General features: G+C 58.5%; 203 protein-coding genes, 8 tRNA genes, 7 rRNA genes and 1 riboswitch (1 of these 219 running past the window's edge). Of the genes, 111 read left to right on the forward strand and 107 right to left on the reverse strand.

Annotated elements, in window-relative coordinates; all coding sequences use genetic code 11:
- From trbB to AFK65_RS01070, 5 genes are all read right to left on the reverse strand, one after another.
- A protein-coding gene (gene trbB, locus AFK65_RS01050) for a P-type conjugative transfer ATPase TrbB (RefSeq protein ID WP_032805118.1) crosses the window boundary here: on the reverse strand, window positions 1-685 show its 5' portion. Its footprint begins 395 nt before the window's first position; the window shows 685 of its 1,080 coding nt (coding positions 1-685); the start codon lies at window positions 683-685; its stop codon lies off the left edge, out of view.
- Window positions 682-1,158, reverse strand: coding sequence for a ribbon-helix-helix protein, CopG family (locus AFK65_RS01055; RefSeq protein ID WP_007704373.1), 477 nt, complete (start codon window positions 1,156-1,158; stop codon window positions 682-684). The genes trbB and AFK65_RS01055 overlap by 4 nt, the downstream gene beginning before the upstream one ends.
- Window positions 1,155-3,152: a conjugal transfer protein TraG gene (locus AFK65_RS01060; RefSeq protein WP_038858338.1), complete on the reverse strand. Its 1,998-nt coding sequence runs from the start codon at window positions 3,150-3,152 to the stop codon at window positions 1,155-1,157. Before AFK65_RS01060 ends, AFK65_RS01055 begins: the two co-directional genes overlap by 4 nt.
- Before the next feature lie 233 nt (window positions 3,153-3,385).
- On the reverse strand, window positions 3,386-3,649 hold the full coding sequence (locus tag AFK65_RS01065) for an EexN family lipoprotein (RefSeq protein WP_007704375.1): 264 nt from the start codon (window positions 3,647-3,649) through the stop codon (window positions 3,386-3,388).
- Entirely contained in the window at window positions 3,646-4,590 is a 945-nt protein-coding gene (locus AFK65_RS01070) for a LysR family transcriptional regulator (protein ID WP_007704377.1), read from the reverse strand. Before AFK65_RS01070 ends, AFK65_RS01065 begins: the two co-directional genes overlap by 4 nt.
- A 136-nt stretch (window positions 4,591-4,726) precedes the next feature.
- On the opposite strand from AFK65_RS01070, the gene AFK65_RS01075 reads away from it, so the two are divergent.
- From AFK65_RS01075 to AFK65_RS01095, 5 genes are all read left to right on the forward strand, one after another.
- On the forward strand, window positions 4,727-5,401 hold the full coding sequence (locus tag AFK65_RS01075; protein WP_032805120.1) for a TetR/AcrR family transcriptional regulator: 675 nt from the start codon (window positions 4,727-4,729) through the stop codon (window positions 5,399-5,401).
- Window positions 5,402-5,532: 131 nt separating this feature from the next.
- Window positions 5,533-6,777 (forward strand): alpha/beta hydrolase family protein, encoded by a 1,245-nt coding sequence (locus AFK65_RS01080; RefSeq protein WP_007704378.1) that lies wholly within the window; start codon window positions 5,533-5,535, stop codon window positions 6,775-6,777.
- Between the two features lie 55 nt (window positions 6,778-6,832).
- Window positions 6,833-7,702 (forward strand): aldo/keto reductase, encoded by an 870-nt coding sequence (locus AFK65_RS01085; protein WP_007704388.1) that lies wholly within the window; start codon window positions 6,833-6,835, stop codon window positions 7,700-7,702.
- Window positions 7,686-9,014, forward strand: a complete 1,329-nt coding sequence (locus AFK65_RS01090; RefSeq protein WP_033944414.1) for an alpha/beta hydrolase — start codon at window positions 7,686-7,688, stop codon at window positions 9,012-9,014. The genes AFK65_RS01085 and AFK65_RS01090 overlap by 17 nt, the downstream gene beginning before the upstream one ends.
- Window positions 9,015-9,023: 9 nt before the next feature.
- On the forward strand, window positions 9,024-9,953 hold the full coding sequence (locus AFK65_RS01095; protein ID WP_032805122.1) for an NADP-dependent oxidoreductase: 930 nt from the start codon (window positions 9,024-9,026) through the stop codon (window positions 9,951-9,953).
- Between the two features lie 107 nt (window positions 9,954-10,060).
- Here the strand turns inward: AFK65_RS01095 and AFK65_RS01100 are convergent, their stop codons facing one another.
- The 9 genes from AFK65_RS01100 to AFK65_RS01140 form a co-directional block, all read right to left on the reverse strand.
- Window positions 10,061-11,080 carry a metal-dependent hydrolase gene (locus AFK65_RS01100; protein WP_053531607.1) on the reverse strand — a complete coding sequence of 340 codons (1,020 nt, stop codon included), beginning with the start codon at window positions 11,078-11,080 and terminating at the stop codon, window positions 10,061-10,063.
- 55 nt (window positions 11,081-11,135) lie between these two features.
- Entirely contained in the window at window positions 11,136-12,050 is a 915-nt protein-coding gene (locus tag AFK65_RS01105; RefSeq protein WP_032805798.1) for an SDR family NAD(P)-dependent oxidoreductase, read from the reverse strand.
- A gap of 79 nt (window positions 12,051-12,129) precedes the next feature.
- Complete coding sequence (locus tag AFK65_RS01110) at window positions 12,130-13,152, reverse strand: lipid A deacylase LpxR family protein (protein WP_050555886.1); 1,023 nt, start codon at window positions 13,150-13,152, stop codon at window positions 12,130-12,132.
- Window positions 13,153-13,351: 199 nt separating this feature from the next.
- Window positions 13,352-14,311 carry an MBL fold metallo-hydrolase gene (locus tag AFK65_RS01115; protein WP_032805126.1) on the reverse strand — a complete coding sequence of 320 codons (960 nt, stop codon included), beginning with the start codon at window positions 14,309-14,311 and terminating at the stop codon, window positions 13,352-13,354.
- A gap of 165 nt (window positions 14,312-14,476) precedes the next feature.
- Complete coding sequence (locus tag AFK65_RS01120; RefSeq protein ID WP_233209862.1) at window positions 14,477-15,313, reverse strand: MipA/OmpV family protein; 837 nt, start codon at window positions 15,311-15,313, stop codon at window positions 14,477-14,479.
- Between the two features lie 257 nt (window positions 15,314-15,570).
- Entirely contained in the window at window positions 15,571-18,660 is a 3,090-nt protein-coding gene (locus tag AFK65_RS01125) for an efflux RND transporter permease subunit (RefSeq protein ID WP_038858335.1), read from the reverse strand.
- Entirely contained in the window at window positions 18,657-19,790 is a 1,134-nt protein-coding gene (locus AFK65_RS01130) for an efflux RND transporter periplasmic adaptor subunit (protein WP_007704425.1), read from the reverse strand. Before AFK65_RS01130 ends, AFK65_RS01125 begins: the two co-directional genes overlap by 4 nt.
- A complete protein-coding gene (locus AFK65_RS01135) occupies window positions 19,787-21,520 on the reverse strand; it encodes a TolC family protein (protein WP_197042341.1) in 1,734 nt (577 codons plus the stop codon). Before AFK65_RS01135 ends, AFK65_RS01130 begins: the two co-directional genes overlap by 4 nt.
- A complete protein-coding gene (locus tag AFK65_RS01140) occupies window positions 21,520-22,110 on the reverse strand; it encodes a TetR/AcrR family transcriptional regulator (protein ID WP_032805134.1) in 591 nt (196 codons plus the stop codon). The genes AFK65_RS01135 and AFK65_RS01140 overlap by 1 nt, the downstream gene beginning before the upstream one ends.
- A gap of 261 nt (window positions 22,111-22,371) precedes the next feature.
- Here AFK65_RS01140 and AFK65_RS01145 point away from each other — a divergent pair, with 261 nt between their 5' ends.
- Window positions 22,372-24,297: an esterase/lipase family protein gene (locus tag AFK65_RS01145; RefSeq protein ID WP_038858332.1), complete on the forward strand. Its 1,926-nt coding sequence runs from the start codon at window positions 22,372-22,374 to the stop codon at window positions 24,295-24,297.
- 130 nt (window positions 24,298-24,427) lie between these two features.
- Here the strand turns inward: AFK65_RS01145 and AFK65_RS01150 are convergent, their stop codons facing one another.
- The gene (locus tag AFK65_RS01150) at window positions 24,428-24,934 is read right to left on the reverse strand and encodes a TetR/AcrR family transcriptional regulator (protein ID WP_236612740.1); all 507 of its coding nucleotides are present in this window, start codon (window positions 24,932-24,934) and stop codon (window positions 24,428-24,430) included.
- A 226-nt stretch (window positions 24,935-25,160) separates the two neighbouring features.
- Here AFK65_RS01150 and AFK65_RS01155 point away from each other — a divergent pair, with 226 nt between their 5' ends.
- The gene (locus AFK65_RS01155) at window positions 25,161-25,463 is read left to right on the forward strand and encodes a 4Fe-4S dicluster domain-containing protein (RefSeq protein WP_032805136.1); all 303 of its coding nucleotides are present in this window, start codon (window positions 25,161-25,163) and stop codon (window positions 25,461-25,463) included.
- 201 nt (window positions 25,464-25,664) lie between these two features.
- Here the strand turns inward: AFK65_RS01155 and AFK65_RS01160 are convergent, their stop codons facing one another.
- Entirely contained in the window at window positions 25,665-26,531 is an 867-nt protein-coding gene (locus AFK65_RS01160) for an alpha/beta hydrolase family protein (protein ID WP_201764739.1), read from the reverse strand.
- 84 nt (window positions 26,532-26,615) lie between these two features.
- Here AFK65_RS01160 and AFK65_RS01165 point away from each other — a divergent pair, with 84 nt between their 5' ends.
- Window positions 26,616-27,200, forward strand: coding sequence for a TetR/AcrR family transcriptional regulator (locus AFK65_RS01165; RefSeq protein ID WP_032805810.1), 585 nt, complete (start codon window positions 26,616-26,618; stop codon window positions 27,198-27,200).
- Between the two features lie 63 nt (window positions 27,201-27,263).
- Here the strand turns inward: AFK65_RS01165 and AFK65_RS01170 are convergent, their stop codons facing one another.
- From AFK65_RS01170 to AFK65_RS01215, 9 genes are all read right to left on the reverse strand, one after another.
- A complete protein-coding gene (locus AFK65_RS01170) occupies window positions 27,264-29,243 on the reverse strand; it encodes a relaxase/mobilization nuclease domain-containing protein (protein WP_038858330.1) in 1,980 nt (659 codons plus the stop codon).
- 448 nt (window positions 29,244-29,691) lie between these two features.
- The gene (locus AFK65_RS01180; protein ID WP_038858326.1) at window positions 29,692-30,279 is read right to left on the reverse strand and encodes a S26 family signal peptidase; all 588 of its coding nucleotides are present in this window, start codon (window positions 30,277-30,279) and stop codon (window positions 29,692-29,694) included.
- The gene (locus tag AFK65_RS01185) at window positions 30,276-30,833 is read right to left on the reverse strand and encodes a DUF2840 domain-containing protein (protein ID WP_038858323.1); all 558 of its coding nucleotides are present in this window, start codon (window positions 30,831-30,833) and stop codon (window positions 30,276-30,278) included. Before AFK65_RS01185 ends, AFK65_RS01180 begins: the two co-directional genes overlap by 4 nt.
- Window positions 30,830-31,093, reverse strand: a complete 264-nt coding sequence (locus AFK65_RS01190; RefSeq protein ID WP_038858321.1) for a hypothetical protein — start codon at window positions 31,091-31,093, stop codon at window positions 30,830-30,832. Before AFK65_RS01190 ends, AFK65_RS01185 begins: the two co-directional genes overlap by 4 nt.
- A complete protein-coding gene (gene parA / locus AFK65_RS01195) occupies window positions 31,090-31,728 on the reverse strand; it encodes a ParA family partition ATPase (RefSeq protein WP_003092312.1) in 639 nt (212 codons plus the stop codon). Before parA ends, AFK65_RS01190 begins: the two co-directional genes overlap by 4 nt.
- Before the next feature lie 241 nt (window positions 31,729-31,969).
- Entirely contained in the window at window positions 31,970-32,791 is an 822-nt protein-coding gene (locus AFK65_RS01200) for a replication initiator protein A (protein WP_440588234.1), read from the reverse strand.
- A gap of 50 nt (window positions 32,792-32,841) precedes the next feature.
- The gene (locus AFK65_RS01205) at window positions 32,842-33,126 is read right to left on the reverse strand and encodes a helix-turn-helix transcriptional regulator (RefSeq protein WP_001247107.1); all 285 of its coding nucleotides are present in this window, start codon (window positions 33,124-33,126) and stop codon (window positions 32,842-32,844) included.
- Window positions 33,127-33,239: 113 nt separating this feature from the next.
- Window positions 33,240-34,010: a DUF2285 domain-containing protein gene (locus tag AFK65_RS01210; protein ID WP_038858317.1), complete on the reverse strand. Its 771-nt coding sequence runs from the start codon at window positions 34,008-34,010 to the stop codon at window positions 33,240-33,242.
- A 342-nt stretch (window positions 34,011-34,352) separates the two neighbouring features.
- Window positions 34,353-34,700, reverse strand: a complete 348-nt coding sequence (locus AFK65_RS01215) for a DUF2958 domain-containing protein (protein WP_071602570.1) — start codon at window positions 34,698-34,700, stop codon at window positions 34,353-34,355.
- A gap of 344 nt (window positions 34,701-35,044) precedes the next feature.
- Between AFK65_RS01215 and AFK65_RS01220 the strand changes: the two genes are divergently transcribed.
- Window positions 35,045-35,281: a hypothetical protein gene (locus AFK65_RS01220; protein ID WP_007704442.1), complete on the forward strand. Its 237-nt coding sequence runs from the start codon at window positions 35,045-35,047 to the stop codon at window positions 35,279-35,281.
- A gap of 312 nt (window positions 35,282-35,593) precedes the next feature.
- Here AFK65_RS01220 and AFK65_RS01225 read toward each other — a convergent pair whose 3' ends face one another.
- The 4 genes from AFK65_RS01225 to AFK65_RS01240 form a co-directional block, all read right to left on the reverse strand.
- Window positions 35,594-35,857: a DUF736 domain-containing protein gene (locus tag AFK65_RS01225; RefSeq protein ID WP_007704444.1), complete on the reverse strand. Its 264-nt coding sequence runs from the start codon at window positions 35,855-35,857 to the stop codon at window positions 35,594-35,596.
- A gap of 432 nt (window positions 35,858-36,289) precedes the next feature.
- A complete protein-coding gene (locus tag AFK65_RS01230) occupies window positions 36,290-36,499 on the reverse strand; it encodes a hypothetical protein (protein ID WP_038858316.1) in 210 nt (69 codons plus the stop codon).
- A gap of 61 nt (window positions 36,500-36,560) precedes the next feature.
- Window positions 36,561-38,636: a ParB/RepB/Spo0J family partition protein gene (locus AFK65_RS01235; RefSeq protein WP_038858314.1), complete on the reverse strand. Its 2,076-nt coding sequence runs from the start codon at window positions 38,634-38,636 to the stop codon at window positions 36,561-36,563.
- 80 nt (window positions 38,637-38,716) lie between these two features.
- Window positions 38,717-39,544: a DUF932 domain-containing protein gene (locus AFK65_RS01240; protein WP_038858312.1), complete on the reverse strand. Its 828-nt coding sequence runs from the start codon at window positions 39,542-39,544 to the stop codon at window positions 38,717-38,719.
- Between the two features lie 549 nt (window positions 39,545-40,093).
- On the opposite strand from AFK65_RS01240, the gene AFK65_RS01245 reads away from it, so the two are divergent.
- A complete protein-coding gene (locus tag AFK65_RS01245; protein ID WP_007704452.1) occupies window positions 40,094-42,397 on the forward strand; it encodes an ATP-binding protein in 2,304 nt (767 codons plus the stop codon).
- A 65-nt stretch (window positions 42,398-42,462) separates the two neighbouring features.
- On the opposite strand, the gene radC is transcribed toward AFK65_RS01245, so the two are convergent.
- The 7 genes from radC to hemC all read right to left on the reverse strand — a co-directional run bounded on the left by radC (window position 42,463) and on the right by hemC (window position 49,889).
- Window positions 42,463-42,972, reverse strand: a complete 510-nt coding sequence (radC, locus tag AFK65_RS01250) for a RadC family protein (RefSeq protein WP_007704454.1) — start codon at window positions 42,970-42,972, stop codon at window positions 42,463-42,465.
- Window positions 42,973-43,331: 359 nt separating this feature from the next.
- The gene (locus AFK65_RS01255; protein WP_038858311.1) at window positions 43,332-44,396 is read right to left on the reverse strand and encodes a PDDEXK nuclease domain-containing protein; all 1,065 of its coding nucleotides are present in this window, start codon (window positions 44,394-44,396) and stop codon (window positions 43,332-43,334) included.
- Window positions 44,393-45,592 (reverse strand): tyrosine-type recombinase/integrase, encoded by a 1,200-nt coding sequence (locus tag AFK65_RS01260; RefSeq protein ID WP_038858310.1) that lies wholly within the window; start codon window positions 45,590-45,592, stop codon window positions 44,393-44,395. The genes AFK65_RS01255 and AFK65_RS01260 overlap by 4 nt, the downstream gene beginning before the upstream one ends.
- Window positions 45,593-45,797: 205 nt before the next feature.
- Entirely contained in the window at window positions 45,798-46,994 is a 1,197-nt protein-coding gene (gene hemY, locus AFK65_RS01265) for a protoheme IX biogenesis protein HemY (RefSeq protein ID WP_007704461.1), read from the reverse strand.
- On the reverse strand, window positions 46,994-48,190 hold the full coding sequence (hemX, locus tag AFK65_RS01270; protein ID WP_038858308.1) for a uroporphyrinogen-III C-methyltransferase: 1,197 nt from the start codon (window positions 48,188-48,190) through the stop codon (window positions 46,994-46,996). Before hemX ends, hemY begins: the two co-directional genes overlap by 1 nt.
- 20 nt (window positions 48,191-48,210) lie before the next feature.
- Window positions 48,211-48,951: a uroporphyrinogen-III synthase gene (hemD, locus tag AFK65_RS01275; RefSeq protein ID WP_038858306.1), complete on the reverse strand. Its 741-nt coding sequence runs from the start codon at window positions 48,949-48,951 to the stop codon at window positions 48,211-48,213.
- On the reverse strand, window positions 48,948-49,889 hold the full coding sequence (hemC, locus tag AFK65_RS01280) for a hydroxymethylbilane synthase (RefSeq protein WP_038858304.1): 942 nt from the start codon (window positions 49,887-49,889) through the stop codon (window positions 48,948-48,950). Before hemC ends, hemD begins: the two co-directional genes overlap by 4 nt.
- 282 nt (window positions 49,890-50,171) lie before the next feature.
- On the opposite strand from hemC, the gene cyaA reads away from it, so the two are divergent.
- Entirely contained in the window at window positions 50,172-52,712 is a 2,541-nt protein-coding gene (gene cyaA, locus AFK65_RS01285; protein ID WP_007704479.1) for a class I adenylate cyclase, read from the forward strand.
- Between the two features lie 6 nt (window positions 52,713-52,718).
- Here cyaA and cyaY read toward each other — a convergent pair whose 3' ends face one another.
- Window positions 52,719-53,039: an iron donor protein CyaY gene (gene cyaY, locus AFK65_RS01290; RefSeq protein ID WP_007704482.1), complete on the reverse strand. Its 321-nt coding sequence runs from the start codon at window positions 53,037-53,039 to the stop codon at window positions 52,719-52,721.
- A 166-nt stretch (window positions 53,040-53,205) separates the two neighbouring features.
- On the opposite strand from cyaY, the gene lptM reads away from it, so the two are divergent.
- From lptM to corA, 8 genes are all read left to right on the forward strand, one after another.
- Window positions 53,206-53,409 carry an LPS translocon maturation chaperone LptM gene (lptM, locus tag AFK65_RS01295; RefSeq protein ID WP_004388423.1) on the forward strand — a complete coding sequence of 68 codons (204 nt, stop codon included), beginning with the start codon at window positions 53,206-53,208 and terminating at the stop codon, window positions 53,407-53,409.
- Window positions 53,410-53,441: 32 nt separating this feature from the next.
- Entirely contained in the window at window positions 53,442-54,266 is an 825-nt protein-coding gene (gene dapF, locus AFK65_RS01300; RefSeq protein ID WP_038858301.1) for a diaminopimelate epimerase, read from the forward strand.
- A complete protein-coding gene (locus AFK65_RS01305; RefSeq protein ID WP_038858299.1) occupies window positions 54,263-54,967 on the forward strand; it encodes a DUF484 domain-containing protein in 705 nt (234 codons plus the stop codon). Before dapF ends, AFK65_RS01305 begins: the two co-directional genes overlap by 4 nt.
- The gene (gene xerC / locus AFK65_RS01310) at window positions 54,964-55,869 is read left to right on the forward strand and encodes a tyrosine recombinase XerC (RefSeq protein ID WP_007704492.1); all 906 of its coding nucleotides are present in this window, start codon (window positions 54,964-54,966) and stop codon (window positions 55,867-55,869) included. The genes AFK65_RS01305 and xerC overlap by 4 nt, the downstream gene beginning before the upstream one ends.
- Window positions 55,869-56,585 carry a 5-amino-6-(5-phospho-D-ribitylamino)uracil phosphatase YigB gene (yigB, locus tag AFK65_RS01315; protein WP_038858295.1) on the forward strand — a complete coding sequence of 239 codons (717 nt, stop codon included), beginning with the start codon at window positions 55,869-55,871 and terminating at the stop codon, window positions 56,583-56,585. The genes xerC and yigB overlap by 1 nt, the downstream gene beginning before the upstream one ends.
- Window positions 56,586-56,724: 139 nt before the next feature.
- A complete protein-coding gene (uvrD, locus tag AFK65_RS01320; protein ID WP_004388416.1) occupies window positions 56,725-58,887 on the forward strand; it encodes a DNA helicase II in 2,163 nt (720 codons plus the stop codon).
- 272 nt (window positions 58,888-59,159) lie between these two features.
- Window positions 59,160-59,216, forward strand: a complete 57-nt coding sequence (ysgD, locus tag AFK65_RS22395; protein ID WP_350338730.1) for a YsgD/CorL family protein — start codon at window positions 59,160-59,162, stop codon at window positions 59,214-59,216.
- Window positions 59,217-59,368: 152 nt separating this feature from the next.
- A complete protein-coding gene (gene corA, locus AFK65_RS01325; protein WP_038858294.1) occupies window positions 59,369-60,319 on the forward strand; it encodes a magnesium/cobalt transporter CorA in 951 nt (316 codons plus the stop codon).
- A gap of 56 nt (window positions 60,320-60,375) precedes the next feature.
- Here corA and AFK65_RS01330 read toward each other — a convergent pair whose 3' ends face one another.
- The 4 genes from AFK65_RS01330 to yigI form a co-directional block, all read right to left on the reverse strand.
- On the reverse strand, window positions 60,376-60,780 hold the full coding sequence (locus AFK65_RS01330) for a DUF2628 domain-containing protein (RefSeq protein ID WP_007704507.1): 405 nt from the start codon (window positions 60,778-60,780) through the stop codon (window positions 60,376-60,378).
- 58 nt (window positions 60,781-60,838) lie between these two features.
- Window positions 60,839-61,225 (reverse strand): hypothetical protein, encoded by a 387-nt coding sequence (locus AFK65_RS01335; RefSeq protein ID WP_038858293.1) that lies wholly within the window; start codon window positions 61,223-61,225, stop codon window positions 60,839-60,841.
- 189 nt (window positions 61,226-61,414) lie between these two features.
- Window positions 61,415-62,308: an EamA family transporter RarD gene (rarD, locus tag AFK65_RS01340; RefSeq protein ID WP_007704513.1), complete on the reverse strand. Its 894-nt coding sequence runs from the start codon at window positions 62,306-62,308 to the stop codon at window positions 61,415-61,417.
- Between the two features lie 52 nt (window positions 62,309-62,360).
- On the reverse strand, window positions 62,361-62,831 hold the full coding sequence (gene yigI / locus AFK65_RS01345) for an acyl-CoA thioesterase YigI (RefSeq protein WP_004388411.1): 471 nt from the start codon (window positions 62,829-62,831) through the stop codon (window positions 62,361-62,363).
- Between the two features lie 179 nt (window positions 62,832-63,010).
- On the opposite strand from yigI, the gene pldA reads away from it, so the two are divergent.
- The 3 genes from pldA (at window position 63,011) to rhtC (ending at window position 66,457) form a co-directional block, all read left to right on the forward strand.
- Complete coding sequence (pldA, locus tag AFK65_RS01350; RefSeq protein ID WP_038858292.1) at window positions 63,011-63,880, forward strand: phospholipase A; 870 nt, start codon at window positions 63,011-63,013, stop codon at window positions 63,878-63,880.
- A 67-nt stretch (window positions 63,881-63,947) separates the two neighbouring features.
- A complete protein-coding gene (gene recQ, locus AFK65_RS01355) occupies window positions 63,948-65,777 on the forward strand; it encodes an ATP-dependent DNA helicase RecQ (protein ID WP_007704523.1) in 1,830 nt (609 codons plus the stop codon).
- 59 nt (window positions 65,778-65,836) lie between these two features.
- A complete protein-coding gene (gene rhtC, locus AFK65_RS01360; RefSeq protein ID WP_007704524.1) occupies window positions 65,837-66,457 on the forward strand; it encodes a threonine export protein RhtC in 621 nt (206 codons plus the stop codon).
- Here rhtC and rhtB read toward each other — a convergent pair whose 3' ends face one another.
- Window positions 66,458-67,078, reverse strand: coding sequence for a homoserine/homoserine lactone efflux protein (gene rhtB, locus AFK65_RS01365; protein WP_032981557.1), 621 nt, complete (start codon window positions 67,076-67,078; stop codon window positions 66,458-66,460).
- Between the two features lie 109 nt (window positions 67,079-67,187).
- Between rhtB and pldB the strand changes: the two genes are divergently transcribed.
- The 3 genes from pldB (at window position 67,188) to AFK65_RS01380 (ending at window position 70,042) form a co-directional block, all read left to right on the forward strand.
- Window positions 67,188-68,180 (forward strand): lysophospholipase L2, encoded by a 993-nt coding sequence (gene pldB, locus AFK65_RS01370; RefSeq protein ID WP_007704530.1) that lies wholly within the window; start codon window positions 67,188-67,190, stop codon window positions 68,178-68,180.
- A gap of 49 nt (window positions 68,181-68,229) precedes the next feature.
- Window positions 68,230-69,030, forward strand: coding sequence for a sugar/pyridoxal phosphate phosphatase YigL (gene yigL / locus AFK65_RS01375; protein WP_007704533.1), 801 nt, complete (start codon window positions 68,230-68,232; stop codon window positions 69,028-69,030).
- Between the two features lie 112 nt (window positions 69,031-69,142).
- Window positions 69,143-70,042 (forward strand): carboxylate/amino acid/amine transporter, encoded by a 900-nt coding sequence (locus AFK65_RS01380; RefSeq protein ID WP_032805820.1) that lies wholly within the window; start codon window positions 69,143-69,145, stop codon window positions 70,040-70,042.
- Here the strand turns inward: AFK65_RS01380 and metR are convergent.
- A complete protein-coding gene (gene metR / locus AFK65_RS01385) occupies window positions 69,930-70,883 on the reverse strand; it encodes an HTH-type transcriptional regulator MetR (protein ID WP_007704536.1) in 954 nt (317 codons plus the stop codon). The genes AFK65_RS01380 and metR overlap by 113 nt on opposite strands.
- A gap of 289 nt (window positions 70,884-71,172) precedes the next feature.
- Here metR and metE point away from each other — a divergent pair, with 289 nt between their 5' ends.
- Window positions 71,173-73,434 (forward strand): 5-methyltetrahydropteroyltriglutamate--homocysteine S-methyltransferase, encoded by a 2,262-nt coding sequence (gene metE, locus AFK65_RS01390; protein WP_007704539.1) that lies wholly within the window; start codon window positions 71,173-71,175, stop codon window positions 73,432-73,434.
- Between the two features lie 195 nt (window positions 73,435-73,629).
- On the opposite strand, the gene AFK65_RS01395 is transcribed toward metE, so the two are convergent.
- A complete protein-coding gene (locus tag AFK65_RS01395) occupies window positions 73,630-74,448 on the reverse strand; it encodes a dienelactone hydrolase family protein (RefSeq protein ID WP_007704553.1) in 819 nt (272 codons plus the stop codon).
- Window positions 74,449-74,707: 259 nt separating this feature from the next.
- On the opposite strand from AFK65_RS01395, the gene udp reads away from it, so the two are divergent.
- The 10 genes from udp to AFK65_RS01445 all read left to right on the forward strand — a co-directional run bounded on the left by udp (window position 74,708) and on the right by AFK65_RS01445 (window position 83,110).
- On the forward strand, window positions 74,708-75,463 hold the full coding sequence (gene udp / locus AFK65_RS01400; RefSeq protein WP_038858287.1) for a uridine phosphorylase: 756 nt from the start codon (window positions 74,708-74,710) through the stop codon (window positions 75,461-75,463).
- A 146-nt stretch (window positions 75,464-75,609) separates the two neighbouring features.
- Complete coding sequence (rmuC, locus tag AFK65_RS01405) at window positions 75,610-77,043, forward strand: DNA recombination protein RmuC (RefSeq protein WP_032805140.1); 1,434 nt, start codon at window positions 75,610-75,612, stop codon at window positions 77,041-77,043.
- Window positions 77,044-77,132: 89 nt separating this feature from the next.
- Window positions 77,133-77,888 carry a bifunctional demethylmenaquinone methyltransferase/2-methoxy-6-polyprenyl-1,4-benzoquinol methylase UbiE gene (gene ubiE, locus AFK65_RS01410; RefSeq protein WP_007704556.1) on the forward strand — a complete coding sequence of 252 codons (756 nt, stop codon included), beginning with the start codon at window positions 77,133-77,135 and terminating at the stop codon, window positions 77,886-77,888.
- An 11-nt stretch (window positions 77,889-77,899) separates the two neighbouring features.
- Window positions 77,900-78,505, forward strand: a complete 606-nt coding sequence (gene ubiJ / locus AFK65_RS01415) for a ubiquinone biosynthesis protein UbiJ (RefSeq protein ID WP_007704557.1) — start codon at window positions 77,900-77,902, stop codon at window positions 78,503-78,505.
- Window positions 78,502-80,142 carry a ubiquinone biosynthesis regulatory protein kinase UbiB gene (ubiB, locus tag AFK65_RS01420; RefSeq protein ID WP_007704559.1) on the forward strand — a complete coding sequence of 547 codons (1,641 nt, stop codon included), beginning with the start codon at window positions 78,502-78,504 and terminating at the stop codon, window positions 80,140-80,142. Before ubiJ ends, ubiB begins: the two co-directional genes overlap by 4 nt.
- 76 nt (window positions 80,143-80,218) lie before the next feature.
- Window positions 80,219-80,482 carry a Sec-independent protein translocase subunit TatA gene (tatA, locus tag AFK65_RS01425; RefSeq protein WP_007704573.1) on the forward strand — a complete coding sequence of 88 codons (264 nt, stop codon included), beginning with the start codon at window positions 80,219-80,221 and terminating at the stop codon, window positions 80,480-80,482.
- Between the two features lie 3 nt (window positions 80,483-80,485).
- Window positions 80,486-81,058, forward strand: a complete 573-nt coding sequence (gene tatB, locus AFK65_RS01430; RefSeq protein ID WP_007704576.1) for a Sec-independent protein translocase protein TatB — start codon at window positions 80,486-80,488, stop codon at window positions 81,056-81,058.
- A 1-nt stretch (window position 81,059) separates the two neighbouring features.
- Window positions 81,060-81,821, forward strand: a complete 762-nt coding sequence (tatC, locus tag AFK65_RS01435) for a Sec-independent protein translocase subunit TatC (protein ID WP_004385513.1) — start codon at window positions 81,060-81,062, stop codon at window positions 81,819-81,821.
- A 28-nt stretch (window positions 81,822-81,849) separates the two neighbouring features.
- Entirely contained in the window at window positions 81,850-82,653 is an 804-nt protein-coding gene (gene tatD / locus AFK65_RS01440) for a 3'-5' ssDNA/RNA exonuclease TatD (RefSeq protein WP_172461550.1), read from the forward strand.
- Between the two features lie 124 nt (window positions 82,654-82,777).
- Window positions 82,778-83,110 (forward strand): hypothetical protein, encoded by a 333-nt coding sequence (locus AFK65_RS01445; protein ID WP_038858282.1) that lies wholly within the window; start codon window positions 82,778-82,780, stop codon window positions 83,108-83,110.
- Between the two features lie 45 nt (window positions 83,111-83,155).
- On the opposite strand, the gene rfaH is transcribed toward AFK65_RS01445, so the two are convergent.
- Window positions 83,156-83,644: a transcription/translation regulatory transformer protein RfaH gene (gene rfaH, locus AFK65_RS01450; RefSeq protein ID WP_007704582.1), complete on the reverse strand. Its 489-nt coding sequence runs from the start codon at window positions 83,642-83,644 to the stop codon at window positions 83,156-83,158.
- Between the two features lie 183 nt (window positions 83,645-83,827).
- On the opposite strand from rfaH, the gene ubiD reads away from it, so the two are divergent.
- Both ubiD and fre read left to right on the forward strand, forming a co-directional pair.
- Complete coding sequence (gene ubiD / locus AFK65_RS01455; RefSeq protein ID WP_007704584.1) at window positions 83,828-85,312, forward strand: 4-hydroxy-3-polyprenylbenzoate decarboxylase; 1,485 nt, start codon at window positions 83,828-83,830, stop codon at window positions 85,310-85,312.
- 45 nt (window positions 85,313-85,357) lie between these two features.
- Entirely contained in the window at window positions 85,358-86,059 is a 702-nt protein-coding gene (fre, locus tag AFK65_RS01460; protein WP_007704586.1) for an NAD(P)H-flavin reductase, read from the forward strand.
- Window positions 86,060-86,087: 28 nt separating this feature from the next.
- Here the strand turns inward: fre and AFK65_RS01465 are convergent, their stop codons facing one another.
- From AFK65_RS01465 to fadB, 3 genes are all read right to left on the reverse strand, one after another.
- Window positions 86,088-86,435, reverse strand: a complete 348-nt coding sequence (locus AFK65_RS01465) for a hypothetical protein (protein WP_007704588.1) — start codon at window positions 86,433-86,435, stop codon at window positions 86,088-86,090.
- Between the two features lie 138 nt (window positions 86,436-86,573).
- On the reverse strand, window positions 86,574-87,737 hold the full coding sequence (gene fadA / locus AFK65_RS01470; RefSeq protein ID WP_038858280.1) for an acetyl-CoA C-acyltransferase FadA: 1,164 nt from the start codon (window positions 87,735-87,737) through the stop codon (window positions 86,574-86,576).
- A 10-nt stretch (window positions 87,738-87,747) separates the two neighbouring features.
- Entirely contained in the window at window positions 87,748-89,937 is a 2,190-nt protein-coding gene (gene fadB, locus AFK65_RS01475; protein ID WP_038858279.1) for a fatty acid oxidation complex subunit alpha FadB, read from the reverse strand.
- A gap of 189 nt (window positions 89,938-90,126) precedes the next feature.
- Here fadB and pepQ point away from each other — a divergent pair, with 189 nt between their 5' ends.
- The 11 genes from pepQ to birA all read left to right on the forward strand — a co-directional run bounded on the left by pepQ (window position 90,127) and on the right by birA (window position 101,730).
- Entirely contained in the window at window positions 90,127-91,458 is a 1,332-nt protein-coding gene (gene pepQ, locus AFK65_RS01480) for a Xaa-Pro dipeptidase (RefSeq protein WP_038858277.1), read from the forward strand.
- Complete coding sequence (locus AFK65_RS01485; RefSeq protein WP_038858276.1) at window positions 91,458-92,069, forward strand: IMPACT family protein; 612 nt, start codon at window positions 91,458-91,460, stop codon at window positions 92,067-92,069. Before pepQ ends, AFK65_RS01485 begins: the two co-directional genes overlap by 1 nt.
- 39 nt (window positions 92,070-92,108) lie before the next feature.
- Window positions 92,109-93,560, forward strand: coding sequence for a Trk system potassium transporter TrkH (trkH, locus tag AFK65_RS01490; RefSeq protein WP_007704604.1), 1,452 nt, complete (start codon window positions 92,109-92,111; stop codon window positions 93,558-93,560).
- A gap of 10 nt (window positions 93,561-93,570) precedes the next feature.
- Entirely contained in the window at window positions 93,571-94,104 is a 534-nt protein-coding gene (gene hemG, locus AFK65_RS01495; RefSeq protein WP_007704607.1) for a menaquinone-dependent protoporphyrinogen IX dehydrogenase, read from the forward strand.
- Window positions 94,105-94,480: 376 nt separating this feature from the next.
- Window positions 94,481-96,023: ribosomal RNA gene (locus tag AFK65_RS01500) — 16S ribosomal RNA — on the forward strand.
- A gap of 69 nt (window positions 96,024-96,092) precedes the next feature.
- Window positions 96,093-96,169, forward strand: a tRNA-Ile gene (locus tag AFK65_RS01505).
- Between the two features lie 33 nt (window positions 96,170-96,202).
- Window positions 96,203-96,278, forward strand: a tRNA-Ala gene (locus tag AFK65_RS01510).
- A gap of 168 nt (window positions 96,279-96,446) precedes the next feature.
- Window positions 96,447-99,348, forward strand: a 23S ribosomal RNA gene (locus AFK65_RS01515).
- Window positions 99,349-99,439: 91 nt separating this feature from the next.
- Window positions 99,440-99,555, forward strand: a 5S ribosomal RNA gene (gene rrf / locus AFK65_RS01520).
- Together the 16S, 23S and 5S rRNA genes with 2 tRNA genes alongside form the textbook arrangement of a ribosomal RNA operon.
- A gap of 187 nt (window positions 99,556-99,742) precedes the next feature.
- The gene (gene murB, locus AFK65_RS01525) at window positions 99,743-100,771 is read left to right on the forward strand and encodes a UDP-N-acetylmuramate dehydrogenase (RefSeq protein WP_007704622.1); all 1,029 of its coding nucleotides are present in this window, start codon (window positions 99,743-99,745) and stop codon (window positions 100,769-100,771) included.
- On the forward strand, window positions 100,768-101,730 hold the full coding sequence (birA, locus tag AFK65_RS01530; RefSeq protein WP_007704625.1) for a bifunctional biotin--[acetyl-CoA-carboxylase] ligase/biotin operon repressor BirA: 963 nt from the start codon (window positions 100,768-100,770) through the stop codon (window positions 101,728-101,730). The genes murB and birA overlap by 4 nt, the downstream gene beginning before the upstream one ends.
- 33 nt (window positions 101,731-101,763) lie before the next feature.
- Here the strand turns inward: birA and coaA are convergent, their stop codons facing one another.
- Entirely contained in the window at window positions 101,764-102,714 is a 951-nt protein-coding gene (gene coaA / locus AFK65_RS01535) for a type I pantothenate kinase (protein ID WP_201765215.1), read from the reverse strand.
- A gap of 539 nt (window positions 102,715-103,253) precedes the next feature.
- On the opposite strand from coaA, the gene AFK65_RS01540 reads away from it, so the two are divergent.
- The 14 genes from AFK65_RS01540 to AFK65_RS01605 all read left to right on the forward strand — a co-directional run bounded on the left by AFK65_RS01540 (window position 103,254) and on the right by AFK65_RS01605 (window position 118,518).
- Window positions 103,254-103,329: transfer RNA gene (locus AFK65_RS01540), tRNA-Thr, on the forward strand.
- Window positions 103,330-103,338: 9 nt separating this feature from the next.
- A tRNA-Tyr gene (locus AFK65_RS01545) sits at window positions 103,339-103,423 on the forward strand.
- A gap of 109 nt (window positions 103,424-103,532) precedes the next feature.
- Window positions 103,533-103,607, forward strand: a tRNA-Gly gene (locus AFK65_RS01550).
- Between the two features lie 6 nt (window positions 103,608-103,613).
- Window positions 103,614-103,689, forward strand: a tRNA-Thr gene (locus tag AFK65_RS01555).
- Between the two features lie 112 nt (window positions 103,690-103,801).
- Window positions 103,802-104,986, forward strand: a complete 1,185-nt coding sequence (tuf, locus tag AFK65_RS01560) for an elongation factor Tu (RefSeq protein ID WP_007872666.1) — start codon at window positions 103,802-103,804, stop codon at window positions 104,984-104,986.
- A gap of 234 nt (window positions 104,987-105,220) precedes the next feature.
- On the forward strand, window positions 105,221-105,604 hold the full coding sequence (gene secE, locus AFK65_RS01565; protein WP_004387083.1) for a preprotein translocase subunit SecE: 384 nt from the start codon (window positions 105,221-105,223) through the stop codon (window positions 105,602-105,604).
- A gap of 1 nt (window position 105,605) precedes the next feature.
- Window positions 105,606-106,151, forward strand: a complete 546-nt coding sequence (gene nusG, locus AFK65_RS01570) for a transcription termination/antitermination protein NusG (protein ID WP_001287521.1) — start codon at window positions 105,606-105,608, stop codon at window positions 106,149-106,151.
- 150 nt (window positions 106,152-106,301) lie between these two features.
- A complete protein-coding gene (gene rplK, locus AFK65_RS01575) occupies window positions 106,302-106,730 on the forward strand; it encodes a 50S ribosomal protein L11 (RefSeq protein WP_007766545.1) in 429 nt (142 codons plus the stop codon).
- Window positions 106,731-106,733: 3 nt separating this feature from the next.
- Window positions 106,734-107,438, forward strand: coding sequence for a 50S ribosomal protein L1 (gene rplA, locus AFK65_RS01580; RefSeq protein WP_007704670.1), 705 nt, complete (start codon window positions 106,734-106,736; stop codon window positions 107,436-107,438).
- A gap of 291 nt (window positions 107,439-107,729) precedes the next feature.
- Window positions 107,730-108,227, forward strand: coding sequence for a 50S ribosomal protein L10 (rplJ, locus tag AFK65_RS01585; RefSeq protein WP_007704673.1), 498 nt, complete (start codon window positions 107,730-107,732; stop codon window positions 108,225-108,227).
- A gap of 51 nt (window positions 108,228-108,278) precedes the next feature.
- Window positions 108,279-108,647 (forward strand): 50S ribosomal protein L7/L12, encoded by a 369-nt coding sequence (rplL, locus tag AFK65_RS01590; protein ID WP_004387079.1) that lies wholly within the window; start codon window positions 108,279-108,281, stop codon window positions 108,645-108,647.
- A 317-nt stretch (window positions 108,648-108,964) separates the two neighbouring features.
- Entirely contained in the window at window positions 108,965-112,993 is a 4,029-nt protein-coding gene (rpoB, locus tag AFK65_RS01595) for a DNA-directed RNA polymerase subunit beta (protein WP_038858270.1), read from the forward strand.
- Window positions 112,994-113,069: 76 nt separating this feature from the next.
- Window positions 113,070-117,293: a DNA-directed RNA polymerase subunit beta' gene (gene rpoC / locus AFK65_RS01600; protein ID WP_038858268.1), complete on the forward strand. Its 4,224-nt coding sequence runs from the start codon at window positions 113,070-113,072 to the stop codon at window positions 117,291-117,293.
- A 142-nt stretch (window positions 117,294-117,435) separates the two neighbouring features.
- The gene (locus tag AFK65_RS01605) at window positions 117,436-118,518 is read left to right on the forward strand and encodes an alpha/beta hydrolase family protein (RefSeq protein ID WP_038858267.1); all 1,083 of its coding nucleotides are present in this window, start codon (window positions 117,436-117,438) and stop codon (window positions 118,516-118,518) included.
- Here AFK65_RS01605 and AFK65_RS01610 read toward each other — a convergent pair.
- The 10 genes from AFK65_RS01610 to AFK65_RS01655 form a co-directional block, all read right to left on the reverse strand.
- Window positions 118,412-119,452, reverse strand: coding sequence for a helix-turn-helix domain-containing protein (locus AFK65_RS01610; protein ID WP_038858264.1), 1,041 nt, complete (start codon window positions 119,450-119,452; stop codon window positions 118,412-118,414). The genes AFK65_RS01605 and AFK65_RS01610 overlap by 107 nt on opposite strands.
- A gap of 175 nt (window positions 119,453-119,627) precedes the next feature.
- Window positions 119,628-119,945: a PTS lactose/cellobiose transporter subunit IIA gene (locus AFK65_RS01615; protein ID WP_007704695.1), complete on the reverse strand. Its 318-nt coding sequence runs from the start codon at window positions 119,943-119,945 to the stop codon at window positions 119,628-119,630.
- Window positions 119,946-119,949: 4 nt separating this feature from the next.
- Window positions 119,950-120,258, reverse strand: coding sequence for a PTS sugar transporter subunit IIB (locus tag AFK65_RS01620; protein WP_007704698.1), 309 nt, complete (start codon window positions 120,256-120,258; stop codon window positions 119,950-119,952).
- Between the two features lie 313 nt (window positions 120,259-120,571).
- Window positions 120,572-121,705, reverse strand: coding sequence for a 2-iminoacetate synthase ThiH (gene thiH / locus AFK65_RS01625; protein ID WP_038858263.1), 1,134 nt, complete (start codon window positions 121,703-121,705; stop codon window positions 120,572-120,574).
- Complete coding sequence (gene thiG, locus AFK65_RS01630; protein WP_038858262.1) at window positions 121,702-122,472, reverse strand: thiazole synthase; 771 nt, start codon at window positions 122,470-122,472, stop codon at window positions 121,702-121,704. The genes thiH and thiG overlap by 4 nt, the downstream gene beginning before the upstream one ends.
- A 1-nt stretch (window position 122,473) precedes the next feature.
- Window positions 122,474-122,674 (reverse strand): sulfur carrier protein ThiS, encoded by a 201-nt coding sequence (gene thiS, locus AFK65_RS01635; protein WP_007704710.1) that lies wholly within the window; start codon window positions 122,672-122,674, stop codon window positions 122,474-122,476.
- Complete coding sequence (locus AFK65_RS01640; protein ID WP_007704714.1) at window positions 122,664-123,413, reverse strand: HesA/MoeB/ThiF family protein; 750 nt, start codon at window positions 123,411-123,413, stop codon at window positions 122,664-122,666. Before AFK65_RS01640 ends, thiS begins: the two co-directional genes overlap by 11 nt.
- Window positions 123,406-124,038 carry a thiamine phosphate synthase gene (gene thiE, locus AFK65_RS01645; protein ID WP_369835011.1) on the reverse strand — a complete coding sequence of 211 codons (633 nt, stop codon included), beginning with the start codon at window positions 124,036-124,038 and terminating at the stop codon, window positions 123,406-123,408. Before thiE ends, AFK65_RS01640 begins: the two co-directional genes overlap by 8 nt.
- Entirely contained in the window at window positions 124,038-125,939 is a 1,902-nt protein-coding gene (thiC, locus tag AFK65_RS01650) for a phosphomethylpyrimidine synthase ThiC (RefSeq protein ID WP_007704730.1), read from the reverse strand. The genes thiE and thiC overlap by 1 nt, the downstream gene beginning before the upstream one ends.
- 116 nt (window positions 125,940-126,055) lie before the next feature.
- Window positions 126,056-126,165: riboswitch (TPP riboswitch) on the reverse strand.
- Between the two features lie 52 nt (window positions 126,166-126,217).
- On the reverse strand, window positions 126,218-126,721 hold the full coding sequence (locus AFK65_RS01655) for an Rsd/AlgQ family anti-sigma factor (RefSeq protein WP_007704733.1): 504 nt from the start codon (window positions 126,719-126,721) through the stop codon (window positions 126,218-126,220).
- A 102-nt stretch (window positions 126,722-126,823) separates the two neighbouring features.
- Between AFK65_RS01655 and nudC the strand changes: the two genes are divergently transcribed.
- The 6 genes from nudC to AFK65_RS01685 all read left to right on the forward strand — a co-directional run bounded on the left by nudC (window position 126,824) and on the right by AFK65_RS01685 (window position 131,181).
- Complete coding sequence (gene nudC / locus AFK65_RS01660) at window positions 126,824-127,597, forward strand: NAD(+) diphosphatase (RefSeq protein ID WP_007704735.1); 774 nt, start codon at window positions 126,824-126,826, stop codon at window positions 127,595-127,597.
- Between the two features lie 41 nt (window positions 127,598-127,638).
- Window positions 127,639-128,703 (forward strand): uroporphyrinogen decarboxylase, encoded by a 1,065-nt coding sequence (gene hemE, locus AFK65_RS01665; RefSeq protein WP_038858259.1) that lies wholly within the window; start codon window positions 127,639-127,641, stop codon window positions 128,701-128,703.
- Window positions 128,704-128,712: 9 nt separating this feature from the next.
- Window positions 128,713-129,384, forward strand: coding sequence for a deoxyribonuclease V (gene nfi, locus AFK65_RS01670; protein ID WP_007704740.1), 672 nt, complete (start codon window positions 128,713-128,715; stop codon window positions 129,382-129,384).
- A 43-nt stretch (window positions 129,385-129,427) separates the two neighbouring features.
- On the forward strand, window positions 129,428-130,018 hold the full coding sequence (locus AFK65_RS01675) for a YjaG family protein (RefSeq protein ID WP_004388099.1): 591 nt from the start codon (window positions 129,428-129,430) through the stop codon (window positions 130,016-130,018).
- A gap of 186 nt (window positions 130,019-130,204) precedes the next feature.
- Window positions 130,205-130,477 carry a nucleoid-associated protein HU-alpha gene (gene hupA / locus AFK65_RS01680; RefSeq protein ID WP_002884342.1) on the forward strand — a complete coding sequence of 91 codons (273 nt, stop codon included), beginning with the start codon at window positions 130,205-130,207 and terminating at the stop codon, window positions 130,475-130,477.
- Between the two features lie 5 nt (window positions 130,478-130,482).
- Window positions 130,483-131,181 (forward strand): DUF1481 domain-containing protein, encoded by a 699-nt coding sequence (locus AFK65_RS01685; RefSeq protein ID WP_007704743.1) that lies wholly within the window; start codon window positions 130,483-130,485, stop codon window positions 131,179-131,181.
- Window positions 131,182-131,246: 65 nt separating this feature from the next.
- On the opposite strand, the gene purD is transcribed toward AFK65_RS01685, so the two are convergent.
- Together purD and purH are read right to left on the reverse strand one after the other, a co-directional pair.
- Window positions 131,247-132,545, reverse strand: a complete 1,299-nt coding sequence (purD, locus tag AFK65_RS01690) for a phosphoribosylamine--glycine ligase (RefSeq protein WP_007704746.1) — start codon at window positions 132,543-132,545, stop codon at window positions 131,247-131,249.
- A 13-nt stretch (window positions 132,546-132,558) separates the two neighbouring features.
- The gene (purH, locus tag AFK65_RS01695; protein WP_007704748.1) at window positions 132,559-134,148 is read right to left on the reverse strand and encodes a bifunctional phosphoribosylaminoimidazolecarboxamide formyltransferase/IMP cyclohydrolase; all 1,590 of its coding nucleotides are present in this window, start codon (window positions 134,146-134,148) and stop codon (window positions 132,559-132,561) included.
- Window positions 134,149-134,726: 578 nt separating this feature from the next.
- Here purH and AFK65_RS01700 point away from each other — a divergent pair.
- From AFK65_RS01700 to rrf (AFK65_RS01725), 6 genes are all read left to right on the forward strand, one after another.
- Window positions 134,727-136,269 (forward strand): 16S ribosomal RNA (locus tag AFK65_RS01700).
- Window positions 136,270-136,348: 79 nt separating this feature from the next.
- Window positions 136,349-136,424, forward strand: a tRNA-Glu gene (locus tag AFK65_RS01705).
- A 202-nt stretch (window positions 136,425-136,626) separates the two neighbouring features.
- Window positions 136,627-139,528, forward strand: a 23S ribosomal RNA gene (locus AFK65_RS01710).
- A gap of 91 nt (window positions 139,529-139,619) precedes the next feature.
- Window positions 139,620-139,735, forward strand: a 5S ribosomal RNA gene (gene rrf, locus AFK65_RS01715).
- A 14-nt stretch (window positions 139,736-139,749) separates the two neighbouring features.
- Window positions 139,750-139,825 (forward strand) — tRNA-Thr (locus AFK65_RS01720).
- A 37-nt stretch (window positions 139,826-139,862) separates the two neighbouring features.
- A 5S ribosomal RNA gene (rrf, locus tag AFK65_RS01725) occupies window positions 139,863-139,978 on the forward strand.
- A 235-nt stretch (window positions 139,979-140,213) separates the two neighbouring features.
- Here rrf (AFK65_RS01725) and AFK65_RS01730 read toward each other — a convergent pair.
- The 4 genes from AFK65_RS01730 to AFK65_RS01745 all read right to left on the reverse strand — a co-directional run bounded on the left by AFK65_RS01730 (window position 140,214) and on the right by AFK65_RS01745 (window position 144,358).
- On the reverse strand, window positions 140,214-140,972 hold the full coding sequence (locus AFK65_RS01730) for an amino acid ABC transporter ATP-binding protein (RefSeq protein ID WP_032994284.1): 759 nt from the start codon (window positions 140,970-140,972) through the stop codon (window positions 140,214-140,216).
- 8 nt (window positions 140,973-140,980) lie between these two features.
- Window positions 140,981-142,078, reverse strand: a complete 1,098-nt coding sequence (locus tag AFK65_RS01735) for an amino acid ABC transporter permease (protein ID WP_038858242.1) — start codon at window positions 142,076-142,078, stop codon at window positions 140,981-140,983.
- A gap of 3 nt (window positions 142,079-142,081) precedes the next feature.
- Window positions 142,082-143,263 (reverse strand): amino acid ABC transporter permease, encoded by a 1,182-nt coding sequence (locus AFK65_RS01740; protein WP_007704754.1) that lies wholly within the window; start codon window positions 143,261-143,263, stop codon window positions 142,082-142,084.
- Between the two features lie 69 nt (window positions 143,264-143,332).
- Window positions 143,333-144,358: an amino acid ABC transporter substrate-binding protein gene (locus AFK65_RS01745; RefSeq protein WP_038858240.1), complete on the reverse strand. Its 1,026-nt coding sequence runs from the start codon at window positions 144,356-144,358 to the stop codon at window positions 143,333-143,335.
- A 102-nt stretch (window positions 144,359-144,460) separates the two neighbouring features.
- Here AFK65_RS01745 and AFK65_RS21985 point away from each other — a divergent pair, with 102 nt between their 5' ends.
- Window positions 144,461-144,733, forward strand: a complete 273-nt coding sequence (locus AFK65_RS21985; RefSeq protein ID WP_155886427.1) for a hypothetical protein — start codon at window positions 144,461-144,463, stop codon at window positions 144,731-144,733.
- 108 nt (window positions 144,734-144,841) lie between these two features.
- Here AFK65_RS21985 and AFK65_RS01750 read toward each other — a convergent pair whose 3' ends face one another.
- The 3 genes from AFK65_RS01750 to AFK65_RS01760 all read right to left on the reverse strand — a co-directional run bounded on the left by AFK65_RS01750 (window position 144,842) and on the right by AFK65_RS01760 (window position 149,683).
- Window positions 144,842-145,063: a putative periplasmic lipoprotein gene (locus AFK65_RS01750; RefSeq protein WP_007704760.1), complete on the reverse strand. Its 222-nt coding sequence runs from the start codon at window positions 145,061-145,063 to the stop codon at window positions 144,842-144,844.
- A gap of 348 nt (window positions 145,064-145,411) precedes the next feature.
- On the reverse strand, window positions 145,412-148,531 hold the full coding sequence (locus AFK65_RS01755) for an efflux RND transporter permease subunit (RefSeq protein ID WP_038858238.1): 3,120 nt from the start codon (window positions 148,529-148,531) through the stop codon (window positions 145,412-145,414).
- A 9-nt stretch (window positions 148,532-148,540) separates the two neighbouring features.
- Entirely contained in the window at window positions 148,541-149,683 is a 1,143-nt protein-coding gene (locus AFK65_RS01760; RefSeq protein ID WP_032805146.1) for an efflux RND transporter periplasmic adaptor subunit, read from the reverse strand.
- 378 nt (window positions 149,684-150,061) lie between these two features.
- On the opposite strand from AFK65_RS01760, the gene envR reads away from it, so the two are divergent.
- A complete protein-coding gene (gene envR, locus AFK65_RS01765; protein ID WP_007704773.1) occupies window positions 150,062-150,709 on the forward strand; it encodes an acrEF/envCD operon transcriptional regulator in 648 nt (215 codons plus the stop codon).
- A 41-nt stretch (window positions 150,710-150,750) separates the two neighbouring features.
- Here the strand turns inward: envR and AFK65_RS01770 are convergent, their stop codons facing one another.
- From AFK65_RS01770 to acuI, 13 genes are all read right to left on the reverse strand, one after another.
- Entirely contained in the window at window positions 150,751-152,853 is a 2,103-nt protein-coding gene (locus tag AFK65_RS01770; RefSeq protein WP_007704776.1) for a putative bifunctional diguanylate cyclase/phosphodiesterase, read from the reverse strand.
- Between the two features lie 328 nt (window positions 152,854-153,181).
- Window positions 153,182-153,478 (reverse strand): DNA-binding transcriptional regulator Fis, encoded by a 297-nt coding sequence (fis, locus tag AFK65_RS01775; protein WP_000462905.1) that lies wholly within the window; start codon window positions 153,476-153,478, stop codon window positions 153,182-153,184.
- A gap of 25 nt (window positions 153,479-153,503) precedes the next feature.
- Entirely contained in the window at window positions 153,504-154,469 is a 966-nt protein-coding gene (dusB, locus tag AFK65_RS01780) for a tRNA dihydrouridine synthase DusB (protein WP_004387847.1), read from the reverse strand.
- 373 nt (window positions 154,470-154,842) lie between these two features.
- On the reverse strand, window positions 154,843-155,583 hold the full coding sequence (locus AFK65_RS01785; RefSeq protein ID WP_007704789.1) for a carbonic anhydrase: 741 nt from the start codon (window positions 155,581-155,583) through the stop codon (window positions 154,843-154,845).
- Between the two features lie 180 nt (window positions 155,584-155,763).
- The gene (prmA, locus tag AFK65_RS01790; RefSeq protein WP_007704794.1) at window positions 155,764-156,645 is read right to left on the reverse strand and encodes a 50S ribosomal protein L11 methyltransferase; all 882 of its coding nucleotides are present in this window, start codon (window positions 156,643-156,645) and stop codon (window positions 155,764-155,766) included.
- A gap of 8 nt (window positions 156,646-156,653) precedes the next feature.
- Entirely contained in the window at window positions 156,654-158,108 is a 1,455-nt protein-coding gene (gene panF, locus AFK65_RS01795) for a sodium/pantothenate symporter (protein WP_007704797.1), read from the reverse strand.
- On the reverse strand, window positions 158,098-158,340 hold the full coding sequence (locus AFK65_RS01800) for a YhdT family protein (protein ID WP_004387843.1): 243 nt from the start codon (window positions 158,338-158,340) through the stop codon (window positions 158,098-158,100). The genes panF and AFK65_RS01800 overlap by 11 nt, the downstream gene beginning before the upstream one ends.
- 105 nt (window positions 158,341-158,445) lie before the next feature.
- Window positions 158,446-159,795, reverse strand: coding sequence for an acetyl-CoA carboxylase biotin carboxylase subunit (gene accC / locus AFK65_RS01805; protein WP_007704799.1), 1,350 nt, complete (start codon window positions 159,793-159,795; stop codon window positions 158,446-158,448).
- Between the two features lie 10 nt (window positions 159,796-159,805).
- Window positions 159,806-160,282 (reverse strand): acetyl-CoA carboxylase biotin carboxyl carrier protein, encoded by a 477-nt coding sequence (gene accB / locus AFK65_RS01810; RefSeq protein ID WP_007704801.1) that lies wholly within the window; start codon window positions 160,280-160,282, stop codon window positions 159,806-159,808.
- Window positions 160,283-160,303: 21 nt separating this feature from the next.
- Window positions 160,304-160,756, reverse strand: a complete 453-nt coding sequence (gene aroQ / locus AFK65_RS01815) for a type II 3-dehydroquinate dehydratase (RefSeq protein ID WP_032805147.1) — start codon at window positions 160,754-160,756, stop codon at window positions 160,304-160,306.
- Between the two features lie 231 nt (window positions 160,757-160,987).
- Window positions 160,988-161,590: a protein-methionine-sulfoxide reductase heme-binding subunit MsrQ gene (gene msrQ / locus AFK65_RS01820; protein ID WP_007704805.1), complete on the reverse strand. Its 603-nt coding sequence runs from the start codon at window positions 161,588-161,590 to the stop codon at window positions 160,988-160,990.
- Window positions 161,591-162,595 carry a protein-methionine-sulfoxide reductase catalytic subunit MsrP gene (msrP, locus tag AFK65_RS01825; RefSeq protein ID WP_007704806.1) on the reverse strand — a complete coding sequence of 335 codons (1,005 nt, stop codon included), beginning with the start codon at window positions 162,593-162,595 and terminating at the stop codon, window positions 161,591-161,593.
- 103 nt (window positions 162,596-162,698) lie between these two features.
- The gene (gene acuI, locus AFK65_RS01830; protein WP_038858234.1) at window positions 162,699-163,673 is read right to left on the reverse strand and encodes an acrylyl-CoA reductase (NADPH); all 975 of its coding nucleotides are present in this window, start codon (window positions 163,671-163,673) and stop codon (window positions 162,699-162,701) included.
- Window positions 163,674-163,906: 233 nt separating this feature from the next.
- On the opposite strand from acuI, the gene csrD reads away from it, so the two are divergent.
- From csrD to tldD, 8 genes are all read left to right on the forward strand, one after another.
- Entirely contained in the window at window positions 163,907-165,847 is a 1,941-nt protein-coding gene (gene csrD / locus AFK65_RS01835; protein WP_038858233.1) for an RNase E specificity factor CsrD, read from the forward strand.
- Between the two features lie 307 nt (window positions 165,848-166,154).
- Window positions 166,155-167,198: a rod shape-determining protein MreB gene (mreB, locus tag AFK65_RS01840; protein ID WP_004385136.1), complete on the forward strand. Its 1,044-nt coding sequence runs from the start codon at window positions 166,155-166,157 to the stop codon at window positions 167,196-167,198.
- A gap of 61 nt (window positions 167,199-167,259) precedes the next feature.
- Window positions 167,260-168,267, forward strand: coding sequence for a rod shape-determining protein MreC (gene mreC, locus AFK65_RS01845; RefSeq protein WP_007704829.1), 1,008 nt, complete (start codon window positions 167,260-167,262; stop codon window positions 168,265-168,267).
- Window positions 168,267-168,755, forward strand: coding sequence for a rod shape-determining protein MreD (gene mreD / locus AFK65_RS01850; protein WP_004385134.1), 489 nt, complete (start codon window positions 168,267-168,269; stop codon window positions 168,753-168,755). Before mreC ends, mreD begins: the two co-directional genes overlap by 1 nt.
- Before the next feature lie 9 nt (window positions 168,756-168,764).
- On the forward strand, window positions 168,765-169,340 hold the full coding sequence (locus tag AFK65_RS01855) for a Maf family protein (RefSeq protein ID WP_007704833.1): 576 nt from the start codon (window positions 168,765-168,767) through the stop codon (window positions 169,338-169,340).
- A 5-nt stretch (window positions 169,341-169,345) separates the two neighbouring features.
- Window positions 169,346-170,815 carry a ribonuclease G gene (gene rng / locus AFK65_RS01860; RefSeq protein ID WP_038858231.1) on the forward strand — a complete coding sequence of 490 codons (1,470 nt, stop codon included), beginning with the start codon at window positions 169,346-169,348 and terminating at the stop codon, window positions 170,813-170,815.
- Between the two features lie 60 nt (window positions 170,816-170,875).
- The gene (yhdP, locus tag AFK65_RS01865; RefSeq protein WP_038858229.1) at window positions 170,876-174,676 is read left to right on the forward strand and encodes an AsmA2 domain-containing protein YhdP; all 3,801 of its coding nucleotides are present in this window, start codon (window positions 170,876-170,878) and stop codon (window positions 174,674-174,676) included.
- An 85-nt stretch (window positions 174,677-174,761) separates the two neighbouring features.
- A complete protein-coding gene (tldD, locus tag AFK65_RS01870) occupies window positions 174,762-176,207 on the forward strand; it encodes a metalloprotease TldD (protein WP_038858227.1) in 1,446 nt (481 codons plus the stop codon).
- 40 nt (window positions 176,208-176,247) lie between these two features.
- Here the strand turns inward: tldD and aaeR are convergent, their stop codons facing one another.
- Window positions 176,248-177,192: an HTH-type transcriptional activator AaeR gene (gene aaeR, locus AFK65_RS01875; RefSeq protein WP_023899589.1), complete on the reverse strand. Its 945-nt coding sequence runs from the start codon at window positions 177,190-177,192 to the stop codon at window positions 176,248-176,250.
- 175 nt (window positions 177,193-177,367) lie between these two features.
- On the opposite strand from aaeR, the gene aaeX reads away from it, so the two are divergent.
- From aaeX to AFK65_RS01900, 5 genes are all read left to right on the forward strand, one after another.
- Entirely contained in the window at window positions 177,368-177,571 is a 204-nt protein-coding gene (gene aaeX, locus AFK65_RS01880; RefSeq protein WP_004385128.1) for a p-hydroxybenzoic acid efflux pump operon protein AaeX, read from the forward strand.
- 7 nt (window positions 177,572-177,578) lie between these two features.
- Window positions 177,579-178,511, forward strand: coding sequence for a p-hydroxybenzoic acid efflux pump subunit AaeA (aaeA, locus tag AFK65_RS01885; protein ID WP_038858226.1), 933 nt, complete (start codon window positions 177,579-177,581; stop codon window positions 178,509-178,511).
- A gap of 5 nt (window positions 178,512-178,516) precedes the next feature.
- Window positions 178,517-180,484, forward strand: coding sequence for a p-hydroxybenzoic acid efflux pump subunit AaeB (aaeB, locus tag AFK65_RS01890; protein WP_038858249.1), 1,968 nt, complete (start codon window positions 178,517-178,519; stop codon window positions 180,482-180,484).
- Between the two features lie 83 nt (window positions 180,485-180,567).
- Window positions 180,568-182,022, forward strand: coding sequence for an NAD-dependent succinate-semialdehyde dehydrogenase (locus tag AFK65_RS01895; protein WP_007704862.1), 1,455 nt, complete (start codon window positions 180,568-180,570; stop codon window positions 182,020-182,022).
- A 45-nt stretch (window positions 182,023-182,067) separates the two neighbouring features.
- Window positions 182,068-182,340, forward strand: a complete 273-nt coding sequence (locus tag AFK65_RS01900; protein WP_032805150.1) for a barstar family protein — start codon at window positions 182,068-182,070, stop codon at window positions 182,338-182,340.
- Between the two features lie 70 nt (window positions 182,341-182,410).
- On the opposite strand, the gene yhcN (AFK65_RS01905) is transcribed toward AFK65_RS01900, so the two are convergent.
- From yhcN (AFK65_RS01905) to argR, 3 genes are all read right to left on the reverse strand, one after another.
- Complete coding sequence (gene yhcN / locus AFK65_RS01905) at window positions 182,411-182,677, reverse strand: peroxide/acid stress response protein YhcN (RefSeq protein ID WP_004385123.1); 267 nt, start codon at window positions 182,675-182,677, stop codon at window positions 182,411-182,413.
- Between the two features lie 105 nt (window positions 182,678-182,782).
- Entirely contained in the window at window positions 182,783-183,046 is a 264-nt protein-coding gene (yhcN, locus tag AFK65_RS01910) for a peroxide/acid stress response protein YhcN (protein WP_004385122.1), read from the reverse strand.
- Window positions 183,047-183,410: 364 nt separating this feature from the next.
- A complete protein-coding gene (argR, locus tag AFK65_RS01915; protein ID WP_004385120.1) occupies window positions 183,411-183,881 on the reverse strand; it encodes a transcriptional regulator ArgR in 471 nt (156 codons plus the stop codon).
- Window positions 183,882-184,317: 436 nt separating this feature from the next.
- Between argR and mdh the strand changes: the two genes are divergently transcribed.
- Window positions 184,318-185,256: a malate dehydrogenase gene (mdh, locus tag AFK65_RS01920; protein WP_007704868.1), complete on the forward strand. Its 939-nt coding sequence runs from the start codon at window positions 184,318-184,320 to the stop codon at window positions 185,254-185,256.
- Window positions 185,257-185,325: 69 nt separating this feature from the next.
- Here the strand turns inward: mdh and degS are convergent, their stop codons facing one another.
- From degS to zapG, 3 genes are all read right to left on the reverse strand, one after another.
- Window positions 185,326-186,393, reverse strand: a complete 1,068-nt coding sequence (gene degS / locus AFK65_RS01925; RefSeq protein ID WP_023899583.1) for an outer membrane-stress sensor serine endopeptidase DegS — start codon at window positions 186,391-186,393, stop codon at window positions 185,326-185,328.
- A 90-nt stretch (window positions 186,394-186,483) separates the two neighbouring features.
- Window positions 186,484-187,851, reverse strand: coding sequence for a serine endoprotease DegQ (degQ, locus tag AFK65_RS01930; RefSeq protein ID WP_007704870.1), 1,368 nt, complete (start codon window positions 187,849-187,851; stop codon window positions 186,484-186,486).
- 174 nt (window positions 187,852-188,025) lie between these two features.
- Entirely contained in the window at window positions 188,026-188,424 is a 399-nt protein-coding gene (gene zapG, locus AFK65_RS01935) for a Z-ring associated protein ZapG (protein ID WP_007704871.1), read from the reverse strand.
- A gap of 203 nt (window positions 188,425-188,627) precedes the next feature.
- Between zapG and zapE the strand changes: the two genes are divergently transcribed.
- From zapE to sspB, 5 genes are all read left to right on the forward strand, one after another.
- Entirely contained in the window at window positions 188,628-189,764 is a 1,137-nt protein-coding gene (zapE, locus tag AFK65_RS01940) for a cell division protein ZapE (protein WP_007704873.1), read from the forward strand.
- A 250-nt stretch (window positions 189,765-190,014) separates the two neighbouring features.
- On the forward strand, window positions 190,015-190,443 hold the full coding sequence (gene rplM / locus AFK65_RS01945; protein ID WP_002437467.1) for a 50S ribosomal protein L13: 429 nt from the start codon (window positions 190,015-190,017) through the stop codon (window positions 190,441-190,443).
- Between the two features lie 14 nt (window positions 190,444-190,457).
- Entirely contained in the window at window positions 190,458-190,850 is a 393-nt protein-coding gene (gene rpsI / locus AFK65_RS01950) for a 30S ribosomal protein S9 (RefSeq protein ID WP_000829818.1), read from the forward strand.
- A 313-nt stretch (window positions 190,851-191,163) separates the two neighbouring features.
- Window positions 191,164-191,805 (forward strand): stringent starvation protein SspA, encoded by a 642-nt coding sequence (gene sspA, locus AFK65_RS01955; protein ID WP_004385111.1) that lies wholly within the window; start codon window positions 191,164-191,166, stop codon window positions 191,803-191,805.
- A gap of 5 nt (window positions 191,806-191,810) precedes the next feature.
- Window positions 191,811-192,302 carry a ClpXP protease specificity-enhancing factor gene (gene sspB, locus AFK65_RS01960; RefSeq protein WP_038858220.1) on the forward strand — a complete coding sequence of 164 codons (492 nt, stop codon included), beginning with the start codon at window positions 191,811-191,813 and terminating at the stop codon, window positions 192,300-192,302.
- Between the two features lie 92 nt (window positions 192,303-192,394).
- Here sspB and AFK65_RS01965 read toward each other — a convergent pair whose 3' ends face one another.
- The 3 genes from AFK65_RS01965 to gltB all read right to left on the reverse strand — a co-directional run bounded on the left by AFK65_RS01965 (window position 192,395) and on the right by gltB (window position 201,228).
- Window positions 192,395-194,920, reverse strand: a complete 2,526-nt coding sequence (locus AFK65_RS01965; RefSeq protein WP_007704884.1) for an autotransporter family protein — start codon at window positions 194,918-194,920, stop codon at window positions 192,395-192,397.
- 415 nt (window positions 194,921-195,335) lie between these two features.
- Entirely contained in the window at window positions 195,336-196,754 is a 1,419-nt protein-coding gene (locus AFK65_RS01970) for a glutamate synthase small subunit (RefSeq protein ID WP_038858217.1), read from the reverse strand.
- Window positions 196,755-196,767: 13 nt separating this feature from the next.
- Window positions 196,768-201,228 carry a glutamate synthase large subunit gene (gene gltB / locus AFK65_RS01975; RefSeq protein WP_085959940.1) on the reverse strand — a complete coding sequence of 1,487 codons (4,461 nt, stop codon included), beginning with the start codon at window positions 201,226-201,228 and terminating at the stop codon, window positions 196,768-196,770.
- A gap of 682 nt (window positions 201,229-201,910) precedes the next feature.
- On the opposite strand from gltB, the gene AFK65_RS01980 reads away from it, so the two are divergent.
- From AFK65_RS01980 to mtgA, 4 genes are all read left to right on the forward strand, one after another.
- The gene (locus tag AFK65_RS01980; RefSeq protein WP_007704891.1) at window positions 201,911-202,831 is read left to right on the forward strand and encodes a TIGR01212 family radical SAM protein; all 921 of its coding nucleotides are present in this window, start codon (window positions 201,911-201,913) and stop codon (window positions 202,829-202,831) included.
- Window positions 202,832-202,952: 121 nt separating this feature from the next.
- On the forward strand, window positions 202,953-205,292 hold the full coding sequence (gene arcB, locus AFK65_RS01985; protein WP_032805828.1) for an aerobic respiration two-component sensor histidine kinase ArcB: 2,340 nt from the start codon (window positions 202,953-202,955) through the stop codon (window positions 205,290-205,292).
- 236 nt (window positions 205,293-205,528) lie between these two features.
- Window positions 205,529-206,182, forward strand: a complete 654-nt coding sequence (gene elbB / locus AFK65_RS01990; RefSeq protein WP_038858215.1) for an isoprenoid biosynthesis glyoxalase ElbB — start codon at window positions 205,529-205,531, stop codon at window positions 206,180-206,182.
- Window positions 206,179-206,904, forward strand: a complete 726-nt coding sequence (gene mtgA / locus AFK65_RS01995) for a monofunctional biosynthetic peptidoglycan transglycosylase (protein WP_007704898.1) — start codon at window positions 206,179-206,181, stop codon at window positions 206,902-206,904. The genes elbB and mtgA overlap by 4 nt, the downstream gene beginning before the upstream one ends.
- Window positions 206,905-206,915: 11 nt before the next feature.
- Here the strand turns inward: mtgA and npr are convergent, their stop codons facing one another.
- The 11 genes from npr to AFK65_RS02050 form a co-directional block, all read right to left on the reverse strand.
- The gene (npr, locus tag AFK65_RS02000) at window positions 206,916-207,188 is read right to left on the reverse strand and encodes a PTS phosphocarrier protein NPr (protein ID WP_007704900.1); all 273 of its coding nucleotides are present in this window, start codon (window positions 207,186-207,188) and stop codon (window positions 206,916-206,918) included.
- Complete coding sequence (gene rapZ, locus AFK65_RS02005) at window positions 207,185-208,039, reverse strand: RNase adapter RapZ (RefSeq protein ID WP_004385096.1); 855 nt, start codon at window positions 208,037-208,039, stop codon at window positions 207,185-207,187. The genes npr and rapZ overlap by 4 nt, the downstream gene beginning before the upstream one ends.
- Before the next feature lie 64 nt (window positions 208,040-208,103).
- The gene (ptsN, locus tag AFK65_RS02010; protein ID WP_004385095.1) at window positions 208,104-208,589 is read right to left on the reverse strand and encodes a PTS IIA-like nitrogen regulatory protein PtsN; all 486 of its coding nucleotides are present in this window, start codon (window positions 208,587-208,589) and stop codon (window positions 208,104-208,106) included.
- A gap of 82 nt (window positions 208,590-208,671) precedes the next feature.
- The gene (hpf, locus tag AFK65_RS02015; RefSeq protein WP_007704903.1) at window positions 208,672-208,959 is read right to left on the reverse strand and encodes a ribosome hibernation promoting factor; all 288 of its coding nucleotides are present in this window, start codon (window positions 208,957-208,959) and stop codon (window positions 208,672-208,674) included.
- Window positions 208,960-208,981: 22 nt separating this feature from the next.
- Complete coding sequence (gene rpoN / locus AFK65_RS02020) at window positions 208,982-210,421, reverse strand: RNA polymerase factor sigma-54 (protein ID WP_007704906.1); 1,440 nt, start codon at window positions 210,419-210,421, stop codon at window positions 208,982-208,984.
- Window positions 210,422-210,517: 96 nt separating this feature from the next.
- Window positions 210,518-211,243 (reverse strand): LPS export ABC transporter ATP-binding protein, encoded by a 726-nt coding sequence (lptB, locus tag AFK65_RS02025; RefSeq protein ID WP_007704907.1) that lies wholly within the window; start codon window positions 211,241-211,243, stop codon window positions 210,518-210,520.
- 6 nt (window positions 211,244-211,249) lie between these two features.
- Window positions 211,250-211,807 carry a lipopolysaccharide ABC transporter substrate-binding protein LptA gene (gene lptA, locus AFK65_RS02030; RefSeq protein WP_007704909.1) on the reverse strand — a complete coding sequence of 186 codons (558 nt, stop codon included), beginning with the start codon at window positions 211,805-211,807 and terminating at the stop codon, window positions 211,250-211,252.
- Window positions 211,776-212,351 carry an LPS export ABC transporter periplasmic protein LptC gene (gene lptC, locus AFK65_RS02035; RefSeq protein ID WP_007704912.1) on the reverse strand — a complete coding sequence of 192 codons (576 nt, stop codon included), beginning with the start codon at window positions 212,349-212,351 and terminating at the stop codon, window positions 211,776-211,778. Before lptC ends, lptA begins: the two co-directional genes overlap by 32 nt.
- Entirely contained in the window at window positions 212,348-212,914 is a 567-nt protein-coding gene (kdsC, locus tag AFK65_RS02040; protein WP_007704914.1) for a 3-deoxy-manno-octulosonate-8-phosphatase KdsC, read from the reverse strand. The genes lptC and kdsC overlap by 4 nt, the downstream gene beginning before the upstream one ends.
- A 15-nt stretch (window positions 212,915-212,929) precedes the next feature.
- Entirely contained in the window at window positions 212,930-213,916 is a 987-nt protein-coding gene (kdsD, locus tag AFK65_RS02045; RefSeq protein WP_038858245.1) for an arabinose-5-phosphate isomerase KdsD, read from the reverse strand.
- Window positions 213,917-213,930: 14 nt separating this feature from the next.
- On the reverse strand, window positions 213,931-214,908 hold the full coding sequence (locus AFK65_RS02050; protein ID WP_038858213.1) for a calcium/sodium antiporter: 978 nt from the start codon (window positions 214,906-214,908) through the stop codon (window positions 213,931-213,933).
- Between the two features lie 233 nt (window positions 214,909-215,141).
- Between AFK65_RS02050 and mlaF the strand changes: the two genes are divergently transcribed.
- From mlaF to murA, 7 genes are all read left to right on the forward strand, one after another.
- On the forward strand, window positions 215,142-215,957 hold the full coding sequence (mlaF, locus tag AFK65_RS02055) for a phospholipid ABC transporter ATP-binding protein MlaF (RefSeq protein ID WP_007872833.1): 816 nt from the start codon (window positions 215,142-215,144) through the stop codon (window positions 215,955-215,957).
- A 7-nt stretch (window positions 215,958-215,964) separates the two neighbouring features.
- Window positions 215,965-216,747: a lipid asymmetry maintenance ABC transporter permease subunit MlaE gene (gene mlaE, locus AFK65_RS02060; RefSeq protein WP_007704931.1), complete on the forward strand. Its 783-nt coding sequence runs from the start codon at window positions 215,965-215,967 to the stop codon at window positions 216,745-216,747.
- Window positions 216,748-216,750: 3 nt separating this feature from the next.
- On the forward strand, window positions 216,751-217,302 hold the full coding sequence (mlaD, locus tag AFK65_RS02065; RefSeq protein ID WP_007704933.1) for an outer membrane lipid asymmetry maintenance protein MlaD: 552 nt from the start codon (window positions 216,751-216,753) through the stop codon (window positions 217,300-217,302).
- Window positions 217,303-217,317: 15 nt separating this feature from the next.
- Window positions 217,318-217,953, forward strand: a complete 636-nt coding sequence (gene mlaC / locus AFK65_RS02070; protein WP_007704935.1) for a phospholipid-binding protein MlaC — start codon at window positions 217,318-217,320, stop codon at window positions 217,951-217,953.
- Complete coding sequence (mlaB, locus tag AFK65_RS02075) at window positions 217,953-218,255, forward strand: lipid asymmetry maintenance protein MlaB (protein WP_007704938.1); 303 nt, start codon at window positions 217,953-217,955, stop codon at window positions 218,253-218,255. The genes mlaC and mlaB overlap by 1 nt, the downstream gene beginning before the upstream one ends.
- A 124-nt stretch (window positions 218,256-218,379) precedes the next feature.
- The gene (gene ibaG / locus AFK65_RS02080; protein ID WP_004385081.1) at window positions 218,380-218,637 is read left to right on the forward strand and encodes a BolA family iron metabolism protein IbaG; all 258 of its coding nucleotides are present in this window, start codon (window positions 218,380-218,382) and stop codon (window positions 218,635-218,637) included.
- Between the two features lie 52 nt (window positions 218,638-218,689).
- Window positions 218,690-219,949: a UDP-N-acetylglucosamine 1-carboxyvinyltransferase gene (murA, locus tag AFK65_RS02085; protein WP_007704942.1), complete on the forward strand. Its 1,260-nt coding sequence runs from the start codon at window positions 218,690-218,692 to the stop codon at window positions 219,947-219,949.
- A gap of 115 nt (window positions 219,950-220,064) precedes the next feature.
- Here murA and sfsB read toward each other — a convergent pair whose 3' ends face one another.
- Window positions 220,065-220,328 carry a DNA-binding transcriptional regulator SfsB gene (sfsB, locus tag AFK65_RS02090; RefSeq protein WP_012815011.1) on the reverse strand — a complete coding sequence of 88 codons (264 nt, stop codon included), beginning with the start codon at window positions 220,326-220,328 and terminating at the stop codon, window positions 220,065-220,067.
- 320 nt (window positions 220,329-220,648) lie between these two features.
- On the reverse strand, window positions 220,649-221,620 hold the full coding sequence (gene ispB / locus AFK65_RS02095) for an octaprenyl diphosphate synthase (RefSeq protein WP_012125964.1): 972 nt from the start codon (window positions 221,618-221,620) through the stop codon (window positions 220,649-220,651).
- Window positions 221,621-221,877: 257 nt separating this feature from the next.
- Here ispB and rplU point away from each other — a divergent pair, with 257 nt between their 5' ends.
- From rplU to cgtA, 4 genes are all read left to right on the forward strand, one after another.
- Window positions 221,878-222,189: a 50S ribosomal protein L21 gene (gene rplU, locus AFK65_RS20565; RefSeq protein ID WP_004385077.1), complete on the forward strand. Its 312-nt coding sequence runs from the start codon at window positions 221,878-221,880 to the stop codon at window positions 222,187-222,189.
- A gap of 19 nt (window positions 222,190-222,208) precedes the next feature.
- Window positions 222,209-222,466 carry a 50S ribosomal protein L27 gene (gene rpmA / locus AFK65_RS02105; protein ID WP_004385076.1) on the forward strand — a complete coding sequence of 86 codons (258 nt, stop codon included), beginning with the start codon at window positions 222,209-222,211 and terminating at the stop codon, window positions 222,464-222,466.
- 94 nt (window positions 222,467-222,560) lie between these two features.
- Window positions 222,561-223,526 (forward strand): DMT family transporter, encoded by a 966-nt coding sequence (locus AFK65_RS02110; RefSeq protein WP_007704954.1) that lies wholly within the window; start codon window positions 222,561-222,563, stop codon window positions 223,524-223,526.
- Between the two features lie 16 nt (window positions 223,527-223,542).
- Entirely contained in the window at window positions 223,543-224,715 is a 1,173-nt protein-coding gene (gene cgtA, locus AFK65_RS02115; RefSeq protein WP_007704956.1) for an Obg family GTPase CgtA, read from the forward strand.
- A gap of 60 nt (window positions 224,716-224,775) precedes the next feature.
- Here cgtA and pmrB read toward each other — a convergent pair whose 3' ends face one another.
- Genes pmrB through dacB form a run of 3 tightly spaced genes read right to left on the reverse strand, consistent with a single transcriptional unit; the run spans window position 224,776 to window position 227,935 of the window.
- A complete protein-coding gene (gene pmrB, locus AFK65_RS02120) occupies window positions 224,776-225,840 on the reverse strand; it encodes a two-component system sensor histidine kinase PmrB (protein ID WP_007704959.1) in 1,065 nt (354 codons plus the stop codon).
- Complete coding sequence (gene pmrA / locus AFK65_RS02125) at window positions 225,837-226,499, reverse strand: two-component system response regulator PmrA (RefSeq protein ID WP_007704963.1); 663 nt, start codon at window positions 226,497-226,499, stop codon at window positions 225,837-225,839. The genes pmrB and pmrA overlap by 4 nt, the downstream gene beginning before the upstream one ends.
- Before the next feature lie 2 nt (window positions 226,500-226,501).
- Window positions 226,502-227,935 (reverse strand): serine-type D-Ala-D-Ala carboxypeptidase, encoded by a 1,434-nt coding sequence (gene dacB / locus AFK65_RS02130; protein WP_032805153.1) that lies wholly within the window; start codon window positions 227,933-227,935, stop codon window positions 226,502-226,504.
- Window positions 227,936-228,148: the final 213 nt, after the last annotated feature.

Below are 228,148 nucleotides of genomic sequence, written 5' to 3' on the forward strand. Positions count from 1 at the left end.
CAGGCCGCAGGCGCATCGTGGCCCGCACCAGCTCGGTCATGGTGACGACGCCGGCGCGGGTGCGCAGCGGCACATGGTCGCGGGCCGCGCATTGCAGCTCGATGGTGTCTTCGAGCACCAGCACGCGGTCGCCTGTGGCGGCGATCTCGGCCAGCAGCGCGTTCGCCAGCGTGGTCTTGCCGGTGCTGGTGCCGCCGGCGATCAGGATGTTCTGCCGCTCGCGCACGGCGCGGCGCAGGAACTCGGCCTGCCCGGCGGTCAGGATGCCGTCGGCCACGTAGCGATCCAGACCGATGATGCTCACGGCCCGCTTGCGCAGCGCGAAGGCTGGCCCCGGGGCGGCCGGTGGCAGGATGCCCTCGAAACGCTCGCCGGTTTCCGGCAGCTCGGCGGTCAAGAGCGGCTGGCTGCGATGCACCTCCGCACCGACATGCGCGGCTACCAGGCGGATGATGCGTTCGCCATCTGCTTCGGGCAGTTCCACGCCCAGCGGCGAGCGACCCGACGACAACCGATCCACCCACAGGGTGCGATCCGGGTTGAGCATGATTTCCACCACGTCCGGGTCTTCGAGCGCAGCGGCGATCAGCGGCCCCATCGCCGTGCGCAGCATCTGGATGCGGCGATCCTGGGACGCCGCTGCGGATGACCGGGGTTCGGGCGGGATCTGCGGAACGGCACTCATGATGCACGCTCCGCAGTTCGTTCATGGGCGGACGCCATCGCTGCTGCGTCATCCATCCGCATCGGATCGGGGTGCAATTCCTCCACCACGTCGCGCACCAGACTGCGGCCACGCAGCAGGTGACGGCCCAACTGCTCGACGAACTGCTCGAAGCGCGCCTTGCCCTGGGCGCGGGCCGCGTCCTGGTGGGCTTCTGGCACTGGCGTGCTGACGGTCAGGAAATAGCGGATGAACAGCGCCAGCGTTTCGATCTGGATGTTCTGGTCGCGCTCCAGGCGTTCGGTCTGCCGCGACAGTCGATCCAGCCGCTTGGCAATAGCGGCCTCACGCTGGTCGCCAGCATCCGGTGACAGCCAGGACGCCAAGGCCGCTGCGACGATGGAGGACTTGGACACACCTTTCTTGGCGGCCAGTTCGTCCAGGCGCTTGGCGTGCTCGGGCTGGATGAAAAGGTTGAGGCGGTATTGGCTCATAGGTCGATTCCGTCGTTGGGGTCGAGGGAAGCCAGCCGGGCCGTGCGCTGCATGGACGGGTCGAGCTGGCCGGGAAGTGGCAGCACCAGGTCGTCGTCATCGAGCAGAGCCAGGTCGTTCGCATGTGCGTCAGGCTCGGGGTCGTAGGCGACGGTTTCGGAGAGTTCGGGCTGGCGGCGCGGGCCGCCGTCATCGGTGCCGCCCAGGCCATCGGCGGATGCCGAGGCCGGCGCCGCAGGTACGGCCGGGATCGCCAAGCCGCTCCAGTCGTCGGGGTGGGCTGGCGGCGCGTCGGCGTACCTCCCGACTGCGAGCGCGGGCGGTGGCAGGACGCGATTCTTGAAATTGGCGTCGGCGTAGTAGCGCAGCTTCTTCGCGCGGATCGGGGCGACGCTGGACACCATGACCACGGCGTCATCGGGCGGAAGCTGCATCACCTCGCCGGGCGTCAGCAGCGGACGCGCGGTTTCCTGACGCGACACCATCAGGTGCCCCAGCCATGGAGCGAGCCGGTGGCCGGCGTAGTTGCGCTGCGCGCGAAGCTCGGTGGCAGTGCCGAGGGTTTCGGAAATCCTTTTCGCCGTCCTTTCGTCGTTGGTGGCGAAAGTCACCCGGACATGGCAGTTGTCGAGGATGGAATGGTTCTGCCCATACGCCTTGTCGATCTGGTTCAGGCTCTGAGCGATGAGAAAGCTGCGGATGCCGTAGCCGGCCATGAAGGCAAGTGCGGACTCGAAGAAGTCCAGACGACCCAGCGCCGGAAATTCGTCCAGCATCAGCAGCAGCTTGTGGCGGCGCGCGATGCCGTCGCTGCCATCGAGCGATTCGGTCAGCCGCCGCCCGATCTGGTTCAAGATGAGCCGGATCAGCGGCTTGGTGCGGCTGATGTCGGAAGGCGGCACGACCAGATAGAGCGATACCGGATGCTCGGCGGAAATCAGGTCGGCGATGCGCCAGTCGCAGCGCGACGTGACTTCGGCCACGGTCGGGTCGCGGTACAGACCGAGAAACGACATGGCGGTGGAGAGCACGCCCGACCGCTCGTTGTCTGACTTGTTCAGCACTTCGCGCGCAGCGGATGCGACAACCGGGTGAGGCGCATCGCCCAGGTGCTTCGTCGTCATCATCCGGTGCAGCGTCAGCTCGAAGGGACAAGCAGGGTCGCTGAGGAAGTTGGCGACGCCGCGTAGCGTTTTGTCCTCGCCCGCGTAGAGCACATGCAGGATCGCGCCGACCAGCAGCGCATGACTGGTCTTTTCCCAATGGTTCCTGCGCTCAAGCGCACCATCGGGATCGACCAGAATGTCCGCCACGTTTTGCACGTCGCGGACTTCATGCGCGCCGCGCCGGACTTCGAGCAGCGGGTTGTAGGCTGCCGACTGCGCATCCGTGGGGTTGAACAGGAGGCAGTGGCTAAACCGCGAACGCCAGCCTGCGGTGAGCGTCCAGTTCTCGCCTTTGATGTCGTGAACGACGACGGATGCGGGCCAACTCAACAAGGTGGGAACGACCAGGCCCACACCCTTGCCCGAGCGTGTGGGGGCGAAGGTCAGGACGTGTTCCGGGCCTTCATGGCGAAGGTACTGGCCGCGATGCAGCCCGAGGAAAACCCCGTCGGGCTGGATCAGACCGGCTTTGCGTATGTCGTCCGCATCGGCCCAACGTGCCGAACCGTAGGTGGTGACAAGGCGCGCTTGCCGCGAGCGCCACACCGACATGGCGATGGCGACCCCCACGGCCACCAGACCGCTGCCACCCGCGATAGCCCCGCCGATATCGAAGACGTGCGGCGCGTAGGCGTCAAAGAAGAACCACCACTCGAACAGCCGCCAAGGGTGATAGACCGGAGTTCCAAAGAAGTCGAACCACGGCGAGCCAAGGCGTAGTTGATAGCCCAGGGCGGCGGCTGTCCATTGCGTTGCACTCCACACGCCGGCGATCACGATGCCGAATACGGCGGCGATCTGCCCGAACAGTACGCCCTGAGCTTGCATCGACTGGCCTCCGATTTCCCTGCGCTGATTCCTCGTTCAAAAGCGGCACAGGGACGTGCCGCATAGAGGGAGGATCGGTGCCGGGTAGGTGCCGGTCAAAGACCGTTATCGGAAGCAAGATGATGCAAAAAGCATCGTTCCAGGCTGGAGCGAAACCAATAGAAACGCCGCAGGCGCGAGCGCGCTGCGGCGTGTTTGGTTAAGAGGGAAAATAATTTGTGAAGGACTAGCGACTAGAACTTAGGTGGCGCCTCCGGCGGGGTATAGGGCGTGTTGCCGCCGCCATAGAACCGCTTGCGCGTGGCTTCTGCCACGCGGTTGCAGAGTACGTCGCCAAGCGTCGCACGGTCGGTCTTGCACTGCTGACGCAACTCCTTCAACCGTGCAGGATCGGCAGCCAGTTCCTCGACGGTCGGGATGTTGGCCTGCTTGGGCGTCTCAGATGGGCCGCAGGCCGTGAGCAAGCCGGCCAGCAGCAATAGCGCCATTCGCTTCATAGCTCGATTTCCTCCTGTGGGTCAGATTCGGCTGACGGCACGGGCCTTGCGCCTTCGGGCAAGTCGATTGCCTGTACCCGTTCGACGAATCGAGTCAGCACTTCAGACTCTTCCCCTTCGCGCCGCAGAAGGTAGGTGGTCAGCATAGGGGAGCGCCCGGCCAATGGCCGGGCCACCACGCCGCATTCCCGGCTCGCCACGATATGCGGCAAGCCGGCTAGACCCAAGGCGAAGCCAGCGGAAACCACCACCATCATCAGCTCGAACGAAGCGACACGTTCTGCGATCAGCGGCTCGCGGTCGGATCGACGCAGCATGCGTTCCACCTGGCGAGCATGGCCCTCGCACGCCTGCGGATCGCAGAGCACCAGCGGAAATTGCAGCAATTCATCCAATGGGATTCGCTTGTGCTTGAGCAGGTGATGCCGCGCGGGCACAGCCACCATGAGCGGATCGCTCCATACGGCCTCGGCGGTTATGCCGTCACCCACTTCATCGGATTGAGCAAACCCCAAGTCGTACAGATCGTCTTGCAGGCCCTTGAGTTGCTGTGACAGCGGCACTTGGAAAAGCCGAATATCCACCTCGGGTTCCTCCTGCCTGCACATCGCCAGCAAGCTCGGGAGACGCGAAGACGTGATGCCGTCGGAAACGGCGATTCTCAACTGGCCGTGGAAGCCGTTGGATGCTGCTTTCACACTGTCGCGCGCTTGCTGCAAGGCCGTGAACACGCGTGGCACATGCTCTAGAAACAGCTTGCCTGCCCGTGTCAGGCGCGTGCTTCGGCTGGAGCGGATGAACAACTGTTCCCCTAGTTCTTCCTCCAGCTCCTTGATCGTGCGCGACAGGGGCGATTGCTCGATGTGCAGCTTTTCCGCTGCACGAGCGAAGTGGAGTTCTTCCGCAACGGCGACAAAGCAACGCAGGTGCCGTAGTTCCATTTTGTAGTCCTTACTTTGGTTAGCGCACAGCCGGAGGTGGCATATGTTTCCTATCGGCTGGCGCCTGTGCAGTTGTCACGCCCGAAAGTGTACTGTATAGTACGTTACATAAACGATGAAGCCAAGGACAATCGAAGTGGTAAAGGATCAGCGCACATCACCGACGAAGCATCGAACCGCAAAGGGCGCACAGCGCCTTCAGGATCTAATCTCCGTTGCGGCTGAGCTATTCCTCGAACGCGGTTTCGACAGCGTCGCCGTGGATGACTTGATCGCCCGCGTGGGAGGTTCACGCAGCAACATCTATAGCCACTTCGGCGGCAAGGAAGGACTGTTCAAGGAGGCCATGATCAGTCTGTGCGCAGACGTGGCGAAGCCGCTGGAGCAGTTGCGAATCGGGAATGGCGGGCCAGAAGAAGTGCTTCCATTGCTCGGCAAGCGGCTACTACAGTCCGCACTGTCCCCACGCACGCTTGCCCTGCACCGTCTCTTAGTCAATGAAGGCAGGCGCTTTCCCGATGTTGCACAGGCAATGTGGGAAGTGAGTTACGGCAAGGCCATCGAGATCCTCTCCGACTGGATCGAGACGCAACAGCAATCGGGAAAAGACCTGTCTGGCGCGGTTCCAGCCAAAGTGCTTGCCGAACATTTCATTGGCCTGGTAGCCGGCCATGCCAAGCTGCTGGCAGCTTCAGGACTCCGTTCGTCACCTTTGTCCAACAGCGAGATCGACCGAATTGTGGGCCACGCCGTCCAGACCTTTCTTCATGGCTCATTGAGCCGTGGAGTGGAGCGTAGAGAGAAGAAATAACAACTGAATTTTTCTAGTCCGGGGTTAGCACTCACTCCATGAATCGGTCCTCTACCTCCAACGGAGAGAGCGATCCGGCCGAATCCAAGGCGAGATCAATTTGTCAACATTAAGGATGAGGTACACACATCATGATCGATCAGAAAGATAAATTTGACACTAAACAAGTACACGGCGCAAAGGCCAGCGCGGCGACTTCAGCACAGGTCGGAAAGCATTGGGCAGACCCTGGTTTTTTCAATGACAACGTACTGCTTGACGCACTGATCAAGCACATCCTGAGCCTGATGCCCTACGGCATGACCGATTTCGGCGAGGTCATGGACGTGGTGCACCAGCTCAAGGGCAGCGACGAAGAGGCTTGGGTCAGTGCCTGGGCCGCGCTGGCAGGCCGGCTGCAGGACAGGGCCGAAGCGGCTGACCAAAAAGGCAAGCGCGTCACCGCCGCCAGCGCCTTTCTTCGGGCCTCCACCTACTGGCGCTGCGCGCTCCTGTATTTCAGCGACTTCGAGGACAAGCGCATGAAGGAGTACGCGGTCGCCAGCGCCTCGTGCTACGAGCGCTACATCAAGCTGTCGGGCTACCCCGGCGAGCGCATCGAAATCCCCTACGAGGGCGACTTCCTTCCCGGCTACTTCTACCGGTCGCCCCATGCGGGCGCAAAGGCACCACTGCTCATCGTCACGCCTGGCCGGGATACCTGGGCCGAAGACACCCGCTGGGTGTGCGAAGGCGCGCTGCAACGGGGTATCCACTGCCTGACCTACGATGGTCCGGGCCAGGGATTCGCGCTGCGACTGAACAATCTCACCTTCCGCCCGGATTGGGAAAAGGTCGTCAGCCCGCTGATCGACTTCGCGCTGGAAAAATTCCCGGAAATCGACGCCTCCAACATCGCGCTGATGGGACTGAGCTTCGGCGGCTATCTGGCGCCGCGCGTGGCCGCGTTCGACAAGCGCATCAAGCTCTGCATCACCGATCCCGGCAACATCAGTTGGGGCCGCCAGATCATCGCGCAACTGGAGCGCTTCGCTGACCACCCGCTGGACCAGATTCCGGAGCAGATGCGCAACCTGGTGCGTGACTACGCCTGGAAGCACGGCGTGCCGAACACGATCAAGGATGTGGTGCAGGCCCTCCAGCCCTACGACAACTCGGCCGTTCTGGACAAGGTGACCTGCGAGACGCTCGTGCTGGACGGCACCGGCGAGGTCTTCCATGGAGCCAAGCCGTTCTACGACGCCTTGCAAGGTCCCAAGGAATACCTGTTGTTCGACGAGACCTCGACGGCGCAGTCGCACTGCCAGATCGGCGGTTATGCGACGGCCACCGAATACATCTTCGACCGGATCGCCGAACGGTTGGGTTGCGCGTGATCCGCGCGTCCCGCTCGACCTGACAACCTCACGCAACTCCCATCAGGAACACGAAATGAATTCTTCGCTTCCCAGTACCAATGAGTTCCGCCTTGGCGGAGAGCTGCCCATCAACCGGCTGGGCTTTGGCGCCATGCGCCTGCCTTGCAACGGCTTCCGTGGTCCGGCGCGAGACCCGGAAACCGGGCGTGCCGTGCTGCGCCGCGCAGTCGAACTCGGCGTCAACCACATCGATACGGCCGAGTTCTACCAGAGCACCGATGGTTCGGTACGCGCCAATGCGCTCATCCGTGAGGCGTTGTATCCCTATCGGTCCAACCTGGTGATCGCGACCAAGGTCGGGGTCGTGTTCAACCCGGATGGCAGCCATCGACCGGCCACCGGTGCCGACATGCGCAGGCTCGTCGAAGAGAACCTGTCGAGTCTTGGCCTGGACCGTCTCGATCTGGTGTACCTGCGCATCGGCGAGATGACGGTGCCTCACGGCGAGTCGCTGGCCGAACGCTTCGAGGCGCTGGCCGCACTGCGTGCAGAAGGCCTGATTCGGCATCTGGGCATCAGCAACGTCGATATCGGGCACTTCAACGAGGCCCGCGCCATCGCCCCGATCGCGGCCGTGCAGAACAACTTCCATATCGCCAAGCGCGAGGACCTGAGCCTGCTGAAGGCCTGCGAAGAAGCCGGCATCGCGTTCTGCCCGTTCTTCCCGCTCGGTGGGGGCATGGGGGAGATCGACGACGGGCGGCTGGCCCGGGTCGCCGGAAGGCATGGTGCCACGCCGTCCCAGATCGCGCTGGCCTGGTTGTTGGCATCCTCCCCGGTGATGCTGGCGATCCCCGGCACGGGCTCCGTCGAGCACCTTCAGGAGAACGTCGCCGCCGGTGGCATTTCCCTCACCGAGGAAGACCATGCCGAACTGGCATGAATTCGGCGTCCGCTCGGTCATCTCGCGCTTAGCGCGAGGTGCCGCGCTGCTCGCCGTGGTTCTCGGAGCAGTCAGCCTGTCGTCCGGGTGCGCAACGGTGGATTTCAGCGAGTCTCCGGTCGGCTCGGTGAGCTTTGAAAAGTATCGACGCGACACGATCGCTCAAATCCAGGCCGGCCGCAGTTTCCAGCTTGCCGACCGGGATGCCGAGTTGGCGTGGAATGCCCCACAGGAGTGGCGGCCCGCTGAATCCGAGGCGGGAGCGCGTCCGCGAAAAGGGATTCTGTTCGTGCATGGCCTCGGCGATTCGCCCTGGTCCTTCCACGACGTGGGGCCGCCATTGGCGAGCCAAGGATTACTGGTGCGAACGGTGCTCCTCCCCGGCCACGGCACGCGGCCCGACGACTTGCTGACGACAACGGCGGAGCAATGGCGCCAAGTGGTCTGGGAACAGGCCATGGCGCTGCAGCGCGACGTCGATGGCGAGGTGTACCTAGGAGGGTTCTCCACGGGAGCGAACCTGGTCCTTGACTACGCGTATTCGCATCCCGAGATCGCAGGACTGGTGCTGTTCTCGCCCGGCTTCAAGAGCATGCCCTTCGATTGGCTTGCGCCGCTGGCGGCCCGTGTCCGGCCCTGGCTCATCAAGCCTGACGGGACGATTCCGATGCAGAACGCCGTCAAGTACTTCAACGTCCCGTCCAACGGGTTCGCACAGTTCTATCGGACCAGCGCCAACGCACGCCGGCTGCTGCGCGACCGGGCCTATGAGAAGCCGGTCTTCATGGTCGTTGCCGAGCACGATTCCGTGCTGGATACCGACTATCTGTTCGATGTCTTCCAGCAGCGCTTCACGCACCCGGACAGCCGCTTGGTCTGGTACGGAGGCGAGCCGGACGGACTGACGGATCGCCGGCGCGTTCTGGTCCGGCAGGACCGGCTGCCCGAATGGCGCATCAGCCAGTTCTCGCACATGAGCGTCACGTTCTCTCCCGCTAACACTGTTTATGGGGACGGCGGCAGCCTGCGCCTGTGCCTGAACGGCTTGCGTGAAGGCGACACGCAGGCCTGCGAAAAGGGGGAGCCCGTCTGGTACTCGGACTGGGGCTATCGAGAGGAAGGGAAGATCCACGCACGGCTCACCTTCAACCCGTATTTCGAGTGGCAGACCTCGGTGATGCTGGCGATGCTTGACACCGCAACCACATCCGTCATCTCGCAGGACGTCACGTTGAAGACCTCCACGAGCGAACGCTCCCGGCCAGCATCGCCCCCTCGATCCATTGACATTCCAAAAGCAGCCGAAAGGTAAAGAGACACCATGAAAAGAGTGCAGTTCAGCAGCTACGGCGGCCCCGAGACGATGGCATTCGCCGAATATACACTTCCCCCACTCGAAGCCCGACGGGTGCGCGTGCGCGTGAAAGCCGCTGCGATCAATCCGCTGGATTGGAAGCTGCGGCGCGGTGTCATGAAGTTCGTCACCGGACGGAAGTTTCCCCAGGGTATGGGTTCGGACTTCGCTGGGGTAGTGGAAGAAGTCGGCACCGATGTCACCGACTTCCGTGTGGGCGACGAAGTTTTCGGCACGGTCGAGATTAAGAGGCAAGGTGCGTTTGCCGAGGTCGTCGATGCCGACGCCAAGCTCATTGTCCGCAAGCCCGCCTCGCTCACGTTCAGCGAAGCCGCGTGCCTCCCCATCCCGGCGGCAACCGCCTGGGCGGCCGTCGTCGGCGTCGCGCGCGTGGGCCACGGTTCGAGAATCTTCATCCACGGCTGCAGCGGCGCCGTAGGCAGCAGCGCGGTCCAACTCGCGCAGGCGCATGGCGCGCAGGTGTGCGGCGCGTGCGGCGATGCTTCGATCGCTGCAGCGAGGGCTGCTGGCGTCAATCCGGTGTTTCCTTACTCGGAGAAGGCCTCGTTTGCATCCGACGGCCTCTACGACGCGGTGTTCGACACGCTCGGTACGCTGGCCGTCGCTGATGGACTGGCGATGCTCAAGCCCAAGGGCCGCTTCATCGACATCAATCCGACTCCGGCCAGGATGCTGCGCGGCCTCATCTCCGGGCGCTACCGGATGACGTTCTCGACAGGCGGTTTCAAGAATCTGGAGGAAATCGCCAAGTTAGCCGGCGACGGAAAGCTGCGTTCTTCCATTGGTCTGGAAGCGCCGTTTGCCGATGCGCTGTCAATGATCAAGGACACGGAAGTCGGCCGGCGCCCGCCAGGCCGAATCGTGTTGATCATGTAAGCGTACCTGGAGGGAAAGCCAATTTTCTGATTTTGCCGAATCTATAGATCGCGCTTGAGGCTATCCGCATTTAATTTCTGAGGGTGAGAACGCCAAAGTGTGCGGAGTCAATTCTCCGGGCACTTTTTATCACACGAATCGACCAACCTCTCAGGGTCGCTCTGCTTCGTCAGTTCCAGTGGAAACGCTGCTTTAACCGAGAAAACCCCCGTATCCGGGCGCGTTCCGAACCGCGCATCCCCAACAGTGACGTTGGTGTTCTCACCATTTCCTTTGATCATCGCGAAGGGGAACCGAGACCAGTACAGGAAATCGGCCATCTGCTTGCTCTGCCCAGCCACCAGAGCAATCGCCGACTGGTCCATGTGAGAGGAAACAAGTTCCTGGTCCAGCGATACATGAGGGTTGGGAAGCCAGCGAAAATCACCAAAGCCATACTGATGCTCTGTCTGCACGACGATCCTCCGCCTGAACGGGTCGGCAAATACCGGATTCGCCAGAACCTGCTGCGGTTGACCCAGACCAGACTCCTTGAACTCGCGGGCTACACGTTCTTCCACAACTCGCCCACTCGCGACCATTGCGCCGCTATAGAGTGTGGTTACCAGAAGGGCCACTATCGCCGGGCTGGATGTCCGACCTGCGCCCGAGCGCTCGCGGCGCCGTGATAGCCAGATTCCTATGCCAAGGGCGAGCCAGATCCATGGATCGGCGATGAAAAGCGCATCGCCATAAAACCAACGCTCCGAGAACGGCATCAGAAGCCGGATGCCCCAGCTATTCATCCAGTCCAGCAAGGGGTGCGAAAGCGCGCCGATATAGCTGAGCAACAAGAGCTGCCCCGGCTGAACGGCGGGGCGCGCGCCTGGTCGTGAACCTCTACGGGTTTGCCATCTGTCGAACCACAGCAGCACGAGCGTTAGAACCGCTGGCAGCACGAGCAACCCGATCGGGCCATGTGTCCAGCCACGCCTGCACGAGAGAGCCTCGCCGAAAGCGATACACAAGACATCCACGTCGGACAGATTCGCGCCGATCATCAATGCCGGCATCGCGAGCGCCGTTCGCCGCTTGAGCCCGGCCTGCCCCAAAGCGGCGCCGACCAAAGTGTGAGTCAGGTTGTCCACTACAAGAAGCTCGCAGTTTGGTTGTCTATTGGGCGAATCGGTTCTCTCAAGAAACTCATGGAGACGACTCCTCCACGCCCACCATTACGGCACTCTCGCGCCACAAGCGCTCCTGGGCCTCACGGTTGCGAGCCAGCTCCGAGGGATCGGGAAAGGTGGGATTTCCCTTGACGAGGGAGATGTAAATGCGCCCCTCCGGCAGGGAAAGCGTTCCGAGCGCCACGTCGGCCAGCATCCGACCCGAGTGCTCGGGCGCATTCATCACGAACTCGGGGCGGAAGATACCGACCAGAGGGAAGATCGTGCGCATCACGATGCTAAGGAGCGCCTTCTGCAACGCAGACGCCTCGCGGCCGGCAGCGCCACCCGTTAGGCCCGGGTTGAAGGCGATGACCTCGATCTGGCGCGCCACCACCGTGTCATGCCGGGCCAGGGACAGTGCCGTCATGAGGTTGCACAATTTCGACGCCGTGTAGGAGCGTATGCCGTCACCCGAACCGCCTTTCGGCGGATACGCCCACTCCTGAAGGTCGAGCGTCTTGGGACCGATCGCTTTGATGGGCGGGTTGTGCATGTTGCTCGACGTGATCACCACTCGACCCCGCTCAGCGATATGCGGCAGCAGCAGACGCGCCAGCAGATAGTGAGCAAGGTGATTCACGGCGAACGTGAGGCCATAACCCTCGGCGCTACGCTGATCGGCGGGTGTGCCATGCAGGCCTGCATTGAGGACAAGGATGTCAATACGTTCATCCCCAAGCTGCCGTATCACGGCGCCGGCAAAGTCGCGGACGCTGGCCAGAGAGGCAAGATCAAGCGGCAAGACATCAACGCCTTTCGGCACGGCGCGATTTTCTCCACGAGCGCCTATGATGACCCTTGTGTCAGGGGAAGCGGCCAGATCCTGCAGCGTGAATTGGCCAAACCCACTTGTGGCTCCGGTCATCACGACGACGTACTTCGAGTTCATCGGTCTCACCTCGTTTCTCCTTGAGTCAGGCCACCTGCGCGACGGTCTAGTCGCTGTATCGAGAACGCGATTTCTTCCATCAGAACCGCCTGCCAATGGTGAAGCTCCCAAAGGCCGGTCGCTCGCGCTGTCCATCGAACTCGCGGGTCCGGTGGTAGCGCGCGAAGGCGAAACGCCAGTGGCCATGGGTAAATGCGATACCGAAGCCGATGTCTGCAACCAGTGGGCGCTTGTCCACGCTGTGGCTGGAGCGGAAGGTATTTCCGTCGAGCGTGATGTCGCGCAGGACCCAACGCGCATCGGCAGCGACGAAGAAATGGCCGCGCCACCCCTGCGTCGCGCTCGTGCGGATCGGGGATGTGTTCTCGCCGGCCGGCCGCATTGGCGCTGTACCAAAGTCGTCCGGCAGCAAATAGCCGAAACGGAACTCGATCCCGGTGTTGGCGTAAGTGGCGAAGTTGCCCAGGCTGCCGCCCCAATGGGTAATCGCGTCCCACCGCCATGGCCCGGCAGGCTGCTGCAGCGCGAACCGCTTTCGTCGCTCGTGAATGAACTGCACCACAGGTTCGTTTTGCAGTTGGTTGTCCCAGCCATTGAACCTGTCCACGCCAATGACGCCGTGCCACCAGTCCTGAACTTCTCCGGCTTTGGCAGCAGGCCCCACGATGCCTAACCGTAGTTGCGAAGTCCGCAGGTCGTCGCCTTTTCGAGCGTTGTAGCCCACGCTGAACATCAATGCGCCGGCGTAAGGCCGGTCGTCTGCAATCAGTTCGTGCGGCTCGCGGTCGGTGGGCGTGTACATCGTCTGACCGAGCCCAATAGTCATGTTCAACTCATCGAACCCGCCAGGCTGCAAGCCGGAGAACGCGTGGTTCAACCGTCTGGCGATATCGGGCAGGCTCGGGTCATCCGCACGGTGGATTAGATTCGGCGAAACCAGCGTGAGCAGGAAGCCATTGGAGTACCCCTGGTCCTGCCCGAGGCCGCCGAACATGTCGTTGTCGATTCGCAGATTCACCGTGGATTCGGCCGCAATGCCTTTGCGGTCGCAGCGCTCCTCAGCCAGCGCCGAGCCACTCCAGAGCATTGCCCCAATCGCCATCCAGCCTTTCCACGCAGGGGATTCACTCGCTACATGCGGCAAGCGGCCAGAGCGCTTCGCCGCCAAGCGAACGGAACACAGCGTTTCCAGCCCAGGCACTTCTGCCTGGCACATGGCAGGTTCGCATGCGCCGTCGATAAAGCGATGATGGCGTGGCGTTGCAGTGGGTGACGGCGTGGGTCGCCGCTGTAGAGCCGGCTTATTCATTTGGACGTCGCACTTCTGCAGTTTCGCCAACGGCGAGAACCCGCTTTTCTGAAGCAGTCAGCCCCAGTCTTTTCCACTCCGCCGCCAGGCGAACTGGAGGTTCATCGAGCGGTTCGTAGGTCAACTTGAACGTCCCCCAGTGCATGGCGAAAAAGCTCCGCGCACCCAAGTCTAGATAGGCTTGGACAGCTTCCTCTGGATTCATGTGTTGCGCCCGCATGAACCATGCCGGGTCGTAGGCGCCGATCGGTAGAAGCGCCGCGTCAATCGCCGGAAAGCGACGACCGATCTCCCGGAAGCCGTCGAAATATCCCGTATCGCCCGAGTGATAAATGCTGGCGGATGGCCCCTCGACGACGAATCCGCCCCATAGCGTTTCGTTGGCGTCGGTGAGGCCACGACGGCTGTAGTGCTGAGCAGGCACAAAAGACACTTTGGCGGAGCCAAGTTCAGCGGATTCCCACCAATTCAGTTCGCTTGCGGGAATGCCCTTCTTCGCCAGGAACGCCTGCATGCCCAGCCCGGCGATCACCGGCGCACCGACCTGCTGTACGGAGGGAAGATCGAGGTGGTCGTAGTGGTTGTGCGTGATCAGCACGGCATCGATGGGCGGCAGGTTTTCGGGCAGCACGCCGGCCGGAACATTTCGTCCCCCCGGGCCCAGGGCAAGGTCGCCAAAGATCGGATCGATGAGGAACGACTTGCCCTCTAGCTGCACCAGCCAGCTTGCATGTCCAATCCAGGTGAGGCGAGCGCCTTCGCCCGGTCCCGGCGGACTGGCGATCGCTACGAGGTCGGTCTCGACACATGGGACGGGTGCTTTTCTTGGAACACCGCGGCCACGCCCGGCTAGGCTGTCCAGGACCAACATGCGAAATGCCGGCAGCACAGTACCAGGGGCCGCGCTGCCGTCGAGATTCCTGAAACGTCTGGAGCCATTGCGAGTTGCCATAGCTACCCCTCCCACAAAAAGAAGATCGAGATGAACGCAGTTGGCAGTGGCTGGCCAGATAACGCGCTCCAGCACACATTCCCAATGCCCTGCGTCCCGCTCATTTCGAGTCGAATCCGAAACACAGCAAAAGCCCAGCAACGGGCCATGCCATGAATCGCCTTCTCAGAACCGATACAGGTAGCCGAGTCCCACGCCGTACTGCGTGCTCTTTTCGACCAGCGGGCTGTTGCGGATCGAACTGCCCATGTGCTTGGCGCCCATATCGAGGAACACCGTGTGCTTGGGCACAGGCTGCCAGTCAACGCGCAGTCCGATTTCGGTATTGACCGAGGAACTGCCGCTGTAGGCCGGGCGCCAGCTTTGCGCTTCGTCCGACCTCACGCCGTAGTAGTAATCCACGTACTTGCTGTCCACCCACTCGGCCGCGAGCCGCGGTGTCAAACCGATCGGGCCTGCGGTGAAACGCCGATCGATCTGCAGCGTCGCCCGCGTTCCCTTGCTGTTGCTCATGGCATCGGTCAGCACTTCGGCAGACAGGTTGGCAATGCCGCTGCGCCAGATGGCGGCACCGCCGACCCAGAAGCTGGAATCCCGGTCGCGCATACCCGCGAAGTACGGCGAGTCGCCAGAATCGAACTCATCCATGGCATACCGGCCACGCAGCCTGAAAGACACCGGCCCCAACGACGGGAGCTTGACGTCCAGGCCAGGGCCGGCCACCTGAATCCACTTATTCTCATAGGTGATCATCGGCAAGCCACGCACGCGGTTATCGAAGTCCCGGTAAACGCGGTACTGCATGCCACCGGCGACGCCGATCCCCCATGTCGATTCACTGCGCTCGGCTTCGGCCATGGCCTGGCCTCTCGCGGACCTCTTCGTATCGTCGGTCTGAGCAACGGCGGCGGGAGTGGAGAAAATGCCGGCGACCAGAATCGGCAGCGCCGCATAAGACGGCTGGCGTCGCAGCCGGGCTGCGCAATGAAGGCGTGATGACATGATTGATCCCTTTCAAGGAGAACGTGAAGAATGCCTCTCCCCATGCAGGGGATCGGCTGCTGGCGGACCGCGCCATCGAACTGCGCCGATAGGCTCGCGGACCGTCGGCAGACGGCCGCACTTCACCGTCTGCCTGACTTCCATCTCGTTTTGACGACCCGACGTCGTCTCGCACCAGTCCGGCCACACGCTGCTCGCCATGAAGGGAGGCGACGGACGCGCTGCGGGAGTGCCGCATCGTGGCGAAGGCTGCTGTGTCATCGTTCAAGCGCCCCCTCGCCGGCGGTGGCGCGCTCGGTGTGTCGAAAGAATCCGAGCGATGCCAGCCATTTCTCGAACTTGTCCACGTACAGGAACACGGCAGGCACGACGAGCAAGCTCAATGCGGTCGATGTGATCAGGCCGCCGATCACCGCCATGGCCATGGGCCGGCGGAAGCTCGAATCCGCGCCAAGCCCCAGCGCGATGGGCAACATGCCGGCGATCATCGCGATGGTGGTCATCACGATGGGGCGCGCTCGCTTGTGGCACGCGTCCAGCAAGGCATCGTGAACAGACAAGCCGCGATCGCGCATGCCGATGACCGCGTACTCGACGAGCAGAATGGAGTTCTTAGTGACGATCCCCATCAGCATGACCAGCCCGATCATTGAAGGCACGCTCAACTGGCTGCGCGTGACCAGCAGCGCGAGAAACGCGCCGCCGATGGACAGCGGTATGGCCGAGAGAATGGTGATCGGCTGAAGAAAGTCCCTAAACAGCAGCACCAGCACGCAGTAGATGCACAGGACACCAACCACGAGCGCCATACCGAAGCCCGCGCCGAGTTCGGCAACGATTTCTGCATCGCCGGCCTCGACCACCTTCACGCTGGATGGCAGGGACTTAATCGAAGGCAGGTTGGCGGCTGCTGCTTGCGCCGTTCCAAGTGCGGTGCCCCCCAAGTCAGCCGAAATGGTGACGTTGCGAAGGCGGTCGTGGCGGTCGATCTGCGCAGGACCACTCTCCACGGACAGACTGGCAACGCTGGCAAGCGGCACCGGCCCGTCGCGGCCCGGTACGCGCATGTTGCCGATCGTGTCAATGTCCTGCCGTGCTGCATCGGGAATGCGCGCACGGATATAGACCTGCCGGTTGTCCAGGTTCAGGCGCGCGACCTGCGAATCGAAATCGCCGCTCGTCGCCACCCGTACCACGTCGCCGATCGCTGCGGTCGTCACGCCACGCTCGGCCGCGCGTTCCGGGTCGGGGCGGATGATGATCTCGGGACGTTCCAGGCTTGCGGTGGAGGCGATGCCCGTGAGGCCCTTGACGTCGCGCAGTTCGGATTCCACTGCCTCTGCGCTCGCCTTGAGCACCTCGGCATTGTCGCTGGCGAGGATGATCGAAAGTTTCTCCCCCGGCCCTCCACCACCAACAGCGAAGCGCGCGCCTGCAACGTTGAGCAGGCGCTCTCGCACAGCTTTCTCAATGACCTGCTGCGATGGCCGATCGCCACGCGGCCCCATCGTGAGCGTGAGCGACGCCCGCCGAACCTCGCCAGCACGCGTGCCTCCTGGCCCGGCACTCTGCGCAGTGCCCACCGTGGCGAAGACGTGGGCGATGCCATCCACATCGCTGACGGCCTTGCGCGCAGACTCGGCAACCGCCAATGTGTCCGCCATCGAACTGGCCGGCGGCAACTCGATGCTCACGGTCGTCGTGCCACTGTCGGAGGCCGGGATGAAGCCCGTCTCGATGAAGGGTACAAGGGCGAGCGAAGCGGCCAGAAAGATGACCGCGCCGCCCAAGGTGGTCTTGCGGTGCTTCAGGCACCAGCGCGCCGTTGCCATGTACCAGCGCATGACCCGGCCATCTTCTTTCTCGGGAATCGGCTCGGGCTTGAGCAGGTAGGCTGCCATCATTGGCGTGAGCAAGCGCGCGACGAGCAGCGACGCGAGCACGGCGATCACGGCGGTCCAGCCGAACTGCTTGAAGACCAAGCCGCCAATGCCGCTCATCATGGCGGTCGGCAGGAAGACGACCACCAAGCTCATGGTGGTCGCCATGACGGCCAGGGCGATCTCGGTCACGGCATCCTCTGCTGCCTTCCGGATCGATTTGCCCATGTGCCGGTGGCGCTCGATGTTCTCGATCTCGACGATGGCGTCATCGACCAGGATGCCCACGACCACCGCAAGCGCCAGCAGCGTGACGGTATTGAGCGTGAAGCCCAGCCAGGCCATGGCCGCGAACGCGGGCAGGATGGACAGCGGTAGCGCGGTCGAGGCGATCAGTGTCGCGCGCCAGTCGCGCAGGAAGAGCCAGACGACGATCATCGCCAGGATGGCGCCTTCGTACAGCATCGCCATCGAACCTTCGTACTGCTCCAGCGTCTGGCCGACCGACCCAGAAATCTCCGTCAGGCTGAGCGCCGGATCGGCCTGCTGGAGGCCGGCCAGGGCCTCGCGAACGCCATCGGCCAGCCGCACTTCGTCAAAGCCCCTGGCGCGATACACGCTGAAGCCGACCACGTGCTTGCCATCGAGCAAGGCCGCGTGCGTGGGATCAGCCTGACCATCGATTATGGTCGCGATCTGGTCCAGCCTGAAGCTCGTGCCGTTCGACAGCGAGATCCGCAGGCCCGCAAGCTCCGATGCTTGGCGAACCGTGGCGATCGTGCGAACCGACTGCTCCTCGCCGCCGAGCTGTCCGCGGCCACCCGAGGACTGCTGCTGTACCTGGCGCAACGCTCGGGAGACATCCGCCGCGGTGATGCCAAGGGCAGACATGCGCAGCGGATCGACCTCGATCCGAACCTCGCGTTCGATGCCGCCAAGCCGCTCGAACCGGCCAACACCGGACACGCCGAGCACGGTCTTGGCGACTGTATCGTCCACGAACCAGGAAAGCTGCTCCTCGCTGAGACGGGAGGAAGCGATGGCATAGGTGAGCACCGGAGCACCGACGCTGTTGGACGCGCTGACCGTCGGTTGCAGCAGATCAGGCGGGAGGTCGGAGCGAATGCCGTCCACCGCGTTCTTGGTCTCGATCAGCGCGTCCGACAGATTCTTTTCCAGTACGAATTGCACCTGGATCGACACCAAGCCATCCGTGACTGATGTGGTCAGATGGTTCAGCCCGCTCAAGGTCGCGAGCGCGTCCTCGACCTTGCGTGCGACCTCCGTTTCGAGTTGAGCGGGGGCCGCCCCCGGCTGCGACAACGCTACCGTAACCATCGGCAGATCGAGGTCGGGCAAGTCCTGCGTGGGCAGCTTCTGGAATCCCCACAATCCGGCGAGCGCCAGCAGCGCGAACAGCAGGATCGAGGGTATGGGATTGCGAATGGACCAGGTGGCGAAGTTCATGGCTTGGCCGCTCCTGCCGGACGGCCTTGGGAGATGCGCACCAGATCACGGTCCTTGAGGAACCCTGCGCCCTGGACGACGACGTGTTCATCTTTGCCAAGCCCGTCGGTGATCTCGACCTCCCGGCCATTGCGCCGGCCGACAGTGACGCTTCGCAGCGACACCCGGGGCGTTGCGCTGGCGTCGGCCAACGCGAGCACATGGCTGCGCCCATCGCGAATGACGACGCTCTCGGCGGGCACGACCAGCGCCGCGCCGCTCCCCAGCCCAAGGCTGCCGCTGGCGTACATGCCAGCCCGGGCCGAGCTACCTGGTCGGAGGTCGGCATAGACGATGGCCAGGCGCGAGGCGCTGTCCAGCACGGGCGAAGTCTGTCGAACGGTCGCCGTCGCGGTGTTGCCGTCGGGAAGTTCAAGCGTGACTTCCTGGCCGATCTTGACTTGGGCCAGTTGTCCCGCCGTCAGCTCGCCACGCCATTCCAGGCGCCCCTGGCGAATCATCCGGAACAATTCCTGGCCCACCGGGACGACGGTGCCAAGGGTCGCCGTTCTGGCGCTGATGACACCATCATCGGGCGCCCTGACGTCGGTGTAGCGCAGCCGTAGCGCATTGGCCGCGAGCAAGGCATCGGCGGTCTTGGATTGGGTCACGAGCTGCAGCACGTCCTGATCGCTCATGGCGCTGCTACGCTGCAACGCCAGACCGCGCTGGCGGTTGGCGGCCGCTTGATCGGCATTCGCCTTCAGTTGCGCGTGTTCCGCCTCCAACAGCGCGCGATCGAAACGGGCGATCACCTGGCCCTTTTTCACAACGTCCCCGACGTTGACGCGAACGTCGATGAGTTGGTAGCCGCCGATCTGCGAGCCGATGCTGGCTTCTTCCCATGCGGCAATCGCGCCGGTGGCTTTGATTTGCAGCGGCCAAGACACCTCGCGTGGCGCGGCGCTTGTCACGGTGAGCGCTGGCGTGGCGGCGGGAGTAACTTCGGCCGGGCTCCGATCGCGCTGCACGAAGACGAGCGCCAGCGCCGCCGCAACGACGGCGATGGCCCCGATGGCATACGCGACCCGGTTCCTGCGCAGGTGACCAGGAGTGGGCGAATTGCGGGGGTGCTCTTGTTCTGGGCTCATCTGCGAATACTTTCGTTGCGGGCGATAGGGGTATCGGTCGTCTTTCGGGTCACCGGCGGCTCCGGTGCCGCCGCCGACAGCGGCGGATTCCCTGCGGCGCGCACGAGGGAAACCCAGGATCGAGCGCGATCGGAAGCAGCCGAAATGGCGCTCTCTTGCGCGCTGTTGAACTGCCGTCGCGAGCCTTCCAGCTCGAACAGGCTGATGGCGCCGGCGCGATATCGGGCTTCGTTGGCTTGCAAAGCAATGCGAGCTGCATCGGTAGCCTGTCGGGACGTGCCCACGCGCTGCTGCGCCGACGACAGCGCAGCCAGAGCGTCCTCGACATCACGGGTCGCTGTACGCAGGGTGTCTGCCAAGGTCGCCAGGGCCGCGCGATACCGCGCTTCGGCGACATCGACGTTGGCCGCCCCCAGCCCCGCATCGAAGATGGGCACGGACACCGCAGCGCCGGCGGACCAGGTATCGAAATTGACCGTGGACCCCAGTGCGCGAATCCACTGGCCCGTCAGGAGCGCAGACAGATCAACACGCGGCAGACGCTCGGCACGGGCAACACCGATCTCGGCATATGTGGCGGCGAGTTCCCGCTCGGCTGACCGGACCGCAGGATGCTGGAGAAGAACGGTTGCCGGCAGATCCAGTCGGGATGACGGCGCGATGGGTACGATGGCCGCGGGATCATCGAGATGTTCGACTGCAACGGATGCCGACGAATCACTACTGGGCGGCACGGAGGGAGATGACATCGCGAGGCGCCGAGCCTCGCCGTGCTGGAGGTGGACAATGGCCTGAAGGTCCAGGCGCGACGAGGGCGCGAGGGAGGCGGTGGCCGCGGGACCAGCCGGGCGGCTGATGGCTGCGGCTTGCGACGAGTCACCGCTGGGCGATACAAGCGGCGGCTGCATCGCAAGCTGCCGTACCGTCGCGGCCTCCCGGCCGCTAAGCGCGACAAGCGCGTCCACCAGGGTCGTGCAGGCCTCTTCCTGGCTGAAGCGATTGGTTCTCGCGGCGGCAAGATTGCTCAGTGCGCTGGCTTCTTCCACGGGCGCGACATTGCCAACCGCGAGGCGCTGACGGATCAGCGAAAGCTCGGTTTCACGCGAGGCGATGTCCTGGCCGCGAATCGCGAGGGAATAGTTGCAGGCGCGCAGGGCCACGACGCCGTCGGCGATCTGCGCGGCCAGGGACAGCCGGGCGTCATCGGCGTCCGCGTTGCGCGCGTCGAGCCGGCTGCGGGCCGCGTCTTCCGTCGCACGGGCACGGCCCCAAAGATCAAGCTCCCAAGCAAGGCTGCCGCCCAAAGAACCCGTAGTGGCGTTGATTGTCTCGGCGCCGCCCGTCTGGCCCTGCGACTTGCCGCGCGACAGCGATCCGTTGCCACCAAGCTGGGGAGCGCGCCGGGCACGGCTCGCTCCCAGCCCCGCACGCGCTTCATCGACACGTGCGGCTGCTTGTGCAAGCGTGGGGTTGTCGATCAACGCCGAGGCGACGAGGGTGTCGATGGCGGGATCGCCCAGATGCGTCCACCAGTCCTCGCGCAACTCGGCGCCACCGACTGGCGTACCTGCCTTGGCGTTCGCCCAAGCCGTCGGCACATCGACGTGTGGCGTCGCATAAGGCGGCTGCGTCGCGCAACCACCGACGCAAAGCGCTGCGGCCATCACGCACGCCCCAAGCCGCGGTCCAGGGTGACCTTGGCGATGCGTCAGATCGTGCAGCGTCGCCATCACAGCTCGCGCACCAGTGAGAACGCTCTTGCCATGATCGGCCGCAGATTTGCCTGCCCACCGTCGGCGTACCATTCATCCAGGGCGGCCGTCCATGCTGACGTCGCCGCGCCCACGATGATGCGCGCCTCCAGCAGGCTCAGGCCCCGTTCGCCGTATCGCTCCACCAGCACGGCGGCAAGCACCACTTCTCGCTCCATCCGCTTCTCGCACTCCTTCGCGAGCAAGGGCGGTGCTTCCTTCAGGAGGCGCACCAGAGCAAAAGCCATGTCGGGATTGGCGTCATAGAGTTTGAGCACCGTCCCCAGCGTTTCGCAGACCGCATCCAAGGGGCGCTCCTCGGCGGGCCTGCCCCTCAACTCGTCGGCCAACTGAACGGTCTTTTCTTCATGCCAGGCAAAGACCAGATCCTCTTTGGTCTTGAAGTAGCGAAAGAAGGTGCGCCGCGCGATGCCCAGAGGGTCGACGATCTGCTCGATGGTGGTGTGGGTGAAGCCTTGCTTCAGAAACAGCGCGAGCCCGAGGTTGGACAACTCCCTGCGGGTGCTCTCCTTGTGTCTTTCGCGAAGGCCAGGGTTTTTCTGTGTCATGGGTGCATTCTGCCTTAACTGGCACTTGGTGCCAATACTGCATTATGCGCCAATTGGCACTTTGTGTCACAATGACTGAAGTTTTGGCTGAACCGCCCCTGTCGGCGTTTCATTGGCTTCAGGGGAGAGAAGCGCTATGGAAGACGTATCCCGAGCCACGGTTGAGCCGTGCGAACCCGGTCGCGCGCAGGCCACCAACGCCGACCCTCTCGGCTGCCGAGCCGCGCGCTCCGACCTTTCCGATATGCAGGAGGCGGCTTCATGAGTCGCCTTCGGCCCCCGTTTCACATACTGCTGTGGGTACTGCTCGTCGCGCTGCTGCCAGGCTGCGCGGTGGTGTCCGTTTCATCCATCTCACCCAAGGAGTACCTGGCTGAGCGACGTGGCGACGTGCTCACCACGGGCCGGCTGAGCACGGCCGCGCAGGAGGTGCTGCGCGTGGTCGGCATCGACGACTGCCGTGAACGCCAGGAGGCCTGCCGACAGACCCTGGCGCAGGCGAGCGGCATCACCGAGGAGCAGCGCCAGTCCGCGCTGTCCGAACTGTGGCTGGAAGCGGCACTCGCGGCCGACCAGGCGCCTGCCAGCTCGACCCGGCAAGCCCCGGCGCTGGACGCGTGGCTTGAAGCAGCGCGGCACGCCTGGGCCTACCTGTTTTTCACCGAGCGGCGCCCCGGAGAACGCGCGTTCGAGGACCGCCAGACCCAAGTGCGCGACTACTACAACTACGCCGTCGAGCAGACCGTGACACGCCTGTTCAACGCCCGCTGGCGCGAGCGGGTTGCCGCCACCCGCAACACCGGGGCTTCTGTCCTCCATCTTGGACAGTGGCGTCTAAGCAGCCACGTCGAGGGGTTTGCACGCACGCAGGGTGCGGCGCTGCCAGAGGCGCTGGTGACCGCTTCCTCGCTGCGCTTCTCCGGCCTGCGCAACACCTATCGGCGCGACGGCTTCGGCGCCCCGCTGGTGGCGGTCCTCCCGCCGCTACCAACCAGTCCCCCGGTGCCTTATACCGAGATGCGGTATCCCGCGATCACTGCGCTGATCACCTTCGAGGGCCGGAACCTGCAAGAGGTGCTGGGCACCCGCCGCGTGGATATTCGCCTCTACGATCCTTACCGCGCGAAGCAGATCGACACGGCCGGGGTACAGGCTCCGCTCGCGGCCAACTTCACTGCCGGTTATGGCCTTTGGCTCGCGCGCTCCGGCTTCGCCACACAAGCGCTGCGTACCCTGTTCGGCATGAGCGACGGCATCGTGCGGCCGCAAATCCAGTTGATGCAGCCCTATGACCCGGAACGGGGGATCGTCGTCATGCTGCACGGACTGGCGAGCAGCCCGGAAGCATGGGTCAATGTGGCCAACGAGGTGCTGGGCGACGAGACGCTGCGCCAGCACTATCAGATCTGGCAGGTCTATTACCCAACGAATGCCCCCCTGGCCCTGAACCGGCACGCCATCGAGCAGGCGCTGACACAGACACTGGCCCACTTCGACCCCCAGGGCACGGCCCGCGCCTCACGCGACATGGTGCTGGTCGGCCATAGCATGGGTGGCGTGTTGTCGCGGCTGTTGGTGTCCGATGCAGGCCAGGCAATGTGGCCGTTGTTACCGTCGGGAGCGAAAACGCGCATGGCATCGGACCCGGAACTCCAGCGCGATCTGACCGCATATGTGGAGTTTCAGCCGATGCCGCAGGTCACACGCGCCGTTTTTATTGCCGCACCGCACCGCGGCACGCCCTTCGCCGAGAACCGGCTGGCACGCCACGCCGCCAATCTCGTCACCTTGCCTCTGGCCATGTTGGAGCAGGCGGGCGATCTGACGAGACGGCTGGCCCGGCTTTCTCCCCAGGGTCAGGGCAGCGAACCGCTGCATATCCCGAACAGCATCGACAACCTGAGCGACCGCGATCCATTCGTGCGTGCGGCTGCGCAATTGCAGATCAGCCCGAGGGTGCGCTACCACTCGATCATTGGCCGCGAACGTCCCGAGGACATACTGGCGCAGTCCAGCGACGGCGTGGTGCCCTATGCCAGTGCGCACCTGGAGGGCGCGTTATCCGAGAGGGTCATCACGTCATGGCACAGCGTGCAGGAAACGGCAGAGGCGATATTGGAGATACGCCGCATCCTGCTGGAGCATCTCCTGTCGGCCGCAGCCGATCTCCGCTGCGAGGGCTGTTGACAGGAAATGCAAAGGCCTTCGGCACGACACGAAACAGCCGGCGTGGAAAGCGCCGCCTTCGGAGCACATGCATGCTCCAAGGCAGTGCTCCACGGTCAATGACAATACGGCGCGTCGCCCAGGATGATGATCACAGCTCGTGAACCAATGCGAACGCGCTTGCCATGATGGGCCGCAGGTCTGCCTGCCCGCCGTCGGCATACCACTCATCCAGCGCTGCCATCCACGCTGACGTGACCGCACCAACGATGATGCGCGCTTTGAGGGGGATCAGACCCTGCTTGCCTTCTCGCTCCACCAATGCAGCAGCAAGCGCCAGTTCCCGGTCCATCCGCTTTTCGCATTCCTTGGCGAGCAAGGCCGGTGTCTCTTTCAGAAGGCGTACCAGAGCGAAGGCAAGCTCTGGATTCGCGTCGTAGCGCTTGAGGGTCGTCGCCATGGTTGCGCAAACCGCGTCCAAGGGGCGCTCCTTGGCGGGCCTGCTCTTCAACACCTCGACCAACTCCACAGTCTTCTCTGCGTGCCACGCGAAGACCAGTTCCTCCTTGGTCTTGAAGTACCGAAAGAAGGTACGCCGCGCGATGCCCAGGGGTTCGACGATCTGCTCGATGGTGGTATTGGCGAAGCCTTGTTTCAAGAACAGTTCCAGTCCGAAGTTGGACAAGTCCGTTCGAGTGCTTTGTTTGTGCCTTTCACGAAGGCTGGGGTGCTTCTCTGTCATTCAAATCGCTCTGATTTATGGCATTTAGTGCCATTAGAGCACAATGCACCAACTGGCACTCGGTGCCACAATGAAGTAAAATTGGTCTTAGCACCGCTCTTCAAAGCACCGCTGGGTAAACCATAACCCAGAGAAAGGACCTATGGAAAAAACACCGAAAGCCGCGGCTGAGCCGTGTAAGCATCCGCCTGGCAAGTTTGTGCCGGTCATCGATCGCAACCGCTGCGAGGGAAAAGGCGACTGCATCAGCGCCTGTCCGAAAGACGTGTTCGTGCTCGGTGTCCTTCCCAAGTCCGATCGAGACGGCCTCTCCTGGATTGGCAAGGTGAAGGGCTTTGCCCACGGTTGGAAGCAGGCCTTCATGCCGAATGCCAGTGCATGTGAGGCATGTGGCCTATGCGTCACTGCCTGCCCAGAGCGTGCAATCAAACTTGAGCGAGCTTGAACTGCTGTAACGTGCTTTGCTCCTATATTTCTTATCGCAAGCGCCTTAGCAAAAAGGTCCGCTAATTTTTCCCTTGCTGATCTAGATGTAGATATGGGCGCCGCTCGAAGAGCGGCAGATGTGCCGCTTAGAGCAGGGCATTGCTGCCGAAAGTGGCGCGAAGTAGTCAGCGAAGCGAGGAGCGTCAGTGTGGCGCTGTGTTCATCTCCGTTCGGCCCTGTGGGACAGACCCGCAAACCATTCCAGCGCGTCTTCCCAGTGCGATGTCGCTGATTGGCGGAAATAGCCCATATGTCCGAGCGCGCCGCCGGATTGGGAAGGATTTAGGTCCTTGCACGTTAATGGTGCATTCCGATAAGCCTCCATGAAGGCATCCCGCGAGGCTGGCATCGCCCACCGGTCGTCAAGCGCATTGGCAGCCACGATCGGCGTGCGCACCTCGGCGTAATTACGTTCGATGCCAGACATGGCAGGGTCGTCAAAAAAATAACGGGGAAAGCGGCACCAGTGCCGCCACTGGCGGTAGACATCAACGGGAAGATCCTCACCCATGCCCAGCATCTTCCAAGGGCAGTACCCCTTCCACCACGTCAGGACTGGAAGAACGAGGTTCCACATCGCCAGTACCCGCAGGCGTTCACCCATCGGCATGTAGCCATGCCAGCCCGCCCCCGTACCAAACACATAAAAGCCTGCCACTTTCTGGTGGTTGGGGAGCAACCCGAAGGCATGGCCGCCAAATGAGTGCCCGACGATGAATAGCGGCACCTGCGGATGGGCCATAGCATCGACCGCTGCTGCCAGATCGAGTCGCCCCCAGTCCAACAAGTCCATGCGGAAGTTCTTCAATGATCCGGGATGCGAGCGGCCGATCCCCCGATAGTCGAAGGTCAGGACTTCAAAGCCCCGGGAGGTGGCGAACTCGGCGAAGCGCTTGTAGAAGCCTTGGGGTACGGCGGTGGCGCCGGCAACGACCAGACATGCATGGGGTGGGATGTCTGGCACATACCGAGTGGCGCCGAGTACGTAGCCATCGGCGGCGGTCAGTTCAATCAGGTTCGAAGTCACGGCCATTTCACGCTATCTATGACGACTGTCATACTTGAATTCGCGAGGCTAGACTATGACGACTGTCTTAGCAAGGTTTTTGCCATGAGTCCTCGTCAAACTGACGGCCGCCAGCGTGTCGTGGCCGTGGCCGCCGAGATGCTGGCCCGGCACGGCTTGAACGCAACCAGCATCCGGGAGATGGCCAAGCGTGCCCAGGCGCCCTTCGGCTCGACCTACCACTACTTTCCGGGCGGCAAGCAGCAGGTGATTTCTGAGGCGGTGTTGCAGGCGGGTGCCCGAGTGCAGCGGCAGTTGGAAGGTCATTTACGCGACGGGCTCCGGCCGGGGTTGCGTGCGTTTTTGGGTTTGTGGCGCGAAATCCTGCTGCGCTCTGATTTTCGCCAGGGTTGCCCGGTCATGGCCGCAGCGGTCGAACAACCGATTGAGGGTGAAGCGGTAGAAGCACTGGAGGCCGCTGCGCTGACGTTTGGCCAGTGGAAGGCGATACTGTCTGCATCACTGCAATCTCACGGACACACGTACGTCGATGCATCCCAACTGGCCACTCTCATCGTCGCCAGTATTGAAGGTGCGATCGTGCTATGCCGCGCGGAGCGCAGCGTCGCGCCTTTCGATCATGTGGCACGACAGTTGGAAATCTTGGTGCACACCAAAGGTTCAGGTTGATATCGTGAAGTATTCGCACCTAGCCCCGACGATCTTGCAACATGCAGAAGATGATGTGCGCTATCAGAGTTCAGGCCCGCGCTGCCGGCTAATCTCCCACAACGCGCCACCGCCGCGCACTGTCGCGGCGATCTGCTGCCCCAGCCGCTGTTCGATCACCGGCCGCCACGGCACCAGGCTGAATTCCTTGCCGTCATCAAGCATCGCGTAGCGCCCGCTGGCGAGCATGACGGAGCGCCGGTAGATGCCGGCCACGCGCTCCCCGTCCGTGACGGAGCGATGCTCCAGGCCGGTGTCGGCGGCAATGTCCTTCGCTGCCTGCGCCAGCTCCCGATTGCGCAACGTTTCCAGCAGATTCTGGGCAAGAATCACCCGCTGCCCGCGCCGCTGGGCCAGCCCCTCTTCTTCGAGGAAGTTGGCGCGCTGCTGCAAGGCTTGCTTGGCATCGCCACCAAAGCCCAGGTCGCCCAGCCCCTTGCCGCCGCCGATCAATTGCTGATCCAGCCAGGTCGCGCCGATTACCCGCGCCTGCCGCTCGATCGACAGATGCGATTTCAGCTCCACAGCCACGCCGCCCAGCCGTTGCGCGTCGTACTGGCGGCCACGCTCCGCCAGATCGTCCGGCACCTTCCATAGTCCGTCCGCCACACGTTCCACAATGCAGGCCCGGCGCAGGGATTCCAGCCGGCGAACGTGGGCCGCGACGACCTCCTGCGGGTCGCGGCCGGGCTTGGCTCGGCCTCGCTCGATCGCCAGGTGATGATCGGGGCGATACAGGCCATCGCTCGCCAGCGCGGCGATGTTCTTGTCGGCCGACCGCATCTCGGCGGCACCGCGTACCTCCACCACGGCTCCGGTCGCGTAGTTCGCCAGCTCGTCGCGGGCATTCAACGCGACGTAGTGGGCCTTGCCATCCACGCCGTCGATGACCAGATAACCGCGGTCGTGCAGCTCGTCGGCCAAGCCCTTGCCGGCCACGCGGCCGATGATGGTGCGGCCATCGTCGCCCGGCTCGAACACCGCCAGATCGCGCGGCTGGCCGCTCATCGCCCGCTGCATGGTGCGGATGATGTCGCCGCGCTCGCCCAGGGCGCGCAAGGTCTTCTCCGCATCCGCATGGATGGCCCAGGTGCCAGGCTGCACTTCGTCGGCCAGGCCCAGGCGCTGCAAGCGTTGCAGGCGGCCGATCAGCAGCAGGCGCTGGCGTTGCAGCCGGGGTTCGTTCAAGCGCTCGATCCGCACTCGGCCATCGTCGCCGACCTCGCGCTGCAATGTGCGGTCGATGCTCGTCCACCGCTCTTGCTCCACTTCGCGCTGCAAAGTCTGCTGGATCTCCAGTTCGGTGCGCGGCCCCAGCCATTCCGTCGCTAGCTCGGCGGCCCGATGGCGGAAGCCGTGGGCGATGTAGTCGCCCGCGATGATGAGGTCTTTGCCCGTGTCGTCGCGCCCGCGCACGATCAGGTGGGTGTGCGGGTTGTCGGTGTTCCAGTGATCGACCGCCACCCAATCCAGCCGCGTGCCCAGGTCGGCTTCCATGCGATCCACCAGATGCCGGGTGTAGGTGCGCAGGTCGTCCAGTTCAGCCCCGTCCTCCGGCGAAACGATGAAGCGGAAATGGTGGCGGTCATTGGAGCAGCGTTCCTTGAAGGCATCGAGGCCGGCGGTGTCGGTCTGCGGCCCGTAGGCTTGGCCCAGTTCGCCGTCGCGGCCCACGCCATCGCGTTCGACGTAGCGCAGGTGCTTGGCGAGCGATTGCGGACTGGCCCGTTGGTGATTGACCAGCAAGGTCTTGATGGTCACGCGCCGCGACATGGGCGTTAGCTTCGCCCCGGCAAAGCGCGCCGCCGTATGGCCGCGCCCCAGGCGCGAGCCAGGCCGCTGGCCGGTGCCGGCCGCCCCAGGACGGCGCACCGCCGACTTGCCGCTGCTGGCTCTGCCGGCCTGCTTGAGCACCTTGGAAACGAAGCTCTGCCCCTGGCCCTTGCCCCGGTTCTTCGGGGCGCTGGGGCGCACCCGGAAATCGTCGTCGCGGCGGTCGGTCATTGCCGTTCTCCCTGCAAGCCCTGGCGAGTCCTGTCGTGCGAAGCACGCGGACATGCCTGCATTGGCGCGACCCTCGCGCCCCACGCGGCACGGCGGCGAAGCCGCTCCGTGCCGCGCCACCCCCATGTGCAGACAAGCTTTCGACGCGGCCCGGTGCCGCGTCCTTTTGTCTTGCCTTCCGCCGTTGCCCCTCGCTGTCGCTCCGGGCGTCGGCGGCCCGGCGGCGCTGCGCTGCTTGCAGCCAGCCCGCCGGCGAACGCGCCAATGGCCGCAGGCCGGGCGCGTTCGAGGCAAGACGCCTGCACGCTGGACGGCTGCGCCGGATGTTGGGCGAGGCGCGGCGCGAATGCGCCCGCGCTGCACGCGCGACGACACGGCGGCAGCCACTGGAACGACATGCCCGATGGCACGATGAGAGGCACGGCAACGTGCAGCGAATCGGCGGCCATCATGGGCGTGTCTCCAGCCAGACCGGGTGCGCGACGCCGATCACGGCGGATGCGCTGACCGGGCCGAAATAGCGGCTGTCGAACGACGCCGGATTGGTCACGCTCAACAGGAACAGTTCGCCCGGTTCGAGGCGGCGGCAAAACGGCAAGGATGGCAGCGGCCGGCCCAGCCGGTCGGCAGGGAGCGCGGCGGCCGCAGGCACGCCGTCGATGCGTGCCTGCCCGGCGACGATGCAAACGTGTTGCGGCGCGACCGCGCCCACACGTTTGAGCAGCGGAACGCGGGTCGGCAGGTAGCCGCGCTGCGCAGCCAGCATGGCGGCCCTGTCGGGCAGCGGCACCAGCACGATGCTGTCCACGGACAGCGGACGTGGCCGCGAGGCGGTGCGCGGGTCGAGCGGTTCGATGCGATACCAACCGACCGCCACGCTGTCGGACGGGTTGTAGGCCATTCGCGGCAGGGGCTGCACGAACGCCGCCCAGGCCAGCCCAGCGAGGCCGACGGTGGCGAAGCCTGCCAGCACGAGGCGAGCGCGCAGGCGCGAGCGAGGATGCGGCACGGGGCCGGTCGTGGAAATCGTGGTCATGGCAATGCCCTCCCGGCCAGCCAGGCGGCGTGCCGTTCTGCGGTGTATGTGGGTAGCGGCGAGCGCGCTGCGAGCCGGTTCGCGAGCGTGCGCCAGTACGCGGGCGATGTGTCTGCGGCTGCGATGCCCAGCGCCTCGATGCCGTCGATGCGTTCCAGCACGGCGCGCACGTTGGCATCGCCTTCGGCGTGCAGCAGCAGACGCGCGCCCGGCTGCACGCCGGGGATGCGCTGCACGGCGTCCAGCGGCGTGGCGGTCTGCATCACCATGAGCTGCCAGCGGATCGTGCCGTAGTCGTTGGCCTGCCAACGGATGCGGCACAGAACCGCGTTCGGCAGGAACACGGCGCAGCGCCGCCAGCGGTCGAGCTGGAGCGTGCGCGCCGGTTCGCCGAAGCGCAGGTAGAGCTTGAAGCGCGGTTCGATGTAGGCCAGCGCCACGCGCGTCAGCGGCACGTTGCCGGCTTGGCCGGCGAGTGTCGAAGGCGCCGGCGGCGGTGCAGCCGTGGGCGCACTTGCTTTGGGGGTGTGGGCGGTCGAAGCGGATGCGTTCACGGCGTGCCCTCCGGGGGAAACTCCCGCTCCAGCAGGCCGCGCAGCAGTTCGGCTACGGTCACGCCTCGCGTGAAGGCCGACACCTTGATGCGCGCCCGCATGGCGGGCGTGATGTCGAGCGTCAGTCGAGCGGTGTAGAGGTCGCCTTTCTGCAAGGCATCTGCGTCGCCCTGGCGAATCCACGCTTCGGCGTGCGGATTCGCTGGGGGACGCGCACCGATGCCGACGCGCTTGCTGCGTGGTGATGGCTTTCCAGTCATGTCGGCCACCGCAGCAGTTCGTCGGTGAGCGCGGCGATCTCGCGGGCAGCGGCGCTGTCGGGCGCGGTTTCGCGGGCGAGCCGGCCAGCGGCTACGCTGTCGGCAAAGACGATGCGCTGGTGGATCTCCGAGCGCAGCGCGGGCAGCGGCTGTTCGGCCAGCGATTGCCGTGCCTCCCTGCCGATGATGGTGGTGCTGACGCGCCGGTTGATGACGAAGGCCGCGCGCAGCGCTGGCCGGAACACCTGTGCTTCGCGGATCAGTGCGACCATCTCGGCAGAAGCCCATACGTCGTAGGGGCTGGGCTGCACGGGGATCAGCACGCGCTCGGCCGCCAGCAGCGCGGAGCGCGCGAGGGCGGCGATGCGCGGCGGGCCGTCGATGATGATGTGATCGGCCCGCCTAGCGAGTTCTGGCGCTTCCTGATGCAGCGTTTCGCGGGCAAGTCCCACGGCGCTGAACAGACGGGGCAGGCCCTGCTGGCTACGCCGCTGCGTCCAGTCGAGCGATGACCCCTGCGGGTCGGCATCCAGCAGGATGACATGCAGGCCGCGCATCGCCAGTTCGCCGGCGATGTGCGTGGCGAGCGTGGTCTTGCCGACGCCGCCTTTCTGGTTGAGAAACGCGAAGATCATGGCGCGGCCCTCCGAGCTGGAAAGCCGGCCTGGCCGTGCCGTTTCGTGGTTGTCCACCGAAACGGCGCGCTTCTACTAAAAGTTATGTATTTCTTGTTAGGTAAGTTAGAGGGAACGCAAACCCGCGCCGTTGTTGGCTTGCCGGCGTTTTCGTACTCCTGATAGCACGAGAGTCGTACTCCTGATAGCACGATACCCGGTACTCCTGATAGCACGAGGCCGTCCACAGGTTCTCCCGCAGTTATCCCCGTGCCGTATGCGGCACGGGCCGGAAGGTCAGCAACTCGGTGTTGTCGTCCGGCATCCGCTCGATGCCGAGGACGTAGCCGGGCAGCGACTGCCGCGCTACCAGGGCGCGCACGTCGTAGGCGAAGTCCGAGAAGCGGGCCGCGCTGCCGGATTTGCGGTACAGGTGTCGGAAGTCGAATTGCCAGCCGTGCTCCTGCCGCCCCCCATGCTTGCGCACCAGGCGGTACAGCCAGCGTTCGATACCGCCCTTCAAGCGGAAATAGGCCGGGTCGATGGTAAGCACCAGGGCGGCGTCGAGCACGCCGGCGTAGAACCAGTCCGGCAAGATCAGCTCGATGCCCAGCGGCGTGCCGCTGGCGTCGGCCAGTTCCTTCCACTCGTTGATCCACGAGAAGCGATGCAAGCGCCTTCCCGTGGTTTCGCGGATGGACGTGGCCACCGTGGTCGATTGCAGCCGGTCGAGGGCGGCCTTCAGGCGCTGGTAGTCGTTGAGGGACGTGCCGCGCCCGATGAAGCGCAGAATCTCGTAAGGCGTGGCGCGTATCCAGCGCGACGGGCGCAGGCCCGCGTCGCGCGCCTCTACGATCTGCGAGGCGGCCCATATCAGCACGTCGGCATCCCATATCGTTGCGATGCCGTGCTCCTGCGTGCCTTCCACGCGGATGGTGACGTTCCCGCTGCGGAAGTCGATCGGCGCCGTGCGCCGCGACTTGGCAAGCGAGAAGAACGGAAAGGCCATCAAGTCCTGGGAATCGCGTGGCGCCATGTCGCCCGGCAGCGCTCGGAACAGATCGAGCTGTTCGCGCTGCGGCAAGGCTTGCCCTGGCGGGCTGGACATGGCGAAGGCCACCCACGCGCCGACGGTCAGCGGCCATCACGGTAGTCGCCCGCGTGGCGCTCGGCGTATTCGGGATCGGACGTGGCCTCGTAGCTGCGCTGGTCGGCCCAGGCATCGAGGTCGGACACCGCGTACATGACGCGTCGGCCGAACTTGCGGAACTTGGGGCCGCCGCCGATCACCCGCTGCTTCTCCAGCGTGCGCGGCGACAGCCGCAGGTAGTCGGCGGCTTCGTCGTTTGTCAGGTAGCGTTGAGGCTGCGAGGTCGCAGTGACGGCAGCGGCGGCAGGCCGCGAGGGAGCAGGTCGCATGGGATGTGCCTCCATCAAACCCGGCCACACCACGCGGCCGGATAGAGGCACTCTCAAGAAAGCAAGGCTTCTTGCTAAGGGACGATTCGCACGGGTCGAGAAACGTCCCCCCCCTAATGCGACGGGAACATTGGAAGCTGCGCTAGTCGGCGGTAGCCGCCGTGCATCAGCTCATCGCCGCGGCGTACCAGCCGCCGCACGCGGGCACGCAATGCACTGTCTTTCTGCCAGTCGGCCGCGACGGCATCCGCGCCGAACAGACCTTCGGCCACCTCGCGCAAGGAGGCTCCCGCGAGGGTCGCGTCGAGCGCTTGCAAGGTATGCAGTTCCAGCAGCGCGGCGGGCGTGGGGCGAGAGCGGGCTGTTGCCACAGGCGCGGCCACGGTTGCGGCAGATAGCGCATCCAGCTTGGCAGCGAGCGTGCGGTAGCGCGCACAGGGCGTAGCGCAGGCACGTGCGGCGTAGAGGTAGGCCGAGCCTTCTTCCAAATCGGGCGCGAGTGCCAGCCGAACGCAGCAGCCTGGCCAATGCGATACGAGCACCAGGCGCTTGCCGTCGTGGGTCAGTTGCTTGCGCCCAGGAATGCGCCAGAACTCGAAGGTGTGCGCATTGGGCGGTGGGTCGGCGTCGGGGTATAGCTGCACCACGGCATCGTGATCGGGGAACCAAGCAGGATGTGCATCGCGCGCATCCAGGCCGGGATCTTCCAGCAGACGCAGGCCCCAGGCCTGCGCCGCGTCTGGCTTGCGACGCCGGCGTAGCCAGTCGCGCCGGTAATTTGGATTCCTGCGCAAATACTCCCAAGCCAGCGCCGGGCCATCTAGGTGCAGCGTGTAGAGATACGCCGCCGTGGGATACCAGTGTTGGCTGCTGCGGTCAGTCATGGCGAAACCTCCCTGTTTCTGGGAACGTCGCCACAATTCCGCTGTGCGGGAGCTATCGAATCGCCATCAAGTGGTCATCAAACTCGGGTTACGCTTTAGCTGCTGGTGTCAAGACAGATTCGCTCCAGTGCATTGCTGAAATCGTCTAAGTGCGACGACTGCACCGCCCGGAAATGGGGTGCAGCATTGAACACCGTGCCGGATCGCGCGCCTGGGATCATGACTGTTTTGGTCAGGGGTGCACCACCCTGGTGCAAGCATGCGGATCAAGACTTGCCAGGTCTTGGCTAAGACCGAAATAGTCACAATGCGATACTTTTGGCCTGGTCGCGCTGGAATGTGTCAATCGGTGATTGAACCGTTCTCCTGAGCCAGTCGAACGTATTCCGACAGCGGCCGCGTCGGCTGGAAATACCGATCTCGCATCACCGGCTGCTTGTGCGGCCCGATGATGGACGCCAGATCAGACAGCTTTACCGTCCCCAGCACCGGCATTCCGATCCCGAGGTCGATCAGGCCGTAGGCCGTATCGCCATCGGTCGGATCGAGCGCGGCCAGTAGCCACGTCGCATGTGCATCCGGTGTGAACAGGCGCACCACTGGCAGCGGGTCGCATTCCTGCCCTGTGGTGCGTGTGAGGCCGTGGGCCAGCAGCTGCACCCGGTCTTCCTCGGTGACAAGCGTGGTCAAGGTCGCGCCCCTTCCACGAATACACGCAATCGCCGAGGCGCATCTGTGCGTGCGGACGGACGCACAGATGCGCAAGTGCACCAATCCGCAAAAGCGGAGAGGCACGAAGGCGTATGGGTGGAAGTCAGGAAAGACACGGATGCGGTTCCCTGGGTCTGAGGAAATCCGCAGATGCGGATCTCTGTAAAAGCACGGAAAAGGAAAACAACATCACCAAATGAACACTATAGATTGTAGCCCTATAGGGCGCAATGGGCTGTCATCTTGGTTTTTGGGGGAAACCATAGGTGGCAGCGAAGAACTCATTGGCAGCGGCGATTCGGACGGTAAGGAAGGCGCGTGGTTTGAGCCAGGAAGCGTTCTCCAACGTGTCCAGTCGCACCTACATGAGTACGCTGGAGCGCGACCTGAAAAGCCCAACTATCCAGAAGCTGGCCGATCTGTGCGAGGTCATGGAAGTGCATCCGCTCACGCTGCTGACATTGGCTTATGCCGGCGACAGCACCCGCGAAGCCGACCTTTTGCTGGCACAGGTGCGCCAGGAACTTGGGGCGCTATGGGAAGAGCCCGACACGCCGTAGCGCGTTGGCGTGTGGCGCTGAATTGCAGCAAGCGGAGCGCGCAGCGCCACAGGCGCGGAGGCGTGAGGGATTGAAGCCGTATGGCGGTGACGGCTTGCCGGCACGGGGCGAAGCCCGAAAGCCCGGCGGCGCTTACAGCGCCGACACGCCATAGATCGCTCGTTGACACGGATTGCGAGCCACAAGGCACCCATGCAGGCCCGCCCTGATGGGCGTGTCCAGCACGCGGCAGCGGCAGAAATCCTGCGCGAGCGGTGCTGCAATCAGCAGCATCGCGCCCCGCCGCAGTGGGCGGGGCGCGCTAAGCGGCTGTCAGGCCGCCTTGGGCTTGTTGCGCGACCAGATCAGGTCGTGCGTGCCATCCTCGTTCTCGATCAGGCGGGCATAAACGGTTGCCGGGAACGAAGGATCGTCGAGGCTCACTGACAGGTAATCCCGCCCAGCCTCGCTGGTCTTCTTCCACGCCGCGCCGATGTCGTGGCCGACCGCCTGGAGGCGGAAGTCCGGGGCGCTCTCGGCGTCGCCCTTGTCGTTGGGAACCGGCTTGCGCCCTGACGCGGCCAGGTCAATGCCCATGACAAGGCAAGAGCGCCCCTGCCGCAGCTCGCGGCCACATGCTTGAGGCGTGGTGTGGAAGCTCCATAGAAGCGAGGCCGGGCGGCGTGTCGGTGAACCGTCCTTCGTGACGTACAGACAACGAACCGCCAGCGTCGGGGACGGCACGCTTTCGTGCAACCTGCCGCGGCAAGCCGGGGCGTAGCCGCGCAAGCCCCGCCCATTGCGGCGGGGCGCGGTCGAATCGTCGGCGGCGCGATGCGCCGCCAGCACTTGCTGGCTTCGTGGGTTCTTCGCGCACAAGCGCCGTTGTGCGCGGCCCCTTCGCCGCCTGACCGAAGGCGGCGAAGGGGCGTTTTGACTTTGAGCAGTGAAACCGGGCGCGGCCACCGCCGCGCCCGGAGTTTTGACCACCGGCCCCAAGGCGGAACGGCTTGGGGCCGGTGCGGCTCGTTATTCCTTGGTTTCGATGATCCACCACACGGCGCGCGGCAAGGCGCGGCCCGTGATCGGATGCAGGTCGGTCAGGTCGGCGCGGGCCGTCCAGCTACGCGACGGACGGTAGCCGCGCACGTCGCCATCGCCATGCCAGCGGCGGGCACGCACCGTGCCGGAGGCGTAGGTCGCCGCCATGCGGGGGCGGTTTGCGGGTTGGTGGGTCATGGCAGGCATCCTCGACATGAAGCGCCCCAGCCGGAACCGGGGCGCTATCTACGGTGCGAAGTCACGCGGCCAAAGCCTCGGCCTGCGGCTGGTCATCCGCCACGGCGGCCGCTTGTTCCAGCGCTTCGGCTTCGCCATCCGCAGGCACGTCCTGCCCGGCCTGCTGCGGGCCTTCGGTGCGGAAGATGGCGGGCATCCAGCCGGTGCCAGCGGCCAGCCGTTCGGCTTCGCTGGCAATGTCGCCCTTCTTCAACTTCGCCAGTCGGGTGACGTGCGAGGGCGCTAACTCGCCAACGGCTTCCAGAATCGCTGCCTTCGGCACATGCCGGAAATAACCCTCATTGGTGGGCTGCCACCACGCGGCCATATCCAGCCCCACGGCCTGCGCTAGTTCCGCGCCGGGCTGGTGCGGCGTGGCGCGAGGCGTCACCACGTCCACCGTGGAAGCTGCGCACACTGCCAGCAGCCGCACCAGTTCATCCTGTGATTTCGCCAGCAGCGCAGCGAACAGTTCGGCGCTGTCCTCCGGCAAGGTTTCGCCTGCCACCTGTTGCAGTTCGCGCAGCGCCACGGCGGCGGGTGATTCCGGCCAGTCCGGGGCCATGCGTTCCAGCCGGTCTTGCACCGTGAGGCGCACGCCCAGCGGCAGCTCGTGGCCGTAGTGGCTTTCCTGCAAGACGGTCTGCACCATGCCATGCACCACGGCGGCCAGCGCGGCTTGCGGATGCCGGGCCACTTCGATTTGCAGCGCGGCGGTACGGTGCGCGCTCAACCGCTGCGCCAGTCGGTCGGACATTGTGGCGGTCTTGGGCTGCTCGTCGTCCTCGCCTTCGCCTTCGTCCTCGTTCGCGGCTTCGCCTTCGCTGCCGAAACCCTGCCGCAGCCGTTCCAGCGTGCGCAGTGCCTTGGCCTCCGCTTCGCGCAGCAGCCCGCGATGAATCGCGGCCTGCCCGTCGCGGTCGATGGTGACGATGGCACCGGCTGCGGCTTTCACATTGGCCGCATAGTCCAGCAAGCTATCGTCCAGCGCCTGCAACTGCTCGCCCAGGCGTTCGCCTTCTTCCTGCAAGGCATCGGCCTTTTCCTCGTCCTCGTCATCCAGCGCGGCATCCACCGCCTCGGCCAGTTCGTGCAGCTTGGTTTGCAGCTTCTCGATGCGCTGCGCGTCGCGCTTGTTCGGGCTGCGGCGTTCCCTTGGAGCACGCTGGAAGGCTTGCAAATCCGCATGGGTCATGCCCGGCGTGGCATCCACCCACGCCCAGCCCTCGGCCTTCACCATGGCGGCGATACCTGCCAGCTTGTCTTGCGCCAGCCGTTCCAGCAGTGCGGCATCGGTCAGATACACGCCTTTGTCGCCCTCCGCGAACAGGTCGCGGCGGATGCCACCGCCTTCCTGCTCGTAGCCGTCCAGCCCGACAAAGCGCACCAGCGGATGCCGGTAGGCGTCGATTTCGCGTTCGGTCAGACGGTCGCGCAGGTTGTGCGGGCTGCGCTGCCATGTCGGCGCACCGTAGAACGCGGCTTCCTGCGCGGCGTGGTCGTCGGTGATGGCAAGGGCCATCAACTGGTCAAGGCTCACGACCTCGGCGCGATAGTCGGCCAGCAGGCGCGGCGAGACGTTGGCAAGTTTCAAGCGGCGCTGCACCACCAGCGGCGTGACGGAAAAATCCGCTGCAATATCCTCGATGCTGCGGCCTTCGCCCACCAGCGCGGCGAACGCCTCGAACTGGTCGGCGGGGTGCATGGCTTCTCGCTGCACGTTCTCGGTCAGGCTGGCCGTGCGTGCGGTGCCATCGGCCACCAGCAGGCAAGGCACCTCCCATTCCTTGCTGATGCGGTGCTTCTTCGCCAGCAGCTTCAACGCTGCGAGGCGACGGCCACCGGCCACGACTTCGTAATGCTTGCCATCGGCGGCGGCAATCACGATGAGGTTTTGCAGCAGGCCGACACGCTGGATGCTGGCGGCGAGTTCGGGAATGGACATGCGCGGGGTCTTGCGCACGTTGCGGCCAGTGGGGCGCGACACCAGCCGCGACAGCGGAACCAGAATCAGGTTCTTGGTCGGATCAGCGGCTTCCAGCGGGATAGCGGCGGCGGTGTTGATGGCGCGGGCTTCGGTTTGGGTAACGGCGTTCATGGTGATAACTCCTATCTGTTCAGGGATGCAGCAGCGAAGAAAGCGACAAGGGCTGCTGCCTGCCCTTGCCGCGTAGGGATTCAGGCTTTCAACTGGCGCATGCCATCGGCCAGCAGCCAGAGGGCACGATTCAGTCGGATGTTTTGGTCGATGCCCTGCACCGGGCGGGTTTGCTGGCGGCGCCCGTTGGCGCTGCGGCCACGCAGTCCGCCTTGGGTCAGGTTTTCTTGGGTGCGGTTGAACACGCTCCACAGGTCGGGGCGGCGGTCGTCGAAGCGGCGCGGCATCAGGATTTGCGATTCCGTGATGGGCGCGGGCTTGTCCGGGTCGTCGTACTTGAGGGCGAGCGCGGCGCGGGCGAACACTTCGGATTCGCCATCGTCCAAGGTGATGCCGCGCATGGCATCGCGCGATTCCTTCACCCGGTCGAAACCGCTCAAGACTTCGTAAGCGCCCTCAATGACCAGACCGGCCACGTCGCCTTTATGGGGCACTCGCACATCGGCCACGGCGTTGCCGCAGACAAGGCCATTGCTGCACACGAACCGGAACATTCCGGCCAGCATCTGATAGCTGCTGGTGCCGTCGTGCGAGTTCAGCAGCACGATTTCGTTGGCCTCCGCGCCGTTGATCTGGCTGGCGTGGCGCAAGCGAATCATGTGTTTGGTGTGCTCGCGCTTGCCTTCATCGCGCACGCGGGTTTGCGTCACCATGAAAGGCTGGAAGCCTTCTTTGCGAAGCTCGGTCAGCACGGCGGCGGTGGGGATGTAGGCATACCGCTGCGAACGGCTCTCGTGCGGCGCGTCCGCGAAGATGGACGGGGCCACGCGGTGAATCTGGTCGTCGGACAGCGGGTAATCGCTGCGCAGCGAGGGGGAGCGGGAAGCGAAACGGGATGCGAGTTGCATGGTCTTTCTCCTGACAAAAGAGGTTTGCTGTTCACACCGCACACCGGATTCCTAGATTCGGAGCCCAGCCTTTCGGCTGTTCGGTGCGGTCGGCACGAGGAACCCGGTTGGCCCTGTTGCCACCGTCTTTCCTGAGTTCATCGCCCGCGACGGTCAGGAGCGCGCGGACGGGGGCTGTCAAGGAAACAAGCGCAGGGTTGGTGCGGCCCGCAGGCGCAGCCGAGGACACGGCCCTGCGCGCCTTGACGGCCCCCGGCCGCGGGCTACAGTCGCGGACAAGGTGATGAAGTCAGGGAAGACGGCTGGACATGGCAACGGCCTCCCCTGTGTGCCGAACCGCACGGCAAGCGCAAGCGCGCAGGCCCGAAGCTGGAAGCCGGGCCGTAGGCGTCAGCGATACGGAAGGCTGGCAAAGCCAGTCCCGCCAGGGATGAGCGACTAGCGAACCTGGAGCAGCGCGATCCGCGAAGCGGAGACGCAAGAGGACTCTTCGTTTACCATTTGTTTCGCAAGCAAATGATGGGAAAGCAAGAACACGGAGATCTAGAAATGATTGTCTGCATCAACCGCCTCAAACAGTTCGGAATCTTCAGCGACTTCAATGGAACGAAGATCCAAAAGTTTGGCCGGTACAACCTGGTCTATGGTTGGAATGGAACAGGCAAGTCAACGCTATCGAATCTATTCTCTTGCTTTGAGCTTCGCTCGATGGTTCCCCGCTTCAGCACGGGCCAATTTTCAGTAGTTCTGGAGGATGGCTCAACGATCACGGAATCCACACTCCACTCATCCCAATTGAATATTCATGTTTTCAATCAACGCTTCGTGCATGAGAACATTGATTGGGACAAATCCGTAAAAAGCATCCTTCTTATTGCGAAAGAGAAGATTGATGACTTGCAGAAGCTGGAGAAGCTGAAGAGCGAGCTTCAGTCGAAAAAGAAGGCTCACGACGACAAGCAAAGCGATATCAAGAAGCAACGTGAGTCATTGGAGAAATTCCTGACCAATGCTGCCAAGAAAATGAAGCTTGGACTTCAGGCGATTGATACGAGCGACAGTTATTACTTGAATTACGACCGCCGCAAGCTCTCCAACTTCATACAGAATAATGGCGAGACAATTATCAAGGCGGAGTCGGTTCTTCCAGATGAGAGGGTTATCGACCTTACGAATGCCGCCAAGCCAGATCAGCTTCCAAGCATTGCTTTCGCCTCAACGGCCATTGAGCCGGACTATTTTAAGAAAGCGGCGGGCCGCATCAGAGATTTGATTGGGACTACGGCGGTCAATCAAGCAATCCAGCGGCTGACCGATAACCCGGACATCCGCGAATGGGTTCAAGCAGGCTTGGAAATCCATAAAAACCACGACTCGCAATCCTGCGAGTTCTGCGGCGCTACGTTTACCCAGCTTCGTGCCGAGGCGCTTGCTGCCCACTTCAGCAAGGAGTTCACGGAGTTTCAGAGCCGACTTCAGAACGCGGCGACATGGATTGAATCTCAAGGCGCTCCAGCTAATCAGCTTCCCGCATCGACCGAGTTTTATAAAGAACTATCGGCCGAGGCAGAGAAGCTTCAAAACGACTACGCAACTGCTGCTGAAAAGATCGACCAGCAAATGGACGGATGGCGGGAAGCCCTGAAGGCCAAGATCACAGACCCTGGGAAGACAGACATTCAGATCTCGGATGTGGTTGAAGACGATGTCACCAATTTCAATGACATCCTGAAGTCGATTGTTTCTCTCGTCGGAAAGCACAACAATAAGACTTCAAATTTCAAATCTGAGACCTCAAAAAGCAAGGTGGCACTGGAGCTTCACTTTGCTGCGGCTGAGGTGCAAGAATTTGACTATGCTGGAAGTGAGAAGAAGTGCAATGACCTTGAGTTAGAAGCAAAGAACGACCATAAGGAAATTGAAAAAATTAGTCAAGAGGTCGGAGCCATAGAAGCGATGCTCTCGAATGAAACGGTCGGGGCAAAGGAGTTCAATGACATCCTACATCGCTTCATTGGCCGCTCTGAGCTTTGCCTGAACTTCAATCAGAAGAAGAAAGGCTATGAGATCATCAGAAACGGGGTTGGTGAGCACGATGGGAATTTGAGCGAAGGTGAGAAGACTGCGATTGCATTTGTCTATTTCATCACGAAGCTCAAAGAAAATGGAAATAACATCAAGGATACGATCGTCGTCGTTGATGATCCGGTCTCAAGCTTTGATTCTAATCACTTGTTTCACGCCTACTCGTTCCTGAGAACGCAATGCACTGAAGCCAAGCAGCTTTTTGTGCTGACTCACAACTTCACGTACTTTAAGCTAGTGAGAGATTGGTTCACTGGCACCAATAGGAATCGAGTCAAAAAAGGCAACACCGAGAATTGCTTCTTTTATCGCCTGGATGCGCCACCTGGCTCCCCTCGTCATTCCCAACTTGTGGATGCCGACGACTCACTGAAGAACTACGGTTCCGAATATCACTATATCTTCAAGAAGCTCTACGAATACAGGGCGCACACGACACTCAATCGAGATGAGGCGTTCTTGACCGCCAACCTCGCCCGAAAGCTTGTTGAATCGTTCTTCACCTTCAAATATCCAAGGCGGCGAAGCGACATTAGTCAATTGATGGAGGCTGGCCTAAAAGATTGCACCATCACGACACCAGAGCTTAAAGAAAAAATATACCGCTTTATCAATAAGTATTCACATAGCGACGTTATTGAGATAACAGAGGAATCCGCAGAAAACTTGGCAGGCGAAAGCCACAGCGTCATCGGGCACATCTTCCAGTGGCTGGAAGAGGTGGACAAGAGACATTACGACGAGATGATTCAGGTTGCGACGGCCTGAGCATCAGGCCGAGGGCCATAGCTATGCCACCAGGCGCAGCAAAAAGGGGCCGAAGCCCCCTTGGGCTAGATCAGCCCATGCTCGGCGAACGATGCCGTTTCGTTGCCCGCAACGATGATGTGATCGAGCACGCGCACGTCCACCAGACCCAACGCTTCCTTGAGCCGCTGGGTCAGCGCCCGGTCAGCCGCGCTCGGCTCGGGGTTTCCGCTCGGATGGTTGTGCGAAACGACGACCGCCGCCGCATTGAGTCGCAGCGCCTCCTTGACCACTTCGCGCGGATACACCGATGCACCGTCAATGGTGCCGTGGAACATCTCCCTGTATTCGATCAGACGATGGCGCGTATCCATGAACAGCACTGCGAACACCTCATGCTCGAAGCTGGCCAACTTTGTACGCAAATATTCCTTGACCGCCGCCGGCGAAGTGAACTCTGCTCTGCGCTGCATTTTCCGGTCAATGACCTGGCGCGCAGCTTCCAGGATGTCGTCGGCCGATGCCGGTAGATAGCGCCCATGCGCGTCGCGCACCAGCAGAGTGGAATCGAACGAGGGAAAGGACAGTTGCGACATGATCGTGCTCCGGTTGCTCGGGCGGAATTGCCCGGAACCGGCGACAGCACGGCGCAGCGCAAGCAGTCAGGGGTCGCAGACGGCCGCCAGGACGCAAGCGCGCATGGCGCGCGCCGCCCTTGACGGCGAGAACGCCGTGATACGGTGAAGGGAACAGCAAGACCGCCCACACCCGCCCACTGCACAGAGTCGATTTTTGGCAAGCGGAGCGCGCAGGCCCGGATCAACGAGCCGGGACGGAGGCGTCAGTGATGGAAGCCCGACAGGGGCGAGACTCGCGCAGCGAAGCTCGATGCGCAGCACGACAGCACGACAGCGCGACGGCGGCACGCCGGGACGCCCGACTGCTTGGGACAGGACTACTCGTTGTCGGTCTTGCGCTGCTCGATCTGCAACTGCGCCCGTTGCGTTGCCTGTTGCAGCCGCTCCACCAGCACGCCCCTCGGCGGCAAGGCGGTCAGATACTCGGCAACGTGGATGCCGGACTTGTCCAGCTCCAGCAATTCGATCTGCTCGCGCTTCTTGCCGGTGCAAAGGATGATCCCGAGCGGCGAGGCTTCCTCCGGCTCCCGTTCGTGCTTGTCTAGCCACCGAAGGTAGAGCTCCATCTGCCCTTTGTAGGCCGCCTTGAAGTCACCTACCTTCAACTCCACCGCCACCAGCCGCCGCAGCTTGCGGTTGTAGAACAGCAGGTCAAGGTGGAAATCCTCGTCGTCGATCGGAATGCGCTTCTGCCGGGCGACGAATGAGAAGCCCGCGCCCAGCTCCAGCAGGAAGGACTCCATTTCACGGATGATCGCCGCTTCCAAGTCGCCTTCCTGCCAAGTGTCCCGCAGGCCCAGGAAGTCGAGGATGTACGGGTCGCGCATGACCAGGGCCGGCGACATGCGCTGCGCATCGCGCAGGGTCGCCAACTCCTGCGCTATGGTTTCTTCGGGCTTTTGGGAAAGCGCCGTGCGCTCGTACAGCATCGAGTCGATACGCTCGCGCAGCGTCCGCACGCTCCAGCGTTGGGTGCTGGCCATCTGTGCGTAGTAGTCCCGCTGGAGCGGGTCTTTCAGCGGCATCAGGGCGATGAAGTGCGTCCAGCTTAATTCTCGTATCAGTGATACGAGAATTCGCTCGTCGGGGAAGGTGGCGGCGAACTGCACCATGCGGCGCAAGTTCTGCTCTGCAAAGCTGCTGCCGTACTCCTCCACCAACTGCGCAGCCAAGGTGGGCAGAACTTCCTTACCGTAGGCGCCCCGGCGCCCGTCCAAGACCTGCGTGTGGATGCGCTGGCCGATGCGCCAGTAGAGCATCGTAAGCTCGCTATTCACCGTCGAGGCGGCGCGCTTGCGCGCCGCCTCGATCAGTGCCCGAATGTCGCCCAGCAGCGCCGCAGGAGCTGCGAGCGATGCTGCTGATGACCGGCGCCCGTTCATGCCACCGCCTCCGCAAGCTGCCGCGCGCCCGTGATGGCTTGGCGGCGGCTGGCCACCAACTCGGCCGCCTCGCGCACCGGCTTGTCCTCGGTGTGGACGTAGTGCATGAACATCGCCACGGTCTTGTGGCCCGTCAGCTTCATGCCCACTTTGGTCGGCACACCGGAATTGGCAATGTCGGTGGTCGAGCGATGACGGATGCCGTGCGTGCCAACGTGCGGCACGCTGGCGGCCTTGAGCGTCCGGCACCAGCCGCCATAGTGCTCGCCAAAGGTTAGGTGCTTCGCCGGGTCGTTCGGCGACGGCAGGACGTAAGGGCAGCCTTCCAGCCGCGGCGCCGTCGAAAGCAGCCGATAGGCTTCCTCGCTCATGGGCTTGGAAATGCCGCCAACCTTGCTGTCGGGCCACACCACGCGCCGGTTCTCGAAGTCCAGCCAGCTCCATTCGAGCGGGCAGATTTCGGAGCGCCGTGCCGCAAACTCGAATTGCAGCCGGATCGCCAACGGGATGACGTAGTTCTCCAGCCCCTCCGCCTCCAGTTTCTCCAACTGGCGGAAGATCCGCACCATTTCCTCGTCCACGATGAGCCGGGTTTCCTTGCCAGGCGGGTACATCGGGACGTGACGGCACGGGTTCGTGCCGTCCGGGCGGAAGCCCCACACTTCGGCCAGGTTGAACATCTTGCGTAGCACGCCGAAGGTCTTGTTGGCCTCGGTCGGCTTGTAGGCCAGCTTTTCCATCAGCCCCGCAATGTCGGGCCGCTTCACGTCATGTGCCTTCTTGCGGCCCAGCAGTGGGATGATGTTGCGGTCGATGACGCCCTGGTAGCCGTCCTGCGTGCTGACCTTGTTGCGCTTCTTGGAGTAGTCCTCCATGAACTTCTTGCACAACTCGGCCATTGTGGGCGCCTTGCGCGCCTCGGCCTTGGCGCCGCCGGGGTCGCCACCCCGGCGAACCTCGGCCAGCCAGTCCTGCGCTTTGACCCGCGCCTGTTCGACGGTTAGTTCCCCGTAGAGTCCCAGCGAGGGCTTGCGGGGCTGGCCAGAGTTCGTGCGGTACTGGAGCATGAACACCCGGCGCCCCGTCGGGGTAATCTTGCAAAGGAAGCCGGGCACGACGGTATCCCGTAGTTCGATGTCCTTCGCCTGGGGTTGCGCCGACTCTACGGCGGTCTTGGTGAGCTTGATCTTTGCCATGATGACTCCTTGGAACGACCCGGATTCCAGGAGCCAGATAGGAGCGGCGCGAGGGAGAACCGGGTCAAGTTTCAGAAAGCACCGGCATATGATGAACGCGCGTAAGCTATTGATAAACCTGCTGTATAGGGCTACGCCGCAGTCCAGCGAACTACCGGGCTGGAGTCATCGTGAAACAAAAAACCCCTCCGAAGAGGGGTGGGGATTATTGCGGGGTGTTTTGCTGTAGCGTCAGCAGCAGGCCGTCGCGGCGCATCGTGGCGGCCTCTTCGGGCTGATGCAGACGATCGAGGACATCTGCAAGCCAGGCGTAATCGAAGGCGTCCGGTCGCTGTTTGAGCGCCGCGCGGAACGCGAGGCTCGCCTCTTTCCATTCGCCGTGGGACATCAGCAACTGGCCTAACGTGCTCCAGAGCAGCGGGCGATCGCCGTAGGTTTTGATCTGCTGGCGCAGCGCTTTTTCGAGCTGTTCCGGGTTACCGGCTTTCAGGCGCGGCATCAGCAGCACCAGACGATCGTCATACTGACGTTTCAGGCCGTCGAGAATAATCTCCTGCGCGGTCTGATGGTCGTCACACTCGATCAGATGCTCCGCCATCGCCACCTGCAACGCCGGTTGATGGCGCGTTTTGCGGCTCTGGTTACGCCACCATGCCTTCAGGCCATCGCTGCCCTGATCGGCACGGGCCTGATCCATCAGCCCGATCCACGCCTGACGCGTCAGCGCGTCGCGGTGTTCGTCGTCGCCCACGCCCGCCTTCTGCATCGAAGGAATAATATCCAGCAGCGAGCTCCAGGCGCCGGTGCGGATATACGCCTGCTCCGCCAGTCGCAACACTTCCGGGTGGCGCGGCGTAATTTCCAGCAGACGGTCAACGCCGTGACGGGCCGCGTGATTTTCATTGCGCGCCAGTTGCAGACGCACGCGGGTGATCTCAACCGGGATCTGATCGTTATCCGCCAGCTCCGCCGCACGCTCAAGGTGCTGATTGGCGCGCGCTTCGTCGCCGCGCTGCTGGGCGGCTTCCGCGGCCAGCAGATAGTTAACCACCGGCTGTTCGGCGTGATCGGCGTTTTTCGACATCAGCTTTTCAACCTGCTGATAATCGCCCTCGGCAAGCTTCAGCAGCGCCAGTTTGGTTTGCTTGCGCGCGCGGCTGCGTTTGCGGCCTGCGAACCAGCCGCGGGTGCGCGCGCCGGTGCGGAACAGACGACGCAGCAGCCATTCGATGGCAAACAGCACCACCAGCGAGAGGATCAGGATGATCGCAAGGCCGGTAACGCTGGTCTCGATATTCCAGGTATCGGTCTGGATCAGCACATAACCCTGGTGACCGGCAACCATCGGGCCGACCACGATCCCGGCGATCAACAGCAGAAACAGCAATAAGACTTTCAGCATTACTGTTCTCCCTGCGTCGGCGCCGCGTCGGCCGGAGCTTGCGTGCGTGGGTCGTCAACCTGCGGGGCGGCAGCCTCGCCCGGCACTGACGGCTGCGCCATCAGATTACGTACCCGCGTCTGCATGAGTTTTTCCAGAATCGCCTGGCTTTGCAGGGTTTCCGGGACATCCATGCTGATATTTTGCTGGGCCAGAGCGTCGATAGATTCCAGAAACGCTTTGGTGCCCGCGTCACTGGTGTCGTAGTACGCGCGTACCCACGTCGAGACGTTATCGAGCGACTGCTTGTAGATCTCATCCTGATGACGCGGCACGGCCTGGGCGGCGACCAGCAGACGCGAGCGGATATTCTCGCGCAGATAGATATCCTGATTCGGGGCCAGCAGCGGCACGGCGGTTTCGTCGCGGCGGCGGATAGTAATAAAGCTGTCCATAAAGTTATGCCAGCTTTTCACCAGGTTCTGACGCCATTCGCCAAGCGAGCTGGAGAGTTCGCTGCCGTCGCTGTCCATCGGCGCGTCGTCGCTGTCGTTATCCGCAAGGCGCAGATTATCGACCTGGTTGGAAAGCTGGTTCAGCTTAAGGATGATGCCGTCGTAATCGACCTGCGTCACGCTCGCCAGCGCGGCGATATCATCCGTCAGCGCGCGGCGCGCGGTGATAAGGCTCGGATCGTTCATGTCGGCGAGGCTCGCATCGGCGCTTTTTAACAGCGCGGCGGCGGTGGTGGCGTCCTGATCGCTCCAGAGCTTACGCCCGGCGAGTTTCACCAGGAAATCCGCCTGGGCGAGCTGCCAGGTTTTGGCGTCGCTGCCGGAAATGGTCGCGACTTTTTTCTGGACTTCATCCAGTTCGCGCGCCATCGCTTCCTGCTGGCGGGTCGCGGCCGCGAGCGCGTCAGCCTGCGTTTTGAGGGTTTTCTCAAACTCAGCTTTCTGCGCCTGCTGCTGATTTTGCAACGAGGTTAACTGGGTGGCGAGCGTATCGCTGCTGGCGTTTTGCGTGTCGGCCTGCTTTTTGCTCCAGGTCCACAGACCCGCGCCCGTCGCCAGCGCAATGGCGATGGCCACAGCGCTCAGCGCCAGCGCGGTTTTGCCAAAGCGGTCTTTTTTCGCGGTCGGTTCCGGCTGTGGCGTTGTCTCCACAACCTGCGGGGTTTCTTCAACCGTAGCAGGGGTGTGTTGTTGTTCCGTCATTGTGGCTTCCCGTTTAAAAGTTATTGCAACGCGCGCAGCAGCGCGTCGTTATCGGCGTTATCAGCGACCAGAATGTTCTGCCAGCCCAGTTCACGGGCAAGCGTCGCCAGACGCTCGCTGACGACCACCAGCCGACAGCGCAGCAACCAGTTTTCGCGATACCACGGCGGCATCAGGTCATGCAGCTGGCGCAGCATTTCTCCGCTGGTCACCACCAGCGTGGTAATGCCGCGCGTGTGCCAGCGGTGCGCTTCCTCGGTGCCGTCGTAAATTTTCGCGCTACGTTGATAGCATTCACAAAACGTCACGGCCGCGCCGCGCTCCGTTAAGGTTTCCCCTAACAGCTCGCGACCGCCGTTGCCGCGCAGGATGAGCGCACGCTTACCGGCAACGTTTTGTAATTCAGGTAATTGTAGCAAGACTTCGCTGATTTCCCGATCGCGCGGGTAATGGATGTGCAAACCGCTAACCTGATGCAGCGCCAGCGCGGTGGTGCGCCCGATGGCGAAAGCCTCGATGGCGCGAGGCCAGCGCAGCCCCAGACGCTGTAAATGCGCGTTCGCGAAACTCACCGCGTGTTGCGAGAGCGCAAAAAGAAGATCGTGCGGCGCGAGCGCGTCGAGCAGCGCGGGCAACTGCGGCAGTTCCCGGCCGGGGCAAAATTCGATCAGCGGAAAACTCCAGGCCTCCTGCCCCAGTGCGCGCAGGCGGCTCACTAATTCCTCCCCGGCGGGAGAGGGGCGGGTGACCAGAATCGTCATGCGGGGCCATCCCCCTGGTAGACGTCGGCGAGGATCTCCCGCGCGCCGTGGTTTAACAGCTCTTCGGCAAGCGAGACGCCAAGCTGGCTTGCGTCCTCTGGCGCGCCGCGGCGTTCGCCGCGCACGATGCGCGAGCCGTCCGGCGCGCCGACCAGCGCGCGCAGCCACAACTCGCCGTCTTTCAGTTCCGCATAGCTGCCGATAGGCACCTGGCAGCCGCCTTCCAGACGCATGTTCATGGCGCGTTCCGCGCGCACGCGCACGGCGGTCTCTTCATGGTTGAGCGGCGCGAGCAGTTCGCGAGTACGCGTATCGTCAAGGCGGCACTCAATGCCGACCGCGCCCTGGCCTACGGCGGGCAGCGAAATTTCCGGCGCGAGCGGGCTTGTGATGCGCGCGTCGAGTTGCAGACGTTTAAGGCCCGCGACCGCCAGAATAATGGCGTCATAGTCGCCGTTGTCGAGTTTGCTCAGGCGCGTCCCGACGTTCCCGCGCAGCGAGCGGATGATGAGATCCGGGCGGCGCGCGGCAATCTGGCACTGACGGCGCAGGCTCGATGTCCCGACGATGCTGCCCGCAGGCATTTCATCCAGGCTTTTATACTGGCTGGAGACAAAGGCGTCGCGCGGATCTTCGCGCTCGCAAATCGTGACCAGGCCAAGCCCTTCCGGGAATTCGACCGGCACATCTTTCATGGAGTGCACCGCGATATCGGCGCGGCCATCCAGCATGGCGAGTTCCAGTTCTTTCACGAACAGCCCCTTGCCGCCCACTTTCGCCAGCGGCGTATCGAGGATCACATCGCCGCGCGTCACCATAGGCACCAGTTCGACGGTCAGCCCGGGATGACAGGCTTCCAGCCGCTGCTTCACATATTGTGCCTGCCAGAGCGCCAGCGGACTTTGGCGGGTGGCAATTCTTAATACATTGTCTAACATGCTTGATACCGTAAATGTCGTCTGCCGATCATCCTACCACTGTTAGCGGAAGGCTGTCAGGTCAAACGGCGGCGAGACGCGGCGTGCAGACGCCACACAGAAAGGCGCTAAGGGCAGGGGAACGGTGCTATAATTATCTGTAGCGCATCTTTCTTTACGGTCAATCTACAAGGTGTTAGATTGATCACGTTTTGAGCCATTTGTCCGCCCGTCACACCATAATCACAAGGGCGACATAACGGTGAATACTGTTTACATTCTGTAACCATCAGGCGATACGTCTTGTACCTCTATATTGAGACACTGAAGCAGAGACTGGATGCCATCAATCAATTGCGTGTGGATCGCGCGCTTGCTGCCATGGGGCCTGCTTTCCAACAGGTCTACAGTCTGCTGCCGACATTACTGCATTATCACCATCCGCTGATGCCGGGTTACCTTGAAGGTAACGTTCCCTACGGCATTTGCCTTTACACGCCTGATGAAACCCAACGCCACTACCTGAATGAGCTGGAAACCCAGCGCGGTATGCCTGCACAGCTGACGGTGAAGGGCGAACTGCCGATTACCGGCATCTATTCGATGGGCAGCACTTCCTCCGTGGGGCAGAGCTGTTCGTCCGATCTCGACATCTGGGTCTGTCATCAGGCATGGCTTGATAACGACGAGCGCCAGTTGCTGCAACGTAAATGCAGCCTGCTGGAAAGCTGGGCGGCGTCGCTGGGCGTCGAGGTCAGTTTCTTCCTGATTGATGAAAACCGCTTCCGCCATAACGAAAGCGGCAGCCTCGGCGGCGAAGATTGCGGCTCGACGCAGCACATTTTGCTGCTGGATGAGTTCTACCGCACCGCCGTGCGCATGGCCGGCAAACGTATTCTCTGGAACATGGTGCCGTGCGACGAAGAAGAGCATTACGATGATTACGTGATGACGCTCTACGCGCAGGGCGTGCTGACGCCGAACGAGTGGATGGATCTGGGCGGCCTGAGCTCACTTTCCGCCGAAGAGTATTTCGGCGCGAGCCTCTGGCAGCTCTATAAAAGCATCGATTCCCCGTACAAAGCCGTGCTGAAAACGCTGCTGCTGGAAGCCTATTCCTGGGAATACCCGAATACCCGCCTGCTCGCGAAAGATATCAAACAGCGTCTGCACGACGGCGAAATCGTCTCGTTCGGGCTCGATCCTTACTGCATGATGCTGGAGCGCGTGACGCACTACCTGACGGCTATCGACGATAGCGCGCGTCTCGATCTCGTGCGCCGTTGCTTCTACCTGAAAGTGTGCGAAAAACTCTCCCGCGAGCGCGCCTGCGTGGGCTGGCGCCGCGAGGTGTTAAGCCAGCTGGTGAAAGAGTGGGGCTGGGACGACGCGCGCCTGACGATGCTCGATAACCGCGCCAACTGGAAAATCGATCAGGTGCGCGAGGCGCATAACGAACTGCTCGATGCCATGATGCAGAGCTACCGTAACCTGATCCGCTTCGCGCGCCGCAATAACCTGAGCGTCTCCGCGAGCCCGCAGGATATCGGCGTGCTGACGCGCAAACTCTATGCCGCGTTTGAAGCGCTGCCGGGTAAAGTGACGCTGGTAAACCCGCAGATTTCGCCGGATCTCTCCGAGCCGACGCTGACCTTTATCCATGTGCCGCCAGGCCGCGCCAACCGCACCGGCTGGTATCTCTACAACCGCGCGCCGAGCATGGATTCCATCATCAGCCATCAGCCGCTGGAATATAACCGTTATCTTAATAAGCTGGTGGCCTGGGCCTGGTTTAACGGCCTGCTGACGTCGCGCACCCGCCTGTTTATTAAGGGCAACGGCATTTGCGATCTGCCGAAACTGCAGGAACTGGTAGCCGACGTGTCGCACCACTTCCCGCTGCGCTTACCGGCGCCGACGCCAAAAGCGCTCTACAGCCCGTGTGAAATCCGCCATCTGGCGATTATCGTCAACCTGGAATATGACCCGACGACGGCGTTCCGCAACCAGGTGGTGCATTTCGATTTCCGTAAGCTTGACGTCTTCAGCTTCGGCGAGCAGCAGCAGTGCCTGGTCGGCAGTATCGATCTGCTGTATCGCAACTCGTGGAACGAAGTGCGTACGCTGCATTTCAATGGCGAGCAGGCGATGATCGAGGCGCTGAAAACGATTCTTGGCAAAATGCATCAGGACGCCGCGCCGCCGGACAGCGTCGAAGTGTTCTGCTACAGCCAGCATCTGCGCGGCCTTATCCGCACGCGCGTGCAGCAACTGGTGTCCGAGTGTATTGAGTTTCGTCTCTCCAGCACCCGTCTTGAGCCAGGCCGCTTCAAAGCGCTGCGCGTGGCGGGCCAGACCTGGGGCCTGTTCTTTGAGCGCCTTAACGTCTCGGTACAGAAACTGGAAAACGCCATCGAGTTTTACGGCGCGATTTCGCACAACAAGCTGCACGGCCTGTCTGTTCAGGTCGAAACCGATCATGTCGAACTGCCGTCGGTAGTGGACGGTTTTGCGAGTGAAGGGATTATTCAGTTCTTCTTTGAAGGAACCAACGACGACGGCTTTAACATCTATATTCTCGATGAAAGCAACCGCGCCGAGGTCTATCACCACTGCGAAGGCAGCAAAGAGGATCTGGTGCGCGACGTCAGCCGGTTCTACTCGTCATCGCATGACCGCTTTACGTATGGCTCGAGCTTCGTCAACTTCAACCTGCCGCAGTTCTACCAGATTGTGAAGGTCGATGGCCGCCAGCAGGTGATCCCCTTCCGCACGCAGACCATCAAAGCCGTGACGCCGCTCAACGATGACGACAGCGCCACGCCGCTGTTACAGCAATATTAGTCCTGATTAACGAAAGCTGACCGCCTCGCCCGCCTGTTGCGTGGCGGCGGTTTCCAGCAGATCCCAGAAGCGTTCGCCGCTGCGATCGCAAATCCATTCGTCGTTTTTATAATCGAAGTGATAACCGCCCTGTTTGGTCGCCAGCCACACCTGATGCAGCGGCTCCTGACGGTTGATAATGATTTTGCTGCCGTTTTCAAACGAGAGCGTCAGCACGCCGCCGTTGATTTCGCAGTCGATATCGCTGTCGCCATCCCACGCGTCGAGACGCTCTTCAATGGTCATCCACAGGCCGTCGGCCAGGCGGTGAAATTCACTGTCGTTCATGTTGGTTTCCTGTTGTACGCGATGGCGGCAGTATAAAAGCAATAGCCGGGAATAGAAACCGGCGGGCGGAACGGCTTTTGTGTCATCCGGCGTTACGCAAACTCTTGCTTTTGCATGTTCACCTGCGATGATAGAAAACAGATGAATGAACAACAGGCACCGATAAATGAAAACGATTTTTCGCTCTCTGGCAGTGATGCTGACGCTGTTTAGCCTCACCGGATGCGGTCTGAAAGGCCCGCTTTACTTCCCGCCAGCAGACAGCAAGGCCCAGCCGCAAAAAGCGCCGGAACAGCAAACCGAGACGACCATCCCGGACACCAACAACCGTGGCGATACCGATGGCCCGACGCAGGTCAGCAGGCAGTAACCGACTCGTAACCGCGCAAACGGAGTACAACAATGCAGTTCTCTAAAATGCATGGCCTGGGTAACGACTTTATGGTCGTGGACGCGGTGACGCAAAACGTCTTCTTTTCGCCTGAGATGATCCGCCGCCTGGCGGACAGGCATCAGGGCGTGGGGTTCGATCAGCTGCTGGTGGTCGAACCGCCTTACGATCCCGATCTCGATTTTCACTACCGCATTTTTAACGCCGACGGCAGCGAAGTGGCGCAATGCGGCAACGGCGCGCGCTGTTTCGCCCGTTTCGTGCGCCTCAAAGGGCTGACCAACAAACGGGAAATCCGCGTCAGCACCGCGAACGGCCGCATGGTGTTAACGGTTAATGAAGATGAACTGGTGCGCGTGAACATGGGCGAGCCGGTTTTCGAACCCTCGCTGGTGCCGTTTCGCGCCAATAAAGCCGAGAAGACCTACATCATGCGCGCCGCCGAGCAAACGGTGCTGTGCGGCGTGGTGTCGATGGGCAACCCGCACTGCGTGATTCAGGTCGATGACGTCGCCACCGCGCCGGTGGAGACGCTCGGGCCGCTGATGGAAAGCCATGAGCGCTTCCCGGAGCGCGCCAACATCGGTTTTATGCAGGTGATGAATACCGAACACATCCGGCTGCGCGTGTTTGAGCGCGGCGCCGGCGAAACGCAGGCCTGCGGCAGCGGCGCGTGCGGCGCGGTCGCGGTCGGCATTCAGCAGGGGCTGCTGGCCGCCCAGGTGCGTGTCGACTTGCCTGGCGGTCGGCTCGATATCGCCTGGAAGGGGCCTGGCAACCCGCTCTTTATGACCGGCCCCGCCACCCACGTTTATGATGGATTTATTCACTTATGAGTAAGGCTGGAGAACAGCAGGAGACGCTGGCGACGCTTGATGACGACGCGGTGCTCGACTATCTGCTGCGCCATCCCGATTTTTTTATCCGCAACGCCGCGATGGTGGAGCAGATCCGCGTGCCGCACCCGGTGCGCGGAACCGTTTCGCTGGTGGAGTGGCACATGGCGCGCGCGCGTAACCACATCAACGAACTGGAGGAAAACATGACGTTGTTGATGGAGCAGGCGAGCGCCAACGAAGGGTTATTTTATCGCCTGTTGAAATTGCAGGGGCGGCTCGCCTGCGCCGGCAGTCTTCAGGAGATGCTGGAGCGGCTCAACCGCTGGGCGCGCGATATGGGGCTTGCGGGCGCGAATATTCGCCTGTTCCCGGAGCGTTGGCGGCTTGGCGCGCCCTCCGGCTTCACGCATCTGGCGCTGTCGCGTCAGGCGTTCGAACCGGTGCGTATTCAGCGTCTCGGCCAGCAGACGCACTACCTGGGAACGCTGAACGGCCCGGAACTGCTGGTGGTATTGCCGGAGGCGAAAGCCGTCGGGTCGGTGGCGATGTCGCTGCTCGGCGAACATGGCGAGCTCGGCGTGCTGATTTTCAGCAGCCGCGACCCGCAGCATTATCAGCAAGGTCAGGGCACGCAACTGCTGCATGAGCTGTCGCTGATGCTGCCCGATCTGCTTGCACGCTGGATAGAGCGCGTATGACCGACTCGCCGCTGCACCCGCCCATTGCGCGCTTTCTGCGTTATCTGAAAGTGGAGCGCCAGTTAAGCCCCGTGACGCTGCTTAATTATGAGCGGCAGCTGGCCGCGATGGTGGCGCTGGCGGGCGAGGCGGGGCTTAAAAGCTGGGCGCAGTGCGACGCCGCGATGGTTCGATCGCTTGCGGTACGCAGTCGTCGCGCCGGGCTGGGGCCGTCCAGCCTGGCGCTGCGTCTCTCGGCGCTGCGCAGCTTTTTCGACTGGCAGGTGAGCCAGGGCGAGCTGAAAGCGAACCCGGCGAAAGGCGTCAGCACGCCGAAAACGCCGCGCCATCTGCCGAAAAATATTGATGTTGATGACGTTAACCGACTGCTGGATATCGATCTTAACGATCCGCTGGCGGTCCGCGATCGCGCGATGCTGGAAATCATGTACGGCGCCGGGCTGCGTCTTTCCGAGCTGGTCAATATCGACTGTCGTTATCTCGATCTCGCCAGCGGCGAAGTCTGGGTGATGGGGAAAGGCAGCAAAGAGCGGCGCCTGCCGATAGGCCGCAGCGCCGTTGCCTGGATTGAACACTGGCTTAACCTGCGTGAGCTGTTTGGCCCTGACGACGACGCGCTGTTTTTATCAAAACAAGGCAAGCGCATCTCGGCGCGTAACGTGCAAAAACGCTTTGCGGAGTGGGGCATCAAACAGGGGCTGAACAGCCATGTTCACCCCCATAAGCTGCGGCACTCTTTCGCGACACATATGCTGGAATCCAGCGGCGATCTGCGCGCGGTCCAGGAGCTGCTGGGCCACGCTAATCTCTCGACCACCCAGATCTATACGCATCTTGATTTCCAGCATCTGGCTTCGGTCTACGACGCGGCGCACCCACGCGCCAGACGAGGAAAACCGTAATGTACTTTTACCGTCCGCTGGGCGCGATTGCCGCCCTGACGTTCGATCTCGACGATACGCTCTACGATAACCGCCCGGTTATCGCCCGTACCGAACAAGAGACGCTGGCGTTTATGCAGTGTTACCATCCGCGGCTCAGCGCGTTCACCGCCGCGGATTTGCACCGCGCCCGCGCGGCGCTGCGCCAGCAGGAGCCGGAGATCTATCACGACGTGACCGAATGGCGGCGGCGCGCCATTGAACAGGTGATGCTGGAAGCCGGGCTTTCCGCCCATGAGGCGTCTGAAGGCGCGAACGAGGCGATGCTGAACTTCGCCCGCTGGCGCAGCCGCATCGAGGTGCCTGAGGAAAATCTCGAGGCGTTGCAGCAGCTCGCGAAAAAGTGGCCGCTGGTGGCCATCACCAACGGCAACGCCGAGCCGGAACAGTTCGGCCTGGGCGGCCTGTTTCAGTTTGTGCTGCGCGCCGGGCCGCACGGCCGCGCCAAGCCGTACAGCGATATGTATCATCTGGCCGCGCAGAAGCTTGGCGTGGCGCCCGGGACTCTCCTGCACGTAGGCGACGACCTGACCACCGACGTGGCGGGCGCCATCCGCTCCGGCGTGCAGGCGTGCTGGATAAACCTGCTTGACGGCGACCTGATGCAGATAGATGACAGCCGCCTGTTGCCGCATCTGGAGATTTCGCGGTTGGCATCCCTGACCTCGCTGATATAATCATCACCACTCTGTATATAATTCCAGGCTTTTCGGCAGGCAGCATACGTATTGCTGCCTGATATCCCGTAAGCCTGGTCTGCGAGACGCCTGCGGGCGTTTTGTGTTTTTTCTGTTTTTAACGCGGCGGTGCCAATCAATGGACGTTTCTTACCTGCTCGACAGCCTTAACGATAAACAGCGCGAAGCCGTAGCCGCGCCGCGCAGCAATATGCTGGTGCTGGCGGGCGCGGGCAGCGGAAAGACGCGCGTGCTGGTGCATCGTATCGCCTGGCTGATGATGGTAGAAAACTGTTCGCCGTACTCCATCATGGCGGTGACCTTTACCAACAAAGCGGCGGCGGAGATGCGCCACCGTATCGGCCAGCTGATGGGCACCAGCCAGGGCGGCATGTGGGTCGGCACGTTCCACGGTCTCGCGCATCGCCTGCTGCGCGCGCACCATATGGACGCCAACCTGCCGCAGGATTTCCAGATCCTCGATAGCGAAGATCAGCTGCGTCTGCTCAAGCGTCTTATCAAGGCGATGAACCTCGACGAGAAGCAGTGGCCGCCGCGCCAGGCGATGTGGTACATCAACGGCAAAAAAGATGACGGCCTGCGCCCGCACCATATTCAGAGCTACGGCAACCCGGTAGAGCAGACCTGGCAGAAGGTGTATCAGGCGTATCAGGAAGCGTGCGACCGCGCGGGGCTGGTGGATTTCGCCGAGCTGCTGCTGCGCGCCCACGAGCTGTGGCTCAACAAACCGCATATCCTCAACCACTACCGCGAGCGCTTCACCAATATTCTGGTGGATGAGTTCCAGGACACCAACGGCATTCAGTACGCCTGGATCCGCCTGCTGGCGGGCGATACCGGCAAAGTGATGATCGTGGGCGACGATGACCAGTCGATCTACGGCTGGCGCGGCGCGCAGGTGGAAAATATCCAGCGCTTCCTGAACGATTTTCCGGGCGCGCAGACTATTCGTCTGGAGCAGAACTACCGCTCCACTAACAACATTCTTAACGCCGCGAACGCCCTGATCGCCAACAACGCGGGGCGTCTTGGCAAAGAGCTGTGGACCGACGGCAGCGACGGCGAGCCTATCTCGCTGTATTGCGCGTTCAACGAACTGGATGAAGCGCGCTTTGTGGTCAACCGCATCAAGGTCTGGCAGGAGAACGGCGGCGCGTTGCAGGATTGCGCCATTCTCTATCGCAGCAACGCCCAGTCGCGCGTGCTGGAAGAGGCGCTGTTACAGGCCAGCATGCCGTATCGTATCTACGGCGGCATGCGATTCTTCGAACGCCAGGAGATCAAAGACGCGCTCTCTTACCTGCGTCTTATCGCCAACCGTAACGACGACGCGGCCTTTGAGCGCGTGGTGAATACGCCGACGCGCGGCATCGGCGACCGCACGCTGGATGTCGTGCGCCAGACCGCGCGAGACCGCCAGCTGACGCTCTGGCAGGCGTGCCGCCAGCTGTTGCAGGAAAAAGCCCTGGCCGGCCGCGCCGCCAGCGCTTTGCAGCGTTTCCTTGAACTTATCGAGGCGCTGGCGCATGAAACCATCGATATGCCGCTGCATGTGCAGACCGACCGGGTGATTAAGGATTCCGGCCTGTGGCTGATGTATGAGCAGGAAAAAGGCGAGAAGGGCCAGGCGCGTATCGAAAACTTAGAGGAACTGGTGACGGCGACGCGCCAGTTCAGCTACAACGAAGAAGACGAAGATCTGATGCCGTTGCAGGCGTTTTTATCCCACGCGGCGCTGGAAGCGGGAGAAGGGCAGGCCGACGCCTGGCAGGACGCGGTGCAGCTGATGACGCTGCACTCCGCCAAAGGGCTGGAGTTCCCGCAGGTGTTTATCGTCGGTATGGAAGAGGGGATGTTCCCAAGCCAGATGTCGCTCGATGAAGGCGGCCGTCTGGAAGAGGAGCGACGCCTGGCCTATGTGGGCGTCACCCGCGCCATGCAGAAGCTGACGCTCACCTATGCGGAAACCCGTCGCCTGTACGGCAAAGAGGCGTATCACCGTCCGTCGCGCTTTATCGCCGAACTGCCGGAAGGCTGTGTGGAAGAGGTGCGCCTGCGCGCGAGCGTCAGCCGTCCGGTCAGCCATAAGCAGCTGGGCGCGCCGATAGCGCAGAACGATTCCGGCTATAAGCTCGGTCAGCGCGTGCGTCACCCGAAATTCGGCGAAGGCACCATCGTGAATCTCGAAGGCAGCGGCGAACACAGCCGGTTGCAGGTGGCGTTCAACGGTCAGGGCATCAAATGGCTGGTGGCCGCTTACGCGCGCCTCGAAACCGTCTGACCTGTTTCTGAGAAAGCTTACCAGGCCGCTGGCGCGTCGCGTCGGCGGCCTTTTTTATTTCTTCACGCCGCGCTGGATTTTCTGTCATCTGGCGCGGCGATAATCCCCCGGGAATGGCAGGAAGCGGAGCGTGAAAACGGTCCGGCAAAACGCGCCCGCAGGCACTATAATTCCTGTCAATCATTGAGGTGTTTTATCTTAAGTGTACGTGTTGACGCCTAATTTTTGGTGGCGTAACATGCGCCCACGATTACGCTAAGAGGACATTCGCCTTGGACACACCCAGTAGATGCTGGCTCAAAAACCTGTCAAACAGGAACAACTCCTAAGGCTATCCTCTTACGCTGATGGCCTTAGTGGTTGTCAGCGACCGTTTTCTCTCCCGTCGCGCTGAGTCAGGCTGTTTAATGGTCTGAAACCCCATCTGTTTCTGTGTGCCCAACCGAACTGTCCAGAATTTGTTTTTTTGGGAGTCCCGGTCATGCTGAGCGCATTTCAACTGGAAAACAACAAACTGTCCCGCCTCGAAGTTGACGAGGCCGTTTCGCTGAAAGAGTCCATCTGGGTTGACCTGGTGGAGCCGGAAGAGAGCGAACGACAGCGCGTGCAAACGGAACTTGGCCAAAGCCTGGCGACACGCCCGGAACTGGAGGATATCGAAGCCTCCGCCCGCTTCTTTGAAGACGAAGACGGGCTGCATATTCACTCGTTTTTCTTTTATGAAGACGCGGAAGATCACGGCGGCAACTCCACCGTGGCGTTCACCATTCGTAACGGGCGGCTGTTTACGCTGCGCGAGCGCGAGCTGCCGGCGTTCCGGTTGTACCGCATGCGCGCGCGCAGCCAGTCGATGATGGACGGCAACGCCTATGAACTGCTGCTCGATCTCTTTGAAACCAAGATCGAACAGCTGGCGGACGAGATAGAAAACATCTACAGCGATCTCGAAAACCTGAGCCGCGTCATTATGGAAGGGCATCAGGGCGATGAATATGACGAGGCGCTGTCGACGCTGGCGGAGCTGGAAGATACCGGCTGGAAAGTGCGCCTGTGCCTGATGGATACCCAGCGCGCGCTGAACTTCCTGGTGCGCAAGGCGCGTCTGCCGGGCGGTCAGCTGGAGCAGGCGCGTGAGATCCTGCGCGATATCGAATCCCTGCTGCCGCATAACGAATCGCTGTTCCAGAAGGTGAACTTCCTGATGCAGGCGGCGATGGGTTTTATCAACATCGAGCAGAACCGCATCATCAAAATCTTCTCGGTGGTGTCCGTGGTCTTCCTGCCGCCGACGCTGGTGGCCTCCAGCTACGGAATGAACTTCGAATTTATGCCCGAGCTGCACTGGAGCTACGGCTACCCCGGCGCGATTGTCGCGATGCTGCTGGCGGGGCTGGCGCCTTACCTCTACTTCAAGCGTAAGAACTGGTTATAAAAGCAAAAAAGCCTCTTCCATGAAGAGGCTTTTTTCATAGTGCGAGACGCAGACCCTTACAGGCTCCAGTCCTGCTTGCCTTTGACTTTCAGATCGTAATACCAGGTATTGGTACGTACGGCAAAATAGATAGGTACGATATAGATCAGTCCTTTTATCCCCAGCAGCACGGTAATAAAACCGACGATGAAAAAGGCTATCACGCAAATAATACTTTTCTTCCAAAGGCCGAGGATAGCCAGATAAATGAAGGAGAAAAAGTAAGTGAAGAAATTGATCATCACCTTAAGGCGTGACATAAAGCCCATCTTTTTCAGCGCGCCGCTCCACTCCGGCGTCGGGAAAAGGATGCCGGGATAACCATGCTCCTCAATGAACGCAAAGCGCGTTTTCCATTTATCGCTTAGCTTCTCGTCTGCCATAAAGTCGTAGTGGTTTTTATTGTTTTCCATGCTGGACATCCTGAAGGCTCCTTAACGCCTGAAATTTTGCTGGGGTTAGCGACATTACCGCCCGATTTTATTGCGCTTTTTTTGCGGTGCCAGGCGCCGGGGCGGCCAGCAGCAGTAGCGTCATCACAACCTGAAAACTGCCGCCGAACGAAAGGTATTCTGTGCTGCCTGGCTCGAAACCGCGCAGGTAAGCGATGACTATCCCGGCAATCCACATTGCCAGTGAATAGAACAGGTAATTCCGGGCTTTCAGACCGGCGTCACGGGCACGCAGCGCGCCGGCGCGGTAATAGAGCCAGAGAGCAATTAAAAAGAGAACAAGCGCCACATCGTCAGGCGCGATCGCAAGTATGAGGCCCAGACCGAACAGCAAACCGAACAGCCATCCCAGATAAGGCAGGCGGCGCAGGGTGGCCGTGCGCGGCGGGAAAAAGAAAGCAAACAGGGCTGACATGAAAATACCTTTTGCGCCTCTGTTATCGCGAAACAGCAGATGGCGTAATGCATAAAGAGCGGATTATAGGTAAGGGGCCCCGGGTTGCAAGGCGCGCACCCCGGCTAAAATCAGTAGGTGAGAATCGTGATTATTTGGTGTAAGCGGCAGTAACAGGGCGTCAGTAACGCCCTGTTATACGACGGTTTATTAACGCTGGCGCAAACGCCGTTGGGTATAAAGCGCGTCCATAATAAATATCGCCAGCGCCAGCCAGATAAACCCGAAGGTCACCATTTTATCCGGCCCCGGCACTTCGCCGTAAAAGATAACCGCCAGCAGGAACATCAGCGTCGGGCCAATGTACTGGAAAAAACCAAGCGTGGAGAGGCGCAGGCGCGTCGCGGCGGCGGTAAAGCAGAGCAGCGGAATGGTCGTCACCACGCCCGCCGCCATCAGCAGGAGATTCAGCGACCATGGATTGCTGCCCATATGGCTGGTCGGACTGTCGGCGATGCCGAACAGGTAAACCGCCGCAACCGGCAGCAGCCACAGCGTTTCCATCAGCATGCCGGTCTGCGCGTCGACCATGATCTTTTTACGCACCAGGCCATAGAACGCGAAGCTAAAGGCGAGGCCGAGTGCGATAACCGGCAGCGAGCCGAACGTCCAGAGCTGCACCAGAACGCCGCAGGCCGCCAGCAACACCGCCAGCCACTGCATCCGGCGAAAGCGCTCGCCGAGAAAAATCATCCCCAGCAGCACATTCACCAGCGGGTTGATGAAATAGCCGAGGCTCGCCTCCAGCAGGTGATGGTTATTCACCGCCCAGATAAACAGCAGCCAGTTGCCGCCCACCAGCACGGCGCTGAGCGCCAGGCTGAAGACCTTTTTCGGCGTCGAAAACAGCCGCTTCACCGATCCCCACTGGCGGCTCAGGCTGATGAGCGCCAGCATAAAAAAGAAAGACCAGATTACGCGGTGCGTCAGGATTTCATCGGCGGGCACCGCCTGAATCAGTTTGAAATACGCGGGGGCAATGCCCCAGATAAAATAAGCGGCAAGCGCAAAGAACACGCCCTGACGCGTCTGTTTAGCATCCATGTAAAACTCTTGGCATGAGAAAAGTGTGAGCAGTTTATCAGTATTGCGCGGCTTACCCCACCATATAGGTGGCCGTGGCGCTGGCGATATACACCTGCTCTTCGTTGTGTAATTCGACGCGCGCCACCGCCACTTTATTACCCGCGCGCAGCAGCGTGCTGGAGGCGGTAAAGCGCTGGCCGCGGCCGGGCCGCAGGTAATCGACGCGCATATCAATCGTGCCCATCCGGGAGAGCCGCTGGCGCAGCTCCTCTTCGCTGATGCTGTCGTGGCGCGTGAGCGTACTGCCGACGCACACCAGGCCCGCCGCCACATCCAGCGCCGAGGCGATTGCCCCGCCGTGCAGAATGCTTTGTGCCCAGTTGCCCACCAGCATCGGCTGATTATTAAACGCGAGCTGGGCATATTCTTTTTCGTAACGTTCCAGCTCCAGCCCCAGGGCACGGTTAAAAGGCATGTGATAAACAAAGATTTCGCCGACCAGTTGCAGAGCCGCTTCCGGGGTCAGCAGTGTTGCGGACATGATGATTTCCTCGTCCAGAGAGAACAGGCACATAAGGTTAAATGAATGTTTATTTTATGCTTCCCATTTGTTGCTTTCCAGTTTAAGAAAGCAGGACTAAGCAGACACGAAATAAATATGTAGAATGTCTGCCGGATAATAATTCATCATCGAAATATTCGTTCAGGAGAACACTGCCGATGCGCACGTTTCTGGGTTGGTTTATGGCCGCAAGTTTGCTGCCATGCACAGCATTAGCACAGGAAGCGACTATGAAAGAGGTGCATGATGCGCCTGCCGTTCGCGGCAGCATCATCGCCAACCTGCTTCAGGATCACGATAACCCGTTTACGCTCTATCCATACGAGAGCAACTATCTGCTCTACACCGTGACCGATGACCTGAATAAAGAGGCGATTAAGTCTTACGACTGGACCGATAACGCCCGTAAAGATGAAGTGAAATTTCAGCTGAGCCTGGCGTTCCCGTTCTGGCGCGGCATTATGGGCCCGAATTCGGTGCTGGGCGCGTCCTATACCCAGAAATCCTGGTGGCAGCTTTCCAACAGCGGGCAGTCGTCGCCGTTTCGCGAAACCAACTATGAACCGCAGCTGTTCCTGGGCTTTGCGACCGATTACGAGCTGGCGGGCTGGACGCTGCGCGATGTGGAATTTGGTTATAACCACCAGTCGAATGGCCGCTCTGACCCAACTTCCCGTAGCTGGAACCGCCTCTATACGCGTCTGATGGCGCAGAACGGCGACTGGCTGGTGGAAGTGAAGCCGTGGTATGTGCTGGGCAACACCGACGACAACCCGGATATCACCAAATACATGGGTTATTACCAGCTCAAGGTGGGTTATCAGTGGGGCGAGGCTATCTGGAGCGTGAAGGGCCAGTATAACTGGAACACCGGCTACGGCGGCGCGGAGCTTGGCCTGAGCTACCCGATCACGAAACACGTGCGCCTCTACACCCAGTTGTACAGCGGTTATGGCGAATCGTTAATTGATTACAACTTTAACCAGACTCGCTTTGGCTTTGGGGTTATGCTTAACGATCTCTTCTGAGGCATTGCAGTTTCCGACGCAGGCGCTGAAAATAGCGCCTGTTTTATTTTCAGTATCTGGAGTGAGTGTGGCGCAGGCGGAAGTTTACAGTCAGGAAACGCTGGCTAAGCAGGTTTTACAGGAAACCTTTGGCTATCAGCAGTTCCGTCCAGGCCAGGCCACCATTATCGACGCGGTGCTTGAAGGGCGCGACTGCCTGGTGGTGATGCCCACCGGCGGCGGCAAATCGCTGTGTTATCAAATTCCGGCGCTGGTGAAAACCGGCCTGACCATCGTGGTTTCTCCGCTGATTTCTCTGATGAAAGACCAGGTCGATCAGCTTCTGGCGAACGGCGTGGCCGCGGCGTGTCTGAATTCGACGCAGAGCCGCGACGAGCAGCAGGCGGTGCTGGCGGGCTGTCGTACCGGAGAGGTGCGCCTGCTCTACATCGCGCCGGAAAGACTGATGATGGATAACTTCATCGACACCCTGGGCTACTGGGATCTGGCGATGGTGGCGGTAGATGAAGCGCACTGTATCTCCCAGTGGGGCCACGATTTCCGCCCGGAATACGCGGCGCTCGGGCAGCTGCGCGCGCGTTTCCCGGCGGTGCCGTTTATCGCGCTCACCGCTACGGCGGATGACACCACGCGGCGCGATATTGTTCGCCTGCTGGGCCTTGACGATCCGCTGATTGAAATCAGCAGTTTTGACCGCCCGAACATCCGCTACATGCTGATGGAAAAATTCAAACCGCTCGATCAGCTCATGCGCTATGTGCAGGAGCAGCGCGGTAAATCCGGCATCATCTACTGCAACAGCCGCGCGAAAGTGGAAGACACCGCCGCGCGCCTGCAAAGCCGCGGCATCAGCGCCGCCGCCTACCACGCGGGTCTCGAGCATGAGGTGCGCGCCTCGGTGCAGGAGAAATTCCAGCGCGATGATTTACAGATTGTCGTGGCGACCGTGGCCTTCGGCATGGGTATCAACAAGCCCAACGTGCGCTTTGTCGTGCACTTCGATATTCCCCGCAATATTGAATCCTACTACCAGGAGACGGGCCGCGCCGGGCGCGATGGCCTGCCTGCCGAGGCGATGCTGTTTTACGATCCGGCGGATATGGCGTGGCTGCGCCGCTGTCTGGAAGAAAAAGCGCCAGGCCCGCTCCAGGATATCGAGCGTCACAAGCTAAACGCGATGGGCGCGTTCGCCGAGGCGCAAACCTGCCGCCGTCTGGTGCTGCTGAACTATTTCGGCGAAGGACGCCAGGCGCCGTGCGGCAACTGCGATATCTGTCTCGATCCGCCGCGCCGTTACGATGGCCTGGTGGACGCGCAAAAGGCGCTGTCGGCTATCGCGCGCGTGGAGCAGCGCTTCGGGATGGGGTATGTGGTGGAGGTGCTGCGCGGCGCGAATAACCAGCGCATCCGCGAGCTCGGCCATGACAAGCTCAAGGTGTACGGCATCGGGCGCGATCAGAGCCAGGAGCACTGGGTCAGCGTTATCCGCCAGCTTATCCATCTGGGCGTGGTGACGCAGAACATTGCGCAGCACTCGGCCTTGCAGCTCACCGAAGCCGCGCGTCCGTTCCTGCGTGGCGAAGCGCCGCTGATGCTGGCGGTGCCGCGCGTCGCGGCGCTCAAACCGCGCGTGGCGCAGAAATCGTACGGCGGCAATTATGACCGCAAGCTGTTCGCGAAACTGCGCAAACTACGCAAAGCCATCGCCGATGAAGAAAACATTCCGCCGTATGTCGTCTTTAACGACGCGACGCTGATTGAAATGGCCGAGCAGATGCCGCTCAGCCCCGGCGAAATGCTCGGGATTAACGGCGTCGGCACCCGCAAACTGGAGCGCTTCGGCAGACCGTTTATGACGCTTATCCGCGAGCACGTCGACGGCGACGACGAAGAGTAGTCAGCCCCGCCCAAACATGCCAGGATGAATGTTCTCTGATTCTGACCTGGCAAACCTCTATGTTAACGCTGTTCTTTACCGTCGCGATGGTGCATCTGGTGGCGCTGGCAAGCCCCGGCCCCGACTTCTTTTTTGTCTCGCAAACGGCGGCCAGCCGCTCCCGCAAAGAGGCGCTGATGGGCGTGCTGGGCATTACCGCCGGCGTCATGGTGTGGTCCGGCGTGGCGCTGCTCGGCCTGCATCTGATCCTCGAAAAAATGGCCTGGCTGCATAACATCATTGTGGTGGGCGGCGGGCTTTATCTGTGCTGGATGGGTTATCAGATGCTGCGCGGGGCGCTGAAGAAAAGCGCGCCGACGGGCGAGGCGCCGCAAATTGAACTGGCGGCGCGCGGGCGCAGTTTCCTGAAAGGAATGCTGACCAACCTGGCGAACCCGAAAGCGGTTATCTACTTCGGCAGCGTTTTTTCACTGTTTGTTGGCGACAGCGTCGGCACCAGCGCCCGCTGGGGCATTTTCGTGCTGATAGCGCTGGAGACTTTCGCGTGGTTTGCGCTGGTGGCGAGCGTCTTTGCGCTGCCGAAAATGCGCAGTGGCTATCAGCGCCTCGCGAAGTGGATCGACGGCACCGCCGGCGCGCTGTTCACCGGCTTCGGCATTCATCTTATTATCTCTCGCTAATCAGGCGCGGCGCGCGGTGGCAAGCAGCGCGCCAATCAGCATAAACAGCGAACCAAAAACTTTATTTAAGGCCTTCATCTGATGCGGGCCTTTGATCCAGCCGCGAATCCGCGTGGCAAGCGTCGCGTAACCAATCATCACGATGATATCCACCACGATAGTCGTTACCCCGAGCACCACATACTGCATCGCCTGCGGCTGATGCGGCACGATAAACTGCGGGAACAGCGCGGCGAGAAACACGATGCTTTTCGGGTTAGTGAGATTCACAAACACCGCGCGTTTAAACAGCCTGCTGCGCGGCTGGCTCTGCGCGAGCGCATTGAGATCGATGGCGCCCGCGGCGCGCCACTGCTGAATGCCAAGCCAGATAAGATACGCGGCGCCCGCCCATTTCAGGATTTCAAAGGCCATCAGGGAGCGGGAGAACAGCGCGCCCAACCCAATGCCGACCAGCACGATATGCAGCGCAAGACCGGTCTGTAACCCGGCGATAGACGCCGCCGCGCCGCGATACCCGTGGCTGATGGCGGTGCTCATGGTATTAATGGCGCCGGAACCCGGCGAGAGGCTAAGAATAAGGGTTGTCAGAAGGTAGGTACACCACCACTCGAAGGTCATGCGAAGCTCCCTGATTGCGCACTTTTATGCCACAATACGCTATTGTTGAGGTATGTGCTACGAATCACAAAAAAGCCCGGACAGGCGTGGATGCGGAGCAATAAGGACCATGACCAGACACAGGAACAGTTGGTTTTCACGGGAAGCCGGATTCGCGGCGTTCACGATGGGCGCGCTGACGGATTTCTGGCAACAGCGCGAAGAAGATGAGTTTTTGGGTGTTGATAACATTCCGGTGCGCTTTGTGCGTTTTCGTGCGGAAAACCACGATCGCGTCATCGTCGTCTGCCCCGGCCGCATCGAAACCTACGTAAAGTATGCGGAACTGGCATACGATCTGTTCCACTGCGGGTTTGATGTACTGATTATCGACCACCGCGGTCAGGGGCGTTCCGGGCGGTTGCTGGAAGACACCCATCGCGGTCACGTCGTAAACTTCAGCGATTATGTCGATGATTTCGAGCGTTTCTGGCAGCAGGAAGTCGCGCCGGGCCCGTGGCGGAAACGCTATCTGCTCGCGCATTCGATGGGCGGTGCCATTGGGACGTTATTCTTACTGCGCAACCCGAACGCGTTTGATGCCGTGGCGCTCTGCGCCCCCATGTTCGGCATCATTATTCGCCTGCCGGACTGGATGCTGCGCTCGATCCTCGACTGGGCGGAAGAGTACCCGTCGCTGCGCGATGGCTATGCCATCGGCACCGGACGCTGGCGACCGCTGCCTTTTAGTCTCAACATGCTGACGCACAGCCACGAGCGCTACCGGCGCAATCTGCGTTTTTATGCCGACGAACCGCAGCTGCGCGTCGGCGGACCGACATATCACTGGGTGCGGGAAGGCATCCAGGCAGGAGAACAGGTGCTGGCGGGGGCCACCGACAGCACCACGCCGCTATTGTTACTCCAGGCAGAGCTGGAACGTGTGGTGGATAACCGCTCGCACGACCGCTTCTGTGAACTTCGCGCCGCGGCGGGCCACCCATGTTGGGGGGGTAAACCTTACGTCATCAAAGGGGCGTACCATGAGATCCTGTTTGAGCAGGACGCTATGCGCGCCGAAGCGCTGAATGCCATTGTCGATTTCTTCGACGAGCATAACTGATTACCCGCGACCGGAGCGTTCGGTCGCTCCACCAGAGGTTGTTTTTATTATGTATCAGGTCGTTGCGTCTGATTTAGACGGCACACTCTTAGCCCCTGACCATGCACTGACGCCGTTTGCCAAACAAACGCTCAAATTACTGACCGCCCGCGGCGTGAACTTTGTCTTCGCCACCGGCCGCCACCATATCGACGTCGGCCAGATCCGCGACGGCCTTGAGATCAAGGCCTATATGATCACCTCCAACGGCGCGCGGGTGCACGACACCGACGGCAATCTTGTCTTTACCCATAACCTTGATACCGACATCGCCGCCGATCTGTTCGGCGTGGTGCGCGATAACCCCGATATCATCACCAACGTCTATCGCGACGACGAATGGTTTATGAGCCGCGAGCGCCCGGACGAGCTGAAATATTTTAAAGAAGCGGTCTTTAAATATTCGTTGTTCGAACCTGCGCTGCTGGAGCCGCAGGGCGTCAGCAAAGTCTTCTTCACCTGCGACGTTCACGAAAAGCTGTTACCGCTGGAGCAGGCCATTAACGCCCGCTGGGGCGATCGCGTTAACGTGAGCTTTTCCACGCTTACCTGCCTTGAAGTGATGGCGGGCGGCGTGTCCAAAGGCCACGCGCTGGAGGCGGTCGCTAAAGCGATCGGCTTCGGGCTGGAGTCCTGCATCGCGTTCGGCGACGGGATGAACGACGCGGAGATGCTTTCAATGGCGGGCAAGGGCTGCATCATGGGCAACGCGCACCAGCGCCTGAAAGATCTGCTGCCGGAGCTGGAAGTGATCGGCACCAACGCCGAAGACGCCGTGCCGCACTACCTGCGTAAACTGTTTCTGGATTAATCATCAGGGTGACAAGTGGTTTATCGCTAACCACTTGTCAACCAAATAGTGCGACTTTTCACCAGCAGCTTCGCTACAATGCCCGTCTTTGTTTTCTGTTGAGATGATCATTGTGGCGTTACTCATCATCACCACGATCCTGTGGGCATTCTCTTTCAGCCTGATTGGCGAATACCTGGCGGGCCAGGTGGACAGCACCTTCTCGGTGCTGATGCGCGTCGGGCTGGCGGCGCTGGTCTTCCTGCCGTTTTTACGCACCCGCGGGCAGAGCCTGAAAACGCTGGCGCTCTATATGCTGGTGGGCGCGTTGCAGCTGGGCGTGATGTACCTGTTCAGCTTCCGAGCGTACCTCTACCTGACCGTCCAGGAATTTCTGCTGTTCACGGTGCTTACGCCGCTCTATATCACGCTGATTTACGATCTGCTGAGCCGCCGTCGGCTGCGCTGGGGCTATGCGTTAAGCGCCGGGCTTGCGGTTATCGGCTCGGCGATTATTCGCTATGACAAAGTGAGCGATCACTTCTGGACCGGACTGCTGCTGGTACAGCTGGCGAATATCAGCTTCGCTATCGGGATGGTGGGCTATAAACGCCTGATGGAGACGCATCCGATGCCGCAGCACAGCGCGTTTTCGTGGTTCTATCTCGGCGCGTTCGTGGTGGCGGTAATCGCCTGGTTCGCGCTCGGCAACCCGCAAAAACTGCCGACCACCGGCCTGCAATGGGGGATTCTGGTGTGGCTGGGCGTGGCGGCCTCGGGGCTTGGCTACTTTATGTGGAACTACGGCGCCACGCAGGTGGACGCCGGCACGCTTGGCATCATGAATAACATGCATGTGCCCGCCGGGCTGCTGGTTAACCTCGCCATCTGGCAGCAGCAGCCCCACTGGCCGAGCTTTATCATTGGGGGAGCGGTGATAGTGGCTTCTCTGTGGGTCCACCGACGCTGGGTCGCGCCGCGCTCCGCACAAACGGAAGGGAATCGCAGGCGTGCTGACGCGCCTGCTGAATAAACGCTTCCGTCACCGGCTGACGCTGCTCGCCATCGCGCACCGCAGCGTACAGCCGGCTCCATAATCCCTCGCCCAGCGGGCGCGTCACCACCAGCCCCTGACGCTCGAAATTCTCCACCACCCAGTGCGGCAGCGCGGCGATGCCCATGCGCGCCGACACCATCTGGATCAGCAACAGCGTGTTATCGACGCTTTTCAGCGTCGGGCTGATGCCCGCCGGCTGTAAGAAGTGACGCCAGACGTCGAGACGACTGCGCTGTACCGGGTAAATCAGCAAGGTTTCGCTGGCGAAATCCTCCGGCGTCACCTGCGTTTTGGTCGCCAGCGGATGATCGGGCGCCACGACCAGACGCACTTCAAAATCAAACATCGGCGAATAGTGCAGGCCGCTGCGCGGCAGGATGTCTGACGTCAGCACCAGATCCAGTTCGTCCTGTTGCAGCGCAGGCTGCGGATCAAACGTCACGCCCGATTTGAAATCCATCTCCACCTGCGGCCAGCGGGCGCGGAACGCCTCCAGCGCCGGAGCCAGCCACTGAATACAGCTATGACACTCAATCGCGATACGCAGGCGGGTCTGCTGCGGTTCATTGCAGGCCTGCAGCGCGCGGCTTATCTGCGGCAGCACCTGGGCTGCCAGCTGCAACAGGATCTCGCCCTGCGGCGTGAAGCGCAGCGGCTGGCTCTTACGCACGAATAACCGGAAGCCGAGACGCTGCTCCAGATCGCTGAACTGGTGTGAAAGCGCGGATTGGGTCTGATGCAGCGATGCCGCCGCCGCCGCCAGTGAGCCGCAATTACGCAGCGCCTGAAGCGTTCGCAGGTGTTTTATCTCGATCATGAATGTCCTTCACTTCAGCATGAATAATTTGCGCTTGAGGAATATACAGTAACTGCCAATTATGGATGTGTAAACATCTGGACGTCCAAATCCGACGTCTTTCGAATTTCTGGTGCGTTGGCTGTGCTGGCTCACCCCGGTCACTTACTTCAGTAAGCTCCCGGGGATTCACCAGCTTGCCGCCTTCCCGAAATCCGAAATACATACGGATTAATTAATTAGACGAGCAGATAAAACGAACAGATTCATCTCCTGACACGGGATTCATTCTTAAGAGAGGCAGAACATCATGACTATCCATAACCATACCCTCGGTTTTCCCCGCGTCGGCCTGCGTCGCGAGCTGAAAAAAGCGCAAGAGAGCTACTGGGCGGGCAAAAGCACCCGTGAAGAATTACTGGCGGTGGGCCGCGAGCTGCGCGCCCGCCACTGGGAACAGCAAAAAGCGGCGGGAATCGATCTGCTGCCGGTCGGCGACTTCGCCTGGTACGATCATGTGCTCACCACCAGCCTGCTGCTCGGCAACGTCCCGGCGCGCCACCAGAATGCTGACGGCACGGTGGATATCGACACGTTGTTCCGCATCGGCCGTGGCCGCGCGCCGACCGGCGAACCCGCCGCCGCCGCCGAAATGACCAAATGGTTTAACACCAACTATCACTACATGGTGCCGGAATTCACCAAAGGCCAGCAGTTCAGCCTCGCCTGGACGCAGCTGCTGGATGAAGTGGACGAAGCGCTGGCGCTCGGTCATCACGTTAAACCGGTACTGCTGGGCCCGGTCACTTACCTGTGGCTTGGCAAAGTGAAGGGCGAACAGTTTGACCGCCTTTCCCTGCTCAATGACATTCTGCCGGTCTACCAGCAGGTCATCGCCGAGCTTGCGAAGCGCGGCATCCAGTGGGTGCAGATTGATGAACCCGCGCTGGTGCTTGAGCTGCCGCAGGCGTGGCTGGACGCGTTCAAACCGGCCTACGACGCGCTGAAAGGCCAGACCAAACTGCTGCTCACCACCTATTTTGAAGGCGTGAGCGATAACCTTGACACCATCACCGCGCTGCCGGTGCAGGGGCTGCATGTCGATCTGGTTCACGGCCATGACGATGTCAACGAACTGCATCGCCGCCTGCCGCAGGAGTGGTTACTCTCCGCAGGCGTTATCAATGGCCGCAACGTCTGGCGCGCCGATCTCACCGAGAAATACGCGCAGCTGAAAGCCATCGCCGGCCAGCGTGAGCTGTGGGTGGGCTCGTCCTGCTCGCTGCTGCACAGCCCTATCGATCTGAGCGTCGAGACGCGTCTGGATGCGGAAGTGAAAAGCTGGTTTGCCTTCGCGCTGCAAAAATGCGAAGAGCTGGCGCTGCTGCGCGACGCGCTGAACAGCGGCGACACAACCAAAATCGAGCAGTGGAGCGCGCCGATTCAGGCTCGTAAACATTCGGCCCGCGTACACAACCCGGCCGTGGAACAGCGTCTTCAGGCCATTACCCCGCAGGACAGCCAGCGCGCCCATGCGTACCCGGTACGCGCCGAAGCGCAGCGCGCCCGCTTCAACCTGCCAGCCTGGCCGACCACTACCATCGGCTCGTTCCCGCAGACCACCGAAATCCGCGGCCTGCGCCTGGACTTCAAAAAGGGCAATCTGGATGCGGCCAACTACCGCACCGGCATCGCCGAACATATTAAGCAGGCGATCGCCGAGCAGGAGCGTCTGGGTCTCGATGTGCTGGTGCACGGCGAAGCCGAGCGTAACGACATGGTGGAGTATTTCGGCGAGCATCTTGATGGCTTCGTCTTCACCCAGAACGGCTGGGTGCAGAGCTACGGCTCCCGCTGCGTGAAGCCGCCGGTGGTGATCGGCGACATCAGCCGTCCGGCGCCGATCACCGTCGAGTGGGCGAAGTATGCGCAGTCGCTGACCGACAAACCGGTGAAAGGGATGCTGACTGGGCCGGTGACGATCCTCTGCTGGTCGTTCCCGCGTGAAGATGTCTCGCGCGAAACCATCGCCAAACAGATTGCGCTGGCGCTGCGTGACGAAGTGGCGGATCTCGAAGCCGCAGGCATCGGCATCATCCAGATTGACGAACCGGCGCTGCGTGAAGGGCTGCCGCTTAAACGCAGCGACTGGGACGCGTACCTCGCCTGGGGCGTGGAGGCGTTCCGCCTGAACGCGGCGGTCGCGAAGGACGACACCCAGATCCACACCCACATGTGTTATTGCGAGTTCAACGACATCATGGATTCTATCGCCGCGCTGGATGCGGACGTGATCACTATCGAAACGTCACGTTCAGATATGGAGCTGCTGGAGTCGTTCGAAGAGTTTGAATACCCGAATGAAATCGGGCCGGGCGTGTACGACATCCACTCGCCGAACGTGCCGGACGTGGCGTGGATCGAGGCGCTGCTGAAAAAAGCCGCGCAGCGTATTCCGCAGGAGCGTCTGTGGGTGAACCCGGATTGCGGCCTGAAAACCCGCGGCTGGCCGGAGACCCGCGCGGCGCTCGCCAACATGGTGAAAGCGGCGCAGAATCTGCGCCAGGCGTAACGGTTATGCGATGCGGTTTGTGATTTTGTAGGGTGGGTAAGCGCAGCGCACCCACCGCCGCCCGCAATAAACAGTGCGATGTAGTTTGTGGTTTTGTAGGGTGGGTAAGCGTAGCGCACCCACCGCGCCCCAAATCCTCCGGCTCCCGCCACCAATACGCCGCAATAAAAAAACGCCCGGTTTCCCGGGCGTTTTTTATGCTTTCTTACTCCCGTAGGCTTTGAACCATTCCAGCATACGTTCCCACCCGTCTTTCGCCGACGCCTCGTGATAACTCGGGCGATAATCGGCGTTAAACGCATGGCCCGCGTCCGGGTATACGATGATTTCCGCCTTCGCGTTGGCGGCGCGCAGCGCCTGACGCATGGTTTCCACGCTCTCAAGCGAAATACCCGTATCCTGCGCGCCATACAGCCCCAGCACCGGCGCGGTGAGATCGGTGGCGACATCCACCGGATGCTTCGGCGAATTCAGCGTTTTATCGCCCATGAGCTTGCCATACCAGGCGACCGCGGCTTTCAATTGCGGATTATGCGCGGCGTACAGCCAGGCGATACGCCCGCCCCAGCAAAAGCCAGTCAGCATCAGACGATGCGCGTCGCCGCCGTTGCGCGACGCCCAGCTTGCCACATGATCCAGATCCGCCAGCACCTGCGCGTCCGGCACTTTCGACACCAGGTTGCTCAACAGCGAGGAAATATCGTCATACTCATTCGGGTCGCCCTGGCGGAAATAGAGCTCCGGCGCCACCGCCAGATACCCTTCCAGGGCCAGGCGACGGCAAATATCGCGAATATGTTCATGCACGCCAAAAATCTCCTGCACCACAATCACCACCGGTAGCGGGCCATCGGCGGCGCGCGGGCGGGCGTGGTAAGCAGGCATATTTTCACCCTGCGTGGGAATCGAGGTTTCGCCCGCGATAATGGCATCCTGCGGCGTATGAACTACCGTTGAAGCGACAGGTGAGACCGCAGCGGCAAAGCCCGCCTTATTGTCAGTGCTGTTGGTCATGGCATTCTCCGTACCCGTTATTGTTTTAGCGCATCCCTAACTATAGCCTGCGTGTGGCGGGAGTGGGGGTGGCAAAAGCAGGCATGCGCGGCGCGGAATTTCACTTATCGGGTTGCTTGTGTGATCATCATCACGAAATAATGGAAATTTAATGCAACTCCTTTCTTTTGAAGTGAATCCGGTCACGAAAAACGCCGGAAAGGTTCTGTAAAGTACCGTTTTGCTTCTCCTGACAAACCGACCCACAGAGGAGTCACCTATGTCTGATGTTTTTCACCTCGGCCTTAAAAAAAGCGATCTTCAGGGCGCGGAATTAGCGATTGTCCCGGGCGACCCGGAGCGAGTGGAAAAGATCGCCGCGCTGATGGATAAGCCGGTCAAACTGGCCTCCCACCGTGAATTCACCTCCTGGCGCGCCGAGCTTGATGGCAAAGTGGTCATCATCTGCTCCACCGGTATCGGCGGCCCGTCCACCTCTATCGCGGTTGAAGAGCTGGCGCAGCTGGGCATTCGTACATTCCTGCGCGTGGGCACCACTGGCGCTATCCAGCCGCATATCAACGTCGGCGACGTGCTGGTGACGACCGCTTCCGTACGCCTTGACGGCGCCAGCCTGCACTTCGCGCCGATGGAATACCCGGCCGTTGCCGATTTCGCCTGCACCACCGCGCTGGTGGAAGCCGCCAAAGCGGTCGGCGCGACAACGCACATCGGCGTGACCGCCTCTTCCGACACCTTCTATCCGGGCCAGGAGCGCTACGACACCTTCTCCGGCCGCGTGGTCAGCCGCTTTAACGGCTCCATGAAAGAGTGGCAGGCGATGGGCGTGATGAACTATGAAATGGAATCCGCGACGCTGCTGACCATGTGCTCAAGCCAGGGCCTGCGCGCGGGCATGGTGGCGGGCGTTATCGTCAACCGCACCCAGCAAGAGATCCCGAACGCGGAAACCATGAAACAAACCGAAAGCCACGCGGTGAAAATCGTGGTGGAGGCGGCGCGCCGTCTTCTCTGATAGCTCCCTTTCTGGCCGGCGTTCCGCCGGCCTTTTTGCGTAATGTCTCGCAGGAATGACGATCCTTACAGAAAAACGCTTTTCGTCTGGAATTATGTACAGCACAATCCTCTCTGGCGTAATGAGCGGTTCAGGCAGGAGGCGTGGTGGAAATCTCATATCTGGTGTTAGCCGTGGTCGCACTGGCGGGCGTGGCGGTGGGCTGGCTGATGTCAGGCCTGCGAACCGCCCAGCAAAAAGCGGATCTGCTGGCGGAACAGCGCGATATCTACGGCGAACTCAGCGCGGCCCGCGAGGCGCTGGCGCATAACCAGCACTGGCGTGACGAGTGCGATCTGCTTAATAACGAACTGCGCAACCTGCGGGAGATCAACAGCTCGCTGGAGTCCGATCTGCGCGAAGTCACCACGCGGCTGGAGGCCACCCGGGTCCACGCCGAAGAAAAACTGCGCCAGATGATGAGCAGCGAACAGCGCCTGAGCGAACAGTTTGAAAACCTCGCCAACCGTATCTTTGAGCAGAGCCGCCGCCAGGTCGATGAGCAAAACCGCCAGAGCCTGAATGGCCTGCTTTCCCCGCTGCGCGAACAGCTCGACGGCTTCCGCCGCCAGGTGCAGGAGAGCTTCGGCCAGGAGGCGCGCGAGCGTCACACGCTGGCCCATGAAATCCGCAACCTCCAGCAACTGAACGCGCAAATGGCGCAGGAAGCCGTCAATCTGACGCGCGCGTTAAAAGGCGACAACAAAGCCCAGGGGAATTGGGGCGAAGTGGTGCTCGCGCGCGTGCTGGAAGCCTCTGGCCTGCGCGAAGGGCATGAGTATGAAACCCAGGTCAATATCCAGCTCGCCGACCGCAGCCGTATGCAGCCGGATGTCATCGTGCGTCTGCCGCAGGGTAAAGATGTAGTGATTGACGCCAAAATGACGCTGGTGGCCTATGAACGTTACTTTAACGCTGAAGATGACTACAACCGCGAGATGGCGCTCAACGAGCATATCGCTTCGCTTCGTAACCATATCCGCCTGCTGGGGCGCAAAGATTATCAGCAGTTGCCGGGGCTGCGCACGCTGGATTACGTGCTGATGTTTATCCCGGTCGAACCCGCCTTTTTGCTGGCTATCGATAAACAGCCGGAGCTGATCACCGAGGCGTTAAAAAACAATATCATGCTGGTGAGCCCGACCACGCTGCTGGTGGCGCTGCGCACCATTTCCAACCTCTGGCGCTATGAGCACCAAAGCCGTAACGCCCAGCAAATAGCCGATCGCGCCAGCCGCCTGTACGACAAAATGCGGCTGTTCGTTGACGACATGAGCGCCATCGGCCAGAACCTCGACAAAGCCAGCGACAGCTACCGCCAGGCGATGAAAAAACTCGCCAGCGGGCGCGGCAACCTGCTCGCCCAGGCGGAGGCGTTTCGCGGTATGGGCGTTGAGGTAAAGCGCGAGATTAATCCGGATTTGGCCGAACAGGCGATGCAGGACGACGACGCATTCGCGCTCTCCGATGCCGAAGCGCTTGCCAGCGCCCCTGATGAAAACAGCCACTTAGCGGCGTTTCGCGTCGCGGGCGAGCGCTGATCGGCGCGCTAATGCCGCCTTGAATCGTAGGGCAATTGCGGCCAATCTGTTACACTTCACAAACATTTCCTTGATAAGCAGGCACTGAGATGGTTGAAGATTCACAAGATACAACGCACTTTGGCTTCCAGACCGTAGCGAAAGAGCAAAAAGCGGATATGGTGGCGCAGGTCTTCCACTCCGTGGCGGCGAAATATGATGTCATGAACGATCTGATGTCGTTCGGCATTCATCGTCTGTGGAAGCGCTTCACTATCGATTGCAGCGGCGTGCGTCGCGGCCAGAAAGTCCTGGATCTCGCGGGCGGCACCGGCGATTTAACCGCAAAATTCTCCCGTCTGGTGGGCGAGAGCGGCAAAGTGGTGCTGGCGGATATCAACGATTCGATGCTGAAAATGGGGCGTGAGAAGCTGCGCAATACCGGCATCGTCGGCAACGTCGAGTATGTCCAGGCCAACGCGGAAGCGCTGCCGTTCCCGGATAACACCTTTGACTGCATTACTATCTCTTTCGGTCTGCGTAACGTTACCGATAAAGAAAAAGCGCTGCGCTCTATGTTCCGCGTGCTGAAGCCGGGTGGCCGTCTGCTGGTGCTGGAGTTCTCCAAACCGGTGTTTGAGCCGCTTAATAAAGCGTATGACGCTTACTCTTTCCATATTCTGCCGCGCGTCGGCGAGCTGGTGGCGAAAGACGCCGGCAGCTACCGTTATCTCGCTGAATCCATCCGTATGCATCCGGATCAGGAAACCCTGAAAGCGATGATGAACGACGCGGGCTTCGAGAACGTCAACTACTACAACATGACCGGCGGGATCGTAGCGCTGCATCGCGGCTACAAATTCTGAGGAGGTGCCGGATGCCTTTCACACCGCTAATGATGGCTGGCATTGAAGGCGCGCTGAACACATTTCTGTACCGCGAGAGCGCGCTGAAAGCGCCGCGCCAGCGTTTGCAGGGCAAAGTGTTGCGCGTCACGCTTGAAGAACTCTCCACACCGCTGGTGCTGGTGTTCAGCGAGCAGCAACTGGATGTGCTCAGCAAATGGGAGGGCGAGGCGGACTGCACCGTTATCACGCGCCTCTCGGTTTTGCCGAAGCTTCAGGATCGCCAGCAGCTGACCGCGCTTATCCGCAGCGGCGAGCTGGAAGTGCAGGGCGATCTGCAGGTGGTGCAAAATTTTGTGGCGCTGATGGATATGGCCGAGTTTGACCCCGCCGGTCTGCTGGCGCCGTGGGTCGGCGATATCGCCGCGGAAGGCATCGGGCGCGTTATGCGTCGCGGCGGGCAACTGCTGCAGAAAGGCTTTACGCGCAACCAGCGCTATCTGGCGGAAGCCATTACCGAAGAGTGGCGCGTCGCGCCAGGCGCGCTGGAAATCGCCTGGTTTGCCGAAGAGATCTCGGCCGTCGGGCGTCAGCTGGAAGAATTAACCAAACGGTTGGATAAACTGGAGGGCAAATGACGCCAGGTGAAATTCGGCGCCTTTATTTCATTATCAAAACGTTCCTGAGCTACGGTCTGGATGAGCTGATTCCACGCATGCGCCTCACGTTGCCGCTGCGGATCTGGCGTCGCGGGCTGTTCTGGATGCCGAACCGGCACAAAGATCTGGAGCTCGGCACACGGCTGCGGCTGGCGTTGCAGGAGCTGGGGCCGGTCTGGATCAAGTTCGGGCAGATGCTGTCGACACGTCGCGATCTGTTCCCGCCGGTTATCGCCGATCAGCTGGCGCTGTTGCAGGATCGTGTCGCGCCCTTTGACGGCAGACTCGCCAAACAGCAGATCGAAAAATCGATGGGCGATCGTCCTGTCGAGGAGTGGTTTGATGATTTCGATATTACGCCGCTCGCTTCCGCCTCTATCGCGCAGGTGCACACCGCCCGTCTGAAAGAGAGCGGGAAAGAGGTGGTTATCAAGGTGATCCGCCCCGATATCCTGCCGGTCATCAAGGCGGATATGAAGCTCATTTATCGTCTCGCGCGCTGGGTGCCGCGTCTGCTGCCGGATGGCCGCCGCCTGCGCCCGATGGAAGTGGTGCGCGAGTATGAAAAAACGCTGCTGGATGAACTCGATCTGCTGCGTGAAGCGGCGAACGCCATTCAGCTGCGCCGTAATTTCGAAAACAGCCCAATGCTCTACGTGCCGGAAGTCTATTCGGACTATTGCAGCCCGACGATGATGGTCATGGAGCGTATTTATGGCATTCCGGTGAATGATGTCGCGGCGCTGGAAGCCAACGGGACCGACATGAAACTGCTGGCCGAACGCGGCGTGCAGGTGTTCTTCACCCAGGTATTCCGCGACAGCTTTTTCCACGGTGACATGCATCCGGGCAATATCTTTGTCAGTCACGATCACCCGCACGATCCGCAATACATTGGCATCGACTGCGGTATCGTGGGCTCGCTGAATAAAGAAGATAAGCGTTATCTGGCGGAAAACTTTATCGCCTTCTTCAACCGCGACTACCGCCGCGTCGCGGAGCTGCATGTGGATTCGGGCTGGGTGCCGCCGGATACCAATGTGGAAGAGTTCGAGTCCGCCATTCGTACCGTCTGTGAGCCGATTTTTGAAAAGCCGCTCGCAGAAATCTCGTTTGGTCATGTGCTGCTCAATCTCTTTAACACCGCACGTCGGTTTAATATGGAAGTGCAGCCGCAACTGGTGCTGCTGCAAAAAACGCTGCTGTACATTGAGGGCGTCGGGCGTCAGCTCTATCCGCAGCTTGATTTATGGAAAACGGCGAAACCTTTTCTGGAAAGCTGGATCAAAGATCAGGTGGGCTTCCCGGCGCTGGTGCGCTCCTTTAAGGAAAAAGCGCCGTTCTGGGCCGAGAAAATTCCGGAGATTCCTGAACTGGTCTACAACAGCCTGCGGCAAGGCAAACAACTGCAACAAAGTGTTGATAAGATTGCCCATGAGCTGCAGGAGCATCGCGTGAAGCAAGGGCAGTCGCGGTATCTGTTCGGCATCGGCGCCACGCTGATGCTGAGCGGCACGCTGCTCTTTATCAACCGTCCTGACTGGGGCATGTCGCCCGGATGGCTGATGGCAGGCGGCATTCTCGTCTGGCTTATCGGCTGGCGGCGTACCGACTAGCAGGCATTGTTATGTAACGGCCACGGGTATACTGTGGCCCGATGAATACCATTATCACTGGTAACTGAGGAAATGTATGGGTGGCATCAGTATCTGGCAGTTATTGATTATCGCGGTTCTGGTTGTTCTGCTTTTCGGCACCAAAAAACTACGCTCGCTGGGCTCTGACCTTGGTGAATCCATCAAAGGCTTTAAAAAAGCGATGGGTGACGACGACAAGCAAAAGCATCAGCAGGATGCGGATTTCACCGCGCCTTCCGCGCAGGATAAACAAATCGGCGAAACCAAAAGCGACGTCACCGCTGACGACGCCAAAAAACGTGATAAAGAGCAGGTGTAATCCGTGTTTGATATTGGTTTTGGCGAACTGCTGCTGGTTTTTGTTATCGGTCTTATCGTGCTGGGGCCGCAGCGTTTGCCTGTGGCTGTCCGCACTGTCGCAGGCTGGGTACGCGCGCTGCGCTCGCTTGCGACCACCGTGCAGAATGAACTGACCCAGGAACTGAAGCTCCAGGAATTTCAGGAAAGCCTGAAGAAAGTGGAAAAAGCGAGCATCGATAACCTGACGCCGGAGCTGAAAGCGTCGATGGACGAACTGCGCGAGGCGGCGGAATCGATGAAGCGCTCTTACAGCGTTAACGATCCGGAAAAAGCGAGCGACGACGCCCACACCATTCATAACCCGCTGGTGAAAGGCAACGAAGCTCAGCACGAAGGCGTCACGCCTGCTAAAGCCGAGCATCAGGCCCAGTCGCCCGCGCAGAAGCCGCAAGTGTCGCCAGAGGCAGAAACCGCCGCCGCGCAATCAACGGCCTCTGCAAACGCTGAGCCTGCAAAGAACGTTGAAGCGTCGCCGGACGCGCCCGCCAGCGCGCGCAAACCTGAAGCCGCATCCACCGTGAGTGATAAACCCTGACATGGCTGTTGAAGATACCCAACCCCTAATCAGTCATCTGATTGAACTGCGTAAGCGGCTGCTGAACTGCATCGTCGCGGTCCTGGTGATTTTTCTGGCGCTGGTCTATTTCGCCAATGATATCTACCAGCTCGTCGCGGCGCCGCTGATAAGCCAGATGCCGCACGGCGCCAGCATGATTGCCACCGACGTGGCGTCGCCGTTTTTCACGCCTATCAAGCTGACCATGATGGTGTCGGTGATCCTCTCCGCGCCGGTGATTTTGTATCAGGTCTGGGCGTTTGTCGCTCCGGCGCTGTACAAGCATGAGCGGCGGCTGATTATCCCGCTGCTGGTTTCCAGTACGCTGCTGTTTTATATCGGTATGGCCTTCGCCTATTTCGTGGTATTCCCCCTGGCGTTCGGCTTCTTAACGAAAACGGCGCCTGTCGGTGTTGTTGTGTCGACCGATATCACCAGCTATCTCGATTTCGTCATGGCGCTGTTTATGGCCTTCGGCGTGTCGTTTGAAGTGCCGGTCGCTATCGTCTTGCTGTGCTGGATGGGCGTGACCACGCCACAGGACTTGCGCGCCAAACGCCCGTATGTGCTGGTCGGCGCGTTCGTCGTCGGGATGTTGCTTACGCCGCCGGATGTGTTCTCGCAAACGCTGCTGGCGATACCGATGTACTGTCTGTTTGAAGTCGGGATTTTCTTCTCGCGCTTTTACGTCGGTAAACGGCGTCCGCGCGAGCAGGATGCCGAAGAAGAAGCAGAAGAATAACGTAACCGCCCGTCAGGGCGGTTTTCATATGGAAAGCGCGATGTTTGATATTGGCCTGAATATAACCAGCTCTCAGTTTGAAAATGACAGAGATGAGATGATCGCTCGCGCCCGTGCGGCAGGCGTCACTAATATGCTCTTTACCGGCACCTCGCTTGAGGAGAGCGAGCGCGCCTGCGCGTTCGCCAGGCGTTACGAGGGCTGCTGGTCGACGGCGGGCGTTCACCCGCACGACGCCAGCACGTGGAATGATGAGAGCGCGGCGCGGCTGCGTGCGCTTGCCGGCGAGGCGCAGGTCGTGGCGATTGGCGAATGCGGGCTGGATTTCAACCGGAATTTTTCAACGCCTGCCGAACAGGAGCACGCCTTTACCGAACAGCTGCGGCTGGCGGCAGAGCTGGCGCTGCCGGTGTTTTTACACTGTCGCGATGCTCATGCGCGCTTTCTTGAATTGCTCGACCCGTGGCTCGATAAACTGCCGGGCGCGGTACTGCACTGCTTTACCGGCACCGAACGGGAGGCGCGTGAAGTCCTTGAGCGCGGACTCTACCTCGGCATTACCGGCTGGGTCTGCGACGAGCGCCGCGGGCTTGAGCTGCGCGCCTTGCTGCCCGTTATCCCTGCCGAACGCCTGCTGCTGGAGACGGACGCGCCTTACCTGCTGCCGCGCGATCTCACACCCAAGCCCGCGTCGCGTCGTAACGAGCCGTGCTGGCTGCCGCATATTCTTAAGCAGGTGGCGCAGTGGCGTGGTGAAGATCCCGTCTGGCTTGAAGCCACCACGGATGCTAACGCCGCCCGTCTGTTTCTGAAAAACACGTCGCCTGCGTAACGCTGCCTGCTGAAACCTGGGGAGTGTGGATTTTTGCACGCATCCGGTTCATTTCGCCCTGAAAGCCCGGTGATATGCTTCCCGCCGGGAAGGTTTCCCGGATTTACACAGCTGAGGGACGATAATGAAAAAGACGATAACGGGCATAGTGGCGCTGATGCTGCTCACCAGCGCGCCGGTGATGGCGATGGATAAAACCGCGACCGGCGCGGTGCTTGGCGCGACGGCGGGCGCCATCGCGGGTAAAGATGTCAAAACTGCCGTGGGCGGCGCGGTTATTGGCGCAGGCACCGGCGCGATGCTGAAAAAAGGCGATAAAGGCAAAGCCGCGCGTAAAGGCGGTGTCGCGGGCGCGGTAGTCGGCGCGGGCGTTGCCGCTGCGACCGGGAAAAGCGTGCTGAAAGGCGCGGCGGTCGGCGCAGGCGCTGGTGGTGTCATCGGCGAAGCGACGCATTAATGAAAATGGCGGCCTCGCGCCGCCGTTTTTACTGCGGCTATCGCGTCAGACTTTACGGAACTCGGTATTCTTCACGCTTTGCAGCACCTGCTTATTCAGCAAATTCAGCAGCAGCATGGAACGTGCCTCGCCATCGGGCTCGGTAAAAATCGCCTGCAACCCTTCAAACGCGCCTTCGGTGATCACTACCGTATCGCCGGTATGCGGCGTATCCGGGTCGGTCACGTTTTCCGGCTGCCAGTCCAGAAGCTGTTCGATGACCGTTTGCGGCACCACGGCCGGGTGCGATCCAAAGCGAACAAAATGACTCACGCCACGGGTGGAGCTTATCGTCGTGGTATGAATATCTTCCGGATCAAACCGAACGAAAAGGTAGTTCGGGAACAGCGGCTCGCTGACGGAAGTGCGTCTGCCTCGTACCATTTTCTCAAGCGTAATCATTGGCGTAAGGCAGTTCACCGACTGTCGTTCAAGGTGCTCTTTGGCGCGCTGAAGCTGCCCGCGTTTACAGTACAGTAAATACCAGGATTGCATAATGACTCTTCTTACATGGCCGGACGCGCCAGCATAACAAAACCACCTCAGGATCGCTAAGGGCATTATACCGCGCAGTGCTATAGCCTGTGGTGATGATTCACGTTAATTTAACAAAATTACGGCATGCCTGCGGCGAACACCGTATAATAAAAAGCTTATTTTAAAGCCACGAATAACTGCATGAAATACCACGACCTACGCGATTTTCTGGCGCTGCTGGAGCAGCAAGGCGAACTCAAGCGCATTACATTGCCTGTCGATCCTTACCTGGAGATGACGGAAATTGCCGACCGCACATTGCGCGCGGGCGGCCCGGCGCTGCTGTTTGAAAACCCGAAAGGCCATACCATGCCGGTGCTCTGCAACCTGTTTGGCACGCCGAAACGCGTGGCGATGGGCATGGGGCAGGAGGATGTCTCCGCGCTGCGTGAAGTCGGCAAGCTGCTGGCGTTTCTGAAAGAGCCGGAGCCGCCGCGCGGATTCCGCGATCTCTTCGATAAACTGCCGCAGTTTAAGCAAGTGCTGAATATGCCGACGAAGCGGCTGCGTAACGCGCCTTGCCAGGAGAAAGTGTGGCAGGGCGATGAAGTCGACCTGAACCGCATTCCCATCATGCAGTGCTGGCCGGGCGACGCTGCGCCGCTCATTACCTGGGGCCTGACGGTCACCCGCGGCCCGCATAAAGAGCGCCAGAATCTGGGCATCTATCGCCAGCAGTTAATCGGCAAAAACAAACTCATTATGCGCTGGCTGTCGCATCGCGGCGGCGCGCTCGATTTCCAGGAGTGGTGCCAGGCGCATCCGGGCGAACGCTTCCCGGTCGCCGTGGCGCTGGGCGCCGATCCCGCAACCATTCTCGGCGCGGTGACGCCGGTGCCGGATACGCTGTCTGAATACGCGTTCGCGGGCCTGCTGCGCGGCACCAAAACCGAAGTGGTGAAGTGTCTTTCTAACGACCTTGAGATCCCGGCCAGCGCCGAAATCGTGCTGGAAGGGTATATTGAGCCTGGCGAAATGGCGCCGGAAGGCCCGTATGGCGACCACACCGGTTACTATAATGAGATAGACAGTTTCCCGGTCTTTACCGTGACGCATGTGACCCAGCGCAAAGATGCGATTTATCACTCGACCTATACGGGCCGCCCGCCTGATGAACCTGCCGTGCTGGGTGTGGCGCTGAATGAAGTGCTGGTGCCTATTCTGCAAAAGCAGTTCCCGGAGATCGTGGATTTTTATCTACCGCCGGAAGGGTGCTCGTACCGGCTTGCCGTCGTGACCATGCGCAAGCAGTACGCGGGCCACGCGAAGCGCGTGATGATGGGCGTCTGGTCGTTCCTGCGCCAGTTCATGTATACCAAGTTCGTGATCGTTTGTGATGATGACATTAACGCGCGCGACTGGAACGATGTGATCTGGGCGATTACTACGCGCATGGATCCGGCGCGCGACACGGTGATGGTGGAAAACACGCCGATCGATTACCTGGATTTCGCCTCGCCGGTGTCGGGGCTTGGCTCCAAAATGGGTCTCGACGCGACCAACAAATGGCCGGGCGAAACGCAGCGCGAATGGGGCACCCCCATCAAGAAAGATCCCAGCGTGACGGCGCGTATCGACGCTATCTGGGATGAGCTCGCGATTTTTCATGACGGAAAAGGCGCCTGACGCGCCGCCGTTGCAGTTGCATTATTGACCCGACAGAGGGAACGCATGACAACCTTAAGCTGTAAAGTGACCTCGGTAGAAGCCATCACGGATACCGTTTATCGCGTTCGTTTAGTGCCGGAAGCGGCCTTTTCGTTTCGCGCAGGTCAGTACCTGATGGTGGTAATGGATGAGCGGGACAAGCGCCCTTTTTCTATGGCCTCCACGCCGGATGAGCAGGGCTTTATCGAACTGCATATCGGCGCGTCGGAACTTAACCTCTATGCGATGGCGGTGATGGACCGCATTCTCAAAGAGCGTGAAATCGTGGTCGATATTCCGCATGGCGACGCCTGGCTGCGCGATGACGAAGAGCGTCCGCTGATCCTGATTGCCGGCGGTACGGGATTTTCCTACGCCCGTTCGATTCTGCTGACGGCGCTGGCGCGCAACCCGCATCGCGATATCACGATTTACTGGGGCGGCCGCGAAGAGAAGCACCTCTACGATCTCTCAGAGCTGGAAGCGCTGTCGGTTGACCATCCGAACCTGAAGATTGTCCCGGTCGTCGAGCAGCCGGATGAGACGTGGCGCGGTCGCAGCGGCACGGTGCTGACGGCAGTGATGCAGGATTTCGGCACGCTTGCCGGACACGATATTTATATCGCCGGTCGTTTCGAGATGGCGAAAATAGCCCGCGACCTGTTCTGCAACGAGCGCGCCGCGCGTGAAGACCGCCTGTTCGGCGACGCCTTCGCCTTTATCTGAGCCGCTTTCTTATAACGCCAGCCCGGTACTACGGGCTGGCGGCAATCTCCCTTCCTGACCAGACATATAATGGTCGATCGTTTTCCAGCAGGCAGAGCAGCGTGATGTTTTTGCGCGCCGGGTGATCCAGCTTTGCGGTGAGCTGGGTTGCGATATGCTGTTGCCCCACGTTTTCATCATACCGTTCCACGACAACGCTCTCCGGCACAATGCGCGACTCATTAAGCACCTGCTGCATAAACGCGTGATCCTGCGACGCGCTGATAAGCGAGGCCAGACAGCGCTGCGCCAGCGTCTCTTCCGACAGCGCTGCCCGTGCGGAAGTGGTGCAAAAAATCGCCGCGGCAAGCGGCACGAAGATAAAGCATCCCTTCATGTTTTTCCCTGAAATATGGGGTCGATAAAAGAGCCTGGCACAAACGTGGGAAATAAAAAACCCGCCCCTGACAGGCGGGAAGAACGGCAACTAAATTTTTCTCTCTTCGCCCCTGATACTATGGCGGCGTTGGCTGGTTTATACCCGCTCAAAGACCGTCGCGATGCCCTGGCCCAGACCGATACACATGGTGGCAAGTCCCAGCTCCGCGTCACGGCGTTCCATCAGGTTAATTAACGTGGTGCTGATACGCGCGCCGGAGCAACCAAGCGGGTGGCCGAGCGCTATCGCGCCGCCGTTGAGGTTGATCTTTTCGTCGATCTGCTCCATCAGACCCAGATCTTTAATGCACGGCAGGATCTGCGCGGCAAAGGCTTCGTTCATCTCAAACAGATCGATATCGCCCGCGGTCAGCCCGGCTTTTTTCAGCGCCAGCTTTGACGCGGGCACCGGGCCGTAACCCATAATCGACGGATCGCAGCCCACCACCGCCATCGAGCGGATACGGGCGCGCGGGGTCAGGCCGAGTTCGCGGGCGCGCGATTCGCTCATCACCAGCATCGCCGCGGCGCCGTCGGAGAGCGCCGACGAGGTGCCCGCGGTAACCGTGCCGCTTGCCGGGTCGAACGCCGGTTTCAGCTGCGACAGCCCTTCGACGGTGGTTTCCGGGCGGATCACTTCGTCAAAGTCGTAGCGCTTAAGCACGCCGTCGGCGTCGTGGCCGCTGGTCGGAATGATTTCCTGTTTAAAATGCCCGGCCTGCGTGGCGGCCCAGGCGCGCTGGTGGGAGCGGGCGGCGAAAGCGTCCTGCATTTCGCGGCTGATGCCGTGCATACGCGAAAGCATTTCCGCCGTCAGGCCCATCATGCCTGCCGCTTTCGCCACGTTACGGCTTAAGCCGGGATGAAAATCGACGCCGTGGTTCATCGGCACATGGCCCATATGCTCCACGCCGCCTACCAGACACACGCTGGCGTCGCCGGTCATGATCATCCGCGCGGCGTCGTGCAGCGCCTGCATTGACGAACCGCACAGGCGGTTGACCGTCACCGCCGGCACGCTGTGCGGAATTTCCGCCAGCAGCGCGGCGTTGCGGGCGATGTTAAAACCCTGCTCCAGCGTCTGCTGCACGCATCCCCAGTAGATGTCGTCGATAGCGCTGCCTTCCAGCTGCGGATTACGCGACAGCAGGCTGCGCATCAGGTGTGCGGAGAGATCTTCTGCCCGCACCTGACGGAACGCGCCGCCTTTGGAACGGCCCATCGGGGTGCGGATAGCATCAACAATTACAACCTTTTCCATTCGTCACTCCTTAAGCCGTTTGCAGTTCGCCCACCGGTTGGGCGGGTTCAACCTGGGGGTAATAAGGCGCGTTGTGGCTCGCTTTGTCGCGAAGCCCCGCCGGCGCTTCATAAAGCGGGCCGAGATGCTGATAGCGCTGCGCCATATCGAGGTATTTCGCGCTGCCCTGCGTATCCAGCCAGCGGAACGCGCCGCCGTGGAACGGTGGGAAGCCGAGACCGTAGACCAGCGCCATATCCGCCTCGGCGGGGCTGGCGATAATGCCTTCTTCCAGGCAGCGCACCACTTCGTTGACCATCGGGATCATCATGCGCGCCACGATCTCTTCATCGCTGAACGCGCGCTTCGGCTGGCTCACTTCCGCCAGCAGGCTGTCTGCCGCGTCATCCTGCACTTTGCGCGGTTTGCCTTTGCTGTCTTCCTGATAGGCATAGAAGCCTTTGCCGTTTTTCTGTCCGAAGCGGCCAGCCTCAAACAGCGCGTCGATCGCATCGCGGTAATCTTTTTGCATGCGTTGCGGGAAACCTGCCGCCATCACAGCCTGCGCGTGGTGCGCGGTATCGATGCCCACAACATCCAGCAGGTACGCCGGGCCCATCGGCCAGCCGAACTGTTTCTCCATGACTTTATCGATCTGGCGGAAGTCGGCGCCGTCGCGCAGCAGCTGACTGAAACCGGCGAAGTAGGGGAACAGCACGCGGTTCACGAAGAAGCCGGGGCAGTCGTTCACCACGATGGGCGTTTTGCCCATTTTGCTGGCCCAGGCCACCACTTTGGCTATCGTGGCGTCGGAGGTTTTTTCGCCGCGGATCACTTCAACCAGCGGCATACGGTGCACCGGGTTAAAGAAGTGCATGCCGCAGAAGTTTTCCGGTCTCTTCAGCACGCTCGCCAGTTCGCTGATAGGAATGGTGGAGGTATTGGAGGCAATCACGGTATCCGGGCGCACCTTTTCTTCGGTTTCCGCCAGCACCGCTTTTTTCACTTTCGGGTTTTCGACCACGGCTTCGACGACCACGTCAACACGCTCAAACCCGGCGTAATCCAGCGTCGGATGGATGGTGGCGATGACGTTTGCGAGTTTCAGCCCGTCGATTTTGCCGCGCTCCAGCTGTTTATTCAGCAGCTTGCTGGCTTCGCTGATGCCGAGCGTCAGTGATTTCTCGTTAATGTCTTTCATGATGACCGGCACGCCTTTCCAGGCTGACTGGTAGGCGATGCCGCCGCCCATGATGCCTGCGCCCAGTACCGCAGCCTGTTTCGGCGTCTCGGTCTCTTTGGTCAGCTTTTTCGCAATGCCTTTGACGTACTGGTCGTTTAAGAAGATGCCGACCAGCGCGAGCGCTTCGCTGGAGCGCGCCAGCGGCACAAAGCTTTTGTTCTCCAGCGCCAGCGCTTCATCACGGCCCAGCCCCGCGGCCGCTTCGATGGTTTTCACCGCCGTCATCGGCGCCGGGTAGTGTTTGCCCGCGGTCTGCATCACCATGCCTTTGGCGATGGTAAAGCTCATGGTGGCTTCAATTTTACTTAAGCGCAGCGGTTCAAGCTTCGGCTGGCGGCGGGCTTGCCAGTCGAGTTCGCCGTCGATGGCCTGACGCAGCATACGCAGCGCGCCCTCGATCAGTTTCTCCGGTTTAACGACCGCGTCGACCAGGCCCACTTTCAGCGCCGCGTCGGCGGTGATGTCTTTACCGGCCGCGATGATTTCCAGCGCGCTGTCGGCGCCTAACAGACGCGGCAGGCGTACCGAACCGCCAAAGCCCGGCATGATGCCAAGTTTCGTTTCCGGCAGGCCGATGCGGGCATCCGGCGTGGCGAGACGGAAATCGGTCGCCAGCACGCACTCGCAGCCGCCGCCTAACGCGTAGCCGTTGATGGCGCAAAGCGTAGGCACCAGCAGATCTTCAAGGCGGTTAAACACGCTGTTGGCAAAGTGCAGCCACTGGCTTAACTGCTCAGCAGGCACCTGGAACAGCGAGAGGAATTCGGTAATGTCGGCGCCGACGATAAACGCGGCTTTTTCCGAGCGCAGCAGCAGGGCTTTGAGATCGTGCTGTTTTTCCAGCACCTCCAGCGCATGGCCAAGGCTTGCCACGGTCGCGGTATCAAGCTTATTCACCGAGCCGGGGGCATCGAACACCAGTTCGGCAATGCCGTCTTCCAGCCAGTTAAGGTACAGGGTGTCGCCTTTGTAGAGCATGTCGGTCTCCTGAATCCAGCAAGGGGATCTGGTCGTACCAGATGAAGCGGAGTGTGGAGTTGATGTTAATGAAATGCAAATTACTGTTTAAATATTTGCAAACACGATCACGGAAGGTGGAAAACGCTCGGGGAATAGACCGGTGTGCTAAGATGCCGGAGTTGAGAGCTCAAACTTTAAAGGTAAAGTATGGATTCGCTGACCACCCTCTATAAAAATCATCTGGATACGCTTCAGGAGCGTACCCGCAACGTGCTTGCCCGCTTTAATCTGGACGCGCTGCTTATCCACTCCGGCGAACTGTTCAACGTCTTTTTAGACGATCACGCCTATCCATTTAAGGTCAACCCGCAGTTCAAAGCCTGGGTGCCGGTCACGCAGGTGCCGAACTGCTGGCTGCTGGTGGACGGCGTCAATAAGCCGAAGCTGTGGTTTTATCTGCCGGTGGATTACTGGCATAACGTCGAGCCGCTGCCGGACGCGTTCTGGACGGATGAGATAGACATTATCGCGCTGCCGAAAGCCGATGATATTGGCGGTCAGCTGCCTGCCGCGCGCGGCAATATCGCGTATATCGGTCCGGTGCCGGAGCGCGCGCTGAAACTGGAGCTCCCGGCGGATAAAATTAACCCGAAAGGCGTTATCGACTATCTGCACTTCTACCGCGCGTATAAAACGGATTACGAGCTGGCCTGTATGCGCGAAGCGCAGAAGACGGCGGTCAACGGTCATCGCGCCGCGCATGAAGCGTTTCTTTCCGGTATGAGCGAGTTCGATATTAACCTCGCGTACCTGACCGCGACCGGCCATCGCGATACCGATGTGCCTTACAGCAATATCGTGGCGCTGAATGAACACGCCGCCGTGCTGCATTACACGCGCCTTGATCACCGCGCGCCGTCTGAGATGCGCAGCTTCCTGCTGGACGCGGGCGCGGAATATAACGGTTATGCGGCCGATTTAACCCGTACCTGGGCGGCTGACAGCGACAGCGATTTTGCGGCCCTGATTAAAGATGTGAATGAAGAACAGCTGGCGCTGATTGGCACCATGAAAGCAGGGATCAGTTACATCGATTACCACATTCAGTTCCATCAGCGCATCGCGAAGCTGCTGCGCCGTCATCAGATTGTCACGGATATCAGCGAAGAAGCGATGGTGGAAGCTGACATTACCGGGCCGTTTATGCCGCACGGTATCGGGCATCCGCTGGGCTTGCAGGTGCATGACGTCGCGGGCTTTATGCAGGACGATACCGGCACGCATCTGGCTGCACCGGCGAAATATCCGTATCTGCGCTGCACGCGCGTATTGCAGCCGCGTATGGTGCTGACGATTGAGCCGGGGATTTACTTTATTGAGTCGCTGCTGGCGCCGTGGCGCGAAGGCCCGTTCAGTAAGCACTTTAACTGGCAGAAAATCGAGGCGCTGAAGCCGTTCGGCGGTATCCGCATTGAGGATAACGTGGTGATTCACGAGCACGGCGTGGAAAACATGACCCGGGATCTGAAGCTCGCCTGATGGAGAGCTGGCTTGTTCCGGCGTCGCCGGTGATCTTTACGGAAGAGATCAAAAAGAGCCGCTTTATTACGTTGCTCGGCCATACCGAGGGCGTGGAAGCGGCCAAAGCGTTCGTTGCGCAGGCGCGCGCCGATTACCCGGATGCCCGGCATTATTGTCAGGCGTGGGTGGCGGGCGCGCCCGATGATTCACAGCAACTCGGGTTCTCGGACGACGGCGAACCGGCAGGCACGGCCGGCAAACCGATGCTGGCGCAGCTGATGGGCAGCGGCGTCGGTGAGATTACTGCCGTGGTGGTGCGCTACTTCGGCGGCGTTAAGCTTGGCACCGGCGGGCTGGTGAAAGCCTACGGCGGCGGCGTGCAACAGGCGTTAACGCTGCTTGAAACCACGCTCAAAGTGCCGCTGACGGAATATACTTTGCTGTGCGATTACGCACAGCTCGCAGGCGTCGAAACGCTGCTCGGCCAGTTTAACGGCCGGGTGGTGGAGAGCGCATTTCAGGCGAATGTGGCGTTGCGGGTGGCGCTTCCGCATACGCAGGTGGCGGCTTTTTCGGCAAAGCTTGCCGACTTTAGCCGTGGCGCATTGCATTTGTTGTCGGTTGAATAATAATCCTCTCCTTCATTTTGATTCCAAAGGAAACGGCAGATGCATTTTCGCGCCATTACCCGAATCGTTGGTCTACTGGTTATCCTGTTTTCCGGGACGATGATCATTCCCGGCCTGGTGGCCCTGCTATACCGCGACGGCGCGGGACGCGCTTTCACTCAAACCTTTTTTGTCGCGCTGGCTATCGGCGCGGCGCTCTGGTGGCCGAACCGTCACCAGAAGCGCGAGCTGAAATCGCGCGAAGGGTTTCTTATTGTCGTGCTCTTCTGGACGGTGCTGGGCAGCGTCGGCGCCCTGCCGTTTATCTTCTCCGAGCGGCCTAACCTCACGATTACTGACGCCTTTTTCGAATCCTTTTCGGGGCTGACGACCACGGGCGCGACCACGCTGGTGGGGCTTGATTCTCTGCCGCATGCCATTCTTTTCTATCGCCAGATGCTGCAATGGTTCGGCGGGATGGGGATCATTGTGCTGGCGGTGGCGATTCTGCCCATTCTCGGCGTCGGTGGGATGCAGCTGTACCGCGCTGAAATGCCGGGGCCGCTCAAAGACAATAAAATGCGCCCGCGTATCGCCGAAACGGCGAAAACGCTGTGGCTGATTTATGTTTTGCTGACGGTGGCGTGCGCGCTGGCGCTGTGGTTTGCCGGAATGCCGGCGTTTGACGCTATCGGACATAGCTTTGCCACTATCGCCATCGGCGGGTTCTCCACTCACGATGCCAGCGTCGGGTATTTCGCCAGCCCGACCATTAACACTATTATTGCTATCTTTCTGCTGATCTCCGGCTGTAACTACGGCCTGCACTTTTCGCTGCTCAGCGGGCGTAGCCTGAAAGTCTATTCCCGCGATCCGGAGTTTCGTATGTTTATCGGCGTGCAACTGACACTGGTCTTTATCTGTACGCTGGTGCTCTGGTTCCATGACACGTACGACTCGGCGATAACGACGCTTAACCAGGCGTTTTTCCAGGTGGTGTCGATGGCGACGACGGCGGGCTTTACGACGGACAGTATCGCGAAGTGGCCGCTTTTCCTGCCGGTGCTGTTGCTCTGCTCGGCATTTATTGGCGGCTGCGCCGGTTCAACCGGCGGCGGTCTTAAAGTTATTCGCATTTTGCTGCTCTTTAAACAGGGCAACCGCGAGCTGAAAAGGCTGGTGCACCCGAACGCGGTCTACAGTATTAAGCTTGGCAACCGCGCGTTGCCGGAACGTATCCTCGAAGCGGTGTGGGGATTCTTCTCGGCGTATGCGCTGGTGTTCCTGGTCAGCATGCTGGCGATTATCGCGACCGGCGTGGACGACTTCTCGGCATTCGCCTCTGTGGTGGCGACGCTTAATAACCTTGGGCCTGGCCTTGGCGTTGTGGCGGATAACTTCGCCAGTATGAACCCCATCGCTAAGTGGATACTCATTGCCAATATGCTTTTCGGGCGTCTGGAAGTGTTTACGCTTCTGGTGCTGTTCACCCCGACGTTCTGGCGCGAATAAGGAGATAAACGTGAAAACCTTAATTCTGTTTTCCACCCGTGATGGACAAACGCGCGAAATCGCTTTTTATATCGCGTCTCAGCTACAGGAAATGGGCGAAGCGGTGGATGTGGTCAACCTGCATCGCGCCGAAGAGCCAGACTGGACGCAATATAAGAAGGTGGTGATAGGCGCATCGATTCGCTACGGTCATTTTCACCCGACGCTGGACGCGTTTGTGAAACAACATCAGCAGGCGCTTAATGCAATGCCGGGCGCGTTCTTCTCGGTTAACCTCGTGGCGCGTAAACCCGAGAAGCGAACGCCGCAGACCAATAGCTATACCCGTAAGTTTCTGTTGAGCTCGCCGTGGCAGCCTGATCATTGCGCGGTCTTCGCGGGCGCGCTGCGTTATCCGCGTTATCGCTGGTTTGACCGCTTTATGATTCGCCTGATTATGAAAATGACGGGCGGGGAGACGGATACTTCAAAAGAAGTTGTCTATACGGACTGGCCTCAGGTGGCCCTTTTTGCGCAGGAAATCGCCCGTCTGAACCGCGATTAGTATCATTTTCCGGCGTATTGCCTGGAAAGTGAACGGTCAGAAAGTTTTTTGAAATTAGGGGTTGTCAGGCGCAAAGAACTCCCTATAATGCGCCTCCACTGACACGGCACAACGGCGAACGAGCCGGCCCGTCAGGCAGACGAAAGCGAAAATAAACGCTTGACTCTGAAAGAGGAAAGCGTAATATACGCCACCTCGCGACAGCAGGCTGAACGCCGCGTCGCACCGCTCTTTAACAATTTATCAGACAATCTGTGTGGGCACTCGGGGCACTGATATCTTAACGTCTACGGACGATAAACGAATATCAAGTCTCAAGTGAACAACAGTTAATTCATTACGAACTAACAGTTTAATTCTTTGAGCATCAGACTTTTAATTGAAGAGTTTGATCATGGCTCAGATTGAACGCTGGCGGCAGGCCTAACACATGCAAGTCGAACGGTAACAGAGAGCAGCTTGCTGCTCTGCTGACGAGTGGCGGACGGGTGAGTAATGTCTGGGAAACTGCCTGATGGAGGGGGATAACTACTGGAAACGGTAGCTAATACCGCATAACGTCTTCGGACCAAAGTGGGGGACCTTCGGGCCTCATGCCATCAGATGTGCCCAGATGGGATTAGCTAGTAGGTGGGGTAACGGCTCACCTAGGCGACGATCCCTAGCTGGTCTGAGAGGATGACCAGCCACACTGGAACTGAGACACGGTCCAGACTCCTACGGGAGGCAGCAGTGGGGAATATTGCACAATGGGCGCAAGCCTGATGCAGCCATGCCGCGTGTATGAAGAAGGCCTTCGGGTTGTAAAGTACTTTCAGCGAGGAGGAAGGGATTGTGGTTAATAACCACAGTCATTGACGTTACTCGCAGAAGAAGCACCGGCTAACTCCGTGCCAGCAGCCGCGGTAATACGGAGGGTGCAAGCGTTAATCGGAATTACTGGGCGTAAAGCGCACGCAGGCGGTCTGTTAAGTCAGATGTGAAATCCCCGGGCTCAACCTGGGAACTGCATTTGAAACTGGCAGGCTTGAGTCTCGTAGAGGGGGGTAGAATTCCAGGTGTAGCGGTGAAATGCGTAGAGATCTGGAGGAATACCGGTGGCGAAGGCGGCCCCCTGGACGAAGACTGACGCTCAGGTGCGAAAGCGTGGGGAGCAAACAGGATTAGATACCCTGGTAGTCCACGCCGTAAACGATGTCGACTTGGAGGTTGTGCCCTTGAGGCGTGGCTTCCGGAGCTAACGCGTTAAGTCGACCGCCTGGGGAGTACGGCCGCAAGGTTAAAACTCAAATGAATTGACGGGGGCCCGCACAAGCGGTGGAGCATGTGGTTTAATTCGATGCAACGCGAAGAACCTTACCTGGTCTTGACATCCAGAGAATCCTGCAGAGATGCGGGAGTGCCTTCGGGAACTCTGAGACAGGTGCTGCATGGCTGTCGTCAGCTCGTGTTGTGAAATGTTGGGTTAAGTCCCGCAACGAGCGCAACCCTTATCCTTTGTTGCCAGCACGTGATGGTGGGAACTCAAAGGAGACTGCCGGTGATAAACCGGAGGAAGGTGGGGATGACGTCAAGTCATCATGGCCCTTACGACCAGGGCTACACACGTGCTACAATGGCGCATACAAAGAGAAGCGAACTCGCGAGAGCAAGCGGACCTCATAAAGTGCGTCGTAGTCCGGATTGGAGTCTGCAACTCGACTCCATGAAGTCGGAATCGCTAGTAATCGTGGATCAGAATGCCACGGTGAATACGTTCCCGGGCCTTGTACACACCGCCCGTCACACCATGGGAGTGGGTTGCAAAAGAAGTAGGTAGCTTAACCTTCGGGAGGGCGCTTACCACTTTGTGATTCATGACTGGGGTGAAGTCGTAACAAGGTAACCGTAGGGGAACCTGCGGTTGGATCACCTCCTTACCTGAAAGATACAACCTCGTAGTGCTCACACAGATTGTCTGATAGAAAGTAAAGAAGCAAAACCTCTACAGGCTTGTAGCTCAGGTGGTTAGAGCGCACCCCTGATAAGGGTGAGGTCGGTGGTTCAAGTCCACTCAGGCCTACCAACTCCGCAGGAGTTGAAGAGGTTTAACTACGATGGGGCTATAGCTCAGCTGGGAGAGCGCCTGCTTTGCACGCAGGAGGTCTGCGGTTCGATCCCGCATAGCTCCACCATCACTTCAGAGTGTACTCGATGAGTATACTGCGAAGTATTTGCTCTTTAACAATCCGGAACAAGCTGAAAATTGAAACAGACATGCTGTTGCATTTCTCCGTAATAAGGAATGCGCGGTGTGTCAGAGTCTCTCAAACTCGCAGCACGAAGACTTCTTCGGGTTGTGAGGTTAAGCGAACAAGCGTACACGGTGGATGCCCTGGCAGTCAGAGGCGATGAAGGACGTGCTAATCTGCGAAAAGCGCCGGTAAGGTGATATGAACCGTTATAACCGGCGATGTCCGAATGGGGAAACCCGGTGCACTTCGGTGCATCATCGTTTGATGAATACATAGTCAAACGAGGCGAACCGGGGGAACTGAAACATCTAAGTACCCCGAGGAAAAGAAATCAACCGAGATTCCCCCAGTAGCGGCGAGCGAACGGGGAACAGCCCAGAGCCTGAATCAGCGTGTGTGTCAGTGGAACGGTCTGGAAAGGCCGGCGATACAGGGTGACAGCCCCGTACACGAAGGCACACAGGTTGTGAGCTCGATGAGTAGGGCGGGACACGTGATATCCTGTCTGAAGATGGGGGGACCATCCTCCAAGGCTAAATACTCCTGACTGACCGATAGTGAACCAGTACCGTGAGGGAAAGGCGAAAAGAACCCCGGCGAGGGGAGTGAAACAGAACCTGAAACCGTGTACGTACAAGCAGTGGGAGCCTTCGTAAGAGGGTGACTGCGTACCTTTTGTATAATGGGTCAGCGACTTATATTCTGTAGCAAGGTTAACCGTATAGGGGAGCCGAAGGGAAACCGAGTCTTAACCGGGCGTTAAGTTGCAGGGTATAGACCCGAAACCCGGTGATCTAGCCATGGGCAGGTTGAAGGTTGGGTAACACTAACTGGAGGACCGAACCGACTAATGTTGAAAAATTAGCGGATGACCTGTGGCTGGGGGTGAAAGGCCAATCAAACCGGGAGATAGCTGGTTCTCCCCGAAAGCTATTTAGGTAGCGCCTCGTGAACTCATCTCCGGGGGTAGAGCACTGTTTCGGCTAGGGGGCCATCCCGGCTTACCAACCCGATGCAAACTGCGAATACCGGAGAATGTTATCACGGGAGACACACGGCGGGTGCTAACGTCCGTCGTGAAGAGGGAAACAACCCAGACCGCCAGCTAAGGTCCCAAAGTCATGGTTAAGTGGGAAACGATGTGGGAAGGCCCAGACAGCCAGGATGTTGGCTTAGAAGCAGCCATCATTTAAAGAAAGCGTAATAGCTCACTGGTCGAGTCGGCCTGCGCGGAAGATGTAACGGGGCTAAACCATGCACCGAAGCTGCGGCAGCGACACTATGTGTTGTTGGGTAGGGGAGCGTTCTGTAAGCCTGTGAAGGTGTGCTGTGAGGCATGCTGGAGGTATCAGAAGTGCGAATGCTGACATAAGTAACGATAAAGCGGGTGAAAAGCCCGCTCGCCGGAAGACCAAGGGTTCCTGTCCAACGTTAATCGGGGCAGGGTGAGTCGACCCCTAAGGCGAGGCCGAAAGGCGTAGTCGATGGGAAACAGGTTAATATTCCTGTACTTGGTGTTACTGCGAAGGGGGGACGGAGAAGGCTATGTCGGCCGGGCGACGGTTGTCCCGGTTTAAGCGTGTAGGCTGACTTTCCAGGCAAATCCGGAAAGTTAAGGCTGAGGCGTGATGACGAGGCACCACGGTGCTGAAGTGACAAATGCCCTGCTTCCAGGAAAAGCCTCTAAGCATCAGGTAACATCAAATCGTACCCCAAACCGACACAGGTGGTCAGGTAGAGAATACCAAGGCGCTTGAGAGAACTCGGGTGAAGGAACTAGGCAAAATGGTGCCGTAACTTCGGGAGAAGGCACGCTGACATGTAGGTGAAGCCCCTGCGGGTGGAGCTGAAGTCAGTCGAAGATACCAGCTGGCTGCAACTGTTTATTAAAAACACAGCACTGTGCAAACACGAAAGTGGACGTATACGGTGTGACGCCTGCCCGGTGCCGGAAGGTTAATTGATGGGGTTATCGCAAGAGAAGCTCCTGATCGAAGCCCCGGTAAACGGCGGCCGTAACTATAACGGTCCTAAGGTAGCGAAATTCCTTGTCGGGTAAGTTCCGACCTGCACGAATGGCGTAATGATGGCCAGGCTGTCTCCACCCGAGACTCAGTGAAATTGAACTCGCTGTGAAGATGCAGTGTACCCGCGGCAAGACGGAAAGACCCCGTGAACCTTTACTACAGCTTGACACTGAACATTGAGCCTTGATGTGTAGGATAGGTGGGAGGCTTTGAAGCGTGGACGCCAGTCTGCGTGGAGCCAACCTTGAAATACCACCCTTTAATGTTTGATGTTCTAACCTGGCGCCGTGATCCGGCGTGGGGACAGTGTCTGGTGGGTAGTTTGACTGGGGCGGTCTCCTCCCAAAGTGTAACGGAGGAGCACGAAGGTCAGCTAATCCTGGTCGGACATCAGGAGGTTAGTGCAATGGCATAAGCTGGCTTGACTGCGAGAGTGACGGCTCGAGCAGGTGCGAAAGCAGGTCATAGTGATCCGGTGGTTCTGTATGGAAGGGCCATCGCTCAACGGATAAAAGGTACTCCGGGGATAACAGGCTGATACCGCCCAAGAGTTCATATCGACGGCGGTGTTTGGCACCTCGATGTCGGCTCATCACATCCTGGGGCTGAAGTAGGTCCCAAGGGTATGGCTGTTCGCCATTTAAAGTGGTACGCGAGCTGGGTTTAGAACGTCGTGAGACAGTTCGGTCCCTATCTGCCGTGGGCGCTGGAGAATTGAGGGGGGCTGCTCCCAGTACGAGAGGACCGGAGTGGACGCATCACTGGTGTTCGGGTTGTCATGCCAATGGCACTGCCCGGTAGCTAAATGCGGAAGAGATAAGTGCTGAAAGCATCTAAGCACGAAACTTGCCCCGAGATGAGTTCTCCCTGACTCCTTGAGAGTCCTGAAGGAACGTTGAAGACGACGACGTTGATAGGCCGGGTGTGTAAGCGCAGCGATGCGTTGAGCTAACCGGTACTAATGAACCGTGAGGCTTAACCTTACAACGCCAAAGAAGTCTGGCGTGTTGAGAGAGACATTCAGCTTGTGACGGATAAACGTTCATGGCGAAAGCGGTGGACGGACAGAATTTGCCTGGCGGCTGTAGCGCGGTGGTCCCACCTGACCCCATGCCGAACTCAGAAGTGAAACGCCGTAGCGCCGATGGTAGTGTGGGGCCTCCCCATGCGAGAGTAGGGAACTGCCAGGCATCAAATAAAGAACCCCTCAGCGCCGCTGAGGGGTTTTTGCTTTTTATACTCCATTTTTTATATTTGCTGTCCATAGTAAAAGCGTCGCTTTTTCTTCCTTCCTTTTGTGTGCTCTGCCAATGCCAGAGAAGCTATCAACCTGCTAATCGGTTAAACTGTCCGGGTTTCGACATCAGGACTCATGGCATGAATAACTCCCTCAAACCTTACAATACATTCGGTATTGATAAACGCGCGCAGCAGATCGTGACGGCGCCTACTGCTAAAGCGCTGGCTGAAGCCTGGCAGCAGGCACACGCAGCTTCCCAAACGGTTTTGATCCTGGGGGAAGGGAGCAACGTACTATTTCTTGATGATTTCAACGGTACGGTTATTCTGAACCGGATTATGGGCATACAGGTTGAAGAACAGCCTGACGCCTGGTTAATACATGCCGGGGCGGGTGAGAACTGGCATCGTCTGGTCGAATTCACACTGGATCGTAATATTGCCGGTCTTGAGAATCTGGCGCTTATTCCGGGTTGCGCCGGATCCTCCCCAATCCAGAACATTGGCGCTTATGGCGTAGAGTTTAAACAATTCTGTCTGTATGTGGATTGCATCGATCTCCATTCAGGCGAACAGGTTCGTCTTGGTAATAGCGACTGCCGCTTTGGTTATCGCGACAGCATCTTCAAACACGATTATCAGGATCGCTATGCTATTACGGGTATAGGTCTTCGTCTTCCCAAACAGTGGTCGCCGGTACTGACCTATGGGGATTTGACGCGTCTGTCTCCTGATACAGTCACGCCACGTCAGGTATTTGATGCGGTATGCCATATGCGTCGTACGAAGCTGCCCGATCCCAAAGAATATGGCAATGCCGGCAGCTTCTTTAAAAACCCGGTAATCACCGCGGAAGAAGCCAGTGCGCTGTTTATACATTACCCTGATGCGCCGCGTTATCCACAAATTGACGGACAGGTAAAACTGGCGGCAGGCTGGCTTATCGATCGTTGCGATATGAAAGGGCATCGTGTCGGTGGCGCGGCCGTACACCGTCAGCAGGCGCTTGTACTTATCAATGAGCATGATGCGACCAGTGAGGATGTAGTAAAACTTGCACATGAAGTTCGTCAGCGCGTCGGCGAAAAATTTAATGTGTGGCTGGAGCCGGAAGTTCGTTTTATTGGCGCAATGGGCGAAGTGAATGCTGTGGAGACGATTGCTTGAAAGATAATACTATTCCGTTAACGTTGATATCGCTTCTTGCCGACGGCGAATTCCATTCCGGCGAACAGCTTGGCGAACGGCTGGGGATGAGCCGGGCCGCAATTAACAAGCATATCCAGACGCTACGTGACTGGGGCATTGATGTTTTTACGGTTCCGGGAAAAGGGTATAGCCTGCCGGGTCCCATACAGTTACTTAACGAATCTTTCATCCATTCTCATATCAAAACCGGGTCGGTCACGGTACTGCCGGTTATCGACTCCACAAACCAGTATTTACTGGACAGGCTTTCTGAGCTTGAGTCAGGTGACGCCTGTATTGCCGAATATCAGCAGGCTGGCCGCGGGCGCCGTGGGCGTAAATGGTTTTCACCGTTTGGCGCGAACTTATATCTGTCCATGTACTGGCGTCTTGAGCAGGGGCCCGCCGCGGCCATCGGCTTAAGCCTGGTTATCGGTATTGTTATGGCGGAAGTGCTGCACGAACTAGGCGCCGATCAGGTGCGGGTGAAGTGGCCTAACGATCTCTACCTCAATGACAGGAAGCTGGCCGGTATTCTGGTGGAACTCACGGGGAAAACGGGCGATGCGGCGCAGATTGTCATTGGTGCGGGTATTAATCTGGCGATGCGTCAGGTTGAGAGCGACATCGTGAACCAGGGCTGGATAAACCTTCAGGAAGCCGGAATTAAAGTCGACAGAAACGAACTGGCCGTCAGGTTGATTGAAAAGCTGCGTGCGTCTTTGCGGGAATTTGAGCAAGAAGGGCTGGCTCCTTTCTTAACCCGCTGGGAAAAGCTGGATAATTTTATTCACCGCCAGGTTAAACTCATTATTGGTGAGCGGGAAATATACGGGATTTCGCGTGGGATCGATAATCAGGGGGCGCTACTGCTTGAGCAAAATGGCGTCACAAAACCCTGGGTAGGCGGTGAGATCTCATTACGCAGCGCCGAATGAAAAAAGGGAGCAAGGCTCCCTTTTTTTGCCGCTCTATTTTCTTAAGCGCACACAATCAACGGCATGGTTAGCGCTTTTGGTCATGATGAGGCTGGCGCGCTCTCGTGTCGGCAGAATATTCTCTTTCAGGTTCAACCAGTTAATCTCTTTCCACAACTGTGTGGCGATATTAATCGCTTCTTCTTCAGAAAGCCTGGCGTAGTTATGGAAATAAGAATCAGGGTCTGTGAACGCGCCCTCACGGAATTTCAGAAAACGATTGATATACCAGCGTTGCAGTAAGTCTTCTGGCGCATCAACATAAATAGAGAAGTCCACAAAGTCTGAGACGAATACATGATGCGGATCATGAGGATAATCCATGCCGCTTTGCAGGACATTCAGCCCTTCAAGAATGAGAATATCAGGCTGATTGACGATTTTATCCCCATCAGGGATCACATCATAAATGAGGTGTGAATAAACCGGCGCGGTGACATTCGGTACGCCTGATTTGATATCAGAAACAAACTTAACCAGGCGGTGCATATCATACGACTGAGGAAAGCCTTTCTTCTTCATCAGATTGCGCTCTTTAAGAACGGCGTTCGGATGAAGGAAGCCATCGGTAGTAATTAATTCAACGCGACGGTGTTCAGGCCAGCGGCTTAACAACGCCTGCAATACGCGGGCAGTCGTACTTTTTCCCACCGCCACACTTCCCGCGATGCTAATAATATAAGGTATGCGCTGGCCATTGGTGCCGAGAAATTGCTCAAGTACAGCCTGACGACGCAAATTAGAGCTAATATAAAAATTGAGCAAGCGCGAGAGCGGCAGATAGATTTCCGCTACCTCTTCCAGAGAAAGGTCTTCGTTAATGCCCTTAAGCCGCGCTATCTCGCCTTCGGTAAGCGTCATCGGCACTGAATCGCGCAGGGCAGCCCACTGGCTCCGGTTAAACTGGAGATAAGGGGACGTTAAAGTTTGATCTTTATTACTCATAAGCATGCTTCTGCCTGTCATTCAGGACAAAATGAAAACCCTTTGCTCAGCGCTGTGATGCTTTCATCTTAGACCGCTTAATGGCACGCCGGTTAAGCGAGAATTTCACAATGGGCAGGAGGGTAACATCAGATCAAAAGGAATAATAAGAAAAAATCTTCCTCACTTTCCTTTCTCCGAAAAGCATCACGCTTCTTTACTTTGATTGTATAAAGCTTGTCCACTTGTATGACGTTATCTTTCCCGTTGAGTAAAGCAAAAGAATGAGAAAGGCCTCTGGAAACCATAAATCGAGAATGGTTCCTGGCGCAGGTAAGGCATCCATACATTCTTGTGCCGGGTAAATGTTGGTCGCTAGCGTGATTTCTTGCTTTCAGCATCTCTCAGTTTCATTGCGCAGGTGTGGATTATTTCATCATGAGTGGCTGAAAAGGCGTCAGAAATGCGCGTTAATGCGCAAAATGTGAGCAATAGATCGGATTAAGCAATTTTTTTGTTGCATGCGCGCGCCGCTATTCCTAGAATGCGCGCTACTTGATGCCGGCTTAGCTCAGTAGGTAGAGCAACTGACTTGTAATCAGTAGGTCACCAGTTCGATTCCGGTAGCCGGCACCATCAAGTTCAGGTGGGGTTCCCGAGCGGCCAAAGGGAGCAGACTGTAAATCTGCCGTCACAGACTTCGAAGGTTCGAATCCTTCCCCCACCACCACTTTCGGCTTCGCGATTGCGATGCCAGAGTTGGTCGGTAAGCCTGCCAGCTCAAGCAAAAAAGAATTTCTTTTTTGTACAGAAAGAACTGGGTAGCCGAGTTTCAGGATGCGGGCATCGTATAATGGCTATTACCTCAGCCTTCCAAGCTGATGATGCGGGTTCGATTCCCGCTGCCCGCTCCAGGATGTGCTGATATAGCTCAGTTGGTAGAGCGCACCCTTGGTAAGGGTGAGGTCGGCAGTTCGAATCTGCCTATCAGCACCACTTCTCAATCTCCTCCCTGTTTCTCTTCTGTAGATGTATTCAACAAATTCAGGCAAATGCCTGGTTGATGTGGTGATACCACCGATTTATCCGTGTCTTAGAGGGACAATCGATGTCTAAAGAAAAGTTTGAACGTACAAAACCGCACGTTAACGTCGGTACTATCGGCCACGTTGACCATGGTAAAACAACGCTGACCGCTGCCATCACTACCGTTCTGGCGAAAACCTACGGTGGTTCTGCTCGTGCATTCGACCAGATCGATAACGCGCCGGAAGAAAAAGCTCGTGGTATCACCATCAACACCTCTCACGTTGAATACGACACCCCGACTCGCCACTACGCGCACGTTGACTGCCCGGGCCACGCCGACTATGTGAAAAACATGATCACCGGTGCTGCTCAGATGGACGGCGCTATCCTGGTTGTTGCTGCGACTGACGGCCCGATGCCGCAGACCCGTGAGCACATCCTGCTGGGTCGTCAGGTAGGCGTTCCGTACATCATCGTGTTCCTGAACAAATGTGACATGGTTGATGACGAAGAGCTGCTGGAACTGGTTGAGATGGAAGTGCGTGAGCTGCTGTCTCAGTACGACTTCCCGGGCGACGACACCCCGATCGTTCGTGGCTCTGCTCTGAAAGCGCTGGAAGGCGACGCAGAGTGGGAAGCGAAAATCATCGAGCTGGCTGGTCACCTGGATTCCTACATCCCGGAACCGGAGCGCGCGATTGACAAGCCGTTCCTGCTGCCGATCGAAGACGTATTCTCCATCTCCGGTCGTGGTACCGTTGTTACCGGTCGTGTAGAGCGCGGTATCATCAAGGTGGGTGAAGAAGTTGAAATCGTGGGTATCAAAGACACCGCGAAATCCACCTGTACCGGCGTTGAAATGTTCCGCAAACTGCTGGACGAAGGCCGTGCGGGCGAGAACGTAGGTGTTCTGCTGCGTGGTATCAAACGTGAAGAAATCGAACGTGGTCAGGTACTGGCCAAGCCGGGCTCCATCAAGCCGCACACCAAGTTCGAATCTGAAGTGTACATTCTGTCCAAAGACGAAGGCGGCCGTCACACTCCGTTCTTCAAAGGCTACCGTCCGCAGTTCTACTTCCGTACGACTGACGTGACTGGCACCATCGAACTGCCGGAAGGCGTAGAGATGGTAATGCCGGGCGACAACATCAAAATGGTTGTTACCCTGATCCACCCGATCGCGATGGACGACGGTCTGCGTTTCGCAATCCGCGAAGGCGGCCGTACCGTTGGCGCGGGCGTGGTTGCTAAAGTTCTCGGCTAATCGCTGATAACATTTGACGCAATGCGCAATAAAAGGGCATCATTTGATGCCCTTTTTGCACGCTCTCGGCCCAGAACCTGGCTCATCAGTGATTTATTCCACATAATCATTGCTGAGACAGGCTCTGCAGATAGCGTAACTCCGAAGCGCAATGTAAAAAGAGCAATTCGGTCTGGCTTGCCTCGCTCGTGCGGGGCAAAAATGTTTGTCTGATTTACTATGACAGGTTGGTTTATGAGTGCGAATACCGAAGCTCAGGGAAGCGGGCGCGGCCTGGAAGTGATGAAGTGGTTGGTTGTCGCTGCGCTGCTGATTGTAGCTATCGTAGGCAACTTTCTTTACCGTGAGGTGACTCTGCCGCTGCGTGCTCTTGCGGTAGTAATTCTGATTGCTGCAGCGGGTGGTGTCGCGCTGTTGACGACGAAAGGTAAAGCTACCGTCGCCTTTGCCCGTGAAGCGAGAACCGAAGTCCGTAAGGTTATTTGGCCGACTCGCCAGGAAACGTTGCACACCACATTAATCGTGGCTGCAGTGACCGCTGTTATGTCACTGATCCTGTGGGGGCTGGATGGTATTCTGGTCCGCCTGGTATCCTTTATCACTGGCCTGAGGTTCTGAGATGTCTGAAGCACCTAAAAAGCGCTGGTACGTCGTTCAGGCGTTTTCCGGTTTTGAAGGCCGCGTAGCGACCTCGCTGCGCGAGCATATCAAATTACACAATATGGAAGAGTTGTTTGGCGAAGTCATGGTTCCTACCGAAGAGGTAGTGGAAATCCGTGGCGGCCAGCGTCGCAAGAGCGAGCGCAAATTCTTCCCCGGTTATGTGTTAGTTCAGATGGTCATGAACGATGCAAGCTGGCACCTGGTGCGTAGCGTACCTCGCGTGATGGGCTTCATCGGCGGTACGTCTGACCGTCCGGCGCCAATCAGCGACAAAGAAGTCGACGCTATCATGAACCGTCTGCAGCAGGTTGGCGACAAACCGCGTCCGAAAACGCTGTTTGAGCCGGGTGAGATGGTTCGTGTCAACGATGGTCCGTTTGCTGACTTTAACGGCGTCGTGGAAGAAGTCGATTACGAGAAGAGCCGCCTGAAAGTGTCGGTTTCTATTTTCGGTCGTGCTACCCCGGTTGAGCTTGATTTCAGCCAGGTAGAAAAAGCGTAAGCTGAGTTCGAAAAAGCAGCGGTTAACCGTTGCACAGGGCGCGAGATTGGAATACAATTTCGCGCCTTTTGTTTTTATGGGGCCAACCCATAAAACGTTTTAATCACGGGGAGCCTCGTCGAGGCGCTGGACCCAACTGAGGAAATTTTCATGGCCAAGAAAGTACAAGCCTACGTTAAGCTGCAGGTTGCAGCTGGTATGGCTAACCCGAGCCCGCCGGTCGGTCCGGCTCTGGGTCAGCAGGGTGTTAACATCATGGAATTCTGTAAAGCGTTCAACGCGAAGACGGATTCCATGGAAAAAGGTCTGCCGATTCCGGTTGTTATTACCGTTTACGCTGACCGTTCTTTCACCTTCGTTACCAAAACCCCGCCGGCAGCAGTACTGCTGAAAAAAGCGGCTGGTATCAAGTCTGGTTCCGGTAAACCGAACAAAGACAAGGTGGGTACCATTACCCGCGCTCAGCTGCAGGAAATTGCACAGACCAAAGCTGCTGACATGACTGGCGCCGACGTAGAAGCGATGACTCGCTCCATCGAAGGTACTGCACGTTCCATGGGCCTGGTAGTGGAGGATTAAGAAATGGCTAAACTGACCAAGCGCATGCGTGTGATCCGTGACAAAGTTGATGCGACCAAACAGTACGACATCAACGAAGCCATCACTCTGCTGAAAGAACTGGCTACCGCTAAGTTCGTAGAAAGCGTTGACGTTGCTGTTAACCTCGGCATCGACGCTCGTAAATCTGACCAGAACGTACGTGGCGCGACTGTACTGCCGCACGGTACTGGCCGTTCTGTTCGCGTAGCCGTATTTGCCCAGGGCCCGAACGCTGAAGCTGCTAAAGCGGCTGGCGCGGAGCTGGTAGGTATGGAAGATCTGGCTGACCAGATCAAAAAAGGCGAAATGAACTTTGACGTTGTTATTGCTTCCCCGGATGCGATGCGCGTTGTTGGCCAGCTGGGCCAGGTTCTGGGCCCGCGCGGCCTGATGCCAAACCCGAAAGTAGGTACTGTAACGCCGAACGTTGCTGAAGCGGTTAAAAACGCTAAAGCAGGTCAGGTTCGTTACCGTAACGACAAAAACGGCATCATTCACACCACTATCGGTAAAGTGGATTTCGACGCTGACAAACTGAAAGAAAACCTGGAAGCGCTGCTGGTTGCTCTGAAAAAAGCAAAACCGTCTTCTGCTAAAGGCGTGTACATCAAGAAAGTTAGCCTGTCCACCACCATGGGCGCAGGTGTTGCGGTAGACCAGTCTGGTCTGAGCGCAGCGGCGAACTAATTCGCCTCTTTACGTGGGCGTCGGATTTGTCTACAATCTTACGCCCATTGTTCTGCTAAGCAGAGCACAAAAGATTTTCGGTTGGAGCCTGGCCTTATCCAGGCCTCCGTCCAAGACCGCAGGTGTTTCGTAAGAGACTTAATTCCCTGCGTAGACGGTGACAGAACCTGAAGAATATTTTTTAAGTAGTCTTTGGCTTGTTTCTGCTCACCGTATTTCGACGCTCTTTCGTATGATTGAGTGAAGTGAGTTCCGGGACGTGTCCCGGCTAAAATCCAGGAGCAAAAGCTAATGGCTTTAAATCTTCAAGACAAACAAGCGATTGTTGCTGAAGTCAGCGAAGTAGCCAAAGGCGCGCTGTCTGCAGTTGTCGCGGATTCCCGTGGCGTGACTGTAGACAAAATGACTGAACTGCGTAAAGCAGGTCGCGAAGCCGGCGTATACATGCGTGTTGTTCGTAACACCCTGCTGCGCCGTGTTGTTGAAGGTACTCAGTTTGAGTGCCTGAAAGACGCGTTTGTTGGTCCGACCCTGATTGCATATTCTATGGAACACCCGGGCGCTGCTGCTCGTCTGTTCAAAGATTTCGCGAAAGCGAATGCAAAATTTGAGGTTAAAGCCGCTGCCTTTGAAGGCGAGCTGATCCCGGCGTCGCAGATCGACCGCCTGGCAACTCTGCCGACTTACGAAGAAGCAATTGCACGCCTGATGGCAACCATGAAAGAAGCCTCTGCTGGCAAACTGGTTCGCACTCTGGCTGCTGTTCGCGATGCGAAAGAAGCTGCGTAATCGCGTATTTGCTTACGTACAAAACTTATTCTGATATTCAGGAACAATTAAATGTCTATCACTAAAGATCAAATCATTGAAGCAGTATCCGCTATGTCCGTAATGGACGTTGTTGAGCTGATCTCTGCAATGGAAGAAAAATTCGGTGTTTCCGCTGCTGCTGCTGTAGCTGTTGCTGCTGCTGGTCCGGCTGAAGCTGCTGAAGAGAAAACTGAATTCGACGTTATTCTGAAAGCCGCTGGCGCTAACAAAGTTGCTGTTATCAAAGCAGTACGTGGCGCGACTGGCCTGGGTCTGAAAGAAGCTAAAGACCTGGTAGAATCTGCTCCGGCCGCTCTGAAAGAAGGCGTGAGCAAAGATGACGCTGAAGCTCTGAAAAAATCTCTGGAAGAAGCTGGCGCTGAAGTTGAAGTTAAATAAGCCAACCCTTCTGGTGGCAGCCTGAGAAATCAGGCTGATGGCTGGTGACTTTTTGGTCACCAGCCTTTTTGCGCTAGGGGACCAGTAGCGTTTCACACTGTTTTACTGCTGGTTACCCGTCAATGCTTGTTTCTATCGACGACTTAATATACTGCGACAGCGTTTCGGCACTGTGTAAATCGCAATGAAATGGTTTAAGCGTGATAGCAACAGGTATTGCGAAAAGTGTTCCACTTTTCGGTCAACAAAATGGTGTTGCATAAACTGTCCCTTCGATGGACAGAGTGGGTCGACTTGTCAGCGAGCTGAGGAACCCTATGGTTTACTCCTATACCGAGAAAAAACGTATTCGTAAGGATTTTGGTAAACGTCCGCAAGTTCTGGATGTTCCCTATCTCCTTTCTATCCAGCTTGACTCGTTCCAGAAATTTATCGAGCAAGATCCTGAGGGTCAGTACGGTCTGGAAGCGGCTTTCCGCTCCGTATTCCCGATTCAGAGCTACAGCGGCAATTCGGAACTGCAGTACGTCAGCTACCGTCTTGGCGAACCTGTCTTTGATGTTAAAGAATGCCAGATCCGTGGCGTGACCTATTCGGCACCGCTGCGCGTTAAGCTGCGTCTGGTGATCTACGAGCGCGAAGCGCCGGAAGGCACCGTTAAAGACATCAAAGAGCAAGAAGTTTACATGGGCGAAATTCCGCTCATGACCGATAACGGTACCTTCGTCATCAACGGTACTGAGCGTGTTATCGTTTCTCAGCTGCACCGTAGCCCGGGCGTGTTCTTTGACAGTGACAAGGGCAAAACCCACTCCTCTGGTAAGGTGCTGTATAACGCACGCATCATTCCTTACCGTGGCTCCTGGCTGGACTTCGAGTTCGATCCTAAAGACAACCTGTTTGTCCGTATCGACCGTCGTCGTAAGCTGCCGGCAACTATCATCCTGCGCGCGCTGGATTACACCACTGAGCAGATTCTTGACCTGTTCTTCGAGAAAGTGGTTTTCGAAATCCGCGACAACAAGCTGCAGATGGAGCTGATTCCGGAGCGTCTGCGTGGTGAAACCGCATCCTTTGATATCGAAGCAAACGGCAAAATTTACGTAGAAAAAGGCCGTCGTATCACTGCGCGTCATATCCGCCAGCTCGAAAAAGACGAAATCAAACACATCGAAGTTCCGGTGGAATACATCGCCGGTAAAGTCGCAGCGAAAGATTACGTGGATGCTTCCACTGGCGAGCTGATTTGCCCGGCCAACATGGAGCTGTCCCTGGATCTGCTGGCGAAGCTGAGCCAGTCTGGTCACAAACGTATCGAGACACTGTTCACCAACGACCTCGATCACGGCCCGTACATGTCTGAGACCGTACGCGTCGACCCGACCACCGATCGCCTGAGCGCGCTGGTTGAAATCTACCGCATGATGCGTCCTGGCGAGCCGCCGACGCGTGAAGCGGCGGAAAGCCTGTTTGAGAACCTGTTCTTCTCTGAAGATCGTTACGATCTGTCTGCGGTTGGCCGCATGAAGTTCAACCGTTCTCTGCTGCGCGACGAGATTGAAGGTTCCGGTATCCTGAGCAAAGCTGACATCATCGACGTGATGAAGAAGCTCATCGATATCCGTAACGGTAAAGGCGAAGTGGACGATATCGACCACCTCGGCAACCGTCGTATCCGTTCCGTTGGCGAAATGGCGGAAAACCAGTTCCGCGTTGGCCTGGTGCGTGTAGAGCGTGCGGTGAAAGAGCGTCTGTCTCTGGGCGATCTGGATACCCTGATGCCGCAGGATATGATCAACGCCAAGCCTATCTCCGCTGCGGTGAAAGAGTTCTTCGGCTCCAGCCAGCTTTCCCAGTTTATGGACCAGAACAACCCGCTGTCTGAGATTACGCACAAACGTCGTATCTCTGCGCTCGGCCCGGGCGGTCTGACGCGTGAACGCGCAGGCTTCGAAGTTCGAGACGTACACCCGACCCACTACGGTCGCGTATGTCCTATCGAAACGCCGGAAGGTCCGAACATCGGTCTGATCAACTCCCTGTCCGTGTACGCACAGACTAACGAGTATGGCTTCCTTGAGACGCCGTACCGTAAAGTGACCGACGGTGTGGTGACCGATGAAATTCATTACCTCTCCGCTATCGAAGAAGGTAACTACGTTATCGCTCAGGCGAACACCAACCTGACCGAAGAAGGCCGCTTCGCCGATGATTTGGTCACCTGCCGCAGCAAAGGCGAATCCAGCCTCTTCAGCGCAGACCAGGTTGACTATATGGACGTTTCCACCCAGCAGGTGGTTTCCGTCGGTGCGTCCCTGATCCCGTTCCTTGAGCACGATGACGCCAACCGTGCATTGATGGGTGCGAACATGCAACGTCAGGCGGTTCCGACTCTGCGCGCTGATAAGCCGCTGGTAGGGACCGGTATGGAACGTGCTGTTGCCGTTGACTCCGGTGTAACCGCCGTTGCGAAACGTGGCGGTACCGTTCAGTACGTGGATGCATCCCGTATCGTTATCAAAGTTAACGAAGACGAGATGTACCCGGGCGAAGCAGGTATCGACATCTATAACCTGACTAAATACACCCGTTCTAACCAGAACACCTGCATCAACCAGATGCCGTGCGTGTCTCTGAATGAACCGGTTGAGCGCGGCGACGTGCTGGCAGACGGTCCGTCCACCGACCTCGGTGAACTGGCGCTCGGTCAGAACATGCGCGTAGCGTTCATGCCGTGGAACGGCTACAACTTCGAAGACTCCATCCTCGTTTCCGAGCGTGTGGTCCAGGAAGACCGTTTCACCACGATTCACATCCAGGAACTGGCGTGCGTATCTCGCGATACCAAGCTGGGGCCGGAAGAGATCACCGCTGACATCCCGAACGTGGGTGAAGCTGCGCTCTCCAAACTCGATGAATCCGGTATCGTCTACATCGGCGCGGAAGTGACCGGCGGCGACATTCTGGTGGGCAAGGTTACCCCGAAAGGTGAAACCCAGCTGACGCCGGAAGAGAAACTGCTGCGTGCAATCTTCGGTGAGAAAGCGTCTGACGTTAAAGACTCTTCTCTGCGCGTGCCGAACGGCGTTTCCGGTACGGTTATCGACGTTCAGGTCTTTACCCGCGATGGTGTGGAAAAAGACAAACGTGCGCTGGAAATCGAAGAAATGCAGCTCAAGCAGGCCAAAAAAGACCTGTCTGAAGAACTGCAGATCCTCGAAGCGGGTCTGTTCAGCCGTATTCGCGCTGTCCTGATCGCAGGCGGCGTCGAAGCTGAGAAGCTCGACAAACTGCCGCGCGACCGCTGGCTGGAACTCGGCCTGACCGACGAAGAGAAACAGAATCAGCTGGAACAGCTGGCTGAGCAGTACGACGAGCTGAAGCACGAGTTTGAGAAGAAACTCGAAGCGAAACGCCGCAAAATCACCCAGGGCGACGATCTGGCGCCGGGCGTGCTGAAGATCGTTAAGGTGTATCTGGCCGTTAAACGTCAGATCCAGCCGGGCGATAAGATGGCAGGCCGCCACGGTAACAAAGGTGTTATCTCCAAGATCAACCCGATCGAAGATATGCCTTACGATGAAAACGGCACGCCGGTAGATATCGTACTGAACCCGCTGGGCGTACCGTCTCGTATGAACATCGGTCAGATCCTGGAAACTCACTTGGGTATGGCGGCGAAAGGTATCGGCGACAAGATCAACGCCATGCTGAAGCGTCAGGAAGAAGTCGCGAAACTGCGCGAATTCATCCAGAAAGCTTACGACCTCGGCCAGGATGTTCGTCAGAAAGTTGACCTGAACACCTTCAGCGACGAAGAAGTACTGCGTCTGGCTGAAAACCTGCGTAAAGGTATGCCGCTCGCCACGCCGGTATTCGACGGCGCGAAAGAAGCTGAGATTAAAGAGCTGCTGCAGCTGGGCGACCTGCCGACTTCCGGTCAGATCACCCTGTTCGACGGCCGTACGGGTGAACAGTTCGAGCGTCCGGTAACCGTAGGTTACATGTACATGCTGAAACTGAACCACCTGGTTGACGACAAGATGCACGCTCGTTCCACCGGTTCTTACAGCCTGGTTACTCAGCAGCCGCTGGGTGGTAAGGCGCAGTTCGGTGGCCAGCGCTTCGGTGAGATGGAAGTGTGGGCGCTGGAAGCTTACGGCGCCGCCTATACCCTGCAGGAAATGCTTACCGTTAAGTCTGATGACGTGAACGGCCGTACCAAGATGTATAAGAACATCGTGGATGGCAACCATCAGATGGAACCGGGCATGCCGGAATCGTTCAACGTACTGTTGAAAGAGATTCGTTCGCTGGGCATCAACATCGAACTGGAAGACGAGTAACTCTCGCTCAAACAGGTCACTGGTGCCGGGGTAACACCCGGCGCCAGATTGTGCTAACTCCGACGGGAGCAAATCCGTGAAAGACTTATTAAAGTTTCTGAAAGCGCAAACTAAAACCGAAGAGTTTGATGCGATCAAAATTGCTCTGGCCTCGCCAGACATGATCCGTTCATGGTCTTTCGGTGAAGTTAAAAAGCCGGAAACCATTAACTACCGTACCTTTAAGCCGGAGCGCGACGGTCTGTTTTGCGCCCGTATCTTTGGGCCGGTAAAAGACTATGAGTGCCTGTGCGGTAAGTACAAGCGCCTGAAACACCGCGGTGTGATTTGTGAGAAGTGCGGCGTTGAAGTGACCCAGACTAAAGTGCGTCGTGAGCGCATGGGCCACATCGAGCTGGCTTCCCCGACTGCCCACATCTGGTTCCTGAAATCTCTGCCGTCCCGTATCGGTCTGCTGCTGGATATGCCGCTGCGCGATATCGAACGCGTACTGTATTTTGAATCTTACGTGGTTATCGAGGGTGGCATGACCAACCTCGAGCGCAGCCAGATCCTGACTGAAGAGCAGTACCTGGACGCGCTGGAAGAGTTCGGTGACGAATTCGACGCGAAAATGGGCGCCGAAGCTATCCAGGCTCTGCTGAAAAGCATGGATCTGGAAGCCGAGTGCGAGCAGCTGCGCGAAGAGCTGAACGAAACCAACTCCGAAACCAAGCGTAAAAAGCTGACCAAGCGCATCAAGCTGCTGGAAGCGTTCGTACAGTCTGGCAACAAGCCGGAGTGGATGATCCTGACCGTGCTGCCGGTGCTGCCGCCGGATCTGCGTCCGCTGGTTCCGCTGGATGGCGGTCGTTTCGCAACGTCGGATCTGAACGATCTGTATCGTCGCGTGATCAACCGTAACAACCGTCTGAAACGTCTGCTGGATCTCGCTGCGCCGGACATCATCGTACGCAACGAAAAACGTATGCTGCAGGAAGCGGTAGACGCCCTGCTGGATAACGGCCGTCGCGGTCGCGCGATCACCGGCTCCAACAAGCGTCCGCTGAAATCCCTTGCCGACATGATCAAAGGTAAGCAGGGGCGTTTCCGTCAGAACCTGCTCGGTAAGCGCGTGGACTACTCTGGTCGTTCCGTAATTACCGTAGGTCCGTACCTGCGTCTGCATCAGTGCGGCCTGCCGAAGAAAATGGCGCTGGAACTGTTCAAACCGTTCATCTACGGCAAGCTGGAACTGCGTGGCCTCGCGACTACCATCAAAGCCGCCAAGAAAATGGTTGAGCGTGAAGAAGCGGTCGTGTGGGATATCCTGGACGAAGTTATCCGTGAGCACCCGGTACTGCTGAACCGTGCGCCGACCCTGCACCGTCTGGGTATTCAGGCGTTCGAACCGGTACTGATCGAAGGTAAAGCTATCCAGCTGCACCCGCTGGTTTGTGCGGCATACAACGCCGACTTCGATGGTGACCAGATGGCTGTTCACGTACCGCTGACGCTGGAAGCCCAGCTTGAAGCGCGCGCGCTGATGATGTCTACCAACAACATTCTGTCTCCGGCGAACGGCGAACCAATCATCGTTCCTTCTCAGGACGTTGTACTGGGTCTGTACTACATGACCCGTGACTGTGTTAACGCCAAAGGCGAAGGCATGGTGCTGACTGGCCCTAAAGAAGCCGAGCGTATCTATCGCGCTGGCCTGGCCTCTCTGCATGCGCGCGTTAAAGTGCGTATCACTGAATATGAAAAAGATGCAAACGGCGAATTCGTTGCGAAAACCAGCCTGAAAGACACGACTGTTGGCCGTGCCATTCTGTGGATGATCGTACCGAAAGGTCTGCCTTTCTCCATCGTCAACCAGGCGCTGGGCAAGAAAGCTATCTCCAAAATGCTGAACACCTGTTACCGCATTCTGGGCCTGAAGCCGACCGTTATCTTTGCTGACCAGACCATGTACACCGGTTTTGCCTATGCAGCGCGCTCTGGCGCGTCCGTAGGTATCGACGACATGGTTATTCCGGAGAAGAAACACGAGATCATCTCCGAAGCGGAAGCCGAAGTGGCCGAGATCCAGGAGCAGTTCCAGTCTGGTCTGGTTACCGCGGGCGAACGCTACAACAAAGTTATCGATATCTGGGCTGCGGCGAACGATCGTGTATCCAAAGCGATGATGGATAACCTGCAAACCGAAACCGTGATTAACCGTGACGGCGTAGAAGAGCAGCAGGTTTCCTTCAACAGCATTTACATGATGGCCGACTCCGGTGCGCGTGGTTCTGCGGCACAGATTCGTCAGCTTGCGGGTATGCGTGGTCTGATGGCGAAGCCGGATGGCTCCATCATCGAAACGCCAATCACCGCGAACTTCCGTGAAGGTCTGAACGTACTCCAGTACTTCATCTCGACCCACGGCGCGCGTAAAGGTCTGGCGGATACCGCACTGAAAACCGCGAACTCCGGTTATCTGACCCGTCGTCTGGTTGACGTGGCGCAGGATCTGGTGGTGACCGAAGACGATTGCGGCACGCTGGAAGGCATCACCATGACCCCGGTTATCGAGGGTGGCGATGTTAAAGAGCCGCTGCGCGATCGCGTACTGGGTCGTGTTACCGCGGAAGACATTCTGAAGCCGGGTACCGCAGACATTCTGGTTCCACGCAACACCCTGCTGCACGAACAGTGGTGTGACCTGCTGGAAGCGAACTCTGTTGACTCCGTGAAAGTGCGTTCCGTTGTATCCTGTGACACCGATTTCGGTGTATGTGCGCACTGCTATGGTCGAGATCTCGCGCGTGGCCACATCATCAACAAAGGTGAAGCCATCGGCGTTATCGCGGCACAGTCCATCGGTGAGCCGGGTACTCAGCTGACGATGCGTACGTTCCACATCGGTGGTGCGGCATCTCGTGCGGCTGCTGAATCCAGCATCCAGGTGAAAAACAAAGGTAGCATCCGTCTGAGCAATGCGAAGTCGGTTGTTAACTCCAGCGGTAAGCTGGTGGTGACTTCCCGTAACACCGAGCTGAAGCTGATCGACGAATTCGGTCGTACCAAAGAGAGCTATAAAGTGCCTTACGGCGCAGTTATGGCGAAGGGTGATGGCGAGCAGGTTGCCGGCGGTGAAACCGTTGCAAACTGGGATCCGCACACCATGCCGGTTATCACCGAAGTCAGTGGTTTCATCCGCTTCACTGACATGATTGACGGCCAGACCATTACTCGTCAGACCGACGAACTGACCGGTCTGTCTTCTCTGGTGGTTCTGGATTCCGCTGAACGTACCGCGGGCGGTAAAGATCTGCGTCCGGCGCTGAAAATCGTTGATGCTCAGGGTAACGACGTTCTGATCCCGGGTACCGATATGCCGGCACAGTACTTCCTGCCGGGTAAAGCGATTGTACAGCTGGAAGATGGCGTACAGATTAGCTCTGGTGACACCCTGGCGCGTATTCCTCAGGAATCCGGCGGTACCAAGGACATCACCGGTGGTCTGCCACGCGTTGCTGACCTGTTCGAAGCGCGTCGTCCGAAAGAGCCGGCAATCCTGGCTGAAATCAGCGGCATCATCTCCTTCGGTAAAGAGACCAAAGGTAAACGCCGTCTGGTTATCACCCCGGTAGATGGCAGCGAGCCGTACGAAGAGATGATTCCTAAGTGGCGTCAGCTCAACGTGTTCGAAGGTGAACGCGTAGAACGCGGTGATGTGGTTTCCGACGGTCCGGAAGCGCCGCATGACATTCTGCGTCTGCGTGGCGTTCAGGCTGTGACCCGTTACATCGTTAACGAAGTGCAGGACGTTTACCGTCTGCAGGGCGTTAAGATTAACGATAAGCACATCGAAGTTATCGTTCGTCAGATGCTGCGTAAAGCCACCATCATGAACGCAGGCAGCTCCGAGTTCCTGGAAGGTGAGCAGGTGGAATACTCTCGCGTCAAGATCGCCAACCGCGAACTGGAAGCGAACGGCAAAGTCAGCGCGACTTACATGCGCGACCTGCTGGGTATCACCAAAGCGTCTCTGGCCACCGAGTCCTTCATCTCCGCGGCATCGTTCCAGGAGACCACTCGCGTGCTGACCGAAGCAGCCGTTGCGGGCAAACGCGACGAACTGCGCGGTCTGAAAGAGAACGTTATTGTGGGTCGTCTGATCCCGGCCGGTACCGGTTACGCGTACCACCAGGATCGTATGCGCCGTCGCGCTGCGGGTGAACTCCCGGCAGCACCGCAGGTGACTGCGGAAGACGCGTCTGCAAGCCTGGCAGAACTGCTGAACGCAGGTCTGGGCGGCAACGACAACGAGTAATCGTTCTTAGCCTGACTAAAAACCCGCTTCGGCGGGTTTTTTTATGTCTGAAATCCCCTAAAAAGACCTCGATCGCGTTTCAGGACGCCCGCATACCGCCCCGATGCTACAAATCCGTGACCTGTAAACGGAGAGCATTGCCATGTATCGACTCATCACCTTTATTACCCTTCTGCTGTTAAGCGCTGCCGCATCGGCGGGCATCGGTTTTCGTCAGTTCACCATCGACTCGCCTGCCACGCGTCCGCTGGATGTCGCCGTCTGGTATCCCACAGACGATAACCATGCGACAGAGACGGTGGGCGACAACATCGTGTTCACGGGCGTTAAGGTACAGCGCGACGCCGCTCCTGCGCCGGGCGCGCACCCGGTACTGTTACTTTCGCATGGCTTTGGCGGTAACTGGCGCAACCTGAACTGGCTGGCAAAGGCGATGGCAGACCAGGGGTATATCGTCGCCGCGATGGACCATCCGGGTACCACGACCCGTAATAAAGAGCCGTCCCAGGCGCAGGCGCTCTGGCAACGCCCGAAAGACGTCACGCGTGTGCTGGATGCGCTGATCGCCAGCCCGGAAAAAACCGGGACACCAGACGAACAGCGTATTGCTGCGGCAGGGCATTCACTGGGTGGATGGACGGTTCTGGAACTGGCGGGCGCGCGGTTCTCTGCGCCGCGTTTTCTGGCGGATTGTAAAAGTCATCCTGAACTGGGCGGTTGCCAGGTTGCCCGTACGCTTGGCATCGATTTACCGGGCGCAGGGCACCGGCTGGCGGAAAGCCAGCGCGATAGCCGAATCAGGGCCGTGGTGTCGTTAGATCTGGGGCTCGCGCGCGGCTTTACGTCGCAAAGCCTGGCGAAGGTGGGAATTCCTGTGCTGGTAATGAGCGCTGGTGCCGACAGCGACGATGTGCCCGCCGCGCTGGAGTCTGGCTATCTGGTCCACCGTTTGCCCGGCCAGCTCACTCGCGCTATTAGCGTTGCAGGTGCTACACACTTTAGCTTTATGCAGCTTTGTAAGCCGGGCGCGGCCGCCGTTATCGACGCGCATGAGCCGGGTGAGGGGATTGTGTGCCGTGATGGCGCAGGCTTCAGTCGTGAGAATATTCACCAGCAACTCACGGCGCAGATAAGCGCGTTTCTTGATCAGGCGCTGGGGTATCAGCCGCCGCGCGGCGATATTCCACCGGGCTCATCCCCACAATCCGCGCGAACTCGCGATTGAAGTTCGATTTCGTGTTAAAGCCAGACTCCAGCATCACGGCGGTAACGGGCGAGCCGGTCAGACGCAACAACTGCTGTGCGTGGGCGATGCGAAAGCTGTTAATCCACTGCGAGACGTTACAACCCCGCGTGGCATTGACTGCCCGTGAAATATGACGGGCGGGCGTGCCGGTTTTTCGCGCCAGCAGATCCAGCGTGAGATCGGGATTCAGGTAAAGCGACTGCGCGCGCAGCATCTCTTCGAGCTGCGCACAGCGTTGCTCGTCCTGCACCGCGTCGCTCGCGGGCAGCGCCGGAACGGCGGCAGGCGCTGCCTGCGCTGGTTTTCTGGCGGGCCATAAAATGGCGAGACACATAAACGGCAGCAGTATTGCCTGCGACACGGCGACCAGCAGCGGCGCCTGCTTGCCCTGAAAATACCGGAAATCGAAGGCGATCGCGATGTCAGTCAGCGCGGAAAAACAGAGAAAGGCGCCCGAGACGAAAGCGAGCTTTGCCGCCGCTGGCGCATCGCTCAGGCGGCTTCGCGAAAAAGCATCCGCTCCCTGGTGAGCGGTGCGCAGCAGAGCGACGCCATAACCGAGATAAAGCGCCGCGAGCGCGCAGTCTGTCGCGGCAGGAAAGACCAGATTAACGATAAGCGCCACGGCGGCGGGCGCGACTATCATTAGATTTCGTCGTAACGCCTGCGAAGCGGCGAGCCCGGAAAAGCAGTACCACGCAAGCGGCGGCAGCGTAATAGCGGCAAGTGATTGCAACTGGCGTAACACCGTCAGGTCGAGCGACCAGCGCAACGCGGTGAGCAGCACCAGTAGCGCGCATCCTCCCACAAAAGTCGCGAGTCGGCGGTAATGACTGTTGCCAGACAACGAGATTTTCGCCAGCAGCATCAAAAGAATGGCAAGGGTAAAAACCGGAACGGGAACCGAGGGCATGACGAAACCTGTTTTATCATTAACGGGCCTTAAGGCGCCTGAGAACATCGTTGTGCCATAAAGCGTGAATAAAAGACACCGTCCGGTTTAGCGGCTTGCAATCAGGAGTGAGGCGTGGATATGAAAAAGCCCGGTCAAACCGGGCGTGATGGGATAATAGCGGTGTGGCGAGGCGCTATTTCACCAGCGGCAGACGGCGGTAAAGCTCGATCAGGTCACCCGCCAGATCCTGGATAACCATCGCGTTCATCAGGTGATCCTGAGAGTGAACGGTAATAAGGTTGACCGGCAGTTTACCGCTGCCCTCGTCCAGCCCGATAAGCTGCGTCTGGATTTTATGCGCATGCTTCACAAACTCGTGGGATTCTTCCATCGCTTTTTCGGCGCCGTCGAAATCGCCTTTGCGGGCCAGCTGAAGCGCAGTCAGCGCCTGGCTGCGCGCGCTGCCGGCATTGACCAGCAGCTCCATAATAATCGACTCTAAATCTTCCATGTCCTTATTGCTCCAGCATCTTAAGGGCTTTATCCAGCACCACGTCGCCTTTCATCATGCCGTAATCCATCATGTCGATAACGGCGACTTTTTTGCCCAGCGGATCGGCAATTTCCTGAAACTTGGGCTGTTCATATTTGACCTGCGGGCCAAGCAGTACGATGTCGGCGGTGCCGATAATATCTTTAAACTCCGCGACCGGAACGGCCTTAATAGCCACCTCGACGCCTTTTTTCTGGGCGGCGTCTTTCATCCGTTGAACCAGCATGCTGGTGGACATACCTGCGGCACAGCATAAAACGATATTTTTCATAATCCGCTCTCTGTGACTGTTGTTTCCTTGATATTTATCCCCCACCCCCGCTCCCAACAACCGCTTTGATGTGATTGTGTGTTACCCATCACAAAGAAAACCGCAAAAATGGAAACCGGTTTCCAAAGCCCGTTTACTTTGCTACCGGGCGAACATTAAGAGGCGGGGCGGCAGAGAGAGAGCATCAGGAGCCGCCCCGGCCAGCCATCCCAGGCCGGCAAGAGCAGAGTAAATCCACAGGCGTTGGCCATCAAACCGCAACTTTCCGTTTTGCGTAACATGCCGAAAGATATCGCCCGGTTTGCGTTTGGTTTCAGGCGTTTTGCGCGCTTCTTCCCAGATACCCATCCCAGTCTTTCCACACCGGCTGAAGCCCCCGCTGGATAAGACTGGCCGCGACCTCTTCCGGGCGACGTCCGTCATGGGGCGCGAACTGTTCCAGTTCGGTATGCCCGTCGGCGTAGCCGCCTGGCTGGGTGCGGGAAAACGCGCTGACGGCGTTGATCGCAATCGGCACCACGTTATCGCGAAAGTGCGGCGATTCGCGGGTGGAGAGCGACAGCTCGGCTTCCGGCGCAAACAGGCGAAAGGCGCAGATGAGCTGCACCAGCTGGCGTTCATCCATCACCGAGGCGGGCTGAATGCCGCCCGCGCAAGGGCGAAGACGCGGGAACGCCACAGAGTAGCGGCTCTGCCAGTAGCGCTGTTGCAGCCAGAGTAAATGCTCCGCCACCATATAGTTATCGGTGCGCCAGCAGTCAGACAGCCCGGTCAGCGCCCCAAGCCCGATGCGGTCGATGCCCGCGCGCCCGAGTCGGTCCGGCGTCTCCAGCCGCCAGAAAAAGTCCTGTTTATTGCCGCGCAGGTGGTGGCGGGCATAGACCGCTTCGTGATACGTCTCCTGATAAACCAGCACGCCGTCGAGCCCGAGCGCTTTCAGCTCGGCATACTCCGCCTGCCCGAGCGGCTGCACTTCCATTTGCAGCGACGCAAACTGGCGGCGGATCGCCGGAAGGTGACGGCGGAAATAATCCATGCCTACCTTATTCTGGTGCTCGCCGGTGACCAGCAGCAGATGCTCAAACCCCATCGCTTTAATTGCGGCGCACTCGCGCGCAATCTCCTCTTCGTCCAGCGTTTTGCGTTTGATGCGGTTGCTCATGGAGAAGCCGCAGTAGGTGCATTCGTTGGCGCAAAGATTAGAAAGATAAAGCGGCACATAAAAACTGACGGTGTTGCCAAAGCGCTGGCGGGTGAGTTGCTGCGCGCGCTGCGCCAGCGGTTCGAGATAATCCAGCGCGGCCGGGGAGAGCAGCGCCATCATATCTTCCCGGTCAGGATGCGCGGCGGCGAGCGCGCGCTCCACATCGCGTCCGGTTTTGCTGTGAATGCGCAGCCGGATATCATCCCAGTTCAGCGTGCGCCAGCGATCGGTAAAGGTGTTCATGCCTGCGCCTCCAGGAAACCGGTGAGCGGGCTGGTGGCCTGCGCCTGAAACGCGCGCGCGCCGAGCCCGGCTTCAAACCCGGTACGGCCCGCCTCGACAGCCAGGCGGAACGCGCGCGCCATCGCGACCGGATCGCGCGCCACGGCGATGGCCGTATTCACCAGCACCGCATCGGCGCCCATTTCCAGCGCCTCGGCGGCATGACTTGGCGCGCCGATACCCGCATCCACCACCACCGGCACGTTTGCCTGCGCGATGATAATTTCCAGCAGCGCCCGCGTCTGCAGCCCCTGATTGGAGCCAATCGGCGCGCCGAGCGGCATCACCGCCGCGCAGCCCGCCTCTTCGAGGCGCTTGCAGAGCACCGGATCCGCGCCGCAATAGGGCAATACCACAAACCCCTGCGCGACCAGTTTTTCCGCCGCCCGCAGCGTTTCTATCGGGTCCGGCAGCAGCCAGCGGGCGTCGGGATGGATCTCCAGTTTGATCCAGTGAGTGCCCAGCGCTTCACGGGCGAGCTGCGCAGCGAAGACCGCCTCTTCGGCGGTTTTGGCGCCGGATGTGTTTGGCAACAACGCCACGCCGGATGCCTGCAACGGCGCCAGCAGCGCATCGTCCCGGCGCAGCAGATCCACGCGCTTCATGGCGAGCGTCGCCATCTCGCTGCCGCTCTCACGTATCGCTTCCAGCATCAGCGACGGCGACGCGAATTTACCGGTGCCGGTAAACAGGCGTGATTGAAAGGTTTTATCCGCGATTCGTAACATCTTAGCCTCCTGCGATAACCTGAAACAGCAGCAGGCTGTCGCCTTCCTGCAGGGTGTAGTCGGGCCACTGGCTGCGCGGGAGAATGGTCTGATTGACCGCGAGCGCCGTACCGGGCCTGTCGAGTTTTAACTGCGCCAGCAGCTGCGCCGCGCTCAAGCCCTGGACGCATTGTATGGCTTCATCGTTGAGTTCAATGCGCATGCTTGCCTCCGCAAACCGGGCAGTCCGCCGCGCGCTGGAGCGTCAGGGTGCGCCACTGGCTGGCGCGGGCGTCGAAGAGGCGCAGCTCGCCCTGGTCGGGCCTGATGCCGCACAATAGCTTGATCGCCTCCAGCGCCTGAAGCGTGCCCATCAGGCCCACCACCGGGCCGAGCACGCCGGCGGTGAGGCAGTTACGCTCAGGCTCGCTGTCATCCGGCCACAGGCAGCGGTAGCAGCCATAATCAAAGGGCGGCGCGAAGGTGGCGATTTGTCCGCCCATGCCGACCGCGCTGGCGGTAATGAGCGGCGTGCCGTGCGCCACGCAGGCCGCGTTGATGGCTTGCCGGGTGGTCATGTTGTCGCTGCAATCCAGCACCAGATCGACGCTCTCGACCGCTTCGCGCAGCGCGTCGCCCTCAAGCCGTTCATTCAGCGCCACGCTGTTGATAGCCGGGTTGAGCGCCTGTAAACGACGCGCCGCCACCCGCGATTTCGGCTGTTCGATATCACTGACGTTAAACAGGATCTGCCGTTGGAGATTACTGAGGTGCACCGCGTCGTCATCGGCAAGCCATAGCGTGCCCACGCCTGCGCCTGCCAGATAGAGCGCGGCGGGCGAGCCGAGACCGCCAAGGCCGACAATCAACACGCGGCTTGCCAGCAGTTTTTGCTGGCCATCGATGGCGATATCCTCCAGCAGCAGCTGGCGGCTGTAACGCATAAAATCGGCGTCATTCATCGCCCACCCCCGCCAGTTCGAGTAACCGTTGCGTGGCACCGCGCCAGTCGGGCGCGTGCGTGATGGCGCTCACCACCGCGATACTGCCGACGCCGGTTTCCAGCACCGCGGGCGCGCGTTCAAGGCTGATGCCGCCGATGGCGACCGTCGGATAGTCGCCGAGCCGTTTTACGTGTGCCGCCAGTTGTGCAAGCCCTTGCGGCGCTGAGGGCATCTGTTTGGTCTGCGTGGGAAAGACGTGACCGAGCGCGATATAAGAGGGACGCACCGCCAGCGCCACGTCGATTTCCATATCGTCATGCGTGGAGACGCCAAGCCGCAGTCCGGCGTTGCGAATGGCGTTGAGATCGGCCGTTTCCAGATCTTCCTGCCCGAGATGAACGCCATAGGCCTGATGTTTTATCGCGAGACGCCAATAGTCGTTGATAAACAGCCGGGCGTGGCAGCGCTGTCCCAGCGCAATGGCGGCGGCGACATCGGCTTCCACCTCAGCATCGGTTTTATCCTTGATGCGCAACTGAAGCGTGCGCACGCCAGCCTCCAGCAAACGCGTGACCCACTCCACGCTGTCGACGACCGGATAAAGCCCGAGGCGGCGCGGTACGGGCGCGAACAGAGGCTCCATCACTCGACCTCCTCCTGGCGCAGATAAATATCGCCGCCGCGCGCCTGAAAGCGGTGGGACATCTCCGTCATGCCCGCGTCGATCGCCTGCTTCGCGGCGTAGTCGCGCACCTCCTGGGTGATTTTCATCGAGCAGAATTTCGGGCCGCACATGGAGCAGAAATGCGCGACTTTACCGGACTCCTGCGGCAGCGTTTCATCGTGGTAGGCGCGGGCGGTGAACGGATCGAGCGCCAGGTTGAACTGATCTTCCCAACGGAATTCAAAGCGCGCTTTCGACATGGCGTTGTCGCGGATCTGCGCCCCCGGATGCCCTTTGGCGAGATCGGCGGCGTGGGCGGCAATTTTGTAGGTGATGAGCCCCTGTTTCACATCTTCTTTATTTGGCAGGCCGAGGTGTTCTTTTGGCGTCACGTAACAGAGCATCGCGCAGCCGAACCAGCCAATCATCGCCGCGCCGATCCCGGAGGTGAAATGATCGTAGCCGGGCGCGATATCGGTCGTAAGCGGCCCGAGCGTGTAGAATGGCGCTTCATGACAGTGCTCCAGCTCTTCGGTCATATTGCGGCGGATCATCTGCATCGGCACATGGCCCGGGCCTTCTATCATGACCTGAACGTCATATTCCCACGCGATTTTCGTCAGTTCGCCGAGCGTGTGGAGTTCGGCGAATTGCGCCTCGTCGTTGGCGTCCTGAATGGAGCCGGGGCGCAGGCCGTCGCCAAGCGACAGCGAGACGTCATAGGCGGCGCAAATTTCGCAGATTTCGCGGAAATGCTCGTAGAGGAAGTTTTCACGGTGATGCGACAGGCACCATTTCGCCATGATCGAGCCGCCGCGCGAGACGATGCCCGTCAGACGGCCTGCGGTCATCGGCACATAGCGCAGCAGCACGCCCGCGTGAATGGTGAAGTAATCAACGCCCTGTTCGGCCTGCTCAAGCAGCGTGTCGCGGAACATCTCCCAGCTCAGATCTTCGGCGATCCCGTTAGCCTTCTCCAGCGCCTGGTAGATCGGCACCGTACCGATCGGCACCGGGCTGTTGCGCAGGATCCATTCGCGGGTTTCGTGGATATAGCGCCCGGTGGAAAGGTCCATCACGGTATCCGCGCCCCAGCGGGTCGCCCAGACCAGTTTTTCGACTTCCTCTTCGATAGACGACGTCACCGCCGAGTTGCCGATATTGGCGTTGACCTTCACCAGGAAGTTACGACCGATAATCATCGGCTCCGATTCCGGGTGATTGATGTTGGCAGGAATGATGGCGCGCCCGGCGGCGACTTCGTCACGCACGAACTCCGGCGTGATGTTCTCCGGCAGGCGCGCGCCAAAGCCGTGGCCCGGATGCTGCTGGCGCAGTACCGTCGTGCGAATGCGCTCGCGGCCCATATTTTCCCGGATAGCGATGAATTCCATTTCGGGCGTCACGATGCCCTGACGCGCGTAATGCAACTGGGTGACGCGCTGGCCCGCCTTTGCGCGCTTTGGCGTCAGCAGCCCGCGAAAGCGCAACTCATCCAGCCCGTCATCGGCCAGGCGCTCGCGGGTATACGCCGAACTGCGGGAATCCAGGGTTTCCGTGTCGTTACGCGCGTCTATCCAGGCGCTGCGTAATTTGGTCAACCCTTCGCGGACGTCGATACGCACCGCTGGATCGCCGTAAGGGCCTGAGGTGTCATAAACCGGCACCGGCTCGTTGGGCTCATAGCGCGGGTTCTCTTTGCTGCCGCCCGCAAGCGTCGGGCTCAGGCGGATTTCGCGCATCGGCACGCGGATATCCTCGCGTGAGCCGGTGAGATAGATGCGGTGAGAGTTGGGGAAAGCGGTGCCTTCCAGCGTGTCGATAAAGTGTTGTGCGGCGGCGCGCTGCTCGCGGCGGCCAGGTTTGTTTGATACAGACATAGCGCATTCCAGTTAACGGTCAGGAAGTGGCTTGTCAGAACAACGGAGGAGTAATGGCGTGCGCCCGCGCACCCTGGAGAGGGTCTCAGGGCGAAACGACACCCTGAGCGGGGCAAAATGGAATTACTCTTGTTCCCTTCGCAGGTCTTAACCTGATCAGGTTCCGCGGATCCCGAATTAACGGTCTCAGCCCGTGCTGTCGCACTGGGCACTCCGACAAGATAAACCCCGCAAAAGCGGCGGGGAGATAACTAAACTACTCGTTAATAGTGCCGAACTCAAGCCGGTCGGGCGAGACCTGCTTCGTCATTGGCGCTCTGGCCCAGGTTATTGTCATAAGCCAGCATGATGAGCTTATCTTCCAGCGCGAAGCGGGCGGCGAGCGCCTCGCCGATGCCGGAAAGCGCTTCCTGAAACTCCAGGCAGTTATCGTGATCGATGGCGCTTTCCAGGTGCGTGTCGTAGAAATCCATGATTTGCTGGGTATTGGATTCCAGCTGAGGATAAATTTGCGTGGCGGCGACCAGCGGGCTGGTGCCTTCCATTTCGCTGATGACGCGCTCGTAAATATTGAAATGACCGGCGGAGAGGTAATCCACCAGGCAATGACAGAAATCGTCCAGCGCCTGTTCATCAAGCGCAGTCATCGGCTCCTTGCCGGGTTTGATGCCGACCATCTTGTAATAGGTGACTAACAGATGGTTGCGGGCGCCAAGCCAACGATCAACTAACTCATTACTCCCACCAACGCGTTCCGTCAGACTTTTTAGCTGGTTTAGCATGATCGACTCCATGAGATATAAGATGTAAAAACGCAAATGACCCAAAATATGTAAGAACACTGTTAATAACGTGCCAGTGAAGCAGAGGTAGTGCAATCAATTATGGAACGTACCCTAGAAAATTTAGACCATGGCTGGTGGATAGTCAGCCATGAACAGAAATTATGGCTGCCAAAAGCGGAATTACCTTACGGCCAGGCCGCGGATTTTGGTCTTACGGGCGAAAAGGCGCTGCAAATCGGTATCTGGGAAGACGCGCCGGTATGGCTGGTGCTGCAAAAGCGCGAGGCGGAGATGGCCTCGGTGCGGCAGCTTATCGACCAGGACGCCGGGCTGTTCCAGCTGGCGGGACGGGGCGTACAGCTCGCCGAGTTTTACCGCTCGCATAAATATTGCGGCTACTGCGGCCATGAGATGCACCCGAGCAAAACGGAGTGGGCGATGCTCTGCGGGCACTGTCGCGAACGCTACTACCCGCAAATCGCGCCGTGCATCATCGTGGCTATCCGCCGTGACGATAAAATCCTTCTGGCGCAGCACACGCGACACCGCAATGGCGTTTACACCGTGCTGGCCGGGTTTGTCGAAGTGGGCGAAACGCTGGAACAGGCGGTGGCGCGCGAGGTGATGGAAGAGAGCAATATCCGCATCAAGAATCTGCGCTATGTGACGTCTCAGCCCTGGCCGTTCCCGCAATCGCTGATGACCGCGTTTACGGCGGACTACGACAGCGGGGACATCCGGATAGACACCAAAGAGCTTATCGACGCGGGCTGGTATCGCTACGACCAGCTGCCGCTACTGCCGGCGCCGGGTACCGTGGCCCGCCGCCTGATAGAAGATACGGTGGCGCGCTGCCGGGCAGACGATGAATGACGTGATACAATAGCAGCCTGTCGCTTGAGGAATAAGAAAAAATGACCGAACTGAAAAACGATCGTTACCTGCGCGCGCTGCAACGCCAGCCTGTGGACGTCACCCCGGTGTGGATGATGAGACAGGCGGGGCGTTATCTGCCGGAATATAAGGCCACCCGCGCGCAGGCGGGCGATTTTATGTCGCTTTGCAAAAACGCCGAGCTGGCGTGCGAAGTGACGCTACAGCCACTGCGTCGCTATCCGCTCGATGCGGCGATCCTCTTTTCGGACATTCTGACGATTCCGGATGCGATGGGGCTGGGGCTCTATTTTGAAGCGGGCGAAGGCCCACGCTTCACATCGACCATTACCAACAAAGCGGACGTTGAAAAACTGCCGGTGCCGGACCCGGAACAGGAACTGGGCTATGTCATGAACGCGGTGCGCACGATCCGCCGCGAGCTGAAAGGCGAAGTGCCGCTGATTGGCTTCTCCGGCAGTCCCTGGACGCTCGCCACTTATATGGTGGAAGGCGGCAGCAGCAAGGCGTTTACCGTCATCAAGAAAATGATGTATGCCGAGCCGCAGACGCTGCATTTGCTGCTCGATAAACTCGCGAAAAGCGTCACGCTCTATCTGAACGCGCAGATCCGCGCGGGCGCGCAGTCGGTGATGATTTTCGATACCTGGGGCGGCGTGCTGACCGGTCGCGACTACCAGCAGTTCTCACTGTATTACATGCATAAAATCGTCGACGGGCTGCTGCGCGAAAACGAAGGCCGACGCGTGCCGGTGACGCTGTTTACCAAAGGCGGCGGCCAGTGGCTGGAAGCGATAGCGGAGACCGGCTGTGACGCGCTGGGACTCGACTGGACGACCGATATCGCCGATGCGCGCCGTCGCGTGGGGCATAAGGTCGCGCTGCAGGGCAATATGGATCCATCGATGCTTTATGCGTCGCCTGCCCGTATCGAAGAGGAAGTGGCGTCTATACTTGCTGGTTTCGGCCACGGTGAAGGCCATGTGTTCAATCTGGGGCATGGTATTCATCAGGATGTGCCTCCGGAACATGCGGGGGCCTTCGTCGAGGCGGTTCACCGCTTATCGGCGCCTTATCACCTGTAAGGAGAAACTATGGATCTCGCGACGCTTCGCGCACAACAAATCGAACTGGCATCTAATGTGGTCCGCGAGGACCGGTTAAACGTCGACCCGCCGACGATAATCGGCGGGGCGGATGTCGGATTTGAGCAGGGCGGCGAAGTAACGCGAGCGGCGATGGTGCTCCTGAAGTATCCGTCTCTGGAACTGGTGGAGTACCAGGTGGCGCGCATTCCCACCACCATGCCGTATATCCCCGGTTTTCTGTCGTTTCGCGAATATCCGGCGCTGCTGACCGCCTGGGAAATGCTCTCCAGAAAGCCGGATTTGCTGTTTGTCGACGGGCACGGTATTTCGCATCCGCGACGTCTCGGCGTGGCGAGCCACTTCGGGATGCTGGTGGATGTGCCGACGATAGGCGTCGCTAAAAAGCGGCTGTGCGGTAAGTTTGAGCCGCTCAGCGACGAACCCGGCGCGGTTTCGCCGCTGATGGATAAAGGCGAGCAGCTGGCGTGGGTGTGGCGCAGTAAAGCGCGCTGCAATCCGCTGTTTGTCTCGACAGGGCATCGCGTCAGTATTGATACCGCGCTTGGCTGGGTGCAGCGCTGTACGAAAGGCTACCGGCTGCCCGAACCGACGCGCTGGGCGGATGCCGTGGCCTCCGGTCGTCCCGCCTTTCTACGATGGCAGGAAATTCAGGGGTGATTCAGGTACACTGCCGCTAATTTTCGGTCTGTGAGACGCCACTATGTTACAAAACCCTATTCATCTGCGGCTGGAAAAGCTGGAAGCCTGGCAGCATGTGACCTTCATGGCCTCGCTGTGCGAGCGGATGTACCCCAACTACGCCATGTTCTGCCAGCAGACCGGTTTCGGCGATGCGCAGCTGTATCGCCGCATTCTCGATCTCATCTGGGAAACGCTGACGGTCAAAGACGCCAAAGTGAATTTCGACAGCCAGCTCGAAAAGCTCGAAGAAGCGATTCCGGCGGCGGAAGATTATGATCTCTACGGCGTCTACCCGGCTATCGACGCCTGCGTCGCGCTGAGCGAGTTGGTGCATTCGCGCCTGAGCGGCGAGACGCTGGAGCACGCGATTGAAGTCAGCGAGACCTCCATCACGACCGTCGCCATGCTGGAGATGACCCAGGCGGGCCGTGAAATGACCGACGATGAGCTGAAAGCGAACCCGGCTGTAGAGCAGGAATGGGATATTCAGTGGGAAATTTTCCGTTTGCTGGCCGCCTGCGAAGAACGCGATATTGAGCTGATAAAAGGCCTGCGCGCAGACCTGCGCGAGGATGGAACCAGTAATATCGGTATAAATTTGCAGCAATGAGACAACAAAACGTGATTTACAGCCTGTTTTGTCTCACCTGAAGGCTTCCAATTAGCCCCCCGTCTGGTCTACATTTGGGAGGCGAAAAAAAGTGGCTATCGGTGCGTGTATGCAGGAGAGTGCTTTCAAGGCATTTCCGTCGCACTCGATGCTTAGCAAGCGATAAACACATTGTAAGGATAACTTATGAACAAGACTCAACTGATTGATGTAATTGCAGACAAGGCTGACCTGTCTAAAGCGCAAGCGAAAGCTGCTCTGGAATCCACTCTGGCTGCGATTACTGAGTCTCTGAAAGAAGGCGATGCTGTACAGCTGGTTGGTTTCGGTACCTTCAAAGTGAACCACCGCGCTGAGCGTACTGGCCGCAACCCGCAGACCGGTAAAGAAATCAAAATCGCTGCAGCTAACGTGCCGGCTTTCGTTTCTGGCAAAGCACTGAAAGACGCTGTTAAGTAAACCGCGTGGCAGTGAAAGGTTTTAACGAAGGGGCGAAATCGCCCCTTTTGTTTGGCTGGCGTATGCTGGCCCTGACGGGCGCGCTGTTCCTTTCCGCCTGTCGTTCCACCCCGGACATTCCCCCCTTTACCGCCAGCGGCTATCTGGCCGATGACGGCGTGGTGCGCCTGTGGCGTAAAGATAATAATGATGGCTCGGTCCACCTGCTGGCGGCATTCAGCCCCTGGTCTGGCGATAAGACCTCTGTGAGCGATTATCGCTGGCAGAACGACACGCTCACGTCCGTGGATTACCGGCTTGAAGGTAAACAGCCTGAACAGGTGAAAATTCGCTTTGACGATCGCGGCGGGCTGAGCTTTATGCAGCGTGACGTTAACGGGCAGAAACAGCAGCTTTCCAGCGATCAAATCGCGCTGTGGCAATATCGCGCCACGCAGATGCGCAATACCAGCGACGCGCTGCGCGCAGGACGCGTGGTGCTGCGCCAGGGGCGCTGGAACCCTGACGGCACGATAACGACCTGTGAAGGGCAGATGGCGCAGCCGGAGTTCGACAGAAGGGCGCAGGAGCGTCTCTCAGAGCGTCAGCGTCATGCGAAGGCGCGCGTCAGCGCCGCCTGGCTGGAGGCGCCGGAGGGCACACAGCTGTTGCTGGTGGCGAACGAAGATTTTTGCGCCTGGCAGCCGAAGCCCGACAGCTTCTGAGCCTCATAAAAAAAGCGACGGGATTAACCGTCGCTTTTGCGTTTAAGCCTTTGTAGCGTGCGCGCTTATTTCGCCTGCTCGCGCGCGATGGCGCGGTAGCCAATATCTTTACGGCAGAAGCAGTCATCCCAGTGAATATCTTCCGCTAAGCGGTAAGCGCGCGCCTGCGCCTGGGCAACGCTGTCGCCCAGCGCGGTGACGCACAGCACGCGCCCGCCGCTGGTGACGACGTGGTCGTCGTCGCGCAACGTCGTGCCGGCATGGAAGACTTTGCCATCGCCGTTCGCGATCTCTTCAATCGGCAGACCGTGGATCACATCACCCGTGCGGTAGTCGCCCGGATAGCCCCCAGCGGCCATGACGACGCCCAGCGACGGGCGCGGATCCCATCGCGATTTCACCGTATCGAGTTTGCCGTCGCAGGCGGCCAGGCAAAGCTCAACCAGATCGGACTGCAAACGCATCATGATCGGCTGCGTTTCCGGGTCGCCAAAGCGGCAGTTGAACTCGATAACCTTCGGGTTGCCCTGCTTGTCGATCATCAGACCTGCGTACAGGAAGCCGGTGTAGGTATTGCCTTCCGCCGCCATGCCGCGCACGGTTGGCCATATGATGCGTTCCATCGTGCGCTGGAAAACCTCATCGGTGACGACCGGTGCCGGGGAATAGGCGCCCATACCACCGGTGTTCAGGCCGGTGTCGCCATCGCCCACGCGTTTATGATCCTGGCTGGTGGCCATCGGCTCCACATGCTCGCCATCCACCATCACAATAAAGCTGGCCTCTTCGCCATCCAGGAACTCTTCGACGACGATGCGGTGGCCCGCGTCGCCAAACGCATTGCCCGCCAGCATGTCCAGCACCGCCGCTTCGGCTTCGGCAAGCGTCATCGCCACGATAACGCCTTTACCGGCCGCCAGGCCGTCGGCCTTGATAACAATCGGCGCGCCTTTTTCACGAATATACGCCAGCGCCGGTTCGGTCTCGGTAAAGTTCTGGTATTCCGCCGTCGGGATGCGATGGCGCGCCAGGAAATCTTTCGTGAAGGCTTTTGAGCCTTCGAGCTGCGCGGCGCCTTTGGTTGGCCCGAAGATTTTCAGGCCCGCGGCGCGAAACGCGTCCACCACGCCGATAACCAGCGGCGCTTCCGGCCCGACAATCGTCAGATCGATGTTTTCCGCCTGCGCAAAGCTCAGCAGCGCCGGAATGTCGGTCGGGCTGATGGCGACGTTTTGCAGCGCAGGCTCAAGCGCCGTACCGGCGTTGCCCGGTGCCACAAAAACGGTTTCAACCTGCGGCGACTGGACGGCTTTCCAGGCCAGCGCGTGCTCGCGCCCGCCGTTGCCAATAACTAATACTTTCATCGTAGCTCCGTGATTAATGGCGGAAATGGCGCATATCAGTGAAGATCATGGCGATGCCGTGTTCGTCGGCGGCGGCGATCACTTCGTCATCGCGAATCGAACCGCCCGGCTGGATAACACAGGTGATGCCCACGGCCGCGGCGGCGTCGATGCCGTCACGGAACGGGAAGAACGCGTCGGAGGCCATCGCCGAGCCTTTGACTTCCAGGCCTTCATCGCCAGCTTTGATACCCGCGATTTTAGCGGAATAGACGCGGCTCATCTGGCCGGCGCCAATGCCGATGGTCATGTTATCGCGCGCATAAACAATGGCGTTGGATTTCACGAATTTCGCCACTTTCCAGCAGAAGAGCGCGTCGCGCAGCTCCTGTTCGGTCGGCTGGCGTTTTGTCACTACACGCAGATCGGCTTCGGTCACCATGCCCAGATCGCGGTCCTGGACCAGCAGGCCGCCATTAACGCGTTTGAAATCGAGGCCCGGTACGCGAGAGTGCCATTCGCCGCACACCAGTACGCGCACGTTTTGCTTCGCGGCGGTGATTTTCAGGGCTTCTTCACTGGCAGATGGCGCAATGATGACTTCAACGAACTGGCGAGAAACGATCGCCTGCGCGGTTTCGGCATCCAGCTCGCGGTTAAAGGCGATGATGCCGCCAAAGGCGGACGTCGGGTCGGTTTTATAAGCGCGGTCATAGGCGTCGAGAATCGAGCTGCTGACGGCAACGCCGCACGGGTTGGCATGCTTCACAATCACGCAGGCCGGTTCGCTGAATTCCTTCACGCACTCCAGCGCGGCGTCGGTATCGGCGATGTTGTTATAAGAGAGCGCTTTACCCTGAGCCTGGCGGGCGGTCGCGACAGACGCTTCTTTAATTTCTTCTTCTATATAGAAGGCAGCCTGCTGATGGCTGTTCTCGCCGTAACGCATATCCTGCTTCTTAATAAAGTTCAGGTTGAGGGTGCGTGGGAAGCGGCCAGCAGGGGCAGTGGTTTCGCCATGATAAGCAGGCACCAGGCTGCCGAAGTAGTTGGCGATCATGCTGTCATACGCGGCCGTATGCTCGAAGGCTTTAATGGCGAGATCGAAACGCGTAGTAAAGGACAACGAGCCGTTATTCGCATCCAGCTCTTCAATAATAGCGGTGTAGTCGCTGCTCTTTACCACAATGGCGACATCTTTATGGTTCTTGGCGGCGGAGCGGACCATCGTCGGGCCGCCGATATCGATATTCTCAACCGCGTCTTCCAGCGTGCAGCCTTCGCGCGCGACCGTCTGCGCGAACGGGTAGAGGTTCACCACCACCATATCAATCGGGGAGATCGCATGCTGCGCCATGATCTCGTCGTCCTGGCCGCGACGACCCAGAATGCCGCCGTGGACTTTCGGGTGCAGGGTTTTGACGCGGCCGTCCATCATCTCCGGGAAGCCCGTGTAGTCGGAGACTTCCGTCACCGGCAGACCAGCTTCCGCCAGCAGCCGAGCCGTACCGCCCGTAGAGAGGAGCTCAACCCCACGCGTTGAGAGTGCGCGGGCGAAGTCGACGATACCGGCTTTGTCAGAAACGCTGAGCAGAGCGCGGCGTACAGGACGAGGTTGTTGCATGTATAAATCCCCTGGATTTGATCATTACAGAAGAGCGTTAGCGAAATTCCAGCCATTTTTTACTGAAATGTAGCTCACGCTCCTGAAAAAGCGTGCGTCGTAAACAGGGCTGCATTGTAGCGAAAACGTTTGCGTGGCGCTCGCGAAATTTCGGGGCGTGGTCGGTTTGTGGATAACTCTGTGTGCAAATGGGTATAAACCGGGGTTTTGCTGGGGAATGCAGCAGTCAGTCATTTTTATGCGATTTATGTGTTGCGGGCTCAGGAGAACTCCCTATAATGCGCCTCCATCGACACGGCGCTGATGACGAACATCACACAGCGACGGTGAGTCGGAAAGAGAAAAATCCTGAAATTAAGGGTTGACTCTGAAAGAGGAAAGCGTAATATACGCCACCTCGCGACAGCAGGCTGAATGCCGCGTCGCACCGCTCTTTAACAATTTATCAGACAATCTGTGTGGGCACTCGGGGCACTGATATCTTAACGTCTACGGACGATAAACGAATATCAAGTCTCAAGTGAACAACAGTTAATTCATTACGAACTAACAGTTTAATTCTTTGAGCATCAGACTTTTAATTGAAGAGTTTGATCATGGCTCAGATTGAACGCTGGCGGCAGGCCTAACACATGCAAGTCGAACGGTAACAGAGAGCAGCTTGCTGCTCTGCTGACGAGTGGCGGACGGGTGAGTAATGTCTGGGAAACTGCCTGATGGAGGGGGATAACTACTGGAAACGGTAGCTAATACCGCATAACGTCTTCGGACCAAAGTGGGGGACCTTCGGGCCTCATGCCATCAGATGTGCCCAGATGGGATTAGCTAGTAGGTGGGGTAACGGCTCACCTAGGCGACGATCCCTAGCTGGTCTGAGAGGATGACCAGCCACACTGGAACTGAGACACGGTCCAGACTCCTACGGGAGGCAGCAGTGGGGAATATTGCACAATGGGCGCAAGCCTGATGCAGCCATGCCGCGTGTATGAAGAAGGCCTTCGGGTTGTAAAGTACTTTCAGCGAGGAGGAAGGGATTGTGGTTAATAACCACAGTCATTGACGTTACTCGCAGAAGAAGCACCGGCTAACTCCGTGCCAGCAGCCGCGGTAATACGGAGGGTGCAAGCGTTAATCGGAATTACTGGGCGTAAAGCGCACGCAGGCGGTCTGTTAAGTCAGATGTGAAATCCCCGGGCTCAACCTGGGAACTGCATTTGAAACTGGCAGGCTTGAGTCTCGTAGAGGGGGGTAGAATTCCAGGTGTAGCGGTGAAATGCGTAGAGATCTGGAGGAATACCGGTGGCGAAGGCGGCCCCCTGGACGAAGACTGACGCTCAGGTGCGAAAGCGTGGGGAGCAAACAGGATTAGATACCCTGGTAGTCCACGCCGTAAACGATGTCGACTTGGAGGTTGTGCCCTTGAGGCGTGGCTTCCGGAGCTAACGCGTTAAGTCGACCGCCTGGGGAGTACGGCCGCAAGGTTAAAACTCAAATGAATTGACGGGGGCCCGCACAAGCGGTGGAGCATGTGGTTTAATTCGATGCAACGCGAAGAACCTTACCTGGTCTTGACATCCAGAGAATCCTGCAGAGATGCGGGAGTGCCTTCGGGAACTCTGAGACAGGTGCTGCATGGCTGTCGTCAGCTCGTGTTGTGAAATGTTGGGTTAAGTCCCGCAACGAGCGCAACCCTTATCCTTTGTTGCCAGCACGTGATGGTGGGAACTCAAAGGAGACTGCCGGTGATAAACCGGAGGAAGGTGGGGATGACGTCAAGTCATCATGGCCCTTACGACCAGGGCTACACACGTGCTACAATGGCGCATACAAAGAGAAGCGAACTCGCGAGAGCAAGCGGACCTCATAAAGTGCGTCGTAGTCCGGATTGGAGTCTGCAACTCGACTCCATGAAGTCGGAATCGCTAGTAATCGTGGATCAGAATGCCACGGTGAATACGTTCCCGGGCCTTGTACACACCGCCCGTCACACCATGGGAGTGGGTTGCAAAAGAAGTAGGTAGCTTAACCTTCGGGAGGGCGCTTACCACTTTGTGATTCATGACTGGGGTGAAGTCGTAACAAGGTAACCGTAGGGGAACCTGCGGTTGGATCACCTCCTTACCTGAAAGATACAACCTCGTAGTGCTCACACAGATTGTCTGATAGAAAGTAAAGAAGCAGGGTTGTCTGCGAAAGCGAAGTCCCTTTCGTCTAGAGGCCCAGGACACCGCCCTTTCACGGCGGTAACAGGGGTTCGAATCCCCTAAGGGACGCCACCTGCTGGTAATGAGTGAAAGGCGTTACCGATTAATATCTCAAAACTGACTGTAAAGTCACGTTTGAGATATTTGCTCTTTAACAATCCGGAACAAGCTGAAAATTGAAACAGACACGCTGTTGCATTCTTCCGTAAACAAGGAATGCGCGGTGTGTCAGAGTCTCTCAAACTCGCAGCGCGAAGACTTCTTCGGGTTGTGAGGTTAAGCGAACAAGCGTACACGGTGGATGCCCTGGCAGTCAGAGGCGATGAAGGACGTGCTAATCTGCGAAAAGCGCCGGTAAGGTGATATGAACCGTTATAACCGGCGATGTCCGAATGGGGAAACCCGGTGCACTTCGGTGCATCATCGTTTGATGAATACATAGTCAAACGAGGCGAACCGGGGGAACTGAAACATCTAAGTACCCCGAGGAAAAGAAATCAACCGAGATTCCCCCAGTAGCGGCGAGCGAACGGGGAACAGCCCAGAGCCTGAATCAGCGTGTGTGTCAGTGGAACGGTCTGGAAAGGCCGGCGATACAGGGTGACAGCCCCGTACACGAAGGCACACAGGTTGTGAGCTCGATGAGTAGGGCGGGACACGTGATATCCTGTCTGAAGATGGGGGGACCATCCTCCAAGGCTAAATACTCCTGACTGACCGATAGTGAACCAGTACCGTGAGGGAAAGGCGAAAAGAACCCCGGCGAGGGGAGTGAAACAGAACCTGAAACCGTGTACGTACAAGCAGTGGGAGCCTTCGTAAGAGGGTGACTGCGTACCTTTTGTATAATGGGTCAGCGACTTATATTCTGTAGCAAGGTTAACCGCATAGGGGAGCCGAAGGGAAACCGAGTCTTAATTGGGCGTTAAGTTGCAGGGTATAGACCCGAAACCCGGTGATCTAGCCATGGGCAGGTTGAAGGTTGGGTAACACTAACTGGAGGACCGAACCGACTAATGTTGAAAAATTAGCGGATGACCTGTGGCTGGGGGTGAAAGGCCAATCAAACCGGGAGATAGCTGGTTCTCCCCGAAAGCTATTTAGGTAGCGCCTCGTGAACTCATCTCCGGGGGTAGAGCACTGTTTCGGCTAGGGGGCCATCCCGGCTTACCAACCCGATGCAAACTGCGAATACCGGAGAATGTTATCACGGGAGACACACGGCGGGTGCTAACGTCCGTCGTGAAGAGGGAAACAACCCAGACCGCCAGCTAAGGTCCCAAAGTCATGGTTAAGTGGGAAACGATGTGGGAAGGCCCAGACAGCCAGGATGTTGGCTTAGAAGCAGCCATCATTTAAAGAAAGCGTAATAGCTCACTGGTCGAGTCGGCCTGCGCGGAAGATGTAACGGGGCTAAACCATGCACCGAAGCTGCGGCAGCGACACTATGTGTTGTTGGGTAGGGGAGCGTTCTGTAAGCCTGTGAAGGTGTGCTGTGAGGCATGCTGGAGGTATCAGAAGTGCGAATGCTGACATAAGTAACGATAAAGCGGGTGAAAAGCCCGCTCGCCGGAAGACCAAGGGTTCCTGTCCAACGTTAATCGGGGCAGGGTGAGTCGACCCCTAAGGCGAGGCCGAAAGGCGTAGTCGATGGGAAACAGGTTAATATTCCTGTACTTGGTGTTACTGCGAAGGGGGGACGGAGAAGGCTATGTCGGCCGGGCGACGGTTGTCCCGGTTTAAGCGTGTAGGCTGACTTTCCAGGCAAATCCGGAAAGTTAAGGCTGAGGCGTGATGACGAGGCACCACGGTGCTGAAGTGACAAATGCCCTGCTTCCAGGAAAAGCCTCTAAGCATCAGGTAACATCAAATCGTACCCCAAACCGACACAGGTGGTCAGGTAGAGAATACCAAGGCGCTTGAGAGAACTCGGGTGAAGGAACTAGGCAAAATGGTGCCGTAACTTCGGGAGAAGGCACGCTGACATGTAGGTGAAGCCCCTGCGGGTGGAGCTGAAGTCAGTCGAAGATACCAGCTGGCTGCAACTGTTTATTAAAAACACAGCACTGTGCAAACACGAAAGTGGACGTATACGGTGTGACGCCTGCCCGGTGCCGGAAGGTTAATTGATGGGGTTATCGCAAGAGAAGCTCCTGATCGAAGCCCCGGTAAACGGCGGCCGTAACTATAACGGTCCTAAGGTAGCGAAATTCCTTGTCGGGTAAGTTCCGACCTGCACGAATGGCGTAATGATGGCCAGGCTGTCTCCACCCGAGACTCAGTGAAATTGAACTCGCTGTGAAGATGCAGTGTACCCGCGGCAAGACGGAAAGACCCCGTGAACCTTTACTACAGCTTGACACTGAACATTGAGCCTTGATGTGTAGGATAGGTGGGAGGCTTTGAAGCGTGGACGCCAGTCTGCGTGGAGCCAACCTTGAAATACCACCCTTTAATGTTTGATGTTCTAACCTGGCGCCGTGATCCGGCGTGGGGACAGTGTCTGGTGGGTAGTTTGACTGGGGCGGTCTCCTCCCAAAGTGTAACGGAGGAGCACGAAGGTCAGCTAATCCTGGTCGGACATCAGGAGGTTAGTGCAATGGCATAAGCTGGCTTGACTGCGAGAGTGACGGCTCGAGCAGGTGCGAAAGCAGGTCATAGTGATCCGGTGGTTCTGTATGGAAGGGCCATCGCTCAACGGATAAAAGGTACTCCGGGGATAACAGGCTGATACCGCCCAAGAGTTCATATCGACGGCGGTGTTTGGCACCTCGATGTCGGCTCATCACATCCTGGGGCTGAAGTAGGTCCCAAGGGTATGGCTGTTCGCCATTTAAAGTGGTACGCGAGCTGGGTTTAGAACGTCGTGAGACAGTTCGGTCCCTATCTGCCGTGGGCGCTGGAGAATTGAGGGGGGCTGCTCCCAGTACGAGAGGACCGGAGTGGACGCATCACTGGTGTTCGGGTTGTCATGCCAATGGCACTGCCCGGTAGCTAAATGCGGAAGAGATAAGTGCTGAAAGCATCTAAGCACGAAACTTGCCCCGAGATGAGTTCTCCCTGACTCCTTGAGAGTCCTGAAGGAACGTTGAAGACGACGACGTTGATAGGCCGGGTGTGTAAGCGCAGCGATGCGTTGAGCTAACCGGTACTAATGAACCGTGAGGCTTAACCTTACAACGCCAAAGAAGTCTGGCGTGTTGAGAGAGATATTCAGCTTGTGACGGATAAACGTTCATGGCGAAAGCGGTGGACGGACAGAATTTGCCTGGCGGCTGTAGCGCGGTGGTCCCACCTGACCCCATGCCGAACTCAGAAGTGAAACGCCGTAGCGCCGATGGTAGTGTGGGGCCTCCCCATGCGAGAGTAGGGAACTGCCAGGCATCAAATTTAGTGTGCTGATATGGCTCAGTTGGTAGAGCGCACCCTTGGTAAGGGTGAGGTCCCCAGTTCGACTCTGGGTATCAGCACCAGTTTTTCGGTTAAAGTTCGGCATTTAAAAAGAATTTGTCTGGCGGCTGTAGCGCGGTGGTCCCACCTGACCCCATGCCGAACTCAGAAGTGAAACGCCGTAGCGCCGATGGTAGTGTGGGGCCTCCCCATGCGAGAGTAGGGAACTGCCAGACATCAATTAAAGAACCCCTCAGCACTGCTGAGGGGTTTTTGCTTTTATACGATCCACGATTTAATACCCACCGATACTCTTCGCTTCTTTACCCTTAATATTCTTCTGCATCCGAATGCCGCTTTTTCATTGTCCTGCGACTCGCCGCGCCGGCAGAAACCATGTTTTCCTCTTTACTCTGGGGTATAAAATTAAAAAATAATGCGCCCCACCATAACGGCGGGGCGAAAGGAATATCAGTGAATAACCTGAGAGAGAAATGCGCGGGTACGTTCTGACTGCGGATTTGAGAAAAATGCCTGCGGCGGCGCCTCCTCTACAATCTCGCCGCGATCCATAAAGATGACCCGATCCGCCACCGTACGCGCAAAACCCATTTCGTGGGTAACGCATAACATCGTCATACCGGATTCAGCAAGGCCAATCATGGTATCGAGCACTTCTTTGACCATCTCCGGATCGAGCGCCGACGTCGGCTCATCAAACAGCATAATTTTCGGTTTCATGCATAACGAACGGGCAATCGCCACGCGTTGCTGCTGTCCGCCGGAGATCTGCCCCGGGAATTTATGCGCATGCTCTGCAATACGCACCCTTTCCAGATAATGCATCGCCAGCGCTTCCGCCTCTTTTTTAGGAAGCTTACGCACCCAAATCGGCGCCAGCGTACAGTTCTGCAATACGGTCAGGTGAGGGAACAGATTAAAGTGCTGAAACACCATCCCCACTTCGGTACGTACCTTTTCGATATTGCGCAGATCGTCGTTCAGTTCAATACCGTCGACGACAATGCGCCCTTGCTGATGTTCTTCCAGATGATTGATACAGCGGATCGTGGTCGATTTCCCGGAACCCGAGGGCCCGCACAATACGATGCGCTCCCCTTGTTTCACCTTCAGGTTAATATCTTTAAGTACGTGAAACTGTCCGTACCATTTATTCACGTTTTCCAGCGTAATCATCGCGTCGGCAGGCTGCAGTGTTATTTGACTCATGGTTATCCTCAGTGCGGCGTACGCCCGGTGTGAAAGCGCTTTTCCAGATGCTGGCTGTAGCGCGACATGCTAAAGCAGAAGATCCAGTAGATCAGCGCGGCGAAAACATAGCCCTCCGTCGACATCCCGAGCCAGGCGGGATCGACAGTCGCCTGTTGGACGCTGCTGAACAGATCGAAAAGCCCGATAATAATGACCAGACTCGTATCTTTAAAAAGGGCGATGATGGTATTGACCAGACCCGGTATCACAAGCTTCAGCGCCTGCGGCAGGATCACCAGCCCCTGCGTTTTCCAGTAGCCCAGCGCCAGTGATTCCGCGGCCTCGTACTGGCCCTTGGGCAGCGCCTGTAACCCACCACGCACCACTTCCGCCACATAGGCGGACTGGAACAGAATTACCCCGACCAGCGCGCGAATAAGCTTGTCGATGCTGGTTCCTTCCGCCATAAACAGCGGCAGCATCACGGATGACATAAACAGTACCGTGATAAGCGGTACGCCGCGCCAGAACTCAATAAAAATCACCGAGAGCACCCGCACCACCGGCATCCGGGAGCGACGCCCCAGCGCCAGCAGGATCCCCAGCGGCAGCGCGCCGGCTATTCCCACCGAGGCGATAATCAGCGTCAGCGTAAGTCCGCCCCACTGGCGGGTTTCGACGCGCTCCAGTCCCAGAAAACCGCCATACAGCAGCCACCACACCACAACGGGATATGCGATGGCCCAGCACGCGATATAGCGACCGCGCTGCGGCAGAGATTTCCAGAATATTGGCACAATCGAGACCAGACCGATAATCAGCGCCAGATTAATGCGCCAGCGTTCGTTGTGCGGGTAGAGCCCATACATAAACTGGCCGAAGCGGGCATGAATAAATACCCAGCAGGCGCCTTCTTTGGTGCAGTCGGCGCGGGTGCTGCCTACCCAGTTGGCCTGAAAAAACGCCCAGTTCAGCAGCGGCGGGATAAGCTCCCACATCATCCAGAGACAAAACAGCGTCAGCAGGCTATTACTCCAGCTGGAGAACAGGTTTTTGCGCATCCAGACCAGCGCGCCGCGGTTAACCGGACGCGCAGGAGCAGGCGATATCGCATTCGTCGTCATGGTTTAGCGCTCCACCAGGGCTATACGCCGGTTATAAAGGTTCATCAGGAGTGAAATCGACAGACTGATAATCAGGTAGACCGACATTGTGATAGCGATCGTTTCAATCGCCTGTCCGGTCTGGTTCAGCACCGTACCGGCAAACAGCGACACCATATCGGGGTAACCGATAGCGGCCGCCAGTGATGAGTTTTTCACAATGTTCAGATACTGGCTGGTTAATGGCGGAATAATGACGCGCATCGCCTGCGGAATAATCACCTGCCACAGCGTGACCGGGTTCGGCAGGCCTAACGACCGGGCCGCCTCATGCTGGCCGTGCGGGACGGACAAAATCCCGGCGCGGATAATCTCAGCGATAAAGGCGGAGGTATAAACAGAAAGCGCCAGCGTCAGCGCCGCCAGTTCCGGGATGAGCGCCAGCCCGCCGCGGAAGTTAAATCCGCGCAGCGCAGGCACATCCCAGTGCAGCGCGGGGCCGAACGCCAGATGCGCCAGCAATGGCAACACAATGATAAGTAACAGCAGCGTCGGCCAGGTACGCCGCAGCTGGCCCGTTTTCATCTGATGCTTTTTATTAAAGCGATACAACCCGGCGGAAAGTATTAGCGCGATAACCAGCGCGGCGATAAAGGCCAGTGCGCCTTCTCCCGCCTCAGGCGACGGCAGGTAAAGCCCGCGGTTGCTTAAAAACGCCAGATCGAACGCGCTCACTGCCTGCCGGGGGCCCGGTAAGTTACGCAGTACCGCGAAATACCAGAAGAAGATCTGTAACAGCGGCGGAATATTGCGGAAGGTCTCGATATAAATAGTGGAGAGTTTACGCAGCAGCCAGTTATCGGAGAGACGCGCAAGGCCGATAAAGAAGCCGAGAAACGAGGCGAAAACGATACAGAGCGCGGAGACCAGCAGCGTATTCATCAGACCGACCAGGAAAACGCGGCCATACGTATCGCCTTCCTGGTAATCAATCAGATGCTGAACGATGCCAAACCCGGCGCTGCGTTCGAGAAACGCAAACCCCGAGGTAATACCCCGGCTGTTCAGGTTGGTAATGGTGTTATGAATTAAATACGCGGCGATGCCAAGCACGACAGCAATCGCCACAATCTGGTACAGCCACGCGCGAACCGCAGGGCTGGAAAGGGAGAGAGGTCCTTTCACGCCAGGGCGTCGATGCAACATAGGTAAACCTCAGGCAACCATAACTCTGGGCTGGGCGTCGCCAGGGCGACGCCCGTAACGGCATACTGCTTAACGCACCGGCGGCGCGTACTGAATACCGCCTTTATTCCAGAGGTTGTTCTGGCCGCGTTTGATCTTCAGCGGGCTTTCCTGGCCGACGTTACGCTCGAAGATCTCGCCATAGTTACCGACCTGCTTGATGATGTTATAAGCCCACTTATTATCCAGCTTCAGATCCTTGCCGTAGTCGCCTTCTTTGCCTAACAGATGCGCCATATCCGGCGTGGAAGGATTCGCCGCTTTGGCGTCCACGTTTTTAGAATCGATACCCATCTCTTCGGCGTTCAGCATGGCGAACAGCGTCCAGCGCACAATGGAGAACCACTCCTCATCGCCGCGGCGAACAACCGGGCCCAGCGGTTCTTTAGAGATCACTTCCGGCAGGACAATCCATTCGGCCGGGTTGCTAAGCTTAATGCGCAGCGCGTAGAGCTGAGACTGGTCGGAGGCCAGCGTATCGCAGCGCCCGGATTCCAGCGCTTTGGCTGACTCATCGGAACGATCGAAGGTCACCGGCGTATATTTCATATTGTTGGCTTTAAAATAATCCGCCACGTTCAGCTCGGTGTCAGTACCGGCCTGGATACACACGGTTGCGCCATCCAGCTCTTTAGCGCTTTTCAGGCCTGCTTTGTTATGGGTCAGGAAGCCGATACCGTCGTAATAGGTGACGCCCGTAAACGACATGCCCATGCCCGCATCGCGTGATGACGTCCAGGTGGTATTACGGGACAGCACATCCACTTCGCCGGATTGCAGCGCGGTGAAGCGCTCTTTCGCGGTCAGCGGGGTATATTTCACTTTTGACGCGTCGCCAAAGACAGCAGCAGCCACGCCGCGGCAGACATCAACGTCGATACCGGTAAACTTGCCGCCGGCATCCGCATAGGAAAAGCCCGGCAAACCGTCACTGATGCCGCACTGCACAAAACCTTTCTTTTTCACACTGTCCAGCGTGGCGCCGGCATGGGCCTGGTTAGCAACGGCGAGCAGCGTGCCTGCGGCGGCCAGAGTGGCGATCATCATCTTCTTCATAATGCATCCTGTGTGGCGAGAATTATCGTTATAGATATAAGGCGACCGGGAGGCGCCAGTTTGCTGTCTGTGGCATAAGCCATAGGGGGTAAAGCAAAGGGAGTGCCAGGTTTACATCAGCCCAAAAAAGCCATGCGCAGATGTATTAAGCGAAGTGTAGACAGAAAAAGAAAAAATAATCGCACTGAAAAAGTGCAAAAAGACAATACGCGCCACATTTTGGAGCAAAATAATCAGCGCTTTTATTCAGGCGGCTGGAGAGTAATTTACTGCGTTAATATTGCCGGAACAAGCATCGGAAAAACCGGTGAGAGAACTCATGCGGGGAATGAAAATAACGAGGCGTTGAGGGTAAAGAAGACGTCCGTTTTATGACGTCTTTTTTATTATGCGCCAAAGCAATGCCAAAATTTTACCTTATGACAAAACTCTGCACCGTTTTAAAGCAGCGAGGCGGGCGTGGATCGGCCCGCCGATTTTCGCTTATTTACTCAGCGCGATAATGCCCATCGTTAACCCGGCGAGCGCGGCGGCACCGCCCGCGACGGCGCCTGCGGTTTCCCAGTTATCCTGCGTGGTGCCTTTCATGCAGGTGTTGGTATGAACCAGACGGCCCTGATCGTCATAAACCGGCACGCAAGGAGAATCATGGGCGCAGCCAGCCAGTAACGTACACAGCAGCGCGGCGGGAATTAGTTTTTTCATCATTCACCTCTACAGAATAAATTGTCGTCCCGAAACGATTCGAACACAGAAATCATTTATCGACAGCGGCCAATAAAAGAAGGTTATCACGCGTCTGGTGATGCGTTGAGCAGACAATAATTGCAATTCATGTGAAATGTAAAAAAGATGGATGAACAGGGCGTGAAACGGGGTTAATGTGAAGAAATTATGAAGAATGGCGCTTTACGTTATCCCGTACCGTTACGATGCAGGGAATAATAAGCTAATGACAATAAGGAGTTATGGTATTTGCAATGATAAAGCAAAATACAAAATCAGATAAGCGGAATAAAACAAGGCGCCACGCTGGCGCCCTGTAATTAGCATTTACGCATTGCCATTCGGTTTTATAAAACGTCGGCGGACCACCACGAAGAACACAGGAACGAAGAAAATCGCCAGCAGCGTGGCGCTCAGCATACCGCCCATCACGCCGGTGCCGACCGCGTTCTGCGCGCCGCTTCTCGCGCCGTTATTCAGCACCAGCGGCAGCACGCCGAGAATAAACGCCAGCGATGTCATCAGAATAGGGCGCAGACGTAAGCGCACCGCTTCAAGCGTCGCCTCCGTCAGGCTGCGGCCTTCTTTTTCCATCAGGTCTTTGGCGAACTCAACAATCAGAATGGCGTTTTTCGCCGACAGTCCAATGGTTGTCAGCAGGCCTACCTGGAAATAGACGTCATTATTGAGCCCGCGCAGCGAGGCTGCCAGCAGCGCGCCGATAATCCCCAGCGGCACCACCAGCATCACCGAAAACGGAATCGACCAGCTTTCATAGAGCGCCGCCAGGCACAGGAACACGACCACCAGCGAAATAGCGTATAACGCGGGCGCCTGGTTGCCGGAAAGGCGTTCCTGATAAGAGAGCCCGGTCCAGTCGTAGCCAATGCCAGAAGGCAGTTTCGCGGCGAGGCTCTCCATAAGCGCCATCGCTTCGCCGGTACTTCTGCCAGGGGCCGCCTCACCCAGAATTTCCATGGATGGCATCCCGTTGTAACGCTCCAGGCGGGGTGAGCCGTAGATCCAGTGCGAGGTGGTAAACGCGGAGAGCGGCACCATATCGCCGCCGCTGCCGCGCACGTAAATAGCGCCGATATCCGACGGCAACATACGGAACGTCGCATCGGCCTGAACGTAGACTTTTTTCACGCGGCCCCGGTCGATAAAATCGTTAACATAAGTGCCGCCCAGCGCCGTCATAATCGTCTGGTTGATATCCGGAATCGACACGCCCAGCGCCTGCGCTTTCTCCTGATCCACATCCAGCTTGAACTGCGGCGTATCCTCAAGCCCATTCGGGCGCACGCGCGTCAGCACATCCGGATGCTCATGAACCATACCGAGTAACTGATTGCGCGCCTGCGTCAGTGCGCCATGCCCAAGGTTGGCCTGGTCTTTCAGCTCGAAGTCAAAACCGGTCGCGGTGCCCAGTTCAAGGATAGCCGGCAGGTTAAACGGGAAAACCAGCCCGTCCTGGATTTTGCTGAAGGCATGGCTGGCGCGGGAGACAATCGCCCCGACGCTGTTTTCATGGCCAGGGCGCGCCTCCCAGGGCTTAAGGCTGATAAACGCGATCCCGGCGTTTTGCCCCTGACCGCTGAAGCTAAAGCCGCTAACGGTAAACACCGATTCCACATTGGCTTTTTCATCGTTGAGATAGTAATGCGTCACCTGATCGAGCACCTGCTGGGTGCGCGCCTGCGTCGCGCCTGACGGCAGCTGCACCATCGTCATAAAGACGCCCTGATCTTCCTCAGGCAGGAAGGATGTCGGCAGGCGGACAAACAGCACCGTCATCCCCGCGACAATCAGCAGATAGAGCAAAAGATAGCGCCCGGTTTTATGCAGAATGCCGCCGACGCTCTGGGTGTAATGATTCACGCTTAAGTCAAAGCGCGCGTTAAACCAGACGAAAAATTTCGCTTTCTGCGCGTGGTGATCGTCACTTACCGGTTTAAGCAGCGTGGCGCACAGGGCGGGGGTGAGTATCAGCGCCACCAGCACGGAAAGCGCCATAGAAGAAACGATGGTGACGGAAAACTGCCGGTAGATAGCGCCGGTCGAGCCGCCAAAGAACGCCATCGGCACGAAAACGGCGGAGAGCACCATCGCGATCCCCACCAGCGCGCCCTGAATCTGCGACATCGACAGCTGCGTCGCCTCTTTAGGCGGCAGTTTCTCTTCCACCATCACGCGCTCGACGTTCTCGACCACTACGATGGCGTCATCCACCAGCAGCCCTATCGCCAGCACCATGCCAAACATCGTCAGGGTATTAATGGAATAGCCGAACGCCGCCAGCACCGCGAAGGTGCCGAGCAGCACCACCGGCACGGCGATGGTAGGGATAAGCGTCGCCCGCAGGTTTTGCAGGAACAGATACATCACCAGGAAAACCAGGACGATGGCTTCAAACAGCGTCTTCACCACTTCGTGAATGGAGATTTTCACAAACGGCGTGGTGTCGTAGGGGTAAACCACCTTCATGCCCTGCGGGAAATAGCGCTGTAAATCGGCAAGCGTCGTCTTGATCGCCTCTGCGGTATCCAGCGCGTTGGCGCCGGTGGCGAGTTTAATTCCAAGCCCCGTGGCGGGCTGACCGTTGATTTTGGTCAGCATATTGTAGTTCTCGCCGCCAAGCTCAATGCGCGCCACGTCGCGTAACCGCACCTGCGAGCCGTCCGGATTAACTTTCAGCATCACCCGGCCAAACTCCTGCGGATCTTTAAGCCGCGTCTGGGCGATGATTGACGCGTTAAGCTGTTGCCCCGGCACGGCGGGCGTGCCGCCGAGCTGGCCTGCGGCTATCTGGTTATTCTGCGCTTTCAGCTGATTAATAATATCCAGCGGCGTGAGCTGGTAGTTATTCATCGCATGGGTATCAAGCCAGATGCGCATGGCGTACTGCGCGCCGAACAGCTGCACGTCGCCGACGCCGTTGGTGCGGCTGATGGTGTCTTTAACGTCTGAAGAGACGTAGTCGGCGATATCTTCCTGCGTCAGTAACGGGTTGTCGCTGATAAACCCGGCGACCAGCAGAAAGCTGCTGCTGGATTTCTCGACGCTCACGCCCTGTTGCTGAACCTCCTGCGGCAGCAGCGGCATCGCAAGCTGCAGTTTGTTCTGTACCTGCACCTGGGCGATATCCGGATCGGTACCGGACGTAAAGGTCAGCGTGACGGTCACGCCGCCCGCGGAGTCGCTGGTGGAGGACATATACATCAGATTATCGATGCCGTTCATGTTCTGTTCGATAACCTGCGTCACTGTATCCTGTACCGTCTGCGCATCGGCGCCCGGGTAAGTGGCCGAAACAGCGATGGCTGGCGGGGCGATGGTCGGATACTGGGCGATGGGCAGTTGCAGAATAGCCAGCGCGCCCGCCATCATCATGATGATGGCCAGAACCCAGGCGAAAATGGGGCGTTGAATAAAAAAGTTAGCCATGACGTCACCTTATTTCACAGGTGTGGAAACAGGCGTGACGACCGCGCCCGGATGCGCTTTTTGCAGCCCGCTGATGATGACTTTCTCGCCCGTTTTGAGCCCGCTGGTGACGAGCCAGCTCTCTTTAATGGCCTGGCTTGTGGTGACGCTGCGGTTTTCCACCTGGTTTTTCTCATTAACGACCATGACCATCGCCTCGCCGCGCGGGGTGCGCGTCACACCCTGTTGAGGCACCAGAATGGCGTCAGGCTGAATGCCTTCGTGAATGCGGGCGCGCACGAACATCCCTGGCAGCAGGAGATGCTGCGGGTTCGGGAAAATAGCGCGCAGCGTAATGGAGCCGGTGCTTTCATCGACGGTGACGTCGGAGAATTGCAACTGGCCTTTCAGCGGATAGGTGTCGCCGTTTTCCATCACCAGTTCGACGTTGCCGTCACTGGCTTCTTTTTCAACGCTCCCCTGGGCCATCGCGTTTTTCAGGCGCAGGAAGTCGGTGCTGGATTGCGTGACGTCCACATACATCGGGTCGAGCTGCTGCACCGTCGCCAGTTCGCTCGCCTGGCTGCTGGTGACAAGCGCGCCTTCGGTGACATTCGATTTACCGATGCGACCAGTGATCGGCGAGGTGACTTTCGTCCAGGCCAGATTGATTCTGGCGCTCTCCAGCGCCGCTTTCGCCGCCGCCACGCTCGCCTCGGCCTGATGGGCACTTGCTACCGCCTCGTCATACTCCTGCTTGCTGATGTACTGCGTGTCCGTCAGCGCCGCGTAGCGTTTTACCGTCAGGCGGGCCATCCCGGCCGCGGCCTGGGCTTTCGCGAGATCCCCTCTGGCGCTCTGCCACGCCGCCTGATACATCGCCGGATCGATCTGGTAGAGCGAGTCGCCTGCGTTCACATCCGCGCCTTCGGTAAAGTTTCGGCTGAGGATAATGCCGCTGACCTGTGGACGGACCTGGGCTACGCGAAAAGCGCGGGTGCGGCCTGGTAGCTCCGTCACTACCGCGACGGGAGAAGGCTGAACGACATGCACGGTAACCTGCGGCGCGGCGGCGGCAGGCGCCTCATCAGTTTGGTTATCACAACCTGTCATCCCTGACACACAGAGGTACAGGCCAAGAGGCATAAGCAGAAGCCTGGCATAATTGGTCATTGCTGTTCCTTTATTAGCATAAATACGATATCCACCGTCAGGCCGGTAGCAGGAATATGGGGGCGATGAAAATAACAGGGCGCTATCGTACAAATAATCCGGCCTCTGTGTCAGTATTCCTTATTTATTCGGACAGCGAAAAGCATCAGAAAGCAAAGGAAGCGCTTCATTTCTTTTTGGTTTTATGATTTCTGAAATAATTTTGTTTCTGGCTGATTAAAAACATGTCGAGAATGAAATGTATTTATTTTGTGTATTCTAATTATTAACTCATTCTTTAAATCTATATATAAAATCCTAAGCCTGAAAATAAAAGGTGTGATAAAACGGCAACGCACTTTTTGATGACTAGCCCGCCAGGAAAAGGCAAGGTGATTTATGGCCCGGAGAACCAAACAGGAGGCGCTCAAAACGCGCCAGCAACTGATCGATGCCGCTATCTTTACGTTCGCCGAGCGCGGCGTCGCGCATACCACGCTTACGGACATCGCGCAGGCCGCGCAGGTGACCCGCGGCGCGGTGTACTGGCATTTCACCAGTAAAGCGGAACTGTTTAACGCAATCTGGCAGCAGCAATTACCCGTAAGGGACATTATTCGTCCTGCCATTCCGCAAGACGCATGGCGGGATCCCTTACGTTTATTACGCGAAACGTTTATTGCCGCATTGCAATATATCGCCAGTAGTCCGCGCCAGCGCGCATTGCTGCAAATTCTTTACCGTAAATGCGAATTCGATGAAGCGATGATGCCGGAGAGCGACATTCGCGAGCGCATCGGGTTCAGTCGGCGTTATGTCGGGGAATTACTGCGGCAAGGGATGGCGGATAAACAGATAGCGGACTCTCTGGATGTCGATATTATGTTAACGATTTTACACGGCTGCCTGAGCGGCATTCTTAAAAACTGGCTATTTCAGCCGGACGCGTACGATATTTTCAGACAAGCGCCCGCGCTGGTGGACAATATATTACGCATGCTGCCGCGCCCGGAAAATAATGGCGCGTACGAAGATAATCACAAATAAACGCGTTTTCGCCAGCGGCGCGGTCGCTGCTGGCGTGAGGATCAGCCCGACGCGTTTTCTTCTGCTGCGGCGGCTGGTTGGGAATGCGCCAGATTTTCACCTTCACGCGAGATCACGTCCGGCGCCAGCGGCTTGCCGAGCAGGTAGCCCTGTAAAGTATTACAGCCAAGCTCGGTGAGGAACTGCTGCTGTTCAACCGTTTCCACCCCTTCGGCGACCACCCGCAGATTAAGGGTTTTCGCCAGCGCCACAATGGCGGACACAATCGTCGCGTCCTCGCCCTCGGCGCGTAATTCATTCACAAACGCGCGGTCGATTTTGAGCTCGCTGGCGGGCAACCGCTTCAGGTAGAGCAGGCTCGAATAACCCGTGCCGAAATCGTCAATTGAGGCTTTTACGCCAAGCTCGGTGAGCCGGGTAAGCAGCCGCACGCTTTCATCAGGATTGCTCATGGCCGTGGTTTCAGTCACTTCCAGAATCAGTTTCTCCGGCGCTATCTGATGGCGTTCAAGACAGTCCATCACCATTTCGACCAGGCCCGGCTGTTCAAACTGCATCGTGGACAGATTCACCGCGACTGACCACGCCTTATGTCCCGCCTGATGCCATTCATTCAACTGGCGACAGGCTTCGTCCAGCACCCATTCGCCAATACTGATGATCATCCCGGTTTTCTCCGCGAGCGGCAGGAAAGCGTCAGGCGAGAGCAGCCCGTATTGCGGGTGCTGCCAGCGCAGCAGCGCCTCGAAACCAACAACCGGTCCGGCAGGCGCCTGGAATTTTGGCTGATAAACAAGGCGCAGCTCTTTACGCTCGCGCGCCAGCCAGAGATCGTTCATCAACTGAAGCTGGGTCTGCGCCTGGGTGTTCATCGAGGGCTGGAAAAAACTATAACCGTTTCGGCCGGTATGTTTGGTGTGGTACATCGCGGCGTCGGCGTTAAACAGCAGTTCACGGCTATTTTTGCCGTCGTGCGGGTAGAACGCGATGCCAATGCTGATCGTCACCACGACGTCATAAGGCTCAATGGCAAAAGGATGATCAAACGCGTGGACCAGGGCGTTGGCGAGCCCCGCCGCGTCGTCAGGCTGGTCGGTTTCCGCCAGTAATACAAACTCATCGCCGCCGATGCGCGCCAGCGTAAACTGCCCTTTCAGCTGTTCCTTCAGGCGTTCGGTCACGGCGACTAACAGCCGGTCGCCCGTGTTATGTCCGTAGGCGTCATTCACGGCTTTAAAACCGTCGAGATCCATAAACATCAGCGCGAAACGGCTCTCTTCGCGATCGGCTTTGCGAATGGCCTGATCGAGACGATCCTCAAGCAGAATGCGGTTTGGCAGGCGCGTGAGCGTATCGTGCAGCGCCAGCTGGGCGAGTTCTTTATTGGCTTCAGCCAGTGAAGAGGCGAGCAGCGAGGTGCGCGCCTGCAGACGGGCATCGAACATCGAGACGAGCAGAGAGATGGCGAGGATCGCGAGCGTCACCAGCGTCACGACCAGCGCCAGCCAGCGGGTGTTCACGCCCATGTGCGTCGCATGGGTATGACCGGGGAAATTGGCCGCCATCATGCCGGTATAATGCATGCCCGCGATTGCAATGCCCATAATGATGGCGGCGCCCGCGCGCATCAGTGCGACGTGGCCGACATCCTGACGTAACCGGAAAGTGAGCCACAGCGCGGCCACCGAGGCCAGCAGGGCAATTACCACAGACAGCGCCACCCATCCCCAGGCCCAGACGATGCCTGGCTCCACCAGCAGCGCCGCCATGCCGGTATAGTGCATGGCCGCAATGCCGCAGCCCAGTACGAGCGAGCCCGGAATAAGACGCGACACTTTCAGCTCAGCGCCGCACACCAGCCAGAGCGCGAACAGCGCGGAGCCGATGGCGATAAGCAGCGATGCCGCGGTAATAAGCGGGTCATAACTGAGCGTGACAGGCAGGCTCATCGCCAGCATGCCGATAAAATGCATCGCCCAGATGCCGATCCCCATTGCGACGCTGCCGCCCGTCAGCCAGATGCGCGCGACGTGGCCGCTGCTGGTGGTCACGCGTCCGGCCATATTCAGCGCGGTGCTTGACGCCAGGATAGCCACAATAAACGAGGTCACAACAAGAACATGATCGTAATGACTAACCAGCATGGCGTTTTATCCAAAATAGGGTCGTGCATCCTCAGGCCCTGGAGGGCGGGTCTGCGGAGTGTAGAGGGAGCGCTGAACATTATCACTGCCGAAAATCCGGCGGAAGCGATTTAAGACCCCTTAATGACAATGGATTTGACAGGTATAACCGTGTTCAGCAATGTCGCTACAGCGCCGATATTTCTGGCACGATACTGTCATTAGTGTAGCGCGGAGGCGGTATTTGTCAGGCCTGACGGGAGAAAGGCGGCGGGGCGACTGGCAGAAAACAAAAAAGGCGCTTCCCCATGCCGGTTCGCGCCTTTTTAATCAGCTTCGCTAAGCGAACTTAGTTCATGCCGTATTTTTTCAGTTTCTTACGCAGCGTACCGCGGTTGATACCCATCATCAGCGCAGCGCGGGTCTGGTTGCCGCGGGTGTATTGCATCACCATGTCCAACAGGGGCTGTTCTACTTCAGCCAGTACCAGCTCATACAGGTCATTCACATCCTGACCGTTCAGTTGAGCAAAATAGTTCTTCAGTGCCTGTTTTACCGAGTCACGCAGGGGCTTTTGAGTCACCTGATCCTGAGAGTTAACGGTAGAAACGGTCAGTACGTCAGAATTTACGCGTTGTTCGAACATAGTTCTGTCAGCTCTTTATTTCTGTTTACGCAAAATTTTCGAAGTATGCCTCCAACGCCTCCAGCTGTTCGCTGGCATCCTCAATGGCGTTGAATGTGCGCCGAAACTGGTCATCTGGAGCATGTTCCTGGAGATACCAGGCCACATGTTTACGCGCGATTCGGTACCCCTTTGCCTGGCCGTAAAAGTCATGCAATTCCCGAACGTGCGCGCAAAGCAAACGCTTAACCTCTGCCAGAGGCAGAGGGGGCAGCAACTCCCCAGTGTCCAGATAGTGCTGGATTTCCCGGAAGATCCAGGGTCTTCCCTGAGCCGCGCGACCTATCATCAGAGCATCAGCCCCTGTATAGTCGAGCACAGCCCTGGCTTTATGCGGGGAAGTAATGTCGCCATTCGCAATAACCGGAATGGAGACCTTCTGCTTAACTGTCCGAATGCTGTCGTATTCTGCGTTGCCCTGAAACAAACAGGCGCGCGTGCGGCCATGAATCGTGAGCGCCTGAATACCACATTCTTCAGCCAATTGGGCAATTTCTACACAGTTACGGTTAGCCGGATCCCAGCCGGTGCGAATCTTCAGCGTCACGGGAACGTCCACTGCGTTAACTACCGCGGTCAGGATTGACTTCACCAGATCCGGGTATTGCAGAAGGGCTGAACCTGCCAGCTTGCGATTCACTTTTTTAGCCGGACAACCCATATTGATATCAATAATCTGGGCGCCGTTATCCACGTTGATACGCGCGGCTTCCGCCATCTCTTCGGGTACGCTGCCGGCGATTTGCACGGTGCGAATACCCGGTTCATCCACATGTACCATCCGCAACCGGGATTTATCGCTCGCCCAGACTTCCGGGTTAGAGGACATCATCTCAGAAACGGTTAACCCTGCTCCCATCTCGTAGCACAGCGTCCGAAACGGTCTGTCTGTAATGCCAGCCATCGGGGCTGCGATCAGGCGATTTCTGAGCTGGTAGTGTCCGATACGCATGAGTGAAGAAATGACCATACTGTGCCTGCAAGGCGGCGTATATTACGCATTTTTTGCACGAGATGAAAGGCCAAACTTTGAACAATCCGATGCGACAGATCAATGAATCGGCGTCTGTACAGAATCCCCTAATAAATTAAACTTAACAATCATAACGTTAAGCAAAATCGACGAAAAAACGCGCGCGAAAAAAATCCCGGAAATCGTTCTTTTTTTAACGAAACGGCAGGGGAAGAAGCGGGATAAACGGCGATAAATTGTGCGAATTAAGCGATAAAATGCGATCTGGGTCTCGTTATGTCGCTGGTGGATCCTGCGAGGAAGGGCGGAAATGCTGGTTAAAAGGCGGGCGGTCTTTTCCGCCCGCAGTGAATTATTCTACGACGATGCGGCCGTGGAGAGGTTGTACGGGACGATTATTGTCGTGATGCATAACCTGTTTGAATTGATTGAGCTGCTCTGCTGAAAGCGTCAGCGGGTGCTTCATAACAAGCCAGGAGACCCCTTCACTGCAGGGCGGCGTGGTCAGCGAGCCGCTAAAGCGATAGTAGGTCTTGTCTTTCGGCAGCAATCTGTTGATATCAATGGCGGCCTTCAGCGGCTGGCTGGCGTCGGCATGGTCAGGCATCGCCTGCCAGAGTTTCGCGAGTTCGATGTTCGCCGCCCCGGTTTTAAACATCACCGCGACGACCGCAATCTCGCCCGCCGCGTTTTTATGCACCAGATGCATTTCGAGATCGTAGTGTTTGCCGTGGAGCGTGTTTTCGCTCGGCGCATGAAAATGGAGTTGCTGAAGCGCGTACACCGTGCCGTCGATAGTGACGCTATCCTGCGTCGTTGGCGGCATTGTCGCCTGAATGGTATGGCCGTTATTGAGGATCAGCGACGGGCCGTCAATATAGTGCGTATTCAGCGGTACGACATGGGCTTTTAACGTGTTGTCGATATCAATGGGTGACTGGTTCATGCCTTTCTGGCACAGGCTGAAATCCGGGTCCAGCGATCCCCAGTGTTCGGGCGCGCCTTCGCCTTCATAGCTCCAGTGCGACGCCATCGCCAGCGCAGGGAAGAGACTCAGCGCGAGCCAGGCGGAACGAGCAATTTTCGTAGCCATAAACAAATTCTCTGTGTGAATAATAGATGTTTTCTTATTCGCGAAATATATATTTCATACAGTTATTATAAGGTTATAGCGGCGCCGTCAAAAATCAAAACAGTGTATAAAAAAATAAAAAGCGCGGACGATGCCGCGCTTTTTTGTGACGATTGATAGTGCAGTCGTTACTGGTGGGCTTTAACGCTTCAGGCCGGTAATACGGCACCACTCTTCTTTTTCCACGACCGGATCGAGCGTGAACAGCGCTTCATACGCCTCGCATACGCTCTCTGCCTGGCTTGCCAGAATGCCGGAAAGCCCCAGCAATCCGCCCTGTACCGGCAGCACGCTAATCAGCGGCGCCAGTTCGCGCAGCGGGCCTGCGAGAATATTGGCGACCACGACATCGGCCTGCATATCGGCAGGCTGGTTTTCCGGGAGATAAAGCTCCAGGCGCTCCGAGACGCCGTTGCGCTCGGCATTATCGCGGCTCGCCTGAATCGCCTGAGGGTCGATATCCACGCCGATCGCTTTCGCCGCGCCCAGCTTCAGCGCGGCAATCGCCAGAATGCCGGAGCCGCAGCCGAAATCGATAACGGTTTTACCGGTCAGATCCAGCCCGTCCAGCCACTGCAGGCAGAGGGAGGTCGTCGGATGCGTGCCGGTGCCGAACGCCAGGCCTGGATCGAGCATCACGTTAACGGCGTTTTCATCCGGCACGTCGCGCCAGCTCGGGCAGATCCACAGGCGTTCGCCGAAGCGCATCGGGTGGAAGTTGTCCATCCACTCCCGCTCCCAGTCTTTATCTTCCAGCTGCTCGATTTTATGGGCGAAGCCCGCGCCGGGGAGCGGGGCGTTTTCGAGCATGGCGACCACGTCCTGCATGTCCGTTTCCGCGTCAAACAGGCCGATGACGTCCGTATCGCCCCACAGACGCGTTTCACCCGGCAGCGGCTCGAACACCGGCGTGTCGTGGGTGTCCTGGAAGGTTACGGAGACCGCGCCGCTTTCCATCAGCGCATCGCTAATCGCTTCGGCGTTAGCGCCAGTGGTGTTTATTTTCAGTTGGATCCAGGGCATGGCATTACTCATTCATTAACAGAGGAAACAGGCGCGGCCTGCGGAACCGGGCGACCAAAAAGGTTGCCCACCACAAAAGCCAGCAGACTTAGCAGCAGGGACGGCACAATCGGATGAAAGCCGAACAGCTGTATTTTAAACGTGGCCAGTAGCGCGTAAAGCACGCCGCCGACAATCATACCGGACAGCGCGCCTGCCGCGTTGGCGCGCTCCCAGTAAAGACCCAGCACCAGCGGCCAGAGGAACACGGCTTCCAGGCCGCCAAAGGCCAGCAGGTTGAGCCAGATAATCATTTCGGGCGGACGCCACGCGGCCAGCAACAGCAGGACGCTCAGAATTAGCGTAATCAGCGACGACATCCGCTTCAGGCGTTTCTCGTTGTGGATCTCCGCCGGGCGCAGATTCAGCCACAGATCTTTGACGATCGTCGCTGAAGACTGCAACAGCTGCGCGTTGATTGTCGACATAATCGCGGCCATCGGCGCGGCGAGAAAGATCCCGGCGGCGAAAGGCGGCAGGACCGTCACCATCAGCGTCGGGATCACCAGATCAGGGACGTGCAAATCCGGCAGTACCGCGCGGCCCAGCGCGCCGGCGAGATGCATTCCCAGCATCAATATCGCCACGACAATCGTGCCGAGAATAATGCCGCGATGCACCGCTTTGCTGTCTTTATACGAGATACAGCGCACCGCCGTATGCGGCAGGCCAATCACCCCGAAACAGACCAGCACCCAGAACGAGGTCATAAACGTTGGCGACAGAATACCGTCCGCGCCCTGCGGCGACACGAGCTTCGGGTCGATATGCTGAAGCTTATCCACCGCGCCGTGCAGGCCGCCCGCCGCATGGACCACACCCACCAGCAGGACGACAGTGCCGATAAGCATTACCAGGCCCTGCAGCGTGTCGTTAAGCACGCTCGCGCGAAAGCCGCCGAACGCGGTATAGAGCGCAATACTGATGCCGAAAATCAGCAGGCCGGTTTCGTAAGGAATACCCGCCGCCGTCTCCAGCAGGCGCGCGCCGCCGATAAACTGCACCGTCATGGCGCCGATAAACGCCACCAGCAGGCTCAGGCTCGCCAGCCACACCAGCAGGCGGCTCTGAAAGCGCGCGTAGAGCATATCGTTAAGCGTCACGGCGTTATAGCGCCGCGCGAGGATAGCGAATTTTTTACCGAGAATGCCGAGCGACAGCCAGACGGCGGGCAACTGGATCATCGCCAGCAGCACCCAGCCGAGCCCATATTTATACGCGGCGCCCGGCCCGCCGATAAACGAACTGGCGCTGATATAGGTCGCGGTCAGCGTCATCGCCAGCACCACGCCGCCCATTGAGCGGCTGCCGAGGAAATATTCATTCAGGAAATTACCGCTGCCGCGGCGCTTCATCGCATACAGCGACAGGCCAAACACCACCAGCAAATAGGCGACCAGCGGCACTATGACTTCATGCTGCATCGTTATCCTCCAGAGGAATGTCGCGGAAAATCACGCGCACCATCAGCCAACAAAGCAGAATAAACAGCAGCGGCACCAGCAGGCAGGCCATTTCAAACCAGTGCGGCAGGCCGGTGAAGCCCTGTTGCGAATCAGGTAAGTAAGCGGCTACCAACCAGGCGGCGAGATAGAGGAGGGTCAGCCACAGCGCCCAGCGCGCTTCTTTATGGGCCTGAACAAAACGTTTGTCCATTGTCATACCCTGTCAGTGAAGAAAGCGGCGATTGTACCCTGGCACTTCCGGGGAGGCACAAAAAATAAAGGCCAGCAGAGCTGGCCTTGTGCAGGGAAACGGGGCTTATTTCTCTTGCAGGCCCAGTTTCTTCTCCAGATAGTGGATGTTCGTTCCACCGTGCTGGAAGTTTTCATCGTTCATGATGCGGGTCTGCAGATCAACGTTGGTTTTGATGCCGTCGATGATCAGCTCCTGCAGGGCGTTACGCATACGGGCCAGCGCCACGTCGCGGTTTTCGCCATAGCAGATGAGCTTGCCGATCATGGAATCGTAATACGGCGGTACGGTATAACCGGCGTAGATATGCGATTCCCAGCGAACGCCAAAGCCGCCCGGCGCGTGGAAGCGCGTGATTTTACCCGGGCTTGGCAGGAACGTGTTCGGGTCTTCGGCGTTGATACGGCACTCGACCGCATGGCCTTTGACCACGACTTCTTCCTGTTTGATAGAGAGCGGCTGACCGGCAGCGATACGCAGCTGCTCTTTGATAAGGTCAACGCCTGTGATCATCTCGGTCACCGGATGCTCTACCTGAATACGGGTGTTCATCTCGATGAAGTAGAACTCGCCGTTTTCAAACAGGAACTCGAACGTACCCGCGCCGCGGTAGCCGATATCGACACACGCTTTCGCGCAGCGTTCGCCGATGTAGCGGCGCAGTTCCGGGGTAATGCCCGGCGCCGGCGCTTCTTCGACGACTTTCTGGTGACGACGCTGCATGGAGCAGTCGCGTTCTGCCAGATAGATAGCGTTGCCCTGACCATCAGCCAGCACCTGAATTTCGATGTGACGTGGGTTTTCCAGGTACTTCTCCATGTAGACCATATCGTTGTTGAAAGCGGCTTTCGCTTCCGCTTTGGTCATGGAGATGGACTGCGCCAGTTCAGCATCGCTGCGCACGACACGCATACCGCGACCGCCGCCGCCGCCTGACGCTTTGATAATCACCGGATAGCCGATGCGTTTCGCATGGGCGCGGTTCTTATCCATATCGTCGCCCAGCGGGCCGTCGGAGCCTGGTACGGTCGGTACGCCCGCTTTCTTCATAGCGGTGATCGCAGACACTTTATCGCCCATCAGGCGAATCGTGTCGGCTTTCGGGCCGATGAAGATAAAGCCGGATTGCTCAACCTGCTCGGCGAAGTTGGCGTTCTCGGAGAGGAAGCCATAACCCGGGTGAATCGCCACAGCGCCGGTGATTTCGGCGGCCGCGATGATCGCCGGGATGTTCAGATAGCTTTTGACTGACGGCGCCGGACCGATGCACACGGTCTCGTCAGCCAGCAGTACGTGTTTCAGATCGCGGTCCGCGGTGGAATGCACAGCGACGGTCTTGATGCCCAGCTCTTTACAGGCACGAAGAATACGCAGTGCGATTTCGCCGCGGTTAGCGATGACAATTTTATCCAGCATGTTCGCCTCGTTATTCGATGACAACCAGCGGCTCGTCAAATTCAACTGGCTGACCGCTTTCCACCAGGATCGCTTTCACGACGCCCGCTTTGTCGGATTCGATCTGGTTCATCATTTTCATCGCTTCAACGATGCACAGGGTGTCGCCCACGTTGACTTTCTGGCCTACTTCCACAAACGCTTTCGCATCCGGGCTCGGGGTACGATAGAAGGTACCAACCATCGGGGAACGTACGATGTGACCACTGACTTCTGCGGCAGCCGGAGCTTCCATCGCCGGAGCGGCGGCAGGTGCAACAGCGTTGGACAGGGCTTGCGGCTGCTGCTGCATCATCGGCGCGGCATACGCCTGCTGCATCATCGGGAAGCCCGTGTTGGCCGGGGAGCGGCTGATACGTACAGACTCTTCGCCTTCAGAAATTTCCAGTTCAGCGATGCCTGATTCTTCAACCAGCTCGATCAGTTTTTTAATCTTACGAATATCCATGAGTGGGTTCCGTACTCTTGTTTAGTGTGATTGTGACAGGCGTTTGACCGCCGTCTGTAACGCATAGGTATAGCCATCGGCGCCTAATCCGCAGATGACGCCGGCGGCGATATCTGAAAGGTATGAATGATGCCGGAAAGGCTCCCGGGCGTGCACATTGCTCAGGTGGATCTCGATAAACGGGATATTCACCGACAGCAACGCGTCGCGCAGCGCCACGCTGGTATGCGTAAACGCGGCCGGATTGATCAGGATATAGTCAATCTGGTCTTTAGCCTGATGAATTCGGTCGATAAGCGCATATTCAGCGTTGGATTGCAGGTGGTCGAGCGAGACATTCAACTGCTCTGCAACAGCGGCGAGATCGTTAACAATTTGTTCAAGCGTCTGTGTGCCGTACTTCTCCGGCTCACGGGTGCCCAGCATGTTAAGGTTCGGGCCGTTCAAAAGCAAAATGTGAAATTTCTCGGTCATCCTGGCGCTATCTCCTGCCATCTTCCGGTAAATGTCAAAATATACCTTCATCGTCTGGTTGTCACCCGTCGGCGTGTAAAAAGCCGTGGGTGAAAAACCAAAGTCGCACATTATAACGATTTCGTAGCATTTGGCAGCTAAATACTGGTCTTATCAGGGAAGATTATCAACCGCCCGCAGGAAAACGTTATCGGGGAATAACAGAAGTGCGGGAAAACGCACATAAACGCGTCACGTTCGCCACCATTGACGCAGCTTTTTGTAGCGCCATGCCAGCAGAACGATCGCGCCCAGCGCGTAGAGGACAGGCTGCGGCGACAGGATTTTCACTGACCACAGGTAGTGAATCGGCGCGAGGATCGCGACCAGATAGATGCAGTTATGCACCGTTTGCCACCGGCGGCCAAGTTTGCGCTGCGCCGCCTGGAAAGAAGTGAGCGCCAGCGCCAGCAGAATAAGCCAGCTGACAACACCCAGCGTCAGATACGGGCGAGAAACCAGCTCGCTACCCAGCAGCGACAGATTGCTCAGCCCCAGCTCCAGCAGCGAATAGCTCACCAGATGCAGTGTCGCCCACGCAAAACACCACAAACCCAGCAGACGACGGGTGCGGATAAGCAACGGCTGTTTTAACAGGCGGGTCAGCGGCGTCACAAGGAGTGTGGCGAGCAGCAGTTTTAGCGCCATTCTGCCGGTAAAATGCTGAATATCTTTCGCCGGATCGGCGCTGAACAAGCCCTGGCTTGCCGCATAGAAAAGCCACACCAGCGGTAAAAACGCGGCGAGATGCAGCGCCACTTTCAGCCAGGTAATCTGTTTTGCCGTTAAACGCACTCAGAAGTTCTCCCGCAGATCGAGGCCTTTATAGAGCGACACCACCTCGTCGGCGTAGCCGTTAAAGAGCAGCGTCGGCTGGCGCTTCACATCCAGCACGCCGCCCGCGCCAATCACGCGCTCGCTGGCCTGCGACCAGCGAGGATGATCGACGTGCGGGTTGACGTTGGCGTAAAACCCATATTCATCCGGCGCGGCCAGATTCCAGGTGGTCGGCGGGCGCTCGCGGGTCAGCGTAATGCTGACGATCGATTTAATGCCTTTAAAGCCATATTTCCACGGCACGGTGAGACGCACCGGCGCGCCGTTTTGCGGGGGCAGCGCTTTGCCGTAGACGCCGGTCGTCAGCATCGTCAGCGGGTGCATCGCTTCATCGAGACGTAATGCTTCAACATACGGATACTCCAGCCCGCCGCCGATAAAACGGTCTTTCTGGCCGGGCATAATCTCGGGCGCGTAGAGCGTCTTAAAGGCGACATATTTCGCGTTGCTGGTGGGCTCCACCAGCGCGAGCAGTTTATGCAGAGGGAAACCTATCCACGGCACCACCATTGACCAGGCTTCGACGCAGCGCATCCGGTAAATGCGCTCTTCCAGCGGAAATTTTTTGGTGAGGTCGTCGTGATCCAGCGTCAGCGGCTTCGCCACTTCTCCGCCGATTTTCAGCGTCCACGGGTTGGTTTTCAGGACGCCGGCGTTTGCGGCAGGGTCGGCTTTATCCAGCCCAAATTCATAGAAGTTGTTATAACCCGTGACTTTGTCTTCCGGCGTCAGATCGAGCTTCGCCTGATACTGCGCCGGGCGCGTGAAATCAAGCGGCGCGCCAGCGGGGGCTTTGGGCCGGTCATTTCCTTTAAACCAGGAGAGCACATCGGCCTGGGCGGCGGTGGGCAGCGAGAGCGCCGCGGTAGTAATGCCCAGGGCTTTAAGCACCTGACGACGCTGCATAAAGAAAGCCGACTCGGCAGTGACATCGGCTTCGGTTAAACGGCTGACTTTTTTCATGACCGGCTCCGCAAAAACGATTCATAACGCTACCGCTTAATCATGACAGGGCTCAAGTCAGCCTGCGAGTGGAGAGGTTAATTATCTGTAAATAAATTTTAGCTTATCGAATTTTTACCAGCGTCCGGCCCTGCGCGCGATTGCTGATAATGGCCCCGGCGAATTCAGCCGCCTGATCGAGCGTGATTTCAGTCGCGCTCTGCTGATAAAACGAGGCCGGCAGATCGCGCGCCAGGCGCTGCCATGCTTCGAGGCGGCGCGGCGCAGGCGTCATCACGGAATCAACGCCCTGGAGACGCACGTTGCGCAGGATAAAAGGCATGACGGTAGTCGGCAGCGCAAAGCCGCCCGCCAGGCCGCAGGCCGCCACGCAGCCGCCATAGCTCGTCTGCGCCAGCACTTTCGCCAGCACCTTATCGCCAACGGTGTCCACCGCGCCCGCCCACAGCTGTTTCTCCAGCGGGCGGCTTTCTGCAAACTCGTCACGGCCGACAATCCGGCTGGCGCCGAGGCTTTTCAGGTAATCGTGCGTACTTTCGCGACCGGAAACGGCGACAACCTGATATCCCAGGTTATGCAGCAGCGCCACCGCCGTGCTGCCCACGCCGCCGCTCGCGCCGGTAACAAGCACTTCGCCGCTTTCCGGACGCACGCCTGCTTCTTCCAGCGCCATCACGCACAGCATTGCGGTAAAGCCCGCCGTGCCGATAATCATCGCCTGACGACCATCCAGCCCCTGCGGTAACGGCACCAGCCAGTCGCCTTTCACACGCGCCGTTTCGGCAAGGCCGCCCCAGTGGTTTTCACCCACGCCCCAGCCGGTCAGAAGGACCTGCTGGCCCGGCGTAAAGCGCGCGTCAGCGCTGTCGCGCACGACCCCCGCGAAATCGATCCCCGGCACCATCGGAAATTCGCGAATGATTTTGCCTTTGCCGGTAATCGCCAGCGCGTCTTTATAGTTCAGGCTCGACCAGTCGATATCGACCGTGACTTCTGCCTGCGGCAGCATCGCTTCTTCTATAGATTTCACGCAGGCCAGCGTTTTGCCGTCCTGCTGTTCGAGAAGTAAAGCCTGCATGTTAACGCTCCTTAAAAACGACTTAAGTGGGAAAATCATTACTGAGGACTATACTCGCATATTGAAACGTTATGCCGATTTGCCGCAATAAAACTGCATAGCCGCTCAACCATTTCTGGTAGTATGCGCGGTTCGATATTCAAAGTTAGTACTCACTTTCCACCTGTCCATTAGCGTGAAGAACCGAAAGGCGGTTCCCCCGCGTGACATCCAACCACGGAGTTAACACAAGGATGCGCTTAACGACGAAATTCTCCGCCTTTGTCACGCTGCTGGTCGGTATGGCGATGCTGGTGACGCTGCTTGGCTGTTCACTGAGCTTTTTTAACGCTATTCAGCATAAAGTGACGCAGCGCGTCGCGTCAGTCGCGTCCGTGGTGGATAACGAACTGGTTTTTCAGTCGCCCCAGATGATGCAGCACCGCCTGGATGAAATGATGGTGCCTCTGGATATCGTGCTGATTGAGTTTGAAATGGGCGGTAAAGTCGTTTTCAGTCACGCGAGACCTGAAAGCTATCGTGAATCGACCTTTCAGACCCGCGCCCGTCACCTTTCAGTCCCCCTCATTAAACACCCAGGCATGACGCTGCGTTTAACCTGGCAGGATCCGCTGGCGAACTATTATCGCTCCCTGCTGACCACCGCGCCGTTGACGCTGGCATTCGCGCTGATGGTCGTCCTCATTTATATCTCCGTGCGCTGGATAAAACGCCAGCTCGCAGGGCAGGAACTGCTGGAAAGCCGTGCGGTGCGCATCCTCAACGGCGAGCGCGGCGCCAACGCGCGCGGCAATATTCACGAATGGCCCACCCATGCCAGCAGCGCGCTGGATGTGTTACTGACCGAATTACAGCGCGCCGGAGAACAGCGCAGCCGTATGGATACGCTGATCCGCGCCTTCGCAGCCCAGGACGCCAAAACCGGGCTGAGTAACCGCATCTTCTTTGATAACCAGCTGGCGACGCTGCTGGAAGAGCAGGAGAAAGTCGTGACGCACGGCGTGGTGATGATGATCCGCCTGCCGGATTTCGACATGCTGCGCGATAGCTGGGGCAAAACCGCCGTTGAAGAGTATCTTTTCACGCTTATCAACATGCTCTCTACCTTTATCATGCGTTATCCCGGCGCCCTGCTGGCCCGCTATTTCCGCAGCGATTTTGCCGTACTGCTGCCGCACCGCACGCTAAAAGAAGCCGACAGCATCGCCAGCCAGTTGCTTAACGCCGTCGGTACGCTGCCGCCAACCCGGATGCTGGACAGCAGCGATATGCTGCATATCGGCATCTGCGCCTGGCGCAGCGGGCAAACGACCGAACAGGTGATGGAGCATGCCGAAGTGGCTGCCCGCAACGCGGTATTGCAGGGGGGCAACGGCTGGGCGGTTTATGACAGCTCGCTGCCGGAAAAAGGGCGCGGCAATGTGCGCTGGCGCACCCTGATTGAAAACGCGCTGCAGCGCGGCGGCCCGCGCTTTTATCAAAAGCCTGCCGTATTGCGCGACGGCTATGTCCATCACCGCGAACTCTTGTGCCGAATCTTTGACGGCGAAGAAGAGGTGCTGGCGGCGGAGTATATGCCGATGGTGCAGCAGTTTGGTCTGGCCGAACAGTACGACCGTCAGCTGATTACCCGCATCCTGCCTTTTCTGCGTTTCTGGCCTGACGAAACCCTGGCGCTGCCGGTCACAGTCGAGTCGCTGATCCGCCCGCCGTTTCAGCGCTGGCTGCGCGACACATTGATGCAATGCGAAAAATCGCATCGAAAACGCATTCTTTTTGAACTTGCCGAGGCAGATGTTTGTCAACATCTCAGCCGTTTACAACCGGTTGTGCGTTTAATCAGGGCGCTTGGGCTTCGCATCGCGGTGGTTCAGGCGGGATTGACGGTGGTCGGCACGGCCTGGATCAAAGCGCTGGATGTCGAAATCATCAAGCTGCATCCGGGTCTGGTGCGGGATATCAACAAGCGCACCGAAAACCAGCTTTTTGTACAGAGTCTGGTGGAGGCGTGCAACGGAACGCAGACGCGGGTTTTTGCCGCCGGCGTCAGAACCAAAAGTGAATGGCAGACGCTGGTCGAGCGTGGCGTGACGGGAGGTCAGGGCGATTTTTTTGCGGCCTCGCAACCTCTCGATACTCATGTGAAAAAATATTCGCAAAGATACTCGGTTTGACCTGCCGTTTAACTTGTTTTCACGTAGAATAACGCGCGCTGCATCTTAAGGGGGCGCATGCCTGCCGGCCAGAGTGTCGCAGCATATTGACGCAGGCTTTAACTCTTCACGTATAAGACGTCGTCGGGCCAGCAACGCTCGCGAAATCGCCAGCCGGAAAGGCCGGGGCGGCGACGGTTTAACAGAAGAAAAGCCGCACTATTTTTCACCGATGCAGAACATTTTTTGCGCCTTGTCGCTGCTTCGTGTGGTTGGTAAAGTAAGCGGATTTTGTTTTCCGCCCCAGCTTTCAGGATTATCCCTTAGTATGTTTAAAAAATTTCGTGGCATGTTTTCCAATGACCTGTCCATTGACCTGGGTACCGCGAATACCCTTATCTATGTAAAAGGGCAAGGCATCGTACTGAATGAGCCTTCCGTGGTCGCCATTCGCCAGGATCGTGCCGGCTCGCCGAAGAGCGTCGCAGCCGTAGGTCATGAAGCGAAGCAGATGCTTGGCCGTACGCCGGGCAATATCGCCGCTATCCGCCCGATGAAAGATGGCGTGATCGCCGATTTCTTTGTCACGGAAAAAATGCTCCAGCACTTCATCAAGCAAGTGCACAGCAACAGCTTTATGCGCCCGAGCCCGCGTGTACTGGTGTGTGTGCCGGTCGGCGCTACCCAAGTTGAACGCCGCGCCATCCGCGAATCCGCACAGGGCGCAGGCGCCCGCGAAGTTTTCCTGATTGAAGAGCCGATGGCGGCCGCGATTGGCGCGGGCCTGCCAGTGTCTGAAGCGACCGGTTCGATGGTGGTGGATATCGGTGGCGGTACGACCGAAGTGGCGGTGATCTCCCTGAACGGCGTGGTGTACTCCTCCTCCGTGCGTATCGGCGGCGACCGTTTTGACGAAGCCATCATTAATTATGTACGCCGTAACTACGGCTCGCTTATCGGTGAAGCCACCGCTGAGCGTATTAAACATGAGATCGGCTCCGCCTATCCGGGTGACGAAGTGCGCGAAATCGAAGTTCGCGGCCGTAACCTGGCAGAGGGCGTACCGCGCGGTTTCACTCTGAACTCCAACGAAATTCTCGAAGCGCTGCAGGAACCGCTGACCGGTATCGTCAGCGCCGTTATGGTCGCGCTGGAACAGTGCCCGCCAGAACTGGCTTCCGACATCTCCGAGCGCGGCATGGTACTGACCGGCGGCGGCGCGCTGCTGCGTAACCTTGACCGTTTGCTGATGGAAGAGACCGGCATTCCGGTCGTGGTGGCGGAAGATCCGCTCACTTGCGTGGCCCGGGGCGGCGGCAAGGCGCTGGAAATGATCGACATGCACGGCGGCGACCTGTTCAGCGAAGAGTAACAGCCGCAGGAAAGGGCAACTCAGGTTGCCCTTCTTGTTGGTTTGGGAATACGCATAGCCTATGAAGCCAATTTTTAGCCGTGGCCCGTCGCTACAGATTCGCCTTATTCTGGCGGTGCTGGTGGCGCTTGGTGTCATCATCGCCGACAGCCGCCTCGGTACGTTCAGCCAGATCCGGACGTACATGGACACCGCCGTCAGTCCTTTCTACTTTATCTCCAACGGTCCACGAGAATTACTCGACAGCGTCTCGCAAACGCTGGCGTCCCGCGATCAGCTTGAGCTGGAAAACCGGGCGCTGCGCCAAGAGCTGCTGCTGAAAAACAGCGAAATTCTGATGCTTGGGCAGTACAAGCAGGAAAACGCGCGTCTGCGCGAACTGCTCGGCTCGCCGCTGCGTCAGGACGAACAGAAAATGGTCACGCAGGTGATCTCGACCGTTAACGATCCGTACAGCGATCAGGTCGTGATTGATAAAGGCAGCGTCAACGGGGTTTATGAAGGCCAGCCGGTGATCAGCGATAAAGGCGTGGTCGGTCAGGTCGTCGCCGTGGCGAAGCTGACCAGCCGCGTGCTGCTTATCTGCGACGCGACTCATGCGCTGCCTATCCAGGTGCTGCGTAACGATATCCGCGTGATTGCCGCCGGTAGCGGCTGCACTGACGATTTACAGCTGGAGCACCTGCCGGCGAATACCGACATTCGCGTCGGCGACGTGCTGGTGACCTCCGGTCTCGGCGGCCGTTTCCCGGAAGGGTATCCGGTTGGCGTGGTGTCGTCCGTGAAGCTCGACACCCAGCGCGCGTATACCGTCATCCAGGCGCGTCCGACGGCGGGTCTGCAACGTCTGCGCTATCTGCTGCTGCTCTGGGGCGCCGATCGCGAAGGCGCGAACCCGATGACGCCGGAAGAAGTGCATCGCGTGGCGAACGAACGCCTGATGCAGATGATGCCGCAGGTGCTGCCATCGCCGGATGCCATGGGGCCGCCAGCGCCTGCTGCGCCCAATGCCAGTACCTCCACGGCAGCGCCGTCTGACGCCGCGTCTCCCGCACGGGGAGGACAGTAGTGGCGAGCTATCGTAGTCAGGGGCGCTGGGTTATCTGGCTCTCCTTTTTAATCGCGCTGCTGTTGCAGATCATGCCCTGGCCGGATGCGATTATCGTCTTCCGGCCTAACTGGGTTCTGCTGATTCTGCTCTACTGGATCCTCGCGCTGCCGCATCGCGTAAATGTCGGTACGGGTTTTGTGATGGGTGCCATACTGGATCTTATCAGCGGCTCTACGCTTGGGGTTCGCGCCCTTTCACTGAGTATTATCGCCTATCTGGTCGCGCTGAAATTCCAGCTTTTCCGCAATCTGGCGCTCTGGCAACAGGCGCTGGTCGTGATGCTGTTGTCGCTGGCCGCGGATATTATCGTCTTCTGGGCGGAATTCCTGGTTATCGATGTCGCTTTCCGGCCGGAAGTCTTCTGGAGCAGCGTCGTCAATGGCGTGCTCTGGCCGTGGATATTCCTGCTGATGCGCAAAGTACGCCAACAGTTTGCTGTACAATAAAGGACAGATATGACAGATCTTTATCTCGCCTCGGGCTCGCCGCGTCGTCAGGAGCTGCTGGGAATGCTGGGCGTTACGTTTGAACGTCTGGTGCCGGGCGTGGAGGAGCAGCGCGCTCCACAGGAAGCGCCGCAGGATTATGTCACCCGTCTGGCCCGCGACAAAGCCCGCGCAGGCGTGGCGCTGGCCGCGCGCGATCTCCCGGTGCTTGGCGCGGACACTATCGTTGTGCTGGATGGCGACGTGCTGGAAAAACCGCGCGACGCCGCCCATGCGGCGGAGATGTTGCGCAGACTCTCGGGGCAAACGCACGAGGTAATGACCGCCGTTGCGCTGGCCGATAAACAGCGCGTGCGCGAGCGTCTGGTCATTACCCGCGTGACGTTCAGAGCGCTGACGGCGCAGGACATCGCCGCGTATGTTGAAAGCGGCGAGCCGATGGATAAAGCGGGCGCCTATGGCATTCAGGGGCTGGGCGGCTGTTTTGTCAGACGTATTGAGGGAAGCTACCACGCCGTGGTAGGCCTTCCGCTGGTAGAAACCTGGGAATTGCTGAGCGAATTCAACTCACTGCGTGAGGGATAAACAAGATGACGGCTGAATTGTTGGTTAACGTTACCCCGTCGGAAACCCGGGTGGCGTACATTGATGGCGGGATTTTGCAGGAAATTCACATCGAACGTGAAGCGCGCCGCGGGATAGTAGGCAATATCTACAAAGGTCGGGTCAGTCGCGTTCTTCCGGGAATGCAGGCGGCATTTGTAGATATTGGCCTCGATAAAGCCGCGTTTCTTCACGCCTCCGACATCATGCCGCACACCGAATGCGTGGCGGGCGACGAACAGAAAAACTTCACCGTCCGCGATATCTCCGAGCTGGTGCGCCAGGGGCAGGATCTTATGGTGCAGGTGGTGAAAGATCCGCTCGGCACCAAAGGCGCGCGCCTCACGACCGACATCACGCTGCCTTCGCGCTATCTGGTCTTTATGCCTGGCGCCTCGCATGTGGGCGTCTCCCAGCGTATTGAAAGCGAAACCGAGCGCGAGCGTCTGAAACGCATCGTGGCGGATTACTGCGACGAGCAGGGCGGTTTTATCATTCGTACCGCCGCCGAAGGGGTTTGCGAGGAGGATTTATCCTCCGACGCCGCCTATCTGAAACGCGTCTGGACGAAAGTGATGGAGCGTAAAAAGCGCCATCAGACGCGCTACCAGCTTTACGGTGAACTGGCCCTGGCCCAGCGCGTGCTGCGCGATTTCGCTGTCGCCCAGCTTGATCGCATCCGCGTCGATTCCCGCCTGACTTATGAAATGCTGCTGGAATTTACGGCGGAGTATATGCCGGAGATGAACAGCAAGCTTGAGCACTACAGCGGCCGTCAGCCGATTTTCGATCTCTATGACGTCGAGAATGAAATCCAGCGCGCGCTGGAGCGCAAAGTGGAGCTGAAATCCGGCGGCTATCTGATCATCGATCAGACCGAGGCGATGACGACGATTGATATCAACACCGGCGCGTTTGTCGGCCACCGCAATCTCGACGACACCATTTTCAATACCAACATTGAAGCGACGCAGGCGATCGCCCGCCAGCTGCGCCTGCGCAACCTGGGCGGCATTATCATCATCGACTTTATCGATATGAGTAATGAAGATCACCGCCGCCGCGTGCTGCATTCGCTTGAGCAGGCGCTGAGCAAGGATCGCGTGAAGACCAGCATTAACGGCTTCTCGCAGCTCGGCCTGGTGGAGATGACCCGTAAACGCACCCGAGAAAGTATTGAACATGTGCTGTGTAATGACTGTCCTACCTGTCATGGCCGCGGCACCGTCAAAACGGTAGAAACCGTCTGCTACGAAATCATGCGCGAAATCGTGCGCGTGCATCATGCTTACGACTCTGACCGCTTCCTGGTGTACGCGTCGCCTGCCGTGGCCGAAGCGCTGAAAAGCGACGAATCCCATGCGCTGGCCGAGGTGGAGATTTTCGTCGGCAAACAGGTTAAGGTGCAAATTGAACCGCTCTACAATCAGGAGCAGTTCGACGTGGTTATGATGTAGCGCACAGCGGTCGACTGTGCGAGTGAAGGTACCGCCGCGGCGGCTGACAAGGAGAGAAGGGTGAGGCGACTGCCGGGCATTTTGCTACTCACAGGCGCAACGCTGATTGTTATCGTCGCACTGATGGTGAGTGGACTGCGGCTCGCGCTGCCTCATCTCAACACCTGGCGCCCCGCGCTGCTGGAAAAAATTTCCAGCGCGACCGGCGTTCCGGTGCGGGCAAGCCATCTCGAAGCCGCCTGGCAGACGTTCGGGCCGACGCTTGAGGTACGCGACATCAACGCGCAGCTCAGCGACGGCGGCAGCTTCTCGGTTAAACGCGTCACGCTCGCGCTGGATGTCTGGCAAAGCCTGCTCCATTTTCGCTGGCAGTTCCGCGATCTCACCTTTTATCAGCTCCAGGTACGCACCAACACGCCCATTAAGCAGAGCGAAGGCGGTAACCCGCTGGAAGGCAACAAACTCAGCGATCTCTTCTTCCGCCAGTTCGATCACTTCGATCTGCGCGACAGCACGCTCAGCTTCATTACGATCTCCGGCCAGCGCGCCGAACTCGCCGTTCCGCAGTTGACCTGGCTCAACGGGAAAAACCGCCACCGCGCCGAAGGCCAGGTGAGCCTCTCCAGCCTTACCGGCCAGCACGGCGTGATGCAGGTGCGCATGGATCTGCGCGACGACAACGGCCTGCTGAATCGCGGTACGGTCTGGATGCAGGCGGACGACGTGGATGTCAAACCCTGGCTGGGTCAGTGGATGAAAGACAATGTCGATCTCACCAGCGCGCAGTTCAGCCTCGAAGCGTGGATGACGCTACGCGACGGCGAAGTGGCGGGCGGCGATATCTGGCTGAAGCAGGGCGGAACGACCTGGCGCGGCGAGGATCGCAGCCACCGTCTCTCGGTTGATAACCTTACCGCGCATATCCGCCACACCGACGACGCCTGGCAGGTCGATATCCCGCAGACGCGGGTGACTGTCGATGATAAACCCTGGCCCGCGGGCTCGCTGAATCTGGCCTGGCTTGCCGATCAACCCGTCGACGGCGACAAAGTGCGGCGCAGCGATGAACTGCGCGTGCGCGCCAGCAACCTTGAACTGAGCGGGCTGGAAGGTTTTTTACCGCTCGCAACAAAGCTTGCGCCGTCGCTTGGCGACGTGTGGGGCAGCACGCGCCCGAAAGGGAAAATCGACGCGCTGGCGCTTGATATCCCGCTTCAGGCGACTGACAAAACCCGTTTTCTGGCCCGCTGGAGCGATCTCTCCTGGCAGCAGTGGAAACTTCTGCCGGGCGCGGAGCATTTCTCCGGCTCAGTTTCCGGCACGCTGGAGCATGGTCAGGCGGCGGTCAATATGACTGACGCCCGGATGCCGTATCAGAGCGTATTTCGCGCGCCGCTGGAGATTGCGCGCGGCGAGGCGACGTTCGACTGGCGCAAGAATGCGCAAGGCTTCACGCTTGCAGGCAAAAATCTCGACGTACAGGCGCATTCCCTGTGGGCGCGCGGCGATTTTCGTTACCAGCAGCCGAAGGACGGGCAACCCTGGCTGGAAATACTGGCAGGCATTCAGACGACGGATGCCGCGCAGGCCTGGCGCTACTTCCCGGAAAACCTGATGGGTAAAGCGCTTGTCGATTACCTGAGCGGCGCGATTCAGGGCGGTCAGGTGGAGAACGCCACGCTGGTCTATGTCGGCAACCCGCAGCATTTCCCGTATAAACGAAACGACGGCCAGTTTGAAGTCTATGTGCCGCTGCGCAACGCCACTTATGCGTTCCAGCCGGACTGGCCCGCGCTGAAAGATTTCGCCATTAATCTCGATTTCCGCAACGACGGACTGTGGATGGCCGCGCCGCAGGTGATGCTTGGCGGCGTCACGGGTAAAAACCTGACGGCCGTTATCCCGGACTACTCGCAGGAAAAACTCTTTATCGATGCCGATATCGCCGGGCCGGGTCACGCGGTCGGGCCATACTTTAAAGATACGCCGCTGGCGGATTCGCTGGGCACGACGCTTGATGAGCTCCAGCTCGACGGCGATGTGAATGCTCGCTTACATCTCGACATTCCGCTGGATGGCGCCATGACGACCGCCGAAGGTGACGTCTGGCTGCGCAACAATTCGCTGTTTGTGAAGCCGCTGAACAGCACGCTGCATAACCTGAACGGCAAATTCAGCTTCGTGAACGGCAATTTGCAAAGCGAACCGTTAACGGCCACCTGGTTTAACCAGCCGCTGAATGTCGACTTCTCCACCCGTGAAGAAAAGAAAGCTTACCAGGTGGAAGTGAATATGAACGGCGACTGGCAGCCCACCCGCACCGGGCTGCTGCCGAAGCCGATGAACGACGCGCTTAGCGGCAGCATTCCCTGGAATGGCAAAGTAGCGATTTCGCTGCCTTATCATGCTGGCGTAAATTATCAGGTCGACATCACCGGCGATCTAAAGAATGTAAGCAGCCACTTACCTGAACCGATCGAGAAGCCCGCGGGTAAAGCGCTGCCCTTTAAAGTCCGCGCGAAAGGTGATTTGAAAAGCTTTGACGTGACCGGCAACGCCGGGGCGGAAAACCATTTCAACAGCCGCTGGCTGCTGGGCCGCAAGCTGACGCTGGATCGGGCTATCTGGGCGACCGACAGCCGCACCACGCCGCCGCTGCCGGAAAATCGCGGCGTCGAACTGAATCTGCCGGCGATGGACGGCGCGCAGTGGCTGGCGCTCTTTAACCAGGGCGCGGCGCAGAAGGTGAGCAGCACGACGCTGTTCCCGGAAGCCATAACGCTGCGCACCCCGGCGCTGACCTTTGGCGGCCAGCGCTGGAATAACCTCAGCATCATGACGACGCCGCAGGCGGGCGGTACGGAAGTTTCCGCCCAGGGCCGTGAAATCAACGGTCGCCTGTTGATGCGCGACGGCGCGCCCTGGCAGGCGAATATCGATTATCTCTATTACAACCCGAGCCACGCGGATGAAGCGGCGTCGGTCTTGACCGGCGCGTCCGGGCAAAAAACGCAGGCCGTGGATTTCAGCGGCTGGCCGAATCTGGCGCTGCGCTGCGCCGAGTGTTGGTTGTGGGGGCAGAAATATGGTCGTATCGACGGCGATTTCACCATCAACGGCGATACTCTGTCGCTCCAGAACGGCCTGCTGGATACCGGCTTCGCGCGTCTGACCATGCAGGGCGAATGGGTCAACCGGCAGGATGCGATGCGCACATCGGTGAAAGGCGTCCTGAAGGGCAAACAGCTGGATGCGGCGACCAGTTTCTTCGGCGTGAAAACCCCGCTCCAGGGCTCGTCGTTTAATGTCGATTACGATCTCCACTGGCGCGACGCGCCATGGAAACCCGATGAAGCGTCGTTAAGCGGCGTACTGCATACCCGCCTCGGTAAAGGGCAAATCGCCGATCTCGGCACCGGCCACGCCGGGCAACTGCTGCGCCTGCTCAGCTTCGACGCGCTGCTGCGCAAGCTACGCTTTGACTTCAGCGATACCTTCGGCGAAGGTTTTTATTACGATTCGATTCGCAGTACGGTCTGGATCAAAGACGGCATCATGCACACCGAAGATACGCTGGTGGATGGCCTGGAAGCGGATATCGCCATGAAAGGCTCCGTTAACCTGCCCGCCCGGACGCTGGATATGGAAGCGGTCGTGGCGCCGGAGATTTCCGCGACGGTCGGCGTGGCGGCGGCGTTCGCCGTGAACCCGATCGTCGGCGCGGCGGTGTTTGCCGCCAGCAAAGTGCTTGGCCCGCTGTGGAATAAAATCTCCGTGCTGCGCTATCACATCACCGGGCCTGTCGATAAGCCGCAAATCAACGAAGTGATGCGCCAGCCGCGTGCGCAAGCGGCGCAATGATTTGACGCCGCGGCGGAATTACCGCAAGCTCGCCTGATAACCTTTTTCATTGCCCGTGCGGGCAGGACCAAGAGAGTAGCAAATAATGAGTCTGAACCTGGTAAGTGAGCAGCTACTGACTGCTAATGGCCTGAGCCATCAGGATCTCTTCTCCATCCTCGGCCAGCTTTATGAGCGCCGCCTGGATTACGGCGATCTTTACTTTCAGTCCAGTTATCACGAATCCTGGGTTTTAGAAGACCGCATAATTAAAGACGGCTCTTACAATATTGACCAGGGCGTCGGCGTACGCGCCATCAGCGGCGAGAAAACCGGCTTCGCTTATGCCGATCAGATTAGCCTGCTGGCGCTGGAGCAGAGCGCGCAGGCCGCGCGCAGCATCGTGCGCGAGCAGGGCGAAGGGCGCATCAAGACCCTGAGCGGCGTTGAATATTCGCCGCTCTACACCACGCTCGATCCGCTGCAAAGCATGAGCCGTGAAGAGAAGCTCGATATTTTACGCCGCGTCGATAACGCCGCGCGCGCTGCCGACAAGCGCGTACAGGAAGTGAGCGCGAGCCTGACCGGCGTCTATGAACTGATTCTGGTGGCCGCCACTGACGGTACGCTGGCGGCAGACGTGCGTCCGCTGGTGCGCCTTTCCGTGAGCGTGCAGGTGGAAGAAGACGGCAAGCGCGAGCGCGGCTCCAGCGGCGGCGGCGGCCGTTTCGGCTACCAGTGGTTTATGGAAAATACCGACGGCGAAGTGCGCGCCGAAGCCTGGGCGAGAGAAGCGGTGCGTATGGCGCTGGTAAACCTGAGCGCCGTGGCGGCGCCTGCCGGCACGCTGCCGGTGGTGCTGGGCGCGGGCTGGCCTGGCGTGCTGCTGCATGAGGCGGTCGGTCACGGCCTTGAAGGCGACTTCAACCGTCGCGGCACGTCTGTCTTCAGCGGCCAGATGGGCCAGCTTGTGGCGTCTGAGCTCTGTACCGTGGTCGACGACGGTACGCTTGCCAATCGCCGCGGTTCGCTCGCCATTGATGACGAAGGCGTGCCGGGCCAGTACAACGTGCTGATCGAAAACGGCATCCTGAAAGGCTATATGCAGGATAAGCTCAACGCGCGCCTGATGGGCGTCGCGCCGACCGGTAACGGCCGTCGCGAATCTTACGCGCACCTGCCGATGCCGCGCATGACCAACACCTATATGCTGGCCGGAAAATCCACGCCGCAGGAGATTATCGAATCGGTGGATTACGGGATCTTCGCGCCGAACTTCGGCGGCGGCCAGGTGGATATCACTTCTGGTAAGTTCGTCTTCTCGACCTCGGAAGCGTATCTCATCGAAAACGGTAAAGTGACGAAGCCGGTGAAAGGCGCGACGCTTATCGGCTCCGGCATCGAGGCGATGCAGCAGATTTCAATGGTGGGTAACGACGTGAAGCTGGATAACGGCGTCGGCGTCTGCGGTAAAGAAGGCCAGAGCCTGCCGGTAGGCGTCGGTCAGCCGACGCTGAAGGTGGATAACCTGACGGTTGGCGGTACGGCATAAGCGTGTGTTTTCGCCCCTCCGTTTGCGAGGGGCGATACCGTCAGGCGCGGCTCTCTTTTCCCTTCCCGTTTCTTCCCCGCATCTCCTGGTATACCTGCGCCACTTTCACGAAATAGTCATTAAGCGCGTTGATGCAGACCTGCACCTTAAGCGGCAGTTTGTCTTTTTCGGTATAGAGCGCGTATACCGGTCGCGGATCGGACTGGTAGCGCGGGAACAGGATCTCCAGCTCCCCGCTGTTGATCTCATCGATCACCCACATTAGCGGTACATACGCAATGCCTGCGCCCGCTTTCAGCCAGCGGGAAAGCGTCATCGGATCATTGGTGACAAAACGCCCCTGCGGCAGCAGGCGGGTGGAGATACCTTCCGGCGCGATAAGTTCGAATTCGTTGTCGGGACGCACGCTATATTCAAGCCATGAATGGTTGGCGAGATCGGCGGGTTTTTCCGGCGTGCCCGCCTGAGCGAGATAGCTTTTGGCGGCGCAGACGACCATCGGCATCGAGCCGAGACGTTTTGAAAACAGACTGGAATCCTGTAGGGCGCCGACGCGGATCACCACGTCCAGCCCGTCGGCGATAAGATCGGGGGCCGGAATGCCGGTCACCAGGTTGACCGACAGCCCCGGATAGTCGCGGAGCATTCCGGCGGTCAGAGACGCCAGTACATTTTGCGCCATGGTTGAAGAACAGCCGATCCGCAGCGTGCCGATAGGGCTATTATTAAAAGCGTATAACTGTTCATGCACTTCCTGTACTTCATGCAGCATACGACGACAGCCCTGGTAGTAGATCCGGCCTGCCTCGGTTAAGCCAATGCTGCGGGTGCTGCGGTTTAACAGCTTGACCTGCAACTCATCTTCCAGTTTCGATACCGTCTGACTGATAGAAGAGACGCTCATCTCAAGCTGCCTGGCGGCGCTGGTAAACGAGCCCAGCTCCACCACTTTGGCGAACACCGACATTCTTTTTAGTCGTTCCATTATTCACTCTGGCTTAAAAGTGATTTAGATCACATATCATAGATAACTTACTATCAGTTACGCTAATATATTATTTCCAACATAACTAACACCGCACTCTCGCCCGGCCATTCCAGGTCACTCGTTGCGGAATATAGTTTAAAAATCAATCGCCTGTACGCAAATCAAGGTCAACATGAGTCTTTTTCCGGTCATTGTGATATTCGGTCTTTCCTTTCCGCCGATCTTTTTTGAGCTTCTGCTGTCGCTGGCGATTTTCTGGCTGGTGCGCCGTGCGCTGATCCCGACCGGGATTTACGATTTCGTCTGGCATCCGGCGTTATTTAATACGGCGCTCTACTGCTGTCTGTTTTATCTGCTGTCGCGCTTGTTTGTCTGAGGTTGATGTGAAACTACTAACAACAAAAATCACCCGCACAGCCATCACCGTGGTGCTGGTCGTGCTCGCCTTCATCGCCATTTTTCGCGCCTGGAGTTTTTATACCGAATCGCCCTGGACGCGTGATGCGCGCTTCAGCGCCGATGTGGTCGCTATCGCGCCGGACGTCGCCGGGCTAATCACCTCGGTGGACGTGCATGACAACCAACTGGTGAAAAAAGATCAGGTGCTTTTCACTATAGACCAGCCGCGTTACCAGAAGGCGCTGGAAGAAGCTGAAGCCGATGTCGCGTACTACCAGGCGCTGGCCAATGAAAAACGCCGCGAGGCGGGCCGTCGTAACAAGCTCGGAGTGCAGGCGATGTCGCGTGAAGAAATAGACCAGGCGAACAACGTGCTGCAAACCGTGCTGCATCAGCTGGCGAAAGCCGAAGCGACGCGCGATCTGGCGAAGCTCGACCTGCAACGCACCGTGATCCGCGCGCCGGCGGACGGCTGGGTCACCAACCTTAACGTCTACACCGGCGAATTTATTACGCGCGGCTCCACGGCGGTGGCGCTGGTCAAACAGAACAGCTTCTACGTTCAGGCTTATATGGAAGAGACCAAGCTGGAGGGCGTACGCCCCGGCTTTCGCGTAGAGATTACGCCGCTTGGCAGTAATAACGTGCTGCACGGCACCGTCGACAGCGTCTCGGCGGGCGTGACGAACGCCAGCAGCACGCGCGACGACAAAGGCATGGCGACGGTTGATTCTAACCTCGAATGGGTGCGTCTGGCGCAGCGCGTGCCGGTGCGCATTCGCCTCGATAAACAGCCCGGCAACCTCTATCCGTCCGGCACGACGGCGACCGTCGTGGTGACAGGAGAGCGGGATCGCGACCGCAGCCACGAATCGGCCTTTAACAAGCTGATGCACCGCCTGCGCGAATTCGGCTAATCATGATGGGCTTTTTATCTATCGATCCCCGGCATCTGCGCTTTGCGATAAAACTCGCCACCGCCATTGTGCTGGCGCTGTTCGTCGGGTTTCACTTTCAGCTTGAAACGCCGCGCTGGGCGGTGCTGACCGCCGCTATCGTGGCGGCGGGCCCGGCGTTTGCCGCGGGCGGCGAGCCGTGGTCCGGCGCTATCCGCTACCGCGGGATGCTCCGAATCATCGGGACATTCATCGGCTGTATCGCCGCGCTGGTGATGATTATCGGCACCATTCGCGCGCCGGTCGTGATGCTGACCCTTTGCTGTATCTGGGCTGGTTTCTGTACCTGGGTCTCATCGCTGGTGAAAGTCGAAAACTCGTATGCCTGGGGGCTTGCGGGTTACACGGCGCTGATTATCGTCATTACGATTCAGACCGAGCCGCTGCTGGCGCCGCAGTTCGCGCTGGAGCGCTGTAGTGAAATCGTGCTTGGGATTTTCTGCGCGATTATCGCCGATCTCCTGTTCTCTCCGCGCTCCATTAAGAAAGAGATCGACCGCGAGCTGGACGCGCTGCTGGTGGAGCAGTTTCGCCTGATGCAGCTCTGCATGGCCCACGGCGACAGCGCAGAGGTGGATAAAGCCTGGGGCGCGCTGGTGCGCCGCACCGCCGCGCTCGATGGCATGCGGGTTAACCTGAATATGGAATCTTCGCGCTGGGTGCGCGCGAACCGCCGCCTGAAAGCGCTCAATACGCTCTCGCTGACGTTAATCACCCAGGCCTGCGAGACGTATCTCATCCAGAACACCCGCCCGGAGTCGATAGCGCCGGAATACCGCGAGCTGTTTGTCGAGCCGGTGGAGACCGCCGCTGACGTCCATCGGCGCCTGAAATTTATCCGCCGTGTGCTCTCCTGGACCGGCGAGCACGACACGCCGGTGACGATTTACACCTGGGTGGGCGCGGCCACGCGTTATCTGCTGCTCAAACGCGGCGTGATCACTAACGCGAAAATCAGCGCGGTGGAAGAGGACGTGCTGACCGACGAAGTGGTGGTCAAAGCCCCGTCGGCGGAGCGTCACCACGCCATGATCAACTTCTGGCGCACCACGGTGTCGTGCCTGCTGGGCACGCTCTTCTGGCTCTGGACCGGCTGGACCTCCGGCAGCGGCGCGATGATCATGATTGCGGTCGTGACGGCGCTGGCGATGCGCCTGCCGAACCCGCGCATGGTGTCGCTCGATTTCCTTTACGGGATGCTTGCCGCGCTGCCGCTCGGGGCGTTCTATTTCCTGGTCGTGCTTCCGTCGACCCAGCAAAGTATGTTGCTGCTGTGCATCAGCATGGCGCTGCTCGGCTTTTTTATCGGCATCGAAGTGCAAAAACGACGGCTTGGCTCCATGGGCGCGCTGGCGGGCACCATCAATATTCTGGTGCTTGATAACCCGATGACGTTCCACTTCAGCCAGTTTCTCGATAGCGCGCTGGGCCAGCTGGTGGGCTGTATGCTGGCGATGATGGTGATTCTGGTGATCCGCGATAACTCGCAGGCGCAGACGGGCCGCATGTTGCTGAACCAGTTTGTCTCGGCGGCGGTCTCGTCGCTCACCACCAACAAAGCGCGGCGTAAAGAGAACCATCTGCCTGCGCTCTATCAGCAACTCTTTCTGCTGTTGAGCAAATTCCCGGATGACGTGGCGAAGTTTCGCCTGGCGCTGAATCTCATCATCGCGCACCAGCGCCTGCGCGAAGCGCCGGTGCCGGTCAACGACGATCTCTCGGCGTTTCACCGCCAGTTAAGACGCACGGCGGACCGGGTCATTTCCGCCTCCAGCGATGAAAAACGACGCGCGACGTTCCGTCAGTTGCTGGATGAGCTGGCGGTCTACCAGGAGAAGCTGCATGTCTGGGCGGCGCCGCAATCGGTGATTGATTCCGTGAAGCGGCTGACCGACATGCTTCATAAATATCAGCAGGCGTTTACCAACACGTAATGCCAAAACCGACGCCCAAAGCGTCGGTTTTTTTATGACTATACTTACCTCCATCCACGGAATTTTACGTGCAGGAGGGGACTATGACCGCACAACCATTTGCAGAATATACGTTTTTTAAGACCGGATACTTTGTTGACGGAAAATGGCACAGCGCGCAGGAGACCTTCGATGTGCTGAATCCGGCGACGGGCGAGGTCATCGCGCAGGTCGCGAAAGCGGGTAAAAAAGAGACCGAGGCCGCTATCGCCGCCGCCAGTCGCGCTTTCCCCGCCTGGCGCGCGAAAACCGCCAAAGAACGTTCTGAAATTCTCTACCGCTGGTATCAGCTCATCATCGAAAACAAGCGCGCGCTGGGCGAGCTGATGACGAGCGAGCAGGGCAAGCCGCTGAAAGAAGCCGAAGGCGAAGTGGAATACGCCGCGAGCTTTATCCAGTGGTTCGCCGAGCAGGCCAAACGCGCCAACGGCGAAATCATTCCGCCCGTGAAGCCTGGCTCGCGCATCCTGGCGACACGCGAGCCGGTCGGCGTGGTGGCGGCGATCACGCCATGGAACTTCCCGATGGCGATGCTGACCCGCAAGCTTGGCCCGGCGCTGGCCGCAGGCTGCACCGGCGTTATCAAACCCGCCAACAATACGCCGCTCAGTGCCTTCGCGCTGGTGGCGCTGGCGCAAGAGGCAGGCGTGCCGGATGGCGTGCTGAACGCGGTGGCGGGCAGTACATCGGAAATCAGCGACGCCATCATGGCAAGCCCGGACGTCCGTAAAATCTCCTTCACCGGCTCGACCGCTGTGGGCAAAACGCTGATGCGCAACGCCGCCGAAACGATGAAAAAAGTGTCGATGGAGCTTGGCGGCAACGCGCCGTATATCGTGTTTGACGATGCCGACATCGACGCGGCGGTCAAAGGTGCGGTCGCCAATAAATTCCGTAACGCAGGCCAGGTGTGCGTCAGCGTTAACCGTTTCTACATTCAGGAAGGCGTTTATGACCGTTTCGTCAACCAGCTGGCGGAAGCGGTAAAAGCGCTGAAAGTGGGCAACGGCATGGAAGAAGGCGTTATCGTCGGGCCGCTTATCGAGACATCGGCGGTCGATAAAGTGCGCGAACATGTGGACGACGCGGTCGCGAAGGGCGCGAAAGTGCTTACCGGCGGCAAACCGCATGCGCTCGGCGGCAATTTCTGGCAGCCGACCGTGCTGATTGATGCAAACGACGATATGAAGCTGGCGCAGGAAGAGACCTTCGGCCCGCTGGCGGCCTGCTTTAGCTTTAAAACCGAAGAGGAAGTCATCGCGCGCGCCAACAATACGCCTTATGGTCTCGCCGCCTACTTCTATACGCAGAACCTTCAGCGCGTGTTCCGCGTCTCGCAGTTGCTGGAAAGCGGCATGATTGGCGTTAATGAATGTGCGGTTTCAACCGAGGTCGCGCCATTCGGCGGCGTGAAAGAGTCGGGGCTGGGGCGCGAAGGCTCTGTGCTGGGGCTCGATGAGTTTATGGAAGTGAAAACGCTGCATCTTGGCGGCTTATAAGCGTGAGGGCGGCATCGCAGCCGCCCGCTAAACGTGGTGGCGACAATGAAAAGCTACAGTTTTGATTTCAGTACGATGGCCAGTCAGCAGGATTTCTACCGGGCGTTTGCCGAGACGTTTGGTTTAACGCCGGAGCGCGTGGGCGATCTGGATAGTCTGTGGAAGGTGGTGACGGAAGAGGCGCTGCCGTTGCCCCTGGAAATTGTCTTTCTGCATGTAACGGCGGAAGTGAAACGCCGCTTCGGCGCGTTGATTCTGCTGTTTGAAGAAGCAGAAGAGGAGCTGGAAGGTCAGCTCCTCTTCAATATCCGGCAATAGCCATACAGCACACCCTCAAAAAGGCCCCCGCGAAGCAGGGGCAAAAGTCGTCGGAGAAGACGACGAGGGTTTATTTGTACAGTTCTGCCGTGGCGTGCCAGTGATCGCCCTGAGTCAGTTCAGTGATGCGATAGCTGCTTGCGCCTTCTTTTTCCGCTTTAGCGGCCAGTTGCTGGCGAACGTCCATCGGCGAGCCGCTCAGCTGCGTCACGGAGACGGAGCCCATCGGCTGGAGATTTTGCGCCTGTTGCGCGTTGACCTGTTGTACTGCGGCGCTCGCGCCGAAAGAGAGTACGGATGCCAGGCCCAGAGCAGCGATGGTAAATGTCGTTTTCATTATTCATTCCTCATGCAGGTGTATTCAGCGGCCTTAATGGTTAGCGTACGGTTTTTATCGGGCCGCTGAGAGGTTTAACGTGTTAGTCGCGCGGGTTTATCACGCTTATTTATAAAGCTCGGCAGTGGCGTGCCAGTGGTCGCCAGTACGGGCTTCAATCACGCGATACGCGGTTGCGCCTTTTGCTTCTGCTTTTTCATTCAGCATCGCACGCAGATCCATCGGAGCCGCGTTTACGGCGTCAACAGATACGGTACCGATAGACTGACGGTTCTGTGCCTGTTCTGCGTTGATGGAATCCGCCGCGAAAGCGCCGAAGGACAGCATGGAGAGAAGTGTCAGGGCTGTTACAGTAGATTTGGTTTTCATGTTCTTTTCCTCGTCGTAATTGTTATCGGTGGGGTCTTATTGTGTGACCCTCATCACAAAAACAAGTATACACTAATCACCCAAAAAATTAATACGACCCTAATTATTTACTATGAAACTTTGTGTGGTCAGGACAGGGTTTTTATTACCGATCATTATAAAAATGGGGTCTAAAAGCCCGTTTTATGATCAATTTATCGAGAAATCAATAGATTGGATGAATTTGACGATTTGTGCGATCTTCAGGCAGCGAAACAGGCGGAACCGTAAAAAAGAGGCAGATGCTGCTGCGTGCGTAACAAAAGCAAGTGGAAATGCGAGGCGAAAAGAGCTGCCGCCGGCAGAACCGACGGCGGCGCAGGGCTTATAACTCCTGCTCGAACAGCACCAGAATGGCTTCGTAGAGATCTTTCACCGTAAAGCCGCGCGCGGGCGTGGTAAAAATAGTGTCGTCACCGGCGATGGTGCCGAGGATCCCTTCGGCTTTGCCAAGGGAATCCAGCAGGCGCGCGATAAGCTGCGCGGCGCCGGGGCTGGTGTGAATCACCACCACCGCGTCGTTGTAGTCGATATCCAGCACCAGGTTTTTCAGCGGGCTGGACGTCGTCGGGACGCCCAACTCAACCGGCAGGCAGTACACCATCTCCATCTTGGCGTTGCGGGTACGCACGGCGCCAAATTTCGTTAACATGCGGGAGACTTTGGACTGGTTGATGTTCTCGAAACCCTGATCCTGAAGGGCCTGGACGATTTCACCCTGGGAACTGAACTTCTCTTCTTTTAGTAAGGCCTTGAAGGCTTTCACTAATTCTTCTTGTTTTGCGGAGCTACGCATATATCACCCGTATACAGGCCAATAAACAACATTATTATGCATTGTGATGAATTTTTATGCAAATGGTCTGCCTTGCGGCGGGCTGAAATAATGTTATGAAAGAGACGAATTTTATCAAATTACGTTATCGAGGAACATGCCTGCGTCACGACTCGCAAATAAGGCTTTAAGTAAACTAAATGTTATCAAAATGATGTTGTTTTGATGCTTAAAGAGGGTGTAATGTAACCGCCTGTTGAGATGTTGCTTCGGTAGTGACCCGGCGGTATTCGCGTCATCTGCACCCGGGCGAGAAGGCCGCATCGCTTTCAGTTAAACCGCGCTACGATCGCAAACTGCGGGCGAAAAGAGTGCTATAACTTCCTCCCAGGATGATTATGGTCGCCACCTCATGGAGTAACGGCACACAATTGCTAACCATAATAAGGAGTTTAGGATGAAAGTTGCAGTCCTCGGCGCGGCAGGCGGTATCGGCCAGGCGCTTGCCCTTCTACTCAAGACCCAACTGCCTTCAGGTTCAGAACTCTCTCTGTATGACATTGCGCCGGTGACCCCAGGGGTTGCGGTGGATTTAAGTCATATCCCGACCGACGTGAAAATCAAAGGTTTCTCCGGCGAAGACGCGAAGCCGGCGCTGGAAGGCGCTGATGTGGTGCTGATCTCCGCAGGTGTCGCCCGTAAACCGGGTATGGATCGCTCTGACCTGTTCAACGTGAACGCAGGCATCGTGAAAAACCTGATTCAGCAGGTCGCGACCACCTGCCCGAAAGCGTGCATCGGCATTATCACCAACCCGGTGAACACCACGGTCGCCATCGCGGCAGAAGTGCTGAAAAAAGCAGGCGTGTACGACAAGAACAAACTGTTTGGCGTGACCACGCTGGACATCATCCGCTCCAACACCTTTGTGGCGGAACTGAAAGGCAAAAAACCGGCTGAGCTGGACGTGCCGGTGATCGGCGGCCACTCTGGCGTGACCATTCTGCCGCTGCTCTCGCAGATCCCGGGCGTTAACTTTACCGATCAGGAAGTGGCCGATCTGACCAAACGCATCCAGAACGCGGGCACCGAAGTGGTGGAAGCGAAAGCGGGCGGAGGCTCTGCGACCCTGTCTATGGGCCAGGCGGCCGCGCGTTTCGGTCTCTCCCTGGTGCGTGCGCTGCAGGGCGAGCAGGGCGTGGTGGAATGCGCCTATGTGGAAGGCGACGGCGAATATGCCCGCTTCTTCTCACAGCCGCTGCTGCTGGGTAAAAACGGTATTGAAGAGCGTAAACCGATCGGCGCCCTGAGCGCTTACGAACAGCAGTCGCTGGAAGGCATGCTGGATACGCTGAAAAAAGATATCGCCCTGGGCGAAGAGTTCGTTAACAAGTAAGCGTTAACGAGCGAAAAAAAACCGGAACGCGCGTTCCGGTTTTTTTATGCCTGCGATTTTGCTATTGCGCTATTCTGGCGTCGCCGGGTATTCCTGAATCGTCACCTGGATAGTGAGTTTGCGGTCGTTACGCATCACTTCCACCGGGATCACCGAGCCAGGACGGATTTCCGCCACCTGATCCATGGTTTCCAGCGCGGAGATGGCAGGCTTCTTGTTCACCGACACAATCACGTCATTTACCTGAATGCCCGCGCGCGCGGCAGGACCGTCCTGCGCCACGTCGTTCACCACAATCCCCTGAATCTGGTCGATACCCGCCGCCGGCGTATGCATCGGCGTAATTTCACGCCCGCTAATGCCGATATAGCCGCGGATCACGCGCCCGTCGCGGATAAGTTTTTCCATAATGCGCGTGGCGAGCTGCGTTGGGATCGCAAAACCGATGCCCTCCGGCGTTTCGCCGTCGTTGCTCTTATCAAATGAGAGCGTGTTGATACCCATCAGCTCGCCCAGCGAGTTCACCAGCGCGCCGCCGGAGTTGCCGTGGTTGATGGAGGCGTCGGTTTGCAGGAAATTCTGGCGTCCGGACGGGTTCAGGCCGATTCGCCCGGTGGCGCTGATAATCCCCTGGGTGATGGTCTGCCCAAGGTTATAAGGGTTGCCAATCGCCATGACGACGTCACCGATGTGGGGCATACGCTGCGGGTTGATGGGAATCACCGGCAGGGCGGTCGCGTTGATTTTCAGCACCGCCAGATCGGTCAGGCTGTCTGAACCTACCAGCAGCGCCTCAAACACGCGGCCATCCTGCAGCGCCACGATAATCTGATCGGCGTCGTTGATGACATGTTTGTTGGTCAGAATATAGCCGCGCTGATCCATGATAACGCCGGAGCCGAGCGTGCGAATTTCCAGCTGGCTGCGATTGCTGCCGCCGAGGCTGCGGTTATAGACGTTCACGACCGCAGGCGCAGCGCGGCGCACCGCCCGGTTATAACTCACGGGCGTTTCATCGACGCTGTCGAGCTTTTGCTGCAACAGCGGATTATAGGGGCGCAGGGAAGGTACGAGCGTCAGCAGCAACGCGGCGACAATCAACCCCGCAATAACCGAGCGTAAAAGCTTCAGAAACATGTGTATGGAATAAGTAGTCAGGGGACGGGCGCAGCATACCATGAGTTAAACGGACATCACACGCGGCGTGATGCCCGTTCTCTCAGTTTATTAACGCAGCAGTAAATAGAGACTGTCGTTTCCACGCACGATATGCAGCGCGATGATGGCAGGCTTGCTTTCCAGCAGCTTGCGCATTTCAGCGATGGTGCTGACGCGCGCGCGGTTCACGCCGACGATAACATCGTCTTTCTGCAGGCCCGCCTGGGCTGCGGCGCTGCCTTTTTCGACGCTATTAATGGTAATGCCTTTGGTGCCGTCTTTAAGCTGGCCGTCGCTTAACGTCGCGCCCTGCAAGGCCGGGGCGATGATATCGGCGCTGGCGGAGGAGGACGTGCTTTTATCGAGCGTCACCTCCACTTCCTGGGCTTTACCGTCGCGCAGCAGGCCCAGTTTCACTTTTGTGCCAGGTTCGGTGGTGGCGATGCGCGAGCGCAGTTCGGCGAAACTGTTCAGCGGACGGCCATTGAGGCTCACGATCACGTCGCCCGCTTTAATGCCCGCTTTAGCGGAGCCCGAGTTTGGCAGCACTTCGCTGACAAAGGCACCGCGCTGGGTGTTCAGGTTAAACGCTTTGGCGATATCGGCGCTCATCTCGGTGCCTTTAATGCCGAGCAGACCGCGTTTCACCTCGCCTGATTGCATCAGTTGTTTAGCGAGCGTCTGGGCCATATTGGCCGGGATGGCGAAGCCGATCCCGACGCTGCCGCCGCCCGGCGCGAGGATCGCGGTATTGATGCCGATAAGCTCGCCATTCAGGTTCAGCAGCGCGCCGCCGGAGTTGCCGCGGTTAATGGACGCATCGGTCTGGATAAAGTTTTCAAAGCCTTCGAGATTGAGCCCGCTGCGGCCTAGCGCCGAGACGATGCCGGATGTCGCCGTCTGGCCGAGCCCGAACGGGTTGCCGACGGCCACCACGAAATCGCCGACGCGCAGTTTATCGGAATCCGCCACCTGGATTTGCGTCAGGTTGCTGGCGTTTTGCAGCTGGATCAGCGCGATATCGCTCTGGTCGTCGCCGCCAATCAGTTTGGCGTCGAACTCGCGGCCGTCATTAAGCTGAACGCTGATTTTCTCCGCGTGGTTAATGACGTGGTTATTGGTGAGCACATAGCCTTTGGCGGCGTCAATAATCACGCCCGAGCCGAGCCCTTCAAACGGCTGCGCCTGCTGGTCCGGCATCGACTCGCCGAAGAATTTTTTCAGCTCCTCCGGTACGCGCTGCTCCTGCACGGCGGTGCCTTCCACCCGCACGCTGACGACCGCAGGCAGCACTTTTTCCAGCATCGGCGCGAGGCTTGGGATGGCAGGCTGGCCCGGCACCTGCGACGGCAGGGCGGCGAGCACCGGCGCGGGCGCCGACAGAGATAAACCGAGACTTAACGCTAACGCACTTAACAGCAGGGTTTGTTTTTTCATGAACGCGGCTCTCGCAACCTGGTTATAAAAAGTCACCTGAAAAGACGGATATTATTGAATTCTCAAAGTCGTAACAATGCTGTCATCGGGACGGCAGCGCTCAGAATAAGCATAGTCAGCGCCCAAAGAAAAGCGGGCGCTACATGCGCCCGACGGTAAGGATAGTTAGCTGAATCAGTTGCGCTTCGCGCCGGTGCGCAGCAGACCAGAAGCGCTGTCTGAATAGTCGCGCGGCATCTGGACCGGCGCCTGATCGTTGCTCGCTTCCGATTCCGCAAGGCGATTGCGGAACGGGTTGGTCTCCGCGGACATTTCCGGCAGCAGGCTGCTGGAGCTTTTCGCCATGTGCTGATAGAGCTGACGATAGTCATCCGCCATGTTATCCAGCAGTTCAGCGCTGCGGGCGAAGTGGCTGACCAGTTCTTCGCGGTAGTCGTCAAGCTCCGCTTTGTTTTTCTCAAGCTCGTACTGCAGAGCCTGCTGTTGACGTAATTTGCGGTTACCGAAACGCATAGCGACGGCGCCGATAATAATGCCGACGACTAACCCAATAAGCGCATATTCCCAGGTCATGAACATCTCCCGTTGTCTTGTGATTCCGTAGGGTGGTAACGGCGAGGCTTGGTTTCTCGTCTGCGTGCCGTCGACCGGTAAACCCACTATAACCGCTAATTCAGGAGAAGTGGAATCCTGGAGCGGCATGGCGTAGTGTAGAGCGGCCTTTTTTTGGCCAAAATAACGCTGCGGCGAACGTTTTCAGGAAGTAAGAATAATATATGCAGAGCATCTCTCCGACATCGCGCTACCAACGGGCCCTGAAAGAGGGCACCCACCAGCCGGACGACGTCCAGCATGAAGCGGTAAATCGTCTGAATCTTATCTGGCAGGCCCTTTCGCAGAAAACCGACGCGCCTGCGCCAGCCCGCGGCGGCCTGCTGACCAAAGTCGGCAAGCTGTTCGGCAAACGTGAAGAGACGGCCGGTGAAGCGCCGGTACGCGGCTTATATATGTGGGGCGGCGTCGGGCGCGGTAAAACCTGGCTGATGGACCTGTTCTTTCATAGCCTGCCGGGCGAGCGCAAGCTCAGGCTGCATTTTCACCGCTTTATGCTGCGCGTGCATGAAGAGCTCGCCGCGCTGCAAGGACAGACCGATCCGCTGGAAGTCGTCGCTGACGGTTTTAAAGCGCAGGCGGACGTTATCTGCTTCGATGAGTTTTTTGTCTCCGACATTACCGACGCCATGCTGCTTGGCGGGCTGATGCAGGCGCTGTTCGCACGCGGCATTACGCTTGTCGCGACGTCCAACATTCCGCCCGATGAGCTGTACCGCAACGGCTTACAGCGCACGCGCTTTTTACCGGCCATTGAGGCAATAAAAGCAAATTGCGACATCATGAACGTCGATGCAGGCATTGATTACCGCCTGCGCACGCTGACCCAGGCGCATTTGTGGCTCTCGCCGCGGAGCGAAGAGACGGCGCGTCAGATGGACGCGCTCTGGCAGGCGCTGGCGGGCGCGCCGCGTAACGCGGCAGCGGCGCCGTCGCTTGAGATTAACCATCGCCCGTTGCCGACGCTCGGCGTGGAAAACCAGACGCTGGCCGCGTCTTTCGACACGCTGTGCGTCGATGCGCGCAGTCAGCATGACTACATCGCGCTGTCGCGCCAGTTCCATACGGTGCTGCTGTTTGACGTACCGGTGATGACGACCTCTACCGAGAACGCGGCGCGGCGCTTTATCGCGCTGGTGGATGAGTTTTACGAACGCCAGGTGAAGCTGGTGGTCTCGGCAGATTCGCCGCTGGAGAACATCTATCAGGGCGAGCAACTGCAGTTTGAATTTAAGCGCTGCCTGTCGCGTTTGCAGGAGATGCAGAGCGAGGAATACCTCAAACGCCCGCACCTGGCCTGAGGCCTGGCCGCTCCTCAGCGTACCGGGGAGCGAATTCGGGTACTTTCCTGATAAAAGGGGTCGATCTTTATACTCGACTTCTCTATAATCTTGCGACCCCACGTTACAAGAAAGTTTTTTTCCCGAAACTTTTGTGTGCCGAAAACATATCCGAGGGGGTAGGTTTGCGGACTTTGTCGTGTGAACCTCAACTCAATTTAAGCGTTTGGGTGTTCGCCAACGTGTAACTCTATATTTGGGTAAGCTTTTAATGAAAACTTTTACAGCTAAACCAGAAACCGTAAAACGCGACTGGTATGTTGTTGACGCGACCGGTAAAACTCTGGGCCGTCTGGCTACCGAACTGGCTCGTCGCCTGCGCGGTAAGCACAAAGCGGAATACACTCCGCACGTTGATACCGGTGATTACATCATCGTTCTGAACGCAGAAAAAGTTGCTGTAACCGGCAACAAGCGTTCTGACAAAATGTACTACCACCACACTGGCCACATCGGTGGTATCAAAGAAGCGACCTTTGAAGAGATGATTGCCCGCCGTCCTGAGCGTGTAATTGAAATCGCGGTTAAAGGCATGCTGCCGAAAGGCCCTCTGGGCCGTGCTATGTACCGTAAACTGAAAGTTTACGCGGGCAACGAGCACAACCACGCGGCGCAGCAACCGCAAGTTCTGGACATCTAATCGGGATTATGGCAATGGCTGAAAATCAATACTACGGCACTGGTCGCCGCAAAAGCTCCGCCGCTCGTGTGTTTATCAAACCGGGCAACGGTAAAATCGTTATCAACCAGCGTTCTCTGGAACAGTACTTCGGTCGCGAAACTGCCCGCATGGTAGTTCGCCAGCCGCTGGAACTGGTCGACATGGTTGAGAAACTGGATCTGTACATCACCGTTAAAGGTGGTGGTATCTCCGGTCAGGCTGGTGCGATCCGTCACGGTATCACCCGCGCTCTGATGGAGTACGATGAGTCTCTGCGCTCTGAACTGCGTAAAGCTGGCTTCGTTACTCGTGACGCTCGTCAGGTTGAACGTAAGAAAGTCGGTCTGCGTAAAGCACGTCGTCGTCCGCAGTTCTCCAAACGTTAATCCTTTTCTGCTTTTGCAGAATCGAATTGGCGAAAAACCCGGCATACAGCCGGGTTTTTTTATGCCCGGAATTTTTATCTGGTCGCTAATCCACTGAAATCCCGCCCATTTACGGCAATCGGACAAAACCTCTCACCACAAGCTGCGCAAAATCTGGTAAACTATCATCCAATTTTGTGCCCAAATGCTGGTAACTGTTCACGTTTTGTTCGTTTTGCAGACGGAAGAAAGTTCGGCACGGAAGGGTGATTAATAAGGCCAGCCGTGTGTGCGGCTGGTAGCAGTAACTTTCTGAATATACCTGGAGGTTTTCATGGCTGTCGCTGCCAACAAACGTTCGGTAATGACGCTGTTTTCTGGTCCTACTGATATCTACAGCCATCAGGTCCGCATTGTGCTGGCTGAAAAGGGTGTCAGCTTTGAAATTGAGCATGTGGAAACGGATAACCTGCCGCAGGATCTGATTGACCTCAACCCAAATCAAAGCGTGCCGACGCTGGTAGACCGTGAACTGACTCTTTGGGAGTCGCGCATCATTATGGAATATCTCGATGAGCGTTTCCCGCACCCGCCGTTAATGCCAGTTTACCCGGTGGCTCGCGGTGAAAGCCGCCTGTATATGCACCGTATCGAGAAGGACTGGTACTCGCTGATGAACGTTATCGTCAGCGGTTCCGCCCAGGAAGCCGATAACGCGCGTAAACAGCTGCGTGAAGAGCTGCTGGCTATCGCGCCGGTATTCGGCCAGAAGCCCTATTTCCTGAGCGATGAGTTCAGCCTGGTGGATTGCTATCTGGCACCGCTGCTGTGGCGTCTGCCGCAGTTAGGCGTTGAGTTCAGCGGCGCGGGCGCCAAAGAGCTCAAAGGCTATATGACTCGCGTGTTTGAGCGTGATTCGTTCCTGGCTTCGCTGACCGAAGCCGAGCGCGAAATCCGTCTGCAAACCCGGGGCTAAACCTTATGGATATCTCTCAGCTCTCTCCACGTCGTCCCTATCTGCTGCGTGCCTTTTATGAATGGCTGCTGGACAACCAGCTGACGCCGCACCTGGTCGTGGATGTGACGCTGCCGGGCGTGCTGGTGCCGCTGGAGTACGCGCGTGACGGGCAAATTGTTCTGAATATCGCTCCGCGTGCGGTCGGCAATCTGGAACTGGCGAATGACGAAGTGCGCTTCAACGCCCGTTTCGGCGGCGTGCCGCGTCAGGTATCGGTGCCGCTGGCTGCCGTGCTGGCTATCTATGCCCGTGAAAACGGCGCCGGCACGATGTTCGAGCCAGAAGCCGCTTATGATGAAGAGATGGCGAGCCTGAACGACGACGACAGCGCAGAAGAGCCGGAAACCGTGATGTCTGTGATTGATGGCGATAAGCCTGACGATGCGGATGATAACGGCCCGGATGACGAGCCGCCGCCGCGTGGCGGGCGTCCGGCGCTGCGCGTGGTTAAGTAATCGTACTGCCTCAATATAAAGCCGGGTATGCTGACGGCAGCCCGGCTTTTTTATTAAACCGCCCGAAGAGGCGGTTTTTTTGTCCCTGCCTGTTACCAGCGATAGTTCACCAGCATATGGCCGGAACAGGCGTTATAGGAGTTATCGCCCCATTCGCTGCTGACCCGGAAGGAAACGGTAGTCGTGTCATTCACCTTACCGCTGACGCCCGTTTCGAGCTGGAAGCGATTAGACGGCACGTTGGAATCCAGCGTCTCGTCGTTAAAGTTCAGATCGCTCATGCCGTTGCCGATAAGCCAGTTCACCGCGCCGTAAGGCTGCCAGGCTTCCACGGCTTTCTGATCGACATAGCTTGCCTTGAACCCGATACGACCCAGCACCGCGTCATCATCCGGCGTGCCGACGCGCGTGCCGTTATATTCTACGTGGTTATCCTGATCCAGATTGCTGTAAACCACCTGGCCCTGCGGTTCAAACTTCATGGTGCGCGCTTTCTCTGACGGCACCAGCCAGGCGTGACCCAGCTCCAGCGAGGCGGCATAGCCCTGGCTGTCGTACTCTTCGCCTGGCATATCGTCGCCATTCACCTGGCTGTTATACCAGCTGTAAGACGCCCAGCTGTCGATATAACTGCCGAGACGCAGAGTCTGATCTTCCTGCCAGGTAGCATACACGCCGACGTTATAGCCGTTAACACGGCCATCTGCCGAGCGCGAATTATGGCGCGCGTCTGCGGTGGTGTCGCTGTAGCCTGCGCCCAGCATAAAACCGCTGTGCAGCGTGCCGGTGGAGAGATCTTTGCTCAGGAAGTCGCTGCCTAACTGCACTACGGCGGAGCGAATCTTATATTTCAGGTTGCTGTCCGCGAAGTTGCCGTCGTTGTACTCGCCTTTAACGTACATCCAGGTATTCAGATCGTCGGCGTCGCGCAGCATCAGCTGATCGCGATCGTCGCGCTTGTGAATAAACATCTGCTGGGCGGCCAGGTAGTTCGCCATATAGACGCCCGCCTCCGGGCGGTACACTTCTGGAGCCGGTGGCGTATCGCCGCCATTACCACCGTTATCATCGCCGCCGTTATCGCCATCGTCGTCACCGCCATTATCATCCGGGTCTGGCGTTGGATCCGGCGTCGGATCTGGCGTATCGCTGGCTTTCGATTCCAGATACCAGTTGCCGTCGTCATGCTGATAGAGATCGTATTCCCACATCCCCGCCACGACCGGTTTATCCAGCGTGAAAGAGGCGTCAGACGCGCCGCCAACGCTGATAAGTTCAATACCGTTAATGGTCTGCGCGCCCTGGCCGCCGATATTCGCCACTTCAAGCGCAGAGCTGCCCGCGCTGTCGCCGGTAATAGCCAGATGGTCAGTCGGAGAATTATCTTCGCCTGCCTCGGTGTTCATCACGATGCGGCTGTTCTCATCGCCGGTGTAGTTGCCGTTGATGGTAAACACATTGCCGACGTTACTACCGCCCGCGATTTGCAGCGTGCCCTGGTTGGTCACGTCGCCATTGATAGTATTGCCCGTCGCCGGGGTGGAGGCGTTCTCGTTGCCGCTGACGGCATTCCAGGACGCCAGCACGCCGCCTGCGGCAATCGCCACATCGCTGTTTACGGTGCCCGCAGAGGCGAACGTGGCGCCGCTGTCGATATTAATGATGCCAGTGCCGCCATCAGGCCCCATCACGGCATTCTCCGCCACAAGGGTTGTACCGGCTTTCAGGGTGGTATCGCCGCTAAAGCTGTTGTTACCGGTGAGCGTCAGCGTGCTGGCGTTTTCTTTCACCAGATTACCGGTGCCGGAAATATCGCCCGCAAAAGTATAATCTGCCGCCTGGTTGAAAATCAGTGTGCCGTTGTTGGTAACGTTACCTTCCAGCGAGGCGTTCGCGCCGCTGCCGGTACCGATTTGCAGTGAGGCCGCATTATTAATTAACGTCGAACCGGTGTTTGTCACGTCGCCGCCGAGCGTCAGGTTGCCGGTTTTGACGATAAGGCTGTCGCCTTCACCCGTGAGATCGACATCACCGGTCAGCGTCCAGTCGCTGCCGTCCATGGTGAGCGATTTAAAGCCGTCGTCTGCGTTCGCGCCAATAAAATTGCTGTCTTCATTGCCGCTGTCGTTCAGGGTAATCGTATTGTTAAGGGAGCCTGTGGTGATGACATCGCCCCCAAGGCTGGAGCCTGCTTTAAGCACCAGCGCGTTATTACCATCGTTTTCAAAAGAAATCGCGTAGTCGCCGCCGGAGATAGCGCCGGTATTAATAATGGTGACGTTACTGCCGTTAATAACGTCGATGGCTGTGCCTGTGCTATTAATGGCGCCTTTATTCTCAAGCGTCATCATGTCGGATGTCTGGCCTGAAATATCGATCAGAACAGCGCCGCCATTATCATTCGTAATCGTTCCGTTATTAACGATTGACTCTACGCTTTTTCCTTTCACCAGCGCCGCAGGATCTGATGTTAAGGATGACATTGTTACGCCATCGGCAATTACATATTCTTTGTCGCCGCTAAAAAAGTACGTCTCCTCTGTATCTTCATCGATATTGGTGGTCGCATGCGAGAGCGCAGGCGTAAAGAGGATCATGGCTGGAAAAATACCCGCCATAATTTTTGCAATTCTATTTTTCCTGAATGTTTTAGAAGTATCCATAATTACGTCCAATATAATAATGCGTTGAGTTAAGTGTCGGCGTCGCGGCAGCTTATTTTATTGTTCTCGTAAATAACATCCTTTCCGAAAGATACAGAATTTATAAATATAAAATGTGTATGCTTTTGACGGTCTGATTTCATACTGTGCACATATTAATAAGCACCATAAATAAGTGGCGAAACAGAACGCGTTCAGGAAAGCATTTAACGGGGCAGGAGTCAGGAATCGAATCTAAACAGAACGAATTGTGAAAGTAATTCAGAAACGGAAAAGTCTTTTTCTGGAAATAAAAGGGCTTGCTTTATTGATAAGTGAAATAAAAAAGGGAAGCGCGAGGCTTCCCTTTTGAATGTGTCAGTCTGAACCGTCAGACTTCGAGGTAGTTCATGATGCCGTCCGCCGCTTTACGACCTTCGGCAATCGCAGTCACCACCAGATCGGAGCCGCGCACGATATCGCCGCCTGCGAAGATTTTCGGGTTGCTGGTCTGGAAGGCGTTTTCATTGCCTTCCGGCGCAATCACACGCCCCTGCGAATCAAGCTCCACGCTGTGCTGGGCCAGCCACTCCATGCTGTGCGGACGGAAACCAAACGCCATCACCACCGCATCGGCAGGCAGCACATGCTCGGAGCCCGGCACGATCTCCGCGCGACGACGGCCTTTGTCATCCGGTTCGCCCATCTGCGTGCGCGCCATTTTCACGCCGCACACTTTACCGTTAGCGTTGATCTCAACGCCGAGCGGCTGCACGTTGAACTGGAACTCAACGCCTTCTTCGCGCGCGTTTTTCACTTCGCGACGTGAGCCCGGCATGTTCTCTTCATCACGACGGTAAGCGCAGATGACGTGAGTGGCGCCCTGGCGCACCGAGGTACGCACGCAGTCCATCGCGGTATCGCCGCCGCCCAGCACCACGACGCGTTTGCCTTCCATACTGATGTATGGCTGCTTTGTATCTTCCTCAAAGCCCATGATCTGACGGGTATTGGCGATAAGGAACGGCAGCGCTTCATACACGCCCGGCGCGTCTTCGTTTTCCAGCCCGCCGCGCATCGACTGATAGGTGCCGACGCCGAGGAAGACCGCGTCGTAGTCGCCCAGCAGGTCGTTCATCTGGATATCGCGGCCCACTTCGGTATTGAGCCTGAACTCAATGCCCATGCCGGTGAAGATTTCACGACGGCGCGTCATGACTTCTTTTTCCAGCTTAAAGGCCGGGATGCCGAAGGTCAGCAGGCCGCCGATTTCCGGGTTACGATCAAACACGACGGCTTTTACGCCGTTACGCGTCAGTACGTCGGCGCACGCGAGGCCCGCCGGGCCCGCGCCGACAATCGCGACGCGTTTGCCGGTCGGCTTCACGCCGGAGAGATCCGGCCGCCAGCCCATTTCGAACGCTTTATCGTTGATATAGCGCTCGATGTTGCCGATGGTCACGGCGCCGAATTCGTCATTCAGCGTGCAGGAGCCTTCGCACAGGCGGTCCTGAGGGCAGACGCGGCCGCACACTTCCGGCAGCGTGTTAGTCTGGTGAGAAAGCTCTGCGGCTTCGAAAATGCGCCCTTCGTTGGCCAGCTTCAGCCAGTTAGGGATGTAGTTATGGACCGGACATTTCCATTCACAGTAAGGGTTGCCGCAGGACAGGCAGCGGTCTGCCTGCGCTTTGGCCTGGCCTTCCGAGAAGGGCTCATAAATTTCCACAAACTCAATTTTACGGATCTTAAGCGGCTTTTTCGGCGGATCAACGCGCTGTAAGTCGATAAATTGGTAAACGTTCTGACTCATCAATCGTGACCTCTTACTGCGCCTGCACCCGCAGCTCGGCTGCGGAACGACTACGGTGACCCAACAATGCTTTTACATCACTGGACTTCGGTTTAACCAGCGCGAATCTGGCTGAGAACGCCGGCCAGTTCGCCAGGATCTCTTCGCCGCGGTGTGAACCGGTCTGTTGAACATGCTCGGTGATAAGCCCGCGCAGGTGTTCTTCGTGAATCGCTAACTCGTCGACATTCAGCACTTCCACCAGCTCCGGGTTCACGCGTTTGCGGAACTCGCCATCTTCGTCCAGCACGTAGGCGAAGCCGCCCGTCATGCCTGCGCCGAAGTTCACGCCGGTTTTACCGAGAATACAGACGATGCCGCCGGTCATATATTCACAGCCGTTATCGCCGATCCCTTCCACGACCGTAATCGCGCCGGAGTTACGCACCGCGAAACGCTCGCCTGCGCGGCCTGCGGCGTAGAGACGGCCGCCCGTCGCGCCATACAGGCAGGTGTTGCCGATAATGCTCGCTTCATAGCTCTTGAACGACGACCCTACCGGCGGACGAATCGCCAGCAAGCCGCCCGCCATCCCTTTGCCGACATAATCGTTGGCATCGCCTGTCAGGTGCAGCTCCACGCCGCCTGCGTTCCAGACGCCGAAGCTCTGTCCGGCAGTCCCGGTGAAGTACGCTTTGACAGGATCGGACGCCAGGCCCTGATCGCCGTGCGACTGCGCGATGTAGCCCGACAGCAGCGCCCCAACCGAACGGTCGGTATTGCGGATATCAAACCAGAACGTTTTGCTCTGGCGGCTATCGACATACGGTTTCGCCTGGGCCAGCAGTTGCGCGTTCAGATCGCCTTTATCGAACGGCGGGTTGCTTTCGGTGCAGTAGACCGCTTTGCCAGGATGCGGCTCGGCGGTTTCCAGCAGTTTCGCCAGATCCAGTTTTTGCTGCTTCGCCGTAAAGCCTTCCAGCTCTTTCAGAAGATCCGTGCGGCCAATCAGATCCACCAGACGCGTCACGCCAAGCTGAGCCATGAGTTCACGCGTTTCGCGGGCGATGAATTCAAAGTAGTTGGTCACTTTGAACGGCAGGCCGTGATAGTGGTTTTTACGCAGTTTGTCATCCTGGGTCGCCACGCCGGTGGCGCAGTTATTCAGATGGCAAATACGCAGATATTTACAGCCCAGCGCCACCATCGGGCCGGTGCCGAAGCCGAAGCTCTCCGCGCCAAGAATAGCCGCTTTGATGATGTCGAGGCCGGTTTTTAGGCCGCCGTCCACCTGCAGGCGGATCTTGTGGCGCAGACCGTTGGCGACCAGCGCCTGCTGCGTTTCCACCAGACCGAGCTCCCACGGGCAGCCCGCGTATTTCACGGAGGAGAGGGGGCTTGCGCCCGTGCCGCCGTCGTAGCCTGCGATGGTGATGAGATCCGCATACGCTTTCGCCACACCGGTGGCGATGGTGCCCACGCCCGGCTCAGACACCAGCTTCACGGAGATCATCGCCTTCGGGTTGACCTGTTTTAGGTCGAAAATCAGCTGCGCCAGATCTTCAATCGAGTAGATATCGTGGTGCGGCGGCGGGGAGATCAGCGTCACGCCCGGCACCGAATAACGCAGACGCGCGATGTACGGCGTCACTTTGTCGCCAGGTAGCTGACCGCCTTCGCCCGGCTTCGCGCCCTGCGCCACTTTAATCTGAATCACATCGGCGTTAACCAGATATGCGGGCGTTACGCCGAAGCGGCCGGAGGCCACCTGCTTAATGCGCGAGACTTTATTGGTGCCGTAACGCGCCGGATCTTCGCCGCCTTCGCCGGAGTTCGAGAAACCGCCGAGGCTGTTCATCGCCTCCGCCAGCGACTCATGCGCTTCCGGGCTCAGCGCGCCGATAGACATCGCCGCGGTATCAAAGCGTTTGAACAGCTCGCTCGCCGGTTCGACATCTTCCACGCGCACCGCGTCCGCCTGCGGGTTCAGCGCCAGCAGATCGCGCAGCGTCGCCGCCGGGCGTTCGTTAACCAGCTTCGCGTATTGCTGATAGTCGCTGTAGTCGCCGCTCTGCACCGCCTGCTGGAGCGTGCGCACCACATCCGGGTTGTAGGCGTGGTATTCGCCGCCGTGAACATATTTCAGCAAGCCGCCCTGCACGAGCGGTTTGCGCGCAAGCCAGGCGCGCTTCGACAGGTTCACCAGATCCTGTTCGAAATCGGCGAAGCCCGCGCCGCCGATGCGGCTGACCACGCCCTGGAAGCAGAGCTCAGAGACGTCGCGGTGCAGGCCGACAGCCTCAAACAGTTTGGAGCAGCGGTAAGAGGCGATGGTCGAGATGCCCATTTTGGACATGATCTTATAAAGCCCTTTGTTGATGCCGTTGCGGTAGTTCAGCATCACGCTGCGGTAATCTTTTTCGATAGCGCCGGTATCCACCAGTTTCGCCAGCGTTTCGTAGGCGAGATACGGGTAGATAGCGGTGGCGCCGAAGCCCAGCAGCACGGCGAAGTGGTGCGGGTCGCGGGCGCTGGCGGTTTCCACAATAATGTTGGCGTCGCAGCGCAGGCTCTGTTCCACCAGTCGCGTCTGGATAGCGCCGACGGCCATTGGCGCCGGTACCGGCAGACGATCTTTGGCGATGTTGCGATCCGAGAGCACCAGCAGGACGGTGCCGTTGCGTACCATCTGTTCGGCTTTGTCGCACAGCGCTTTAACGGTCTCTTCCAGCGTCGCCTGCGCCGGGTCGAAAGTGATATCGAGCGTATCGGCGCGATAGTGCTCTTCTTCAAGCGTGGTGAGCTGTTTAAAGTCGGAGTAGAGCAGAATCGGCGACTTAAAGCTCAGGCGGTGCGCCTGGCCTTCAGCTTCGCAGAAAACGTTCATCTCGCGGCCGATGCTGGTGGCAAGCGACATCACATGCGCTTCGCGCAGCGGATCGATAGGCGGGTTGGTCACCTGCGCGAACTGCTGGCGGAAGTAGTCATAAATAATGCGCGGCTGACTGGAGAGCACGGCGAATGGCGTATCGTCGCCCATCGAGCCTACCGCTTCCTGGCCATTTTCGCCCAGTACGCGGATCACCGCATCCAGCTCTTCATTGCTGTAGAAGAACTGCTTCTGGTAGCTTTCGAGCAGGGCGTCGTCCATTTCACGGGTGCCTACCTGATCGTCAGGCAGATCTTCAAACGGCACGAGACGGCGAACGTTTTTCTCCATCCACTCTTTATACGGGTGACGGCTCTTGAGATCGTTATCGGTTTCCGCCGAGTGCAGGATGCGACCGCCGCGGGTGTCGATAACCATCAGCTCGCCAGGCCCTACGCGGCCTTTCTCCACGACTTCGTCCGGCTGGTAATCCCAGATGCCCACTTCGGAGGCGCAGGTGATGAGCTTATCTTTGGTGATAACGTAGCGCGCCGGGCGCAGGCCGTTACGGTCAAGGTTACAGGCGGCGAAACGGCCGTCTGACATCACGATGCCCGCCGGGCCGTCCCACGGCTCCATGTGCATCGAGTTAAAGTCGAAGAACGCGCGCAGCTCCGGGTCCATATCCGGGTTGTTCTGCCAGGCCGGCGGCACCAGCAGACGCATGGCGCGCACGATATCCATCCCGCCCGCCAGCAGCAGTTCCAGCATGTTATCCATTGAGCTGGAGTCAGAGCCGGTTTCATTTACAAACGGCGCGGCGTCGTGGAGATCGGGGATCAGCGGCGTCTGGAATTTATAAGTACGCGCGCGGGCCCACTGGCGGTTGCCGGTAATGGTGTTGATCTCGCCGTTGTGCGCCAGGTAGCGGAACGGCTGCGCCAGCGGCCAGCGCGGCACGGTGTTGGTGGAGAAGCGCTGGTGGAACAGGCAGATGGCCGATTCCAGACGCAGGTCCGCCAGGTCCAGGTAGAAGCGCGGCAGATCCGCCGGCATACAGAGACCTTTATAGATGTTGACCAGATTTGAGAGGCTACAGACGTAGAACTCTTTATCGTCAACCAGACGTTTTTCAATGCGGCGACGCGCGATAAACAGGCGGCGCTCCATATCACGCGGACGCCAGCCTGCCGGGGCGTTTACGAAAATCTGTTCGATGCGCGGCATTGAGGAGAGCGCGATTTCACCTAATACGCCTTCGTTGGTCGGCACCACGCGCCAGCCCACGATAGACAGGGTTTCACGCTGCAGCTCTTCTTCAACGATGCGACGCGAGGCGCTGGCTTTTTCAGGGTCCTGATTCAGGAACAGCATACCAACGGCGTAATTTTTGGCTAAGCGCCAGCCGTGCTCTTCGGCGACCATGCGGAAAAAACGATCCGGCTTTTGCAGCAGCAGGCCGCAGCCGTCACCGGTTTTGCCATCCGCGAGGATAGCGCCGCGGTGCTGCATACGGGCCAGCGCGTGGATCGCGGTACGCACAACCTTGTGGCTAGGTTCGCCTTCTATGTGGGCGATCAGGCCGAAACCACAGTTGTCTCTCTCAAGAGATTTATCGTACAACATATCAGTGAACCTCCCCAGGCTCTGCGGGACTCCCCCTTGTACTGATGGCGCGCGGGCGCAAAAAGGGTACGGCGACAGGGTATGGCGTTATTCGCACACCTTGCGTGTCGCCCTCCTGATATCCTTTTTCATCGGTACATCGTCGTTGAGGACTTACTTAAGAGGGAATCTCATTTACTGCATAAATATGATGGGCAGAACGCCCATCGAGAAAGCTTCCAGCGAATTTCCAACTTATCGGGAATCCGCACACAGGTCAAATGTCATTCTTATTTATTCAAAAGTGTGCTAAAGCATATATATATTATTGAATAATAAGATATTTTAAGCTTTTTTATATTGCATTTTCCGGGTGATAAGCCCCGGTGATGTGTGATCTGACTCACTATAAGAAAGCGGCTGGAAGTGGATAGCGCGCTGTTATTACGTTTTAAAGCAGCACGATCTTTTGCTAAGCGCCCGTAAGCCGCATAAACGCTCTGTTTTTAACGGTTCGTCATATTCCTTAAATAATCGCTACCATCATAAGGAAAAGTAATTAGCATAATGGTGACTAAAACAGCGTTTATGTTGAATTGTTATTCATCAGGTAAAGGCGGGGCGGGGCGCTTGATCCAGGTCATCGCCGTAAAAGAGTAAAAATGGCAGGCTGTCGCCCTTTCGCCGGGCGGCTTTTCAGATTATGCAGTTACAAAAATTAGTCAATATGTTTGGCGGCGACCTGACGCGTCGTTACGGCCAGAAAGTTCATAAGCTGTCATTGCATGGTGGCTTCAGTTGCCCGAACCGCGACGGCACGCTGGGGCGCGGCGGCTGCACTTTCTGCAATGTCGCGTCCTTCGCCGATGAAACCCAGCAGCATCTCTCCATTCAACAACAGCTGGCGCAGCAGGCGGCCCGCGTCGACCGCGCCCGCCGCTATCTCGCCTATTTTCAGGCCTACACCAGCACCTTCGCGGAAGTGAACGTCTTGCGCGCCATGTACCAGCAGGCGGTAAGCCAGGCGGATATCGTCGGGCTGTGCGTGGGCACGCGCCCGGACTGCGTGCCGGAGAGCGTGCTGGATCTCCTCTCGGATTGCCGTGAGCAAGGCTATGAAGTCTGGCTGGAGCTGGGGCTGCAAAGCGCGAAGGATAAAACCCTGCATCGCATCAACCGGGGCCATGATTTTGCCTGTTATCAGGACACCGCGCGTCGGGCGCGAATGCGCGGGCTTAAAGTGTGCACGCATCTTATCGTCGGGCTGCCGGGCGAAACCCGCCGTGACGCGCTGGTCTCGCTTGAGCGGGTGGTGGAAACTGGCGTGGATGGCGTTAAGCTGCATCCGCTGCATATCGTCGAGGGCAGCATTATGGCGAAAGCCTGGCGGGCCGGGCGGCTTAGCGGCATTGCGCTGGAGGATTATGCCGTGACGGCGGGAGAGATGATCCGCCATACGCCGCCGGAGATCATCTACCATCGTATTTCCGCCAGCGCCCGCCGTCCGACCCTGCTGGCGCCGCTGTGGTGCGAGAACCGCTGGACCGGCATGGTGGAAATTGACCGTTATCTTAACCAGCACGGCGCGCAGGGCTCGGCGCTCGGGTGTCCCTGGCGCGGCTGACGCCCTTTAAACGCTGCTTTTTACGTCACTCGCCTTCTCACTCCGCACTTTTTTGCCTGAATTCCCGCCAGAGGGGCGGATTTAGGTATTATTGAACGGAATATCAGTACAGGAATCCTTTATGAAACAGATCCGCATGCTGGCGCAGTATTACGTTGATTTACTGGTAAAGCTTGGCCTGGTGCGCTTTTCGCTGCTGCTGGCCCTTGCGCTGGTCGTGCTGGCGATGGCGGTGCAAATGGCCGTGACGATGGTGCTGCACGGTCAGGTCGAAAGTATTGACGTTATTCGCTCGATTTTCTTTGGCCTGTTGATCACGCCCTGGGCGGTCTACTTTCTGTCGGTGGTGGTGGAGCAACTTGAGGAGTCGCGCCAGCGGCTCTCGAAGCTGGTGGACAAGCTTGAAGAGATGCGCGAGCGCGATCTTAAGCTCAACGTGCAGCTTAAAGACAATATCGCCCAGCTTAACCAGGAGATCGCCGACCGTGAAAAAGCGGAGGCCGAGCGCCAGAATATGCTGGAGCAGCTGAAAGTGGAGATGAAAGAGCGCGAGGTCACGCAAATCCAGCTGGAGCAGCAATCTTCTTTTCTGCGCTCGTTTCTCGACGCCTCGCCGGATCTGGTGTTCTACCGCAATGAAGATAAAGAGTTTTCCGGCTGCAACCGGGCGATGGAGCTGCTCACCGGCAAAAGCGAAAAACAGCTGATTGGTCTGAAACCCCACGAGGTGTATGCGCCGGAAGCGGCGGAAAAAGTGCTGGAGACCGATGAAAAAGTCTTCCGCCATAATGTGTCTCTTACCTACGAGCAGTGGCTCGACTACCCCGATGGCCGCAAAGCGTGCTTTGAGATCCGCAAAGTGCCGTATTACGACCGCGTGGGCAAACGGCACGGACTGATGGGCTTCGGGCGCGATATTACCGAGCGTAAGCGCTATCAGGACGCGCTCGAGCGCGCCAGCCGCGATAAGACCACCTTTATCTCCACCATCAGCCATGAGCTGCGCACGCCGCTTAACGGCATTGTGGGCTTGAGCCGCATTCTGCTGGATACCGATCTCAGCGCTGAACAGGAAAAATACCTGAAGACCATTCACGTCTCCGCCGTGACGCTTGGCAATATCTTCAACGATATTATCGACATGGATAAAATTGAGCGCCGTAAAGTGCAGCTTGATAACCAGCCTGTCGACTTCACCAGTTTTCTGGCGGACCTGGAAAACCTCTCCGGCCTTCAGGCGCAGCAGAAAGGGCTGCGCTTCGTGATGGAGCCGGTGCGCCCGGTGCCGCATAAAGTGCTGACCGACGGTACGCGCCTGCGGCAGATCCTCTGGAACCTCATCAGCAACGCGGTGAAATTTACCCAGCAGGGCCAGGTGACGGTGCGCGTCAGCTATAACGAAGACGAGCAGCTACGCTTTGAGGTGGAAGATTCCGGTATCGGCATTCCGCAGGAGGAACAGGACAAGATCTTCGCCATGTATTATCAGGTGAAAGATAGCCAGGGCGGAAAACCGGCGACCGGCACGGGGATTGGGCTGGCGGTATCGCGCCGTCTCGCGAAAAGCATGGGCGGCGATATTACGGTGTCCAGCAAACCGGGGCAGGGATCAACCTTCGTCCTGACGGTGCAGGCGCCGCGCGTGGCGGAAGAAGTGGAAGATACGCTGGCCGACGACGAGATGCCGCTGCCCGCGCTGCATGTGCTGCTGGTGGAAGATATTGAGCTTAACGTTATCGTGGCGAGCTCGGTGCTGGAAAAACTCGGCTGCAGCGTTGAGGTGGCGATGACCGGCAAAGCGGCGCTGGAGATGTTCAGCCCCGGCGAGTTTGACCTGGTGCTGCTGGATATTCAGCTGCCGGACATGACCGGGCTGGATATCTCACGCGAACTTAACCGCCGCTATTCCCGCGACGCGCTGCCGCCGCTGGTGGCGCTAACGGCCAACGTGCTGAAAGATAAAAAAGAGTATCTGGAAGCGGGCATGGACGACGTGCTGAGCAAACCGCTGGCGGTGCCGGCGCTGACCGCGACCATCAAAAAGTTCTGGGATACGCAACCTGACGATGAGGAGCAAGACGTGACGACAAGCGACGACAGCAAGCAGCAGGCGCTGCTCGATCTCCCGATGCTGGAGCAATATCTGCAACTGGTTGGCCCGAAACTTATCACCGATGGTCTGGCGATGTTTGAAAAAATGATGCCGGGCTACCTGAGCGTGCTGGAATCCAACCTCACCGCGCGCGATCAAAAAGGCATTGTGGAAGAGGGCCATAAGATCAAAGGCGCTGCCGGCGCGGTAGGGCTGCGTCATTTGCAGCAGCTGGCGCAAAAAATCCAGTCGCCCGATCTGCCTGCGTGGTGGGATAACGTGGGTGAATGGATTGAAGAGCTGAAACAGGAGTGGCGTCACGACGTTGAGGCGCTGAAAGCCTGGGTTGCCGGGGCCGGAAAAAAATGACCCCGGCTAAACCGGGGTGCGCGAATACTGCGCCAACACCAGGGAAATCGTGGCCTCGCCATTGATTAGTGATGTTGATCTTTTTAACTACGTGGCGCGGCCTGAGTAATCAAAGCGCTCGTACATAAGATAGCAAATCTTAAATGATTTGTTATGTGAATCAGTAAAATGTGTGAAGCATAACGTTTAAATAACATTTTACGCAAAGTTTCAACGGCTTAACGTAAGGATAAATCATGAAAAAAATCGGAGTGGTTTTAAGCGGTTGTGGCGTTTATGACGGTTCTGAAATCCATGAGGCGGTGATTACGCTGCTCGCGCTGGCCCGCAATGGCGCGCAGGCGGTCTGTTTTGCGCCCGATAAACCACAAGCGGACGTGATTAATCACGTCACGGGCGAACCGACCGGCGAGACGCGTAATGTGCTGGCGGAAGCGGCCCGCATCGCCCGCGGCAAGATAACGCCGCTGGAGCAGGCGCGCGCGGAGGATCTCGATGCGCTGGTGGTCCCAGGCGGGTTTGGCGCGGCCAAAAACCTGTGCGATTTCGCCACGCGGGGCAGCGAATGCGCCGTCGACCCGGCGCTTCTGACGCTGGCTAGGGCGATGCACGAAGCGGGTAAGCCGCTGGGCTTTATCTGTATCGCGCCCGCGATGCTGCCGAAAATTATCGCCGCGCCTCTGCGTCTGACTATCGGCACCGACATCGATACCGCCGAGCTGGTGGAAGAGATGGGCGGGGAACATGTGCCGTGCCCGGTGGACGATATTGTGGTCGATGAAGATAACAAAGTGCTGACCACGCCCGCCTATATGCTGGCGGAAAGCATCGACGAGGCGGCGGCAGGCATTGAGAAGCTGGTGGCGCGCCTGGTGGCGATGTGCGAATGAATAAAACGCGCGGTTCGCTGTTTGCGCGTCTGCGGCGGCTGGCGCTGCGCGCGGTTCTGGCGGTTCTCGGCGTCTGGGTAGCGGGTATTCTGCTGTTCAGCGTGATGCCGGTGCCGTTTTCGGCGGTTATGGTCGAGCGCCAGTTCTCCGCGTGGTTGAGCGGCGATTTTGGCTACGTGGCGCACTCCGACTGGGTAAGTATGGATGAGATTTCGCCCTGGATGGGGCTTGCGGTCATCGCGGCGGAAGATCAGACGTTCCCGGATCACTGGGGATTTGACGTGGCGGCGATCCAGAAAGCCGTCTCGCATAACGAGAACAGCCGCCGCATCCGCGGGGCGTCCACGCTGTCGCAGCAAACGGCCAAAAACCTGTTTTTATGGGACGGACGCAGCTGGCTGCGAAAAGGGCTGGAGGCGGGCTTAACGCTCGGTATCGAAACCGTCTGGAGCAAGCGCCGCATTCTGACGGTCTATCTGAATATCGCGGAATTCGGCGACGGCGTGTTTGGTGTGGAAGAGGCCTCACAGCGCTATTTCAACAAGCCCGCCAGCCGTCTGTCAGCGTCAGAAGCCGCGCTGCTGGCGGCAGTGCTGCCCAACCCGCTGCGCTATAAGGCGTCCGCGCCGTCAGGCTACGTGCGTGCGCGTCAGCAGTGGATTTTGCGCCAGATGCGCCAGCTCGGCGGTGAGTCGTTTATGGCGCAGCATAAGCTGCGCTGAGGACTGGGCGGTCAGTCTTCGTCAAAGCCTGCGTTAAACAGCGCGATCACGGCCGCCAGCGCTTCTTTTTCCTGCGGGCCGGTAGCTTCAATCTCAATGTGCCCGCCCTGGGCGGAATCCAGCATCAGCAGCGCGATCACGCTGCTGGCTTCCGCTTCTGTCCCGGCTTCATTACGCAGTAATACTTCCGCGTCAAAGCTCTGCACCAGCTCAAACAGCTTCATGGCCGGGCGGGCGTGCATCCCGAGCTTGTTGGTGATCTCAACGGTCTGTTTTACGGTCATGATTTGCGTTTTTCCAGCGTGCGATGGCGGGACTGAACGTTTTTACCGCGCGAGCGGAAGTAATCCGCCAGCTGTTCGGCGATATAGACAGAGCGGTGTTTACCGCCGGTGCAGCCAATCGCGACGGTGAGATAGCTGCGGTTGTTGGTTTCCAGCATCGGCAGCCAGAGTTCCAGGTAGCTGCGCGTCTGGTAGATGAAGTTATGCACTTCGGTATGGCGGTCGAGAAACGCCGCGACGGGCTTGTCGAGGCCGGTCATCGGGCGCAGTTTCGGGTCCCAGTGCGGGTTCGGCAGGAAGCGCACGTCGAAAACGTAATCGGCGTCGATAGGGATGCCGTGTTTAAAGCCGAAAGATTCAAACACCATTGTGAGTTCGCGCTCGCGCTTGCCGAGCAGCCGCGTGCGCAGCATCTCGGCCAGTTCATGCACCGACATTTCCGACGTATCGACGATAAGATCCGCACGCGATCGCAGCGGCTCCAGCAGATCGTTCTCTTCATCAATGGCGCTTTCCAGCGACAAATTTTTGCTGGAGAGCGGGTGCAGGCGACGCGTGTCGCTGTAGCGGCGGATAAGCGTGTTACGGTCGGCGTCGAGGAACAGCAGTTGCGGAGAGAACGCGTCCGGCAGGTTGTTCATCGCCTGCTCAAACACCTCCGGGGATTCCGGCATATTGCGAACGTCGATGCTCACCGCGGCGGATATCTGCCTTTCCGAAAGCGTGCGCGCCAGTTCAGGCAGCAGCACGACAGGCAGGTTATCGACGCAGTAGAACCCCATATCTTCCAGTGCACGCAGGGCGACCGATTTCCCTGACCCTGAACGTCCACTGACGATCATCAGAACCATCTGCTGTTTCTCCACACTTCAGACCGGGTAACCGGCGCCTCCTGGATTGTGCCTGTCGGCACGGTCATTCATTCTCTTCACTGGTTTCAGTGATTATCTGGTAGAGCTCTTCATCGCTTTGCGCGGCGCGCAGACGGCGACAAATCGTTTTGTCCGCCAGTCTTTTTGCCACCAGAGAGAGCGTATGCAGATGCGTTTTGGTTTGATCCGCCGGCACCAGCAGCGCAAAAAGTAAATCGACGGGCTGGTTATCAATGGCGTCGAAAGGGATAGGCGTTTCAAGCTGGACGAAAACGCCGACGGCGCGCAGCGTATCTTCTTCAAGCTTGCCGTGGGGAATAGCGATGCCGTTGCCGATCCCGGTACTGCCCATCCGCTCACGGGTGAGGATCGCTTCAAAGACGACCTGCGGCGGCAGGCTGAGCTGCTTTGCCGCCAGCTCGCTGATAATTTCCAGGGCGCGCTTTTTGCTCTGGCAGTGTACGCCGCTGCGGGTGCATTCCTGGTTTAAAACATTGCTCAATGGCAGAGCCGAATCATTATTCATCATAATTTCACCTAAGCGTTTTCTGGTGCGGCGGCTCGCCGCACGGGCCGCGAGCCGCCGATGTCCCAGCGCAACGCCCGGACAATTAATGTTGTTTCAGTTTATCTTTATGTTTAGTGAGCTGCCGCGCCAGTTTATCAATCAAACCGTCAATAGCGGCGTACATATCCTGCGCTTCCGAACTGGCATGCAGCTCCCCGCCGTTCACATGCAGGGTGGCGTCGGCGATTTGCGTCACCTTTTCCACCTTCAGCACAATATAGACCTGATTAATCCTTTCGAAATACTGCTCCAGCTTGGCGAACTTGGTATTAACGAAGTCGCGCAGCGCTTCAGTGATTTCGACGTTATGTCCTGTGATGTTGAGCTGCATAGTGTCTTCCTTATCGGTTGGGTCAGACCAGCTGTTTGCGCTGGTTTGACGGCGGTATGGATAAAGATTCTCGATACTTCGCAACGGTACGGCGGGCCACCATGATCCCCTGTTCTGACAGCATAGACGTAAGCTTGCTGTCGCTTAAGGGTTTCGCGGGGTTTTCCGCTGCAATCAACTTTTTCACCAGCGCGCGGATGGCCGTGGACGAGGCTTCGCCGCCGCCCTCGGTGTTTACGTGGCTTGAGAAAAAATACTTTAATTCAAAGATGCCGCGCGGGCTGTGCAGATATTTTTGCGTGGTGACGCGGGAGATAGTGGATTCATGCATCTCGACCGCCTGAGCAATATCGGCCAGCACCATCGGCTTCATATACTCTTCGCCCTGTTCAAAGAACGCCTGCTGCTGTTCGACGATGCAGCGGCTGACGCGCAGCAGCGTGTCGTTACGGCTCTCCAGGCTTTTGATAAGCCATTTGGCCTCCTGGAGATTGCTGCGGATGAACTGGCTGTCGGATTCATTGCGCGCGCTGCCGGACATGGCGGCGTACTGCTGATTGATTTTGAGCCGGGGAAGGCTGTCGGCGTTGAGCTCGACGGTCCAGCGGTCGTTATGCTTGCGCACCAGGACATCCGGGATGACATATTCCGGCTCGCCGGTCTGGATCGACTGTCCAGGGCGCGGATCGAGCGACTGAATAAGAGTCACGGCTTCTTTCAATACATCTTCTTTAAGGCGCGTGACGCGCATCAGGCTGCGGAAGTCATGATTGGCCAGCAAATCGAGATGATCGCTGACGATCTGGCGCGCCTGCGCCAGGAAGGGCGTTTCAGCGCTGAACTGCGAGAGCTGGATTAGCAGGCAGTCGCGCAGATCGCGGGCGGCGACGCCTACCGGATCGAAACGCTGAACGCGCTTAAGCACGGCTTCGATCTCTTCCAGACCAATGTCGTCATCGCTATTGCCCATGCCGTCGAGAATATCCTGCACCGTCACGGTGAGATAGCCGGTGTCGTCCACCGCGTCGACGATCGCCGTGGCGATGGCGCGATCGGTATCGGAAAACGGCGTCAGTTCCACCTGCCACATCAGGTAGTCCTGCAAGCTTTGGGTGGTTTCGCCCTGATAGACAGGCAATTCGTCGTCGATATAGTCAGTGCCGGTGCCCGACGGCGTGCCGGCGGTGTAGATCTCGTCCCAGCTGGCGTCAAGCGGCAGCTCGTCCGGCATCTCTTTTTGCTCCAGCGCTTCGGCGGTGTCCAGCCCTTCGCTGGTCTGCGTTTCCTGAGTGGCAATTTCGTCGTGAATGTCGGTTTGTTCAAGCAGGGGATTGCTCTCCAGCGCCTGTTGCAGCTCCTGTTGAAGCTCCAGCGTGGACAATTGCAACAAGCGGATGGCCTGCTGCAACTGCGGCGTCATGGCGAGCTGTTGGCTAAGCCTTAGTTGCAAACCTTGCTTCATATTCAGAGCAAAAATCCTCAGGTGTAAACGTCAAAAAGACCTGTTGCGGCAGGGTGCGCCGGGAAGCGCGCCGTTTCTGCCTGTTGCTCTACCCTATCAGAGTCTGAACTCTTCCCCAAGGTATACGCGTTTAACCTGTTCGTCCTGCAGGATATCTTCAGGCGTGCCGTGGGCGATAAGGTGGCCCTGGCTGACAATGTAAGCGCGTTCGCAGACCGCCAGCGTTTCACGCACGTTGTGGTCGGTAATCAGCACGCCGAGGCCGCTGTCGCGCAGATGCTCAATAATGCGCTTAATATCGATAACTGAAATCGGGTCGACGCCGGCGAACGGTTCATCAAGCAGGATAAATTTCGGGTTCGCGGCCAGCGCGCGGGCGATCTCGACGCGACGGCGCTCGCCACCGGAAAGCGACTGGCCGAGGCTATCGCGCAGATGGTCGATGTGAAACTCTTCCATCAGCTCTTTGGCGCGATCTTCGCGCTGCTCGGTGCTGAGATCGTCACGGATTTGCAGGACGGCCATCAGGTTGTCATAGACGCTCAGGCGGCGGAAAATCGACGCTTCCTGCGGCAGATAGCCGATGCCGCGACGCGCGCGGGCGTGCAGCGGCAGCAGGCTGATATCTTCATCATCAATGATGATGTCGCCCGCGTCGCGCTGAACGATACCCACGACCATATAAAACGTCGTGGTTTTGCCCGCGCCGTTCGGGCCAAGCAGGCCGACAATCTCGCCTGAGTTTACCGTCAGGCTGACATCTTCCACTACGCGGCGGCCTTTGTAGGCTTTCGCCAGGTGTTTCGCAATGAGTGTTGCCATAAGGGTTTAGTTACTCTTTTTCTGGGCTGGCGCCTGAGCGGCACCGTCTTTATTTTGCAGCTGCGACGGCACCAGCACGGTGGTGACGCGTTTACCTTTCTCGCTGAACGCCTGCATTTTCTGCTCTTTCACGAGATAGGTGATTTTGTCGCCTTTGATGTTGCTGTCGAGCTGTTCAAGGTAGGCGTTGCCGGTCAACACCACGAAATCGCTCTGCAGCTCGTAGTGCATCGTGGAGGCGTGGCCTTTCACCGGTTTGCCGTTGTCCTGCATCTGGTAGAACGTGGCCGGATTGCCGTAACCGTCAATCACCTCTTTGCCTTTATCACCGCTCGGGCGCGTCACGACGACTTTATCGGCGTTGATTTTAATCGTGCCCTGGGTCACCACGACGTTGCCGGTGAAGGTGACCACGTTGCCCTGCATATCCAGCGACTGCTGATCGGATTCAATATGGATAGGCTGTTCGGTATCGCCCGTCAGCGCGAACGCCGGGAAGCCTGCCGCCAGCAGCGTACTGGTCAGTACGAGATTAAGGCTGAGTTTGTTTATTCTGGATTTCATAAGAAGTTCTAACCTTTTCAATCAGCTCGGCATTTTTGCTGCGAAGGTTCCCGCGCATTTTCAGGCCGCTGGAATTAAAGCTGGTGCCGTAAAGAGTAACAAGCGTATCAGAGGTAACGTCCTGGGTGACCAGGTTGATCTCCGCCTTGTCGGTCGTAATTTTGCGTAACTGTGAATCTGGCGTCAGCGCGTTCACTTCCACATGACCGGTCAGATAGAGCATCCTGTCATTGGTCAGTTTGGCACGATCCGCCTTGACCGACCAGGTCGGCACTTTATTGGTATCGAAGGTGGTCATCACCGGCTGTGTAAACCAGGAAACGCCTTCTTCGGAGAAATATTCGACGTGCTGCGCGACCAGGCGGTAGTTCAGCGCGCCTTCCGGGCTATAGACAACGGTATTCGACTGCTCGCTCTGGTATGTCGGCTCATTGCTGTTTACCGTCGTCGGGCCGCTTTCATCCTGATCGGCCAGGTTAATGCCAATCAGCACCAGCGCGGCCAGCGCCAGCAGGATAATGACCCAGCGTCTGGTCTTACTCATATGGATTGCCCTATGGCCTCATCTAATTTGCCCTGCGCCAGCAGCAGGAGATCGCACACTTCGCGCACCGCGCCGCGTCCGCCTGCAATATGGGTGACGTAATCCGCTTTTGGCGTCAGCAACGGATGCGCATCCGCTACCGCGACGCTCAGCCCGACCTGCGCCATGACCGGCCAGTCAATTAAATCATCGCCCACATAGGCGACATTTTCTGGAGCAAGCGCCAGTTTTTCCAGCAGTTGCCGGTAAGCGATAAGCTTATCGGATTGTCCCTGGTAAAGATGCGTAATGCCGAGCGTCTCGCAGCGATCTTCCAGCAGCTTCGCTTTGCGCCCGGTGATAATCGCGACCTCAATGCCGGACGTCAGCGCGCAGCGAATACCGTAGCCGTCGCGTACGTTGAAGGCTTTCAGCTCTTCGCCGCTGTTGCCCATGTAAATCAGGCCGTCGGACATGACGCCGTCGACATCCAGGATCAGCAGGCGGATTTGCGCCGCCTGCGCAATGATCTGCGCGCTCACCGGCCCATAGCAGGTAGAGATGGCGCCATCAGGGTTACTCATTAAACCTTTCCTTTGTTACACCACGCCTGCGCGCAGCAAATCATGCATATGTATCACACCGCGCAACTGGTCGCCATCAGCCACCATGACGGAAGTAATATGGCGCGACTGCATCAGGTTAAGCGCATCGACCGCGAGCGTCCCCGGACGCACCCGAATGCCGCCTGGCGTCATCACGTCGACAATCTTCATCTGATGCAGATCGCCGCCCATATCAAAGACGCGGCGCAAGTCGCCATCGGTAAAGACGCCGTCGATTTTCATCAGGTCATCGCAAATGACCGTCATGCCAAGATTCTTGCGGGTGATTTCCAGAAGCGCGTCGCGCAGAGAGGCCTCTTTGCTGACGTGCGGAATTTCATCGCCGGTGTGCATGATGTCGTTAACCCGCAGCAGCAGCTTGCGCCCGAGCGCGCCGCCCGGATGCGAAAGCGCGAAATCTTCAGGCGTAAAGCCGCGCGCTTTTAGCAGCGCGACGGCGAGCGCATCGCCCATAACCAGCGTCGCGGTGGTGCTGGTGGTCGGCGCCAGGCCGAGCGGGCAGGCTTCCTGCGGTACTTTTATGCACAGATGGATATCCGCCGCTTTGGCCATCGCGCTCTCCGGACGGCCTGTCACGCAGATAAGCTGCACCTGAAGCCGTTTGAGCACCGGGATCAGCGCCAGGATTTCGTTGGACTCGCCGGAGTTGGAGATCGCAATCACGATATCCTGCGGGCTCACCATGCCTAAATCGCCGTGGCTCGCCTCCGCCGGATGCACGAAGAACGATGGCGTGCCGGTGCTGGCGAACGTGGCCGCCATTTTTTTACCGATGTGCCCCGATTTGCCCATGCCCATCACCACGACTTTGCCGCGGCAGTAGAACATGCTTTCGCAGGCGCGGGCAAAGTCGGCGTTAATGTATTGATCCAGCTGTTCCAGGCCTGCGCGCTCAATAGTCAGGACATCTTTCCCGGCCTGTTCAAAGTCAAAACCTGGCGGTAAATCTAGTTGCGACATAATGCGATTCCGATTCATCCAACAAGACGCGGCGACGCCCAGAACAGCATCACCATCCAAACGAGAAACCCACATAATAATCCGGCGCCGGTTTTTTTACCGAGATACCGCTCAGGACGCCAGCACAGCATCACGAAAATAACGCTGACCAGCAGCATGACGCCGTAATCGCGGGTGAAGGCCAGCGGATCGAAATGACCAGGCGCCAGCAGCGCGGGCAGGCCAGGAACAATAGCCAGATTGTAAACATTGGAGCCGATAATATTGCCGATGGCGATATCGTCTTCGCCTTTGCGCGCGCCCGCGATGGCGGTGGCCAGTTCCGGCAGGCTGGTGCCGATAGCGATGGCGGTCAGGCCGACGGTCAGCTCGCTGATGGCGAAACCGTGGGCCAGCACGGTGGCGTTATCCACCACCATGCGCGTCGCCATCGGCATAATAATGAGCGCCACGCCAAGCCAGAGAAACGCGACCGAGCGTCCGCCTTCGCGCGGCAATTCGGCGAGCTGCTCGCGCGTCAGGCTGTCGTTGCCCTGACGCTCCGCGTGGCGGGCCAGGCGGATGATAAACCATAAATAGGCGGCGGCGATGAGCAATAGCCAGATGCCTTCGGCGCGGGTGAGTTCGCCATCCCACAGCACCAGGCCCGCCAGCGCGCTGACAATCAGCATGGCGGAGAGCTCGCGACGCAGCATGGAGGAGTGCGCCGCCAGGGGGCGCAGCAGCGCCGTTAAGCCCGCTATCAGCAAAATATTGGTGATATTCGAACCAATCGCCGTGCCGACGGCGAGACTGGTTTCGCCATGCAGCGCGGCGGCGACGGAAACCATAATTTCAGGCAGAGAGGTGCCGATACCGACCACGGTAATGCCAATCAGCAACGGCGGCACGCCCAGGCTGCGGCAGAGTAGCGAGGCGGCGAAAACCAGACGATCGGCGCTATAGACCACCAATAGCAAACCAATAATCAACAGCGCCGTAGCTAAAAGCATGCAAAGTCCTTTCTTCGGGTATAATCGCCGGTCCACTGTGCCTGAGTTGCTGGCCGCGCATACGGATCTTTGAGGAACGAAGTAAACTCTTAATTTTGACCAGATGCGCGCCAAAAGTAAAACAAATGCCAGCTTTCGCTAACCTCATACGGGGATATTCTGTAAAAATAACCCCTTTGCGGTGTCGACTGGCGCCATTATGAACAACTCTGCGAACCTTAAAGGATGCGTTGATGAGCCAGATCGGTGAGACATTGATTGACGTGCGTGGCGTAAGCTTTACGCGCGGCAACCGATCTATTTTTGACAATATCTCGCTTACCGTCCCGCGCGGTAAGGTAACGGCCATTATGGGGCCGTCAGGGATCGGTAAAACCACGCTGCTGCGCCTGATCGGCGGGCAGATTGCGCCAGACCGCGGAGAAATCCTGTTCGACGGCGAAAATATTCCCGCCATGTCCCGCTCGCGGCTTTATGAAGTACGCAAGCGCATGAGCATGCTGTTTCAGTCCGGCGCGCTGTTTACCGATCTGAACGTGTTTGAAAACGTCGCTTACCCGCTGCGCGAACATACCCGTCTGCCGGAACCGCTATTGCGTAGCACCGTCATGATGAAGCTGGAAGCCGTAGGGCTGCGCGGGGCGGCGAAACTGATGCCCTCTGAACTCTCGGGCGGTATGGCGCGTCGCGCCGCGCTGGCGCGCGCGATTGCGCTGGAGCCGGACCTTATCATGTTCGACGAGCCGTTCGTCGGCCAGGACCCTATCACTATGGGCGTGCTGGTGAAGCTCATTTCCGAGCTGAACAGCGCGCTCGGTGTGACCTGCGTGGTGGTGTCGCATGACGTGCCGGAAGTATTAAGCATCGCGGATTATGCGTATATCGTCGCCGACAAACGGATTGTCGCGCAGGGCAGCGCCCAGGCGCTGCAAGAGAATACCGATCCGCGCGTGCGCCAGTTCCTTGACGGCATCGCCGACGGGCCGGTGCCTTTCCGCTATCCCGCCGGGGATTACCACCACGATCTGATTTCGCCAACAGGGAGTTAGTCTGCTCATGCTGTTAAATTTACTGGCGTCGATGGGGCAACGCGGGCTTAAATTCAGCGCCTCCTTCGGCCGCGCCGGGCTGATGTTATTCAATGCCATCGTCGGCAAGCCGGAGTTTCGCAAACACGGCCCGCTGCTGGTGCGCCAGCTCTATCATGTGGGCGTCCTGTCGATGATCATTATCATCGTCTCCGGGCTGTTTATCGGGATGGTGCTGGGCCTGCAGGGGTATCTGGTGCTGACCACCTACAGCGCGGAAACGAGCCTCGGCATGCTGGTGGCGCTGTCGCTGCTGCGCGAGTTGGGGCCGGTCGTCGCCGCGCTGCTGTTCGCGGGCCGCGCCGGTTCGGCGCTGACGGCGGAAATCGGGCTGATGAAGGCGACTGAACAGCTCTCCAGCATGGAAATGATGGCGGTCGACCCGCTGCGCCGTGTGATTTCGCCGCGCTTCTGGGCGGGCGTTATCTCGCTGCCGCTGCTCACGGTCATTTTTGTGGCGGTGGGCGTCTGGGGCGGTTCTCTGGTTGGCGTGAACTGGAAAGGCATCGATGCCGGGTTTTTCTGGTCCGCCATGCAGGACGCCGTCGACTGGCGTATGGACCTGATTAACTGTTTGATTAAAAGCGTGGTGTTTGCCATCACGGTGACCTGGATTGCGCTCTTTAACGGTTACGACGCGATCCCGACGTCTGCCGGGATCAGCCGGGCAACTACACGTACCGTTGTGCACGCATCACTGGCCGTGCTTGGCCTTGATTTTGTGCTTACCGCATTGATGTTTGGGAACTAACGCATGCAAACGAAGAAATTTGAGATTTGGGTTGGCGCTTTTATGCTGGTGGCGCTGCTGGCCGCACTGTTCATTTGTCTGAAAGTGGCGGATGTCACTTCGCTGCGGGCCGAACCGACATACCGGCTCTATGCCACCTTTGATAATATCGGCGGCCTGAAACCGCATTCGCCGGTACGTATTGGCGGCGTGGTGATCGGCCGCGTTTCCGACATTACGCTGGATCCGAAAACCTACCTGCCGCGCGTCGCGATGGATATCGAACAGCGCTACGATCATATTCCCGATACCAGCTCGCTGGCGATTCGTACTTCCGGCCTGCTGGGGGAGCAATATCTGGCGCTGAACGTCGGTTTTGAAGATCCTGAGCTGGGAACCACTATCCTTAAGGATGGCGGCACGATTCAGGACACGAAATCCGCCATGGTGCTTGAAGATCTGATTGGCCAGTTCCTCTATAAGAGCAACAGCGGCGACAACCAGAAAGAGGGCGGCGAGCAGGGCTCTGCCGCCCAACCGGATAACGCGACGCCGCCTGCCGGCGCGACGAACTAATCAGGAGAAACGGATATGTTTAAACGTCTTTTAATGGTCGCCATGCTGGTGATTGCGCCGCTTGCCACTGCTACGGCGGCGGATCAATCCAACCCGTATAAGCTGATGAACGAGGCGGCAAAGAAAACGTTTGATCGTCTGAAAAACGAACAGCCGCAAATCCGTCAGAACCCGAACTACCTGCGCGATATCGTCGATCAGGAACTGCTGCCGTATGTTCAGGTGAAATACGCAGGCGCGCTGGTGCTGGGCCGCTATTACAAAGAAGCGACGCCTGCGCAGCGCGAAGCCTATTTCGCCGCGTTTCGCGAATACCTGAAACAGGCCTACGGTCAGGCACTGGCGATGTATCACGGCCAGACTTACCAGATCGCGCCGGAGCAGCCGCTCGGCGATGCCAATATCATTCCGATTCGCGTCACCATCATTGACCCGAACGGTCGTCCGCCGGTACGTCTTGATTTCCAGTGGCGTAAAAACAGCCAGACCGGCAACTGGCAGGCGTATGACATGATCGCGGAAGGCGTGAGCATGATTACGACCAAACAGAACGAGTGGAGCGATCTGCTGCGCCAGAAAGGCATCGATGGCCTGACCGAGCAGCTGAAATCCATCTCCCGTCAGCCGATTACGCTGGATCAGAAACAGTAATGTCCGCGGAACTGCACTGGGAGCGCCAGGAAGCGCAACTGCGTTTAAACGGCACGCTGGATCGCGAGACGTTGACGCCCCTGTGGGAACAACGGCAGTCCATCACGGACGGCTTGCAGCGTATCGATCTCAGCGGCCTTGCCCGCGTCGATACCGCCGGGCTGGCGCTGCTGGTGCATCTGGTCGCGCTGACGCAGGCGGGTGGACGCGGTGTGGCGCTTGAAGGGATGAGCGAGAATCTGGCAACGCTTGCGAAACTTTACAACCTGCCGGAAAACCTTCTGCCGACCTCGACAGACTAATATTTTCAGCACGTTACTGATAAAGCCCCGTCCGTGTCTCCGGCGGGGCTTTTTTGCTTGTTTAAGACGGCGCCACTTTGCTCTAAGATGTTGGGCTGTTTTCACTGAATAATGAATAAAGCCCATGGAAAATCATGAAATTCAGACGGTGCTGATGAACGCACTGCCTCTCCAGGAAGTCCACGTCTCCTCCGGCGATGGCAGCCACTTTCAGGTCATTGCTGTGGGTGAGCTGTTTGGCGAAATGAGCCGCGTGAAGAAACAGCAGGCGGTCTACGGCCCGCTGATGGAGTTCATCGCCGATAACCGCATTCATGCGGTCTCCATCAAGACGTTCACGCCCCAGGAATGGGAACGCGAGCGCAAACTCAACGGTTTTTGAGCTGTGGGCGTTACGCCGACAGCAATTGATTGAATAACAGAGAACAGTTCTGATGGATAAATTCCGTGTGCAGGGGCCAGGCCGCCTTTCCGGCGAAGTGACGATCTCAGGGGCGAAAAACGCCGCTCTGCCGATCCTTTTTGCCGCTCTGCTGGCTGAAGAGCCAGTAGAAATTCAAAACGTACCCAAGCTTAAAGATATCGATACCACCATGAAGCTGCTGAGCCAGCTCGGGACTAAAGTGGAGCGTAACGGCTCCGTCTGGATCGATGCAAGCAAGGTCAATATCTTCTGCGCGCCGTACGAGCTGGTGAAAACCATGCGCGCTTCTATCTGGGCGCTGGGGCCGCTGGTGGCGCGTTTCGGTCAGGGCCAGGTCTCTCTGCCGGGCGGCTGCGCGATCGGCGCGCGTCCGGTGGACTTACACATTACCGGCCTTGAGCAGCTGGGCGCGGAAATCAAACTGGAAGAAGGCTATGTCAAAGCGTCTGTCCGGGGGCGTCTGAAAGGCGCGCATATCGTGATGGATAAAGTGAGCGTTGGCGCGACGGTAACCATCATGTCCGCCGCGACGCTTGCCGAAGGCACTACGGTTATCGAAAACGCCGCGCGCGAGCCGGAGATTGTCGATACCGCGAATTTTCTCAATACCCTCGGTGCGAAAATTACCGGTCAGGGTACCGATAAGATCACTATCGAAGGCGTTGAGCGCCTGGGCGGCGGCGTCTATCGCGTTTTGCCGGACCGTATCGAGACCGGGACTTTCCTGGTCGCCGCCGCGATTTCCGGCGGTAAAGTGATGTGCCGCAACACCCGCCCTGACACGCTGGATGCGGTGCTGGCGAAACTGCGTGAAGCGGGCGCGGATATCGAAACCGGCGAAGACTGGATAAGCCTTGATATGCACGGCAAACGCCCGAAAGCGGTAAACGTGCGCACGGCGCCGCATCCGGCTTTCCCGACCGATATGCAGGCGCAGTTCACGCTGTTGAACCTGGTGGCTGAAGGCACTGGCGTTATCACCGAAACCATTTTTGAAAACCGCTTTATGCACGTGCCGGAGCTTATCCGTATGGGCGCGCATGCGGAAATCGAAAGCAATACTGTCATTTGCCACGGCGTTGAAAAACTCTCCGGCGCGCAGGTGATGGCGACCGATCTGCGCGCATCCGCAAGCCTGGTGCTGGCGGGCTGCATCGCGGAAGGCACGACCGTTGTGGATCGCATTTATCACATCGATCGCGGCTATGAAGGCATCGAAGATAAGCTGCGTGCGCTGGGTGCGAATATTGAGCGCATAAAAGGCGAATAACGTCTTTTCCGCCTGCGCGGAGTCTGCGATAAGCCTGTCGGGAAACGCTGATAACCAGCCGCTCCCGGCGGGCTTTTTTTATGGTTCAGGCAACGCGGCGATGTCGGCGGAATTATCAACGATGGCGAATCAGACGCGAGCGATCGATAAATTCGTGCGTGATCGGATCGTGATAGCGTGACGGCCAGATGATCCACGGCTCGGTACCCAGCGCTTCGGCAATGATCTTTTCGCCTCTGGGCCAGGGGCGGGTCAACGCATTGGCGAGCGTTGATGAGCTCAGGCCCGCTTTGCGGGACTCCGCGGCCAGCGACGAGCCCTTTTTGCGTAGCGCGGCGACGATATCGGCGGGGTGCCAGTCGATAAACTTACGTTCCATGCTTCCTCCCTGTTGCGGCATTAAAACCCCCCTGTCAGTTCCGTGGGGAACTGATTGATCATTTATAACACAAAATTTTCTAAAAGGTTCCAGTTAGTTTTGGTTGTATTCAGAAGTGTGCTTATAACCACAAAGAAAATGTAAGAGTTGCAAAGGCTCGCCCGGGACACGATCCGTGGTTCATTGTGGGTTATCACGAAGGGACGCCATACAAGAAAGAGAAAGCGGGAAGGCGTTACAGGAAATTTTACCGACGCGACGTTCATAAAGCGTGGTAATAAAAGCGGAAACTTTTCCGCGCCGGCGGGCGCGGAAAAAGATCAGTGGTCGCGCTGGACTGACATATGCGCCAGCGCAATCAGGGCGTCGCGCCAGGGGGAAGGGGAGAGAATTTCAAGCGCGGCGATGGCTTTATCCGCTTCTTCTTCAGCACGGGCGCGCGTCCACTCCAGCGATCCGCAGGCCGCCATCGTTTCCAGCACCGGATCCAGAAGATGACGCCCGTTGCCTTGTTCGATCGCCTCGCGGATCATCTGCGCCTGCGCCGGCGTGCCGTTGTGCATCGCATGCAGCAGCGGCAGCGTCGGTTTGCCTTCGTTGAGATCGTCGCCCACGTTTTTACCGAGGCGTTCGCCATCAGCGCTGTAATCCAGGAGATCGTCGATCAGCTGGAACGCGGTGCCGAGGTAGCGACCGTAATCCTGCAACGCGCGCTCCTGCGCTTCGCTGGCGCCGGCCAGGATGCCGGAACACTGCGCCGCCGCTTCGAAGAGCCGCGCGGTTTTGCTGTAAATCACGCGCATATAGCTCTCTTCGGTGATGTCGGGATCGTTCACGTTCATCAACTGAAGCACTTCGCCTTCAGCAATCACGTTGACCGCCTCGGACATCACTTCAAGCACCTTGAGCGACCCGAGGCTTGTCATCATCTGAAACGCGCGGGTGTAAATAAAATCTCCCACCAGAACGCTGGCGGCGTTGCCGAAAGCGGCATTCGCCGTCGCTTTCCCGCGACGCATATCGGATTCATCCACCACATCGTCATGCAGGAGCGTGGCGGTGTGGATAAACTCAATAAGCGCGGCGATAGTGACGTGCGCTTTCCCCTCATAACCCAGCGCGCGCGCAGCGAGCACCGCGATCATCGGGCGAATGCGTTTGCCGCCGCCGCTGACAATGTAATAGCCCAGCTGGTTGATAAGCTGTACGTCGGAATTGAGCTGTTCAAGGATGGTCGCGTTGACACCGGCCATATCTTGCGCGGTTAACTCATTAATTTTTTCTAAATTCATCGCAAAAGTCTGGCTATCGTCCTGTTTACCACAGTCTGTAAGGGAGAAGGTAAGGATAGTGGATTCTAAATGTAGTACAGATTGTACCGGAAAAACGCGGCAGATAAACGCCGCCGTCACGGTTGTGTTTTTTTTCCGCACCGAACAACAAACGGGCTTGTCAAAGCGTCCCGATTTGCGTAATATTCGCGCCCTATTGTGAATATTTATAGCGCACTCTGATCATGCAGAAGGCGTGCGCGGAAGCGGAGTTCTATATGTACGCGGTTTTCCAAAGTGGTGGTAAACAACACCGAGTAAGCGAAGGTCAGACCGTTCGCCTGGAAAAGCTGGACATCGCAACTGGCGAAACTGTTGAGTTCGCTGAAGTTCTGATGATCGCAAACGGTGAAGATGTCAAAATCGGCGTTCCTTTCGTTGATGGCGGCGTAATCAAAGCTGAAGTTGTTGCTCACGGTCGTGGCGAGAAAGTTAAAATCGTTAAGTTTCGTCGTCGTAAACACTACCGTAAGCAGCAGGGCCACCGTCAGTGGTTCACTGATGTGAAAATTACTGGCATCAGCGCCTAAGACCTGAGGAGAGATTTAAATGGCACATAAAAAGGCTGGCGGCTCCACACGTAACGGTCGCGATTCAGAAGCTAAACGCCTTGGCGTTAAGCGTTTCGGTGGCGAGTCCGTTCTGGCGGGTAGCATCATCGTTCGTCAACGTGGCACCAAATTCCACGCTGGCAACAACGTAGGTTGCGGTCGTGACCACACTCTGTTTGCTAAAGCAGACGGTAAAGTGAAATTTGAAGTTAAAGGCCCGAACAACCGTAAATACATCAGCATCGTTGCTGAGTAAGGTTTTCTCGGTCCGGTAACGGATTAAAGCCCCGCAACCTGTTGCGGGGCTTTTTACATTGGAAACCCGGTAATTTTTCTGTAGGGAAACGGGCATGAAGCAGCAGGCCGGCATTGGTATTCTTTTGGCGCTCACGACCGCAATGTGCTGGGGTGCGCTGCCAATTGCAATGAAGCAGGTACTGGAAGTGATGGAGCCCCCTACGGTGGTGTTCTACCGCTTTCTGATGGCGGGCATCGGGCTTGGGCTGATCCTTGCGATCAAAGGCAAACTACCGCCGATGGGCTTGTTCCGTAAGCCGCGCTGGCTGGTGCTGCTGGCGATAGCAACGGGTGGTCTCTTCGGCAACTTCATCCTTTTCAGCTCCTCCCTGCAATATTTAAGCCCCACGGCCTCGCAAGTCATAGGCCAGCTTTCGCCGGTGGGCATGATGGTGGCAAGCGTATTGATCCTTAAGGAAAAGATGCGCGGCACGCAGATCATTGGGGCAATAATGCTGCTTTGCGGGCTGGTGATGTTTTTCAACACCAGCCTGATAGAGATCTTTACGCGCCTGACGGATTACACATGGGGCGTGATTTTCGGGGTTGGCGCGGCGACGGTCTGGGTCAGCTATGGCGTAGCGCAGAAGGTGCTGCTGCGTCGTCTGGCCTCGCAACAGATCCTCTTTTTGCTGTACACTTTGTGTACTATTGCGCTGTTGCCGCTGGCGAAGCCTGGCGTGGTATTTCAGTTAAGTTCGTGGCAACTGGCCTGCCTGATATTCTGCGGCCTGAATACCCTGGTGGGGTATGGCGCACTGGCGGAAGCGATGGCGAGATGGCAGGCGGCGCAGGTGAGCGCCATTATTACGCTTACCCCACTGTTTACCTTAATATTTTCAGATGTGTTATCTGTTGCCTGGCCCGATTTCTTCGCCAGACCGATGCTAAACCTGTTGGGTTATCTCGGTGCGTTTGTCGTGGTTGCGGGTGCGATGTATTCCGCCATTGGTCACCGTCTTTGGGGACGGTGGCGTAAAAACGAAGCGGTTGGAGTCATCCCCCGCTCGGGCGAATGAATTACGGAGAAGTAAAATGAAGTTTGTTGATGAAGCTGCGATCCTGGTCGTGGCGGGTGACGGCGGTAACGGCTGCGTAAGCTTCCGTCGTGAAAAATATATCCCGAAAGGCGGCCCTGACGGCGGCGATGGCGGCGATGGCGGCGACGTCTGGCTTGAGGCCGATGAAAACCTCAATACCCTTATCGATTACCGTTTTGAAAAATCGTTCCGCGCCGAACGTGGTCAGAACGGCCAGAGCCGCGACTGTACCGGTAAGCGCGGCAAAGACGTGACGGTCAAAGTGCCGGTCGGGACGCGCGTTATCGATCAGGGCACCGGCGAAACGATGGGCGACATGACCAAACACGGTCAGCGCCTGATGGTGGCGAAGGGCGGCTGGCACGGCCTTGGCAACACCCGCTTCAAATCTTCCGTTAACCGTACTCCGCGCCAGAAAACCATGGGCACGCCAGGCGAGAAACGCGATCTGCAGCTGGAGCTGATGCTGCTGGCGGATGTCGGTATGCTGGGTATGCCGAACGCCGGTAAATCCACGTTTATTCGCGCGGTTTCCGCGGCGAAGCCGAAAGTGGCGGATTATCCGTTTACCACGCTGGTGCCAAGCCTTGGCGTCGTGCGTATGGATAACGAGAAAAGCTTCGTGGTCGCCGATATTCCGGGTCTTATCGAAGGCGCGGCGGAAGGCGCAGGCCTCGGTATTCGCTTCCTGAAGCACCTGGAGCGCTGCCGCGTACTGCTGCACCTGATCGATCTCGATCCGATCGACGGCTCCGATCCGGCGGAAAACGCCCGTATCATCGTGGGCGAGCTTGAGAAGTACAGCGAGAAGCTGGCTTCCAAACCGCGCTGGCTGGTCTTCAATAAAATCGATCTGCTGAGCCGTGAAGACGCGGAAGCGAAAGCCAAAGCGATCGCCGACGCGCTGGGCTGGGACCAGAAGTATTACCTGATCTCCGCCGCGAGCCAGATGAACGTAAAAGATCTCTGCTGGGATGTGATGCACTTCATCATCGAAAATCCGGTGGTTCACGAAGAAGAAGCGAAGCAGCCGGAAAAAGTCGAGTTTATGTGGGATGACTATCATCGCCAGCAGCTCGAAGAGATGGAAGCGGAAGCCGAAGAAGAGTGGGATGACGACTGGGACGAAGATGACGACGAAGGCGTCGAAATCGTGTATCAGCGTTAACCAAAAAGGCCGGGAAACCGGCCTTTTTTAATGGCATCAACCCTTAAACGCGCCACATAGTCATGACTGGTTAATCTCTTCCGGGAGCCAGCAGGACGCCGCCAGCCCGCCGTTCGGCCCATCTTCCAGAATTAACTTGCCGCGATGCAGATGCACAATACGCTGCACAATACTGAGCCCCAGGCCGCTGCCGCCGTATCGCTGATCCAGCCGCCGGAAAGGTTCGGTAATCGTCTGACGCTGCGCCTGCGGGATCCCTGGGCCTTCATCAAGTACGGTCAGGCGGCTGCCGCCCTCGTCAGATGATAACCGCACCACGATGCGGCTTTGCTCAGGACTGTACCGCGACGCGTTTTCCAGCAGATTTCGCAGCATCAGGCGCAGCAACACCGCATCGCCCTGAACGCGCAATGTCGTCTCGTCATGAGGCCAGACGATATGCTGCCCGCGCTGTTGCGCCAGCTCGTCCAGTTCGCTGTGTAGCGGCGCAAGGATATCCTCATTCCAGCACAGCGTCTCATGATGCCCGCTCGCCAGCGCCTGGCCCGCGCGCGACAGCATCAGCAGTTGTTCAACGGTGTGCATCAGACGATCAATACGGGCGAGCAGCGGCGTGGCCTGCGCGACGCCCGACTGCTCCATGAGCTCCAGATGCAGGCGAATACCCGCCAGCGGCGTGCGTAGCTCATGGGCCGCATCTGCCGTGAACAAACGCTCCTGCTGAATGGTGTGATCGAGCCGTGAAAAGAGCTGGTTCAGCGAGAGCGTCACCGCCTTTATCTCTTCCATTGAGGAATCGACAGGCACAGGGGAGAGATTATCCGCCGAGCGCCTGGCGAGCGTCTGGCTAAGCTTGCTGAGCGGGCGGGTTATCCACGTCACCGCCCAGAAAGAGAAGAAGAGGGTGAATCCGACCATTACCAGCGACGGCACCAGCAGCGAGGCAATGGCCTCGCGGATCTCTTTTTCGACGTGATGGGTACGGGATTTGGCCGACAGCGTTTCATTCACCAGAAAACTTATCTGCTCCCGGCTTTCATGCCAGAGCCAGACAACGCTAATCAGCTGAAAAAAGAGAAGGATCAGCGCGAGCATCAGCATCAGCCGACGGCGCATGCTGTTCATGACGGGCGCTCCAGCCGGTAGCCCACGCCGCGTATGGTGCGGATGCGGGTTTTGCCGAGCTTGCGGCGCAGGTTATGGATATGCACTTCCAGCGTATTGGAGCTGGGATCGTCCTGCCAGCTGTAGATATCCTGTTGCAGGGTTTCGCGATGCACGGTCTGGCCGATACGCATCATCAGGCGGGTGAGCAACGCGAACTCTTTCGGCGTCACTTCTACGGGCGCTCCCTGCAGCAGTACCTGCTGCGTTTGCAGGTTGAGCGTAATGTCGTCGTGCTGTAACAGATTATCGCTGTGGCCCTGGTAGCGGCGGATTAGCGCCCGTGCCCGCGCGTGAAGCTCCGCCAGCGCAAAGGGTTTGACCAGATAATCATCCGCGCCCGCATCAAGTCCGCTGACGCGGTCTTCCAGCGCGTCACGCGCCGTGAGGATAAGCACTGGGGTGGTGACGCCGCTCCGGCGCCACTGGCTAAGCAGCGTAGCGCCGTCTTTATCCGGCAGGCCTAAGTCGAGAATAATCAGACTGTATTCGCCGCTCTGGAGCAGGGCGTCGCCCTCGGCGGCATTCGCGGCGCAATCCAGCGCATAGCCCTCGTTGCCGAGCGCCAGCGCCAGTCCTTCCTGTAACAGCAGATCATCTTCGACTATCAGCAGTTTCATCGTTAATTATTCTGGTAAAGGTCGCGGTAGAGTCGGCTCTCAAAGCGCACCAGCGGAATACGGCGGTTGCGCTGGTCGGCGGGCTCTACGGCGTAGCCGGAAAGATACTGAACAAACGCCATGCGCTGTCCGCTGGCCGTCGTGATAAAGCCCGCCAGGTTATAGACCCCCTGCAGCGAGCCGGTTTTGGCGGAGACTTTGCCGTCAACGCCCGCCTCATGGAGGCCTGCGCGGTACAGCAGGGAGCCGTCGTGCCCCGCCAGCGGCAGCATAGAGATAAAATTCAGCTGGCTGTCGTTGCGGGCGATATATTGCAGCACCTGCATCATCGTGGCGGGCGCTATCAGATTATGGCGCGACAGGCCGGAACCATCCACCACGATCGTATTGCCTAAATCCACGCCCGCCTTCTGACGCAGGATCTGGCGAACGGCGTCGGAGCCTGCGCGCCAGGTGCCGGGTACGCCGTAGAAATTACGCCCGATGGTGCGAAACACCGTGTCGGCGATCATATTGTCGGATTTCTTAAGCATCAGGCGCAGGAGATCGTGCAGCGGCGGTGACTGGCGGCTCGCGATAACCGTCCCCGGCTCGTTGGGCTGCGTCTGGCGCAGCAGCGTGCCGTTATAAGTAATGCCCGCCTGTTTCAGCTCCGCTTTCAGTATCGCGCCGGCATAGCCCGCGCCATCCTGGATCGCGAAGGCCAGCGGCAGCGGATCGGCGCGCTGCGTCATGCAGCCCGTGAGCGTATAGCGGTTCAGATCGCCCGTAACCACATCCAGCTCGCAATACTGCGCTTCCGACGATCCGCGTGGCAGGGTTTTCACCTGGCTGTAAACATTGACCGGATAATAAGAGGCGATACGCACGAACGCCGGTTCGCCCGCCTGCGGCGCGCTGTAGAGCGACACCGAAAAACAGTTGCGATCGACGATAGCGGCCGACGGCGGAGCGCTGAAGCATTGCGTCATGTCGTTCCACGGCCAGCCGGGCGCTTTGTCATGGCTTGCGAAAGCGGAAGTGTCGATCAGCACGTTTCCTTTTATTTGCTGAACGCCCGCTTTTTTCAGCGCCGTCACCATATTGCGCATATCCTGGCGCTTGAAGGTCGGGTCACCCGTGAAACGCGCAATCAAATCGCCATCAAGCACGCCGTCGTGCACGTCGCCACGGCTCTCAAGCGTCGTGGTGAAGCGAAAGTCTGGCCCAAGCTGCAACAGCGCGGCCAGCGCCGTAATCACTTTTTGCGTACTGGCGGGCAGCGCCATCTGCTGGCTGTGAAAATCAATCTCAGGGGAGCTGGCTCCGACTTTTTGCACCATCAGGGCGAGATTCGCGCCGGCGGGTAACTGATTGATATACTCTTCGACATTGGCGGCACTGGCATTCAGGGCTACACTGGTGGTCAATCCGACAGCAAATCTGGAAAATCGCATAATCTCGCGGTAACAGCTGGAAACGTGCCGTCATACTAAGGCGCATCGCCCTGCAAAGTAAACGATGACCCTTCGGGAACTTCAGGGTAAAATACGTATCAAATTGCAAAATCGTTCCTGACCTGGGGCTTTGTCTCCGGGTCAGTTTTCTTTTGTTTGCCGTCCGGGGCTAGAAGGTTTTCCGGGCTGGCGTGCAGCCGGAGCGGGCTGTGA

Origin of the sequence: Cronobacter universalis NCTC 9529, from assembly GCF_001277175.1 — a bacterium.
Taxonomy (GTDB): Bacteria; Pseudomonadota; Gammaproteobacteria; order Enterobacterales; family Enterobacteriaceae; genus Cronobacter; species Cronobacter universalis.

Excerpts from the sequence above, each read along its gene's own strand:
- AFK65_RS01055 (WP_007704373.1), bottom strand. The coding sequence starts at position 1,158 with ATGAGCCAATACCGCCTCAACCTTTTCATCCAGCCCGAGCACGCCAAG.
- AFK65_RS01060 (WP_038858338.1), bottom strand. The coding sequence starts at position 3,152 with ATGCAAGCTCAGGGCGTACTGTTCGGGCAGATCGCCGCCGTATTCGGC.
- AFK65_RS01065 (WP_007704375.1), bottom strand. The coding sequence starts at position 3,649 with ATGAAGCGAATGGCGCTATTGCTGCTGGCCGGCTTGCTCACGGCCTGC.
- AFK65_RS01070 (WP_007704377.1), bottom strand. The coding sequence starts at position 4,590 with ATGGAACTACGGCACCTGCGTTGCTTTGTCGCCGTTGCGGAAGAACTC.
- AFK65_RS01080 (WP_007704378.1), top strand. The coding sequence starts at position 5,533 with ATGATCGATCAGAAAGATAAATTTGACACTAAACAAGTACACGGCGCA.
- AFK65_RS01085 (WP_007704388.1), top strand. The coding sequence starts at position 6,833 with ATGAATTCTTCGCTTCCCAGTACCAATGAGTTCCGCCTTGGCGGAGAG.
- AFK65_RS01090 (WP_033944414.1), top strand. The coding sequence starts at position 7,686 with ATGCCGAACTGGCATGAATTCGGCGTCCGCTCGGTCATCTCGCGCTTA.
- AFK65_RS01095 (WP_032805122.1), top strand. The coding sequence starts at position 9,024 with ATGAAAAGAGTGCAGTTCAGCAGCTACGGCGGCCCCGAGACGATGGCA.
- AFK65_RS01105 (WP_032805798.1), bottom strand. The coding sequence starts at position 12,050 with ATGAACTCGAAGTACGTCGTCGTGATGACCGGAGCCACAAGTGGGTTT.
- AFK65_RS01110 (WP_050555886.1), bottom strand. The coding sequence starts at position 13,152 with ATGGCGATTGGGGCAATGCTCTGGAGTGGCTCGGCGCTGGCTGAGGAG.
- AFK65_RS01115 (WP_032805126.1), bottom strand. The coding sequence starts at position 14,311 with ATGGCAACTCGCAATGGCTCCAGACGTTTCAGGAATCTCGACGGCAGC.
- AFK65_RS01120 (WP_233209862.1), bottom strand. The coding sequence starts at position 15,313 with ATGTCATCACGCCTTCATTGCGCAGCCCGGCTGCGACGCCAGCCGTCT.
- AFK65_RS01125 (WP_038858335.1), bottom strand. The coding sequence starts at position 18,660 with ATGAACTTCGCCACCTGGTCCATTCGCAATCCCATACCCTCGATCCTG.
- AFK65_RS01130 (WP_007704425.1), bottom strand. The coding sequence starts at position 19,790 with ATGAGCCCAGAACAAGAGCACCCCCGCAATTCGCCCACTCCTGGTCAC.
- AFK65_RS01135 (WP_197042341.1), bottom strand. The coding sequence starts at position 21,520 with ATGGCGACGCTGCACGATCTGACGCATCGCCAAGGTCACCCTGGACCG.
- AFK65_RS01140 (WP_032805134.1), bottom strand. The coding sequence starts at position 22,110 with ATGACACAGAAAAACCCTGGCCTTCGCGAAAGACACAAGGAGAGCACC.
- AFK65_RS01145 (WP_038858332.1), top strand. The coding sequence starts at position 22,372 with ATGAGTCGCCTTCGGCCCCCGTTTCACATACTGCTGTGGGTACTGCTC.
- AFK65_RS01155 (WP_032805136.1), top strand. The coding sequence starts at position 25,161 with ATGGAAAAAACACCGAAAGCCGCGGCTGAGCCGTGTAAGCATCCGCCT.
- AFK65_RS01165 (WP_032805810.1), top strand. The coding sequence starts at position 26,616 with ATGAGTCCTCGTCAAACTGACGGCCGCCAGCGTGTCGTGGCCGTGGCC.
- AFK65_RS01170 (WP_038858330.1), bottom strand. The coding sequence starts at position 29,243 with ATGACCGACCGCCGCGACGACGATTTCCGGGTGCGCCCCAGCGCCCCG.
- AFK65_RS01180 (WP_038858326.1), bottom strand. The coding sequence starts at position 30,279 with ATGACCACGATTTCCACGACCGGCCCCGTGCCGCATCCTCGCTCGCGC.
- AFK65_RS01190 (WP_038858321.1), bottom strand. The coding sequence starts at position 31,093 with ATGACTGGAAAGCCATCACCACGCAGCAAGCGCGTCGGCATCGGTGCG.
- parA (WP_003092312.1), bottom strand. The coding sequence starts at position 31,728 with ATGATCTTCGCGTTTCTCAACCAGAAAGGCGGCGTCGGCAAGACCACG.
- AFK65_RS01205 (WP_001247107.1), bottom strand. The coding sequence starts at position 33,126 with ATGCGACCTGCTCCCTCGCGGCCTGCCGCCGCTGCCGTCACTGCGACC.
- AFK65_RS01210 (WP_038858317.1), bottom strand. The coding sequence starts at position 34,010 with ATGACTGACCGCAGCAGCCAACACTGGTATCCCACGGCGGCGTATCTC.
- AFK65_RS01225 (WP_007704444.1), bottom strand. The coding sequence starts at position 35,857 with ATGGGCATTGACCTGGCCGCGTCAGGGCGCAAGCCGGTTCCCAACGAC.
- AFK65_RS01230 (WP_038858316.1), bottom strand. The coding sequence starts at position 36,499 with ATGACCCACCAACCCGCAAACCGCCCCCGCATGGCGGCGACCTACGCC.
- AFK65_RS01235 (WP_038858314.1), bottom strand. The coding sequence starts at position 38,636 with ATGAACGCCGTTACCCAAACCGAAGCCCGCGCCATCAACACCGCCGCC.
- AFK65_RS01240 (WP_038858312.1), bottom strand. The coding sequence starts at position 39,544 with ATGCAACTCGCATCCCGTTTCGCTTCCCGCTCCCCCTCGCTGCGCAGC.
- AFK65_RS01245 (WP_007704452.1), top strand. The coding sequence starts at position 40,094 with ATGATTGTCTGCATCAACCGCCTCAAACAGTTCGGAATCTTCAGCGAC.
- radC (WP_007704454.1), bottom strand. The coding sequence starts at position 42,972 with ATGTCGCAACTGTCCTTTCCCTCGTTCGATTCCACTCTGCTGGTGCGC.
- AFK65_RS01255 (WP_038858311.1), bottom strand. The coding sequence starts at position 44,396 with ATGAACGGGCGCCGGTCATCAGCAGCATCGCTCGCAGCTCCTGCGGCG.
- AFK65_RS01260 (WP_038858310.1), bottom strand. The coding sequence starts at position 45,592 with ATGGCAAAGATCAAGCTCACCAAGACCGCCGTAGAGTCGGCGCAACCC.
- hemY (WP_007704461.1), bottom strand. The coding sequence starts at position 46,994 with ATGCTGAAAGTCTTATTGCTGTTTCTGCTGTTGATCGCCGGGATCGTG.
- hemX (WP_038858308.1), bottom strand. The coding sequence starts at position 48,190 with ATGACGGAACAACAACACACCCCTGCTACGGTTGAAGAAACCCCGCAG.
- hemD (WP_038858306.1), bottom strand. The coding sequence starts at position 48,951 with ATGACGATTCTGGTCACCCGCCCCTCTCCCGCCGGGGAGGAATTAGTG.
- hemC (WP_038858304.1), bottom strand. The coding sequence starts at position 49,889 with ATGTTAGACAATGTATTAAGAATTGCCACCCGCCAAAGTCCGCTGGCG.
- cyaY (WP_007704482.1), bottom strand. The coding sequence starts at position 53,039 with ATGAACGACAGTGAATTTCACCGCCTGGCCGACGGCCTGTGGATGACC.
- lptM (WP_004388423.1), top strand. The coding sequence starts at position 53,206 with ATGAAAACGATTTTTCGCTCTCTGGCAGTGATGCTGACGCTGTTTAGC.
- dapF (WP_038858301.1), top strand. The coding sequence starts at position 53,442 with ATGCAGTTCTCTAAAATGCATGGCCTGGGTAACGACTTTATGGTCGTG.
- AFK65_RS01305 (WP_038858299.1), top strand. The coding sequence starts at position 54,263 with ATGAGTAAGGCTGGAGAACAGCAGGAGACGCTGGCGACGCTTGATGAC.
- xerC (WP_007704492.1), top strand. The coding sequence starts at position 54,964 with ATGACCGACTCGCCGCTGCACCCGCCCATTGCGCGCTTTCTGCGTTAT.
- yigB (WP_038858295.1), top strand. The coding sequence starts at position 55,869 with ATGTACTTTTACCGTCCGCTGGGCGCGATTGCCGCCCTGACGTTCGAT.
- uvrD (WP_004388416.1), top strand. The coding sequence starts at position 56,725 with ATGGACGTTTCTTACCTGCTCGACAGCCTTAACGATAAACAGCGCGAA.
- corA (WP_038858294.1), top strand. The coding sequence starts at position 59,369 with ATGCTGAGCGCATTTCAACTGGAAAACAACAAACTGTCCCGCCTCGAA.
- AFK65_RS01330 (WP_007704507.1), bottom strand. The coding sequence starts at position 60,780 with ATGTCCAGCATGGAAAACAATAAAAACCACTACGACTTTATGGCAGAC.
- AFK65_RS01335 (WP_038858293.1), bottom strand. The coding sequence starts at position 61,225 with ATGTCAGCCCTGTTTGCTTTCTTTTTCCCGCCGCGCACGGCCACCCTG.
- rarD (WP_007704513.1), bottom strand. The coding sequence starts at position 62,308 with ATGGATGCTAAACAGACGCGTCAGGGCGTGTTCTTTGCGCTTGCCGCT.
- yigI (WP_004388411.1), bottom strand. The coding sequence starts at position 62,831 with ATGTCCGCAACACTGCTGACCCCGGAAGCGGCTCTGCAACTGGTCGGC.
- pldA (WP_038858292.1), top strand. The coding sequence starts at position 63,011 with ATGCGCACGTTTCTGGGTTGGTTTATGGCCGCAAGTTTGCTGCCATGC.
- rhtC (WP_007704524.1), top strand. The coding sequence starts at position 65,837 with ATGTTAACGCTGTTCTTTACCGTCGCGATGGTGCATCTGGTGGCGCTG.
- rhtB (WP_032981557.1), bottom strand. The coding sequence starts at position 67,078 with ATGACCTTCGAGTGGTGGTGTACCTACCTTCTGACAACCCTTATTCTT.
- pldB (WP_007704530.1), top strand. The coding sequence starts at position 67,188 with ATGACCAGACACAGGAACAGTTGGTTTTCACGGGAAGCCGGATTCGCG.
- yigL (WP_007704533.1), top strand. The coding sequence starts at position 68,230 with ATGTATCAGGTCGTTGCGTCTGATTTAGACGGCACACTCTTAGCCCCT.
- metR (WP_007704536.1), bottom strand. The coding sequence starts at position 70,883 with ATGATCGAGATAAAACACCTGCGAACGCTTCAGGCGCTGCGTAATTGC.
- metE (WP_007704539.1), top strand. The coding sequence starts at position 71,173 with ATGACTATCCATAACCATACCCTCGGTTTTCCCCGCGTCGGCCTGCGT.
- AFK65_RS01395 (WP_007704553.1), bottom strand. The coding sequence starts at position 74,448 with ATGACCAACAGCACTGACAATAAGGCGGGCTTTGCCGCTGCGGTCTCA.
- udp (WP_038858287.1), top strand. The coding sequence starts at position 74,708 with ATGTCTGATGTTTTTCACCTCGGCCTTAAAAAAAGCGATCTTCAGGGC.
- ubiE (WP_007704556.1), top strand. The coding sequence starts at position 77,133 with ATGGTTGAAGATTCACAAGATACAACGCACTTTGGCTTCCAGACCGTA.
- ubiJ (WP_007704557.1), top strand. The coding sequence starts at position 77,900 with ATGCCTTTCACACCGCTAATGATGGCTGGCATTGAAGGCGCGCTGAAC.
- ubiB (WP_007704559.1), top strand. The coding sequence starts at position 78,502 with ATGACGCCAGGTGAAATTCGGCGCCTTTATTTCATTATCAAAACGTTC.
- tatA (WP_007704573.1), top strand. The coding sequence starts at position 80,219 with ATGGGTGGCATCAGTATCTGGCAGTTATTGATTATCGCGGTTCTGGTT.
- tatC (WP_004385513.1), top strand. The coding sequence starts at position 81,060 with ATGGCTGTTGAAGATACCCAACCCCTAATCAGTCATCTGATTGAACTG.
- tatD (WP_172461550.1), top strand. The coding sequence starts at position 81,850 with ATGGAAAGCGCGATGTTTGATATTGGCCTGAATATAACCAGCTCTCAG.
- AFK65_RS01445 (WP_038858282.1), top strand. The coding sequence starts at position 82,778 with ATGAAAAAGACGATAACGGGCATAGTGGCGCTGATGCTGCTCACCAGC.
- rfaH (WP_007704582.1), bottom strand. The coding sequence starts at position 83,644 with ATGCAATCCTGGTATTTACTGTACTGTAAACGCGGGCAGCTTCAGCGC.
- ubiD (WP_007704584.1), top strand. The coding sequence starts at position 83,828 with ATGAAATACCACGACCTACGCGATTTTCTGGCGCTGCTGGAGCAGCAA.
- fre (WP_007704586.1), top strand. The coding sequence starts at position 85,358 with ATGACAACCTTAAGCTGTAAAGTGACCTCGGTAGAAGCCATCACGGAT.
- AFK65_RS01465 (WP_007704588.1), bottom strand. The coding sequence starts at position 86,435 with ATGAAGGGATGCTTTATCTTCGTGCCGCTTGCCGCGGCGATTTTTTGC.
- fadA (WP_038858280.1), bottom strand. The coding sequence starts at position 87,737 with ATGGAAAAGGTTGTAATTGTTGATGCTATCCGCACCCCGATGGGCCGT.
- fadB (WP_038858279.1), bottom strand. The coding sequence starts at position 89,937 with ATGCTCTACAAAGGCGACACCCTGTACCTTAACTGGCTGGAAGACGGC.
- pepQ (WP_038858277.1), top strand. The coding sequence starts at position 90,127 with ATGGATTCGCTGACCACCCTCTATAAAAATCATCTGGATACGCTTCAG.
- AFK65_RS01485 (WP_038858276.1), top strand. The coding sequence starts at position 91,458 with ATGGAGAGCTGGCTTGTTCCGGCGTCGCCGGTGATCTTTACGGAAGAG.
- trkH (WP_007704604.1), top strand. The coding sequence starts at position 92,109 with ATGCATTTTCGCGCCATTACCCGAATCGTTGGTCTACTGGTTATCCTG.
- murB (WP_007704622.1), top strand. The coding sequence starts at position 99,743 with ATGAATAACTCCCTCAAACCTTACAATACATTCGGTATTGATAAACGC.
- coaA (WP_201765215.1), bottom strand. The coding sequence starts at position 102,714 with ATGAGTAATAAAGATCAAACTTTAACGTCCCCTTATCTCCAGTTTAAC.
- tuf (WP_007872666.1), top strand. The coding sequence starts at position 103,802 with ATGTCTAAAGAAAAGTTTGAACGTACAAAACCGCACGTTAACGTCGGT.
- secE (WP_004387083.1), top strand. The coding sequence starts at position 105,221 with ATGAGTGCGAATACCGAAGCTCAGGGAAGCGGGCGCGGCCTGGAAGTG.
- nusG (WP_001287521.1), top strand. The coding sequence starts at position 105,606 with ATGTCTGAAGCACCTAAAAAGCGCTGGTACGTCGTTCAGGCGTTTTCC.
- rplK (WP_007766545.1), top strand. The coding sequence starts at position 106,302 with ATGGCCAAGAAAGTACAAGCCTACGTTAAGCTGCAGGTTGCAGCTGGT.
- rplA (WP_007704670.1), top strand. The coding sequence starts at position 106,734 with ATGGCTAAACTGACCAAGCGCATGCGTGTGATCCGTGACAAAGTTGAT.
- rplJ (WP_007704673.1), top strand. The coding sequence starts at position 107,730 with ATGGCTTTAAATCTTCAAGACAAACAAGCGATTGTTGCTGAAGTCAGC.
- rplL (WP_004387079.1), top strand. The coding sequence starts at position 108,279 with ATGTCTATCACTAAAGATCAAATCATTGAAGCAGTATCCGCTATGTCC.
- rpoB (WP_038858270.1), top strand. The coding sequence starts at position 108,965 with ATGGTTTACTCCTATACCGAGAAAAAACGTATTCGTAAGGATTTTGGT.
- AFK65_RS01605 (WP_038858267.1), top strand. The coding sequence starts at position 117,436 with ATGTATCGACTCATCACCTTTATTACCCTTCTGCTGTTAAGCGCTGCC.
- AFK65_RS01610 (WP_038858264.1), bottom strand. The coding sequence starts at position 119,452 with ATGCCCTCGGTTCCCGTTCCGGTTTTTACCCTTGCCATTCTTTTGATG.
- AFK65_RS01615 (WP_007704695.1), bottom strand. The coding sequence starts at position 119,945 with ATGGAAGATTTAGAGTCGATTATTATGGAGCTGCTGGTCAATGCCGGC.
- AFK65_RS01620 (WP_007704698.1), bottom strand. The coding sequence starts at position 120,258 with ATGAAAAATATCGTTTTATGCTGTGCCGCAGGTATGTCCACCAGCATG.
- thiH (WP_038858263.1), bottom strand. The coding sequence starts at position 121,705 with ATGAACACCTTTACCGATCGCTGGCGCACGCTGAACTGGGATGATATC.
- thiG (WP_038858262.1), bottom strand. The coding sequence starts at position 122,472 with ATGTTACGAATCGCGGATAAAACCTTTCAATCACGCCTGTTTACCGGC.
- thiS (WP_007704710.1), bottom strand. The coding sequence starts at position 122,674 with ATGCGCATTGAACTCAACGATGAAGCCATACAATGCGTCCAGGGCTTG.
- AFK65_RS01640 (WP_007704714.1), bottom strand. The coding sequence starts at position 123,413 with ATGAATGACGCCGATTTTATGCGTTACAGCCGCCAGCTGCTGCTGGAG.
- thiE (WP_369835011.1), bottom strand. The coding sequence starts at position 124,038 with ATGGAGCCTCTGTTCGCGCCCGTACCGCGCCGCCTCGGGCTTTATCCG.
- thiC (WP_007704730.1), bottom strand. The coding sequence starts at position 125,939 with ATGTCTGTATCAAACAAACCTGGCCGCCGCGAGCAGCGCGCCGCCGCA.
- AFK65_RS01655 (WP_007704733.1), bottom strand. The coding sequence starts at position 126,721 with ATGCTAAACCAGCTAAAAAGTCTGACGGAACGCGTTGGTGGGAGTAAT.
- nudC (WP_007704735.1), top strand. The coding sequence starts at position 126,824 with ATGGAACGTACCCTAGAAAATTTAGACCATGGCTGGTGGATAGTCAGC.
- hemE (WP_038858259.1), top strand. The coding sequence starts at position 127,639 with ATGACCGAACTGAAAAACGATCGTTACCTGCGCGCGCTGCAACGCCAG.
- nfi (WP_007704740.1), top strand. The coding sequence starts at position 128,713 with ATGGATCTCGCGACGCTTCGCGCACAACAAATCGAACTGGCATCTAAT.
- AFK65_RS01675 (WP_004388099.1), top strand. The coding sequence starts at position 129,428 with ATGTTACAAAACCCTATTCATCTGCGGCTGGAAAAGCTGGAAGCCTGG.
- hupA (WP_002884342.1), top strand. The coding sequence starts at position 130,205 with ATGAACAAGACTCAACTGATTGATGTAATTGCAGACAAGGCTGACCTG.
- purD (WP_007704746.1), bottom strand. The coding sequence starts at position 132,545 with ATGAAAGTATTAGTTATTGGCAACGGCGGGCGCGAGCACGCGCTGGCC.
- purH (WP_007704748.1), bottom strand. The coding sequence starts at position 134,148 with ATGCAACAACCTCGTCCTGTACGCCGCGCTCTGCTCAGCGTTTCTGAC.
- AFK65_RS01730 (WP_032994284.1), bottom strand. The coding sequence starts at position 140,972 with ATGAGTCAAATAACACTGCAGCCTGCCGACGCGATGATTACGCTGGAA.
- AFK65_RS01735 (WP_038858242.1), bottom strand. The coding sequence starts at position 142,078 with ATGACGACGAATGCGATATCGCCTGCTCCTGCGCGTCCGGTTAACCGC.
- AFK65_RS01740 (WP_007704754.1), bottom strand. The coding sequence starts at position 143,263 with ATGTTGCATCGACGCCCTGGCGTGAAAGGACCTCTCTCCCTTTCCAGC.
- AFK65_RS01745 (WP_038858240.1), bottom strand. The coding sequence starts at position 144,358 with ATGAAGAAGATGATGATCGCCACTCTGGCCGCCGCAGGCACGCTGCTC.
- AFK65_RS01750 (WP_007704760.1), bottom strand. The coding sequence starts at position 145,063 with ATGAAAAAACTAATTCCCGCCGCGCTGCTGTGTACGTTACTGGCTGGC.
- AFK65_RS01755 (WP_038858238.1), bottom strand. The coding sequence starts at position 148,531 with ATGGCTAACTTTTTTATTCAACGCCCCATTTTCGCCTGGGTTCTGGCC.
- AFK65_RS01760 (WP_032805146.1), bottom strand. The coding sequence starts at position 149,683 with ATGACCAATTATGCCAGGCTTCTGCTTATGCCTCTTGGCCTGTACCTC.
- envR (WP_007704773.1), top strand. The coding sequence starts at position 150,062 with ATGGCCCGGAGAACCAAACAGGAGGCGCTCAAAACGCGCCAGCAACTG.
- AFK65_RS01770 (WP_007704776.1), bottom strand. The coding sequence starts at position 152,853 with ATGCTGGTTAGTCATTACGATCATGTTCTTGTTGTGACCTCGTTTATT.
- fis (WP_000462905.1), bottom strand. The coding sequence starts at position 153,478 with ATGTTCGAACAACGCGTAAATTCTGACGTACTGACCGTTTCTACCGTT.
- dusB (WP_004387847.1), bottom strand. The coding sequence starts at position 154,469 with ATGCGTATCGGACACTACCAGCTCAGAAATCGCCTGATCGCAGCCCCG.
- AFK65_RS01785 (WP_007704789.1), bottom strand. The coding sequence starts at position 155,583 with ATGGCTACGAAAATTGCTCGTTCCGCCTGGCTCGCGCTGAGTCTCTTC.
- prmA (WP_007704794.1), bottom strand. The coding sequence starts at position 156,645 with ATGCCCTGGATCCAACTGAAAATAAACACCACTGGCGCTAACGCCGAA.
- panF (WP_007704797.1), bottom strand. The coding sequence starts at position 158,108 with ATGCAGCATGAAGTCATAGTGCCGCTGGTCGCCTATTTGCTGGTGGTG.
- AFK65_RS01800 (WP_004387843.1), bottom strand. The coding sequence starts at position 158,340 with ATGGACAAACGTTTTGTTCAGGCCCATAAAGAAGCGCGCTGGGCGCTG.
- accC (WP_007704799.1), bottom strand. The coding sequence starts at position 159,795 with ATGCTGGATAAAATTGTCATCGCTAACCGCGGCGAAATCGCACTGCGT.
- accB (WP_007704801.1), bottom strand. The coding sequence starts at position 160,282 with ATGGATATTCGTAAGATTAAAAAACTGATCGAGCTGGTTGAAGAATCA.
- aroQ (WP_032805147.1), bottom strand. The coding sequence starts at position 160,756 with ATGACCGAGAAATTTCACATTTTGCTTTTGAACGGCCCGAACCTTAAC.
- msrP (WP_007704806.1), bottom strand. The coding sequence starts at position 162,595 with ATGAAAAAAGTCAGCCGTTTAACCGAAGCCGATGTCACTGCCGAGTCG.
- acuI (WP_038858234.1), bottom strand. The coding sequence starts at position 163,673 with ATGCAGGCTTTACTTCTCGAACAGCAGGACGGCAAAACGCTGGCCTGC.
- csrD (WP_038858233.1), top strand. The coding sequence starts at position 163,907 with ATGCGCTTAACGACGAAATTCTCCGCCTTTGTCACGCTGCTGGTCGGT.
- mreB (WP_004385136.1), top strand. The coding sequence starts at position 166,155 with ATGTTTAAAAAATTTCGTGGCATGTTTTCCAATGACCTGTCCATTGAC.
- mreC (WP_007704829.1), top strand. The coding sequence starts at position 167,260 with ATGAAGCCAATTTTTAGCCGTGGCCCGTCGCTACAGATTCGCCTTATT.
- AFK65_RS01855 (WP_007704833.1), top strand. The coding sequence starts at position 168,765 with ATGACAGATCTTTATCTCGCCTCGGGCTCGCCGCGTCGTCAGGAGCTG.
- rng (WP_038858231.1), top strand. The coding sequence starts at position 169,346 with ATGACGGCTGAATTGTTGGTTAACGTTACCCCGTCGGAAACCCGGGTG.
- tldD (WP_038858227.1), top strand. The coding sequence starts at position 174,762 with ATGAGTCTGAACCTGGTAAGTGAGCAGCTACTGACTGCTAATGGCCTG.
- aaeR (WP_023899589.1), bottom strand. The coding sequence starts at position 177,192 with ATGGAACGACTAAAAAGAATGTCGGTGTTCGCCAAAGTGGTGGAGCTG.
- aaeX (WP_004385128.1), top strand. The coding sequence starts at position 177,368 with ATGAGTCTTTTTCCGGTCATTGTGATATTCGGTCTTTCCTTTCCGCCG.
- aaeB (WP_038858249.1), top strand. The coding sequence starts at position 178,517 with ATGGGCTTTTTATCTATCGATCCCCGGCATCTGCGCTTTGCGATAAAA.
- AFK65_RS01895 (WP_007704862.1), top strand. The coding sequence starts at position 180,568 with ATGACCGCACAACCATTTGCAGAATATACGTTTTTTAAGACCGGATAC.
- AFK65_RS01900 (WP_032805150.1), top strand. The coding sequence starts at position 182,068 with ATGAAAAGCTACAGTTTTGATTTCAGTACGATGGCCAGTCAGCAGGAT.
- yhcN (WP_004385123.1), bottom strand. The coding sequence starts at position 182,677 with ATGAAAACGACATTTACCATCGCTGCTCTGGGCCTGGCATCCGTACTC.
- yhcN (WP_004385122.1), bottom strand. The coding sequence starts at position 183,046 with ATGAAAACCAAATCTACTGTAACAGCCCTGACACTTCTCTCCATGCTG.
- argR (WP_004385120.1), bottom strand. The coding sequence starts at position 183,881 with ATGCGTAGCTCCGCAAAACAAGAAGAATTAGTGAAAGCCTTCAAGGCC.
- mdh (WP_007704868.1), top strand. The coding sequence starts at position 184,318 with ATGAAAGTTGCAGTCCTCGGCGCGGCAGGCGGTATCGGCCAGGCGCTT.
- degS (WP_023899583.1), bottom strand. The coding sequence starts at position 186,393 with ATGTTTCTGAAGCTTTTACGCTCGGTTATTGCGGGGTTGATTGTCGCC.
- degQ (WP_007704870.1), bottom strand. The coding sequence starts at position 187,851 with ATGAAAAAACAAACCCTGCTGTTAAGTGCGTTAGCGTTAAGTCTCGGT.
- zapG (WP_007704871.1), bottom strand. The coding sequence starts at position 188,424 with ATGACCTGGGAATATGCGCTTATTGGGTTAGTCGTCGGCATTATTATC.
- zapE (WP_007704873.1), top strand. The coding sequence starts at position 188,628 with ATGCAGAGCATCTCTCCGACATCGCGCTACCAACGGGCCCTGAAAGAG.
- rplM (WP_002437467.1), top strand. The coding sequence starts at position 190,015 with ATGAAAACTTTTACAGCTAAACCAGAAACCGTAAAACGCGACTGGTAT.
- rpsI (WP_000829818.1), top strand. The coding sequence starts at position 190,458 with ATGGCTGAAAATCAATACTACGGCACTGGTCGCCGCAAAAGCTCCGCC.
- sspA (WP_004385111.1), top strand. The coding sequence starts at position 191,164 with ATGGCTGTCGCTGCCAACAAACGTTCGGTAATGACGCTGTTTTCTGGT.
- sspB (WP_038858220.1), top strand. The coding sequence starts at position 191,811 with ATGGATATCTCTCAGCTCTCTCCACGTCGTCCCTATCTGCTGCGTGCC.
- AFK65_RS01965 (WP_007704884.1), bottom strand. The coding sequence starts at position 194,920 with ATGGCGGGTATTTTTCCAGCCATGATCCTCTTTACGCCTGCGCTCTCG.
- AFK65_RS01970 (WP_038858217.1), bottom strand. The coding sequence starts at position 196,754 with ATGAGTCAGAACGTTTACCAATTTATCGACTTACAGCGCGTTGATCCG.
- gltB (WP_085959940.1), bottom strand. The coding sequence starts at position 201,228 with ATGTTGTACGATAAATCTCTTGAGAGAGACAACTGTGGTTTCGGCCTG.
- AFK65_RS01980 (WP_007704891.1), top strand. The coding sequence starts at position 201,911 with ATGCAGTTACAAAAATTAGTCAATATGTTTGGCGGCGACCTGACGCGT.
- arcB (WP_032805828.1), top strand. The coding sequence starts at position 202,953 with ATGAAACAGATCCGCATGCTGGCGCAGTATTACGTTGATTTACTGGTA.
- elbB (WP_038858215.1), top strand. The coding sequence starts at position 205,529 with ATGAAAAAAATCGGAGTGGTTTTAAGCGGTTGTGGCGTTTATGACGGT.
- mtgA (WP_007704898.1), top strand. The coding sequence starts at position 206,179 with ATGAATAAAACGCGCGGTTCGCTGTTTGCGCGTCTGCGGCGGCTGGCG.
- npr (WP_007704900.1), bottom strand. The coding sequence starts at position 207,188 with ATGACCGTAAAACAGACCGTTGAGATCACCAACAAGCTCGGGATGCAC.
- rapZ (WP_004385096.1), bottom strand. The coding sequence starts at position 208,039 with ATGGTTCTGATGATCGTCAGTGGACGTTCAGGGTCAGGGAAATCGGTC.
- ptsN (WP_004385095.1), bottom strand. The coding sequence starts at position 208,589 with ATGATGAATAATGATTCGGCTCTGCCATTGAGCAATGTTTTAAACCAG.
- hpf (WP_007704903.1), bottom strand. The coding sequence starts at position 208,959 with ATGCAGCTCAACATCACAGGACATAACGTCGAAATCACTGAAGCGCTG.
- rpoN (WP_007704906.1), bottom strand. The coding sequence starts at position 210,421 with ATGAAGCAAGGTTTGCAACTAAGGCTTAGCCAACAGCTCGCCATGACG.
- lptB (WP_007704907.1), bottom strand. The coding sequence starts at position 211,243 with ATGGCAACACTCATTGCGAAACACCTGGCGAAAGCCTACAAAGGCCGC.
- lptA (WP_007704909.1), bottom strand. The coding sequence starts at position 211,807 with ATGAAATCCAGAATAAACAAACTCAGCCTTAATCTCGTACTGACCAGT.
- lptC (WP_007704912.1), bottom strand. The coding sequence starts at position 212,351 with ATGAGTAAGACCAGACGCTGGGTCATTATCCTGCTGGCGCTGGCCGCG.
- kdsC (WP_007704914.1), bottom strand. The coding sequence starts at position 212,914 with ATGAGTAACCCTGATGGCGCCATCTCTACCTGCTATGGGCCGGTGAGC.
- kdsD (WP_038858245.1), bottom strand. The coding sequence starts at position 213,916 with ATGTCGCAACTAGATTTACCGCCAGGTTTTGACTTTGAACAGGCCGGG.
- AFK65_RS02050 (WP_038858213.1), bottom strand. The coding sequence starts at position 214,908 with ATGCTTTTAGCTACGGCGCTGTTGATTATTGGTTTGCTATTGGTGGTC.
- mlaF (WP_007872833.1), top strand. The coding sequence starts at position 215,142 with ATGAGCCAGATCGGTGAGACATTGATTGACGTGCGTGGCGTAAGCTTT.
- mlaE (WP_007704931.1), top strand. The coding sequence starts at position 215,965 with ATGCTGTTAAATTTACTGGCGTCGATGGGGCAACGCGGGCTTAAATTC.
- mlaD (WP_007704933.1), top strand. The coding sequence starts at position 216,751 with ATGCAAACGAAGAAATTTGAGATTTGGGTTGGCGCTTTTATGCTGGTG.
- mlaC (WP_007704935.1), top strand. The coding sequence starts at position 217,318 with ATGTTTAAACGTCTTTTAATGGTCGCCATGCTGGTGATTGCGCCGCTT.
- mlaB (WP_007704938.1), top strand. The coding sequence starts at position 217,953 with ATGTCCGCGGAACTGCACTGGGAGCGCCAGGAAGCGCAACTGCGTTTA.
- ibaG (WP_004385081.1), top strand. The coding sequence starts at position 218,380 with ATGGAAAATCATGAAATTCAGACGGTGCTGATGAACGCACTGCCTCTC.
- murA (WP_007704942.1), top strand. The coding sequence starts at position 218,690 with ATGGATAAATTCCGTGTGCAGGGGCCAGGCCGCCTTTCCGGCGAAGTG.
- sfsB (WP_012815011.1), bottom strand. The coding sequence starts at position 220,328 with ATGGAACGTAAGTTTATCGACTGGCACCCCGCCGATATCGTCGCCGCG.
- ispB (WP_012125964.1), bottom strand. The coding sequence starts at position 221,620 with ATGAATTTAGAAAAAATTAATGAGTTAACCGCGCAAGATATGGCCGGT.
- rplU (WP_004385077.1), top strand. The coding sequence starts at position 221,878 with ATGTACGCGGTTTTCCAAAGTGGTGGTAAACAACACCGAGTAAGCGAA.
- rpmA (WP_004385076.1), top strand. The coding sequence starts at position 222,209 with ATGGCACATAAAAAGGCTGGCGGCTCCACACGTAACGGTCGCGATTCA.
- AFK65_RS02110 (WP_007704954.1), top strand. The coding sequence starts at position 222,561 with ATGAAGCAGCAGGCCGGCATTGGTATTCTTTTGGCGCTCACGACCGCA.
- cgtA (WP_007704956.1), top strand. The coding sequence starts at position 223,543 with ATGAAGTTTGTTGATGAAGCTGCGATCCTGGTCGTGGCGGGTGACGGC.
- pmrB (WP_007704959.1), bottom strand. The coding sequence starts at position 225,840 with ATGAACAGCATGCGCCGTCGGCTGATGCTGATGCTCGCGCTGATCCTT.
- pmrA (WP_007704963.1), bottom strand. The coding sequence starts at position 226,499 with ATGAAACTGCTGATAGTCGAAGATGATCTGCTGTTACAGGAAGGACTG.
- dacB (WP_032805153.1), bottom strand. The coding sequence starts at position 227,935 with ATGCGATTTTCCAGATTTGCTGTCGGATTGACCACCAGTGTAGCCCTG.